The organism is Klebsiella sp. SYXHC3, assembly GCF_057196925.1.
Genome location: NZ_JBXUNG010000002.1, coordinates 343,831 through 508,023, shown reverse-complemented (window position 1 = coordinate 508,023; position 164,193 = coordinate 343,831). Strand labels below are relative to the sequence as shown.

Annotated in this window: 177 protein-coding genes (1 of these 177 only partly in view); 57 read left to right on the top strand and 120 right to left on the bottom strand. The window is 56.0% G+C overall.

Annotated elements, in window-relative coordinates; genetic code table 11:
- The first annotated feature begins 277 nt into the window (after positions 1-277).
- Positions 278-832, top strand: a complete 555-nt coding sequence (locus tag AC2CGP_RS09485) for a gamma carbonic anhydrase family protein (RefSeq protein ID WP_015703633.1) — start codon at positions 278-280, stop codon at positions 830-832.
- Here AC2CGP_RS09485 and AC2CGP_RS09480 read toward each other — a convergent pair.
- From AC2CGP_RS09480 to dprA, 6 genes are read right to left on the bottom strand one after another with little or no spacing between them, the layout of a single operon-like run.
- Positions 808-1,065, bottom strand: a complete 258-nt coding sequence (locus AC2CGP_RS09480; protein WP_071844502.1) for a DUF1488 family protein — start codon at positions 1,063-1,065, stop codon at positions 808-810. The two genes, AC2CGP_RS09485 and AC2CGP_RS09480, sit on opposite strands and share 25 nt — an antisense overlap.
- The gene (gene aroE, locus AC2CGP_RS09475; RefSeq protein ID WP_032709258.1) at positions 1,062-1,880 is read right to left on the bottom strand and encodes a shikimate dehydrogenase; all 819 of its coding nucleotides are present in this window, start codon (positions 1,878-1,880) and stop codon (positions 1,062-1,064) included. The genes AC2CGP_RS09480 and aroE overlap by 4 nt, the downstream gene beginning before the upstream one ends.
- 3 nt (positions 1,881-1,883) lie before the next feature.
- Positions 1,884-2,456 (bottom strand): L-threonylcarbamoyladenylate synthase type 1 TsaC, encoded by a 573-nt coding sequence (tsaC, locus tag AC2CGP_RS09470; protein WP_015369442.1) that lies wholly within the window; start codon positions 2,454-2,456, stop codon positions 1,884-1,886.
- Entirely contained in the window at positions 2,449-3,003 is a 555-nt protein-coding gene (locus AC2CGP_RS09465) for a DNA topoisomerase family protein (RefSeq protein ID WP_015369441.1), read from the bottom strand. Before AC2CGP_RS09465 ends, tsaC begins: the two co-directional genes overlap by 8 nt.
- Before the next feature lie 26 nt (positions 3,004-3,029).
- Positions 3,030-3,503 carry a DUF494 family protein Smg gene (smg, locus tag AC2CGP_RS09460; protein WP_015369440.1) on the bottom strand — a complete coding sequence of 158 codons (474 nt, stop codon included), beginning with the start codon at positions 3,501-3,503 and terminating at the stop codon, positions 3,030-3,032.
- Complete coding sequence (dprA, locus tag AC2CGP_RS09455; RefSeq protein WP_213760217.1) at positions 3,475-4,599, bottom strand: DNA-protecting protein DprA; 1,125 nt, start codon at positions 4,597-4,599, stop codon at positions 3,475-3,477. Before dprA ends, smg begins: the two co-directional genes overlap by 29 nt.
- Positions 4,600-4,728: 129 nt before the next feature.
- Between dprA and def the strand changes: the two genes are divergently transcribed.
- The 5 genes from def (at position 4,729) to mscL (ending at position 9,491) form a co-directional block, all read left to right on the top strand.
- Positions 4,729-5,238, top strand: a complete 510-nt coding sequence (def, locus tag AC2CGP_RS09450) for a peptide deformylase (RefSeq protein WP_015703636.1) — start codon at positions 4,729-4,731, stop codon at positions 5,236-5,238.
- Between the two features lie 14 nt (positions 5,239-5,252).
- A complete protein-coding gene (fmt, locus tag AC2CGP_RS09445; protein WP_213760219.1) occupies positions 5,253-6,200 on the top strand; it encodes a methionyl-tRNA formyltransferase in 948 nt (315 codons plus the stop codon).
- Positions 6,201-6,252: 52 nt separating this feature from the next.
- Complete coding sequence (gene rsmB, locus AC2CGP_RS09440) at positions 6,253-7,548, top strand: 16S rRNA (cytosine(967)-C(5))-methyltransferase RsmB (RefSeq protein ID WP_015369436.1); 1,296 nt, start codon at positions 6,253-6,255, stop codon at positions 7,546-7,548.
- Between the two features lie 13 nt (positions 7,549-7,561).
- Positions 7,562-8,938 carry a Trk system potassium transporter TrkA gene (trkA, locus tag AC2CGP_RS09435; RefSeq protein ID WP_015369435.1) on the top strand — a complete coding sequence of 459 codons (1,377 nt, stop codon included), beginning with the start codon at positions 7,562-7,564 and terminating at the stop codon, positions 8,936-8,938.
- 142 nt (positions 8,939-9,080) lie between these two features.
- Entirely contained in the window at positions 9,081-9,491 is a 411-nt protein-coding gene (gene mscL, locus AC2CGP_RS09430; protein ID WP_015369434.1) for a large-conductance mechanosensitive channel protein MscL, read from the top strand.
- On the opposite strand, the gene AC2CGP_RS09425 is transcribed toward mscL, so the two are convergent.
- The 31 genes from AC2CGP_RS09425 to rpsJ all read right to left on the bottom strand — a co-directional run bounded on the left by AC2CGP_RS09425 (position 9,492) and on the right by rpsJ (position 24,323).
- Positions 9,492-9,707, bottom strand: coding sequence for an alternative ribosome-rescue factor A (locus AC2CGP_RS09425; protein ID WP_015369433.1), 216 nt, complete (start codon positions 9,705-9,707; stop codon positions 9,492-9,494).
- A gap of 57 nt (positions 9,708-9,764) precedes the next feature.
- Positions 9,765-10,190 (bottom strand): Zn(2+)-responsive transcriptional regulator, encoded by a 426-nt coding sequence (gene zntR / locus AC2CGP_RS09420; RefSeq protein WP_015369432.1) that lies wholly within the window; start codon positions 10,188-10,190, stop codon positions 9,765-9,767.
- Positions 10,191-10,192: 2 nt separating this feature from the next.
- A complete protein-coding gene (locus tag AC2CGP_RS09415; RefSeq protein WP_047054501.1) occupies positions 10,193-10,561 on the bottom strand; it encodes a DnaJ family domain-containing protein in 369 nt (122 codons plus the stop codon).
- 108 nt (positions 10,562-10,669) lie between these two features.
- Positions 10,670-11,056 (bottom strand): 50S ribosomal protein L17, encoded by a 387-nt coding sequence (gene rplQ, locus AC2CGP_RS09410; RefSeq protein ID WP_004868344.1) that lies wholly within the window; start codon positions 11,054-11,056, stop codon positions 10,670-10,672.
- 40 nt (positions 11,057-11,096) lie between these two features.
- Complete coding sequence (locus AC2CGP_RS09405; protein WP_002438685.1) at positions 11,097-12,086, bottom strand: DNA-directed RNA polymerase subunit alpha; 990 nt, start codon at positions 12,084-12,086, stop codon at positions 11,097-11,099.
- Positions 12,087-12,111: 25 nt separating this feature from the next.
- Positions 12,112-12,732, bottom strand: coding sequence for a 30S ribosomal protein S4 (gene rpsD, locus AC2CGP_RS09400; protein WP_002919224.1), 621 nt, complete (start codon positions 12,730-12,732; stop codon positions 12,112-12,114).
- A 32-nt stretch (positions 12,733-12,764) separates the two neighbouring features.
- The gene (gene rpsK / locus AC2CGP_RS09395) at positions 12,765-13,154 is read right to left on the bottom strand and encodes a 30S ribosomal protein S11 (RefSeq protein ID WP_004388621.1); all 390 of its coding nucleotides are present in this window, start codon (positions 13,152-13,154) and stop codon (positions 12,765-12,767) included.
- 16 nt (positions 13,155-13,170) lie between these two features.
- On the bottom strand, positions 13,171-13,527 hold the full coding sequence (gene rpsM / locus AC2CGP_RS09390; RefSeq protein ID WP_015369429.1) for a 30S ribosomal protein S13: 357 nt from the start codon (positions 13,525-13,527) through the stop codon (positions 13,171-13,173).
- A 146-nt stretch (positions 13,528-13,673) separates the two neighbouring features.
- Positions 13,674-13,790, bottom strand: a complete 117-nt coding sequence (rpmJ, locus tag AC2CGP_RS09385; protein WP_000868187.1) for a 50S ribosomal protein L36 — start codon at positions 13,788-13,790, stop codon at positions 13,674-13,676.
- Between the two features lie 31 nt (positions 13,791-13,821).
- Positions 13,822-15,153: a preprotein translocase subunit SecY gene (gene secY, locus AC2CGP_RS09380; RefSeq protein WP_015703640.1), complete on the bottom strand. Its 1,332-nt coding sequence runs from the start codon at positions 15,151-15,153 to the stop codon at positions 13,822-13,824.
- 7 nt (positions 15,154-15,160) lie between these two features.
- Positions 15,161-15,595 carry a 50S ribosomal protein L15 gene (gene rplO, locus AC2CGP_RS09375; protein WP_015369426.1) on the bottom strand — a complete coding sequence of 145 codons (435 nt, stop codon included), beginning with the start codon at positions 15,593-15,595 and terminating at the stop codon, positions 15,161-15,163.
- A gap of 3 nt (positions 15,596-15,598) precedes the next feature.
- Positions 15,599-15,778 carry a 50S ribosomal protein L30 gene (gene rpmD / locus AC2CGP_RS09370; RefSeq protein WP_001140434.1) on the bottom strand — a complete coding sequence of 60 codons (180 nt, stop codon included), beginning with the start codon at positions 15,776-15,778 and terminating at the stop codon, positions 15,599-15,601.
- Positions 15,779-15,781: 3 nt separating this feature from the next.
- Positions 15,782-16,285 (bottom strand): 30S ribosomal protein S5, encoded by a 504-nt coding sequence (rpsE, locus tag AC2CGP_RS09365; RefSeq protein WP_015703641.1) that lies wholly within the window; start codon positions 16,283-16,285, stop codon positions 15,782-15,784.
- A 14-nt stretch (positions 16,286-16,299) separates the two neighbouring features.
- Positions 16,300-16,653, bottom strand: a complete 354-nt coding sequence (gene rplR, locus AC2CGP_RS09360; RefSeq protein WP_006817270.1) for a 50S ribosomal protein L18 — start codon at positions 16,651-16,653, stop codon at positions 16,300-16,302.
- A gap of 9 nt (positions 16,654-16,662) precedes the next feature.
- A complete protein-coding gene (rplF, locus tag AC2CGP_RS09355) occupies positions 16,663-17,196 on the bottom strand; it encodes a 50S ribosomal protein L6 (protein ID WP_008807049.1) in 534 nt (177 codons plus the stop codon).
- 12 nt (positions 17,197-17,208) lie between these two features.
- Positions 17,209-17,601 (bottom strand): 30S ribosomal protein S8, encoded by a 393-nt coding sequence (rpsH, locus tag AC2CGP_RS09350; RefSeq protein ID WP_008807048.1) that lies wholly within the window; start codon positions 17,599-17,601, stop codon positions 17,209-17,211.
- A gap of 33 nt (positions 17,602-17,634) precedes the next feature.
- Complete coding sequence (gene rpsN / locus AC2CGP_RS09345; RefSeq protein WP_002919667.1) at positions 17,635-17,940, bottom strand: 30S ribosomal protein S14; 306 nt, start codon at positions 17,938-17,940, stop codon at positions 17,635-17,637.
- 14 nt (positions 17,941-17,954) lie between these two features.
- The gene (gene rplE / locus AC2CGP_RS09340) at positions 17,955-18,494 is read right to left on the bottom strand and encodes a 50S ribosomal protein L5 (protein WP_003031123.1); all 540 of its coding nucleotides are present in this window, start codon (positions 18,492-18,494) and stop codon (positions 17,955-17,957) included.
- A 14-nt stretch (positions 18,495-18,508) separates the two neighbouring features.
- The gene (rplX, locus tag AC2CGP_RS09335; RefSeq protein ID WP_015369424.1) at positions 18,509-18,823 is read right to left on the bottom strand and encodes a 50S ribosomal protein L24; all 315 of its coding nucleotides are present in this window, start codon (positions 18,821-18,823) and stop codon (positions 18,509-18,511) included.
- A 10-nt stretch (positions 18,824-18,833) separates the two neighbouring features.
- A complete protein-coding gene (gene rplN, locus AC2CGP_RS09330) occupies positions 18,834-19,205 on the bottom strand; it encodes a 50S ribosomal protein L14 (RefSeq protein ID WP_000613954.1) in 372 nt (123 codons plus the stop codon).
- A gap of 164 nt (positions 19,206-19,369) precedes the next feature.
- Entirely contained in the window at positions 19,370-19,624 is a 255-nt protein-coding gene (gene rpsQ, locus AC2CGP_RS09325; RefSeq protein ID WP_002438707.1) for a 30S ribosomal protein S17, read from the bottom strand.
- Positions 19,624-19,815, bottom strand: coding sequence for a 50S ribosomal protein L29 (gene rpmC, locus AC2CGP_RS09320; RefSeq protein ID WP_002919754.1), 192 nt, complete (start codon positions 19,813-19,815; stop codon positions 19,624-19,626). Before rpmC ends, rpsQ begins: the two co-directional genes overlap by 1 nt.
- Positions 19,815-20,225 (bottom strand): 50S ribosomal protein L16, encoded by a 411-nt coding sequence (gene rplP, locus AC2CGP_RS09315; RefSeq protein WP_002919759.1) that lies wholly within the window; start codon positions 20,223-20,225, stop codon positions 19,815-19,817. The genes rpmC and rplP overlap by 1 nt, the downstream gene beginning before the upstream one ends.
- Positions 20,226-20,237: 12 nt before the next feature.
- On the bottom strand, positions 20,238-20,936 hold the full coding sequence (gene rpsC / locus AC2CGP_RS09310) for a 30S ribosomal protein S3 (protein WP_002919766.1): 699 nt from the start codon (positions 20,934-20,936) through the stop codon (positions 20,238-20,240).
- 17 nt (positions 20,937-20,953) lie between these two features.
- Positions 20,954-21,286 carry a 50S ribosomal protein L22 gene (gene rplV / locus AC2CGP_RS09305; protein WP_002919773.1) on the bottom strand — a complete coding sequence of 111 codons (333 nt, stop codon included), beginning with the start codon at positions 21,284-21,286 and terminating at the stop codon, positions 20,954-20,956.
- A gap of 14 nt (positions 21,287-21,300) precedes the next feature.
- Positions 21,301-21,579, bottom strand: a complete 279-nt coding sequence (rpsS, locus tag AC2CGP_RS09300; protein ID WP_001138115.1) for a 30S ribosomal protein S19 — start codon at positions 21,577-21,579, stop codon at positions 21,301-21,303.
- A 16-nt stretch (positions 21,580-21,595) separates the two neighbouring features.
- The gene (gene rplB, locus AC2CGP_RS09295; RefSeq protein WP_015369423.1) at positions 21,596-22,417 is read right to left on the bottom strand and encodes a 50S ribosomal protein L2; all 822 of its coding nucleotides are present in this window, start codon (positions 22,415-22,417) and stop codon (positions 21,596-21,598) included.
- 17 nt (positions 22,418-22,434) lie between these two features.
- Positions 22,435-22,737, bottom strand: a complete 303-nt coding sequence (rplW, locus tag AC2CGP_RS09290; RefSeq protein ID WP_000617546.1) for a 50S ribosomal protein L23 — start codon at positions 22,735-22,737, stop codon at positions 22,435-22,437.
- Positions 22,734-23,339 (bottom strand): 50S ribosomal protein L4, encoded by a 606-nt coding sequence (gene rplD, locus AC2CGP_RS09285; RefSeq protein ID WP_000424395.1) that lies wholly within the window; start codon positions 23,337-23,339, stop codon positions 22,734-22,736. Before rplD ends, rplW begins: the two co-directional genes overlap by 4 nt.
- 10 nt (positions 23,340-23,349) lie before the next feature.
- On the bottom strand, positions 23,350-23,979 hold the full coding sequence (gene rplC / locus AC2CGP_RS09280; protein ID WP_015369422.1) for a 50S ribosomal protein L3: 630 nt from the start codon (positions 23,977-23,979) through the stop codon (positions 23,350-23,352).
- A gap of 32 nt (positions 23,980-24,011) precedes the next feature.
- Positions 24,012-24,323, bottom strand: coding sequence for a 30S ribosomal protein S10 (gene rpsJ / locus AC2CGP_RS09275; RefSeq protein WP_001181005.1), 312 nt, complete (start codon positions 24,321-24,323; stop codon positions 24,012-24,014).
- 376 nt (positions 24,324-24,699) lie between these two features.
- On the opposite strand from rpsJ, the gene AC2CGP_RS09270 reads away from it, so the two are divergent.
- Positions 24,700-25,182: a prepilin peptidase gene (locus AC2CGP_RS09270; protein WP_015369421.1), complete on the top strand. Its 483-nt coding sequence runs from the start codon at positions 24,700-24,702 to the stop codon at positions 25,180-25,182.
- Here the strand turns inward: AC2CGP_RS09270 and bfr are convergent.
- The 11 genes from bfr to fkpA all read right to left on the bottom strand — a co-directional run bounded on the left by bfr (position 25,166) and on the right by fkpA (position 33,369).
- A complete protein-coding gene (gene bfr, locus AC2CGP_RS09265; RefSeq protein WP_015369420.1) occupies positions 25,166-25,642 on the bottom strand; it encodes a bacterioferritin in 477 nt (158 codons plus the stop codon). The genes AC2CGP_RS09270 and bfr overlap by 17 nt on opposite strands.
- Positions 25,643-25,716: 74 nt before the next feature.
- Positions 25,717-25,911, bottom strand: a complete 195-nt coding sequence (bfd, locus tag AC2CGP_RS09260) for a bacterioferritin-associated ferredoxin (RefSeq protein ID WP_015369419.1) — start codon at positions 25,909-25,911, stop codon at positions 25,717-25,719.
- Between the two features lie 180 nt (positions 25,912-26,091).
- A complete protein-coding gene (gene tuf / locus AC2CGP_RS09255; RefSeq protein WP_015369418.1) occupies positions 26,092-27,276 on the bottom strand; it encodes an elongation factor Tu in 1,185 nt (394 codons plus the stop codon).
- A gap of 69 nt (positions 27,277-27,345) precedes the next feature.
- Positions 27,346-29,460 carry an elongation factor G gene (gene fusA / locus AC2CGP_RS09250; protein ID WP_015369417.1) on the bottom strand — a complete coding sequence of 705 codons (2,115 nt, stop codon included), beginning with the start codon at positions 29,458-29,460 and terminating at the stop codon, positions 27,346-27,348.
- 96 nt (positions 29,461-29,556) lie between these two features.
- Positions 29,557-30,027 (bottom strand): 30S ribosomal protein S7, encoded by a 471-nt coding sequence (rpsG, locus tag AC2CGP_RS09245; protein ID WP_015369416.1) that lies wholly within the window; start codon positions 30,025-30,027, stop codon positions 29,557-29,559.
- 95 nt (positions 30,028-30,122) lie between these two features.
- Positions 30,123-30,497 carry a 30S ribosomal protein S12 gene (rpsL, locus tag AC2CGP_RS09240; protein WP_000246815.1) on the bottom strand — a complete coding sequence of 125 codons (375 nt, stop codon included), beginning with the start codon at positions 30,495-30,497 and terminating at the stop codon, positions 30,123-30,125.
- Between the two features lie 124 nt (positions 30,498-30,621).
- A complete protein-coding gene (tusB, locus tag AC2CGP_RS09235; protein ID WP_015369415.1) occupies positions 30,622-30,909 on the bottom strand; it encodes a sulfurtransferase complex subunit TusB in 288 nt (95 codons plus the stop codon).
- Between the two features lie 7 nt (positions 30,910-30,916).
- Positions 30,917-31,276 (bottom strand): sulfurtransferase complex subunit TusC, encoded by a 360-nt coding sequence (gene tusC / locus AC2CGP_RS09230; RefSeq protein ID WP_015369414.1) that lies wholly within the window; start codon positions 31,274-31,276, stop codon positions 30,917-30,919.
- On the bottom strand, positions 31,276-31,662 hold the full coding sequence (tusD, locus tag AC2CGP_RS09225) for a sulfurtransferase complex subunit TusD (protein WP_139397213.1): 387 nt from the start codon (positions 31,660-31,662) through the stop codon (positions 31,276-31,278). The genes tusC and tusD overlap by 1 nt, the downstream gene beginning before the upstream one ends.
- Entirely contained in the window at positions 31,662-32,384 is a 723-nt protein-coding gene (locus tag AC2CGP_RS09220) for a helix-turn-helix transcriptional regulator (RefSeq protein WP_004868391.1), read from the bottom strand. The genes tusD and AC2CGP_RS09220 overlap by 1 nt, the downstream gene beginning before the upstream one ends.
- A 166-nt stretch (positions 32,385-32,550) precedes the next feature.
- A complete protein-coding gene (gene fkpA, locus AC2CGP_RS09215; protein WP_049034364.1) occupies positions 32,551-33,369 on the bottom strand; it encodes an FKBP-type peptidyl-prolyl cis-trans isomerase in 819 nt (272 codons plus the stop codon).
- A 221-nt stretch (positions 33,370-33,590) separates the two neighbouring features.
- On the opposite strand from fkpA, the gene AC2CGP_RS09210 reads away from it, so the two are divergent.
- Positions 33,591-33,809 (top strand): protein SlyX, encoded by a 219-nt coding sequence (locus tag AC2CGP_RS09210; RefSeq protein ID WP_484502328.1) that lies wholly within the window; start codon positions 33,591-33,593, stop codon positions 33,807-33,809.
- Between the two features lie 57 nt (positions 33,810-33,866).
- On the opposite strand, the gene slyD is transcribed toward AC2CGP_RS09210, so the two are convergent.
- From slyD to kefG, 4 genes are all read right to left on the bottom strand, one after another.
- The gene (gene slyD / locus AC2CGP_RS09205) at positions 33,867-34,457 is read right to left on the bottom strand and encodes a peptidylprolyl isomerase (RefSeq protein WP_015369410.1); all 591 of its coding nucleotides are present in this window, start codon (positions 34,455-34,457) and stop codon (positions 33,867-33,869) included.
- Positions 34,458-34,551: 94 nt separating this feature from the next.
- Positions 34,552-34,752, bottom strand: coding sequence for a YheV family putative zinc ribbon protein (locus tag AC2CGP_RS09200; RefSeq protein ID WP_004106389.1), 201 nt, complete (start codon positions 34,750-34,752; stop codon positions 34,552-34,554).
- Positions 34,753-34,765: 13 nt separating this feature from the next.
- The gene (kefB, locus tag AC2CGP_RS09195; protein ID WP_015369409.1) at positions 34,766-36,571 is read right to left on the bottom strand and encodes a glutathione-regulated potassium-efflux system protein KefB; all 1,806 of its coding nucleotides are present in this window, start codon (positions 36,569-36,571) and stop codon (positions 34,766-34,768) included.
- Entirely contained in the window at positions 36,558-37,121 is a 564-nt protein-coding gene (gene kefG, locus AC2CGP_RS09190; RefSeq protein WP_015369408.1) for a glutathione-regulated potassium-efflux system ancillary protein KefG, read from the bottom strand. The genes kefB and kefG overlap by 14 nt, the downstream gene beginning before the upstream one ends.
- 173 nt (positions 37,122-37,294) lie before the next feature.
- On the opposite strand from kefG, the gene AC2CGP_RS09185 reads away from it, so the two are divergent.
- The gene (locus AC2CGP_RS09185; protein ID WP_020077810.1) at positions 37,295-39,199 is read left to right on the top strand and encodes an ABC transporter ATP-binding protein; all 1,905 of its coding nucleotides are present in this window, start codon (positions 37,295-37,297) and stop codon (positions 39,197-39,199) included.
- Positions 39,200-39,255: 56 nt separating this feature from the next.
- Here AC2CGP_RS09185 and AC2CGP_RS09180 read toward each other — a convergent pair whose 3' ends face one another.
- Together AC2CGP_RS09180 and prs are read right to left on the bottom strand one after the other, a co-directional pair.
- Positions 39,256-40,746, bottom strand: a complete 1,491-nt coding sequence (locus AC2CGP_RS09180) for a nicotinate phosphoribosyltransferase (protein ID WP_042893925.1) — start codon at positions 40,744-40,746, stop codon at positions 39,256-39,258.
- A 4-nt stretch (positions 40,747-40,750) separates the two neighbouring features.
- Complete coding sequence (gene prs, locus AC2CGP_RS09175; protein WP_046883946.1) at positions 40,751-41,620, bottom strand: ribose-phosphate diphosphokinase; 870 nt, start codon at positions 41,618-41,620, stop codon at positions 40,751-40,753.
- Between the two features lie 197 nt (positions 41,621-41,817).
- On the opposite strand from prs, the gene AC2CGP_RS09170 reads away from it, so the two are divergent.
- The 4 genes from AC2CGP_RS09170 to AC2CGP_RS09155 all read left to right on the top strand — a co-directional run bounded on the left by AC2CGP_RS09170 (position 41,818) and on the right by AC2CGP_RS09155 (position 44,797).
- On the top strand, positions 41,818-42,537 hold the full coding sequence (locus AC2CGP_RS09170) for an NUDIX hydrolase (protein WP_108684469.1): 720 nt from the start codon (positions 41,818-41,820) through the stop codon (positions 42,535-42,537).
- 80 nt (positions 42,538-42,617) lie between these two features.
- Positions 42,618-43,640, top strand: coding sequence for a hydrolase (locus AC2CGP_RS09165; RefSeq protein ID WP_015703647.1), 1,023 nt, complete (start codon positions 42,618-42,620; stop codon positions 43,638-43,640).
- Positions 43,637-43,855 (top strand): YheU family protein, encoded by a 219-nt coding sequence (locus tag AC2CGP_RS09160; RefSeq protein WP_015369405.1) that lies wholly within the window; start codon positions 43,637-43,639, stop codon positions 43,853-43,855. The genes AC2CGP_RS09165 and AC2CGP_RS09160 overlap by 4 nt, the downstream gene beginning before the upstream one ends.
- 72 nt (positions 43,856-43,927) lie before the next feature.
- Positions 43,928-44,797, top strand: a complete 870-nt coding sequence (locus tag AC2CGP_RS09155; RefSeq protein WP_015369404.1) for a phosphoribulokinase — start codon at positions 43,928-43,930, stop codon at positions 44,795-44,797.
- 62 nt (positions 44,798-44,859) lie between these two features.
- Here AC2CGP_RS09155 and AC2CGP_RS09150 read toward each other — a convergent pair whose 3' ends face one another.
- A complete protein-coding gene (locus AC2CGP_RS09150; protein ID WP_015703648.1) occupies positions 44,860-45,264 on the bottom strand; it encodes an OsmC family protein in 405 nt (134 codons plus the stop codon).
- Between the two features lie 304 nt (positions 45,265-45,568).
- Here AC2CGP_RS09150 and crp point away from each other — a divergent pair, with 304 nt between their 5' ends.
- Both crp and AC2CGP_RS09140 read left to right on the top strand, forming a co-directional pair.
- Entirely contained in the window at positions 45,569-46,201 is a 633-nt protein-coding gene (gene crp / locus AC2CGP_RS09145; RefSeq protein WP_000242758.1) for a cAMP-activated global transcriptional regulator CRP, read from the top strand.
- 50 nt (positions 46,202-46,251) lie between these two features.
- On the top strand, positions 46,252-48,330 hold the full coding sequence (locus tag AC2CGP_RS09140) for a YccS/YhfK family putative transporter (RefSeq protein ID WP_015369402.1): 2,079 nt from the start codon (positions 46,252-46,254) through the stop codon (positions 48,328-48,330).
- On the opposite strand, the gene argD is transcribed toward AC2CGP_RS09140, so the two are convergent.
- From argD to ppiA, 5 genes are all read right to left on the bottom strand, one after another.
- Positions 48,320-49,540, bottom strand: a complete 1,221-nt coding sequence (gene argD, locus AC2CGP_RS09135) for a bifunctional acetylornithine/succinyldiaminopimelate transaminase (protein ID WP_045364989.1) — start codon at positions 49,538-49,540, stop codon at positions 48,320-48,322. The two genes, AC2CGP_RS09140 and argD, sit on opposite strands and share 11 nt — an antisense overlap.
- Before the next feature lie 89 nt (positions 49,541-49,629).
- Complete coding sequence (pabA, locus tag AC2CGP_RS09130; RefSeq protein WP_015369400.1) at positions 49,630-50,193, bottom strand: aminodeoxychorismate synthase component 2; 564 nt, start codon at positions 50,191-50,193, stop codon at positions 49,630-49,632.
- Positions 50,194-50,225: 32 nt separating this feature from the next.
- The gene (locus tag AC2CGP_RS09125; RefSeq protein WP_032713183.1) at positions 50,226-50,828 is read right to left on the bottom strand and encodes a putative adenosine monophosphate-protein transferase Fic; all 603 of its coding nucleotides are present in this window, start codon (positions 50,826-50,828) and stop codon (positions 50,226-50,228) included.
- On the bottom strand, positions 50,818-50,985 hold the full coding sequence (locus AC2CGP_RS09120; RefSeq protein ID WP_015703650.1) for a YhfG family protein: 168 nt from the start codon (positions 50,983-50,985) through the stop codon (positions 50,818-50,820). The genes AC2CGP_RS09125 and AC2CGP_RS09120 overlap by 11 nt, the downstream gene beginning before the upstream one ends.
- Before the next feature lie 106 nt (positions 50,986-51,091).
- Positions 51,092-51,661 carry a peptidylprolyl isomerase A gene (gene ppiA, locus AC2CGP_RS09115; protein WP_015369397.1) on the bottom strand — a complete coding sequence of 190 codons (570 nt, stop codon included), beginning with the start codon at positions 51,659-51,661 and terminating at the stop codon, positions 51,092-51,094.
- Positions 51,662-51,938: 277 nt separating this feature from the next.
- On the opposite strand from ppiA, the gene tsgA reads away from it, so the two are divergent.
- Entirely contained in the window at positions 51,939-53,117 is a 1,179-nt protein-coding gene (tsgA, locus tag AC2CGP_RS09110) for an MFS transporter TsgA (protein ID WP_015369396.1), read from the top strand.
- Here tsgA and AC2CGP_RS09105 read toward each other — a convergent pair.
- Entirely contained in the window at positions 53,114-54,436 is a 1,323-nt protein-coding gene (locus AC2CGP_RS09105) for a cytosine deaminase (protein WP_015703651.1), read from the bottom strand. The two genes, tsgA and AC2CGP_RS09105, sit on opposite strands and share 4 nt — an antisense overlap.
- Before the next feature lie 215 nt (positions 54,437-54,651).
- On the opposite strand from AC2CGP_RS09105, the gene nirB reads away from it, so the two are divergent.
- The 3 genes from nirB (at position 54,652) to cysG (ending at position 59,044) form a co-directional block, all read left to right on the top strand.
- Positions 54,652-57,195, top strand: a complete 2,544-nt coding sequence (gene nirB / locus AC2CGP_RS09100; RefSeq protein WP_015369394.1) for a nitrite reductase large subunit NirB — start codon at positions 54,652-54,654, stop codon at positions 57,193-57,195.
- Positions 57,192-57,518, top strand: coding sequence for a nitrite reductase small subunit NirD (nirD, locus tag AC2CGP_RS09095; RefSeq protein WP_015369393.1), 327 nt, complete (start codon positions 57,192-57,194; stop codon positions 57,516-57,518). The genes nirB and nirD overlap by 4 nt, the downstream gene beginning before the upstream one ends.
- A 152-nt stretch (positions 57,519-57,670) precedes the next feature.
- Positions 57,671-59,044, top strand: coding sequence for a siroheme synthase CysG (gene cysG / locus AC2CGP_RS09090; protein WP_047077129.1), 1,374 nt, complete (start codon positions 57,671-57,673; stop codon positions 59,042-59,044).
- Positions 59,045-59,111: 67 nt separating this feature from the next.
- Here the strand turns inward: cysG and trpS are convergent, their stop codons facing one another.
- The 12 genes from trpS to AC2CGP_RS09030 form a co-directional block, all read right to left on the bottom strand.
- Positions 59,112-60,116, bottom strand: coding sequence for a tryptophan--tRNA ligase (trpS, locus tag AC2CGP_RS09085; protein WP_015369391.1), 1,005 nt, complete (start codon positions 60,114-60,116; stop codon positions 59,112-59,114).
- A complete protein-coding gene (gene gph, locus AC2CGP_RS09080) occupies positions 60,109-60,870 on the bottom strand; it encodes a phosphoglycolate phosphatase (RefSeq protein WP_020077804.1) in 762 nt (253 codons plus the stop codon). Before gph ends, trpS begins: the two co-directional genes overlap by 8 nt.
- Positions 60,863-61,540 (bottom strand): ribulose-phosphate 3-epimerase, encoded by a 678-nt coding sequence (rpe, locus tag AC2CGP_RS09075; protein WP_015369389.1) that lies wholly within the window; start codon positions 61,538-61,540, stop codon positions 60,863-60,865. The genes gph and rpe overlap by 8 nt, the downstream gene beginning before the upstream one ends.
- 17 nt (positions 61,541-61,557) lie before the next feature.
- On the bottom strand, positions 61,558-62,385 hold the full coding sequence (gene dam / locus AC2CGP_RS09070) for an adenine-specific DNA-methyltransferase (protein WP_015369388.1): 828 nt from the start codon (positions 62,383-62,385) through the stop codon (positions 61,558-61,560).
- Between the two features lie 79 nt (positions 62,386-62,464).
- Positions 62,465-63,757: a cell division protein DamX gene (gene damX / locus AC2CGP_RS09065; RefSeq protein WP_032713181.1), complete on the bottom strand. Its 1,293-nt coding sequence runs from the start codon at positions 63,755-63,757 to the stop codon at positions 62,465-62,467.
- 84 nt (positions 63,758-63,841) lie between these two features.
- The gene (aroB, locus tag AC2CGP_RS09060; RefSeq protein ID WP_015369386.1) at positions 63,842-64,936 is read right to left on the bottom strand and encodes a 3-dehydroquinate synthase; all 1,095 of its coding nucleotides are present in this window, start codon (positions 64,934-64,936) and stop codon (positions 63,842-63,844) included.
- A 53-nt stretch (positions 64,937-64,989) separates the two neighbouring features.
- On the bottom strand, positions 64,990-65,511 hold the full coding sequence (gene aroK / locus AC2CGP_RS09055) for a shikimate kinase AroK (RefSeq protein WP_002920267.1): 522 nt from the start codon (positions 65,509-65,511) through the stop codon (positions 64,990-64,992).
- A gap of 269 nt (positions 65,512-65,780) precedes the next feature.
- Entirely contained in the window at positions 65,781-67,025 is a 1,245-nt protein-coding gene (gene hofQ / locus AC2CGP_RS09050) for a DNA uptake porin HofQ (protein WP_047054560.1), read from the bottom strand.
- Positions 66,934-67,338 carry a HofP DNA utilization family protein gene (locus AC2CGP_RS09045; protein ID WP_071609897.1) on the bottom strand — a complete coding sequence of 135 codons (405 nt, stop codon included), beginning with the start codon at positions 67,336-67,338 and terminating at the stop codon, positions 66,934-66,936. Before AC2CGP_RS09045 ends, hofQ begins: the two co-directional genes overlap by 92 nt.
- Positions 67,328-67,765, bottom strand: a complete 438-nt coding sequence (locus AC2CGP_RS09040; protein WP_484502327.1) for a HofO family protein — start codon at positions 67,763-67,765, stop codon at positions 67,328-67,330. The genes AC2CGP_RS09045 and AC2CGP_RS09040 overlap by 11 nt, the downstream gene beginning before the upstream one ends.
- Positions 67,749-68,288 carry a PilN domain-containing protein gene (locus AC2CGP_RS09035; protein ID WP_484502326.1) on the bottom strand — a complete coding sequence of 180 codons (540 nt, stop codon included), beginning with the start codon at positions 68,286-68,288 and terminating at the stop codon, positions 67,749-67,751. The genes AC2CGP_RS09040 and AC2CGP_RS09035 overlap by 17 nt, the downstream gene beginning before the upstream one ends.
- A gap of 2 nt (positions 68,289-68,290) precedes the next feature.
- Entirely contained in the window at positions 68,291-69,076 is a 786-nt protein-coding gene (locus AC2CGP_RS09030) for a pilus assembly protein PilM (RefSeq protein ID WP_020077799.1), read from the bottom strand.
- Between the two features lie 214 nt (positions 69,077-69,290).
- Here AC2CGP_RS09030 and mrcA point away from each other — a divergent pair, with 214 nt between their 5' ends.
- Positions 69,291-71,849 carry a peptidoglycan glycosyltransferase/peptidoglycan DD-transpeptidase MrcA gene (gene mrcA, locus AC2CGP_RS09025; RefSeq protein ID WP_020077798.1) on the top strand — a complete coding sequence of 853 codons (2,559 nt, stop codon included), beginning with the start codon at positions 69,291-69,293 and terminating at the stop codon, positions 71,847-71,849.
- Positions 71,850-72,487: 638 nt separating this feature from the next.
- On the opposite strand, the gene nudE is transcribed toward mrcA, so the two are convergent.
- The gene (gene nudE, locus AC2CGP_RS09020; RefSeq protein ID WP_015703662.1) at positions 72,488-73,048 is read right to left on the bottom strand and encodes an ADP compounds hydrolase NudE; all 561 of its coding nucleotides are present in this window, start codon (positions 73,046-73,048) and stop codon (positions 72,488-72,490) included.
- A gap of 285 nt (positions 73,049-73,333) precedes the next feature.
- Here nudE and AC2CGP_RS09015 point away from each other — a divergent pair, with 285 nt between their 5' ends.
- The 5 genes from AC2CGP_RS09015 (at position 73,334) to pckA (ending at position 79,487) form a co-directional block, all read left to right on the top strand.
- A complete protein-coding gene (locus AC2CGP_RS09015; protein ID WP_020077796.1) occupies positions 73,334-75,463 on the top strand; it encodes an intracellular growth attenuator family protein in 2,130 nt (709 codons plus the stop codon).
- Positions 75,464-75,523: 60 nt separating this feature from the next.
- Complete coding sequence (gene yrfG / locus AC2CGP_RS09010; RefSeq protein WP_015703664.1) at positions 75,524-76,207, top strand: GMP/IMP nucleotidase; 684 nt, start codon at positions 75,524-75,526, stop codon at positions 76,205-76,207.
- Entirely contained in the window at positions 76,204-76,605 is a 402-nt protein-coding gene (gene hslR / locus AC2CGP_RS09005; protein ID WP_045413199.1) for a ribosome-associated heat shock protein Hsp15, read from the top strand. Before yrfG ends, hslR begins: the two co-directional genes overlap by 4 nt.
- A gap of 26 nt (positions 76,606-76,631) precedes the next feature.
- Entirely contained in the window at positions 76,632-77,510 is an 879-nt protein-coding gene (gene hslO, locus AC2CGP_RS09000) for an Hsp33 family molecular chaperone HslO (protein WP_015703666.1), read from the top strand.
- A 357-nt stretch (positions 77,511-77,867) separates the two neighbouring features.
- Entirely contained in the window at positions 77,868-79,487 is a 1,620-nt protein-coding gene (pckA, locus tag AC2CGP_RS08995; protein WP_015703667.1) for a phosphoenolpyruvate carboxykinase (ATP), read from the top strand.
- A 59-nt stretch (positions 79,488-79,546) separates the two neighbouring features.
- Here the strand turns inward: pckA and envZ are convergent, their stop codons facing one another.
- From envZ to AC2CGP_RS08950, 9 genes are all read right to left on the bottom strand, one after another.
- Positions 79,547-80,908, bottom strand: coding sequence for a two-component system sensor histidine kinase EnvZ (envZ, locus tag AC2CGP_RS08990; protein WP_015369373.1), 1,362 nt, complete (start codon positions 80,906-80,908; stop codon positions 79,547-79,549).
- Positions 80,905-81,624: an osmolarity response regulator transcription factor OmpR gene (gene ompR / locus AC2CGP_RS08985; RefSeq protein WP_001157751.1), complete on the bottom strand. Its 720-nt coding sequence runs from the start codon at positions 81,622-81,624 to the stop codon at positions 80,905-80,907. Before ompR ends, envZ begins: the two co-directional genes overlap by 4 nt.
- Before the next feature lie 341 nt (positions 81,625-81,965).
- Positions 81,966-83,189 (bottom strand): L-fucose:H+ symporter permease, encoded by a 1,224-nt coding sequence (gene fucP, locus AC2CGP_RS08980; protein WP_020077794.1) that lies wholly within the window; start codon positions 83,187-83,189, stop codon positions 81,966-81,968.
- A gap of 31 nt (positions 83,190-83,220) precedes the next feature.
- A complete protein-coding gene (locus AC2CGP_RS08975; protein ID WP_015369371.1) occupies positions 83,221-83,577 on the bottom strand; it encodes an L-rhamnose mutarotase in 357 nt (118 codons plus the stop codon).
- Positions 83,574-84,350, bottom strand: a complete 777-nt coding sequence (locus tag AC2CGP_RS08970; protein WP_047042917.1) for an L-fucose dehydrogenase — start codon at positions 84,348-84,350, stop codon at positions 83,574-83,576. Before AC2CGP_RS08970 ends, AC2CGP_RS08975 begins: the two co-directional genes overlap by 4 nt.
- Positions 84,334-85,185, bottom strand: coding sequence for an amidohydrolase family protein (locus AC2CGP_RS08965; RefSeq protein WP_015703670.1), 852 nt, complete (start codon positions 85,183-85,185; stop codon positions 84,334-84,336). The genes AC2CGP_RS08970 and AC2CGP_RS08965 overlap by 17 nt, the downstream gene beginning before the upstream one ends.
- The gene (locus tag AC2CGP_RS08960; RefSeq protein WP_047079914.1) at positions 85,172-86,467 is read right to left on the bottom strand and encodes an L-fuconate dehydratase; all 1,296 of its coding nucleotides are present in this window, start codon (positions 86,465-86,467) and stop codon (positions 85,172-85,174) included. Before AC2CGP_RS08960 ends, AC2CGP_RS08965 begins: the two co-directional genes overlap by 14 nt.
- Complete coding sequence (locus AC2CGP_RS08955; RefSeq protein ID WP_015369367.1) at positions 86,464-87,315, bottom strand: fumarylacetoacetate hydrolase family protein; 852 nt, start codon at positions 87,313-87,315, stop codon at positions 86,464-86,466. The genes AC2CGP_RS08960 and AC2CGP_RS08955 overlap by 4 nt, the downstream gene beginning before the upstream one ends.
- 35 nt (positions 87,316-87,350) lie before the next feature.
- Positions 87,351-88,091: an SDR family oxidoreductase gene (locus AC2CGP_RS08950; protein ID WP_142689324.1), complete on the bottom strand. Its 741-nt coding sequence runs from the start codon at positions 88,089-88,091 to the stop codon at positions 87,351-87,353.
- A 234-nt stretch (positions 88,092-88,325) separates the two neighbouring features.
- Between AC2CGP_RS08950 and AC2CGP_RS08945 the strand changes: the two genes are divergently transcribed.
- The 6 genes from AC2CGP_RS08945 (at position 88,326) to feoC (ending at position 95,285) form a co-directional block, all read left to right on the top strand.
- The gene (locus AC2CGP_RS08945; protein ID WP_042893921.1) at positions 88,326-89,084 is read left to right on the top strand and encodes a FadR/GntR family transcriptional regulator; all 759 of its coding nucleotides are present in this window, start codon (positions 88,326-88,328) and stop codon (positions 89,082-89,084) included.
- Between the two features lie 85 nt (positions 89,085-89,169).
- The gene (greB, locus tag AC2CGP_RS08940; protein WP_015703675.1) at positions 89,170-89,643 is read left to right on the top strand and encodes a transcription elongation factor GreB; all 474 of its coding nucleotides are present in this window, start codon (positions 89,170-89,172) and stop codon (positions 89,641-89,643) included.
- Positions 89,644-89,743: 100 nt separating this feature from the next.
- Positions 89,744-92,074 (top strand): Tex family protein, encoded by a 2,331-nt coding sequence (locus AC2CGP_RS08935; protein ID WP_213759443.1) that lies wholly within the window; start codon positions 89,744-89,746, stop codon positions 92,072-92,074.
- A 386-nt stretch (positions 92,075-92,460) separates the two neighbouring features.
- On the top strand, positions 92,461-92,688 hold the full coding sequence (gene feoA, locus AC2CGP_RS08930; protein WP_020077787.1) for a ferrous iron transporter A: 228 nt from the start codon (positions 92,461-92,463) through the stop codon (positions 92,686-92,688).
- A gap of 29 nt (positions 92,689-92,717) precedes the next feature.
- Positions 92,718-95,036, top strand: coding sequence for a Fe(2+) transporter permease subunit FeoB (gene feoB / locus AC2CGP_RS08925; RefSeq protein ID WP_015703678.1), 2,319 nt, complete (start codon positions 92,718-92,720; stop codon positions 95,034-95,036).
- Positions 95,037-95,048: 12 nt separating this feature from the next.
- On the top strand, positions 95,049-95,285 hold the full coding sequence (feoC, locus tag AC2CGP_RS08920) for a [Fe-S]-dependent transcriptional repressor FeoC (protein ID WP_213759444.1): 237 nt from the start codon (positions 95,049-95,051) through the stop codon (positions 95,283-95,285).
- 100 nt (positions 95,286-95,385) lie between these two features.
- Here feoC and AC2CGP_RS08915 read toward each other — a convergent pair whose 3' ends face one another.
- Both AC2CGP_RS08915 and bioH read right to left on the bottom strand, forming a co-directional pair.
- Positions 95,386-95,655: a YdgH/BhsA/McbA-like domain containing protein gene (locus AC2CGP_RS08915; protein WP_015369359.1), complete on the bottom strand. Its 270-nt coding sequence runs from the start codon at positions 95,653-95,655 to the stop codon at positions 95,386-95,388.
- Between the two features lie 112 nt (positions 95,656-95,767).
- Positions 95,768-96,550 (bottom strand): pimeloyl-ACP methyl ester esterase BioH, encoded by a 783-nt coding sequence (gene bioH / locus AC2CGP_RS08910; RefSeq protein ID WP_045375823.1) that lies wholly within the window; start codon positions 96,548-96,550, stop codon positions 95,768-95,770.
- Positions 96,551-96,587: 37 nt separating this feature from the next.
- Between bioH and gntX the strand changes: the two genes are divergently transcribed.
- The 3 genes from gntX to gntT all read left to right on the top strand — a co-directional run bounded on the left by gntX (position 96,588) and on the right by gntT (position 99,556).
- Complete coding sequence (gene gntX, locus AC2CGP_RS08905; protein WP_032706492.1) at positions 96,588-97,262, top strand: DNA utilization protein GntX; 675 nt, start codon at positions 96,588-96,590, stop codon at positions 97,260-97,262.
- Positions 97,263-97,320: 58 nt separating this feature from the next.
- The gene (nfuA, locus tag AC2CGP_RS08900) at positions 97,321-97,896 is read left to right on the top strand and encodes a Fe-S biogenesis protein NfuA (protein WP_015369356.1); all 576 of its coding nucleotides are present in this window, start codon (positions 97,321-97,323) and stop codon (positions 97,894-97,896) included.
- A 343-nt stretch (positions 97,897-98,239) separates the two neighbouring features.
- The gene (gene gntT / locus AC2CGP_RS08895) at positions 98,240-99,556 is read left to right on the top strand and encodes a gluconate transporter (protein WP_015369355.1); all 1,317 of its coding nucleotides are present in this window, start codon (positions 98,240-98,242) and stop codon (positions 99,554-99,556) included.
- 253 nt (positions 99,557-99,809) lie between these two features.
- On the opposite strand, the gene malQ is transcribed toward gntT, so the two are convergent.
- Together malQ and malP are read right to left on the bottom strand one after the other, a co-directional pair.
- Positions 99,810-101,885, bottom strand: coding sequence for a 4-alpha-glucanotransferase (malQ, locus tag AC2CGP_RS08890; protein ID WP_213706543.1), 2,076 nt, complete (start codon positions 101,883-101,885; stop codon positions 99,810-99,812).
- Between the two features lie 10 nt (positions 101,886-101,895).
- Complete coding sequence (malP, locus tag AC2CGP_RS08885) at positions 101,896-104,286, bottom strand: maltodextrin phosphorylase (RefSeq protein ID WP_213706542.1); 2,391 nt, start codon at positions 104,284-104,286, stop codon at positions 101,896-101,898.
- Positions 104,287-104,907: 621 nt separating this feature from the next.
- On the opposite strand from malP, the gene malT reads away from it, so the two are divergent.
- Entirely contained in the window at positions 104,908-107,613 is a 2,706-nt protein-coding gene (gene malT / locus AC2CGP_RS08880; protein WP_015369352.1) for an HTH-type transcriptional regulator MalT, read from the top strand.
- Between the two features lie 6 nt (positions 107,614-107,619).
- On the opposite strand, the gene AC2CGP_RS08875 is transcribed toward malT, so the two are convergent.
- The 3 genes from AC2CGP_RS08875 to glpE are packed head-to-tail and all read right to left on the bottom strand — an operon-like array spanning position 107,620 to position 109,610.
- The gene (locus AC2CGP_RS08875; RefSeq protein WP_015369351.1) at positions 107,620-108,378 is read right to left on the bottom strand and encodes a DeoR/GlpR family transcriptional regulator; all 759 of its coding nucleotides are present in this window, start codon (positions 108,376-108,378) and stop codon (positions 107,620-107,622) included.
- Between the two features lie 19 nt (positions 108,379-108,397).
- Entirely contained in the window at positions 108,398-109,228 is an 831-nt protein-coding gene (glpG, locus tag AC2CGP_RS08870) for a rhomboid family intramembrane serine protease GlpG (protein ID WP_015369350.1), read from the bottom strand.
- A gap of 52 nt (positions 109,229-109,280) precedes the next feature.
- Complete coding sequence (gene glpE, locus AC2CGP_RS08865) at positions 109,281-109,610, bottom strand: thiosulfate sulfurtransferase GlpE (RefSeq protein ID WP_015369349.1); 330 nt, start codon at positions 109,608-109,610, stop codon at positions 109,281-109,283.
- A gap of 206 nt (positions 109,611-109,816) precedes the next feature.
- Here glpE and glpD point away from each other — a divergent pair, with 206 nt between their 5' ends.
- Positions 109,817-111,325 (top strand): glycerol-3-phosphate dehydrogenase, encoded by a 1,509-nt coding sequence (gene glpD, locus AC2CGP_RS08860; RefSeq protein ID WP_020077778.1) that lies wholly within the window; start codon positions 109,817-109,819, stop codon positions 111,323-111,325.
- A gap of 96 nt (positions 111,326-111,421) precedes the next feature.
- Here the strand turns inward: glpD and glgP are convergent, their stop codons facing one another.
- The 11 genes from glgP to AC2CGP_RS08805 form a co-directional block, all read right to left on the bottom strand.
- Positions 111,422-113,869, bottom strand: coding sequence for a glycogen phosphorylase (glgP, locus tag AC2CGP_RS08855; RefSeq protein WP_032709307.1), 2,448 nt, complete (start codon positions 113,867-113,869; stop codon positions 111,422-111,424).
- Between the two features lie 17 nt (positions 113,870-113,886).
- On the bottom strand, positions 113,887-115,320 hold the full coding sequence (gene glgA, locus AC2CGP_RS08850; protein WP_015369346.1) for a glycogen synthase GlgA: 1,434 nt from the start codon (positions 115,318-115,320) through the stop codon (positions 113,887-113,889).
- Positions 115,320-116,615: a glucose-1-phosphate adenylyltransferase gene (gene glgC, locus AC2CGP_RS08845; protein ID WP_015703688.1), complete on the bottom strand. Its 1,296-nt coding sequence runs from the start codon at positions 116,613-116,615 to the stop codon at positions 115,320-115,322. The genes glgA and glgC overlap by 1 nt, the downstream gene beginning before the upstream one ends.
- Before the next feature lie 68 nt (positions 116,616-116,683).
- A complete protein-coding gene (gene glgX / locus AC2CGP_RS08840; protein ID WP_042893923.1) occupies positions 116,684-118,660 on the bottom strand; it encodes a glycogen debranching protein GlgX in 1,977 nt (658 codons plus the stop codon).
- Positions 118,660-120,843: a 1,4-alpha-glucan branching enzyme gene (gene glgB, locus AC2CGP_RS08835; RefSeq protein ID WP_015703690.1), complete on the bottom strand. Its 2,184-nt coding sequence runs from the start codon at positions 120,841-120,843 to the stop codon at positions 118,660-118,662. Before glgB ends, glgX begins: the two co-directional genes overlap by 1 nt.
- Before the next feature lie 237 nt (positions 120,844-121,080).
- Positions 121,081-122,187 (bottom strand): aspartate-semialdehyde dehydrogenase, encoded by a 1,107-nt coding sequence (gene asd, locus AC2CGP_RS08830; protein ID WP_015369342.1) that lies wholly within the window; start codon positions 122,185-122,187, stop codon positions 121,081-121,083.
- A gap of 472 nt (positions 122,188-122,659) precedes the next feature.
- Positions 122,660-124,000, bottom strand: a complete 1,341-nt coding sequence (gntU, locus tag AC2CGP_RS08825) for a gluconate transporter (RefSeq protein ID WP_015369340.1) — start codon at positions 123,998-124,000, stop codon at positions 122,660-122,662.
- Positions 124,000-124,530, bottom strand: a complete 531-nt coding sequence (gntK, locus tag AC2CGP_RS08820; RefSeq protein ID WP_015369339.1) for a gluconokinase — start codon at positions 124,528-124,530, stop codon at positions 124,000-124,002. Before gntK ends, gntU begins: the two co-directional genes overlap by 1 nt.
- A gap of 193 nt (positions 124,531-124,723) precedes the next feature.
- The gene (gene gntR, locus AC2CGP_RS08815; protein ID WP_015369338.1) at positions 124,724-125,719 is read right to left on the bottom strand and encodes a gluconate operon transcriptional repressor GntR; all 996 of its coding nucleotides are present in this window, start codon (positions 125,717-125,719) and stop codon (positions 124,724-124,726) included.
- 225 nt (positions 125,720-125,944) lie between these two features.
- A complete protein-coding gene (locus AC2CGP_RS08810; protein WP_015369337.1) occupies positions 125,945-126,640 on the bottom strand; it encodes a pirin family protein in 696 nt (231 codons plus the stop codon).
- Positions 126,641-126,761: 121 nt separating this feature from the next.
- Positions 126,762-127,799: an oxidoreductase gene (locus tag AC2CGP_RS08805; RefSeq protein ID WP_042893928.1), complete on the bottom strand. Its 1,038-nt coding sequence runs from the start codon at positions 127,797-127,799 to the stop codon at positions 126,762-126,764.
- A gap of 265 nt (positions 127,800-128,064) precedes the next feature.
- Here AC2CGP_RS08805 and AC2CGP_RS08800 point away from each other — a divergent pair, with 265 nt between their 5' ends.
- Both AC2CGP_RS08800 and yhhY read left to right on the top strand, forming a co-directional pair.
- On the top strand, positions 128,065-128,712 hold the full coding sequence (locus AC2CGP_RS08800) for a bactofilin family protein (RefSeq protein WP_032715216.1): 648 nt from the start codon (positions 128,065-128,067) through the stop codon (positions 128,710-128,712).
- Positions 128,713-128,938: 226 nt separating this feature from the next.
- A complete protein-coding gene (gene yhhY, locus AC2CGP_RS08795; protein ID WP_032715217.1) occupies positions 128,939-129,427 on the top strand; it encodes an N-acetyltransferase in 489 nt (162 codons plus the stop codon).
- An 88-nt stretch (positions 129,428-129,515) separates the two neighbouring features.
- Here the strand turns inward: yhhY and ggt are convergent, their stop codons facing one another.
- Positions 129,516-131,261, bottom strand: a complete 1,746-nt coding sequence (ggt, locus tag AC2CGP_RS08790) for a gamma-glutamyltransferase (RefSeq protein ID WP_213759445.1) — start codon at positions 131,259-131,261, stop codon at positions 129,516-129,518.
- Positions 131,262-131,385: 124 nt separating this feature from the next.
- Here ggt and AC2CGP_RS08785 point away from each other — a divergent pair, with 124 nt between their 5' ends.
- On the top strand, positions 131,386-131,706 hold the full coding sequence (locus tag AC2CGP_RS08785; protein WP_015703699.1) for a DUF2756 family protein: 321 nt from the start codon (positions 131,386-131,388) through the stop codon (positions 131,704-131,706).
- Between the two features lie 23 nt (positions 131,707-131,729).
- Here AC2CGP_RS08785 and ugpQ read toward each other — a convergent pair whose 3' ends face one another.
- From ugpQ to livK, 10 genes are all read right to left on the bottom strand, one after another.
- Positions 131,730-132,470 carry a glycerophosphodiester phosphodiesterase gene (gene ugpQ, locus AC2CGP_RS08780; RefSeq protein ID WP_032715226.1) on the bottom strand — a complete coding sequence of 247 codons (741 nt, stop codon included), beginning with the start codon at positions 132,468-132,470 and terminating at the stop codon, positions 131,730-131,732.
- Positions 132,467-133,537 (bottom strand): sn-glycerol-3-phosphate import ATP-binding protein UgpC, encoded by a 1,071-nt coding sequence (locus AC2CGP_RS08775; RefSeq protein ID WP_015703701.1) that lies wholly within the window; start codon positions 133,535-133,537, stop codon positions 132,467-132,469. Before AC2CGP_RS08775 ends, ugpQ begins: the two co-directional genes overlap by 4 nt.
- A gap of 1 nt (position 133,538) precedes the next feature.
- Positions 133,539-134,384 carry a sn-glycerol-3-phosphate ABC transporter permease UgpE gene (ugpE, locus tag AC2CGP_RS08770; protein WP_015369329.1) on the bottom strand — a complete coding sequence of 282 codons (846 nt, stop codon included), beginning with the start codon at positions 134,382-134,384 and terminating at the stop codon, positions 133,539-133,541.
- The gene (gene ugpA / locus AC2CGP_RS08765; RefSeq protein ID WP_015369328.1) at positions 134,381-135,268 is read right to left on the bottom strand and encodes a sn-glycerol-3-phosphate ABC transporter permease UgpA; all 888 of its coding nucleotides are present in this window, start codon (positions 135,266-135,268) and stop codon (positions 134,381-134,383) included. The genes ugpE and ugpA overlap by 4 nt, the downstream gene beginning before the upstream one ends.
- Before the next feature lie 106 nt (positions 135,269-135,374).
- Positions 135,375-136,691, bottom strand: coding sequence for a sn-glycerol-3-phosphate ABC transporter substrate-binding protein UgpB (ugpB, locus tag AC2CGP_RS08760; protein WP_213759446.1), 1,317 nt, complete (start codon positions 136,689-136,691; stop codon positions 135,375-135,377).
- 271 nt (positions 136,692-136,962) lie between these two features.
- Positions 136,963-137,676: a high-affinity branched-chain amino acid ABC transporter ATP-binding protein LivF gene (gene livF, locus AC2CGP_RS08755; RefSeq protein ID WP_086538103.1), complete on the bottom strand. Its 714-nt coding sequence runs from the start codon at positions 137,674-137,676 to the stop codon at positions 136,963-136,965.
- 17 nt (positions 137,677-137,693) lie between these two features.
- Complete coding sequence (gene livG, locus AC2CGP_RS08750) at positions 137,694-138,461, bottom strand: high-affinity branched-chain amino acid ABC transporter ATP-binding protein LivG (RefSeq protein ID WP_015369325.1); 768 nt, start codon at positions 138,459-138,461, stop codon at positions 137,694-137,696.
- Positions 138,458-139,735 (bottom strand): branched chain amino acid ABC transporter permease LivM, encoded by a 1,278-nt coding sequence (gene livM, locus AC2CGP_RS08745; RefSeq protein ID WP_015369324.1) that lies wholly within the window; start codon positions 139,733-139,735, stop codon positions 138,458-138,460. The genes livG and livM overlap by 4 nt, the downstream gene beginning before the upstream one ends.
- Positions 139,732-140,658, bottom strand: a complete 927-nt coding sequence (gene livH, locus AC2CGP_RS08740; protein WP_015369323.1) for a high-affinity branched-chain amino acid ABC transporter permease LivH — start codon at positions 140,656-140,658, stop codon at positions 139,732-139,734. Before livH ends, livM begins: the two co-directional genes overlap by 4 nt.
- Before the next feature lie 53 nt (positions 140,659-140,711).
- Complete coding sequence (gene livK / locus AC2CGP_RS08735) at positions 140,712-141,821, bottom strand: high-affinity branched-chain amino acid ABC transporter substrate-binding protein LivK (RefSeq protein ID WP_213759447.1); 1,110 nt, start codon at positions 141,819-141,821, stop codon at positions 140,712-140,714.
- A 422-nt stretch (positions 141,822-142,243) separates the two neighbouring features.
- Between livK and panM the strand changes: the two genes are divergently transcribed.
- On the top strand, positions 142,244-142,627 hold the full coding sequence (panM, locus tag AC2CGP_RS08730; protein WP_032709323.1) for an aspartate 1-decarboxylase autocleavage activator PanM: 384 nt from the start codon (positions 142,244-142,246) through the stop codon (positions 142,625-142,627).
- A 177-nt stretch (positions 142,628-142,804) separates the two neighbouring features.
- On the opposite strand, the gene livJ is transcribed toward panM, so the two are convergent.
- The 5 genes from livJ to ftsY all read right to left on the bottom strand — a co-directional run bounded on the left by livJ (position 142,805) and on the right by ftsY (position 148,555).
- Positions 142,805-143,908: a branched chain amino acid ABC transporter substrate-binding protein LivJ gene (gene livJ, locus AC2CGP_RS08725; RefSeq protein WP_015369319.1), complete on the bottom strand. Its 1,104-nt coding sequence runs from the start codon at positions 143,906-143,908 to the stop codon at positions 142,805-142,807.
- A 324-nt stretch (positions 143,909-144,232) separates the two neighbouring features.
- Entirely contained in the window at positions 144,233-145,087 is an 855-nt protein-coding gene (gene rpoH / locus AC2CGP_RS08720; RefSeq protein ID WP_002920815.1) for an RNA polymerase sigma factor RpoH, read from the bottom strand.
- Positions 145,088-145,342: 255 nt separating this feature from the next.
- The gene (gene ftsX, locus AC2CGP_RS08715) at positions 145,343-146,398 is read right to left on the bottom strand and encodes a permease-like cell division protein FtsX (RefSeq protein ID WP_032710034.1); all 1,056 of its coding nucleotides are present in this window, start codon (positions 146,396-146,398) and stop codon (positions 145,343-145,345) included.
- A complete protein-coding gene (gene ftsE / locus AC2CGP_RS08710; protein ID WP_015369317.1) occupies positions 146,391-147,059 on the bottom strand; it encodes a cell division ATP-binding protein FtsE in 669 nt (222 codons plus the stop codon). The genes ftsX and ftsE overlap by 8 nt, the downstream gene beginning before the upstream one ends.
- A 2-nt stretch (positions 147,060-147,061) precedes the next feature.
- Complete coding sequence (gene ftsY / locus AC2CGP_RS08705) at positions 147,062-148,555, bottom strand: signal recognition particle-docking protein FtsY (RefSeq protein WP_213759448.1); 1,494 nt, start codon at positions 148,553-148,555, stop codon at positions 147,062-147,064.
- Between the two features lie 193 nt (positions 148,556-148,748).
- Here ftsY and rsmD point away from each other — a divergent pair, with 193 nt between their 5' ends.
- Positions 148,749-149,345 carry a 16S rRNA (guanine(966)-N(2))-methyltransferase gene (gene rsmD, locus AC2CGP_RS08700; protein WP_032715233.1) on the top strand — a complete coding sequence of 199 codons (597 nt, stop codon included), beginning with the start codon at positions 148,749-148,751 and terminating at the stop codon, positions 149,343-149,345.
- The gene (locus AC2CGP_RS08695) at positions 149,335-149,613 is read left to right on the top strand and encodes a DUF1145 family protein (protein ID WP_015369314.1); all 279 of its coding nucleotides are present in this window, start codon (positions 149,335-149,337) and stop codon (positions 149,611-149,613) included. Before rsmD ends, AC2CGP_RS08695 begins: the two co-directional genes overlap by 11 nt.
- Before the next feature lie 15 nt (positions 149,614-149,628).
- On the opposite strand, the gene AC2CGP_RS08690 is transcribed toward AC2CGP_RS08695, so the two are convergent.
- Positions 149,629-149,988: a DUF2500 domain-containing protein gene (locus AC2CGP_RS08690; RefSeq protein WP_020077761.1), complete on the bottom strand. Its 360-nt coding sequence runs from the start codon at positions 149,986-149,988 to the stop codon at positions 149,629-149,631.
- A gap of 141 nt (positions 149,989-150,129) precedes the next feature.
- On the opposite strand from AC2CGP_RS08690, the gene AC2CGP_RS08685 reads away from it, so the two are divergent.
- Together AC2CGP_RS08685 and zntA are read left to right on the top strand one after the other, a co-directional pair.
- Entirely contained in the window at positions 150,130-150,756 is a 627-nt protein-coding gene (locus tag AC2CGP_RS08685; RefSeq protein WP_015369312.1) for a lysoplasmalogenase, read from the top strand.
- A 78-nt stretch (positions 150,757-150,834) separates the two neighbouring features.
- The gene (gene zntA, locus AC2CGP_RS08680) at positions 150,835-153,042 is read left to right on the top strand and encodes a Zn(II)/Cd(II)/Pb(II) translocating P-type ATPase ZntA (RefSeq protein ID WP_213759449.1); all 2,208 of its coding nucleotides are present in this window, start codon (positions 150,835-150,837) and stop codon (positions 153,040-153,042) included.
- Between the two features lie 506 nt (positions 153,043-153,548).
- On the opposite strand, the gene tusA is transcribed toward zntA, so the two are convergent.
- Complete coding sequence (tusA, locus tag AC2CGP_RS08675) at positions 153,549-153,794, bottom strand: sulfurtransferase TusA (protein ID WP_015703711.1); 246 nt, start codon at positions 153,792-153,794, stop codon at positions 153,549-153,551.
- Between the two features lie 207 nt (positions 153,795-154,001).
- Between tusA and AC2CGP_RS08670 the strand changes: the two genes are divergently transcribed.
- On the top strand, positions 154,002-154,667 hold the full coding sequence (locus tag AC2CGP_RS08670; RefSeq protein WP_015703712.1) for a 7-cyano-7-deazaguanine/7-aminomethyl-7-deazaguanine transporter: 666 nt from the start codon (positions 154,002-154,004) through the stop codon (positions 154,665-154,667).
- Positions 154,668-154,740: 73 nt separating this feature from the next.
- Positions 154,741-155,298 (top strand): DcrB family lipoprotein, encoded by a 558-nt coding sequence (locus tag AC2CGP_RS08665; RefSeq protein WP_015369308.1) that lies wholly within the window; start codon positions 154,741-154,743, stop codon positions 155,296-155,298.
- Between the two features lie 2 nt (positions 155,299-155,300).
- Here AC2CGP_RS08665 and AC2CGP_RS08660 read toward each other — a convergent pair whose 3' ends face one another.
- Positions 155,301-156,521, bottom strand: coding sequence for an MFS transporter (locus AC2CGP_RS08660; RefSeq protein WP_213759450.1), 1,221 nt, complete (start codon positions 156,519-156,521; stop codon positions 155,301-155,303).
- Positions 156,522-156,859: 338 nt separating this feature from the next.
- Here AC2CGP_RS08660 and AC2CGP_RS08655 point away from each other — a divergent pair, with 338 nt between their 5' ends.
- The 11 genes in view from AC2CGP_RS08655 to AC2CGP_RS08605 are tightly spaced (at most 11 nt apart) and all read left to right on the top strand, a layout consistent with a single transcriptional unit that may run on beyond the window.
- Positions 156,860-157,582, top strand: a complete 723-nt coding sequence (locus AC2CGP_RS08655) for a beta-ketoacyl synthase chain length factor (protein WP_020077758.1) — start codon at positions 156,860-156,862, stop codon at positions 157,580-157,582.
- Positions 157,579-158,394: a lysophospholipid acyltransferase family protein gene (locus tag AC2CGP_RS08650; protein WP_047054600.1), complete on the top strand. Its 816-nt coding sequence runs from the start codon at positions 157,579-157,581 to the stop codon at positions 158,392-158,394. The genes AC2CGP_RS08655 and AC2CGP_RS08650 overlap by 4 nt, the downstream gene beginning before the upstream one ends.
- The gene (locus AC2CGP_RS08645; RefSeq protein ID WP_015369304.1) at positions 158,375-158,632 is read left to right on the top strand and encodes a phosphopantetheine-binding protein; all 258 of its coding nucleotides are present in this window, start codon (positions 158,375-158,377) and stop codon (positions 158,630-158,632) included. Before AC2CGP_RS08650 ends, AC2CGP_RS08645 begins: the two co-directional genes overlap by 20 nt.
- Before the next feature lie 11 nt (positions 158,633-158,643).
- Positions 158,644-158,895 (top strand): acyl carrier protein, encoded by a 252-nt coding sequence (locus AC2CGP_RS08640; protein WP_015369303.1) that lies wholly within the window; start codon positions 158,644-158,646, stop codon positions 158,893-158,895.
- 6 nt (positions 158,896-158,901) lie between these two features.
- A complete protein-coding gene (locus AC2CGP_RS08635) occupies positions 158,902-159,483 on the top strand; it encodes a COG4648 family protein (RefSeq protein ID WP_042895040.1) in 582 nt (193 codons plus the stop codon).
- Entirely contained in the window at positions 159,480-160,829 is a 1,350-nt protein-coding gene (locus AC2CGP_RS08630; protein WP_047057659.1) for an AMP-binding protein, read from the top strand. Before AC2CGP_RS08635 ends, AC2CGP_RS08630 begins: the two co-directional genes overlap by 4 nt.
- Entirely contained in the window at positions 160,816-161,169 is a 354-nt protein-coding gene (locus AC2CGP_RS08625) for an ApeI family dehydratase (protein WP_032713149.1), read from the top strand. Before AC2CGP_RS08630 ends, AC2CGP_RS08625 begins: the two co-directional genes overlap by 14 nt.
- Complete coding sequence (locus tag AC2CGP_RS08620; RefSeq protein ID WP_042895046.1) at positions 161,160-162,851, top strand: glycosyltransferase family 2 protein; 1,692 nt, start codon at positions 161,160-161,162, stop codon at positions 162,849-162,851. The genes AC2CGP_RS08625 and AC2CGP_RS08620 overlap by 10 nt, the downstream gene beginning before the upstream one ends.
- 3 nt (positions 162,852-162,854) lie before the next feature.
- Complete coding sequence (locus AC2CGP_RS08615) at positions 162,855-163,277, top strand: acyl-CoA thioesterase (protein ID WP_015369298.1); 423 nt, start codon at positions 162,855-162,857, stop codon at positions 163,275-163,277.
- The gene (locus AC2CGP_RS08610) at positions 163,274-163,879 is read left to right on the top strand and encodes an outer membrane lipoprotein carrier protein LolA (RefSeq protein WP_042895054.1); all 606 of its coding nucleotides are present in this window, start codon (positions 163,274-163,276) and stop codon (positions 163,877-163,879) included. Before AC2CGP_RS08615 ends, AC2CGP_RS08610 begins: the two co-directional genes overlap by 4 nt.
- On the top strand, positions 163,848-164,193 hold the 5' portion of the coding sequence (locus AC2CGP_RS08605) for an MMPL family transporter (protein WP_020077755.1). It continues 1,973 nt past the right edge of the window; 346 of the gene's 2,319 nt are visible here — the first part of the coding sequence; the start codon lies at positions 163,848-163,850; the stop codon falls past the right edge of the window. The genes AC2CGP_RS08610 and AC2CGP_RS08605 overlap by 32 nt, the downstream gene beginning before the upstream one ends.

Sequence of the window (164,193 nt, the reverse complement as noted above, 5' to 3'; positions counted from 1 at the left end):
CTCTTTCAGAGTCAACCCTGAATTTCAGAATTTTTCTCTTCAACCGAACCGGCTGTTTGTGTGAAGTGATTCACATCTGCCGTGTCAGTGGGTGCGCATTATAGGGATCCCATTTTTTTGCACAAGCCTTTTTTCGATCTTTTTTTTCTGAATGATGATTTTTCGCGCTTTTCGCACTGTTATTGCTCAAATAGCTCAATTTTTATCAGAAAAAGGGGTTGCGGGAGCGCCTGAAAGCTACCAAAGTCTGGTTATCTACCCTGATGTTGAGGCAGTCATGTCCAGTTATTTACGTCCTTATAAAGAATTATTCCCTCAAATCGGTCTGCGGGTGATGGTGGATCCCAGCAGCGTTGTGATCGGCGATGTCAGAATTGCCGATGACGTCAGCATTTGGCCGCTGGTCGCCATCCGCGGCGACGTGAATTATGTGTCTATCGGCGCACGTTCGAATATTCAGGATGGTAGCGTCCTGCATGTCACCCATAAGTCGTCTTATAACCCTGAGGGTAATCCGCTACTCATAGGAGAAGATGTCACCGTCGGGCATAAGGTCATGCTGCACGGCTGCACTATCGGCAATCGCATTCTTGTCGGAATGGGGTCAATTCTGCTGGATGGCGTGGTAGTAGAAGATGACGTGATGATCGGCGCCGGCAGCCTGGTGCCGCAAAACAAGCGGCTGGAAAGCGGTTATCTCTATTTTGGCAACCCGGTAAAACAAATCCGCCCCCTGACGGAGGCGGAATATGCAGGGCTGAAGTATTCAGCCAACAACTATGTGAAGTGGAAAGACGACTACCTGGATCAGGAAAGCCAGAGCCAACCCTGATGATCTTCTTGCCGATCGCGAATCAACGCTTCCGCTTCATCTTCCAAATCCCAGCGATGTTCACTAAAGAGAGCCAGCCATCGCGCTGGCTCATCGCCACCGAACCGTTGCTGCAGTATCTGACCCCGAATCGCGCAAGTTAACTGCATGCCATTGACCAACGCGGGGAAAACGATGCACTGCCGTTCAGCGTCCCACTCTTCTCTATCGGGAAATTGGATCGCCTGGTTCACGCATTCAGTTCCTGATGTAAAACGGCAATCACCGGGGCAATTTCCGGTAGTCTACCGTGCCAGAGCAGAACGGCATGTGCGGCCTGAGCCACCAGCATACCTAATCCATCTGCCATTTTTTTAGCGCCATACTGTTGGCACCAATGCAGAAATGGCGTATTTCCTTTCTGATAAAACATGTCATAGCAGTAAACATCGGCATGAATTAACGAGGAAGGTATTGCCGGGATATCGCCGCTTATTCCGCTGGACGTCGCGTTAATAATGAGATCGAACTGATGACCTTCCAGTTTATCCAGCGATAACGCGCTAACGCTGCCGGTATGAGCAAATAGCGTTGCCAGCTCATGAGCGCGGGAAAAAGTACGGTTAACGATGGTGACCGCGCAATCTAAAGAGAGCAGCGGTAACAATACGCCGCGAGATGCGCCGCCTGCGCCAATCAATAAAATCCTCATACCAGGCTTGATAAAGCCCAGACGCTCTAAGTCGCTTAATAACCCAATGCCATCCGTATTGTCGCCAAGCAGACGACCATCCTCAAGACGCTTTAACGTATTGACCGCGCCGGCTAGCGCAGCGCGCTCGGTGAGTTCGTCGGCGCGGGCAAACGCTTCTTCTTTGAAAGGGACAGTCACGTTAGCGCCCTTACCGCCCGTGTTGAAGAAAGCGTCCAGGGTATTCACAAAATCATCTAATGGCGCCAGTACCCGACCATAGGGGTGCGCAATATCTAACTGTTTGGCAAACAGCTGATGAATAGAAGGCGACTTGCTATGGGCTATAGGGTTACCAAAAACGGCATAAGTTTCCATTAATTACCCCTGGCGGAACTGTTCACCCGTCAGGGCATCACGAATTTCAGATGGGTTTTGCCGCCCGCCCGTTGCGCCATCCACCACCGGGAAACTATCGCCAAACTGGGCGCGTACTTCAGCAGTAGTCCGGCACGGCGGCTGACCGGTTAAGTTGGCGCTCGTCGAGACCAGCGGCTTTCCGTAGGCTTCACATAATTCAATTACCAGTGGGTGATCGGTAACGCGCACGGCAAGCGAATCAAAGCGCCCCGTCAGCCAGCGTGGCGTATCCGGACGCGCCGGGAACACAAACGTCACCGGCCCAGGCCAACTGGCAAAGATAACCGCTCTCTGCGCGTCGCTTAATCGGGAATCATCAATATACGGTTTCAGTTGGTCAAAACTGGCGGCGATAAGTATCAGCCCCTTTTCCACAGGGCGCTGTTTTAACGCCAGAAGACGCATCACGGCCGTTTCGCTATCCGGATCGCAACCAACGCCAAATACCGCTTCGGTTGGATAGGCGATAACATGTTCATTATTCAGTACCGCCACAGCCTGTGCGACGGTTTCTGAGGGCAGGTTTTTATTCACTTATTTGTTCCGCCGGGATCGGCTTTCCACATTGTTTACTGGCGCAAAAGCGTTTAACGCCCTGCGCGGTTTTCTTTTCTATTAATAGCGGGTAATGGCATTCAGGGCATTCGCCCGCCACCGGTTTAAAATTAATAACGAACTGGCAATCAGGGTAGCGATCGCAGGAGTGAAAGGTTTTACCGAAACGGGAGCGACGCTGCACCAGATGACCCTGTCCGCATTGCGGACACGCGATAGCGGTCTCATCAGGTTTATCAATCAGCTCGGTATGTTCGCATTCGGGATAACGACTGCAGCCGATGAACATACCAAAGCGCCCCTGGCGTAACACCATAACAGCGCCGCAAGATGGGCACTCTTGCCCCTCCAGTACCTTGACGATATGTCCATCCGCCTGACTTTTCAGGGGACGGACATAGTCACAGTCCGGATAGTGAGAACAGCCGAGAAACGGGCCATGTTTCCCGGAACGAATCACCAGTTCGGCCCCGCACTGCGGGCAGGGCTCGTTTTTACGCACCGAAAACAGTGCTGATTTGGTCATAACAACTCGATGTTGCTGCAATAAGATTAATGCAGCATACCTTCATTTACTTCGAAGAGTAATTCTTCCATTTGCTGATAGGCGTTTTCACAGCCTGGAATATTGAACAGAACCATCAGGATCACCCATTTCAGGTCTTCCAGTTCAAACTCTGCCGTATCCAGCGCCAGTACGCGCTCTATCACCATTTCTCGCGTTTCGAGGTTCAACACCTGGATCTGCTCGAGGAAGAGTAAAAATCCTCGACAGCTGGCATCCAGACGCTGGCACTCTTCATCGGTGTATACCCGAAGAGAGAGCGGGTCGGAGGCGAGCTGCATGGGTTCAACGAGACCTTCCTGATAATCAGCCAGTTTCTCGAGCCACATTAACGCGTTATAGATATCTTCCCGCTCAAAACCTGCATCGGTCAGATCCCGCGTCAGTTTGTCCTGATCCACGCGCATTTCTGCTTCGTTATGGATATAAGTCTCAAACAAATACATGAGTACGTCGAACATGGCTTGCCCTCCTTAATCGGACATAGCCGCCGGGTACAGCTGCGATCCAGCCTGCTAACTCCAGTTCAAGTAGCTGGGCTACGGTTACTGGCACAGATTGGCCGGCACGTTCAGCGACAACGTCAACAGGTGTTACCTCATCTCCTACGTTAGCCAGGAGCTCTGGAAATGGCAATGCTACAGGAGGCCGATCTGCGTAATTATTTAGCAAATCAGCGGTCTCTTCCCGCGCTGAAAGCTCATATTGCCAATACTCAAGGATCTCTTCCGGCACGGTAACCGGAACTGCTCCCTGCTTTATTAGCCAGTGCGGCCCTTCAGAGCCAGGATTGCCAATTGGCCCAGGCAGGGCAAAAACATCTCTCCCCTGCTCCAGCGCGCAACGGACAGTTACCAGAGAACCGCTTTTCAAGGCCGCCTCTATCACCAGAACCCCAGCGCTTAACCCGCTGATAATCCGGTTGCGGCGCGGGAAATTCCCTGGTAACGGTAGCGCAGAGAGAGGAAATTCGGAAAGTAGCGCGCCGCCGCTTTCCACGATCTGCTTTGCTAAAGCCCGATGCCGGTGCGGGTAGATATCAGAGAGACCGTTGCCTAATACGGCGATGGTTTTCCCCTTTGCCGCCAATGCCCCGCGGTGGGCGATGCCATCAATCCCCAACGCCAGACCACTGGTAAGGGTCAAGCCATACTGAGCAAGCGCCTCACTGAATGCTTTTCCCCACCGTGCGCCGTACCACGAGTGTGCACGGCTCCCAATGATAGCCAGCTGCCGGCTACACAGGAGATCGACGTTACCGCAGACCAGCAGCGCGCCGGGATAATCACCGATAGCGCGTAGCTGCGGCGGATAGAGCGCGTGATCCGCCGTGATCAGATGATGTTCTGGTTGCTCTAACCATTGCAGTGAAACATCAATTTGCTGTTGGTTGAGGGCAAAAAACTGTGTTGCCTGCGCTTTAGTTAAACCCGCAGCCCACAACGTTTCAGTATCTAACTGGCCTGCACATCCCAGCCGTCGCGCAATCAATACCATTTCATCGCCGTACAGATTATTCACCCGCATCAGGCGCAGCCAAATCTCCGTGGGCTTCATCCGTTCTCCCCTGCCATTAGCGGCTCAGCCAATCCTTGTGATTGGTTAGCGAGACTGTCAATTAGAGGGGGTTTTGTCTAGAATAGAGGTAATAATCTTATCAACTACTGAATACGACTCTGGATCTTTATGGCAGTTTTGCAAGTGTTACATATTCCGGACGAGCGCCTTCGCAAAGTCGCCGAGCCGGTCAAAGAAGTGAATGCAGAAATTCAGCGTATCGTCGATGATATGTTCGACACGATGTACGCTGAAGAAGGTATTGGTCTGGCCGCCACGCAGGTGGATATCCATCAGCGCATTATCGTTATCGATGTCTCGGAAAACCGTGAAGAGCGTCTGGTGCTCATAAACCCAGAGCTACTCGAAAAAGACGGCGAAACCGGCATTGAAGAAGGTTGTTTGTCAATTCCGGAACAACGTGCGCTGGTTCCACGAGCCGAAACCGTAAAAATCCGCGCGCTGGACCGTGAAGGTAAGACTTTCGAACTGGAAGCTGATGGCTTGTTGGCTATTTGTATCCAGCATGAAATGGATCACCTGGTCGGTAAGCTGTTCATTGACTATCTGTCGCCGCTCAAACAGCAGCGCATCCGCCAGAAAGTTGAAAAACTGGATCGTTTACGCGCCCGTGCCTGATAACAAGGATTAACGTGTCACAAACACTACGTATCATTTTCGCCGGAACCCCCGACTTTGCAGCGCGTCACCTTGACGCGCTGTTGTCGTCTGAACATCAGGTTGTCGGCGTATTTACTCAGCCCGACCGCCCTGCTGGTCGCGGCAAAAAATTGATGCCGAGCCCGGTAAAAGTGCTGGCTGAAGCCAATAATCTACCGGTCTTCCAGCCATCTTCCCTACGTCCGCAGGAAAATCAGCAGTTAGTTGCCGACCTTAACGCCGATGTTATGGTCGTCGTGGCTTATGGACTGATCCTGCCGAAAGCGGTTCTTGAAATGCCGCGTTTGGGGTGCATTAACGTTCACGGCTCCCTGCTTCCTCGCTGGCGTGGCGCAGCGCCGATTCAGCGTTCGCTATGGGCTGGCGATGCCGAAACCGGTGTAACCATCATGCAGATGGACGTCGGTCTTGATACCGGTGACATGCTGTATAAGCTCTCCTGCCCGATTACCGCGGAAGATACCAGCGGCAGCCTGTACGATAAACTGGCCGACCTTGGACCAGAGGGTCTACTGGCGACCTTAGCGCAGCTGGCGGATGGTAGCGCAGAGCCTGAAGTTCAGGACGAATCGCGGGTCAGCTACGCCGAGAAGCTGAGTAAGGAAGAGGCCCGTATTGATTGGTCGCTTTCCGCAGAACAGCTCGAACGCTGCATCCGCGCATTTAATCCCTGGCCGATGAGCTGGCTGGAAATCGATGAACAACCGGTGAAGGTATGGCGCGCATCCGTTATTACGGAGTCCGCCAACGCTGAGCCAGGTACGATCGTCGCAGCAACCAAGCAAGGGATCCAGGTCGCCACCGGCAACGGGATTCTGAATCTGGAATCGCTGCAGCCGGCAGGGAAAAAAGCGATGAGTGCCCAGGATTTACTGAACTCTCGCCGGGAATGGTTTATCCCCGGAAACCGTCTTGCCTGACGCACTTCTCTTCTAAAGCCCGGGTTCGCCGGGCATTTTTATTTTTGCGCTTATGAAAAAGAATAGTAATTTACGCAGCCTGGCAGCCCAGGCCATTGAGCAGGTCGTTGAGAAAGGACAGTCTTTAAGCAATGTTCTGCCGCCGCTGCAGCAAAAAGTGAGCGAGAAAGACAAAGCGCTGCTGCAGGAGCTGTGCTTCGGCGTTTTGCGCACTCTCAGCCAACTCGAGTGGCTAATCGGTAAGCTGATGGCCCGCCCGATGACCGGCAAACAGCGTACCGTACATTTCCTGATCATGGTCGGCCTGTATCAGCTACTTTATACGCGAATTCCCCCACACGCCGCGCTGGCGGAAACGGTGGAAGGCGCGGTGGCAATTAAACGTCCGCAGCTTAAAGGGCTTATCAATGGCGTATTACGCCAGTTTCAGCGCCAGCAGGAAGAGCTGCTGGCCGAATTCGCCCAGCACGAGAACCGTTATCTCCATCCTAAATGGCTGCTTAAACGTCTGCAGCAGGCCTGGCCGCAACAATGGCAGGATATTGTGTCAGCCAATAATCTACGTCCGCCAATGTGGCTGCGTGTGAATCGCAATCATCATTCGCGAGATGAATGGCTCGCACTGCTGGAAGACGCTGGTTTACAGGGTTTCACTCACCCGGACTATCCGGATGCCGTCCGTCTTGCGACCCCAGCCCCGGTCCATGCGTTACCAGGATTTGATAAAGGCTGGGTAACCGTTCAGGACGCCTCAGCCCAGGGCTGCATGCGCTACTTGCAACCGGCAAACGGCGAGCGCATTCTCGATCTCTGCGCGGCGCCGGGCGGCAAGACGACGCATATTCTGGAAGTCGCGCCGCAGGCGAGTCTGATGGCGGTCGACATCGACCAGCAGCGCCTGTCCCGTGTCTATGACAACCTGAAACGTCTGGGCATGAAAGCAGAAGTAAAACAGGGCGATGGTCGCTATCCTGAACAGTGGTGCGGCGATGAGCAGTTCGATCGTATTTTGCTGGATGCGCCATGTTCGGCCACCGGCGTTATCCGTCGCCATCCGGATATTAAATGGCTGCGCCGGGATCGCGATATCGCCGAGCTAGCGCAATTACAGGCAGAAATTCTCGATGCCACCTGGGCTCATCTTAAGCCTGGCGGTACGCTGGTCTATGCGACATGCTCTATTTTGCCGGAAGAGAACAGCCAACAAATCGCCGCTTTCCTGACCCGTACCCGAGATGCCGAACTCCATGAGACGGGAACGCCGGAAACCCCGGGTCAGCAAAATCTGCCTGGGGCGGAAGAAGGCGATGGCTTCTTTTACGCTAAGCTAATCAAAAAGCGCAATTAATGGGTCACTGCTGATGAAGATTATTATTCTTGGCGCCGGACAGGTAGGCGGCACGCTGGCGGAAAATCTCGTTGGCGAAAACAACGATATTACCCTGGTCGATACCAATGGCGACCGTCTGCGCGGCCTGCAGGATAAGTTCGATCTCCGCGTCGTTCAGGGCCACGGTTCGCATCCGCGCGTGCTGCGCGAAGCTGGCGCCGATGATGCCGATATGCTGGTCGCCGTAACCAGTTCGGATGAGACCAATATGGTAGCCTGCCAGGTCGCCTATTCGCTGTTTAATACACCGAATCGTATCGCCCGCATTCGTTCGCCTGATTACGTTCGTGATGCCGATAAACTTTTTCATTCAGAAGCGGTGCCAATTGACCATCTGATCGCTCCGGAGCAGTTAGTCATCGATAATATCTACCGCCTGATCGAATATCCAGGCGCGCTGCAGGTGGTGAACTTCGCAGAAGGGAAAGTAAGCCTGGCCGTTGTGAAGGCTTATTATGGCGGCCCGCTGGTCGGTAATGCGCTTTCCACGATGCGCGAACATATGCCGCACATCGACACGCGCGTTGCGGCAATTTTCCGCCACGATCGACCGATTCGCCCGCAGGGATCAACCATCGTAGAAGCGGGCGACGAAGTCTTCTTTATCGCCGCGTCGCAACATATTCGCGCGGTAATGAGCGAACTCCAACGTCTGGAGAAACCCTACAAACGCATTATGCTGGTCGGCGGCGGCAACATCGGCGCGGGCCTCGCTCACAGGCTGGAGAAAGACTACAGCGTGAAGTTGATCGAGCGCGATCAACAGCGTGCCGCTGAACTTGCCGAAAAGCTGCAGAATACGATCGTCTTTTATGGCGATGCATCGGATCAAGAGTTACTGGCGGAAGAGCATATCGATCAAGTCGATCTCTTTATTGCCGTCACCAACGATGACGAAGCCAATATCATGTCGGCAATGCTAGCCAAGCGGATGGGCGCGAAGAAGGTCATGGTGCTGATCCAGCGTCGCGCATATGTTGATCTGGTTCAGGGAAGCGTGATCGATATTGCGATATCACCGCAACAAGCCACGATTTCTGCCTTGCTGAGCCACGTACGTAAAGCTGATATTGTCGGTGTTTCGTCGCTACGCCGCGGCGTTGCCGAAGCCATTGAGGCCGTCGCGCATGGCGATGAAAGCACCTCGCGGGTAGTCGGCCGTTCAATTGATGAAATTAAGCTGCCGCCAGGCACAATTATTGGCGCGGTGGTGCGCGGCAATGACGTAATGATCGCCAATAATAATTTACGTATTGAGCAAGGCGACCACGTAATTATGTTCCTGACCGACAAGAAATTTATCTCCGATGTTGAGAGACTATTCCAGCCGAGTCCGTTCTTCCTGTAATTACAATGGGCGTCGCGCAGACGCCTTTTTATTATCCCTTATTTATCAATGGATAATATTTTCCAGCAATTATTCAACAGCAATGGAAAATGGAAATACATTTGATAAACTTATCAATGTCAGCTGGCTCAAGGAGAGTAAAATGGGTATGTTAAAAGAATTCCGCGAATTCGCGATGCGCGGGAATGTTGTCGATTTGGCAGTGGGTGTCATCATTGGTGCAGCATTTGGTAAAATTGTATCGTCTTTAGTGGCCGATATTATTATGCCTCCGCTGGGTTTGCTCATTGGCGGGATCGACTTTAAACAGTTCGCCGTTACGCTACGCGATGCGCAGGGGGATGTCCCAGCCGTTGTCATGCATTATGGTGTGTTTATTCAGAACGTCTTCGATTTCATCATCGTTGCCTTCGCGATTTTCATGGCGATCAAACTGATGAATAAACTGAACCGTAAGAAAGAAGAAGCGCCTGCCGCTCCGGCACCGAGCAAAGAAGAAGTGCTACTGAGTGAAATTCGCGATCTGTTAAAAGAACAAAACAACCGTTCTTAATCAGCACACAGAAAGCAGAAGGCCAGTGGTAAAAAAGCGATTCGCTTGCTTGCCACTGGCCTCCCGGTCATTCCGCCCTGCATGTTTGTCTTTACGTTGATAGCTTCCTTTCCCTTTCTTATTTTTCTCAATCCGCTGTCTGAATAATGGGTCATGCAGTAATGCCTCAATCGCATTATCTTTAATTTGCCCTTTGGTATGCTGATAGCGACTCATAGTAACTCCAGTTCATGTATCAATTCGGCGCGAGTGTAGATCCACGCGCGGAAAAAATCAACGCCCGGCATGGCTACCGCTGGCACCTTGCTCTAAAGCTTCGAGAATCGAGCAGTAAACGCTACTGTGCGCCGTGCCGCAGCAGGCATCATTCAGCCGCTGTAAAGAACGCCGCATCGTTTCCAATTCTTTGATACGCGCTTCGACTTCACTCAGACGGGCCTGGACGATCCCTTTAGACTCCTGACAAGTATGATGTTCTGGATCGATGCGGATCGATAATAATTCGCGGATCGACTCCAGAGTGAAGCCTAATTGCCTGGCATAACGGATAAAGCGCAGCCGCTGCAGATCGTTATCCGAATAGAGGCGAAAACCGCCTTCAGTACGAATATCATGATCCATCATTTGCTGCTTTTCGTAATAGCGGATGGTATCCGGGGTGACATCAGCCAATTTGGCCAGTTCGCCAATCCGATACATAGCTACTCCTCGTTAATTTTGTGCCACAGTCTGTCGGCATAATCACCGCGTAGAAAATCGGTATTCATACCCGCCTGACGTAATTTCAGTTCAAACAGAGTCAAGCGACGATTTAATTCGGTATACCGCGGATCATCAAGCTCTACGGTCTTGAGTAAGTCGCTCAACGCCATGGCATCTCTACGTAACTCAAGCTCCGGTGGCAAACAGCCGGCATTTTTTAATAAGCGATAACCGGCGCGCAGTTCAGGGGGCACGTGTGAATCATCATCCAGCGCCAGCGGTTCGCCGCTGCCGGTCAGGTTATCAAACTCGCCTTTAGACTGTGCGTCGAGGATGTGGCGTTCTGCCCACTGGTCCAGTAACCACATTATACGGCTCCCAGGGATGAACAAAAAGAGTACAGATAGTGTAGTGAAGTGGGATTGCGGTAGATATAAAAAAACCCGCCGGGGCGGGTTTTTTTACGTTACTACAGATTACTCTGCAGCAGCTTCTGCTTTCAGCTCAGCACGATCAACCAGCTCGATGTATGCCATCGGCGCGTTGTCGCCTGCACGGAAGCCACACTTCAGAATGCGAGTGTAACCACCGGCGCGGCTCGCGAAACGCGGGCCCAGCTCGTTAAACAGTTTTGCCACGATCTCGTTATCACGAGTGCGGGCGAATGCCAGACGACGATTAGCAACGCTATCAGTCTTGGCAAGAGTAATCAGCGGCTCAACTACGCGACGCAGTTCTTTCGCTTTCGGCAGGGTCGTCTTGATGATCTCATGACGAACCAGCGAACCTGCCATGTTACGGAACATAGCCTGGCGATGGCTGCTGTTGCGGTTCAGTTGACGACCACTCTTACGATGGCGCATGACCTTATCCTTCTCAGTAAAACCTTAACCTGTGATCCGGTTACTCGTCAGCAATGCTTGCCGGCGGCCAGTTTTCCAGGCGCATGCCCAGAGACAGACCACGTGAAGCCAGCACGTCTTTAATCTCGGTAAGAGATTTTTTACCCAGGTTCGGCGTTTTCAGCAACTCAACCTCGGTACGCTGTACCAGATCACCGATATAGTGGATAGCTTCTGCCTTGAGGCAGTTAGCAGAGCGGACAGTCAATTCCAGATCGTCAACAGGGCGCAGCAGGATCGGATCGAACTCTGGTTTCTCTTCTTTCACTTCCGGCTGACGTACATCACGTAAGTCAACGAAAGCTTCCAGTTGTTCAGCCAGAATGGTTGCCGCACGACGAATCGCCTCTTCAGGATCGATTGTGCCGTTGGTTTCCATTTCGATGACCAGCTTGTCCAGGTCGGTACGCTGCTCAACACGCGCGGCTTCAACATTGTAGGCAATACGCTCTACAGGGCTGTAGCAGGCGTCGACCAGCAGACGGCCGATTGGGCGCTCATCTTCTTCCGAATGAATTCGGGCAGAAGCCGGCACATAACCGCGACCGCGCTGAACTTTGATGCGCATGCTAATAGATGCGTTCTCATCGGTCAGGTGGCAGATCACGTGCTGCGGCTTGACGATTTCGACATCACCGTCGTGGGTAATGTCGGCTGCAGTCACAGGGCCAATGCCAGATTTATTCAAAGTAAGGATGACTTCATCTTTACCCTGAACTCTCACCGCCAGCCCTTTCAGGTTGAGCAGGATTTCAAGGATGTCTTCCTGAACGCCTTCTTTGGTGCTGTACTCGTGCAGTACACCATCAATCTCAACCTCGGTCACCGCGCAACCCGGCATCGATGAGAGCAGAATACGGCGCAGTGCGTTACCCAGAGTATGGCCGAAGCCACGCTCTAAAGGCTCAAGGGTCACCTTGGCGTGCGTCGAACTCACTTGCTCGATATCGACCAGGCGCGGTTTTAGAAACTCTGTCACAGAACCCTGCATTGTGTCCTCTCTTTGGTACTAAGCTTTACTTGGAGTAAAGCTCGACGATCAGGTGTTCGTTAATGTCCGCAGACAGATCAGAACGCTCCGGCTGACGCTTGAACGTACCTTCCATCTTGCCAGCATCAACTTCCAGCCAGGTTGGCTTTTCACGCTGCTCAGCCAGCTCCAGAGCGGCTTTCACGCGAGATTGCTTTTTCGCTTTCTCACGGATGCTAACAACGTCATTCGCTTTTACCTGATAAGAAGCGATGTTAACAACACGACCGTTTACCATGATAGCCTTGTGGCTAACCAGCTGGCGTGCTTCAGCACGAGTGGCGCCGAAGCCCATACGGTATACAACGTTGTCCAGACGACCTTCCAGCAGAGCCAACAGGTTTTCACCGGTGTTGCCTTTCAGACGTGCTGCTTCTTTATAGTAGTTACGGAACTGACGCTCCAGCACACCGTACATACGGCGAACTTTTTGCTTTTCACGCAACTGCACACCATAGTCAGACAGACGCGGCTTACGCGCACCGTGCTGGCCAGGAGCTTGTTCAATTTTACACTTGGTATCGATCGCGCGAACGCCAGACTTAAGGAATAAGTCAGTGCCCTCACGACGGCTCAGCTTGAGCTTAGGACCCAAATATCTTGCCATTTTCTTTCTCCAACAATCCTAGAAACGAGGCGTTATACGCGACGTTTTTTCGGCGGACGACAACCGTTATGAGGGATCGGAGTCACATCAGTAATATTAGTGATGCGGAAACCAGCGGCGTTCAGTGCACGAATAGTAGATTCGCGACCTGGACCCGGACCTTTAACCATAACTTCCAGATTCTTGATGCCGTATTCTTTTACGGCTTCTGCGCAACGCTCTGCTGCAACCTGAGCTGCAAACGGAGTGGATTTGCGAGAACCACGGAAACCGGAACCACCGGCTGTTGCCCAACCCAGCGCGTTACCCTGTCGATCAGTGATGGTAACGATGGTGTTGTTAAAAGAAGCATGGATATGAGCCACGCCATCAGAGACTTGTTTTCTTACACGCTTACGTGCACGAACTGGTGCCTTTGCCATTATTCAATCACCCCGATTATTTCTTGATCGGTTTACGCGGACCCTTACGGGTACGTGCGTTGGTCTTAGTACGCTGACCGCGAACCGGAAGACCACGACGATGGCGTAAACCACGGTAGCAACCAAGGTCCATCAGACGCTTGATGCTCAGGGTGATTTCACGGCGCAGATCACCTTCAACGACAAATTTACCTACTGCTTCACGCAGAGAATCAATCTGTTCTTCAGACAGCTCACTGATCTTAACATTTTCAGCGATACCCGTTTCAGCGCAGATGGCTTTAGAGCGGGTCTTGCCGATACCAAAAATTGCAGTTAAAGCAATTACGGTATGTTTCTGATCAGGAATGTTAATGCCTGCTATACGGGCCACTATGCACTCCTACTATTTAATATGTACGTACCATGCTGAAAAGCCCGTTTTCAGGATACTCAAATGGAAACGTACAGACATACAAAAGATTGGCTGGCTAATCTAGCCAGCTCAACCCAACTTTGCAAGAAAAATATGCGAATAAATCAGCCTTGGCGCTGTTTATGCTTTGGCTCGGCACTGCAAATCACACGGATGACACCATCACGCTTAACGATTTTGCAGTTACGGCATAATTTCTTGACGGAAGCACGAACTTTCATTTTTACTCTCCGTAACTTCTCGGGCGACCAGTTAGCGGCCGTAGCCTTTCAGGTTCGCCTTCTTCAATGCAGACTCATACTGACTAGACATCATCAGAGTTTGCACTTGAGCCATAAAGTCCATAATCACGACGACAACAATAAGCAGCGAGGTTCCACCGAAGTAGAACGGCACTTTCATTGCATCACGCATGAACTCCGGGATCAGGCAGATAAAAGTGATATACAACGCACCGACCAGAGTCAGGCGGGTCATTACTTTATCGATATACTTCGCCGTTTGTTCTCCCGGACGAATTCCTGGTACAAATGCACCGGACTTCTTCAGGTTATCTGCTGTTTCACGCGGGTTGAAAACCAACGCCGTGTAGAAGAAACAGAAGAAGATGATTGCAGACGCATAGAGTAACACATAAAGCGGTTGCCCAGGCTGCAAATACAGCGAAATTGTTGTCAGCCAGTTCCAACCAGTACCGCCCCCGAACCATGACGTGATGGTTGCCGGGAACAGAATAATACTGGAAGCGAAGATTGCCGGGATTACCCCCGCCATATTCACTTTCAGCGGTAAATGTGTGCTCTGTGCAGCATAGACACGACGACCCTGTTGACGCTTAGCGTAGTTTACCACAATGCGGCGTTGACCACGTTCAACGAATACAACGAAGAAGGTCACTGCAAATACTAATACTGCAACCAACAGCAACAGGAGGAAGTGCAGGTCGCCTTGACGCGCTTGCTCGATAGTATGGGCGATGGCCGGCGGGAGTCCCGCAACGATCCCGGCGAAGATCAGGATCGAGATACCGTTTCCGATACCGCGTTCGGTGATCTGTTCGCCGAGCCACATCAGGAACATAGTCCCTGTGACCAGACTAACAACAGCGGTGAAATAGAATGCAAAGCCCGGATTAATCACCAGGCCCTGCATACCAGGCATATTCGGCAGACCGGTAGCAATACCGATCGACTGGAATATAGCCAGCACCAGAGTACCGTAGCGGGTGTACTGGCTGATCTTACGACGACCAGACTCCCCTTCTTTCTTCAGTTCTGCCAGCGGTTGATAAACAACGGTCAGCAGCTGGACAATGATCGACGCCGAAATATACGGCATGATCCCCAGAGCAAAGATAGAAGCACGGCTGAGAGCACCACCAGAGAACATGTTAAACATTTCAATGATGGTGCCTCGCTGTTGCTCAAGCAGTTTGGCAAGTACAGTGGCATCAATACCAGGGATCGGAATAAAAGAGCCAATACGGAACACAATCAGCGCACCGATAACAAACAAAAGTCTGCGTTTCAGTTCGCCAATTCCACCTTTGGCACTTTGAAAATCTAATCCCGGTTGTTTAGCCATCTGCTACTTATTCCTCAATTTTACCGCCAGCAGCTTCGATAGCAGCACGAGCGCCTTTAGTCACGCGCAGGCCACGAACAGTTACCGGACGAGTTACCTCACCAGACAGGATCACTTTCGCGAACTCGATCTGGATACCGATAATGTTAGCCGCTTTCAGCGTGTTCAGGTCTACCACATCGCCTTCTACGTGAGCCAGATCAGACAGACGAACTTCTGCAGTGATCATTGCTTTACGAGAAGTGAAGCCGAATTTCGGCAGACGACGGTACAGTGGCATCTGACCACCCTCGAAACCGCGACGTACGCCACCGCCAGAACGAGAGTTCTGACCTTTGTGACCACGACCACCGGTTTTACCGAGGCCAGAACCGATACCACGACCCAGGCGTTTACCCGCCTTTTTGGAGCCTTCGGCCGGAGACAGAGTATTTAAACGCATCTCTTACTCCTCAACTTTAACCATGAAGGAAACCGCGTTGACCATACCACGAACAGCAGGAGTATCCTCGCGCTCTACGGTGTGACCAATACGACGCAGACCCAGGCCAAGCAGCGTTGCCTTGTGTTTCGGCAAACGACCGATTGCACTGCGGGTTTGAGTAATTTTAATAGTCTTTGCCATGGTTTATTTCCCCAGAATTTCTTCAACGGATTTACCACGCTTGGCAGCGACCATATCTGGAGACTTCATATTTTCCAGGCCATCAATAGTTGCACGAACCACGTTGATCGGGTTGGTGGAACCATATGCTTTAGCCAGAACGTTACGAACCCCAGCGACTTCCAGAACGGCGCGCATTGCACCACCGGCGATGATACCGGTACCTTCGGAAGCCGGCTGCATGAATACACGAGAACCCGTGTGAGTACCCTTAACCGGGTGCTGCAGGGTGCCAGTATTCAGCGCGACGTTAATCATATTGCGACGGGCTTTTTCCATCGCTTTCTGGATCGCTGCTGGAACTTCACGCGCTTTACCGTAACCAAAACCTACGCGACCGTTACCGTCACCAACTACAGTCAGAGCTGTGAAGGAGAAAATACGACCACCTTTAACGGTTTTAGATACGCGGTTTACCGCGATCAGCTTTTCCTGCAGTTCGCCAGCTTGTTTTTCGATGTGAGCCATCTTACACCTCTACCTTAGAACTGAAGGCCAGCTTCACGGGCAGCATCTGCCAGTGCCTGGACACGACCATGATATTGGAACCCGGAACGGTCAAAGGAAACATCTTTGATGCCTTTTTCCAGAGCGCGTTCAGCAACAGCTTTACCCACAGCTGCAGCCGCGTCTTTGTTACCGGTGTACTTCAGTTGTTCAGAGATAGCTTTTTCTACAGTAGAAGCAGCTACCAGAACTTCAGAACCATTCGGAGCAATTACCTGTGCGTAAATATGACGCGGGGTACGATGTACCACCAGGCGAGTTGCACCCAGCTCCTGGAGCTTGCGGCGTGCGCGGGTCGCACGACGGATACGAGCAGATTTCTTATCCATAGTGTTACCTTACTTCTTCTTAGCCTCTTTGGTACGCACGACTTCGTCGGCGTAACGAACACCCTTGCCTTTGTAAGGCTCAGGACGACGGTAGGCGCGCAGATCTGCTGCAACCTGACCGATCACCTGCTTATCAGCGCCTTTCAGCACGATTTCAGTTTGAGTCGGACATTCTGCAGTGATACCGGCCGGCAGTTTATGCTCAACAGGATGAGAGAAACCTAAAGCCAGGTTTACTACATCCCCTTTGACCGCTGCACGATAGCCTACACCAACCAGCTGAAGCTTTTTAGTGAAGCCTTCGGTAACACCGATAACCATTGAGTTCAGCAGGGCACGCGCGGTACCAGCCTGAGCCCATCCGTCTACGTAACCATCACGCGGACCGAAGGTCAGTGCATTATCTGCATGTTTAACTTCAACAGCATCGTTGAGAGTACGAGTCAGCTCGCCATTTTTACCTTTGATCGTAATAACCTGACCGTTGACTTTAACGTCAACGCCGGCAGGAACAACGACCGGTGCTTTAGCAACACGAGACATTTTTTCCTCCGATTAGGCTACGTAGCAGATAATTTCGCCACCAAGACCAGCTTGGCGCGCTGCACGATCAGTCATAACACCTTTAGAGGTAGAAACAACTGCGATACCCAGACCCGCCATAACTTTCGGCAGCTCATCTTTACGTTTGTAGATGCGCAGACCTGGGCGGCTGACACGCTGAATGCTTTCTACAACAGCTTTACCCTGGAAATACTTAAGAGTCAGTTCCAGTTCCGGCTTGATGTCGCCTTCAACTTTAAAATCTTCAATAAAGCCTTCTTCCTTCAGCACGTTGGCAATTGCCACTTTCAGCTTGGAGGAAGGCATGGTGACCGCAGCTTTATTCGCGGCCTGACCGTTACGGATACGGGTCAGCATATCCGCGATCGGATCTTGCATGCTCATCTGTCTTTACTCCCGTGATTCAATTGGTGACAATTACCAGCTAGCCTTTTTCAGACCCGGGATTTCACCGCGCATAGCGGCTTCACGGACCTTGATACGGCTCAACCCGAACTTCCGCAGGAAACCATGCGGACGACCTGTTTGACGGCAGCGATTACGCTGACGAGACGGGCTGGAATCACGCGGCAGAGTCTGCAGCTTGAGAACAGCGTTCCAACGATCTTCGTCGGTTGCGTTCACATCAGAGATGATAGCTTTCAGTTCAGCGCGTTTAGCGAAGAATTTATCAGCTAAAGCCACGCGCTTTACTTCGCGTGCTTTCATTGATTGCTTAGCCATTAAGTAACCCTACCTTACTTGCGGAACGGGAAGTCAAAGGCAGCCAGCAGAGCGCGGCCTTCTTCATCAGATTTCGCAGTAGTGGTAATGGTAATATCCAAACCACGAACGCGGTCGACTTTATCGTAGTCGATTTCTGGGAAGATGATCTGCTCACGGACACCCATGCTGTAGTTACCACGACCGTCGAAAGACTTAGCGGACAAGCCACGGAAGTCACGGATACGCGGTACAGCAATAGTGATCAGGCGCTCAAAGAACTCCCACATGCGCTCGCCGCGCAGAGTTACTTTACAGCCGATCGGATAGCCCTGACGGATTTTGAAGCCTGCAACTGATTTGCGTGCTTTGGTGATCAGCGGTTTTTGACCGGAGATTGCTGTCAGGTCAGCTGCTGCGTTATCCAGCAGTTTCTTGTCAGCGATCGCTTCACCAACACCCATGTTCAGGGTGATCTTCTCGACCCGAGGGACTTGCATGACAGAATTGTAGTTAAACTCAGTCATGAGTTTAGCGACTACTTCGTCTTTGTAGTAATCATGCAGTTTCGCCATCGTACTACTCCAAATTACTTGATAGTTTCGCTATTAGATTTGAAGAAACGGACTTTTTTGCCGTCTTCGAATCTAAAGCCTACACGGTCAGCCTTGCCGGTTGCCGCGTTGAAGATAGCAAGGTTAGAGACTTGAATAGCTGCTTCTTTCTCTACGATGCCGCCTGGTTGGTTCAGGGCCGGAACCGGCTTCTGATGTTTCTTAACCAGGTTGATACCTTCAACAATGACCTTGCCGGAAGACAGGACATTTTTAACTTTACCGCGTTTACCTTTATCTTTACCGGTTAACACGATAACTTCGTCATCACGACGGATTTTCGCTGCCATGATTCGCTCCTTAGAGTACTTCTGGTGCCAGAGAGATAATTTTCATGAACTTCTCGTTACGAAGTTCACGAGTTACCGGCCCAAAAATACGCGTACCGATAGGTTGCTCGCTGTTATTGTTTAAAATAACGCATGCATTACCATCGAAGCGAATGACAGAACCGTCCGGGCGACGAACACCCTTCTTGGTGCGCACCACTACCGCCTTCAGCACATCACCTTTCTTGACCTTACCACGCGGAATTGCTTCTTTGATGGTGATCTTGATGATGTCGCCTACGCCTGCGTAGCGACGGTGCGAGCCACCCAGAACCTTGATACACATTACGCGACGTGCACCGGAGTTGTCGGCGACGTTCAGCATAGTCTGTTCTTGGATCATTTTAGTGCTCCGCTAATGTCAACTACTACTGGGACCCAAAAGCTGGGTCGTTAAAAAGCCCCATATCGAGGGCGCGGCATTATAACACCGCTTCTGCAATATGGGTAGAAAAAATAAACGGCCCATCGCTGAGCCGTTTATTCGTATTGAGAATGCGTACTCTATTACAGAACCGCTTTCTCTACAACGCGAACCAGCGTCCAGGACTTAGTCTTGGACAGTGGACGGCATTCACGGATTTCAACCTTGTCGCCGATACCACATTCGTTGTTCTCGTCATGTACGTGCAGTTTGGTCGTACGTTTGATGAATTTACCGTAGATCGGGTGTTTCACAAAACGTTCGATAGCAACAACAATGGATTTCTCCATTTTGTCGCTAACTACGCGACCTTGCAGAGTACGGATTTTATCGGTCATTACGCACCCGCCTTCTGAGTCAGTAAAGTCTTAACGCGTGCAACATCACGACGCACTTGCTTCAGCAGATGAGTCTGTTGCAGCTGGCCACTTGCAGCCTGCATACGCAGGTTGAACTGCTCACGCAGCAGGTTCAGCAGCTCAGCGTTCAGCTCTTCAACGCTTTTTTCACGCAGCTCTTTTGCTTTCATTACATCACCGTCTTAGTTACAAAGGTGGTTTTGATCGGCAGTTTCGCTGCTGCCAGGCCGAATGCTTCACGGGCCAGCTCTTCCGGTACGCCGTCCATTTCATAAAGGACTTTACCCGGCTGAATCAAGGCAACCCAGTACTCCACGTTACCTTTACCTTTACCCATACGAACTTCCAGCGGCTTCTCGGTGATCGGTTTGTCCGGGAATACACGGATCCAGATCTTACCTTGACGCTTAACTGCACGGGTCATAGCACGACGTGCTGCTTCGATCTGACGTGCAGTCAGACGACCACGGCCAACAGCTTTCAGACCGAAAGTGCCGAAGCTAACATCCGTACCCTGCGCCAGACCACGGTTGCGGCCTTTGTGCACTTTACGGAATTTTGTACGCTTTGGTTGTAACATCAGCGACGCTCCTTATTTACGGCCTTTACGCTGCTGCTTTTTAGGTTGAGCAGCCGGTTCCGGTTGTTCAACAGCAGCCATACCACCCAGGATCTCACCTTTGAAGATCCATACCTTAACGCCGATTACACCGTAAGTGGTGTGCGCTTCAGAGGTGTTGTAGTCGATGTCAGCACGCAGAGTGTGCAGCGGTACGCGACCTTCACGGTACCATTCGGTACGTGCGATTTCCGCGCCGCCCAGACGGCCGCTAACTTCAACTTTGATACCTTTAGCGCCCAGACGCATTGCGTTCTGTACAGCACGCTTCATAGCACGACGGAACATAACGCGACGTTCCAGCTGAGAAGTGATGCTGTCAGCAACCAATTTAGCGTCCAGTTCAGGCTTACGAACTTCGGCAATATTGATCTGTGCAGGAACGCCAGCGATATCCGCTACGACCTTGCGCAGTTTTTCTACGTCTTCGCCTTTCTTACCGATAACGATACCCGGGCGAGCAGTGTGAATGGTCACACGGATGCTCTTAGCCGGACGCTCGATAACGATGCGAGATACAGACGCTTTAGCCAGCTCTTTAGTTAAGAACTGACGTACTTTAAAATCGCTGTCCAGGTTGTCAGCGAATTCTTTGGTGTTCGCGAACCAGGTAGAGTTCCATGGTTTGACAATACCCAGGCGAATACCATTAGGATGTACTTTCTGACCCATTGCTAGTCTCCAGAGTCTCAGCGATCGGACACAACCACAGTGATGTGGCTGGTGCGCTTCAGGATGCGATCTGCACGACCTTTAGCACGCGGCATAATGCGCTTCATGCTCGGGCCTTCGTCTACGAAAATTTTCGCAACTTTCAGATCATCAATGTCAGCGCCATCGTTGTGTTCAGCGTTAGCAATGGCAGATTCCAGTACCTTCTTGACCAGTACAGCAGCTTTTTTGTTGGTGTAGGTCAGAATATCCAGGGCCTGCGACACTTTCTTACCGCGAATCAGGTCAGCTACAAGGCGAACCTTCTGAGCAGAAGAACGAGCATGGCGATGTTGAGCTAAAGTTTCCATCTCTTCCTCCTACCTTATTTCTTCTTCGCTTTTTTATCAGCAGCGTGGCCGCGATAAGTACGAGTCGGTGCGAATTCACCCAGTTTGTGACCAACCATTTCGTCGGAAACAAAGACTGGAACGTGCTGACGACCATTATGGACAGCGATGGTCAAACCGATCATGTTAGGAAAGATCGTTGAACGACGGGACCAAGTGCGCAGGGGCTTCTTGTCTCCGCTTTCCACCGCTTTCTCTACCTTCTTCAGCAAGTGCAGGTCAATAAAAGGACCTTTCTTGAGAGAACGTGGCATGGCTTATCCTCTAAAATTATTTGCTACGGCGACGTACGATGAATTTATCAGTACGCTTGTTGCTGCGGGTCTTCTTACCTTTGGTCTGCAGGCCCCACGGGGATACCGGGTGCTTACCAAAGTTACGACCTTCACCACCACCATGTGGGTGATCGACTGGGTTCATCGCAGTACCGCGAACGGTAGGACGAACACCACGCCAGCGTGCAGCACCTGCTTTACCCAGAACGCGCAGCATATGCTCAGCATTGCCAACTTCGCCCAGAGTAGCGCGGCAGTCTGCTTCGACTTTACGCATTTCACCAGAACGCAGACGCAGGGTGACATAAGCACCGTCACGAGCAACGATCTGAACGTAAGTACCAGCGGAACGAGCCAGCTGACCGCCTTTACCTGGTTTCATTTCTACGTTATGAACGGTAGAACCAACCGGGATATTGCGCATCGGCAGGGTGTTGCCTGCTTTGATTGCAGCATCAACGCCAGACTGAATCTGGTCGCCAGCTTTCAGGCCTTTCGGGGCCAGAATGTAACGGCGCTCACCGTCTTTGTACAGAACCAGCGCGATGTTCGCGGAACGGTTCGGATCGTACTCAAGACGTTCAACAACTGCCGGGATACCATCTTTGTTGCGTTTGAAGTCAACAATACGGTAAGCCTGCTTGTGACCACCACCGATATGACGAGTGGTGATACGGCCATTGTTGTTACGACCGCCGGATTTGCTGTTTTTTTCAACCAGCGGAGCAAAAGGTTTGCCCTTGTGCAGCTCTGGGTTGACCACTTTAACAACGTGGCGACGACCCGGAGATGTCGGTTTACATTTAACAACTGCCATTGTATTACTCCTCCGACTTACTCAGCGCCGCCGACGAAGTCCAGATTCTGGCCTTCCTTCAGGGTGACGTAAGCTTTTTTCCAGTCGCTACGACGACCGATACGCTGTCCGTGACGTTTAACTTTCCCTTTAACTACCAGGGTGTTAACGACTTCGACTTCGACTTCAAACAGTTTCTGCACAGCAGCTTTAATTTCTGCTTTGGTCGCGTCTTTAGCAACTTTGAGAACGATGGTGTTGGTTTTTTCCATCGCAGTAGACGCTTTTTCAGAAACGTGCGGTGCGCGCAGCACCTTCAGCAGACGTTCTTCACGAATCATGCCAGCATCTCCTCAACTTGCTTAACAGCATCAGCAGTCATTACGACTTTGTCGAAGGCGATCAGGCTAACCGGGTCGATACCAGTCGCATCGCGTACGTCAACCTTGTGCAGGTTACGTGCGGCCAGGAACAGGTTCTCGTCCAGCTCACCGGTGATGATCAGCACATCTTCCAGAGCCATGTCTTTCAGTTTCTGAGCCAGCAGCTTAGTTTTAGGCGCTTCTACAGAGAACTTCTCGACAACGATCAGACGATCCTGACGTACCAGTTCGGACAGAATGCTTTTCAGCGCGCCGCGGTACATCTTCTTGTTAACTTTTTGACTGTGGTCCTGCGGACGAGCAGCGAAGGTTACGCCACCGGAACGCCAGATCGGGCTCTTGATAGAACCTGAACGCGCACGGCCGGTACCTTTCTGGCGCCATGGCTTTTTGCCTGAACCAGTTACTTCAGCACGAGTCTTCTGAGCACGAGTACCCTGACGCGCACCAGCTGCATAAGCAACAACAACCTGGTGAACCAGCGCTTCGTTGAAATCACGACCGAAGGTAGTTTCGGAAACAGTCAGCGCGCTCTGCGCGTCTTTCAATACTAATTCCATTGCTATCCCCTTACGCCTTCACAGCTGGTTTAACGATCAGGTCGCAGCCGGTTGCACCCGGAACACCACCTTTAACCAGCAGCAGGTTGCGCTCAGCGTCAACACGTACTACGTCCAGGCTCTGAACAGTAACGCGTTCGTTGCCCAGCTGACCTGCCATTTTCTTGCCTTTGAACACTTTGCCCGGAGTCTGGTTCTGACCGATAGAACCCGGAACGCGGTGAGACAAGGAGTTACCGTGGGTAGCGTCCTGGGTACGGAAGTTCCAGCGCTTAACGGTACCAGCGAAACCTTTACCTTTAGAGGTACCGGTTACGTCAACTTTTTTAACGTCAGCAAACAGTTCAACGCTAATGTTCTGACCAACGGTGTATTCTTCACCATCTGCCAGACGGAACTCCCACAGGCCGCGGCCAGCTTCTACGCCAGCTTTAGCAAAGTGACCAGCTTCCGGCTTAGTTACACGGTTAGCTTTTTTAGCACCAGTGGTAACCTGAATAGCGCGATAGCCATCGTTAGCCAGATCTTTGACCTGAGTAACGCGGTTTGCTTCAACTTCGATAACGGTTACTGGGATAGAGACGCCATCTTCAGTGAAGATGCGGGTCATACCCACTTTTTTACCGACTAAACCAATCATTGTATCAACCTCTCAATCGCTCGATGACCTGATTAACCCAGGCTGATCTGCACGTCTACACCGGCAGCCAGGTCCAGACGCATCAGAGCATCAACGGTTTTTTCAGTTGGCTCAACGATGTCAACCAGACGCTTGTGAGTACGAATCTCGTACTGATCACGCGCATCTTTGTTGACGTGCGGAGAGATCAGAACGGTGAAACGCTCTTTGCGGGTCGGCAGCGGGATCGGACCACGGACTTGCGCACCAGTGCGCTTAGCAGTCTCGACGATTTCCGCGGTTGATTGATCGATCAGACGATGATCAAACGCTTTAAGGCGGATACGGATTCTTTGGTTCTGCATGAGACCAGAGCTCCAATTATTTTATAGACGAAATGATTACTCCTCATACCCATTACGATTGATGGGAGAGTGTAACCGTTCTTACAGAGTTCCCCGATTGGGAACATTGTTAGGTAGCAAACTGCGCTACCAGGGCTCATATCGAACCGGCCGTCAATTTTGACAGGCCCGCGCATTATACGCAAATTCAGGCGCGACGCAAGTGCTGATTAGAAAATCATCACCACAATTTGCGCGTCTTCTCGCCCAGGCACTCGGCAATGCAATAACACGATAAATAAGTCAGGAAGCAGCCATCCATCTTGCACAAATGCGCTTTGCGCTAACGCGCGACGATAAGCAAAGTGAGCGCATTATCCCCGAACAGGAGTGTTCCATGCTTACCGTCCTCCCCTTCTTAGTTTGTTATTGTGGATTAACCCTGGCGTTATGCCGGCAGGACCTGCTTCGCGGTCTTCTTCCTGACAGCCTCACCTGTCCCCTGCTGTGGAGCGGTTTTGTTTTTTACCTGTGTCTGGCGCCGCAGCGGCTAGAGGATGCCGTCTGGGGGGCAATTGCAGGCTATCTCATTTTTGCCCTGCTCTACTGGCTATATAGGGTGTTTCGCGGCTATGAGGGATTAGGATACGGCGACATTAAATATCTTGCCGCCCTCGGCGCCTGGCACGGCTGGCAGAGGTTGCCGCAACTGGTGTTGGCCGCATCGCTGCTTGCCGGGATGGCATGGGTGATATTGGCGTTGTTCAGGAGGAGTAAGCAACAACGATGGGGTTTGAACAACCCGCTGCCGTTTGGGCCATTTCTGACTGCAGCGGGTTTTTGGTGCGGGTGGCAGACGTTCGCTAGTCTGACACTTTGATCTGCGATTGAAGGTAATTTTGCAGACCGATTTTGCCGATCAGATCTAACTCGGTTTCCAGCCAGTCAATATGGCCTTCCTCATCGGCAAGGATTTCAATCATCATATCGCGACTGACATAATCATGAACGCTGTCGGCATAGGCGATTGCCTCACGCAGGTTTTGCGCGCCTTCGAGCTCCAGCCGTAAGTCAGACTGCAGCATCTCTTCGACATCCTCACCGATGCCAAGTTTGCCAAGATCCTGCAGGTTAGGCAGCCCTTCAAGAAACAAAATACGCTCGATGTACTTATCGGCGTGTTTCATCTCATCGATAGATTCATGATATTCAATATCGTTGAGGCGCATCAGGCCCCAGTTCTTGAACATTCTTGCATGAAGAAAATACTGGTTAATAGCAACCAGTTCGTTTCCCAATAATTTATTGAGATAACTTATGATTTTGACATCACCTTTCATTATAAAGTCCCTCCGCTTCCACTTATTGAAGCGTAGTCCGGGCTATAAGGATGTCAAAAAGAGAAGAGTCGCGATCAGGCGATTTCTTTGAATTCCGGCATGCTGGTTAATTCATCTTCCATCACTTCACGTGCCGCGCGGACGCACTTACCGCATTGATTTCCAACGGGAATAAACTTGCGTAATTGTTGAAAAGATTGCGGTTGAAATTGACGCACAACCTGACGGATTTTTTTATCGCTTACGCCATTGCACAAACAAACGTACATATAAACTCCCGTTCAATTTATGCACAAAGTTTAAATGAGAATAGTTATGATTACAATAGACTGTTTATTAATTATCCCTGGCGGCGCACTTTATGAATATTTATACCATCGCGGCTTATCACCAAATCATAGACAGCAAAAAGGGCGCCGAAGCGCCCTTTTTAATTCAAAGCTAACGAATTAGCCCAGAACTTTAGCTACAACGCCCGCGCCAACGGTACGGCCGCCTTCACGGATTGCGAAACGCAGACCATCGTCCATCGCGATCGGGTGGATCAGGGTAACAACCATTTTGATGTTGTCGCCCGGCATTACCATCTCTACGCCTTCCGGCAGTTCGATGGTACCAGTCACGTCAGTAGTACGGAAGTAGAACTGCGGACGGTAGCCTTTGAAGAACGGAGTATGACGGCCGCCTTCGTCTTTGGACAGGATGTACACTTCAGATTCGAACTTGGTGTGCGGCTTGATGCTGCCCGGCTTAGCCAGTACCTGACCACGTTCGATTTCTTCACGTTTGATACCACGCAGCAGAACACCTACGTTCTCACCAGCACGGCCTTCGTCCAGCAGTTTGCGGAACATTTCAACGCCAGTACAGGTGGTTTTCGCGGTTTCTTTGATACCAACGATTTCAACTTCTTCACCAACTTTGATGATACCGCGCTCTACACGACCGGTAACAACGGTACCACGACCGGAGATGGAGAATACGTCTTCGATCGGCAGCAGGAACGGCTTGTCAATCGCACGCTCTGGTTCTGGGATGTAAGAATCCAGGAAGCCAGCCAGTTCGATGATTTTCGCTTCCCACTCTGCGTCGCCTTCCAGCGCTTTCAGAGCAGAACCACGAACGATCGGAGTGTCGTCGCCCGGGAAATCGTACTGAGACAGCAGTTCACGAACTTCCATCTCAACCAGTTCCAGCAGCTCTTCGTCATCAACCATGTCGCATTTGTTCAGGAACACGATGATGTACGGAACGCCTACCTGACGACCCAGCAGGATGTGCTCACGAGTCTGCGGCATCGGGCCGTCAGTCGCAGCAACAACCAGGATCGCGCCATCCATCTGAGCAGCACCGGTGATCATGTTTTTAACATAGTCGGCGTGGCCCGGGCAGTCTACGTGTGCGTAGTGGCGAGTCGGGGTGTCATATTCAACGTGGGAAGTGTTGATGGTGATACCACGAGCTTTTTCTTCCGGCGCGTTATCGATCTGGTCGAATGCGCGAGCAGCACCGCCGTAGGTTTTAGCCAGTACGGTGGTGATTGCAGCGGTCAGAGTAGTTTTACCATGGTCAACGTGGCCGATAGTACCAACGTTGACGTGCGGTTTTGTACGTTCAAATTTTTCTTTAGACACGGCTATATTCCTTACTATAGTGCTCTCCCCTCAGGAGAGAGCACGGGACTTAGGTTTTAATCCTGTGGATTATTTACCACGGGCTTCAATAACGGCCTGAGCAACGTTGTTCGGCGCATCATCATACTTCAGGAATTCCATGGTGTATGATGCACGACCTTTGGTCAGAGAACGCAGCTGAGTTGCATATCCGAACATTTCAGACAGCGGAACTTCAGCGTGGATCTTAACGCCAGTTACTTCAGATTCTTGACCGCGCAGCATGCCGCGACGACGGCTCAAGTCACCGATTACGTCACCGGTGTTCTCTTCCGGAGTTTCTACTTCAACCTTCATGATCGGCTCAAGCAGAACTGGTTTCGCTTTCTTAAAGCCTTCTTTAAAGGCGATAGAAGCGGCCAGTTTAAACGCCAGCTCAGAGGAGTCAACGTCGTGGTAAGAACCGAAGTGCAGACGGATACCCATATCAACTACCGGGTAGCCAGCCAGCGGACCAGCTTTCAGCTGTTCCTGGATGCCTTTATCAACGGCCGGGATGTATTCGCCAGGGATTACACCACCTTTAATGTCGTTGATGAACTCGTAACCTTTCGGGTTAGAGCCCGGCTCCAGCGGGTACATGTCGATCACAACGTGACCGTACTGACCACGACCACCAGACTGCTTGGCGTGTTTACCTTCAACATCGGTAACTTTCTGGCGAATCGCTTCGCGGTAAGCAACCTGAGGTTTACCGACGTTCGCTTCAACGTTGAATTCACGCTTCATACGGTCAACGATGATGTCGAGGTGCAGTTCACCCATACCGGCGATGATGGTCTGGTTAGACTCTTCGTCAGTCCATACGCGGAATGACGGGTCTTCTTTAGCCAGACGACCCAGAGCCAGACCCATTTTTTCCTGGTCAGCTTTGGTTTTCGGCTCAACGGCGATGGAGATTACCGGCTCAGGGAATTCCATACGCTCCAGAATGATCGGCGCATCCGGGTCACACAGGGTGTCACCAGTGGTTACGTCTTTCAGACCGATAGCGGCAGCGATATCGCCCGCGCGAACTTCTTTGATCTCTTCACGTTTGTTAGCGTGCATCTGAACGATACGACCGAAACGCTCACGTGCAGCTTTCACGGAGTTCAGTACGGTATCACCAGAGTTAACCACACCGGAGTACACACGGAAGAAGGTCAGGTTACCAACGAACGGGTCGGTAGCGATTTTGAACGCCAGTGCAGAGAACGGCTCTTCGTCGCTTGCGTGACGCTCAGCCGGGGTATCTTTACCGTCGTCCAGGATGCCGTTGATAGCCGGAACATCGATCGGGGATGGCAGGTAATCAATTACCGCATCCAGCATCGCCTGAACACCTTTGTTCTTGAACGCAGAACCACAGGTTACCAGGATGATTTCGTTGTTCAGAACGCGCTGACGCAGAGCTTTTTTGATCTCTTCTTCAGTCAGTTCTTCGCCACCCAGGTATTTTTCCATCAGCTCTTCGGAAGCTTCCGCAGCGGACTCGATCAGGTTCTGGTGCCATTCGTCAGCCAGTTCCTGCATGTCAGCCGGGATATCTTCGTATTCGAAGGTAACGCCTGCATCAGCTTCGTTCCAGTTGATGGCTTTCATTTTCACCAGGTCAACAACACCGGTGAAACCTTCTTCAGCACCAATTGCCAGCTGCAGCGGAACCGGGTTCGCGCCCAGACGGGTTTTGATCTGACCAACAACTTTCAGGAAGTTCGCACCCATGCGGTCCATTTTGTTAACGAACGCAATGCGTGGAACTTTATATTTGTTTGCCTGACGCCATACGGTTTCAGACTGCGGCTGAACACCACCAACTGCGCAGTAAACCATTACCGCACCATCAAGAACACGCATGGAACGTTCTACTTCGATAGTGAAGTCAACGTGCCCCGGGGTGTCGATGATGTTTACACGGTGCGGTTCATACTGTTTAGCCATACCAGACCAGAATGCAGTAGTCGCAGCGGAAGTGATGGTGATACCACGTTCCTGCTCCTGCTCCATCCAGTCCATGGTAGCGGCGCCGTCATGAACTTCACCGATTTTGTGGTTTACACCGGTGTAGAACAGAATACGTTCGGTAGTAGTGGTTTTACCGGCGTCGATGTGCGCACTGATACCGATGTTACGGTAGCGTGCGATGGGTGTTGTACGAGCCATTTGATTCCTCGTTTATTTCTTTAGGCGTTCAGTTAAGTTATCCAGAGCGGGCGACTCATCTGAAACGCCCGCCTGGTGACTATGACTCCGAAGGGATTACCAACGGTAGTGTGCGAACGCCTTGTTGGCTTCGGCCATACGGTGAACGTCTTCACGTTTCTTAACTGCAGTACCTTTGTTGTCTGCAGCGTCAGTGAGTTCGTTCGCCAGGCGCAGAGCCATGGATTTATCACCGCGTTTACGAGCAGCTTCAACGATCCAACGCATTGCCAGGGCATTACGACGAACCGGACGTACTTCAACTGGAACCTGATAAGTAGAACCACCTACGCGGCGGGACTTAACTTCGACAGTCGGGCGCACGTTTTCGAGCGCAACTTCGAAGGCTTCCAGTTCAGTTTTACCAGAGCGCTGAGCCAGGGTCTCCAGCGCGCTGTATACGATAGTTTCTGCAGTAGATTTTTTACCATCTACCATCAGGATATTTACAAATTTAGCCAGCAGTTCTGATCCGAACTTCGGATCCGGCAGAATTTTACGCTGACCAATGACGCGACGACGTGGCATGGAAATACTCCGTTGTTAATTCAGGATTGTCCAAAACTCAAAGAGTTTAGTTTGACATTAATATAAAACGTTTGGCCTTACTTAACGGAGAACCATTAAGCCTTAGGACGCTTCACGCCGTACTTGGAGCGAGCCTGCTTACGGTCTTTAACGCCGGAGCAGTCAAGCGCACCACGAACGGTGTGGTAACGAACACCCGGAAGGTCTTTAACACGACCGCCACGGATCAGGATCACGGAGTGCTCCTGCAGGTTGTGACCTTCACCACCGATGTAGGAGGTGACTTCGAAACCGTTAGTCAGACGCACACGGCAAACTTTACGCAGTGCGGAGTTCGGTTTCTTAGGAGTGGTGGTATATACGCGAGTACATACGCCACGTTTCTGCGGGCAGGCTTCCAGCGCCGGCACGTTGCTCTTTGCAACTTTGCGCGCGCGTGGTTTGCGTACCAGCTGGTTAACTGTTGCCATTAAATAGCTCCTGGTTTTAGCTTTTGCTTCGTAAACACGTAATAAATCGCCTCATATAATATGAGGACGCAGAATTTTAGGGCGGTGCCGAAAAGGTGTCAAGAAATATACAACGATCCCGCCATTACCAGGCCAACTGACCTTCATGTTTGACCGTAAGACTGACGAAATCAGTATAGCCAACCCTGACGACACTGTCCGCAATTTGACCAGCCAGCCCGCGGGCTTCGATATCGTCTTGCAGAGCATGTAGGGTTATGGGGGCGGATTGCAGGATTTCAAGGAAACGGCCGCCGTCAATCGCCGCGACCACGCCATCGGAGAGCAGGAGCAGATCGTCGCCTGGCTTCACCAGACGCAGCATCGCGTCGATATCGACATGCCAGGGAGAGACGCTTAGAGTGTGGAGCATCTGGGCCTCAGAATCGTAGAATCACGTTGAACTCATCAAGCCGGGCGCGCAGCGCTTCTGGCTCGAGGCTTTCTACATCCACCACCCACGGCGTATCGGCGGCCAGGCCGCGCTCGCGGGCAGACGCCGCGCATAACCAACACTGTTCGATGTCATACAGCGATAACAGCTTGAAGGTGGCGATATAATCACGGGCGAGGATTTTTCCCGGCTGCTGGCCAGGGATAATCTGAAACACGCCGTCACCGACAAAAAAAACGCCGAGGTCGTCGGTGAGGGCCGAGGTCGCCAGTAAGGCGTCCAGCCCTTCCCTACCGGCTGCGCTGCCGTGCGGCGCGGAAGAAAATACGAAAGCCACGCGTTTCATCAGAACTGTACCATTCTATCGCAGGTTAACGACGCTTCAGCCAGCGCGCCTAGCCCGCTTAAGGTGAATCCCGGCTGCAGATTATGCGCCGGCAAACCAAGCTGCTGCGCTTCGCGTTCATCGCTCACGCCGCGGCGTAGCGCGGCTGCCACGCAAATGTGCAGCGCAACGGCATGTTCATCATGCAGGCGCTGCCAGTGACGCACCAGGTCTACCTCATCGCTGGCGGGAGCCGTCAGCTGATTGGCGTTGTAGACTCCTTCACGATAGAAAAATACGCAGGGCAGTTCGTGTCCTGCGTTAATAACCGCCTGCGCAAACTGCCACGCGCTACTGGCCTGCTGAGTACCGTAGGCAGGCCCGGTTACGGTGATGGCAAAACGCATTACTTATCCAGCCCCTGGAAATCACCGCTTTTAAACTGGCGGATGTAGAGGTACACCGTGTGTTTAGAGATATTCAGGCGATCGGCTACCTGGTTAATCGCATCTTTGATATCGAAGATGCCTTTCTCATAAAGATTTAACACGATTTGGCGGTTTTTCGCGTTATTCGATACGTTACGATCGGCATTCACCTCTTCAATGGTGAACTCCAGCGTTTGCGCCACCAGATCATCCACCGACGAGGCGAAGTTGACCTGCGAGTTGACTTCCGGCGTCTCCGGCGGAATGAAAGTGCTCATAATCTGCGAGAACGGAACATCAAGGTTCATGTTGATACAAAGCAGACCTATCACCCGATGTTCCCGGTTGCGAATGGCGATAGTCACCGATTTCATCAGCACACCGCTTTTCGCGCGGGTAAAATAGCACTTCGATACGCTGCTATCCGCTCCCGTCATATCGTGCAGCATACGTAACGCCAGATCGGTAATCGGCGAGCCAATTTGGCGGCCGGTGTGTTCACCGTTAGCGATACGAATAGCGGAGCATTTTAAATCCTGCAGTGAGTGCAGCACGATTTCACAATGGGAACCAATGAGCATCGCTAACCCGTCCACCACCGCTTCATAGGATTTTAGGATATCGAAGTCGGTCTGGTCGAAAGGACGTTGATCCAGCAGGTCAAGCTCGCTGGTTTCGTTGGTTAAAAGCGACCTGGACATGTAAAAAAGCACTCCTTTTCAGGAGCCTGTCGTTATCGTCAGGGCAGGCTCATCATCATTATTAAGCTATCTAAAGTAATACAGCGCCTGAGGAATTTTCCAGTTTTAATTATATCTGCAGCCAATAAAAAAGCCGCCGCCCCTGAAGGCGGCGGCTTATAGCAGATTACTTCTTAGCGTCTGCAGCCGGTGCTTCGGCAGCGGCTTCTGGCTTAGCATCAGCCTTCGGAGCCGGTTTGATGTCCAGCAGTTCTACATCGAATACCAGCGTAGAGTTAGCCGGGATACCCGGAACGCCAGTTTTGCCGTAGGCCAGATCTGGTGGGATAACCAGCTTGATTTTGCCGCCTTTTTTGATGTTTTTCAGGCCTTCGGTCCAGCCAGGAATAACGCCATCAAGACGGAAAGAGAGCGGCTCGCCGCGGGTGTAAGAGTTATCGAACTCTTTACCGTCGATCAGCGTACCTTTGTAGTTCACCACGACGGTATCGCTGTCTTTCGGCGCATCGCCAGTACCGGCTTTCTCGACTTTATACATCAGGCCGGATTTAGAGGTTTTCACGCCCTTCTCTTTAGCGAAGGCGTCACGGAACACTTTGCCTTTGGCATCGTTCTCGGTCGCATCTTTTTCCATCTTCTGCTGAGCGGCGGTTTTCACGCGGGTCTCAAAGGACTGCAGAGTGGTTTCAATTTCTTTGTCGGACAGTTTGCTCTTATCGGCAAACGCATCCTGCACACCGGCGATCAACTGGTCTTTATCCAGTTTGATACCCAGCTTCTCTTGTTCTTTCAGGGAGTTTTCCATGTAACGGCCGAGGGATGCACCCAGCGCATAAGCGGATTTTTGATCGTCATTTTTAAATGCCGATTTGCTGTCCGCCGCCGGTGCAGCTTTCGCTGCGGTATCGGCAGCAAAGGTCAGCGGTGCATTCAGGGCAACGGCCATCGTGGTCGCCAGCAGCGTTACTTTAAACAGTGATTTCATCCATTTCTCCAGGGCCGGGGCATCTCACCCCAGGGTTATCATAAAAAGCAAAAAACGTACTATAGAACGTTGCAGAACAAATCTACATACGGACCTACCTGAATATCGCCTCATTTCAGACTATTTTTGTATGAATTAGTTTCCTCTCTGACGTTACGATGCTGCGTTAACGCGGAAACTTGAGTAGAATCCGCCCGCAAACAAGACAGAAGAGGCGACCTATGAACGATACCACAATGGAGACGCGTCTGGCGGAACTGGAAAGCCGACTGGCGTTTCAGGAGATCACCATCGAGGACCTCAACAAAACCGTCACGGCGCATGAAATAGAAATGGCCAAAATGCGCGAACATATGCGCTTGATGATCGAAAAATTGAAAGCGACACAGCCGTCGCACATCGCGTCACAGTCTGAAGAGACGCCGCCTCCGCATTATTGAGACGTAAAAAAAGCGGGTTTCCCCGCTTTTTTGGCTATTCGCGCGAACGCGACGCCATTAGTGGCAACCGCAACCACCGTTACCGCAACCACCTTTGCCGTGTTCATGGTCGTGACCATGATCGTGGCCGTGGCCGCCGCAGCAACCGTCATGACCGTGGTCATGATCGTGATCGTGGCCATGAGCGCCGTGTACGTGACCGTGCTCCAGCTCTTCTGCAGTGGCTTCGCGCAGGGCGACAACTTCTACGTTGAACTTCAGATTCTGGCCAGCCAGCATGTGGTTGCCGTCAACCACCACGAAATCGTCGCCGACTTCGGTGATTTCTACCGGTACCGGACCCTGGTCGGTTTCAGCCAGGAAGCGCATGCCAACCTGCAGTTCGTCAACGCCCATGAAAACGTCTTTAGGAACGCGCTGAACCAGGTTTTCGTCATACTGGCCGTACGCGTCATTCGCGCCGACTTCGACATCAAATTTGTCGCCCACTTCGTGGCCGTTTAATGCGTTTTCCAGGCCGGAAATCAGGGAACCGTGACCATGCAGGTAGTCCAGCGGCGCACTCACCGGAGACTCATCAACCAACACACCGTCTTCTGTACGTACCTGATAGGCCAGGCTGACCACCAGGTCTTTTGCTACTTTCATGATATCTCCTGAGCATGGGAAGAATAGTGGCGCAGATTGTAGCGGAATTCTGCAGCCGTGTACCCTTTAGCTTAAAAAAAGGCGACAGATAACGCTAGTCCGGATGAAAAATGCCGATCACTTGCTCTTCTTTACGAACGTGCTCGCGGACCTCTTTATCGGCCTCGCGCATCTGATGTCCGCACTTAACGCACTCAACAATATCGACATTATTCTCGCGCCACATCGCCAGTGAATCCTGCGCCTGGCACGCCGGGCATTTTGCGCCGGCAATAAAACGTTTACGTACCGCCATTTTGCTCTACCTTCTATTCAAACTCGTCCCAGCCGTCCAGCTGCCGGCTTTCTTTCTGCATTTCACGCTCAAAAATCTCTTCCAGCTCGCGCCGGGCTTCCCGCACGCGGGATATCTGTACGGTATCAGTATGCACCGGCATTAACTCGCGCAGCATTCGCATATCGAGGCGTCGAAAGTGCAACTGCGCGCGCTGCGCCTGATGCGGATGCATTCCCAGGGTCACCAGCGCCTTGCGCCCCAATTCCAGGGCGCTGGAGAAGGTTTCTCGCGAGAACTGCGTCACGCCGGCCTGTAATAGCTCATGCGCCTCTACGCGCCCCCGCGCACGCGCCAGAATATGGAGGTGGGGAAAATGCTGTTGGCACATCTCCACCAGCTTCATGGTATCTTCCGGCTCGTTGCAGGTAATCACAATAGACTGCGCCTCTTCCGCCCCCGCCGAACGCAGCAGCTCAAGCTGCGTCGCATCGCCGAAATAGACTTTGTAGCCATATTTGCGCATCAGGTTGACCGCGCTGATATCGCGTTCAAGCACGGTAATACGCATTTTATTGGCCATCAGCAGGCGCCCAATCACCTGACCAAAACGCCCGAAGCCAACGATAATCACCTGTGGCTTATCATCCTCGACCCATGGCGCCTCATCGGTATCCTCCGCCGGGTTAAGCCGTCGCGACAGCACTTTATCAATGACCTTCATCAGGAGCGGCGTGGTCATCATCGATAAGGTTACGGTAACCAGCAGCAGCGCCATTTGATCGTTATGGAACAGCTTCTGCGAAGCCGGCATGGAAAAGAGAACAAAGGCGAACTCGCCGCCCTGGCTCAATACGCCGGCGAACTGCGTGCGCTCGGAGCTGCGCAAACCATATAGCCGGGCCAATACATAAAGCACCAACGCTTTAACCGCCACCAGCGCGGCGACGCTCAGCGCGACCCACAACAGATGGGTATATAGCACGCCAAGATTCAGCGCCATGCCGACGGAGATAAAAAACAGCCCCAGCAGCAAGCCTTTAAACGGCTCAATAGCGATTTCCAGCTCGTGGCGATATTCGCTTTCCGCCAGCAGCACGCCGGCGATAAAAGTCCCCAGCGCCATCGACAGCCCCAGGGCGTCCATAAACAGCGCGGAACCCAGCACCAGCAGCAGCGTGGCGGCGGTAAATACCTCACGCACGCCGGAACCGGCGATAAAACGGAATACCGGGCGCAGCAGAAAACGGCCGCCAATCAGCATGCCGGCGAATGCCAGCACCTTCATCCCCACCGACATCCAGTTGAAGTTATCGTCGCCGTGTCCGGCGAGCAGCGGGACCAGCGCCAGCGCCGGGATCACCGCTAAATCCTGAAATAACAGTACTGAAAAGCCCAACTGGCCGGATTCGTTACGGCTCATTCCCTTCTCGCGCATCAGCTGCAGCGCCATCGCGGTAGAGGACATTGCTAACCCAATACCGCCCACCACGGCCGCCTGCCACGAAAACCCGGTGACCACCAGCAATCCGCCGAGGATCGCCGCGCTAAACAGCACCTGCGCCGCGCCGACGCCGAATATCGAGTTGCGCAGTTGCCACAGTTTGGCCGGATTAAGCTCAAGGCCGATGATGAACATCAGGAATACAACGCCAAGCTCGGAAAAGTGAAGAATTTCATCCACATCGCTAATAAAGCCAAGCCCCCACGGGCCAATCGCAATCCCGGCCAGCAGGTAGCCGAGCACGGCGCCAATGCCCAGCCGGGCCGCCAGCGGTACCGCCACCACGGCGGCAAACAAAAACAGTACACCTGCTAATAGCAAATCAGCTCCCGCCATTGACGCCTCCTGTAGCAACAGGATTCGCGAGCCAATCGCGATATGCGCGGGCGTGGCTTTGCAAATCTTCCGGCCGCTGTCGGCGCGCCCAGTAGACAATAATCGGACTCAGCCAGTGCATGCGGCACATGCCGGCCGTTAACTCAAAAGGGCGCAGAATATCATTCATCGGATAGCGATTAGCATCGCGGCGGTAAGCGCTCTCCGGCTCGCCGGTGGTGATCACGCTACGCCAGTACTTTCCCGCCAGTTGATTTCCTCCCGCGCCGCTGGCGAAGCCGCGGCTCAGCACCCGGTCCAGCCACTCTTTCAACAATGCCGGGCAGCTCCACGTATACAGTGGATGTTGGAAAACAATCACCTGATGCTGACGCAGGAGATCCTGCTCATGGGCGATATCAATAAAAAAATCTGGATAGTGCGCATAAAGATCGTGCACGGTGACATTCGGCAACTGTAAGGCCGGTTCAAGCAAAACCCGGTTGGCCACGGAATCCTGAGATTCTGGGTGGGCATACAGCAGCAACACTTTCGCTGTCTGAGACATCATTCCCCTCCCGAACGTCATCTGGCGGCTTGCGAAGCGGCTGCGTCTCGACGCAACCAGAATGACTTTGTCTATCGTCTTCATTTTGGGCTACCATTGCGGCCCTATGGAGCGTTTCGCTTACACACTACATTATCATAAAGACAAATTAACATAGTCTGAACATACGGCGCCTTATGATTGTTTTCTCCTCGTTACAAATTCGTCGCGGCGTACGCGTCCTGCTGGACAACGCCACCGCCACCATCAATCCTGGCCAGAAGGTCGGTCTGGTGGGTAAAAACGGCTGCGGTAAATCTACGTTGCTTTCGCTTTTGAAAAACGAGATAAGCGCCGACGGCGGCTCCATGACCTTCCCGAGCAACTGGCAGCTGGCGTGGGTTAATCAGGAAACGCCGGCCCTGCCGCAACCGGCTATTGATTATGTTATTGATGGCGATCGCGAGTTCCGCAAGCTGGAAGCCGATTTACAGCAGGCCAATGAGCGCGACGACGGCCACGCCATCGCTACCGTCCACGGTAAGCTGGATGCCATTGACGCCTGGACGATTCGTTCCCGTGCCGCCAGCCTGCTACACGGCCTTGGTTTCAGTAACGAGCAGCTTGAGCGCCCGGTCAGTGATTTCTCCGGCGGCTGGCGTATGCGCTTAAACCTCGCGCAGGCGCTGATCTGCCGTTCCGACCTGCTGCTGCTCGACGAACCGACCAACCACCTCGATCTTGATGCGGTGATCTGGCTGGAAAAATGGCTGAAAGGCTATACCGGTACGCTGATCCTGATTTCCCACGATCGTGATTTCCTCGATCCGATCGTCGATAAAATTATTCATATCGAACAGCAAACGATGTTCGAATACACCGGTAACTACAGCTCGTTTGAAATCCAGCGCGCGACCCGTCTGTCGCAGCAGCAGGCCATGTATGAAAGCCAGCAGCAGCGCGTAGCCCACTTGCAGAGCTATATCGACCGCTTCCGCGCCAAGGCCACCAAAGCGAAGCAGGCGCAGAGCCGTATCAAAATGCTTGAGCGCATGGAGCTTATCGCCCCGGCGCACGTCGATAACCCGTTCCACTTCAGCTTCCGCGCGCCGGAAAGCCTGCCGAACCCGTTACTCAAGATGGAAAAAGTCAGCGCCGGCTACGGCGAACGGATTATTCTCGACTCCATCAAGCTGAACCTGGTGCCCGGTTCGCGTATCGGTCTGCTGGGGCGCAACGGCGCCGGTAAATCAACGCTGATTAAGCTACTGGCCGGTGAATTACAGCCGCTGTCCGGTGAAATTGGCCTGGCGAAAGGGATTAAGCTCGGTTACTTCGCCCAGCATCAGCTCGAATTCCTGCGCGCCGATGAGTCGCCGATACAGCATCTGGCCCGCCTGGCGCCGCAGGAGCTGGAACAAAAACTGCGCGACTACCTCGGCGGCTTTGGATTCCAGGGGGATAAAGTCAGCGAAGAGACCCGCCGTTTCTCCGGCGGCGAAAAAGCGCGCCTGGTGCTGGCGTTAATCGTCTGGCAGCGCCCTAACCTACTGCTGCTCGATGAACCGACCAACCACCTTGATCTTGATATGCGTCAGGCCTTAACCGAAGCGCTGATCGACTTCGAAGGGGCGCTGGTCGTGGTCTCGCACGATCGTCACCTGATCCGCTCCACCACTGACGATCTGTATCTCGTACACGACGGTAAAGTTGAACCGTTTGATGGCGATCTGGAAGATTATCAGCAGTGGCTGAGTGATTCGCAGAAGCAGGAAAACCAGACTTCTGAAGCGCCGAAGGATAACGGCAACAGCGCGCAAGCGCGTAAGGATCAAAAACGCCGCGAAGCCGAACTGCGCACGCAAACGCAACCGCTGCGTAAAGAGATCGCCCGGCTGGAAAAAGAGATGGATAAACTCAACGCGCAGCTGGCGCAGGCGGAAGAGAAACTGGGCGACAGCGAGTTATATGACGCCTCGCGCAAAGCGGAATTAACCGCGTGCCTGCAGCAGCAGGCGAGCGCCAAATCAGGGCTCGAAGAGTGTGAAATGGCGTGGCTGGACGCGCAGGAACAGCTGGAGCGGATGCTGCAGGAAGGTTAATGCAAGACAGTGACAACAAAAGGCGGGATATCCCGCCTTTTTTCATTCGCCTGGCATCAACGCTGCGCCGCCAGCCGGGCGCGGATCTGTGACAATGATTCGTAACCAAACAGCTGGCCATCAAGGAAACGAGTGGTTAGCTCTCCCTGACCTTCTTGCTCCTGGCTTTGATCGTCATGCAGCCGTAGCTCGCCGCTGGCATCGCGCGCTACGCGTAACAGCCCGCGCGCAGAACGTTTCAGGCCGTTGTCGGTTTTTGGCTCCTTAAAGAGCGCTCTTCCTTCGCCATTCACTTCTCCCCAGGTGGCTTTCATCGCAAAGCCGAAAGTATCACGCGTATTGTACTGGTAGGTATATGAACCCACCCCGAATACCACGTTAGCGCTGGCAAAGCCTTTAGCTTCCAGGCGACGCAGGATCTCATCCGCTCTCGCAAGCGTAATAGAATCGCCATAAATCAGACCTACGTGGGGGTCCAGCACCTTATACCCCTTCTCGTTAATCGTCCCGCCAAAGATTTCCCACAGCACCTCAACCGAACCTTTCTCCTCGGCGCGACGATCGCTGCGGGTATCATCATCGGCGGCAGTGCCGCAGAGGATAGCCACCGGATCGCCGCTGTCCGGTCGGAATACCACACGTCCCTGGCGTTGCATAATGACGGCTTTCAGTTCGCGGGTATACTCGGTCAGTACCTGCCAGTAATCCCAGGTATCGGAAACAATAGAGACAAACCCCTGCGGGTGGACGTCAGCGATGAGCCGGCGAAAAGTTTCTATCTCCCGAGCCCGCTCGCCCATACACATCACGCTATGCTCGGTAGCGGGGATGCTGGCGCCGATCGTGTCTTCTTCACCCCGAGTATAGTAATCACGAGCGTAGAGCAGCGCAGGCAGGCTATCCGTCCCTTTAAAGCTAATCAGATGCCCGCTGCCAGACTGTGCGGCGTCATGTAGCCCGGACATGCCGCGAAACGAAAAGTCGTGGCATTGAAAATCCAGATGTGTCAGATCGCTACAGGTTTGCTCCGCCCAGCGTTCGCAGATCAGACGATAGTGATGCGCGATAGTGGCATTAGTCGACGTTTTCCACAGTTCTGCCGAAAGGACCGTCTCCAGATAGTTCACCAGCCAGAAAAACTGCGGCAGGGTATTGGTGATGGTTAAAACCGGTACCTTCATCGGCACTTTCGTGCCTTCATCCAGCGCTTTGATGTGCAGCGGCAGGTAGCCTAGCTGATGCAGCTCGCGGATATGATCTACCGCGACACTATCCCGTCCCAGGTAGCCGTCCATAACCTGCTTATACTCGCTGACCACTTCCTCTTCCGGACGAGCGAAAAAGCCCTCGTTAAACAGATCGATGAGGAACCACTGTAAAAAACCCTGTAAGCCGAAGAATACCAACTTGCCATCCGCTAGCGGCGACTGAAAGAAACGGTCGCCGCGCGGCGTAAAATTCGAATAGACCTTAGTCGTCCCCTGTGGATACTGAACGCGATGGGAAACTTTATAACCATCGATAGCCAGAATCGGATTCATTTTCATTTTGTTATCCCCAATAAGCGCGGTAAATGGTTTCAATATCAATCAGTTCCAGCTGTGGATGGACTAAAGCCGCAGAGGCATAAGAGGTGGTGGAGTAAATAGCATCGATGCCATTATTCAATAGATGCGTAATGCCTTTAGAAAAGACGCCATGCGTCACGTACAGGCTAACGCTACGCGCGCCGGCGTCACGCAGGACCTGCGCCGAGCCGATAAACGTTCCACCGGCATCGCAAAGATCATCAACGATCAGTACCGCTTTACCCGCCACCTCTCCGGCCAGCAGCGAAAAGCCTGTTAACGCGCCGCTAGCGACATCTCGCTCCTTACTGAGGATCGCAAACTCGCTGGCGCCACAGGCTTTAGCGACATACTGAATTTTCTTTAACGCTCCAGCATCCGGCGCCACCAGCATTAACTTCCCGGCGGCGATGGCACGTCGCAGATGGGAGTTCTGCAACATGCACTGTTGTTGGCTAATCGCGACCAGGTTGTTTACCGCCGCCGCCGCGGCCTCACTATGCGGGTCGAGGACTACAATTTTGTCGAATCCCAGTGTATTCAGCTGCTGTGCAAAAACTTTCAGCGCAAAGCTGTCGCCTGGCACCATATGGCGATCCTGGCGCGCCCACGGCAGCCATGGCAGCTCCAGATGGCTGAAGGCGACATCGGTCACATGGCGAACGGCCTCCACCAACTGGGCCAGCAGCATAAAATCATTCATATCACGTAGCGCGACCGCCCGAATGCGCATTAACGCGGCGGAGGCCGGCAGCTCACCGGTCACTTTCAGCCAGCCTGCGCCATCAGGGAAGACGCCGCTGGCAAGGGTTACCGCTGTATCGTCCAGCAAAAGTGTGAATTTTTCGCTCATGATGGCCTCCTCGCCTAAATTATGTCTCTTGGACACAATTGATAATGTCCTTAAGACACTATTCATGCAAGCATTAAATATCGTTCCGCGACGAAAAAGAATTAACCCATTGAAAGATAGAAGGAAAAAATAGCCACTTGCCGCTCTGAAGGGGGCTGGTACACTTGTCGGCGTTCTTATTGCGCAGCGAGCATGTTATGACCACCGACGCCGATTACCTCAACCACTACGACGCCAGCCGTTTTCCTTCACCGCTGGTGACCGTCGACAGCGTGCTGTTTACCCTTCATCAGGGAGCGCTGTGCGTACTGTTGGTTGAACGCGCGAATCCGCCACAGCAAGGCGCATGGGGGCTGCCCGGCGGATTTATCGATACGGGCCACGATGAGTCCACCCGCACTACGGCGCTGCGGAAGCTGACGGAAAAAACCGGCATTTCCCCTTCATGGCTGGAGCAGTTCGGTACCTTTTCCGGACCGGACCGCGATCCGCGCGGTTGGAGCCTGACCGTTGCCTGGTTCGCGCTAATCGCCTGGGTCGATTGTCAGCCGCATATCGCCAGCGTCAGCGACGCCCGCTGGGTGCCGGTCCAGCAGCTTGATGAGTATCACCTTGCCTTCGATCATCGGCAGATAGTCAGCGCCGCGCTGGAGCGCCTGCGCCAGAAAACGATGTATTCGTTATTGCCTGTTTACTGTTTGGGGGATACCTTTACCCACGGCCAGTTGCAGGAAGCGACCGAAATCATCCTCGGCCAGCCGATTCAGCGTAAAAGCCTAATCCGCCGTTTTGAGGCCTCCGGCATGTTCGAAGAAACCGGAGAAACGCTGGCGACAGGGGCGCGAAAGGCGCGATTGTGGCGGCTCAAGCCCGGTGCGGATATCCACCTCTTCTCGCGCAATCTGCTTGCCGATTAGCCGCAAGACCACATATTGGCTAACCGCCCACTTTTATGCGCGGTATAGTGTTCTAAAAGTTTCTTAATAATCCTGGTACTATGGTTGAAATAACCCCGACAGCAGTGACGCCCCCCGATAACGATTCGCGCGAATTCCATCCGATGCGCGGCGTGGGCAATCGTCATCTGCAAACCATGCTGCCGCGGATCATCCGCCGCAAGCTCCGATTTACGCCGCACTGGCAGCGCCTTGAGCTGCCGGATGGCGATTTCGTCGATCTGGCCTGGAGCGAAGACCCTGCTGGCGCGCGCCACAAACCGCGGCTGGTGGTTTTTCACGGTCTGGAAGGCAGCCTGCATAGCCCTTACGCCCACGGTTTAATTCACGCCGCCATGCAGCGCGGCTGGCTCGGGGTGGTGATGCATTTTCGCGGCTGCAGCGGCGAGCCGAATCGCAACAGTCGTATTTATCACTCTGGCGAAACGGAAGACGGCACCTGGTTCCTGCACTGGTTGCGGCGTGAATTCGGCGCCGCGCCGACGGCGGCGGTAGGCTATTCGCTTGGCGGCAACATGCTGGGCTGTCTGCTGGCGAAAGAAGGCGACAATATTCCGCTCGATGCGGCCGTCATTGTCTCGGCGCCCTTTATGCTGGAAGCCTGCAGCTACCATATGGATAAAGGATTTTCGCGCGTCTATCAACGTTACCTGCTCAACCTGCTGAAAGCCAACGCCTCGCGCAAGCTGAAAGCCTATCCAGGCTCGCTGCCGGTGGATCTTCGCCAGCTCAAAAGCATGCGCCGCATCCGCGAATTCGACGACATGATCACCGCCAAAATCCACGGTTTCGCCGATGCGCTAGACTATTACCGACAGTGCAGCGCGATGCCGCGCTTAAGCGATATCACCAAGCCGACGCTGATCATTCACGCAAAAGACGATCCATTTATGGACCATCATTCAATACCGCCGCAGGAACAGCTGCCGGCTAACGTCGAATATCAGCTCACGGAACAAGGCGGCCACGTTGGCTTTGTCGGCGGTACGCTGCGAAAACCGCAAATGTGGCTGGAGCAACGTATTCCGGATTGGTTAACCCGCTGGCTGGGAGGACAAGCATGATTATTCCCTGGCAGGATCTCGATCCCGAAACGCTGGATAATCTGATTGAAAGCTTTGTGTTGCGCGAAGGCACCGATTATGGTGAACATGAACGTTCGCTTGCCGATAAAGTCGCCGATGTAAAACAGCAGCTTAAAACCGGGGAGGCCGTACTGGTGTGGTCAGAACTGCACGAGACGGTCAACATCATGCCCCGCAAGATGTTTAACGGCTAAGCGCCATGCCCCTCTAACCGCGAGAGCCTGGCGCGATACGGCGACACACCATCACTTAATCAGGGAGTTGTTATGTCTGCCAAACATCCAGTGATCGCAGTCACGGGCTCCAGCGGCGCGGGCACCACCACCACCAGCCTCGCGTTTCGCAAAATTTTCTCGCAGCTGAACCTGCATGCCGCGGAGGTCGAAGGGGATAGCTTCCATCGCTATACTCGCCCGGAAATGGACATGGCGATCCGCAAAGCGCGCGATCAGGGCAAACACATCAGCTACTTCGGCCCGGAAGCCAACGACTTCAGCCTGCTTGAACGCACCTTTTTAGAGTACGGCGAATTCGGCAAGGGCCAGTCGCGAAAATATCTCCATACCTATGATGAAGCGGTTCCCTGGAATCAGGTTCCCGGCACCTTTACCCCGTGGCAGCCGCTGCCTGAACCGACCGACGTGCTGTTTTATGAGGGGCTGCACGGCGGCGTGGTGACGCCGCAGCATGACGTGGCGAAACATGTCGACCTGCTGGTCGGCGTGGTGCCGATCGTCAACCTTGAATGGATCCAGAAGCTCATTCGCGATACCAGCGAACGCGGCCATTCGCGCGAAGCGGTGATGGACTCGGTGGTACGTTCGATGGAAGACTATATCAATTTCATCACCCCCCAGTTCTCACGCACCCATATCAACTTCCAGCGCGTGCCGACGGTCGATACCTCGAATCCATTTGCCGCCAAAGGCATTCCATCGCTCGACGAAAGCTTCGTGGTGATTCACTTTCGCAATTTGCAGGGGATTGATTATCCCTGGCTGTTGGCGATGCTACAGGGGTCGTTTATCTCGCATATGAACACCCTGGTGGTGCCGGGCGGTAAGATGGGGCTGGCGATGGAGCTCATTATGGCGCCGCTGGTCGAGCGCTTGATGGAAGGCAAAACCATTAGTTAAGGGCAAAATAAAACCCCGGTCGCCGTGCTGCCGGGGTTAGCGTCCCGCTACGTCAATTCGTCTCAGGCTTCGATGACTTCGTAAGAGTGGGTGATGTTGACCGCCTTTTCCAGCATCAGCGCCACCGAGCAGTACTTCTCCGCGGATAAATCCACCGCCCGGGACACCGCCGCATCCTTCAGCTCTTTACCGGTGACGATAAAGTGCAGATTGATATGGGTGAACAGGCGCGGCGCCTCTTCACGGCGTTCAGAGGTCAGCTTCACTTCGCAGTTGGTGACGTTTTGACGCCCTTTTTGCAGGATAGACACCACGTCAATTGCGCTACAGCCGCCCGCCGCCATTAACACCATTTCCATCGGGCTGGGCGCTTTGTCCCCGGAGTTGCCATCCATTAAAATCTGGTGGCCGGAGGCCGACTCACCGATGAAGGTTAGACCTTCCACCCATTTCACACGCGCTTGCATAAAATTTAACTCCGCTGTTGCAATTTTCCTGACAGATTACGCGCACATAACAAATCTCGCAACGGAAGGCGACCTGGGTCATGCTGAAGCGAGACACCAGGAGACATGCGGTGAAAGCTATGCTAAAACAGTCTGGATGCTACAGTAATACATTGATGTACCGCATGTATGCTGAGGAGTTCACATTACAGGCTGCATAAATTGAGCAGCCAGCTTCCCAGGCATAGGGAAAAATACGATTGCATGCCCGGATGCCGTGTAGTGTCGGCGTCCGGAGATAGCTTATAACAGAGGATAACCGCGCATGGTGCTTGGCAAACCGCAAACAGACCCTACCCTTGAATGGTTCTTGTCTCATTGCCACATTCATAAGTACCCATCAAAGAGCACGCTGATTCACCAGGGTGAGAAAGCGGAAACGCTTTACTACATCGTAAAAGGCTCCGTGGCTGTACTCATCAAGGATGAAGAAGGTAAAGAGATGATCCTCTCTTACCTCAACCAGGGCGATTTCATCGGTGAATTAGGCCTGTTTGAAGAAGGTCAGGAACGTAGTGCCTGGGTACGTGCGAAAACCGCATGTGAAGTGGCCGAGATCTCTTACAAAAAATTCCGTCAGTTAATCCAGGTGAACCCGGACATCCTGATGCGCCTCTCCTCGCAGATGGCGCGTCGTCTGCAGGTCACTTCCGAGAAAGTCGGTAACCTTGCTTTCCTCGACGTGACGGGCCGTATCGCTCAGACCTTACTGAATCTGGCGAAACAGCCTGATGCCATGACTCACCCGGACGGGATGCAGATCAAAATCACCCGCCAGGAAATTGGCCAGATCGTCGGTTGCTCTCGTGAAACCGTCGGCCGTATTCTGAAGATGCTGGAAGATCAAAACCTGATCTCGGCACACGGTAAAACTATCGTCGTCTACGGTACCCGTTAAGTCGCTAAACGGCGTATTGCTCCGCGCAGTACGCCGTTTTTGTTTCTCCCATGTGGCGCAGGCTGATTTACCACCCGGAAGTCAACTATGCACTGCGGCAAACGCTGGTGCTGTGTCTACCTGTGGCCATCGGGCTTCTGCTCGGCCATCTGCAGCAAGGGCTGCTGTTCTCTTTAGTTCCCGCCTGTTGCAATATTGCCGGTCTCGACACCCCGCATAAACGTTTTTTCAAACGCCTGATCGTTGGCGGCTGCCTGTTTGCCGGCAGCAGCCTGATTGTGCAATTGCTTCTGGCGCGCGACATCCCGTTGCCGCTTATCCTCAGCGCGCTGGCGCTGATTCTCGGCGTGACGGCGGAAATCAGCTCGCTACACGCTCGCCTGTTGCCGGCATCGCTTATCGCCGCCATTTTTACCTTAAGCCTGGCCGGCAATATGCCCATCTGGGAGCCGCTGCTTATCTATGCGCTGGGAACCTTGTGGTACGGACTCTTTAACTGGTTCTGGTTTTGGCTCTGGCGAGAGCAGCCGCTGCGCGAGTCGTTAAGCCTGCTTTACCGCGAACTGGCTAACTATTGCGAGGCCAAATATAGCCTCCTGACGCAGCACACTGATCCGACGACCTCCCTGCCGCCGCTGCTTACCCGCCAGCAGAAGGTAGTCGATTTAATTACCCAGTGCTATCAGCAGATGCATATGTTAGCCGCCAACCAGCGTAGCGATCATAAGCGACTGCTGCGCGCGTTCCAGGTTGGGCTGGATCTGCAGGAACATATTTCAGTGAGCCTGCACCAGCCGGAAGAGGTGCAAAAACTGGTGGAGCGCAGCCATGCGGAAGCGGTCATCCGCTGGAACGCGCAGACCGTCGCCGCTCGTCTGCGGGTGCTGGCGGATGATATTCTCTACCACCGCTACCCGCGCCGCTTTCAGATGGATAAGCAAATCGGCGCGCTGGAAAAAATCGCCTATCAGCATCCCGATAACCCAGTTGGCCAGTTCTGCGCCTGGCACTTCAGTCGTATCGCCCGCGTGCTACGTACTCAGCGCCCGCTGTACGCACGTAACCTGATGGCGGACAAAGAACGACGCCTGCCGCTGCTACCGGCCCTGAAGAACTACCTGTCATTGAAATCCCCGGCGCTGCGCAACGCCGCGCGCATCAGCGTAATGTTGAGCATCGCCAGCCTGATGGGCAGCGCCCTGCACCTGCCGAAGCCTTACTGGATCCTGATGACCGTGCTGTTCGTGACGCAAAACGGTTACGGCGCCACCCGCGTGCGGATTGTCCACCGGGCGGCAGGCACCCTGGCGGGCCTGGTGATCGCCTGGCTGACCTTACACTTCCACGTACCGGAGAGCTATACGTTAAGCGGTATGTTGTTCATCACGCTGCTGAGCTATCTCATCATTCGTAAACACTACGGCTGGGCGATGGTGGGCTTTACCGTCACCGCGGTATACACCCTGCAGTTGCTAACGCTTAACGGCGAGCAGTTCATCGTCGCCCGCTTTATCGATACCATCATTGGCTGTCTGATCGCCTTTGGCGGGATGGTCTGGCTATGGCCGCAATGGCAGAGCGGCCTGCTGCGTAAAAACGCCCACGATGCTCTGGAGGCCGATCAGGAGGCTATTCGGCTGATACTTAGCGCCGATCCGCAGGCCCCGGCGTTGGCCTACCAGCGTATGCGCGTCAACCAGGCGCACAACGCCCTGTATAACTCGCTTAACCAGGCGATGCAGGAACCGGGTTTTAACTCGCACTATCTGGAAGATATGAAGCTGTGGGTAACCCATAGCCAGTTTATCGTTGAGCATATCAACGCCATGACCACGCTGGCGCGCGAGCATACGATGCTAACGCCTGACCTGGCGCAGCGGTATCTGGAATCTTGTGAAATTGCGCTACAGCGCTGTCAGCAGCGTCTGGATTCAGACGGGCCGGGCAGCGCGGGCGATGTAAATATTATGGAATCCCAGGACGGGGAAGTGTTGCGTGGGCCGCTCAGCACCCTTGAGCAGCATCTGCAGCGGATCCTCGGCCATCTGAACACCATGCACACCATTTCGTCGGTGGCATGGCGTCAGCGTCCGCATCACGGCATCTGGCTACGCACGACTAGGCGCTAAGCACGTTTTTAACCGCCTGCGCAAAGCGCGCCATCCCTTCGGCGATATCGCTATCATCAATCACCAGCGACGGCACAAAGCGCATTACGTCCGGCCCGGCGTTTAACACCATCACCCCGGCCTCCGCCGCGGCATAGAGGAAATCGCGCGCGCGTCCATGATGCTGCGGCTTAAGCGCGGCGCCGATTAACAGCCCCATGCCGCGGATGTCGCTGAACAGATCAAACTGCGCATCGATCTGCTGCAGGTGTTCGACAAACAGCGCCCGTTTGGCATTCACGCCCTCCAGCACCTGCGGCGTGTTAATCAGGTTGAAAGCCGCGGTCGCCACCGCGCAGGCCAGCGGATTGCCGCCGTAGGTGGAGCCATGGGAACCGGCATGGAAGGCGCTGGCAATTTCATTGGTGGTCAACATCGCGCTAATCGGGAAACCGCCGCCGAGCGCTTTCGCGCTGGTCAGGATATCCGGGGTCACGCCGTAATGCATATAGGCGAACAGCGAACCGGTACGGCCCATACCGCACTGCACTTCATCAAATACCAGCAGCGCCTGATGCTGGTCGCACAGTTCGCGCAGCCCCTGCAGGAACGCCGGCGTCGCCGCCATTACCCCGCCCTCGCCCTGAATCGGCTCAACCACCACCGCGCAGGTATGGTCATCGATCACCGCTTTCACCGCCTCGAGATCGTTAAATGGGACATGCACGATATCTGCCGGTTTCGGCCCGAAACCGTCAGAGTATTTCGGCTGACCACCAACCGAGACGGTGAACAGCGACCGTCCGTGGAAGGCATTATGGAAAGCGATGATTTTGGTTTTGTACGGGCTATGGCGAGTGATTGCGTAATGACGCGCCAGCTTGAACGCCGTTTCATTGGCTTCCGTACCGGAGTTCATAAACACCACGCGTTCGGCAAAAGTAGCGTCCACCAGCTGGCGACCCAGGCGCAGCGCCGGCTCGTTGGTAAAAACGTTGCTGGTGTGCCACAGGGTTTCGCCCTGCTCGTGCAGCGCCGCCACCAGCGCCGGGTGGCAGTGGCCCAGCGCGGTCACCGCAATCCCGCCGGCAAAATCAACGTACTCTTTGCCCTGCTGATCCCAAACGCGGCTGCCTTTCCCCTTCACCGGAATAAACTCCGCCGGTGCATAAATCGGCAGAATGACTTCATCGAATGTGGCGCGGGTGATTGCCGGTTGCTCTGTTGCCATGTGATGCCCATCCTTCTGTGTAATGTGCAATGAATGCGATGTTTTAATCACAAAATATGCATAATAAATCAACTCATGGCAACTATAAATCAGCGTTTAAGGAAGTTTTCCAGCAGTTGGTGTCCCTGTTCGCTAAGAATACTCTCCGGGTGGAACTGCACGCCTTCGAGATCCCACTGGCGATGGCGGATACCCATGATTTCACCGCTGGCGCTGCGGGCGGTAACGATAAAATCCGCGGGAAGGGTTGGCGGGTCGATAACTAATGAATGGTAACGCGTAACGGTGAGCGGGTTGTTTAACCCCTTAAAAACGCCCTCGCCGTTGTGCTCAATAAGCGACGTTTTACCATGCATGACCTGCGCGGCGCGTACGATGGCGGCGCCGAAGACCTGGGCGATAGCCTGATGACCCAGACACACGCCGAGCAGCGGGGTTTTTCCGGCATAGCGGCGGATAACGTCCAGCGAAATACCTGACTCATCGGGCGTGCAGGGGCCCGGCGAAATAACGATTTTCTCCGGCGCCAGCGACGCTATCTCTGCCAGCGTTAACTCATCGTTACGCTTAACCAGCACCTCCGCCCCCAGTTCGCAAAAGTACTGGTACAGATTCCAGGTGAAAGAGTCATAGTTATCGATTAGCAGGATCATAGCGGCTCCGGAAAAAACAAAACCGGGCTATTCTACTCAGATTCCCGCGCTTCGCTTACCACTTTACGAAAGATACGCTCCAGCGGTTCCGGGTCGCCCATCGCGCCCAACTGGTTAGCCTGGCTCCACGCATCCGGCTCAATACCCCGCCAGTCGAGCAGGTAGCCGGCGTGAATGGCCAACTGTTCGAAGAAGATCCTTTGCGTCAGGCCGTTGCCAAGGCGGAACGGGTGCAGGACATTGATTTCGCCGTAGTACCAGCTCAGGCGTTCGACGAACGTCTCCCGGGGTTGTTCACACAGATAGTCCTCTTCTTCCAGCTTGCGCATCAGCGCGTTGCCCTCTTTCTCTATCCACGCGAAGTGGCAAAACGGCGTATCGCCCTGGTAGATATCGATTTCCCGCAGTTTGCCCGCCCAGTCAAAGAGATCCTGATAAAGTTGCCGGTGAATGGCGCACAGATGCGGTAAGCCGCGGCCGCGCGGGCCCAACGGGATCGTCGCCGCGCGCAGCGAAGTGAATTCCCATGCCGTTTGTTCCAGCCGCTGCGCCTGACGAATACCCAGCCGATTACGCAACACATCCAGCGTCGGATAGAGATAGGGGTCGCGATCGTCACCATATTTAGCGCTCATGACGCCTCCTCAGCTCGGCAAGACGCGCCAGCGCTTCCTCAGCCGTCAAGGTAACGAGCGGTACCGTCGCGCCTTCAAGGCGTCGGCTGGCCTGAAAATTGGCATTGCGGGTCTGTTCCCAGAGCCGGGATTTTTGTTTATCGGTGAGTAAACGCATGGTCGCCTCCCTTATCGTCCCCTGTGTGCCACAAGTATAAGCAGCAATTTCAGGTTACGCAGAGAGGCAAGCTGGGCGCAGGCGGACCGCCCGCGCCTGAAGAAGATTACGGCAGCACTTTCGCCGAGAGAATAACGACCGGTTTGGACGGAACATTTTGGTATGGGCCGACGTTGTGGGTCGGAACCTGAGAAATTTTGTCGGCGACGTCCATTCCCTTCACCACTTTACCAAATACCGCGTAGCCAAAATCACGCTGCCCGTGGTCGAGGAAAGCGTTATCAGCCACGTTGATGAAGAACTGGCTGGTCGCGCTGTCCTGATCGGCGGTACGCGCCATGGCGATTGTCCCGCGGGTATTACGCAGGCCGTTGTCGGCTTCGTTTTTAATCGGCGGGTTCGGCTGCTTTTGCTGCATCTGCTCGTTAAAGCCGCCGCCCTGCACCATAAAGCCTGGGATCACCCGGTGGAAGGTCGTGTTGTTATAGAAACCGCTGTTCACGTACTTCAGGAAGTTATCGACAGAAATCGGCGCCTTCTGGCTATTCAGCTCCAACTCGATGTTGCCAGCAGAAGTGGTCAGCAGTACGTGCGGGTCGCCCTTGGCCGCCATGGCGGGGGAGAATGCTGAAATGGCGAATACGGCAGCCATCGCCGCCAGAGTGGATTTGAGCATGGAAATTCCTTAACGGAGCAGAGTAAAAAGCAAGTGCCTTGATTCTAAAGAGCCTTTGCATAGCGGGCTAGCCTTTTACCTAATTTTACTTAGCTGAAACACTTGTTACGAACTGACTCAGGGGTGAGCAATCTTATTAATGTGATCAATGTCACACAAAACCATGCAATAAGCTCTACATTTCAATATAAACGTTTGCCTTCATCACTTGAATGAATAAAATCTGTGCGCCCGGCGCAGCGTCAACGCGCTTTACCTATCTATTCACAGGCCTGTCATGACTAACAGCAATCGTATCAAGCTCACATGGATCAGCTTTTTCTCCTACGCCCTGACCGGCGCGTTGGTGATCGTCACCGGGATGGTGATGGGGAACATCGCGGATTATTTCCATCTGCCGGTGTCCAGTATGAGTAACACCTTTACCTTCCTCAATGCCGGTATTCTGATTTCTATCTTCCTGAATGCCTGGCTGATGGAGATCGTGCCGCTGAAAACCCAGCTGCGCTTCGGCTTTATCCTGATGCTGTTAGCTATCGCCGGGCTGATGTTCGGCCACAGCCTGACGCTGTTCTCCGCGTCGATGTTCGTGCTCGGTCTGGTCAGCGGGATCACCATGTCGATCGGTACTTTCCTGATTACCCACATGTATGAAGGCCGCCAGCGCGGCGCGCGTCTGCTGTTCACCGACTCCTTCTTCAGCATGGCAGGGATGATCTTCCCGATGGTCGCCGCCGTTCTGCTAGCGCGCAGCATCGAGTGGTACTGGGTTTACGCCTGTATCGGCCTGGTCTACGTTGCTATTTTCGTGCTGACTTTCGGCTGTGAGTTCCCGGTGCTTGGCAACAAAGCGCTGGCGGAAAACAGCCAGCCGGTAGTGAAAGAGAAATGGGGCATCGGCGTGCTGTTCCTTTCCATCGCCGCGCTGTGCTACATCCTCGGCCAGTTGGGCTTTATCTCCTGGGTACCGGAATATGCCAAAGGCCTCGGCATGAGCCTCGGCGATGCCGGTAAGTTGGTCAGCGATTTCTGGATGTCCTATATGATCGGCATGTGGTCGTTCAGCTTCATCCTGCGCTTCTTCGACCTGCAGCGCATCCTGACCGTGCTGGCGGGCCTGGCGACAGTCCTGATGTATCTGTTCATTAACGGTTCGCCGGAGCATATGCCGTGGTTCATCCTGACCCTTGGCTTCTTCTCCAGCGCCATCTATACCTCGATCATTACTCTGGGCTCGCAGCAGACTAAAGTCGCTTCACCGAAGCTGGTGAACTTCATTCTGACCTGCGGCACTATCGGCACCATGCTGACCTTCGTGGTGACCGGGCCGATCGTCGCGGCCAGCGGCCCGCTGGCCGCGCTGCACACCGCGAACGGCCTCTATGCCGTGGTATTCGTGATGTGTCTGCTCCTTGGCTTCGTTTCCCGCCACCGTCAGAACGCGTCGGCGCACTAAGCCTTAGGCCCCTTTGCTTCGGCAAAGGGGCTATTTTTGGTAAAAAACAACTCCTCGCCACCTTTATCGGTCTGTATCCACGTCTGCGCCAGCTGCGTAGTCGCAATGACCCTTCCCTGACGAATTGACCACCGTACCGGCACCTGGCAGCGTACGGCTTCAAAACCGTTTTCCGCCGGCAAGATCACCAGATTGGCCGGGTTGCCGGTAGCAATGCCGTAATCATTGAGCCCAAAGGTTCTGGCGCTGTTGTGGGTAATCAGCTGCAGACTGTCGTTAATCTGCTGATAGCCCATCAACTGGCAAACGTGTAGCCCCATATGCAGCACCTGTAGCATGTTGCCGGTTCCCAACGGATACCATGGGTCGAACACATCATCGTGGCCAAAACAGACATTAATGCCGGCCGCCATCAGCTCCTTAACTCGCGTCACGCCGCGCCGCTTCGGGTAGTCATCAAAGCGCCCCTGCAGATGAATATTGACCAGCGGGTTGGCGACGAAGTTAATGCCCGAGAGTTTTAACAGGCGGAACAGCCGCGAGGTATAAGCGCCATTGTAGGAGTGCATCGCGGTCGTATGACTCGCGGTCACCCGTGGGCCGATTCCCTCTTTTAATGCCAGCGCGGCGACCGTTTCGACAAAGCGCGACTGTTCATCGTCAATTTCATCACAGTGGATATCCAGCGGACGCTGGTATTTCTGCGCCAGACGGAAAGCGATATGCAGCGATTCCACTCCGTATTCACGAGTAAATTCGAAATGCGGGATCGCCCCAACCACATCGGCGCCCAGCCGTAACGCCTCCTCCAGCAAACTCTCACCATTGGGGTAGGATAAAATCCCTTCCTGGGGGAAGGCGACTATCTGCAAATCGACCCACGGCGCTACCTCTTGTTTGACTTCCAGCATCGCTTTCAGCGCCGTCAGAGACGGGTCAGAAACATCGACATGGGTGCGGACAAACTGGATGCCGTTAGCGATTTGCCAGCGCAGGGTTTTCCACGCACGGGCTTTCACATCCTCATGGCTTAGCAGCGCTTTACGCTCCGCCCAACGCTCAATCCCTTCGAACAACGTTCCGGACTGGTTCCAGTTCGGTTCTCCCGCCGTCTGCGTGGTATCGAGATGAATGTGCGGTTCGATAAACGGCGGGATGGCCAATCCGCCGCGGGCGTTAAGCACTTCGTAGCTCTCGCTGCGCGCCTCTCCCATCGGCGTAATGTCGCCGAATCGCCCTTTATCAATCGCAATCTGCCACAGCCCTTCCTTCTTTGGCAGATGGACGTTCTGAATTAACCACAGTGGCGTTGTCGACATAGTTTGCCCCCCTGAATATTGCTTATTTCTTCCGCTGCCTTTGTACATAAAAAGAACAGAACGGAAAAGCCTGATTTTTCCATCACTTAGAAAAATCATTATAAATCATAAATATACCCATTAAGTGGTAGGTAAGTTCTAAATTGATTTGTATCAATGAGTGTAGTAGCTGAATCGTTAAGGTAGGCGGTAATAGAAAAGAAATCGAGGCAAAAATGAGCAAAGTCAGAATCGCTATTATCGGTAACGGCATGGTCGGCCATCGCTTTATCGAAGAGCTTCTTGATAAGGCGCCTGCCGGACAATTCGACATTACCGTGTTCTGTGAAGAGCCGCGTATCGCCTATGACCGTGTCCACCTGTCGTCTTACTTCTCCCATCACACTGCGGAAGAGCTGTCGCTGGTACGCGAAGGTTTCTATGAGAAACACGGCGTCAAGGTACTGGTCGGCGAACGCGCGATTACCATCAACCGTCAGGAAAAGGTGATCCACTCCAGCGCTGGCCGTACCGTTTTCTACGACAAGCTGATTATGGCGACTGGCTCATACCCGTGGATCCCGCCCATTAAAGGCGCGGAAACCCAGGATTGCTTCGTCTATCGTACTATTGAAGATCTTAACGCCATCGAATCCTGCGCCCGTCGCAGCAAACGCGGCGCGGTGGTCGGCGGCGGTCTGCTCGGCCTGGAAGCGGCTGGCGCGCTGAAAAATCTCGGCGTGGAAACCCACGTGATCGAGTTTGCGCCGATGCTGATGGCCGAGCAGCTCGACCAGATGGGCGGCGAGCAGCTGAAGCGTAAGATTGAAAGCATGGGCGTGAAGGTTCACACCAGCAAAAATACCAAAGAGATCGTTCAGCAGGGCACCGAGGCACGCAAAACGATGCGCTTCGCCGACGGTAGCGAACTGCAGGTCGATTTCATCGTCTTCTCTACCGGTATCCGTCCGCGCGACAAGCTGGCTACCCAGTGCGGTCTCGCCGTCGCCCAACGCGGCGGCATCATGGTCAACGATAGCTGCCAGACCTCCGATCCGGATATCTACGCTATCGGCGAATGCGCCAGCTGGAATAACCGCGTATACGGTCTTGTCGCCCCGGGCTACAAAATGGCGCAGGTTACCGTTGACCATATCCTCGGCAACGACAATCTGTTCACCGGCGCCGACCTCAGCGCCAAGCTGAAGCTGCTCGGCGTGGACGTTGGCGGTATCGGCGACGCCCACGGGCGCACGCCGGGCGCGCGTAGCTACGTCTATCTCGACGAAAGCAAAGAAGTCTACAAACGGCTCATTGTCAGCGAAGATAACAAAACCCTGCTTGGCGCGGTACTGGTCGGCGACACCAGCGATTACGGCAACCTGCTGCAGCTGGTGCTGAATGCCATCGAGCTGCCGGAAAACCCGGATTCGCTGATCCTCCCGGCCCACGCCGGCAGCGGCAAGCCATCGATCGGCGTGGATAAACTGCCGGACAGCGCGCAGATTTGTTCCTGCTTCGACGTCAGCAAAGGCGACCTGATCGCCGCTATCAATAAAGGCTGCCACACCGTGGCGGCGCTGAAAGCGGAAACCAAAGCCGGAACCGGCTGCGGCGGCTGTATTCCGCTGGTGACGCAGGTGCTCAACGCCGAGCTGGCGAAACAGGGTATCGAAGTGAACAACAATCTGTGTGAGCACTTCGCCTACTCTCGCCAGGAGCTGTTCCACCTGATCCGCGTCGAAGGCATCAAAACCTTCGACGAACTGCTGGAAAAACATGGTCAGGGCTACGGCTGTGAAGTCTGTAAGCCGACCGTCGGTTCCCTGCTGGCCTCCTGCTGGAATGAGTACATCCTCAAACCACAGCACACGCCGCTGCAGGACACCAACGATAACTTCCTCGCCAACATCCAGAAAGATGGCACCTACTCGGTTATCCCGCGCTCCGCAGGCGGCGAAATTACGCCAGAAGGCCTGGTTGCCGTCGGTCGCATCGCGCGCGAATTTAATCTGTATACCAAAATCACCGGCTCCCAGCGTATCGGCCTGTTCGGCGCGCAAAAAGACGATCTGCCGGAAATCTGGCGTCAACTGATTGAAGCCGGCTTCGAAACCGGCCATGCCTACGCCAAAGCGTTACGTATGGCGAAAACCTGCGTCGGCAGTACCTGGTGCCGCTACGGCGTCGGCGATAGCGTCGGCTTCGGCGTAGAACTGGAAAACCGCTATAAAGGTATCCGTACCCCGCACAAAATGAAGTTCGGCGTCTCCGGTTGTACCCGTGAATGCGCGGAAGCCCAGGGTAAAGACGTTGGGATCATCGCCACCGAGAAAGGCTGGAACCTGTACGTGTGCGGTAACGGCGGGATGAAACCACGCCACGCCGATCTGCTGGCCGCGGACCTCGATCGCGATACGCTCATCAAATATCTCGACCGCTTTATGATGTTCTACATCCGCACCGCCGATAAGCTTACCCGTACCGCGCCGTGGCTGGACAACATGGAAGGCGGTATCGACTATCTGCGCAGCGTCATCATCGACGATAAGCTGGGCCTGAACGATCACCTTGAAGAAGAGCTGGCTCGCCTGCGCGCCGCTTTTGCCTGCGAATGGACCGAGACCGTCAATAACCCGGCGGCGCAGACGCGCTTCAAACACTTTATCAACAGCGATCAGCGCGACCCGAACGTTCAGGTGGTGCCGGAACGTGACCAGCATCGCCCGGCCACGCCCTATGAGCGCATCCCGGTCACGCTGGTGGAGGAAAACGTATGAGCCAGTGGGTAAACATCTGCAAAATTGACGACATCCTGCCGGCGACCGGCGTCTGTGCGCTGCTGGGGCAACAGCAGGTAGCTATCTTCCGTCCGTACCATGACGACAGAGTGTTCGCCATCAGCAATATCGATCCGTTCTTCAATGCCAGCGTGCTGTCCCGCGGGATTATCGCTGAGCATGACGGCGCGCTGTGGGTTGCCAGCCCGTTGAAAAAGCAGCGCTTCCGTCTCAGCGACGGGCTGTGCATGGAAGATGAGAGCCACTCCATCGCCCACTACGAAGCCCGTGTTAAAGATGGCAAAGTGCAGCTGAAAGCCTGATGCCGCAAGGTTCCCTCCGCGCGGCGGGGGGAGCCATATCATCAGCTTATGACCACTAATAAGTAGAGGCGGCAAAATTCATATCTCCGTGATTCCCTCAGCTGCTATGCTACGACCGCACTCCCTTTCCCCCCTTGCCGTGAGGATCTGCCGTGGACCACTTACCTATTTTTTGCCAACTACGCGATCGCGACTGCTTGCTGGTCGGCGGCGGCGATGTCGCTGAACGCAAGGCGCGTCTGTTGCTCGACGCAGGCGCCCGGTTAACGGTGAACTCACGCCAGTTTACTCCGCAGTTTCAGGTGTGGGCCGAGGCGCAAATGCTGACGCTGGCGCAGGGCGATTTCAATCCTGCGCTGCTCGATAACTGCTGGCTGGCGATCGCCGCCACCGACGATGATGTCGTTAATCAGCAGGTCAGCGAGGCCGCTGAATCACGGCGTATTTTCTGCAACGTAGTGGATGCGCCCCGTCAGGCCAGCTTTATCATGCCGTCAATTATCGACCGCTCGCCGCTGATGGTCGCCGTGTCTTCCGGCGGTACCTCCCCGGTGCTGGCGCGCCTGCTGCGTGAAAAGCTCGAATCGCTGCTGCCGCTGCACCTCGGGCAAATCGCCCGCTATGCCGGGCAGTTGCGCTCAAGGGTGAAAAAACAGTTCGCTACCGTCGGCGAGCGCCGCCGCTTCTGGGAAAAACTGTTTGTTAACGATCGTCTCGCCCAATCGCTGGCGAACGATGATCGTCAGGCCGTTGCCGACACCACGGAACAGTTATTGAATGAGCCGCTGGAACATCGCGGCGAAGTGGTGCTGGTGGGCGCCGGTCCGGGCGATGCCGGGCTGCTCACCCTCAAGGGACTGCAGCAGATCCAGCAGGCCGATGTAGTGGTTTATGACCGACTGGTCTCCGACGACATTATGAACCTGGTGCGCCGTGACGCCGATCGGGTGTTTGTCGGCAAACGTGCAGGCTATCACTGCGTGCCGCAGGAGGAAATCAACCAAATCCTGCTGCGCGAAGCGCAAAGCGGCAAACGTGTTGTACGCCTGAAAGGCGGCGATCCGTTTATTTTTGGCCGCGGCGGCGAAGAGCTGGAGACCCTCTGCGCGGCAGGTATTCCGTTCTCGGTGGTGCCGGGGATCACCGCCGCCTCCGGCTGCTCGGCCTACTCCGGCATTCCGCTCACCCACCGCGATTTCGCCCAGGGCGTACGCCTGATCACCGGCCATCTGAAAACCGGTAGCGATCTCGACTGGCAAAATCTGGCGGCGGAAAAACAGACGCTGGTGTTCTATATGGGGCTAAACCAGGCGGCGGCGATCCGCGAAAAACTGATCGCCCACGGCATGGCGGCGGATATGCCGGCCGCTATCGTCGAAAACGGCACCGCGGTCAACCAGAAGGTCGTCACCGGCACTCTGGATCGGCTGGATATCATGGCGCAGCAGATGGCCAGCCCGGCGTTAATTATCGTGGGCCGCGTGGTGGCGCTACGCGACAAGCTGAACTGGTTTTCTCACCATTAAGCTAATGCGCTCTGACAAAGACAAAAAAACCGGGATAATCCCGGTTTTTTACCTTCAGCGAGCCTTATTACGGCTTAGCGACAAAGCCAATCGCTTCATATACCGCTTTCAGAGTCTTAGAAGCGTGCGCGCTGGCCTTCTCGGCGCCCTCTTTCATCACCTGATTAAGGAACGCTTCGTCGTTGCGGAAACGGTGATAGCGCTCCTGCAGCTCGGTCAGCATCCCGGAAACCGCTTCGGCGACTTCACCTTTCAGATGGCCGTACATTTTACCTTCAAAGTGCTGTTCCAGCTCCGGAATGCTCTGGCCGGTGACGGCGGAGAGAATATCCAGCAGGTTGGAAACGCCCGCTTTGTTTTGCACATCGTAACGGACAACCGGCGGCTCGTCGGAATCGGTCACCGCGCGTTTGATCTTCTTAACTACCGATTTCGGGTCTTCCAGCAGACCAATGACGTTGTTGCGGTTGTCATCGGACTTGGACATCTTCTTGGTCGGTTCCAGCAGCGACATGACGCGCGCGCCGGACTTAGGAATAAACGGCTCAGGCACTTTAAAGATATCGCCATAGATAGCGTTAAAGCGCTGCGCAACGTCGCGGCTCAGCTCAAGATGCTGTTTCTGATCTTCGCCTACCGGTACCTGGTTGGTCTGGTACAGCAGGATGTCAGCGGCCATCAGTACCGGGTAGTCAAACAGACCAGCGTTGATGTTCTCGGCGTAGCGCGCGGACTTGTCCTTAAACTGGGTCATGCGGCTCAGTTCGCCGAAATAGGTGTAGCAGTTGAGCGCCCAGCCCAGCTGTGCGTGTTCCGGCACGTGAGACTGGACGAAAATGGTGCTCTTTTGCGGATCGATACCGCAGGCCAGATACAGCGCCAGCGTATCCAGCGTTGCTTTACGCAGGTTCTGCGGATCCTGACGCACGGTGATCGCGTGCTGGTCAACGATGCAGTAAATACAGTGATAGTCATCCTGCATGTTTACCCATTGACGCAGCGCACCCATATAGTTGCCAATGGTCAATTCACCTGAGGGCTGTGCGCCACTAAAAACGATGGGCTTAGTCATTTTTTAATTCCTGAGTTTCACTGTACGGTAGCCCAAGAGCGGGCAAGAGTTCATTAAATTGGTCAAAGATAAAATCCGGCTCGCTCAGCGCTATCGGCTCGCCGTAGTTATAGCCGTAAGTCAGACCGATAGAGCGGCAACCTGCCGCTTTCGCCGCCTGAATATCATTGCGCGAATCCCCGACGAACAAGAGTTCGGCAGGCGTCAGAGAGAGCTTTTGCGCCACCAGCAGCAGCGGATCCGGATGCGGCTTTTTGTTCTTCACATCGTCGCCGCCGATCACCACGCTAAAGTATTTCGCGATATCCAGCGCCTCGAGCAAGGGCGCCACGAACGGCGTTGGTTTGTTGGTGACCAGCGCCAGCGGCAGGCCTTTGGCATGCAGCGCGCCGAGCGTATCGGCCACCGCCGGGAACAAGAAACTACCTTCTTCCGCCGCTTCGGCGTAATAGCGGTCGAACAGTTTACGCAAAACGCGTAGCTGTTCGTCTTGCGGTATATCATGATCGTCGACGGAAGGTTTCCCCATCGCCGCGCGTAACGTGGCGCGCTCCTGGCGAGCCCAGTTCAGCGCCCGCTCCATCAGGACGTCTGCGCCGTTGCCAATCCAGGTCACGACGCGTTCTTCACCTGCCACCGGCAGTTCCAGCGCATAAAGCGCGCTATCAACGGCGGCGGTTAGACCCGGCGCGCTATCGACCAGCGTACCGTCCAGGTCGAATGCCACGCCGCGGATGGCCTGTAATTTATCCATGACTAACCTTCGCTAATTCACTACGCATTTGATCAATAACTTTTTTGTAGTCCGGCTGGCCGAAGATCGCCGAACCCGCGACAAACATATCCGCACCGGCGGCGGCAATTTCACCAATATTGCTGGCTTTCACGCCGCCATCGACTTCAAGGCGAATGTCGTAACCGGATTGATCGATAAGCTGACGCACCTGACGCAGTTTTTCAAGGGTGTGCGGAATAAAGGACTGGCCGCCAAAGCCTGGGTTAACCGACATCAGCAGGATCACATCCAGCTTATCCATAACGTAATCGAGGTAACTCAGCGGCGTTGCCGGGTTGAATACCAGCCCCGCTTTACAGCCATGCTCTTTGATAAGCTGCAGGCTGCGGTCGACGTGTTCAGAGGCTTCCGGGTGGAAAGTGATAATGCTGGCGCCGGCTTCGGCAAAATCAGGAATGATGCGGTCGACCGGCTTTACCATCAGGTGCACATCGATCGGCGCGGTAATGCCGTAGTTGCGCAGCGACTTCAGTACCATCGGGCCAATCGTCAGATTCGGCACATAGTGGTTGTCCATGACGTCGAAGTGTACGACATCCGCACCCGCCGCCAGTGCCTTAGCGGTATCCTCGCCCAAACGGGCAAAATCAGCCGACAGAATCGAAGGGGCAATCAAATACTGCTTCATCCGCATCTCCTTGAAATTTATTTGGTCTTCGGTGGACGGTACAGCGCTAAGAGCTCGTCCACCTTTTTACGCGTACCACCATTGCTGCTGATGCTGCGCCGAACCTTCACAATATGCGTTTCCGCCGCGTTTTTATACCACTCCTGCGTCAGCGGCGTGCGGTGGTTTGAGATAAGCACCGGGATCCGCTTTTTCATCAACGATTCCGCCTTTTTCGCCAGCAGTACCTGCTGATCAAGGTTGAAGCTGTTGGTGTGGTAGGCGGTAAAATTCGCCGTCGCCGTCAGCGGCGCGTACGGCGGATCGCAATAGACCACCGCCCGGCTATCGGCGCGCTTCATACACTCTTCATAAGATTCGCAGTAAAACTCGGCGTTCTGCGCCTTGGCGGCGAAGTGATAGAGCTCAGCCTCGGGGAAATAGGGCTTTTTGTAGCGGCCAAACGGCACGTTGAACTCGCCGCGCAGGTTGTAGCGGCACAGGCCGTTGTAGCCATGACGATTCAGATACAGGAACAGCACCGCGCGACGCAGGGGATCCTGACTCTGGTTGAATTCATCACGGTACTGGTAGTAGCGCTCCGCGGCGTTATTTTCCGGCGTAAACATCTCACGTGCCGCGCTGACGTATTCGTCGGTGCGCAATTTGACGATGTTATACAGACCGATCAGATCGCTATTGATATCCGCGAGAATATAACGAGAAAAGTCGGTATTCAGGAATACCGACCCGGCGCCCACGAAGGGCTCAATCAAGCATTCACCTTCCGGCAAATGCTTTTTAATATCGTCAAGCAGGGGGTATTTCCCCCCTGCCCACTTCAGAAAAGCGCGATTCTTTTTCATGCTGCCTAACTAATTACACTTTCTCCGGCTGTGGAGAAATCGCTCCGACAGCATCCTGCGCTTAAGACTACTCGCGGCATTACTTCAGGTCAGCTTGTACCTGGTGCAGCGGTTTTGCCCATGGATTTTTCGCCTGAACATCCGCAGGGAGCGTGGCGACAGCACGTTTCGCTTCATCTTTTGAAGCGTAGATGCCGCTAACCAGCACATACCACGGTTGACCGTTGCGAGTCGTCTCATAGACAACATATTTTTCCAGCTTCTCTTTCTTCGCCCAGTTATTCAGGTTGTTGTAGTTAGAGGAGCTGCTGAGCTGCAACGTATAGTTGCCAGACGGCGCAGACTTCATCGAACCAACATCGCCAGCCGTTTTGCTGCCAGCCGCTGCGGTCGCCGCAGGCGCGGTGGCCGCCGGGGTGGAGGTCGTTGCGGCAGGCGCAGTCGCGGTAGCCGTTGGCGCGGTTGTCGCAGCCGGTTTAGTCTGCGCAGTGGCGACAGGCTTGCTGGCGGTAGCCGCCGGCGCGCTCTCTACGCGCTTAGGCTTAGTTTCAACCGGCGCTTTGGCGGTCGCCTGCGGCTTGCTTTGCGGTTTCGGTTCAATCACCACCTGTTTACGCTCGGCAGGACGCGGCGCGGCGGCCGTCTGGCGTTCGGTCGTTTGACGCGGCGCGGCGCCATTACGCATCGGCGCAACGGTCGCAGGTTCGGTCGGTAAGGTGGAGTTAGCAACAGCGCTATCCAGTTGACCCTGCTGTTGAGTCAGCGCATTGTTCAGGTCGCCCTGAACTTCCACACGCTGCTGGCCCTGCGGCTCGGAGGCGGGTTGACCCTGAGTCGGATTAGAGGCGATCGGCGGCAGAGAAACGTCCTGCGACTGTTGTTGGTTGGTGTTGCCCGCAGTTTGATCGACCGGCTGCGCGGCATTGTTGTTCTGGTCAGCGGTCATGCTTTGATCGCCTGACAGATTAACGCTCTTTTCACCAGAAGCGGATTCATTGGAAGAAGATGGCGATTTCAGCGCCGAACCCACGCCGACAATCAGCAGCAGGAGTACCAGCACCCCGACGCCCATCATGACATACTGGCGGGAAGCCGGTTTAGCAGGGGCCTTTTTGCGTTTACGCGGGCGGCGTTCAACCTGCTGCTCTTCTTCTACTTCTTCTTCGGACTCGAGGTCCTCTTCGTACTCTTCTTCATCGCGTTCACGACGGGCTTTGTTCGCGCGCGTCGGACGGCCTTCATCGGCCTCAAGATCGAGATCGTCGAAATTGATCTGCGGATCGGCGTCACGCTCGGAAGACTGACGGGAACGACCAGCACGACGATCGTTGCGATCGGCTTTCATATCGTCTTCTGGTTTGAAATCATCCATTTAACACCCCACTAAAAGGCTTATGCTCACGATTATTGCATGTTGCCCGAAATGATAACGCCGCGCGGACGCGGCTAGACCTTCTTATTGTTGCGCCTGCTGAGTATCAGCAATCGCGCCAAGAACTACATCGTGCGACACTCCGCCGCGGACCTCGCTCTTTCCTATAGCGAGCGGTAATACCAGGCGCATTTCGCCTGCCAGTACCTTTTTATCACGCATCATGTGAGGCAAATACGCTTCTGCAGACATTTCCTGCGGCCCGCGTACCGGCAACCCTGCACGTTGCAACAGCGCAATCATACGCTGCGTATCCTGCGCGCTAAACTGCCCTAAACGCTCGGACGTATGCGCCGCCATGACCATTCCTGCCGCCACAGCTTCGCCATGTAGCCAGTTACCGTAGCCCATTTCAGCTTCGATAGCATGGCCAAATGTATGTCCCAGATTCAGTAAAGCACGTAACCCGGTTTCGCGCTCGTCAGCAGCGACAACTTCGGCTTTTAGCTCACAACAACGGCGAATACAGTACGCCATCGCTGATTCATCCAGCGCCATCAGCGCATCGATGTTGTCTTCAAGCCAGCAGAAGAACTCGCCGTCGAGGATAATGCCGTACTTAATAACCTCAGCCAGGCCGGAGGAGAGCTCACGCTTCGGCAAGGTTTTGAGACAATTAAGGTCGACGACCACGGAAACCGGCTGCCAGAAGGCGCCAATCATATTTTTACCGAGGGGATGGTTTACGGCCGTTTTGCCGCCAACCGAAGAGTCCACCTGCGAAAGCAGCGTGGTGGGAACTTGAATAAAACGTACGCCGCGCTGATAGCTCGCCGCGGCAAAACCGGTTAAATCGCCAACCACGCCGCCGCCGAGCGCCACGAGTGTGGTGTCGCGGCCATGTGGTTTTTGCAACAGCGCGGTAAATACCGTATCCATCACCGCCAGGCTTTTATACTGCTCGCCATCCGGCAGGATCACGCTGTCAACGTTGACACCCGCTTGCTCCAGTACGGAGCGAACGGTATCAAGATAAAGCGGCGCCAGCGTTTCATTGGTGACCAGCATAACCTGGTCGCCTGATTTCAGTGGCAGAAAAGAAGCTGGATCGTTAAACAAACCAGCCGCGATGGTAATCGGGTAACTACGTTCCCCGAGAGTTACAGTCAGCTTCTCCATAACGCGACGTCCACCTCAGTTGCTTTACTCTGACGCACTTTATTAAGCCAGAATTAGTTGCTTTCCAGCATATGAATAATCTGGTTTGCAACGACTTTCGCGCTTTGATCGTCGGTGCGGATAGTGACATCGGCGATCTCTTCATACAGTGGATTACGTTCATCTGCCAACGCTTCAAGAACTTCACGTGGCGGCGCATCTACTTGTAATAAAGGACGCTTTTTATCGCGCTGCGTACGAGCAAGTTGTTTTTCGATCGTTGTTTCCAGGTAGACCACCACGCCGCGGGCGGAGAGACGGTTACGCGTTTCACGGGATTTTACTGAGCCGCCGCCAGTGGCGAGTACGATTCCCTGTTTTTCCGTCAACTCATTGATGATTTTTTCTTCACGATCGCGGAAGCCTTCTTCGCCTTCGACATCGAAGACCCAGCCGACGTCTGCGCCAGTGCGTTTCTCAATCTCTTGATCAGAATCGTAAAATTCCATGTTGAGCTGTTGGGCTAACTGGCGCCCAATAGTGCTTTTGCCGGCACCCATAGGCCCAACCAGAAAGATATTGCGTTTCTCTGCCATTTTTTCGGTACTACTAAGACTATTCGTTAATGATAAACCCGCTTCGCAGACACCCAGCGCAGCAGGACATGAACTGAAACCTCATATGCAATAGAGCGAGAGTCAGACTAAAAATTATCTCAATACTCCGGCTGGTTTGGCAACAGAATAAAATCGCCGGACATAAAGGGAGGATTGATGTCGTACCCGACTCTCAAATCGGTACCCCTTGTATGCTAAATCCGTCCCCGCGTCAAACACCTGAAACGTGTTTAGCATGAAAAACCCGCTTAATGTACTGCCAGAATACGCGGCGTGATGAAGACAACCAGTTCACGTCGTTCATTATCTTTACCATCATGGCGAAACAGCTGCCCGAGCAAGGGGATTTCGCCAAGCAACGGCACGCTGTCGCGCGCCGACTTATTCTTTTGCGAAAAAATACCGCCCAGCGCCAGGGTCTCGCCGCTTTTCACCTCGACTAAGGTTTCAATTTCTTGCTTATCAATTGCCAACGCTTCGCCATTCTCCTGCTGCAGTACCTGGCCTGGCGTATTTTCGCTAATGCGCAGCTTCAGGCGCACGCGATCCTGCTGTAGCACCGTCGGCGTCACTTCCATCCCCAGGACCGCCTCTTTAAACTCGACCGAGGTGGCGCCGCTTTCTCCGCTGGAGACCTGATAGGGGATTTCGCTGCCCTGTTTGATACTAGCGGGTTGCATATGCGACGCCAGCAAGCGTGGACTGGCGATGATGTCCACCTGCTGCTTTTGCTCCAGCGCGGAAAGCTCCAGCTCCAGTAATCGCCCGTTGATCCGGCCGATATTAAAGCCGCCGCGGGTGGTTGCATCTGACACCGCCAGGTTGCTACTCAGGTTGGTCATTTTCCCCATCCCCGGCGTACTGCTGGCCTCCGCCAGGCTCCACTTCACGCCAAGCTCACGCAGGCTGGTCGCGCTCATTGACACAATGTGCGCCGCCAGTTCCACCTGCCCGACCGGCAGATCCATCTCTTCAGCCCACGCCTTCAGCGCCGGCAAATGACGATCGTCGTCGCGGATTAGCAGACGATTAGTACGCCGATCGACAGTCATCGTGCCGCGGGCGCTCAACAGCTTGCCCCCGGATTTCGCCAGTTCGTCTGCGTCGGCATAGCGCAGCGGGATACTGTGGTTACGTAATGGCAGATTCTGCCAGCGTCTGGCCTGCTCGGCTTCCTGCTGCGCCCGTTTTGCTTGCTGCCACGCCTGTGTATGGATGTACAACACCGTGCCCTGCCGGGCCATTGTCAGCCCGGCGCTATCGACAACCGACTGGAGCGCCTGTCGCCAGGGAACGCTGTTTAAGTGGAGCGACAATGTACCACTGACCTCCGGCGCCACGATTACATTAAGATTTTGCATTTCCGCCAGGCTTTGCAGTACCTGGACCACCGGTACATCATCAACCACCAGCGACACCGGCGGTTCTTTTTTCGTCGCCGCGGCCAGCAACGGCAACAGCAGAAGTAGCAACGGGCTTATCCTTCGCATCATGTTGGCTTCCCTTACGTGACCAGACCCAGCGTGCGGGTTCACACCCGGCGCTGGCCTCCAGAGTTAATGTTTCTACCGTTAGCTGTCGAATTCGCCAGCCGCCAGGCAAAACGTCGTTGCGTCGTACACGCCGCCACTGACCGGTGTGATCCTGAATAAGAGCCAGCCACAGCGCCGGGTGGCCAGTTCCGCCGCCGTAGCGCCACTGTGTCAGTTGTGTGGTCTGGCAGCGATCCTCGACGGGTAAAAAAGGATCCCGCGCCCCTGTCAGCAGAGGACAAACCAACAGCAGCATGTATCCTTTATGTTTCATCGTCCCTCTCCAGCTGCAGCGACAACTGCAACGCTCCTTTTTCGGCATTCAATGAAAAAGCGCCAGGATGTACCCCGCAATCGGCAAGCCAGGCAAACAGCGGCGGCACCGCCTGCCAGTCAACCACAGCAAGCATTTCGCCACCGCGCCCCCTCGGTTGCCAGGCCTGTAAGGCGACGCCGGCGACAGGCGGCTCCAGCGGCGAAAAACGCCGGGTAGTCCAACTATGGACTACGCGTTGCTGCAGCGTGGCGCGCAGCGGCAATATTCGCCGCCATTGCGCCTGTAGCGGCACATTCGCGGGCGGTGAAACGCTGACAGCAGCAAGCGAAAACGTCAGACACATTGCCGCAGCCAACACTGCGCCGCAGAGTAACGTCAACGACCACCCACGCAGCGCCAGCAGGCGTTCAATCGCTAGCCGCATCGGTGGTTTCTCCTGCAAGGAAAAAGCTGAATGACCAGCGCCCCTGTGCATCACGCCGCGTCGCCCCTGGCGTAACCGGTTGAAAACCCTCCAGCTTGCTGAGCGCTTTTTCCAGCGCCGCCACCGCCTTGAGGTTCAGCGCCAGGCCGTTGAGGGTGATTCCCTGCGGCTGGTAGTCCAGCCTGGTCAGCCACAGCGGCTCCGGCAATAGTGCGGCCAGCGATAACAGCCGCGACTGCCAGGCACGCGTCTCCGCCCGCCGCTGCGCTCGCCGAGCCTGCCGCTCACCGCGCTGTATTTCCTCACGCATCTCCCGCTCGCGTTGCAACAGCGCGGAATAAAGCAGATTGTCGGCCTGGGTGCGCATTACCTGCTGCGCCACATCCATCTGACGTAACGTGCGCGTCGCTATCGTCAGGGTGGCGATGCTTAGCGCCATCGCCGCCGCCAGCAGCCCGCCCAGGCGCAAGCGTTGCCGCCGTCGCGTCTCGCGCCACGGCAGAAGATTAATCTGCTGCGCCATGTTTATTTACCTCCCAGCGCCAAACCAAGCGCGATAGCAAAGCGATCGCCGCAGGCGGGAAGCGGCGGTTGCAGGCGGTGGATCACGCTCCAGCAATCGAAGCTATTTTCCGCCAACGGCAGGCTGCTACAGAGCTGGAACTGTTCATCATTGAGGCGCGAGGTTAAGTGCGAGAAAGAGGGGGCTTCAGCGCAAGGACAATAGCCCCAGCCCTCCTGGGTCGCCCATAACCACTGCGCGTCCCCCTGCCAGACCAGGCCCTGAGTCGCGTCAGTAAGCCAGGGAAAAAAAGAAGTGAGAGCAGCCGCATCCGGTACGATAGCCGCCAGGCGCAGCTTAAGCCTCCGCGCCAGCTGACGCAGGGCGTCGATATCCAAACGCTGAGCCGCCGTCGCCTGCCAGCCATCGTTTGCCGCGCGGGCGGCGTAATCGATACACAGCGAAGAGGCAGGCATTTCCAGCTGACGCGCCATCGTGCCCGCTATCCATGTCGCTCTTTCGCTTTCCCGCAGCGACACCTGTGGCGCGGGCAACTGCTTTTGCAGCGTACGGCTGGCAGGAAGCGCAATGCACACCTGATGCTGTAACGGCAGCTCGCGGCGCCATTCACGTAACCGCTTCACCATCTCACTAAGGTCAACGATGCTGCCCTGCGCCACCAGGCCGGGCGGCAGCGGAATTCGCCACCAGCGACGCAAAGCCCAGCGCCCGCGTTCGTATAACAGCGCCACGATGGCGACGCTATCCTGTTGAATGTGAATTCCTATACGCCAATTTCTGAAAGTCATGCTTAGATCTCCTTATCCGCGATTGCGATTCAAGGAGCAGCCTGGATATACCATGTGGCGAAATGGGGGCTTTTAGCGTCGATCGACACGCCGTCCGGAAGGCATAGCGCCAGCAAGCCGCCCCGTAGGGGTATATCAATGCTCCTGGCTTGCCTTTATACTACCGCGCGTTTGTTTATAAACTGCCCAAATAAAACTAAATGGGAATTCTCCGGTGAAGTTCGTAAAGTATCTTTTTATCCTTGCAGTTTGTTGCGTTCTGCTGGGAGCAGGCTCGATTTATGGCCTCTACAAATTTATAGAGCCGCAACTCCCCGATGTCGCGACCTTAAAGGATGTGCGCTTGCAGATCCCGATGCAGGTTTATAGCGCGGACGGCGAGCTTATTGCGCAATATGGCGAAAAGCGCCGCATCCCCGTCACTCTGCAGCAGATGCCGCCGGAGCTGATAAAAGCGTTTATCGCGACTGAAGATAGCCGCTTCTATGAGCATCATGGCGTCGATCCGGTGGGGATTTTCCGCGCCGCCAGCGTGGCGATGTTCTCAGGCCATGCCTCGCAGGGCGCCAGTACCATCACTCAGCAGCTCGCACGTAACTTTTTCCTCAGTCCGGAAAAAACGATAACGCGTAAGATCAAAGAAGTTTTCCTCGCAATCCGCATCGAACAGCTGCTGAATAAAGACGAAATTCTCGATCTTTACCTCAACAAAATTTACCTCGGCTACCGTGCCTATGGCGTCGGCGCCGCCGCGCAGGTTTACTTCGGTAAATCAGTCGATCAGCTGACGCTGAGCGAAATGGCGGTTATCGCCGGTCTGCCGAAAGCGCCTTCCACCTTTAACCCGCTCTATTCGCTGGACCGCGCGACCGCGCGTCGCAACGTGGTGCTGTCGCGAATGTTAAGCGAAGGCTATATCACTCAGGCACAGTACGATCAGGCGCGCAGCGAAGCGATTGACGCCAGCTACCATACGCCGGAAATCGCCTTCTCCGCCCCGTATCTGAGCGAAATGGTGCGTCAGGAGATGGTCAACCGCTACGGCGAGCAGGCCTACGAAGACGGCTATCGCGTCTACACCACCATCACGCGTAAAAACCAGCAGGCCGCCCAGCAGTCGGTGCGTAAAAACGTGCTCGATTACGACATGCGCCACGGCTATCGTGGCCCGGCCAATGTGCTGTGGAAAGTTGGCGAGACCCCGTGGGATAACAAAAAAATCCTCGATACGCTGAAAAAACTGCCGGGCGTCGGCCCGCTAGCCCCGGCGGTAGTCACCTCCGCGAACCAGCAGGAAGCGGTCGCGTTGCTGGGCAACGGCACGTCGGTGGCATTAACGATGGATGGCGTCCGTTGGGCGCGTCGCTACGTTTCCGATACGCAACAAGGCTCGACGCCGCGCAAAGTGACCGACGTCATTCAGACCGGGCAGCAAATTTGGGTGCGCAAAGAGGGCGACAAATGGTGGCTGTCGCAGGTGCCGGAAGTAAACTCCGCGCTGGTATCTATCAACCCGCAAAATGGCGCGATTATCGCTCTGGTCGGCGGCTTTGACTTCAATCAGAGTAAGTTCAACCGCGCTACCCAGGCGCTGCGTCAGGTTGGCTCCAATATCAAGCCGTTCCTTTATACCGCGGCGATGGACAAAGGCTTAACCCTCGCCAGTATGCTTAACGATGTGCCGATCTCCCGCTGGGATGCCGGCGCGGGCTCCGACTGGCGGCCGAAAAACTCGCCGCCGCAGTACGCCGGCCCTATTCGTCTGCGTCAGGGATTAGGCCAGTCGAAGAACGTGGTGATGGTGCGCGCGATGCGCGCAATGGGCGTCGATTATGCGGCAGAGTATCTGCAGCGTTTCGGCTTCCCGGCGCAGAACATCGTCCATACCGAATCACTGGCGCTGGGTTCCGCTTCCTTTACCCCGCTACAGGTCGCCCGCGGCTATTCGGTAATGGCCAACGGCGGCTTCCTGATTAATCCGTACTTTATTAGCAAGATTGAGAACGATCAGGGCGGCGTGCTGTTTGAAGAGCGGCCTAAGATCGCCTGTCCGCAGTGTAATTCGCCGGTGATCTACGGCGATACGCCGAAATCCAATGTGCTGGAAAACCAGGATGTTGAAGAGGTCGCCACCTCTCAGGAGCCGCAAAATGGCGACGTTCCGCCGCAGCCGCAGCTTGAGCAGGCTAATCAGTCGCTGGTCGCGCAAAGCGGCGCGCCGGAGTATGCCCCGCATGTCATCAACACGCCGTTGGCCTTCCTGATTAAGAGCGCGCTGAATACCAATATTTTCGGCGAACCGGGCTGGATGGGCACCGGCTGGCGTGCGGGCCGCGACCTGCAGCGTCATGATATCGGCGGCAAAACCGGTACCACCAACAGCTCAAAAGACGCGTGGTTCTCCGGCTACGGTCCTGGCGTCGTGACGTCGGTGTGGATTGGCTTCGATGACCACCGCCGCGATTTGGGCCGTACCACCGCTTCCGGCGCGATTAAAGATCAGATTTCGGGTTATGAAGGCGGCGCTAAAAGCGCCCAACCGGCCTGGGATGATTTTATGAAACGGGTACTGGAAGGCGTGCCGGAAGAGCCGTTAACGCCGCCGCCGGGTATTGTGACGGTGAATATCGACCGCAGCACAGGTCAACTGGCTAACGGCGGCAACAGCCGCGCCGAGTACTTCATCGAGGGCACGCAGCCTACCCATCAGGCGGTGCGCGAAGTTGGCACCACCATTACCGATAGCGGTGGCGAAACCCACGAGTTGTTCTAATGCAAGCCACCTTCTAAAAGGTGGCCTGAGAGCAGCAAAAAAACCACCGAAATGAACTGCACCCAAAAAGTTGGACACCCAACGAAGTAAGGTGCAGTTTTTTTATTGCTGACAAAGAATACATTCGCTTTTTTGCCGGATGGCGGCTGCGCCTTATCCGGCCTACCGTTCGTGCGACCAGCCTTTAATTTCTTCACCACGCTGGATGAAACTGCCGGTGTTGATGGCCTCAAAATCGCTGAGACGTTCCCGGAAGGCCGGGGCAGCCCGCATGGATGCGGGCTGAGGGCCGTGATTTGCAGGGACGCTGCCTCGGCCCGACCCGAAGCCTGCCGGGATAAGTCGAAGGTACCACGAAGTGGCGATTTTGGCGGCCAGAGCCCGGGAGTACAGAGGGCGGCGGCGACTGGCCGCCCTCTGTGCGCTCCCTGCGCTATGAGAGACATAAAGCAGAAGAAAAATCGGGAGCGCAATGTGTTCGGAAGCGACAGAAAACAACCGTTTTGCCCGAACCGTATCAATCGCAAACTGATAATAGTATCTTGTATAACCGTTTCAATTATTCACTTACCAGGTTTGGCATAACTCTCGTTTTCCTCACCATCAGTAAAGCGCCAGCGACGTTTCCAGTTAGCCACTTACAAACGCCCCTGCGCCTGTAGCCATTCACGCACCAGAAACAGCGCGCTGACGTTACGCGCTTCATTGAAGTCTTCTTCTTCCAGTAGCGACATCAGCTGCGACAGCGGCCAGCGCACCTGCGGCAGCGGTTCCGGCTCATCGCCCGGCAGCGATTCCGGATAGAGATCTTCCGCAACCATAATGTTCATTTTGCTGGAGAAATAAGATGGCGCCATGCTGAGCTTCTTCAGGAAGGTCAATTGACGGGCGCCGAAACCCACCTCTTCTTTCAGCTCGCGGTTGGCGGCTTCCATGGCCGTCTCGCCGGGGTCGATAAGCCCTTTGGAGAAACCCAATTCGTAGGATTCGGTACCGACCGCATATTCGCGGATTAAAATAATGTGGTCGTCAACAATCGGCACAATCATTACGGCTTCACGCGCGGTGGGCCGCATGCGTTCATAAACGCGACGCACGCCGTTGCTGAACTCCAGGTCCACGCTTTCAACATTAAAAAGACGCGAACGCGCTACCGTTTCAACGTTGAGAATGGTGGGTTTTTGTAATGATTTGCTCATTGTCATCGGTCTATGCTGTGATTACAGAAGTCATTGTGCGATACGCAGCACGGTTTCGGCAATCCAAATTGCCACTAATTTACATAGTTGCAACGTTTTGCTTGCAATGCAAAGATTCATAAAGATAAAAAAGTCAATAGGTTGAATTTGTTTTGAGAATTTACCGATTCCTGAGTTTTCCCGTTTTTGATAAGCTTACATGCTGCTGCATTGCACAATAAAATTTCCTGCATTAGACAACATGTGCCGATAAACAATTAAAATTACTATGACGATGGGATGGGCATGGGCACCTTTCTGACCTTTTTCACAGCTCTGCTACTCTGTGTCTTGCTTATCGGGTGGTGGTATCGATCTCATGCCAGACGTCGTCGCCTCCCCTTACTGCAAGCCTTTAGCGACGCGACGACCCGCAAGCTTTCTGATGATGAACGCCAGGCGGTCGAAAAGTATCTCGATGGCCTCAGCCAGTCGCAACAGGTACCGGCGACCGGCGCCAGCGTCGCGCCTGTCGCCCTGAAACTGAATGAGCAGAGCGACACCGTTTATACCGTCACCCGCGCCGTCACCCGCTATGGCATTTCGTCTGATGAGCCCAACAAATGGCGATACTTCCTCGACTCGGTGGAGGTTCACCTGCCGCCGTTCTGGGAACAGCATATCAACGACGAGAACAGCGTCTCGCTGATCCCAACCGACAGCCTGCCGCTGGTGATTGTTCTCAATGACCACACCTTGCGCGACTATCCGCAGGAAGCCCGCAGCTACGCGCTTGAACGCGCATCGGCTACCCAGGCGTCGATTCGCGGTGAGGAGAGCGAGCAGGTCGAGCTGCTGAACATCCGCCAGGAAACTCAGGAAGAGCATGCTCTCAGCCGTCCTGACAGCCTGCGCGAAGGGATTATGATCGTCGCAGCCTTCCTGCTGTTCTATTGCTGCCTGATCTCCCCTGACGTCTTTGCGCCGTGGCTGCTCGGCGGCGGCGTACTGTTGTTGGCAGCGGGCTTATGGGGCATCTATGCGCCGCCGCTGGCCGGTTCGCTACGCGAGATCCACTGCCTGCGCGGAATGCCGAAACGCTGGGGACTGTTTGGCGAGAACGATCAGGAACACGTCAATAATATTTCGCTGGGGATTATCGACCTTATCTATCCGCGCCACTGGCAACCGTGGATCGCCCAGGACCTGGGGCAGCAAACCGATATTGATATTTATCTTAACCGCCATGTGGTTCGCCAGGGGCGCTTCCTGTCGCTGCACGATGAAGTGAAAAACTTCCCGCTGCAGTACTGGCTACGCAGCGCGATTATCGCCGCCGGCGCGCTGCTGGTCGTCATCATGCTGTGGATTAGCGTCCCGCTGAATATGCCCTTTAAATTCACGCTCTCCTGGCTTAAGGGGGCGCAGACCATCGAAGCCACCACCGTCGGCCAGCTTGAGAAGGCGAAAGTCCGCATCGGCGACACGCTGCAGTTAAAAGGTACCGGAATGTGCAACATCCGTACGCCGGGCGCCTGGAGCGCGAAAGAAGCGTCACCGTTTACGCCGTTCGATTGTTCGCAGATCATCTGGAACGACGCGCCTCCCCTGCCGCTGCCGGAGTCCGATATCGTCGGTAAAGCCACGGCGCTGGTCCAGGCGGTACAGCGCCAGTTGCATCCTGACCCGGACGACGATTCACACGTTAGCCCGGCATTACGTTCGGCAATTCAAAAATCAGGAATGGTACTGCTGGATGACTTCGGCGATATCGTGCTGAAAACCAACGATCTCTGCTCGGCGAAAGATGACTGCGTGCGTCTGAAGAACGCGCTGGTCAACCTTGGCAATACCCGCAACTGGGAAGCGCTAACCAAACGCGCCACCGCCGGTAAGCTCGATGGGGTAAACGTGTTGCTGCGGCCGGTGAGCGCCGAATCGCTGGAGAATCTGGTGACCACCTCAACCGCGCCGTTTGTGATGCGTGAAACTTCCCGCGCGGCGCAGGCGCTAAATAGCCCGGCGCCTGGCGGATTCCTGATCGCCAGCGATGAAGGCAGCGAACTGGTCAATCAGCCGTGGCCGGCTATCAGCCTGTACGATTATCCCGCCCACGAGCAGTGGGGAGAGCTACAGCGTCTGGCGGGTATGCTGATGCATACACCATTCCATGCGGAGGGGATTGTCACCAATCTTTATACCGACGCCAATGGCACCCAGCATATCAACCTGCACCGCATTCCCGATCGCAGCGGGCTGTGGCGCTATCTTGGCACCACTCTGCTGCTGCTGGCGATGCTTGGCTGTATGTCGTGGCACGGCGTGCAGGCGATCCGCCGCTATCAGCGCCAGCGTCAGCGCATGGAAGAAATTCAAAAATATTATGAAAGCTGCCTGAATCCGGTTCTCATCCCTTCCCCGGATCATCAAGATTAATTCCTGCGCGGCAGGGTGTGATACCCTGTCGCGCATTTCCCCCCTCGCTGGAGACTCACCATGCAAATCAATATCGCGTGGCAGGAGGTTGATACCGTTCTGCTGGATATGGATGGCACGCTGCTCGACCTCGCCTTCGACAACTACTTCTGGCAAAAACTGGTCCCGGAAACCTGGGGCGCCGCGCGCGGACTCAACCTGCAGGAAGCCAAAGCGGCAATGCATCAGGAGTATCACGCCGTGCAGCATACGCTAAACTGGTACTGTCTTGATTACTGGAGCGAGCGACTGGGTTTGGATATTTGTGCGATGACCAGCGAGCAGGGGCCGCGGGCAAAACTGCGGGAAGATACCGTGCCATTCCTTGATGCGCTGCGGGCCAGCGGCAAGCGCCGCATCCTGTTGACCAATGCGCACCCGCATAATCTGGCGGTGAAGCTCAAGCACACCGGTCTGGACGCGCACCTTGATTTATTACTTTCCACCCACACATTTGGTTATCCGAAAGAGGATCAGCGCCTGTGGCGCGCGGTGGCGGAAGAAACCGGCCTTGATGCGCGCAAAACGCTGTTTGTCGATGACAGCGAGGCTATCCTGGACGCGGCGGCGCAGTTCGGTATTCGTTATTGCCTGGGCGTCACCAATCCGGATTCAGGCCTGGCGGAAAAACAGTATACCCGCCATCCCGGCGTGAACGATTACCGGCGGCTGATCCCTTCCCTGACTCCGGAGGAGAGGCCATGAAAGATAAGCCCGCAGAAAACGTCAGGCTGGACAAATGGCTTTGGGCAGCCCGCTTTTATAAAACCCGCGCCATCGCGCGCGAGATGGTTGAAGGCGGCAAAGTGCACTACAACGGACAACGTAGTAAGCCGAGCAAAATCGTCGAGCTGAATGCCACCCTGACCCTGCGTCAGGGCAACGATGAGCGTACCGTTATCGTCAAAAGCGTTACCGAACAACGCAGGCCAGCCAGCGAAGCCGTTATGCTGTACGAAGAGACGGCGGAAAGTATCGAGAAACGCGAAAAAGTGGCGCTGGCGCGTAAGCTGAATGCGCTAACGATGCCGCACCCAGACAGACGTCCGGACAAAAAAGAGCGCCGCGACCTGATGAGATTTAAACACGGCGACAGCGAATAGCGCTGCCGCCAGCAAGAGAGATGATTATGACTCAACACGATCAATTACATCGTTATCTGTTTGAAAACTATGCCGTGCGCGGTGAACTGGTCACCGTATCGGACACGTTGGAACAGATCCTGGCCAACCATAGCTACCCGCAGCCGGTGAAAACCGTGCTGTCGGAGCTGCTGGTCGCCACCAGCCTGCTGACCGCCACGCTGAAGTTCGCCGGCGATATTACCGTTCAGCTGCAGGGCGACGGCCCGCTCTCGCTGGCGGTGATCAACGGCAATAACCAGCAGCAGCTGCGCGGCGTCGCTCGCGTTCAGGGTGAAATCCCGGAAGGCGCGGACCTGAAAACGCTGGTTGGCAACGGCTACCTGGTCATTACCATCTCTCCACAGGAAGGCGAGCGCTATCAGGGCGTTGTTGGCCTGGAAGGCGATACCCTGGCGGCATGCCTGGAAGATTACTTCCAGCGTTCCGAACAGCTGCCGACCCGACTGTTCATTCGTACCGGCGAGCACGACGGTAAAGCGGTGGCTGGCGGCATGCTGCTGCAGGTGATGCCGGCTCAGGACGCGCAGCTTAACGACTTCGAGCATCTGGCGACCCTGACCGAGACCATCAAGGCGGAAGAGCTGTTCACCCTGCCGGCGACCGATGTATTATGGCGCCTGTACCATGAGGAAGAGGTGACGGTATACGACCCGCAAGACGTCGAGTTCAAATGCACCTGTTCTCGCCAGCGCTGCGCCGATGCGCTGAAGACGCTGCCGGATGAAGAAGTCGACAGCATCCTCGCCGACGAAGGCGAAATTGATATGCATTGCGACTACTGCGGTAATCATTATCTGTTCAACGCGATGGATATCGCCGAGATCCGCAATAACGCCTCGCCGGCGGATCCGCAGGTACACTAATCGCCCTTCTCGCCGGGCGTTGCCGGGTTTTTCTGGCCCGCCGCGCCTGGCGTCAATTATTTCGACCGCGTGTTGAATCGATTTTCACTGAAAGAGTTACGTAACTTTCTTTCAAGAAAGCGATTACATTCACATTTCAGCAGTTTTTTTAATTACTTTTTAACCATTCGGAAACATCTATCGCCACCTGCGGCCGTTTTCCTGAGATAATCACGCGCACTTCGTGACAGGAGTCACTGTGTTTTTCGTAAGAAAGGCGTTTGTCGAGATACGTAAATCTATGAGCCTGGTCGCGGTCTATTCCCTGAAAGAAACCCTACAATTTAAAGCAGTACATATTGGCTAAGGAGCAGTGACATGCGCGTTAATAGTTTAACCCCGCAGGATCTCAAGGCTTACGGTATCAATGACGTCCAGGAAATTGTCCACAACCCGAGCTTCGATACGCTGTATCAGGAAGAGCTCGACCCGAAACTGGAAGGTTATGAGCGTGGCGTATTAACCAATCTTGGCGCCATCGCCGTCGATACCGGCATTTTCACCGGCCGTTCGCCGAAAGATAAATATATCGTCCGTGACGATACCACTCGCGATACCGTGTGGTGGTCTGATAAAGGCAATGGCAAGAACGACAACAAGCCGCTCTCCCAGGAAACCTGGCAGCACCTGAAAGGCCTGGTGACTCACCAGCTGTCGGGCAAACGCCTGTTTATCGTCGACGCCTTCTGCGGCGCCAACGCCGACACCCGCCTCAGCGTGCGCTTCATTACTGAAGTCGCCTGGCAGGCACACTTTGTTAAGAACATGTTCATTCGCCCGAGCGAAGAAGAACTGGCAGCCTTCGAGCCGGACTTTATCGTCATGAACGGCGCGAAGTGCACCAACCCGCAGTGGAAAGAGCAGGGTCTGAACTCCGAAAACTTCGTGGCTTTCAACCTGACCGAGCGCATCCAGCTCATCGGCGGCACCTGGTACGGCGGCGAAATGAAGAAAGGGATGTTCTCGATCATGAACTACCTGCTGCCGCTACAGGGCATCGCTTCGATGCACTGCTCCGCTAACGTCGGCGAAAAAGGCGATGTCGCCGTGTTCTTCGGCCTCTCCGGCACCGGTAAAACCACCCTCTCCACCGACCCGAAGCGCCGCCTGATTGGCGATGACGAGCACGGATGGGATGATGACGGCGTATTTAACTTCGAAGGCGGCTGCTATGCGAAGACCATTAAGCTGTCGGAAGCCAACGAGCCGGATATCTATCACGCGATCCGCCGCGATGCGCTGCTGGAAAACGTCGTGGTACGGGCTGACGGCACCATCGATTTTGATGACGGTTCGAAGACCGAGAACACCCGCGTCTCCTACCCGATCGACCATATCGAAAATATCGTTAAGCCAGTGTCGAAAGCCGGTCACGCCACCAAGGTTATCTTCCTGACCGCCGATGCCTTTGGCGTATTGCCGCCGGTTTCACGCCTGACCGCTGACCAGACTCAGTACCACTTCCTGTCTGGCTTTACCGCCAAGCTGGCCGGTACCGAGCGCGGCGTCACCGAGCCGACCCCAACCTTCTCCGCCTGCTTCGGCGCCGCGTTCCTGTCGCTGCACCCGACGCAGTACGCTGAAGTGCTGGTGAAACGCATGCAGGCTTCCGGCGCCCAGGCTTACCTGGTCAACACCGGCTGGAACGGTACCGGTAAACGTATCTCAATTAAAGATACCCGCGCGATTATCGACGCCATCCTCGACGGTTCGCTGGATAACGCCGAAACCTTCACCCTGCCGATGTTCAACCTGCAGATCCCAACCGAGCTGCCGGGCGTCGATACCCATATCCTCGACCCGCGTAATACCTACGGTTCTCCGGAGCAGTGGCAGGAGAAAGCCGATCAGCTGGCGAAACTGTTTATTGAGAACTTCGAGAAATATACCGATACCCCGGCCGGCGCTGCGCTGGTTGCGGCCGGTCCGAAGCGTTAATCAGGTCACAGAGACAACAAAGCCGGGCGATGCCCGGCTTTTTTATTTTTATACGCTAATCAACTCTCTTTCGCAGGCTTCGCCGGCGACAGCGCGCGATGCACCGGAATCGGTAACCAGGCGCGGATCAGCAGGCCGCCGCGTTCGCTGGTGCCAATCTCCAGGCGACCGTTATGATTGTCGATAATACGCTGCACTATCGCCAGCCCCAGCCCGGTGCCGCTGGTGCTACGGGCGCTATCGCCACGCACAAACGGCTGGAACAGATGTTCGCGCTGTTCCGGTTTAATTCCCGGGCCGTCATCTTCCACCTGGAACCAGGCACGGCTGGCTTCGCTGCCGCTGCTGACTTTAATCCAGCCCTTACCGTAACGAGCGGCGTTCACCACCATATTGGCTAACGCGCGTTTAATCGATAGCGGATGCAGACGCAGCGGAATTTCTCCGGCCTGCAGATCGGTGGCGATTTCCCGCTCGTAGCCGCTTTCGGCGGCGATCACTTCGCCTAACACGGCATTGAGATCCGCAAGCTCCATCGGCATCTCCTGGCCGGTGCGCAGGTAATCAATAAACTGCTCGATGATGGCGTTGCACTCTTCGATATCTTTATTGATCGACTCGGCAAGATAGCCGTCCTGTTCGCCCATCATCTCCGTCGCCAGCCGGATCCGCGTCAACGGCGTGCGCAAATCGTGGCTGACCCCGGCCATCAGCAGCGTACGGTCATCCGCCAGCTGTTTGACCCCGGCGGCCATATGGTTGAAGGCGCGGGTCACCGAACGCACTTCCGACGCGCCGTATTCGCGTAGGGGCGGCGGAATAATCCCACGTCCGACCTGCAGCGCGGCGTGCTCCAGATCGACCAGCGGCCGGTTCTGGATACGGATGAATAGCCACGCGCCGCCAATGGCCAGCAGCATTATCGCCAGCGTATAACGGAATAGCGGCGAGAAATCGCCCTGATGGATTTCAGTCAGCGGTACCCGCACCCAGATATTCGGCGACAGCCAGGTCTTCAGCCACACCACCGGCGAGCTTTTGTTGACCTCAACCCGCACTTCGGTCGGCCCGCCAAGCTGGTGCGCCATCTGCTGGCTTAAGAATTCATAATGCTGCGCCCAGCGCAGGCCTGCGTCTTCCGCTGCCTCATTGGAATAGAGCGAAATCCCCAGCTCGCGGTAAATTTCGCGGCGAAACGCCGGCGGAACCACCAGTTGGGTGCCGTCTTCCAGCTGCAGTTTATCGGTCATCAGCATACGGACTTCGTATGCCAGCACCTTGTTAAACTGCTGCAGGCTCGGCAGGATCGCGAAATTCAGCACCACCAGATAGGTCGTCACCAGGCTGACGAACAGCAGGGTGACGATCAGTAACAGGGTGCGGGCAAATGAGCTTCGCGGCGAAAAACGCACGCGCTTCATGCCTTAGAACCGTCCGGCACGAAGACGTAGCCCAGTCCCCAAACGGTCTGGATGTAGCGCGGATGCGCCGGATCTTCTTCCACCATGCGACGCAGGCGGGAGATTTGTACGTCGATGGAACGCTCCATCGCCGAGTACTCGCGGCCGCGGGCAAGGTTCATCAGCTTATCGCGGGACAGCGGTTCACGCGGATGGCTAACCAGCGCTTTTAATACCGCGAACTCACCGCTGGTGAGCGGCATCGGCTCATCTTCACGGAACATCTCGCGGGTGCCGAGGTTCAGTTTAAATTTGCCAAAAGCGATCACCGCTTCTTCTTGCGATGGCGCGCCCGGCAGCTCGTTCGCCTGGCGGCGCAGCACGGCGCGGATACGGGCCAGCAGTTCACGCGGGTTAAACGGTTTAGGAATGTAGTCATCGGCGCCGATTTCCAGCCCCACGATACGATCCACTTCTTCCCCTTTCGCCGTCACCATAATGATCGGCATCGGGTTGCTCTGGCTACGCAGACGGCGGCAGATAGATAAACCATCTTCGCCCGGCAGCATCAGATCCAGCACCATCAGGTGGAAGGATTCACGGGTCAGCAGGCGATCCATCTGTTCAGCGTTCGCCACGCTACGAACCTGGAAGCCCTGCTCGGTCAGATAACGTTCCAGCAGCGCGCGCAGGCGCATGTCGTCATCCACAACCAGAATCTTATAATTCTCTTGCATTGTTTGTACTCCCAAAGGTTCACTGCAATCGTTAGTGCGTATTCTTAAAAACCCACGCTAATACGACCAGCCAAATCTGGTATATATTCTAGTCGAAATTGTTACAAAGCATATTAAACAGCAATTTATACCCGTCATTCTTCAAGTTGCACGTGCGTTGGCTGCGTGCGCTCACCCCAGTCACATAGTTATCTATGCTCCTGGGGATTCACACACTTGCCGCCTTCCTGCAACTCGAATTATTTAGGGTGAACCCGTCATTCTGAGCAAAATTTACCACCGGCGCGACAAAAAAGAAAAAGGCGGAGGGTCTCCTCCGCCTTTTTAGCTAATTTTGCCGCTTACGCGCGTCGTTGGCTCATGCCGTACCACAGCACCACCAGGAAGCATAGCAGCGGCAACCCATAGGCCAGCGCGGTGCTGTAGCGGTCGGCCAGCGCCCCCATGAAGTAAGGCATAATCGCCCCGCCGACGATGGCCATAATCATAAACGAGCTGGCGCGTTTGGTATGGCTGCCCATATTTTTTACGCCCAGCGCGAAAATGGTCGGGAACATAATCGACATAAAAAAGAAGACCGCAATCAGCGCCACCACCGACACGCCATCAATGCTCATCATCACCAGACCGCAGAGCACGATATTGACCAACGAATACACCATCAGCAGCGTCGCCGCCTGCACCCGCCCCATCAGCCAGGTACTGAAGAAACGACCGACCATAAAGCTAATCATCGCAATCGACAGCAGATAGGAAGCGTGCTGGTTTGTCACGCCATGCCAGTGCTCGGTCGCATAGTTGATAAAGAACGCACCCACGCCGACCTGCGCGGCAACGTAAAAGAACTGGGCGATAACCCCGCCGGTAAAGTGGCGATGCTGCCACAGCCCCTGCGCCGCTTCTTGCTGACTGCCCTCCTCTTCGCGAATATCCGGCATCGGCGTGCGGCGGAACAGCAGCGCGATGGCCAGCACCAGCACGGCGATAGCGACATAGGTGATTTTTACCGAGCTCTGATCGCCGGTATCGCCCTGAGTAGCTGAAAAGAACAGCGTGCCGCCGATCAGCGGGCCAATAAATTGCCCCAGTCCGTTAAACGACTGCGCCAGATTCAACCGCCGCTCGGCGCCTTTACTATCGCCAAGTACCGTCGCATAAGGGTTCGCCGCGGTCTCAAGGCAGCCTAATCCACAGGCAATCACAAACAGCGCGAACAGGAACAGCGCAAAGCTATTCACGCTCGCCGCCGGCACAAACAGCAGCGCGCCAAGCGCATACAGGCACAAGCCGACCAGGATCCCCGCTTTATAACCGCGTTTATCCATAAAGTAGCCGGCGGGCAGCGCCACCAGGAAGTAGGCGCCAAAATAGGCCGCCTGCAGTAAACCGGACTGCGCTTTGGTGACGTGCAGGGTCTCCTGAAAATGTTTATTGAGAACATCGAGCAGGCCGTAAGAGAGCCCCCACATAAAGAACAGGCTGGTGACCAGCATAAATGCCCAGCGCAGATTAGGGGTCGCCCCGGCGCGGGCCGCCAGCGGCTCCGCCGTTTTATTCACTAGCATGGTGAGATCCTCAGTAGAGTACAGAGTTGTTTTATTGATCCTGCAAAGAGAATATGCGCTCCATCGACACCCATTTTTCGCCTGCCGGCGTCCAGGGGGTGGGAACCTGGTATTGCCACATCAGCGCTTCCCAGCGCTGAATGACCGGGTGGTTCAGGCTGTGCTGAGCAAAGCGTTCGCCATCGAAATCCCCGGCGACCTCCATCACCATAAACAGCCGCGTACCAAGCCGGTAAATCTCCATATCCAGCACGCCATGGGCGCGCAGATGCCCGGCGACTTCCGGCCAGATACGTTCATGCAGACGCTGGTATTCGGCAATTTTCTCTGCCGAATCGACCAAATCCAGCGCCTGACACAGTCGCCGCCGCGCGGCGGTAACGCTCATGACAGCGCCCTATCGAGATGCAAATATCCGCCGTCCACCGATAACCACTGCCCGGTAGTGTGCGACGCGCGCGAGGAGATAAGAAACACCACGGTATTGGCGATCTCTTCCGGCGTGGTCATGCGTTTGCCCAACGGGATGCGTTGGTTAATCGCCGCCATCTGCCGCTGCGGGTCAGGGAAGGTATTTATCCAGCGCTGGTACTGCGGCGTCAGCACTTCTGCCGGCACCACCGCGTTGACCCGCACGCCGCTCTCGCGCAGCGATACCGCCCATTCACGGGTTAATGCCAGCACCGCCCCTTTCGCCGCGGTATAGCCGCTGGTGCCGCCCTGGCCGCTGAGCGCGGTTTTCGAGGCGATATTGACGATAGCCCCCCGCGCCGCCTCCAGCGCCTCGCGGCACAGGTGGGCCATTTGGTAGTAGTGGATCAGGTTTTTCTCAAGCGATCCGAGAAACGCCTCACGCCCGGCCTCAAGCCCTACGCCATCGTTCACTCCGGCGTTATTCACCAGCGCATCAATACGACCAAAGCGCGCCAGCACCTGGCCTACCGCCCCGGCGCATTCAGCCTCCTGGCACAGGTCGGCGATAATCAGCTCACTTTGCGGCGCGATTTGCTTCAGCCTATCCATAAACCCCTGCTCTGGCTGGGCGTTAGTGACGATGACCGGCACCGCCCCCTCTTCCGCCAGCAGTTGCGTCACGGCCGCGCCGATCCCCGAGCCGCCGCCGGTGACGATAACCACTTTGTCTTTAAGAAATAGATCCACGCTTCGCCTCCGTTAAACCATAAACCCGACAGGCAGTGCCGCCCCAGATAGCTGACCGCTGCGTTTCCGTCAGCGGGGCCAGCGCCGTTTCGCACAGCTGGTAAACCTGGCGGTACTCCGCCGCCAGCAGGCATACCGGCCAGTCGGAACCAAACATCAGCCGCTGCGGGCCAAACAGCTCCAGCGCGGCGTCGAAGAAAGGCAGCAGTTGCTGCTCGGTCCAGCATCCGCCCGCGGCCTCGGTCACCAGACCAGAAAGCTTAAGCGCCACGTGCGGTAGCGCCGCCAGCGGCCGCGCCTGTTCAGCCCAGTAGGCCGCGCCGCGCGCGATATCCGGCTTGCCGAAATGGTCGAGTACCAGCCAGTGATCATCGTGGCGGGCGGCAAAGCGTGCCGCCGCCGCGAGATGACGATGGGTAACCAACAGATCCCAGCTATAGCCCTGGCGCTGCAACTGCTGCATTCCTCGCGAGACCGCCTCGCGCTCAAGCCACGCTGCCGGGTCGGCTTCATCCTGCACCTGATGGCGCAACCCGCACAGCTGGTCGCGCCACTGCGTCAGCTTGTCCTCGAGATCCGCGGCGGTAATATCCAGCCAGCCCACTACGCCGCATACGCCAACCGCCTGAGAAACCTGCGCCACCAGCCAGGCGGTTTCGTTTTCATCATGACGCGCCTGCACCACCACCGCGCCATCGAGCCGGTGCTGCGCCAGCAGCGGCTGGAGCTGCGGAGGGTAAAAATCCCGGCGCAGTTGCGGCATGTCGTCATCAATCCACGGGTAATCCTGTGGCTGATAGCGCCAGTAGTGGTGGTGGGCGTCAATGCGCAACATGCGCTTCTCCACGGTAGCGGTACTGCTCGATAGAAGCCTGATGCATTTCAATCGAGTAGCCCGGCGCCTGCGGCGGCATATAAGCTGCGCCGCGGATTTCGCAAGGGTGCAGGAAGTGCTCGTGCAGATGGTCGACAAACTCAATCACCCGCCCTTCATGGGTACCGGCGATGCACAGGTAGTCAATCATCGACAGGTGCTGGACGTATTCGCACAGTCCGACGCCGCCGGCGTGCGGGCAAACCGGCAGGTTGTACTTCGCCGCCATCAGCATCACCGCCAGCACTTCGTTGACGCCGCCTAACCGGCAGGCATCGATCTGCACCACGTCAATCGCGCCGCGCATAATGAATTGTTTGAACATAATCCGGTTCTGGCACATCTCGCCGGTGGCGACCTTCACCGCGCCGATGTTTTCGCGGATCTTGCGGTGGCCTTCGATATCATCCGGGCTGGTCGGCTCTTCGATAAACCACGGGTTGGCGAAGGCCAACGCTTTGACCCATGGAATGGCGGCGTCCACTTCCCATACCTGGTTGGCATCAATCATCAATTTCCGCTCGGGGCCAATCACTTCCCGGGCAATGCGCACGCGGCGGATATCATCTTCAATATCGCGCCCGACCTTCAGCTTGATATGCGAGAAACCGGCGTCCACCGCCTGCTGACACAGGCGACGCAGTTTTTCATCACCGTATCCCAGCCAGCCCGCTGAGGTGGTGTAGCACGGATAACCCTGCGTCTGCAGTTGTTCAAGCCGCTGGGCTTTACCCTCTTCACGGCTTTCCAGCAGGCGCAACGCCTCCTCCGGGGTAATGCAGTCGGTGATGTAGCGAAAATCGATACAGCGTACCAGCTCGGCCGGGCTCATATCGGCGACCAGTCGCCAGACCGGTTTGCCTTCGGCCTTCGCCCACAGATCCCACACCGCATTGACCACCGCGCCGGTCGCCAGGTGAATCGCCCCTTTGTCCGGGCCAATCCAGCGCAGCTGGCTATCGCTGGTAAAGCGCCGCCAGAAGGCGCCCATATCGGCGGCGATCGTCTCGAGTTGCTCGCCGACGATTAAATGCTCCAGCGCCTGAATCGCCGCGCAGCAAATTTCGTTGCCGCGGCCAATGGTGAAGGTCAGCCCGTGACCGGTGAGCTTAGGATTGTCGGTTTCGAGGATCACGTAGGCGGCGGAGTAATCCGGGTCGGGATTCATCGCATCGGAGCCGTCCAACTGCTGCGAAGTGGGGAAGCGAATATCCTCTACCCGCAGGGCGGTAATTTGCGTCATTGTTTGTCCTCCACGGTCAGCTGCTGCTGTTCGCCCAACCCTTCAATGCCCAAACGAATAGTCTGGCCGGCGCGTAAATAAACCGGCTGCGGTTTCTGGCCCATACCCACCCCAGGCGGCGTACCGGTGGAGATGACATCGCCCGGCTGCAGGCTCATAAAGCGGCTCAGGTAGCTGATGATATAGGGCACTTTGAAAATCATGGTGCGGGTGTTGCCGTCCTGATAGCGCTTGCCGTCGACCTCCAGCCACAGGTTAAGCGCGTTGGGATCGGGGATTTCATCGGCGGTGACCAGCCAGGGGCCGGTCGGCCCGAACGTGTCGCAGCCTTTGCCCTTATCCCAGGTGCCGCCGCGCTCAATTTGATACTCACGTTCGGAGACGTCATTAATCACGCAGTAGCCAGCAACGTGCTGCATGGCGTCGCGCTCGTCGATATAGCGCCCGCCTTTGCCAATCACTACCCCTAATTCGACTTCCCAGTCGGTCTTTTGCGAACCGCGCGGGATAATCACGTTGTCGTTTGGGCCAACCACCGCGCTGGTCCACTTGCTGAATACCACCGGCTCCTGCGGAATATCGGCGCCGGTCTCCGCGGCGTGATCGGCATAGTTCAGGCCGATGCAGATAAACTTACCGATACCGCCAACGCAGGCGCCAATACGCGGATTGCCTTCAACCAGCGGCAGGCTGTAGAGATCCAGCTGGCGCAGACGCGCCAGACTCTCCGGCAGCAGCGCGTCGCCGCGCAGATCGCTAATATATTGCGACAGGTCGCGCAGGCGGCCGTCGTTATCGAGTACGCCCGGACGCTCGCTGCCGGGATTGCCAAAACGAAGTAATTTCATGCGTTTTCCTGATAGTGAAATAAAGCGCCGCGCGGTTAGTTGCTCCAACCGCCGTCAATAATCTGCACCGTGCCGGTGGTGTAGGCGCTGGCGTCGGAAGCCAGGTACAGCGCCAGTTGGGCGATCTCTTCCGGCTTGCCGATGCGGCCAATGGGCTGGCGGCCGACAAACGCCTCATAAACCGCCTCTTCGCTCAGCCCCTGCTCGCGCGCCTGTTCGGCAATACGTCCGCGTAGGGAAGGTGAATCGACGGTGCCCGGACAAATCGCATTACAACGAATGCCCTGGGTGACGAAATCCGCCGCTACCGAGCGGGTCAGGCCAATGACCGCCGCTTTACTGGCGCTGTAGGCGAAGCGGTTTGGTACTCCTTTCACGCTGGAAGCTACCGATGACATGTTGATAATCGAGCCGCCGCCGCGGGCGATCATCGCCGGCAAAAAGGCGCGAATCGTGTGGAACATGGCGGTGACGTTCAGATCGAGGGCGAACTGCCACTCCCGCTCGCTACATTCAAGAATGCTGCCGCTATGCACCACCCCGGCGCAGTTGAACAACACATCCAGCGGGCCCAGCGTTTCCGCGGCGGCGGCAATCGCATCCGCGCGGGTGACATCCAGCTGCAGCGGCTGTACGCCGGGGATATCGCTCAATCCGGCAATGTTGATATCGCTGGCAATCACTTCCGCGCCGGCGGCGGCAAACAGCCGCGCGCAGCTGTTGCCAATCCCCTGCCCTGCGGCGGTAATCAGAACGCGTTTTCCGGTTAGTTCCATTTCTCTCCCCTGGTCTAAAGGACTAATGGTCAGGCCATTGGTGGTAGTCAAAGGCCTGACCTTTCGCATGACAAGTCAGGCATAACCCGCTATCGTGAAGCTTAGATGTTGCAAAAACGGCCACAAACGGCACATTGGTTAACCAATTAATTACACTCGACTAACAAACACTCAAGTGTGCTGGCCAATATTTGTGCGCTTTATCACTGTCTATCGCATGAGCAAAGGTGAAACATGCCGATTACCAGACTGGAAAACCCAAGGATTTACAGACAGATAGCAGACCAACTCAAGCGATTAATTGAGAACAACGAATTTCCGCCCGGCAGCCGTCTCCCGTCTGAGCGAGATTTAGCCCAGCAGTTGAACGTCAGCCGCGCATCGGTACGTGAAGCGCTGATTGCGCTGGAGGTGATTGGCCTGGTGGACGTGCGCGTAGGCAACGGGGTAATCGTCAAATCGCAAACGCCGCTCGTCGCCACCAAAGAGCCGGTGATGGCGCAGGCCGGTCGCGACCAGTGGACGGAGATCGACGACGAACTCAACATAGACCTCGATTTTAACGCCGAACTACCGCCCTTTTCTCTGCTGCAGGCGCGCCTGTTAATCGAACCGGAAACCGCCGCGCTGGCGGCACGCCACGCCAGCCCCGAAGAGCTGGCCGCTATCCGCGAGGCCTTTGAGCAAAACTGTCGCGATAACCGTGCCGGTTCAACCACCCATCCCGGCGACCGCCTGTTCCATATCCGTATCGCTCAGGCCAGCGGCAACCCGGCGTACGCGTTTATCATCGGCCACCTGCTCGGCCACCGCTACGGCAGTATGTTCCGCATGCTGCAGCGCCATTACACCCCGGACGATATGCCGCATCGCTCGGAACAGGAGCATCGCGCGATCCTTGAAGCCATTGCGGCCCACGACGTACGTGCGGCAAAGAAAGCAATGAAAAATCATATTGATCAGGTGATTACCATTTTTACCCGCAGCCAGTAGCCGTGATTTCTGCGCCTGGCGCTTTACCTTGCCGAAACGGCTGGTTAAGGTACGGCGGGACGAGATTATTTTGGATGAACCACAGATGAAAACGCCGCTGATCACCCGTGAAGGGTATGAAAAACTGAAGCAAGAGATGGATTACTTGTGGCGTACAGAGCGCCCGGAAGTCACCAAGAAAGTGACCTGGGCGGCGAGTCTTGGCGACCGCAGTGAAAACGCCGATTATCAGTACAATAAAAAGCGCCTGCGCGAAATTGACCGCCGGGTGCGTTATCTCACCAAGTGTCTGGAAAATCTCAAAATCGTCGATTATTCCCCGCAGCAGGAAGGCAAAGTGTTCTTCGGCGCGTGGGTGGAGATCGAGAACGACGATGGCGATACCAAGCGCTTTCGCATTGTCGGCTACGATGAAATCTTCGGCCGCAAAGACTATATCTCCATCGATTCGCCAATGGCGCGCGCTTTACTGAAGAAAGAGGTGGGCGACCTGGCTATCGTTAACACTCCGGCTGGCGAAGCCAGCTGGTACGTCAATGAAATTGAATACGTGAAATAGCGCCGGAACATTCCGAGAGAACCCGGTCGCGGCTGGCATTTTAGCCTGGCAGCCCGTATAACTATCCCCTGATTTTTGACCCTAATGATGAATAAAACCGATGATGAATGATTCGCTCTGCCGCATTATTGCGGGTGAACTTCAGGCCAGAGCCGAACAGGTAGAAGCTGCCGTTCGCCTGCTTGATGAAGGGAACACCGTGCCGTTTATTGCACGTTATCGTAAGGAAGTCACCGGCGGTCTGGATGACACGCAGCTGCGTAATCTGGAAACTCGCCTCGGGTATCTGCGCGAACTGGAAGACCGCCGCCAGGCGATCCTCAAATCGATCGGCGAACAGGGCAAGCTCAGCGAAGCGCTGGAAAAAGCCATCAACGCCACCCTCAGCAAAACCGAGCTCGAAGATCTCTACCTGCCGTACAAACCTAAACGCCGCACCCGCGGGCAAATCGCCATTGAAGCCGGTCTCGAACCGCTGGCCGATCTGCTGTGGAATGAGCCTTCCCACGATCCGGAAACCGAAGCGGCAAACTATATCGATGCCGATAAAGGCGTGGCGGATAGCAAAGCCGCTCTCGACGGCGCGCGCTATATCCTGATGGAACGCTTCGCGGAAGACGCCGCCCTGCTGGCGAAAGTACGTGATTATCTGTGGAAAAACGCCCATCTGGTGGCCAGCGTCGTCAGCGGCAAGGAAGAAGAAGGCGCTAAATTCCGCGATTACTTCGACCACCATGAACCGATCGCTTCCGTGCCGTCGCACCGCGCGCTGGCGATGTTCCGCGGGCGCAATGAGGGCGTGCTGCAGCTGTCGCTCAACGCCGACCCGCAGTTTGATGAGCCACCGAAAGAGAGCCACTGCGAGCAGATCATTATCGATCATCTCGGCCTGCGCCTGAATAACGCCCCGGCGGACAGCTGGCGCAAAGGCGTCGTCAGCTGGACCTGGCGCATCAAGGTGCTGATGCACCTCGAAACCGAATTAATGGGCACCGTGCGCGAACGCGCGGAAGACGAAGCGATTAACGTATTCGCCCGTAATCTCCATGACCTGCTGATGGCCGCGCCTGCCGGCCTGCGCGCCACCATGGGTCTTGACCCAGGCCTGCGTACCGGCGTCAAAGTGGCGGTAGTCGACAGCACCGGCAAACTGGTGGCCACCGATACCATCTACCCGCATACCGGCCAGGCGGCTAAAGCCGCCGTCGTCGTGGCGGCGCTGTGCGAAAAACATAACGTTGAGCTGGTGGCTATCGGCAACGGTACCGCTTCCCGCGAGACCGAGCGTTTCTTCCTCGACGTGCAAAAACAGTTCCCGAAAGTGACCGCCCAGAAGGTGATCGTCAGCGAAGCCGGCGCGTCGGTCTACTCGGCTTCCGAACTGGCGGCGCAGGAGTTCCCGGACCTCGATGTTTCCCTACGCGGCGCGGTCTCTATCGCCCGCCGTCTGCAGGATCCGCTGGCCGAGCTGGTGAAAATCGATCCGAAATCAATCGGCGTCGGCCAGTATCAGCATGACGTTAGCCAGACGCAACTGGCGCGTAAGCTGGATGCGGTGGTGGAAGACTGCGTAAACGCCGTTGGCGTCGACCTTAACACCGCCTCGGTGGCGCTGTTGACCCGCGTCGCGGGCCTGACCCGTATGATGGCGCAGAATATCGTCGCCTGGCGCGACGAGAACGGCCAGTTCCACAACCGCCAGCAGTTGCTGAAGGTAAGCCGTCTGGGGCCAAAAGCCTTTGAACAGTGCGCCGGCTTCCTGCGCATTAACCACGGCGACAACCCGCTGGACGCCTCGACCGTTCACCCGGAAGCCTACCCGGTGGTCGAGCGTATTCTGGCCGCTACCCAGCAGGCGCTGAAAGATCTGATGGGCAACAGTAGCGAACTGCGCAACCTGAAAGCCTCTGATTTTACCGATGATAAGTTCGGGGTGCCGACGGTATCCGATATCATCAAAGAGCTGGAAAAACCGGGCCGCGATCCGCGCCCTGAGTTTAAAACCGCCCAGTTCGCCGACGGCGTTGAGACGATGAACGACCTGCTGCCGGGGATGATTCTGGAAGGTGCGGTCACCAACGTCACCAACTTTGGCGCCTTCGTCGATATCGGCGTGCACCAGGATGGCCTGGTCCACATCTCTTCGCTGTCGAATAAGTTCGTTGAAGACCCGCATACCGTGGTCAAAGCGGGCGATATCGTCAAAGTGAAGGTGATGGAAGTGGACCTGCCGCGTAAACGCATCGCGTTAACGATGCGCCTCGATGAACAACCGGGCGACAGCAACGCGCGCCGCGGCGGCGGCAACGATCGCCCGCAGGGTAACCGCCCGGCGGCAAAAGCGGCGAAGCCGCGCGGTCGCGATGCTCAGCCAGCCGGCAACAGCGCGATGATGGATGCGCTGGCCGCCGCGATGGGCAAAAAACGCTAATCCTTCCCTGCCCCTCTTCGAGGGGCAATTTTCCGCTTTTTAATGCCTGAGCCTCGATTAATATATTCCAGTAACCTTTCAATAAGTTCGAAATTTATAAAGTTTCATTCTGTTAACCAATGAAACCTTTATTAAACATTAAGTGAAGAAATTAATTTTTCCCTTATTTTTGGCTACAGAGACGTTCTTGCGTCATATCAAAAAATAAGCAAATACCCATGAAAAACGCATTTATTATCCATGCCATGTATTGATGATACAAACCATTCTCATTATCATCGTTATCAGTTAAGTTTTATTCTTCTTCGTTGGCTATAGTCCCCAGCGCCGCTTTAATAGCCGCGCCTGGAAATTCTCTTTTCGGTTAGCGATAACAAGTAGGCCCTATGCAATTCACTCCTGATAGTGCGTGGAAAATCACCGGTTTTTCCCGCGATATTAGCCCGGCTTATCGGCAGAAACTGCTCTCCCTGGGAATGTTGCCCGGTTCTTCGTTTCATGTCGTGCGCGTGGCGCCGCTGGGCGATCCTATTCATATTGAGACCCGGCGCGTGAGCCTGGTATTACGTAAAAAAGACCTCGCGTTAATTGAACTGGAAGCGGTTACGCAATAACACCTGACCCGGCACTAAGAGTCTGAAAAATGAAAAAATTAACCGTTGGTTTAATTGGTAATCCTAATTCCGGCAAAACAACGTTATTTAATCAGCTAACCGGCGCGCGCCAGCGGGTGGGTAACTGGGCGGGGGTCACCGTTGAGCGTAAAGAAGGCGCCTTCACCACCACCGACCACCAGGTTACTCTGGTTGACCTGCCGGGTACCTATTCGCTGACCACCATCTCCTCGCAAACATCGCTCGATGAACAAATTGCCTGTCACTATATTCTCAGCGGCGATGCCGACCTGCTGATTAACGTCATCGACGCCTCGAACCTGGAACGTAACCTCTATCTGACTCTGCAATTGCTGGAGTTGGGTATTCCCTGCGTCGTCGCGCTAAACATGCTCGATATTGCCGAAAAACAGCAAATCCGCATCGACGTCGACGCGCTGGCGGCCCGCCTCGGCTGCCCGGTGATTCCGCTGGTCTCCACCCGCGGCCGCGGTATTGAAGCGCTGAAAATGGCGCTTGACCGCCATGAGCAAAATCAGCCGCTGGAACTGGTGCACTATCCGCAATCTCTGCAGCGCGAAGCCGATATGCTGGCGCAGGCGATGCCTGCTGATATGCCGCTGCGTCAGCGCCGCTGGCTGGGGCTGCAGATGCTGGAAGGCGATATTTACAGCCGCGCCTTTGCCGGCAACGCCGCCGACAAACTGGATCTGGCGCTGGCCAACCTGAGCGGCGAGATGGACGATCCGGCGCTCTATATCGCCGATGCCCGCTATCAAAGTATCGCCGCGGTATGCGATGCCGTCAGTAACACCCTGACCGCTGAGCCGAGCCGGTTCACCACGGCGATGGATAAAATTATCCTTAACCGCTTCCTCGGCTTACCGATCTTCCTGTTCGTGATGTACCTGATGTTCCTGCTGGCTATCAACATCGGCGGCGCCCTGCAGCCGATTTTCGACGCCGGCTCGGTGGCTATCTTCATTCACGGCATCCAGTGGCTGGGCTACACCCTGCACTTCCCGGACTGGCTGACCGTGTTCCTCGCGCAAGGGCTGGGCGGCGGTATCAACACCGTGCTGCCGCTGGTGCCGCAAATCGGCATGATGTACCTGTTCCTCTCTTTCCTTGAGGACTCCGGGTATATGGCGCGCGCGGCCTTCGTAATGGACCGCCTGATGCAGGCGTTAGGCCTGCCGGGGAAATCCTTCGTGCCGCTGATCGTCGGTTTCGGCTGTAACGTGCCTTCCGTTATGGGCGCCCGTACGCTGGATGCGCCGCGTGAACGCCTGATGACCATCATGATGGCGCCATTTATGTCCTGCGGCGCCCGATTGGCGATTTTCGCGGTCTTCGCCGCCGCCTTCTTCGGCCAGAACGGCGCGCTGGCGGTCTTCTCACTGTACGTACTGGGCATCGTGATGGCGATCCTCACCGGCCTGATGCTCAAATACACCATTATGCGCGGCGAAGCCTCGCCGTTCGTGATGGAGCTGCCGGTGTATCACGTACCGCACATCAAGAGCCTGGTTATCCAGACCTGGCAGCGCCTGAAAGGCTTCGTCCTGCGCGCCGGTAAGGTGATTGTCATCGTCAGTATTTTCCTCAGCGCGCTGAACAGCTTCTCGCTCAGCGGCAAAGTGGTCGATAACATCAATGACTCGGCGCTGGCTTCGGTCAGTCGGGTGATTACCCCGGTGTTTAAGCCGATTGGCGTGCATGAAGATAACTGGCAGGCAACCGTCGGCCTGTTTACCGGCGCGATGGCGAAAGAAGTGGTGGTCGGTACGTTGAACACCCTCTACACCGCGGAAGATATCCAGAATGAAGAGTTTAACCCACAGGAGTTTAGCCTTGGCGACGAGCTGTTAGCTGCCGTCGATGAAACCTGGCAGGGGCTGAAAGACACCTTTAGCCTGAGCGTGCTGGCGAACCCGATTGAAGCAAGCAAAGGCGATGGCGAAATGGAAACCGGCGCCATGGGGGTGATGGGCAGTAAATTCGGCAGCGCCGCCGCCGCGTACAGCTACCTGATCTTCGTCCTGCTCTATATTCCATGCATTTCCGTGATGGGAGCAATTGCCCGCGAGTCCAGCCGCGGTTGGATGATGTTCTCGGTGTTGTGGGGATTGAATATCGCCTACTCGCTATCGACGCTGTACTACCAGACCGTGAGCTTTAGCCAACACCCGCGCTACAGCCTGGTGTGTATTCTGGCGGTAATTCTGTTTAACGTCGTGGTCTTTGGCCTGTTGCGTCGGGCGCGTAGCCGGGTGGATGTTTCCCTGCTGGCGACGCGTAAAACCCCAACGTCCTGCTGCCAGAGCCCAGCCGGCGACTGCCACTAAGGAGCAATCATCATGGCATCGTTAATTGACGTTCGCGATATGCTGGCCCTGCAGGGGCGCATGGAAGCCGCTCAGCTGAGCGCCCGCCTGCATACGCCACGGCCGCTGATCGACGCCATGTTAAGCCGCCTGGAAGCGATGGGAAAAGCGGTCAAGATGACCGAAGATACCGATGGCTGCCTTTCCGGCAGCTGTAAAAGTTGCCCGGAAGGGAAAGCCTGTCTGCGGGAGTGGTGGTCTTTGCGCTGAATAAGACATCCCGGATGGCGGCGCGTTGCGCCTTGTCCGGGCTATCTGCGGTGCGATTTGCTAGCCCTGCCAGGCGCAGCGCTGGCAGGGAAAATCAGGCTTACTTATACACGTCGGCGTTCGCGTGAACCGTCTTCTCGTTCTTCTCGCCGGCAATCACTACGAAGTACTTACCACCCAACTCATCCGCTTTCTTCGACAGATCGCGCTTCGCGTCCATCGGCGACGTGGTACGGGAAGTCGTGATGCTACCGACCTTGGTCAGATTCATCTTCGCGACTTCATCTTTTTGAATCTCTTTCGCCGCGAACGCGCCAAAAGAGAGGGAGCCTATCACCAGAGATGCAACAATACCTGTAACAAGTTTCATAGCCTTTACTCTCCATAAGGTTGTTATTTTTAGTTTGCGGCGGCAAAAACGAAATAATCAACCACCGCAACAACCTAAGTATTGCCCGATCCTGATGATTTACCACGCGGCGCTAAAAATAATTATTCAGCCGGTTTTTCAGCGCGATGAGAGGCTCACAGAATGCCTGGGGATGCGAAATAAACGGCGCATGGGCCGCCTTTTCGAAGACAACAGACTCACTTTGCGGCCACAGCTCATCCAACAGAGGAACGATTTTACGCGGCACCAGCCCATCCAGTCGGCCATAGAGGCGCAAAAACGGCATGGTTAGCGCGGCGAGCGGTTGACGCAAATCGGCGGTTTTGAGGATCTCCAGCCCCCCGTTGAGAACCTCAGCAGGCGGCATCGGCAGCGACAGAACGGTGCTTTTCAGCGCCCGGGCGTCCTGGCGCGCGCTTTCGGTGCCCATGGTTTGCAGGGCGAGAAAACGCTCGACGGTACGCTGGAAATCTTCACTCAGCTGTTGCTGGAAGCCGCTCAGCACTTCCGGTTTAATCCCCGGCCACTGGTCGCGCGCGCCAAAACACGGCGAAGAAGCGACGGTCACCAGCGCCTGCACGCGTTGCGGGTGCTGCAGCGCCACCAGGCTCGCTACCAGCCCGCCCAGGCTCCAGCCAAGCCAGATAGCCTGCTCCGGCGCTTTTGCAACGACCTGCTGCGCCATCTCTTCAAGCGTTAAGGCGCCAAAACCACCGCTGCGGCCATAGCCCGGTAGATCCACCAGGTGAAGGGTAAAATGCGTAGCCAGTTCCGGCGTAATGCAATCCCATACATTGGCATTCAGCCCCCAGCCGTGCAGCAGCACAAGATGACAATTTCCTTCGCCCATGGTTTGCCACCAGATGTCATTCATCAGTTACTGTTCTCTTTCCATCACTATGAGGGGAATTATGCTAACAGCACACAGCTTATGCTGGCTATGCCAAATGCCGCTGGCCATGGCTCACTGGGGGATGTGCTCGCGCTGCACCGCCTCGCTGCTCGTCACGCCATCGCTCTGCCCGCAGTGCGGTTTACCGGCATTGGCGCCCGCCTTGCCCTGTGGACGCTGCCTGCAAAAACCACCGCCCTGGCAGCGGCTGGTGACGGTGAATAGCTATGCCCCACCGCTAAGCGGGCTGGTACACCAGTTTAAGTTTGCCCGTCATCCGGAACTCGCGGCGGCGCTGGCGCGACTGCTTCTTTTACGCCTGCGCCTTAATTGCGGGCTGCCGCCAGTGGATCGGATTGTCAGCGTGCCGCTGTGGCAGCGCCGTCATTGGCGTCGGGGATTTAACCAAAGCGAGGCGCTATGTCGCCCGCTGGCGCGCTGGATGGGCTGCGCCTGGCGCGGCGATGCGCTGACGCGAAGCCGGCGTACCGCAACGCAACATCAGTTAAGCGCCAGATTACGTAAGCAGAACCTGAAAAATGCTTTCCAGGTTGAATTATCCGTTCGGGGCCTCCATATCGCCATTGTGGATGATGTCGTCACAACCGGAAGCACCGTCGCCGAGATTTCCCGCCTGCTTTTGCGAAACGGCGCCGCGACGGTTCAGGTATGGTGTTTGTGCCGTACCTTGTAGACCCCCGCTGATGGGCGTATTATAACCCAGTAAAATAGTCAACTATTAGGCCAACGCTATGATCCGTATTTCCGATGCTGCACAAGCGCACTTTGCCAAACTGCTGGCAAATCAGGAAGAAGGGACGCAAATTCGCGTATTTGTGATTAATCCCGGCACCCCAAACGCTGAGTGCGGCGTATCCTATTGCCCACCGGATGCGGTGGAAGACACCGACACGGCGCTGAAATTTGAACAGCTGACCGCGTATGTTGATGAACTCAGCGCACCTTATCTGGAAGATGCTGAAATCGACTTCGTCACTGACCAGCTCGGTTCCCAGCTGACGCTGAAAGCGCCGAACGCCAAAATGCGTAAGGTTTCCGACGATGCCCCGCTGATGGAGCGCGTGGAGTACCTGCTGCAGTCGCAGATCAACCCACAGCTGGCCGGTCACGGCGGTCGCGTTTCCCTGATGGAAATCACCGAAGACGGTCTGGCTATCCTGCAGTTCGGCGGCGGTTGCAACGGCTGCTCAATGGTCGATGTGACCCTGAAAGAAGGGATCGAAAAGCAGCTGCTGAACGAATTCCCGGAGCTGAAAGGCGTGCGCGATCTGACCGAACACCAGCGCGGCGAGCACTCCTACTACTAAGCTTCCCCCTCTCGCCCGGCAACAATCCGTTTGCCGGGCGACTTCTCCCTTCAGCATGTTACCGCACAACATTTCTGACTAGCCATCACGGCAAAAACCCGGCAGAGAGTATGACTTAAGTCTCATATTTAAAATTTACCCCGCGCAGGGCATTCTCAAAGCTCACATGTTACCCGTATCATCCACAGCAAGCACCACCGACAAAAAAATAGCCAGCTATCCTTTTTCTGGGTCAGGAATAAGCCAGCTTTACGGTGCAAGACATCCTTGTTCCTCTGCGGAACGGATACTGTAGATGTTCAGACTTTAACGTTACCCATAACAAGTTAAGGCCAGGTAAATCATGCCATTAGTCATCGTAGCTATCGGGGTTGCCCTGTTATTGTTGCTGATGATCCGTTTCAAAATGAACGGCTTCATCGCTCTGGTTCTGGTGGCGCTCGCCGTCGGATTAATGCAGGGTATGCCTCTGGATAAAGTCATCGTATCCATCAAAAACGGCGTGGGGGGCACGCTCGGCAGCCTCGCACTGATCATGGGCTTCGGCGCTATGCTCGGTAAAATGCTGGCGGACTGCGGCGGCGCGCAGCGTATCGCCACTACCCTGATTGATAAATTCGGTAAAAAACATATTCAATGGGCCGTTGTACTGACCGGTTTCACCGTCGGTTTCGCCCTGTTCTATGAAGTCGGTTTCGTGCTGATGCTGCCGCTGGTCTTTACCATCGCCGCTTCCGCGCGTATCCCGCTGCTGTACGTTGGCGTACCGATGGCCGCGGCGCTCTCCGTCACCCACGGTTTCCTGCCGCCACACCCGGGACCGACCGCTATCGCGACAATTTTCCACGCCGATATGGGCAAAACGCTGCTCTACGGGACAATTCTGGCTATCCCGACGGTTATTCTCGCCGGCCCGGTTTTCGCCCGTTTCCTGAAAGGTATTGATAAGCCGATCCCGGAAGGCCTGCACAACCCGAAAACCTTCACTGAAGAAGAGATGCCGGGCTTTGGCGTCAGCGTCTGGACCTCTCTGGTACCGGTGATCCTGATGGCGATGCGCGCCGTCGCCGAGATGGTTCTGCCGAAGGGCCACGCCTTCCTGCCGGTGGCCGAGTTCTTCGGCGATCCGGTAATGGCAACCCTGATTGCGGTGCTGATCGCGCTGTTCACTTTCGGCCTGAACCGCGGCCGTTCCATGGAGCAGATCAACGATACGCTGACCTCCTCTATCAAAATCATCGCCATGATGCTGTTGATCATCGGCGGCGGCGGCGCCTTCAAGCAGGTGCTGGTGGATAGCGGCATGGATAAGTACATCGCCTCTATCATGCACGAATCCAATATGTCACCGCTGTTTATGGCGTGGTCTATCGCTGCGGTGCTGCGTATTGCGCTGGGTTCAGCTACCGTTGCCGCTATCACCGCGGGTGGTATCGCCGCGCCGCTGATTGCCACTACCGGCGTTAGCCCGGAGCTGATGGTAATCGCCGTGGGTTCCGGTAGCGTTATCTTCTCGCACGTGAACGACCCAGGTTTCTGGCTGTTCAAAGAGTATTTCAACCTGACCATTGGCGAGACCATCAAGTCCTGGTCGGTACTGGAAACCATTATTTCCGTGTGCGGCCTGGTTGGTTGTCTGCTGCTGGGGATGGTGGTGTAACCCTCGTTCCCTGAGATAAAAAAGGCCGGGTGCGCATCATGCGCCCCGGCCTTTTTTGTTCTTCGGTTCCCGGATAGCGGCGCAAAGCGCCTTATCCGGGCTACCCGCGGTGCCGTTTTTTGTCGGATGGCGGCTAACGCCTTATCCGACCTACGGTCCTGGGGATTGTGGTGTAATCCTCGTTCCCTTTTTGTTCTTCGGCTCTCAACCGTAGCCCCGGTAAGCGCAGCGCCACCGGGGAATTCTCTCTGGATTAGCGGGCTTTGCGGCGCTTATCCAGATCTTTAATCAGCTTATTCACCTGCGCATCGGCAAACATCTGCTCGAGCGTCACGCTAAGCTTACGCCGCCAGTTGGGATACTCGGTACTGGTGCCCGGGATGTTGACCGGCGAAGCCATCTCCAGCCAATCTTCCGGCTGCAGGCCAAGCAGGGCGCTGTTGCTGTCGGCAATGTAGCGCTGCATCCCGCGATTGAGCGTTGAGGTCATCGCCATCAGCGAGGCTTTATGTCCGGCGCGCTTCGGCAAACAGCCGTGCCGATGCAGCGCATCCAGCAACCCCTGCTTCGCTTGTTCGCGATCGGCATATAAGCCGCGCAGCACCACTTCATCCGGATACAGACCCAGCGTCTTCCCGAGCGTCAAATCGCCGCTCTCCCAATAGCCGCGCAGCGTAGGGAGATCGTGAGTCGTCGCGACCGCCATCGACTGCTGTGGATAAGCCTTCGGCGCGCGGAACGTTTTATCAGGGCCATTTTCGAAATAGAGCACTTTATACGAGTAAACGCCGCTTTTGCGCAGCTTGCCGACGATTTCAACCGGTACGGTACCGAGGTCTTCGCCAATGACCATGCAGCGGTGCCGCTGGCTCTCCAGCGCCAGGATCGCCAGCAGGTCATCCACGGGGTACTGCACATAGGCGCCATGGTCGGCGGTTTCGCCATACGGTATCCACCACAAACGCAGCACCGACATCACGTGGTCAATACGCAATGCGCCGCAGTTTTGCATATTCGCCCGTAGCAGTTCGATAAACGGCTCGTAGGCGCGGGCAACCATTACATGCGGATCCATCGGCGGCAGGCCCCAGTTCTGTCCCAGCGGGCCGAGGATGTCCGGCGGCGCGCCGACGGAAGCCTTGAGGCAATACAGCTCGCGATCGCACCACGTCTCCGATCCGCCTTCGGCGACGCCGACCGCCAGATCGCGATACAGGCCAATCGGCATCCCCTCCTGCTGGCTGGTGTGCCAACAGGCGGCGAACTGCGTATATGCCAGCCACTGCAGCCACAGATAGAAACTCACCTCATCGGCATGCTCCGTACAGAAGGTTTTCACCTGCGGGCTGCTCGTGCTCTGATACGCTTCCGGCCATGCCGGCCAGCCCCAGCGCATCGGATCCTGACGGCTTTGCCAGGCATGCAGCGCATCAAACGCCGCCTGCCAGTAGAGACTTTCGCCCTCGCGCAGCACGAACTGACGGAACTCCGCCATTTGCTCATCTTCACGCGTAGAAAACTCGGCCCACGCCAGACGCAGCGCGGTCAACTTCAGCGCGGTGACAGCGGTATAGTCGACATCAGCGGTCTGCCGCGCGGCCTGCAAGGCCTGCTGGGTTTCCGCAAGCTGCCACCATGCCTGCGCGGCAGGGCTACGCTGGAAATCCTCCACCGCGTTGACGTCGATATAGATGACGTTAAGCCAGCGGCGCGAGGACGGACTGTACGGACTGGCGCTCTCCGGGTTCGCCGGATAGAGCGCGTGAATCGGGTTGAGGCCGATAAACGCGCCGCCGCGACGGGCGATTTCCGGCAGCATGGCGCGTAGATCGCCGAAGTCGCCAATGCCCCAGTTGTCCTCAGAACGCAGGGTGTAGAGCTGGACGCAGGCGCCCCATAGCTTTTTGCCCTCTTTGAGCGCCTGCGGTTCGTAGCAGCGCGCCGGGGCGACGATCGCCCGGCAGTGCCAGCGTTCGCCGTCCCGCGTGAGGGTCAGGGTGTGATAGCCCGTCGGCAATCGCCCAGGCAAAGCGAGCGTTTCGCCGCCGCGCGTCTCACCCTGATACTGCTTACCTTCTTCGGTCGTCAGCAGCCAGTGAAACGCGCCGCTTCCCGCTACCGGCAACTGCATTTTTTTACCGTGGGTAAAAACCTTGACGCTGGGCAGCGGTTCTACTGCCGCTTTCGCGGCAGTAGACGTACGATGCATAGCATCCAGCAAACGTTGTTTGGTGGCCGCCGCGATCGACTGCGGCTGGCCGTGCGCGTTGATATAGCTGGGGCTGATCCCCGCCGCCAGCGCGGCATTATCAAGGCGTTTATTCTCCATAGGCCTGTCCTTAGCGTTTTGCCTGCCAGATACGTTGCTGATAATCACGAATAGAGCGGTCGGAGCTGAACATGCCGCAGCGCGCGGTGTTGAGGATCGCCGCACGGGTCCAGGCTTCCTGGTCGCGATACAGTTCGTCTACCTGCTTCTGCGCCGCGACGTAAGCGCTAAAGTCAGCCAGCACCAGGTAAGGATCGCCGCCTTGCAGCAGGCTATGCAGCATCTGATCAAAGGCGTGTTTGTCGCCGCCGCTATATTTACCGCTTTCCAGCTCTTTCAGCACCGCGTCCAGCAGCTTATCTTTCTTACGCCATTTCAGCGGATCGTAGCCTTTCGCCTTCAACGCCTTAACTTCTTCCACGGTATGGCCGAAGATAAAGATATTGTCCTCGCCAACCTGCTCGGCGATTTCAACGTTGGCGCCGTCAAGAGTGCCGACGGTCAGTGCGCCGTTCAGCGCCAGCTTCATGTTGCCGGTACCAGAGGCCTCTTTACCCGCCGTGGAAATCTGCTCGGAGACGTCCGCCGCCGGGATCAGCTTTTCCGCCGCCGATACGCAGTAATCCGGCAGGAAGACCACTTTCAGCTTATCGCCCACCAGCGGATCGTTATTGATCGCCTCGGCCACCTTGTTGATCGCCAGAATAATATTCTTCGCCAGGTAGTAGCCCGGCGCGGCTTTAGCGCCAAACAGGAAGACGCGCGGTACGCGGTCGGCCTGCGGGTTTTCGCGGATCTCTTTATACTGCGCCAGAATATTCAGCAGGTTGAGGTGCTGGCGTTTGTATTCGTGCAGGCGCTTAATCTGGATATCAAAAATCGCCTGCGGGTTGATGTCGATACCGGTACGCCGCTTCACGAACTCAGCGAGACGCACTTTATTCGCCTGCTTAATGTCACGATAAACCTGACGGAATTTGGCATCGTCGGCGTACTTCTCCAGCTTGATCAGCTGGTCGAGATCGTTGGCCCACTCTTTCTTCAGCGTCTTATCAAGCAGGGCAGCCAGCGCCGGATTACACTGTTTAATCCAGCGACGCGGCGTAATGCCGTTGGTCACATTATGGAATTTGTTCGGCCACAGCTGGTGATATTCCGGGAACAGATCCTTCACCACCAGATCGGAGTGCAGCGCCGCGACGCCGTTCACCGCAAAGCCGCTCACCACGCACATGTTGGCCATGCGAACCTGTTTGTCATGGACCACCGCCAGCTTCGCCCACACCTGCTTATCGCCCGGCCAGGTTTTCTCCACCAGCAGTTTAAATCTGTCGTTAATCTCTTTGATTATCTGCATGTGGCGCGGCAGCAGCGCCTTGACCAGCTTCTCATCCCAGCACTCCAGCGCTTCCGGCATCAGAGTATGGTTGGTGTAAGCGAAGGTTTTGCTGGTGATGGCCCACGCATCGTCCCAGCTTATCTGGTGCTCATCAAGCAGCACGCGCAGCAGTTCCGGGATAGCGATGGTCGGGTGGGTGTCGTTCAACTGGATCACTTCATAATCCGCCAGCTCATGCAGCTTGCGGCCAGCCAGATGGTGACGACGCAGAATATCGGCCACCGAGCAGGCGCACTGGAAGTACTGCTGCATCAGGCGCAGTTTTTTCCCCGCCAGATGGTTGTCATTCGGATACAGCACCTTGGTCAATTTTTCGGCGTCGATACCTTGCTGCTCCGCGCGCAGGAAATCGCCGTCGTTGAATTTGGTCAGGTTGAACGGATGGGCATGCTTCGCCTGCCACAGACGCAGCGGCTGCGCGACGTTATTGCGATAGCCAAGCACCGGCAGATCCCAGGCTTCGCCGGTAATCACGAAAGCCGGTTGCCATTCGCCGCTTTTGCTGACTTTACCGCCGATGCCCACCTGCACATCCAGCGCTTCGTTGTGGCGGAACCACGGATAGCTGCCGCGTCCCCAGTCATCCGGCGCTTCCATCTGCTGACCGTCAGCGAAGGATTGACGGAACAGACCGTACTGGTAGTTCAGGCCGTAACCGGTCGCCGACTGGCCGACGGTGGCCATAGAATCCAGGAAGCAGGCCGCCAGACGGCCCAGGCCGCCGTTGCCCAGCGCCGGATCGGTCTCTTCTTCCAGCAGGTCGGTCAACTGGATGTCGTACGCCTTCAGCGTCTCGCTCACTCCTTCATACCAGCCCAGGTTGAGCAGGTTATTACCGGTCAGGCGACCGATCAGGAACTCCATCGAAATGTAGTTAACGTGGCGCTGTCCTTTAACGGCTTCCGCCGCCGGTTGCGCCGCCAAAAGCTCCGCCAGCGCGCCGCTGACCGCGCGCCACCACTGGCGTTGAGTCATCTCTGCGGCTGACGATAAACCGAAACGCTGCCACTGACGCGTCAGTGCAGCCTGAAACTGAGCCTGGTTAAAAGAAGTCTGTGACATAAGAAATCCTGGTCCTTTACTAAAACGTTAGCCTTAGTGTGCCGACCTCCTGATGCCGCTGCCTCCTCCCGAGGGGGATTAGACAGGGAGGAGTAGCGGGGATGAGCGAAAATTGTGATCGCGGCCACTTTAACGTTAGCTCGTCGTCGGGAATTCGCCGCCTTATTGCGCGTGTAGAACAATAATTTCGCCAGCGCAACGAACGGCAAATTTGTTACAGCGCAATTCATATCGCCAGGCAAAATTCGCTCGTACCATTATCGTGAAATAAAAAACAAACCACTGACAGAATAAAAAGATGCCATGACAAAAATACGTGAAATAGATTAACCCTAAGAATCCACTGACGATAATTTAATAAAAACAATCAACTACGAAAAACACTGTGTAAAGTAATTTCGTCCCGGACGAAACCGTCGTAAACCGAGGCATGGCGCGTACTGGTACCGGTTTAAAGCTAATTAAAAACCGAAGCGAGAAATTGTGACCGAGAGCAAATTCAAGAGCATCAATTTTGGACATAACTTGCAATAACTTTCATTATCGCCGACCTTAGGAGTCATTAATTACGAAGCGCAAAAAAAATCCCCATCCCTTTCTTGCACAGCGAAAAAGTGAACTATGTTGATTCCGTCAAAATTAAGTCGTCCATCCCGTCTTGAACACACTGTGGTTCGCGAACGGTTGCTGGCGAAACTTTCCGGCGCGAACAATTATCGTCTCGCGTTGGTGACCAGCCCGGCAGGTTACGGCAAAACCACGCTCGTTTCGCAGTGGGCTTCGGGTAAGCATGACCTTGGCTGGTTTTCGCTCGATGAAGGCGATAATCAACAAGAGCGCTTCGCCAGCTATCTGATTGCGGCGATTCAACAGGCGACAGGCGGCCACTGCGCCGCCAGCGAAGCCATGGTGCAAAAGCGCCAGTACGCCAGCCTGCCGTCGCTGTTTGCGCAGCTGTTTATTGAGCTTGCCGACTGGCAGCGTCCGCTGTACCTGGTCATTGATGATTATCACCTGATTACCAATCCGGTGATCCACGACGCCATGCGCTTCTTCTTGCGCCATCAGCCAGAGACCATGACGCTGGTAGTGCTGTCGCGCAACCTGCCGCAGTTGGGGATCGCCAATCTGCGGGTGCGCGAGCAGTTACTGGAAATCGGCAGCCAACAGCTGGCTTTTACTCATCAGGAGGCGAAACAGTTCTTTGACTGCCGCCTCGCCTCCCCCATTGAAGCCGATGACAGCAGTCGCCTGTGCGATGACGTCGCCGGCTGGGCCACCGCCCTGCAGCTCATCGCCCTCTCCGCCCGGCAGAAAAACACCTCAGCCCAGCACTCCGCCCGTCGTCTCGCCGGGATTAACGCCAGCCACCTTTCCGACTATCTGGTCGATGAAGTGCTGGATAACGTCGATGCCCGTACCCGCAGCTTCTTGTTAAAAAGCTCGCTGCTGCGCTCGATGAATGACGCGCTTATCGTCCGCGTCACCGGCGAAGAGAACGGCCAGATGCAACTGGAAGAGATCGAACGTCAGGGGCTGTTCCTGCACCGGATGGATGACTCCGGCGAGTGGTTCCGCTATCACCCGCTATTCGGCAACTTCCTGCGCCAGCGCTGTCAGTGGGAAATGGCCACCGAGCTACCGGAAATTCACCGCGCCGCCGCCGAAGCGTGGATGGCGCAGGGATTCCCTACCGAAGCCATCCATCATGCGCTTGCCGCTGGCGATGCCGCCATGCTGCGCGATATTTTGCTCAACCACGCCTGGGGCATGTTCAACCACAGCGAGCTGGGTCTGCTGGAACAATCGCTGGCGGCGCTGCCGTGGTCGAACCTGCTGGAAAATCCACGGCTGATCCTGCTGCAGGCCTGGCTGATGCAGAGCCAGCATCGCTATAGCGAAGTGAATACCCTGCTGGCCCGCGCCGAACAGGAGATGGATGTCGAAATGGATACCGCAATGCACGGCGATTTCAACGCCCTGCGCGCGCAGGTCGCTATCAACGCCGGCGATCAGGACGAAGCCGAGCGTCTGGCAATGGTGGCGCTGGATGAACTACCGCTGGCGAGCTATTACAGCCGCATCGTCGCCACTTCCGTTCACGGCGAAGTGCTGCACTGCAAAGGCCACCTGAGCAAATCGCTGGCGGTGATGCAGCAAACAGAACAGATGGCTCGCCGTCATGACGTCTGGCACTACGCCCTGTGGAGCATGATCCAGCAGAGCGAGATTCTGTTTGCCCAGGGCTTCCTGCAGGCGGCATGGGAGATTCAGGATAAAGCTTTCCAGCTTATCCGCGATCAGCATCTTGAACAGCTGCCGATGCATGAGTTCCTGTTGCGCATCCGCGCGCAGCTGCTGTGGGCGTGGGCGCGTCTTGATGAAGCAGAAGAAAGTGCCCGCAGCGGCATCGCTGTGCTGGCAAACTACCAGCCGCAGCAGCAGTTGCAGTGCCTGGCGTTGATGGTGCAGTGCTCGCTGGCGCGCGGCGATCTCGACAACGCCCGCAGCTTATTAAACCGCCTGGAAAATCTGCTGGGCAACGGCCACTATCACAGCGATTGGGTCTCTAACGCCGACAAAGTGCGGGTGATCTACTGGCAGATGACCGGTGATAAAACCGCAGCGGCCAACTGGCTGCGCCAGACGCCGAAACCTGAATTCGCCAATAACCACTTCCTGCAAAGCCAGTGGCGCAACATTGCCCGCGCACAGATCCTTCTCGGTGATTTTGATTCCGCCGAAATGGTGCTGGAAGAGTTAAATGAAAATGCCCGCTCGCTGCGGCTGATGAGCGATATCAACCGTAACCTGCTACTGTTGAACCAGCTGTACTGGCAGGCGGAGCGCAAGGGCGAGGCGCAAAAAGTGTTAATGGAAGCTTTAACCCTCGCTAACCGCACCGGCTTTATCAACCACTTCGTGATTGAAGGCGAAGCCATGGCCCAGCAGCTGCGCCAACTGATTCAACTGAATACGCTGCCGGAGCTGGAGCAGCACCGCGCCCAGCGTATCCTGCGCGATATTAACCAGCATCATCGACATAAATTCGCCCATTTCGACGAGAGCTTCGTCGAACGGCTGCTGAACCACCCGGAAGTGCCGGAGCTTATCCGCACCAGTCCGCTGACCCAGCGCGAGTGGCAGGTGTTAGGGCTTATCTATTCCGGTTACAGCAACGAGCAGATCGCCGGCGAACTGGATGTCGCGGCCACCACGATTAAAACGCATATTCGCAATCTATATCAGAAACTGGGCGTCGCGCACCGCCAGGATGCCGTTCAGCATGCCCAGCGGTTGCTCAAAATGATGGGATACGGCGTATAACGCCGTTTAGCACAGCTCCAGCTGCAGGTTGTTGTCTTTAATCACCTTCAGCACGCCTGCGGGCGGCATGATATCGGTATAAACCGCATCGACCATACTAATGCTGCCCATGTTCACCATCGCATTACGGCCAAACTTCGAGTGATCCACCACCAGCATCACGTGGCGCGAGTTTTCGATAATCGCCCGCTTGGTGCGCACTTCATGGTAATCAAACTCCAGCAGCGAGCCGTCGCTATCAATACCGCTAATACCAAGAATGCCGAAGTCGAGGCGGAACTGGGAGATAAAATCGAGCGTCGCTTCGCCGATGATCCCGCCGTCGCGGCTACGCAGCTCGCCACCGGCGAGGATAATGCGAAAATCGTCTTTCACCATCAGCGTATTCGCGACGTTGAGATTGTTGGTCACAATCCGCAGGTCATTATGATCGAGCAACGCATGGGCCACTGCTTCCGGCGTCGTGCCAATGTCGATAAACAGGGTTGCGCCGTCGGGTATTTCGCTCGCCACTTTCCGCGCGATGCGCTCTTTTTCCGCCGTCTGGGTCGCTTTCCTGTCGTGCCACGAGGTGTTGACCGAGCTTGAAGGCATCGCCGCGCCGCCGTGGTGGCGGAGGATCATTTTTTGTTCCGCTAAATCATTCAGATCGCGACGAATAGTCTGCGGGCTGACGGCAAACTGCTCCACCAGCTCTTCGGTACTGACGTATCCCTGTTTTTTTACCAGCTCGATAATCGCGTCATGACGTTGTGTTTGTTTCATGAAATATCCCTGGGAATCTCTACGTTCGTTTTCGCACATTTAGCGTATCGACAAGCGCCATCGCCAGCCCGACTGCCAGGCCCGCCACGTGCGCGCCATTGGCGATCGACATGCCGAAAACATCAAACCATCCAGCCACTAACCACACTAAAGAGAAGAGGATCAGACCGCGTTGCAGATAAATACCGCTCTGCGGGTCGCGCTCGCCGCGCAGCCAGACATAGCCCATTAATGCATAGACCACTCCCGACAAACCGCCGAACCACGGGCCGCTAACCTGATGCTGGACGAATCCGCTCAGCAGAGCGCTGATAATGGTAATCACCACCAGTTTGCCGCTACCGATGCGCTTCTCCACCGCACCGCCGAGGTACCACCACCATAGCAGGTTAAACAGAATATGCATCAGCGAGAAGTGCATGAAAGCATGGGTAAGATAGCGCCAGGCTTCGAATTTCAGCGAAGGATCGTAGGGCCAGGCAAGCCAGATCATCATCGTCTGATCGCCCAGAACGTTTTGCAGTATGAAGACCAGGATACAGGCCAGCAAAATCGCCCACGTAAACGGCCCGGCGTTGTTACGCAGGGTAGCTAAAAACGGGAAGCGTTGATAATGCAATCCGCTATTGGTATGCCCCGATTGCCAGCTGGCGGCGAGATAGCGCGGGTCGGCCGGGTTTTCGAGAAAACGGGCCAGCTCGGCCTGCACCCGCGCGGCCTGGGTTTCATCAGCCAGCCAGACATCGCTCTGCGTGTGCTGTTGGATAGTCAGGATGACCCCTTGCGTCGCCATATAGTCGACAAACGCCTGGGCCACGCGCGGGTTGGCAAAAGAGGTAATCATTAACATACAGCGGATCGCTTATTCCACACAAAGGGGGCTAGTATATACCGTACCGCGCTTATAGCGAGCCGTGCGCGACTTCCGCCGGGAAATGACGATGCCAGGCGTCAAAACCGCCGTCGACGCTGTAGACGTTCTCGAAGCCCTGCTGCAGTAAATACTGCGCGGCGCCTTTACTGCTGTTGCCGTGGTAGCACATCACCATCACCGGCGTCTCAAAGTCGTTATCGCGCATAAAAGCGCCCAGGGTATCGTTGGTCAGATGAAACGCGCCCGGCGTGTGCCCCATTGCATAGCTTTGCGGGTCGCGGATATCGACCAGCACCGCCTTCTGCTGATGCAGTTTCTGATGCGCTTCTTCTACATTGATACATTCAAATTGTTCCATGATTCTCTTCTCTATTGCACTTCATGACGGGCGGTGACCGACCCTGATTTTACCCGCTAGTGTACCGTCAGGCGGTAAATAAACGCCAATATGTTACATGCATCACTCTGAAATGTTTTTTTGATGTTACCAAAAGCGCGTTTGTTTGCTATAGTGAGCGATATCGAACATTTATGAGCTTAAACGAAAGTGAACGAGGTGCGAGCGTGGAAATCAAAGATCTGATTGTGATAGGCGGAGGCATCAACGGTGCCGGTATCGCGGCAGACGCCGCCGGGCGCGGTTTATCCGTGCTGATGCTGGAAGCGAGAGACCTTGCCTGCGCCACCTCGAGCGCCAGCTCAAAACTGATTCACGGCGGCCTGCGCTACCTGGAACACTACGAATTCCGCCTGGTCAGCGAAGCGCTGGCGGAGCGCGAGGTGTTATTAAAAATGGCGCCGCATTTGGCCTTCCCGATGCGCTTTCGCTTACCACATCGCCCGCATCTGCGCCCGGCGTGGATGATTCGTATCGGTCTGTTTTTATACGATCACCTCGGCAAACGCACCAGCCTGCCGGGCTCGACCGGTTTGCGCTTTGGCGCGGAATCGGTACTTAAGCCGGAAATCGTGCGCGGTTTCGAATATTCCGACTGCTGGGTCGACGATGCGCGTCTGGTTCTTGCCAACGCCCAGATGGTTGTACGTAAAGGCGGCGAGGTTCGCACCCGCACCCGCGCTATCTCGGCAAAACGCGAAAACGGTCTGTGGGTGGTGGAAGCGGAAGATATCGATAGCGGCGAAAAATTCACCTGGCACGCGCGCGGTCTGGTTAACGCCACCGGCCCGTGGGTGAAACATTTCTTCGACGAAGGCATGCATCTGCGCTCGCCGTATGGCATCCGCCTGATCAAAGGCAGCCATATCGTGGTGCCGCGCGTGCACACCCAGAAGCAGGCCTATATCCTGCAAAACGAAGATAAACGTATCGTGTTTGTCATCCCGTGGATGGATGAGTTCTCAATTATCGGTACCACCGACGTCGAGTACAACGGCGATCCAAAAGAGGTGGCGATCGATGATAAAGAGATCAACTACCTGCTGAACGTCTACAACGCGCACTTTAAAAAGACGCTGTCGCGCGACGATATCGTCTGGACTTACTCCGGCGTGCGTCCGCTGTGCGACGATGAATCCGACTCGCCGCAGGCGATTACCCGCGACTATACCCTCGATATTCACGATGAGAACGGTCAGGCGCCGCTGCTGTCGGTATTCGGCGGCAAGCTCACCACCTACCGTAAACTGGCGGAACATGCGCTGGAAAAACTGACGCCGTATTATCAGGGGATTGGCCCGGCGTGGACCAAAACCGCCGTTCTGCCCGGCGGCGATATCGGCGGCGACCGCGACGACTACGCGGCGAAACTGCGCCGTCGCTTCGCGTTTATCAGCGAATCAATGGCCCGCCACTACGCCCGCACCTACGGCAGCAACAGCGAGTGGATCCTTGGCGAAGCGACTTCGCTTGCCGATCTGGGAGAAGATTTTGGCCACGAGTTTTATGAAGCCGAGCTGAAGTACCTGGTCGAACACGAGTGGGTTCGCAGCCTGGATGACGCTATCTGGCGCCGTACCAAACAGGGGATGTGGCTGAATGCCGAGCAGCAGGCGCGTATCAGCGAGTGGCTGGCGCAACATACGGGAAAGTCTGAACTGTCGTTAGCGTCCTGACATACCCCGGGCGGCGGCTGACGCCTGGCCCGGGCTACATCACCGCACACACAAAAACGGGGCCTACTGGGCCCCGTTTTACTGATGCTTAACCGATTACAAACGAACCGGGTCGATATGCCAGATATGTTTGGCGTACTCCTGGATCGTGCGGTCGGATGAGAAATAGCCCATGTTGGCGATGTTCATCATCGCTTTATTGGCCCACTCCTCCGGATGGCGGTACAGCTCGTCCACCTTATCCTGGCAATCAACGTAGCTGCGGTAGTCCGCCAGTACCTGATAGTGGTCGCCAAAGTTGATCAGCGAATCCAGCAGGTCGCGGTAGCGGCCAGGCTCCGAAGGACTGAACAGGCCGGTGCCAATCTGCGTCAACGCCTGATGCAGCTCCTCATCCTGCTCATAATAGTCGCGCGGTTTATAGCCGTTACTGCGCAGGGCTTCTACCTGTTCCGCGGTATTACCGAAGATAAAGATATTGTCCTCGCCGACGTGCTCCAGCATTTCAACGTTAGCGCCATCCAGCGTACCAATGGTTAGCGCGCCGTTGAGCGCAAACTTCATATTGCTGGTACCGGACGCTTCCGTTCCCGCCAACGAAATCTGCTCGGAGAGATCCGCCGCCGGGATAATCAGCTGCGCCAGGCTCACGCTGTAGTTGGGGATAAACACCACTTTTAGCTTATCGCCAATCTGCGGATCGCTGTTCACCACCGCCGCCACATCGTTGATCAGATGAATAATATGCTTCGCCATGTAGTAAGCCGACGCGGCCTTGCCGGCGAAGATATTCACCCGCGGCACCCACTCCGCCTGCGGATCGGCTTTGATCCGATTGTAGCGGGTGATGACGTGCAGGATATTCATCAGCTGGCGTTTATATTCGTGGATGCGTTTGATCTGCACATCAAACAGCGCCTTAGGATTGACCACCACGTTCAACTGCTGGGCGATATAGTTCGCCAGCCGCTGCTTATTCTCAAGCTTGGCGCGGCGCACCGCCTGGTTCACCGTCGGATAATCAATATGCTGCTGCAGATCGCTTAGTTGGCTTAAGTCGGTGCGCCAGGTGTGGCCGATATTCTCATCCAGCACCTGCGACAGCGGCGGGTTCGCCAACGCCAGCCAGCGTCGCGGCGTGACGCCGTTGGTGACGTTGGTAAAGCGCATCGGGAAAATCTTCGCAAACTCGGCAAACAGCGACTCGACCATTAAGCGAGAATGCAGCTCTGACACGCCGTTGACTTTATGGCTGACGACAACCGCCAGCCACGCCATGCGCACCCGGCGACCATTGGATTCATCAATGATCGAGGTACGGCTCAGCAGAGCAGTATCGTTGGGATACTGCTCCTGCAGCGTCTTGAGGAAGTAATCGTTAATCTCGAAGATAATCTGCAGATGGCGCGGCAGGATTTTCCCCAGCATATCGACCGGCCAGGTCTCCAGCGCTTCGCTCATCAACGTATGGTTGGTATAGGAGAAGACCTGACAGGTCACCTCGAAGGCTTCATCCCAGCTAAATTTGTGCTCATCGATCAGCAGACGCATCAGCTCAGGAATCGACAGCACCGGGTGGGTGTCATTGAGGTGAATGGCGATTTTCGCCGCCAGATTGTCGTAGGTGCGGTGCAGCTGATAGTGGCGGCTGAGGATATCCTGTACCGTCGCCGAGACCAGGAAATACTCCTGACGCAGGCGCAGCTCGCGCCCGGAATAGGTGGAGTCATCCGGGTACAGCACCCGCGAAACGTTCTCGGAGTGGTTCTTATCTTCCACCGCCGCAAAGTAGTCGCCCTGGTTGAATTTACCGAGGTTGATTTCGCTACTGGCCTGCGCGCTCCACAGACGCAGGGTGTTGGTGGCATCGGTATCGAAACCGGGGATAATCTGATCGTAGGCTTCAGCGATAATCTCTTCGGTCTCTATCCAGCGGGTATTTTTCCCTTCCTGCTGCACGCGGCCGCCGAAACGCACTTTATAGCGCGTATTGTGGCGTTCGAACTCCCACGGGTTGCCGTACTCCAGCCAGTAATCCGGCGACTCTTTCTGCCGCCCGTCGACGATGTTCTGCTTGAACATCCCATAGTCGTAGCGGATACCGTAGCCGCGGCCCGGCAGGCCCAGCGTTGCCAGAGAATCGAGGAAGCAGGCGGCCAGGCGCCCTAAACCGCCGTTGCCTAAACCGGGGTCGTTTTCTTCATCAATAAGCTCTTCCAGATCGAGCCCCATATCGGCCAGCGCATTATTCACATCTTCATAAATCCCTAACGACAGCAGCGCGTTAGAGAGGGTGCGGCCAATCAAAAACTCCATCGACAGATAGTAAACCTGCCGCACTTCCTGCGACAGCTGGGCGCGGTTTGAACGCAGCCAGCGCTCGACCATGCGGTCGCGAACGGCGAACAGGGTGGCGTTCAGCCATTCGTGTTTGTTGGCGATCGCCGGATCTTTGCCGATGATAAACATCAGCTTATACGCGATAGAATGCTTTAACGCCTCAACGCTCAGCGTGGGTGATGCATAACTAAAGGGTGCATTCATAGCCATAGCTCCTGTGGTTACATCAAGCGTTGATAGAGTTCACGATAGGATTTCGCCGCCACCTGCCAGCTAAAGTCCATATTCATCGCCTGACGCTGAACGTAGCGCCACAGCGATGGCCGCGACCACAACACAAAGGTGCGCCGGATGGCCCGCAGCAACGACACCGCGTTACTGTCCTCAAAGACAAAGCCGCTGGCGACGCCGTCGGCGAGGTTTTCCAGCGAACAGTCGGCCACGGTATCGGCGAGACCGCCGGTGCGGCGCACCAGCGGCAGGGTGCCGTATTTCAGGCCATACAGCTGAGTCAGGCCGCACGGTTCAAAGCGGCTGGGAACCAGAATCACATCGGCGCCGCCCATGATGCGGTGCGAAAACGCCTCGTGATAGCCAATCTGCACGCCGACCTGGCCCGGATGTTCGGCGGCGGCGGCGAGGAAGCCCTCCTGCAGGACCGGATCGCCGGCGCCCAGCAGCGCCAGTTGCCCGCCCTGCTCCAGCAGGCCCGGCAGCGCCTCCAGTACCAGATCCAGCCCTTTTTGGCTGGTCAGGCGGCTCACCACGGCGAACAGCGGCGCTTTGTCATCCACCTTCAGCCCCATGGCGATTTGCAGCTGCCGTTTATTCTCGGCTTTCTCTTCCAGGCTATCGCGGTCATAGCGCGCCGCCAGCAGCAGATCGCTTTGCGGATTCCAGATAGCATCATCGACACCGTTAAGGATGCCGGACAAGCGGCCCTCGTGTTGGCGCTGGCGCAGCAGCCCTTCCATGCCGTAGGCATATTGCGGTTCGGTGATTTCCCGCGCGTAGGTTGGACTCACCGCCGTGATATGGTCGGCATAGTACAGCCCGGCTTTGAGGAACGAGATCTGACCGTTAAATTCGAGGCCGTGCATGTTATAGAACGACCACGGCAGCTCTATCTCATTCATATGCCAGGAGTAAAACATTCCCTGGTAGGCGAGATTGTGCACCGTAAACACCGATTTCGCCGGACGGCCGCGCGCCGCCAGATAGGCCGGCGTCAGGCCCGCGTGCCAGTCATGGGCGTGCACCACCTCCGGGCGCCAGAATGGATCCAGCCCGCAGGCCATTTCGCTCCCCACCCAGCCGAGCAGCGCAAAGCGCAGCACGTTGTCGGTATAGGCGTTCATGTTGGCGTCGTGATACGGGCTCCCCGGACGATCGTAGAGATGCGGCGCGTCGATCAGATAGATACCGACGCCGTTAAAATGGCCGAACAGCAGGGTGATGCGCCCGGCAAAGGTATCCCGGCGGGTGACGACCTGCGCGTCGGTAATCCCGCGGCGGATATCCGGATACCCCGGCAGCAGCACGCGGGTATCCACGCCGTCTGCGATCTGCGCCGCAGGCAGCGCGCCGATAACGTCAGCCAGACCGCCGGTTTTTAACAACGGGAACATCTCTGAACATACGTGTAAAACCTGCATTATCGCTCCTGTTTGTGCCCCAGTTTCCGCAGCATGTCGCGCGTAACCAGCACGATCCCTTCTTCTGAACGATAGAAGCGGCTGGCATCTTCTTCCGCATTCTCCCCAATGACCATCCCTTCCGGGATGACGCAGGCGCGATCTATCACGCAGCGGCGCAGGCGGCACGAGCGCCCGACCCAGACATCCGGCAATAAGACTGCCGAATCAATGTTACAAAACGAATTCACCCGCACTCGCGGGAACAGCACCGACTGTACCACCACCGAGCCCGAGATAATGCAACCGCCGGAAACCAGCGAGTTCAGCGTCATGCCGTGACTGCCGGAGCGGTCCTGGACGAACTTCGCCGGCGGCAGCGATTCCATATGGGTACGGATAGGCCAGTGCTGGTCGTACATATCCAGCTCCGGCGTCACCGAGGCCAGATCGAGGTTGGCCTTCCAGTAGGCTTCCAGTGTCCCGACATCGCGCCAGTACGGCTCGGCTTGCGGGTCGGATTGCACGCAGGAGAGCGGGAAAGGATGTGCATAAGCCATGCCAGCTTCGGTAATTTTCGGGATGATATCTTTGCCGAAGTCGTGGCTGGAGTTTTCGTCGAGATCGTCGGCGGCCAGCAGTTCATAAAGGTAATCCGCATCAAAGACATAGATGCCCATACTGGCAAGCGAGCGGGTAGCGTCGTTCGGCATCGCCGGCGGGTTGGCCGGTTTCTCGACGAACTCGATGATCTTCTCGCTTTCGTCGACCGCCATCACGCCAAAGGCGGATGCTTCTTCGATGGGCACCGGCATACAGGCGACGGTGCAGCGCGCGCCTTTTTCGACATGGTCGATCAGCATGCGCGAGTAATCTTGTTTGTAGATGTGGTCGCCGGCGAGGATCACCACATATTCGGCTTTATAGCGACGAATAATGTCGAGGTTCTGCGTCACCGCATCGGCCGTACCGCGATACCAGTTTTCACCGTGTACCCGCTGCTGCGCCGGCAGCAGATCGACGAATTCATTCATCTCTTCGCTGAAGAAAGACCAACCGCGCTGGATATGCTGAACCAGAGTGTGCGATTGATACTGGGTAATCACGCCGATGCGGCGAATACCTGAGTTAAGACAGTTAGATAACGCGAAGTCGATAATACGGAACTTACCGCCAAAGTGGACGGCAGGCTTCGCGCGCTTAATGGTTAAATCCTTAAGCCGGGTACCACGCCCGCCAGCAAGGATCAGCGCCACCGATTTGAGAGGAAGTTGACGCGCCAGCATCAACGGATCGTTCTTTTCTAGCCCAACCATGATTAACTCCTTTTGATTCCCCTGCTTCACGGCTCATTCATCATGAACGCGCCGAAAACCCCCAGGGACTACGACCTTTGAAATACGCAAACTCCGTGCGCGGGCCCATGCCAGACAGCCATGATGACCGGATTATCCTCTCCGGCGAATGGAGGAACGGCGCGCCACTCCCCCGCGGGTAAAACCATATCCGCCACCTCCGCGGTGGCATTCAGCGCGATCAGCCAGCGATCGGATAACAGGATTTGCAGCCGCGCGGCGCCATGTTGCCACTCGTCGGCGTTTAACCGTTCTCCGCGCTGATTGAGCCAGCTCACGTTGCCGTCCTGCTCCTGCCACCACTGATTACGGGTTAATGCCGGAATGCGCCGACGCAGGTGGATAAGCGCGGCGACAAACGCGGTTAACCCGTGATTTGCCCGCCGCCAGTCCAGCCAGGTCAAGGCATTGTCCTGACAGTACGCATTATTGTTGCCGTGCTGGCTATGGCCATGTTCATCGCCCGCCAGCAGCATCGGCGTTCCTTGCGACAGCAGCAGCGTGGTCAGGAGCGCATGTACGCTATCGCGCCGCCGCTCAATCACGGCAAGATTGGCTTCTAATCCCTCTATACCATGATTATTGCTGTAGTTATTGTTAGTCCCATCGCGATTCTCTTCGCCGTTCGCCTGATTGTGTTTCTGATTGAAACAGACGCAATCACGTAGGGTGAATCCATCATGCGCCGTGATCAGATTGATCGTCGCCGCAGGCCGTTTGCCATCGCGAGCAAAGAGATCGCTGGAGGCGGCGAAGCGCTGGGCGAAGTCACCCAACGACACGTTTTGTTGCAACCAGAAACGGCGCGCGGTATCGCGAAAATGGTCGTTCCATTCGGCAAACAGCGGCGGGAAGTTCCCCACCTGATAACCGCCCTGGCCAATATCCCAGGGTTCGGCAATCAGCTTGAGCGCCGACAATACCGGGTCGCGGCGAATGGCCTCAAACAGCGGCGCGTCCTGACGAAATTCCGGCGTACGCCCCATCACCGACGCCAGGTCGAAGCGAAAACCGTCGACGTGGCATTCATCAACCCAAAAGCGCAGGCACTGCAGGGCATACTCCACCACGCCGGGATGACTGAGGTTGAGCGTGTTACCGCAGCCGGTCCAGTTGTGATAATCGCCGTCGTCCCTGATCCAATAATAGCTGCGGTTATCGATACCGCGCAGGGAGACTGTCGGCCCTTCAAGATCGATTTCCGCGCTATGGTTCAGCACGATATCGAGGATCACCTCGATGCCCGCCGCGTGCAGCGCCTTCACCGCATCGCGGAACTCATCGAGCGCCCGCTGCGGCTGGCTGGCGTAGCGCGGCTCCAGCGCAAACAGCGCCAGCGGGTTGTAGCCCCAGTAGTTGCTCAGCCCCATCCGCTGCAGGCGAGGTTCGCTGGCGAACTGCGCCACCGGCATCAGCTCCAGCGCGGTAATACCCAGACGGCGAAAATAATCGATCATCAGCGGGTGGCCCAGCGCCTGATAGGTGCCGCGGATCGCCTCCGGTAGCTCCGGATGCAGCCAGGTCAACCCTTTGACGTGGGCTTCATAAATGACCGTTTCGCCCCAAGGCGTGCGCGGCGGTTTATCATCGAGCCAGTCATAATGCAGATCGACCACCTGGGATTTTGGCGCAATGGCTGCGCTATCGCGGGCATCCGGCTCATACATACCGCCATGCAGACGCTCGTCGTCCAGCAGTTCGCCCGCCACCTGATGCGCGCAAGGGTCGAGCAGCAGCTTGGCCGGATTGAAGCGATGCCCCTGCGCCGGATCCCAGGGCCCGTGCACCCGATAACCGTAGCGTAGCCCCGGACGCGCATCGGCCAGCCAGCCGTGCCAGATGTCGCCGCTGCGCGCCGGGAGGTCGTAGCGCCGCTCGTTGCCCTGCTGGTCGAACACGCAGAGCTCCACCCGCTCGGCGTGGGCGGAAAACAGGGTGAAGTTCACCCCTTTGCCGTCATAGCTGGCGCCCAAAGGCGTCGGTTTTCCCGCGGCAAGCGTCGTCATCAGGCCTCCCGTACCAGCCAGATGGTCGCCAGCGGCGGCAGGGTAATCGACAACGAATGCTGACGGCCATGGCTTGCGACGGGCTCGCTCTCAACCACGCCGCCATTTCCGGCGTTACTACCGTGATAATGCATCGAGTCGGTGTTCAATTCTTCGCGCCAGCGTCCCGGCTGGTTGATGCCGAAACGGTAGTTGTGCCGCGGCACCGGGGTAAAGTTGCTGGCGACGATAATCTCATTGCCGGCTTTATCGCGGCGCACAAAGATAAATACCGAACGCTCATGATCGTCGACCACCAGCCATTCGAAGCCGTAGGGATCGAAATCAAGCTCGTGCAGCGCTTTATGGTGACGGTAGGTGTGGTTCAGGTCGCGCACCAGTCGCTGGACGCCGTGGTGCCAGTTGTCGCCGCCCTCCAGCAGATGCCAGTCGAGACTGGCGTCGTGGTTCCACTCGCGGCCCTGGGCGAATTCATTGCCCATAAACAGCAGCTTTTTGCCCGGAAAGGCGAACAGCCAGCCGTAGTAGGCGCGCAGGTTGGCAAAGCGCTGCCATGCGTCGCCCGGCATGCGGTCGAGAATCGATTTTTTGCCGTGCACCACTTCATCGTGGGAGAGCGGCAGCACGAAGTTCTCGGTGTAGTTGTAGAGCATGCCGAAGGTCATTTTGTCGTGATGGTAGCGACGATGGACAGGATCGAGCTTCATATAGTCCAGCGTGTCGTGCATCCAGCCGAGATTCCATTTGAACCAGAAGCCGAGGCCGCCGTCGGCGGGCGGGCGCGTCACGCCGGCAAAATCGGTGGACTCTTCCGCCATCGTTACCGCCCCTGGCGTCTGCTCGCCGAGGATACGGTTGGTGTTACGCAGAAACTCGATTGCTTCAAGATTTTCCCGCCCACCGTATTCGTTGGGGATCCACTCACCCGCTTTACGGCTATAGTCGCGGTAGATCATCGACGCCACCGCGTCGACGCGCAGCGCGTCAATGCCGAAGCGCTCGATCCAGTACAGCGCGTTACCCACCAGGTAATTGCTGACTTCGCGGCGGCCGTAGTTATAGATAAGGGTATTCCAGTCCTGGTGATAACCTTCGCGCGGATCGCTGTGTTCATACAGCGAGGTGCCGTCAAATGAGGCCAGCGCAAAATCATCCGCCGGAAAATGACCCGGAACCCAATCGAGGATCACGTTAAGGCCTGCGGCGTGGGCGGCATCGATGAAATAGCGGAAATCTTCACGGGTACCGAAGCGGCGTGTCGGCGCGTAGAGGCCGGTCGGCTGGTAGCCCCAGCTGCCGTCGAACGGGTGTTCGTTTACCGGCAGCAGTTCCAGATGGGTGAAGCCCATCCATTTTGCGTAAGGCACCAGTTGGTCCGCCAGTTCGCGGTAGCTTAGCCAGAAGTTATTGTCGGTATGGCGGCGCCAGGACCCGAGGTGCACTTCATAGATAGAGATCGGCGCATCAAACTGGTTCGCGGCTTTGCGCGCCGCCGGCTGTTCGACTTTCGGCGGCAAATCGCAGATAAGCGACGCGCTTTCCGGGCGCATCTGCGACTCAAAGGCGTAAGGATCGGCTTTGACGCGTAGATTGCCATGAGCGTCGATCAGCTCGAATTTATACAGTTGGCCATTAAGCGCGCCGGGAATGAAGAGTTCCCAGATACCGGACTCTTTACGCAGGCGCATGGGATGGCGTCGGCCATCCCAGTAGTTAAATTGCCCCACCACCGAGACCCGGCGGGCGTTTGGCGCCCAGACCGAAAAGCGTGTACCGGTGACGCCATCCATAGTGTCGGCGTGCGCGCCCAGGGTTTCGTAAGGGCGCAGGTGCGTTCCCTCGGACAACAGCCAGGCATCAACGTCCTGCAGCAGCGGGCCGAAACGGTAAGGGTCGTCAATCAGGTTTTGCTGTCCATGCCAGGTGACGGCCAGCTGGTAGCGAAAAGCGTTTTTACGCCGCGGCAGCAGGCCGCTAAAGAATCCGCGCGAGTCGAGGCATTCGAGTTTGCCGACTTTACGCCCGGTTTTCGGTTCAATAACCCACACTTCGGTGGCATCTGGTAATAATGCGCGAACTTCCAGCCCCGCCTCGGTGCGGTGCATGCCAAGCACGGAAAAGGGATCCGCGAAATGACCTGCAATCAGCGCATTAATCACGTCTCTATCGATTCGATTCGACATGCTTTCATCCTGTTGTAAGTGTCGCCCTTTCCTGTAACCGGCGACTTTTTTGACCTGAACGGCGCAGCACCAACGTGCATCCTCCTGCTCCGTCCCACCTTCAGGTAAGGAACTCCTTACTTAAAGCATAGCCAAGGCTGCGTTACCTCCGTGGGGAAAAATCCAACATCCGCGTTTACTCCTTGTATTACGCAAAAAAAAGGGGTGTATCCACACCCCTTATCGTTTGTCCTGCGTTTACGCCAGCTGTCGTAGCATGCGGCGCAACGGTTCGGCGGCGCCCCACAGCAGCTGGTCGCCGACGGTAAAGGCCGACAGGTACTCAGGACCCATGTTCAGTTTACGCAGGCGCCCTACCGGGGTGGTCAGAGTGCCGGTCACCGCGGCTGGGGTCAGCTCGCGCATGGTGATGTCGCGATCGTTTGGCACCACTTTAGCCCACGGGTTATGCGCGGCCAGCAGCTCCTCAACGGTCGGGATAGAAACATCTTTCTTCAGCTTGATGGTAAACGCCTGGCTGTGGCAGCGCAGCGCGCCGACGCGCACGCACAGACCATCGACCGGGATCGGCGACGCGGTGGCGAGAATTTTGTTCGTCTCCGCCTGGCCTTTCCATTCTTCGCGGCTCTGGCCGTTATCAAGCTGTTTGTCGATCCATGGGATCAGGCTGCCCGCCAGCGGCACGCCAAAGTTATCGACCGGCAGGTCGCCGCTGCGGGTCAGCGACGTCACTTTGCGCTCGATATCGAGAATCGCGGAAGCCGGGTTCGCCAGCTCGCTTGCCACGTGGCCATGCAGTTGGCCCATCTGGCTCAGCAGTTCGCGCATATGACGCGCGCCGCCGCCGGAAGCCGCCTGGTAAGTCGCCACGCTGACCCACTCCACCAGGTCATGGGCAAACAGGCCGCCGAGGGACATCAGCATCAGGCTCACCGTACAGTTGCCGCCGACGAAGGTTTTGATGCCGTTATTCAGGCCAGCGGTAATGACATCCTGGTTAACCGGGTCGAGAATAATGATCGCATCGTCTTTCATGCGCAGCGAAGACGCCGCGTCAATCCAGTACCCCTGCCAGCCGCTTTCGCGCAGCTTCGGGTAAATCTCGTTGGTGTAATCGCCGCCCTGGCAGGTAACAATAATGTCCAGCGCCTTCAGCGCTTCCAGATCGAATGCATCCTGAAGCGTCCCCCCGGTACTGCCGCCGAATGACGGCGCGGGCTGTCCCAGCTGAGAGGTGGAGAAGAAAACAGGGCGAATGGCGTCGAAATCACGCTCTTCCACCATGCGTTGCATGAGAACAGAGCCGACCATTCCACGCCAACCGATAAAACCAACATTTTTCATAACGTATTCCTGCGAGGTGTGTGCTGTTAGTGCCAGGCCAGTTTCCAACTGGGATGTCCTTCACATTACAAAATGCAGCTAAAGTCGCAAGTGAAATTAATCAATGATTGCGCGCCAATCAGAAAAGCAACTTATCCCACACTCCGCCCACCGTCGCTGGTAGTCATAAAAAGCGTAAAGATTATCGGGCAAATAACCCGCGTAATGGAATATTTTCCGTCGCTATTTTATTGATCCTGATTATGGATTCAGCGCGAAAAATATCGCTTTCACGCTTGCGAAAAAAACGGATAAAGCCTTGTGCCGCAAGGCCTTACGAGCAATACGAACATTGTCGTAGCGCTGATATTCACGGCAAAAGGAAGTGGAAAAGAGGGAAAAAAAGCGTGTTACCGAAGAGAATTCAGGATAAGCGGCATTACCCTGATTTTTCCCCGGATACCGTGGTGGTGTCCGGGGAAATTATTTTTGCTTAGCTCAGCAGCTGGAAGGCAATCATCCCGACGATGGCGCCGGTGGTGCCAAGGATGGTTTCCATCATCGTCCAGGTTTTCAGCGTCTGCGCTTCGCTGGCGCCGGTAAACTTACCGAACAGCCAGAAGCCGGCATCGTTCACGTGGCTCACTACGATCGAACCACCCGCGATACAGATGGAGAGAGCCGCCATTTGCGCGCCGCTGTAGTTCAGTTGCTCAATGACCGGCATTACCAGACCGACCGCCGTCAGACACGCCACGGTCGCGGAGCCCTGAATAATACGTACGGCAGCCGCCAGCACGAAGCAGGTAATCGCAATCGGCAGACCCAGGCCAGTCAGCGCTTCGCCGAGCGCCGGGCCGACGCCGGAGTCAACCAGCACCTGCTTGAAGACGCCGCCTGCGCCAATCACCAGCAGAATAATACCCGCCGGCTGCAGCGCCGCGCCGCAGATCTCCATCACGCGATCTTTCGCCATCCCCTGACGTACCGCCAGGCCGTAAATCGCTACCAGGCAGGCAACCAGAATCGCGGTGAATGGGTGGCCGATAAACTCGAACCATTCATAGGCGGTGGATCCCACCGGCACAAAGCGCGCGGCGATGGTTTTCAGGCCGACCAGCACCAGCGGCAGCAGGATCAGCGAGAGGCTAAAGCCGAAGGACGGCATTTTACCTTCGCCGAGATGCGGTTCGCTGATATCGTCAGGAATGTGCAGCTCAACATAGCGGCTGATGAAGTTACCCCACAGCGGGCCGGCGATAATCATCCCCGGAATAGCGGCGCAGAGACCAATCAGGATCATCCAGCCGAAATCGGCGTGCATCTGCGAAGCCAGCAGCATCGGCGCGGGTCCCGGCAGCAGGAATGCCGCGGCGGCGGCTACGCCGGCGAACAGCGGGATCACCAGCTTCACGAGGTTAGTGCCGGTATGGCGCGCCATGGAGAACGCGACGCTAATCAGCAGCACGATCGCCACTTCGAAGAACAGCGGCAGCGCGCAGATAAGGCCGGCCAGGCCAATAGCATAATGCGCGCGGTTGTGGCCGAAGGACTTCAGCATTTTTACCGCAATCTGGTCGACCGCGCCGGTTTCATGCAAAATTTTACCGAACATCGCGCCCAGCGCGACGACTATCGCCAGGAAGCCCAGCGTGCCGCCCATCCCTTTTTCCATCGTCGCCGCGATTTTATCCAGCGGCATACCGGAAAAGAGACCTGCGCCAATAGAAACCACCATTAAAGCCACGAAGGCGTGCATACGCGCCTTCATGACTAAAAACAGCAGCAGCAATACCGAGCCGACTGCTGTTAAAACAAGCGTTAAAGTACTCACTAGTTACTGCCTTTGTTAATCACCTCAATGGTGCTGGCGACCACGCCTTCCAGTGACTGGTCGATATCGACGATAAGCACATCGCTTTCGTCAGCGCCTGGTTCCTGCAGTGTTTCAAACTGCGTCACCAACATTTGGGTTTTGAAGAAGTGCCCTTTACGCGCCTTCAGACGGCTTTCAATCACGTCGAAGTCGCCTTTCAGGTAGATAAAGGAGAGGTTCGGATTGCCCTTGCGCAGAATGTCGCGGTAGCTTTTTTTCAGCGCTGAGCAGACGATCAGCGAAACTTTGTTGGTGCGCTGCATGGCAAATGCCGCGTCATTCAACGCCTGCAGCCACGGGGTGCGATCATCGTCGTTCAGCGGCTCGCCGGAAGCCATCTTGGTGATGTTGCTGCGCGGATGCAGAAAATCGCCATCGAGAAACGCGGCTTTCAGTTGATGCGCCACTTCGCTGGCGACGGCGGATTTACCACTGCCGGAAACGCCCATCAGGACATAGACGTGGTGATCATGGTTAGTCGTGCTCAAAGCGTCCTCCCACTGGACTGGTACGCCGCGCCGGGGCTGACTGATACAGCGCGAAAGCGGCGTACTGGTTAATGATTACGGGCAAGTGTTACGGGTAACTGTTATCGGTAACATTGTCATGCCGGACCCTGGGAGAAGCAATAACCATTCGTGCCAGATGTGAATATGTGTGATCTACTTCAAACTTGTCGGTTTAAATAGATCCACCCGGTGACAATGTGAAACCTAAATCTAACATCTTAGGGGTAATCGTCTCACCGCGGATGCGCGCCAGCAGACGCTCGGCGCCGATGCGCCCCATGCGCTCACGCGGGGTCAGTACGCTGGCGAGACGCGGCTCCATCACCTGACCGATATCGTGACCGTGGAAACCGGCTATCGCCATGTCGTCCGGGATTTTCAGCCCCAGACGCTGACACTCGAACGCCGCGCCGACCGCGAGGTCATCGTTGGTGCAGAAGATGCCGTCGAGCTGCGGATATTCGCGACGCGCTTGACGCATCAGCTCAATCCCTGACGAGTAGGAAGAGGATTGCTCCACCATCACGCTGTAGGGCGTCATGCCGGCATCGAGCATCGCCTGCTCGTACCCCTTCTGTTTGATGATAGTACGTTCATCCAGACGCGCGCCGAGATAAGCAACGTGGCGGTGACCGCGGGCGATAATCGCCGCCGTCATCTGCCGCGCCGCTTCGAAGTTATCGAAACCGACGGCAATGTCGAGGCACGGCGACTGGCTGTCCATCAGCTCAACCACCGGGATCCCCGCCACTTCAATCATTTTCAACGTGCGCGGCGTGTGGGTACGTTCAGTGAGGATCAGGCCGTCAATATTCCAGGAGAGCATCGATTCGAGACGCTTCTCTTCCATCTCCGGCTTATAGCCGTAGTGCGCCAGCATGGTTTGATAACCGAAGGCGTCGGTGACGCTTTCAATGCCGCGTAGCACTTCCGAGAAGACCTGGTTGGTTAACGAGGGCAGCAACACGCCGATGGCGCGGCTGGTGGCGTTGGAGAGAATATCAGGAGCGCGATTGGGAATATAACCCAGCTCATCGAGTGCAACGGCAATCTTGCCACGCAGGGCCTCAGAAACCTGTTCCGGGTTACGTAAATAGCGACTGACCGTCATTTTGGTCACGCCGACAAGATCGGCTACATCCTGAAGTACGGGTCTTTTCTTTTTCATCGTCCTGACTGTGATCGGCTGGGAAACATTTTCTCAGTTTATCACGGACAAAGCGCAACCTTCCCGGAGAAAAAAGGGCCAAAAGATTTATTTAGAGTTAATACGCAAAATCATTCAAGTTGCATTGAGGCGGCAACGCAACTAATCCCCGGAAGCGTACAAAGGGTACGCGACCGGGGTGAGTGAGGAGAGCCAACAAAAATGCGGCTTGAAGGATGACGCGTATCAAACCGGCGGCAGATCGAACAGCAATATTTCGCTATCGCTGTCGGCGTGAACCGAAATCGCCTGCTCGTCCCAAATCGCCAGACCATCGCTGGTGGTGGCTTTGGTGCCGTTAATCGTCACTTCGCCTTTCACTACCTGGATCCACACGCGACGTTCCGCGGCAATCTGGTGAACCGACTGCTCATCTTTCAGCAGCGCCCAGCGATACAGTTCCATATCCTGATGCACTTTCAGCGACCCTTCGCGCGCATCTGGCGACAGCACCAGCTGTTTGCCCTGCGCGGCATCAAAGCGGCGCTGCTCGTAGCGCGGCGTAATGCCGGTTTCTTCTGGAATAATCCAGATCTGATACAAACGCAGGCGGTCGGTGCTGCTCGGGTTGTACTCAGAGTGACGCACGCCGGTACCCGCGCTCATGATCTGGAACTCGCCAGCCGGAACCTGCTCTTTGTTACCCATGCTGTCCTGGTGCTCAACCGCGCCTTCCAGCACATAAGTCAGGATTTCCATGTCTTTGTGCGGGTGGGTGCCAAACCCCTGGCCGGCGTCGATTACGTCATCGTTAATCACGCGCAGCGCGGAGAAACCCATAAAGTTCGGGTCGTAGTAGTTGGCGAAAGAGAAAGTATGCCAGGAATCCAGCCAGCCATGGTTAGCGTGGCCACGTTCGTTAGCTTTGCGTAAGTAGATCATGTTGCACCCCCGTATGTTTTCGATGGAGTAAGTGTGGACCCATTCCGCCGGCAATCATAGAGGGTGAAAATTGACTCCTCTGTTCAAAAAATATGAACAAGCGGCGAGGAGCCAGATTTTCTTATTTTGCGAGGGTAATAGTAGCCGGAGAAGGTTGTTCAAAACCGCGCTGCAGAATCTCCATATTGGTGAGAACTTCAGATTCCTTGACGTAATTCGGCTGGCCGTTAACGAGGGTGTCATACAGCGCGTCATACACTCGTCCGTAGTCGCCGGTTTCCAGCGGCACCTCTTCACGTACCTCCACGCCCGCCTCGTTGATGTAGACCAGTTGCCCTACGCTGTCATCAGCGCCGAACCCCGCGTCGCCCGGCATAATGTTGGCCTTCAGGCTGGTCTCCTGCTGGTCAATGCCGTATTTCACAAACGAGCCTTTATGGCCATGAACGATAAATTTCGGGTAGTCAATCTGCACCAGATGGCTGGTTTTGACGATCGCTTTCAGGTCGCCATAAAACAGTTGAGCTTCAAACGTGTCATCGGGATTGGCTTTATTGCGTAGTGAGCGCAGATCGTAGGAAACATGATCCGGGCGACCAAACAGCGAAATGATCTGGTCCATGGTATGCACCCCGAGGCCATAGAAATCGCCGCTTTGCGGTCCCCCCTGGATGGTTTCCGCCACCGGTCGGTAGTTATCAAAATGACTTTCAATTTCCACCAGTTCGCCGAGCTTACCGCTTTCAATCACCTTTTTGGTGGTCAGGAAACAGGAGTCGAAGCGGCGGTTCTGATAAGGCGTCACCGTCAACCCTTTGCTTTTCGCCAGCGCAAACAGGGCTTTCGCCTCTGCCAGCGTCGGAGTAAAGGGTTTTTCGACCAGTACGTTTTTCCCCGCTTCCAGCGCCCGCTTCGCGTATTCGAAGTGGCTATCGGCATGGGTGCAGACCACCACTAGTTTGACCTGCGGGTCGTTCAGCACTTCATCGAGGTCGCTGGTGAAGTGGATATGGGAATACGCCGGCGCCTGTTCTTCCGGCCTGGCGCTGCGGCGATAAATATGCGCGACGTGCCAGCGGTCTTTGCGATGCAGGACGTAAGGAAGGTGGTAGCGGGTCGTGCTTTTACCAAAGCCAATAAATGCGCAGTGCAGAATCATAACGCTGTCCTTAGTTGATGTGCTGCCTTTAACCATAGCGCAAGCCGGGGGCTCACTTCATCCTCCTTTTCCTCTGAGCTGGAAAATTCACCGGCAAAATATTTCGGTTACCACTCATACACAATTATTAATAAGTGATTGATTAATAAGTCATTAAATTTCAGTTTTTCAACAGAAAGTCTTGATCCCAATGACGAAACTGCGGATAAGTGAAGGGCAAAACCAGGACGTTGCTAAAGACTAACGGAGTAGCCAGCCGCTGCTGATGGAAAAAAAGTATCTCGCCATAAACTGCGCCATTTTTTTCTGGCTTCTTGCACTGATCGCCTGGTTTAGCGATGAGGCCGCGCTGGCGCGCCTGGCGGCGGCCTGTACCCTTTTCGCTTTCCTTACTCATACCCAACGGGAAAAAATTAACGCTATGTTTATGAAGAAAAATAAAACCGAAGCGCAGGCTGCTGAAGTCGCGGCGCCAGCCGTGGCGGCAACAGAGCCAGAAACGGCAAGCGTCAAAAAACAGGAAACCACGGTGATCGCCAGCGGCGTGCATTTTGTCGGCAACATCGTCGCCAGCGGCCATGTCTATATCCACGGCCAGGTCACCGGCAACATTGAGGCCAAAGAACATCTCATTAAGGTGATGCGCGAAGGTGAGGTTGAGGGCAATATCAGTTGCCGCGAGCTGATCGTCGACGGCAAGGTTCATGGCCAGTGCCGTGGCGATAGCATTGCTATTGAGGAACATGGCAACCTCGACGGCACCCTCGCCTATCGCGCGCTGGCGATTAAAAAGGGCGGCCTGTTTACCGGCAGCGCGGAGGTGTTAGCCGCGGCGGAGAGCAAAAATAAAAGTAATATCGTCGGCCTGGTCGCAGAAGAAGCGGTGAAATCCGCCAAATCGCAACATGCCTGAAATGAGCGCAAAAAAAAGCCAGCACCCGGCTGGCTAAAGTAATACTGGAAGCAATGTGAGCAATGTCGTGCTTTCAGGCTTTCCGCAAGGGTCTCCCTGAATGCAGGACAATAATAATCATTCTCATTCGCACTTGTCTACTTTTTTTTGCAATTAATGCGTGTTGACTCGAACGCCGGAGTCAGTGATGTTTAAAGGGTCTTTTCAACCAAATGAGGAACAAGGAATGAGTGACATCGTGATACGCCATGCTGAACCGAAAGATGTTGACGCGATTCGTCAAATTCACGCCCAGCCGGAGGTGTATCACAACACGCTACAGGTCCCTCATCCATCCGAGCATATGTGGCAAGAGCGGCTAACCGATACGCCCGGCGTGAAGCAGCTGGTGGCCTGTATCGATGGGCAAGTCGTGGGGCATTTATGCATTGCTGTCGCCCAACGTCCTCGCCGTAGCCACGTCGCCGATTTTGGTATCAGCGTGGATTCGCGCTGGCATAACCGCGGCGTCGCCAGCGCCCTGATGCGTACCATGATTGATATGTGCGACAACTGGCTGCGCGTCGAGCGCATTGAGCTGACGGTGTTCGCCGATAACGCCCCGGCGGTCGCGGTGTATAAGAAGTACGGCTTTGAGATCGAAGGCACCGCCAAGGGTTACGCATTGCGCAACGGCGAGTATGTGGATGCGTATTATATGGCGAGAATAAAGTAGCGTGTTGCCGGGTGGCGGCTTCGCCTTACCCGGCCTACCGTTCGCACACTTGTTGGCCCGGTAAGCGCAGCTGTCACCGGGCAACACATCAATACCCCGCGGTCAAATCACCGGGCGAACGCGGATCGGAAGCGCCATACAGCGTGCCGTCCGGCCCCACCATAATGCTCTGGGTACTGCCCATCGCCTCTTTCAGCGCGACTTTCTGCCCTTTCGCTTCCAGCAATTTCACGGTATCCGGGCTAAAACCTTTCTCCACCCGCAGTTCATCCGGCAGCCACTGGTGGTGGAAGCGCGGCGCGTTAGTGGCTTCCGCGACGTTCATCCCAAAATCAATGGTGTTGACCACCATTTGCAGCACGGTGGTGATAATTCGGCTACCGCCCGGGCTACCGGTCACCAGCCAGGTCTTCCCGTCTTTTACCACGATAGTTGGCGACATCGACGACAGCGGACGCTTTTTCGGCCCTACCGCGTTGGCGTCGCCGCCGACTAAACCATAAACGTTAGGCACACCGGGTTTCGCCGAGAAATCATCCATCTGGTTGTTGAGTATAATGCCGGAGTCGCCGGCCACGATGCCGGTGCCAAAGGTGGTATTCAACGTATAGGTGACCGCCACCGCATTGCCGTCTTTATCGACCACCGAGAAGTGGGTGGTTTGGTTGCTTTCATACGGCGCCAGCTTGCCCGGACGGATCTGGCTGGAAGGCTTCGCCTTATTCACATCAATCTCGGCGGCTATCGCTTTAGCGTAAGTTTTGCTGGTCAACGCCTGCCACGGCACTTTGACGAAGTCAGGATCGCCGAGATATTCCGAACGGTCGGCATAGGCATGTTTCTCCGCTTCCGCCATCACCTGCATGGCGTCGGCGCTGCCAAAGCCATATTTCTGCATATCGAAGTTTTCGAGGATATTGAGGATCTGCACGATGTGGATCCCGCCAGAGGACGGCGGCGGCATGGAGTAAACCTCATAGCCGCGATATTCACCGCTAATCGGCGTACGCTCCACGGCCTTGTAGTTGGCGAGGTCGGCTTTGGTGATAAGCCCGCCGTGTTTTTTCATCTCACCGGCAATCTGGTCGGCGATAGCCCCTTTATAGAAGGCGTCCGGGCCGTGCTCGGCAATCAGCTCCAGGCTTTTCCCCAGATTCTTTTGCACCAGCCGGTCGCCTTTTTTCAGCGGCTCGCCGTTCTTCCAGAAAATCGCTTTGCTGTTTTCATGCTGCGGGATCACTTCGCTGCCATAGGTTTTTAAATCGTCAGCCAGCGCATCGTTAACGATAAAGCCCTCTTCCGCCAGCTTAATCGCCGGGCGGATCACCTTGTTCAGCGGCATGGTACCGTATTTTTCCAGCGCGAGAGAGAAGCCCGCGACGCTGCCTGGCGTACCGGAAGCGAGATGTGAAGTCAGCGATTTTTTACTGTCCGGATTGCCATGTTCATCGAGGAACATATCGCGGGTGGCCTGTTCCGGGGCCATCTCGCGGAAATCGATCGCCGTGGTTTTACCGTCTTTAGTACGCAGCATCATAAACCCGCCGCCGCCGATATTACCGGCCTGCGGATGCGTGACCGCCAGCGCGTAGCCGACAGCCACCGCTGCATCGACGGCGTTGCCGCCCTGACGCAAAATATCCACGCCGACGCGGGTCGCCAGCGCATCCACCGAGGCCACCATCCCCTGCTGGGCGCGCACCGGGTGAAACACATCTTCCTCAACGCCATACGAGACCGGCGGCGGGGGCGGCGGATTGGCGGCGACGGTAAAGCTGCCCCCCGCCAGTAACGCTGCGATGACCACCTGACGCCATATTGTTGTTTTTATCATTGTCTTACTCCTGAAAGGTAGGTTTTATATCCCGGCTTAAGCCTGGTTGATAACTCCTAAAAAATCATTGTTATGGCGAATTCGAGGTACACTTAAGTGATCCCACGCACGGGAGGAGAAAACAATGAAAGCGATTTTATTCCTGGCGGCGCTGATGCCGCTCGGCGTTTTAGCACAGCCGATTAACATCGATAACAACCCTAACCAGCCGGGTTATGTGGTGCCCAGCCAGCAGCGAATGCAAAATGAGATGAAGGTGCAGCAACAGCAGCAGCAAAGCATGCTGAAGCAGAATCTGAATAATCAGACCCGCTCGCAGCAACAGCATTTGCAGAGCCAGTTGCAAACCAATCAGCAGCGCGCGGCGCAGGGCGGCAATCTCAATTCGCAGCCGCAGGTACTGCCGAACAACAACGGCGGGATGCTGCGGCAGACTAACCCGTAAAGATCGTCCGCCGCAAATCAGTATTAAGGCTGGAAATTCGGCCCGATGACGTCAATAGCATCGGTGCAGATGCAATCTACGCCCCAGCGCAGTAGCTCGGCGGCGCGCTGGGGTTTATTGACCGTATACACCAGAATATGCAGGCCGGCCTGTTTCAGGCTCGCTACCCGAGCCGCATCCAGCAGCTTGTGGTTGAGATGAATAGATACGCAGCCCAGCCGGGCGGTCAATTCGCGCCAGTCATCGCGCCACTCATCCAGCAGCAGCCCGCGCGGCAGCTCGGGCGCGGCTTCCTGCGCCGCTTCCAGCGCGTCGATTTCAAAGGATGAGAGTAGCGGCGCGGTCATATCGGCCCACAGATCGCGCGCGGCCAGCGCCACCACTTTGCCGGTCTGCGGCCCCTGCCCGGTGGTCGGCTTAATTTCGATATTGGCCATCATGCCGTGACGGCGGCAGCGTTCCGCCACCTGGGAGAGCAGCGGCAGCGGTTCGCCCTTAAATTCACGGCTGTACCAGCTGCCGGCATCGACCTTCAGCAGGTCGTCCCACGCCAGCTCGCCCGCCACGCCCCAGCCGTTGCTGGTGCGTTCGAGATTATCGTCGTGCAGCAGAAAGATCTGCCCGTCCTTCGACAGCTTGGCGTCAAATTCAATCATCGTGTGCCCGTAGCGGGCGCCGACGTCGATAGCCGCCAGGGTGTTCTCCGGCGCCAGTTTACCGCCGCCGCGATGGGCGACGATGTGGGGATAAGGCCAGTTACTCATGCGCGTTGTCCTGTTTCACCATCAAAGAGGTGCAGATGTTCCAAAGGCAGATGCAGCCATAGCGTGCTGCCACCCGCCGGGCGCTGCTGATGCGGCAATCTGACCACCAGCTTCTGCTCGCCCCAGCGCCCGTGGGCGAGGTTATCGGCACCTAAAATTTCCAGCGTATCCATCAGCAGCGGAATGCCGCCTTGCGCCTGCGAGCTTAAAATAAAGTGCTCCGGGCGGATACCGAGAGTCATTTTACGCCCGGCGTAACGCCGATGCTCGTGATTCATCGGTAGCTGTATGCCGCCTTCCAGCTCAAAGCGGCCGCCATCATCGCTCACCCGACCCTCCAGCAGGTTCATGGCCGGGCTGCCGATAAAGCTCGCCACAAAGCGGCTGGCGGGCTTTTCGTACACTTCGACCGGCGTGCCGATCTGCTCGGCAATCCCCTTATTCATTACCATCACCCGCTGGGCAAGGGTCATCGCTTCGACCTGATCGTGGGTGACATACAGCGAGGTCGTTTTCAGGCGCCGATGCAGCTGTTGCAGTTCCAGACGCATCTGCACGCGCAGCTTGGCATCGAGGTTTGACAACGGTTCGTCGAACAGGAAAACCGCCGGGTCACGCACGATAGCGCGGCCCATCGCCACGCGCTGGCGCTGACCGCCTGACAGTTCCCGCGGTCGGCGCTTGAGCAGGCCATCCAGCTCAAGAATACGTGCCGCCTCCTGCACGCGCTCGGCAATCAATCCCTTACCCATGCCGCGAATCTTCAGCCCCCACGCCATGTTCTCTTCCACGCTCATATGCGGATAAAGCGCATAGTTCTGGAACACCATCGCGATACCGCGATCCTTCGGCTCCATCTCGGTCACCCGTTTACGATCAATCCAGATATCGCCGCTGGTCACCCGTTCAAGTCCGGCAACCATCCGCAGCAGCGTTGATTTCCCGCAGCCCGACGGGCCGACCATGACGATAAACTCCCCGTCCGCCACGTCCAGCGTCAGCGGTTGAATTACCTGGGTTTTGCCATCCCAGCTTTTGCTTACTGCCTGTAGTTTTAAACCAGCCATTTTATTTCTCACTATCGACCAGGCCGCGCACAAACGCGCGCTGCATGGCTAAAACGATGACGACCGGCGGGATCAGGGTCAGCAGCATCGCCGCCATCACCTGATTCCACTGGGTAGTACCTTCACCGGTGGCGATCATGCCTTTAATACCGGCGACGGCGGTGCCAAGATTCACATCCTGAATAATCAGCAACGGCCATAGATACTGGTTCCAGCCGTAGATAAAGGTGATGACGAACAGCGCGGCGAGGTTGGTTTTCGACAGCGGCAGCACGATGTCGCGAAAGAAGCGCATCGGCGAAGCGCCATCGATACGCGCCGCTTCAATCAGCTCGTCCGGCAGAGTCATAAAGAACTGGCGGAACAGGAAGGTGGCGGTAGCCGAAGCCATCAACGGCAGCGTTAACCCGGCATAACTGTCGAGCATTTTGAGGTTGGCGATCACTTCCACCGTCGGGAAAATACGCACCTCGACCGGCAGCATCAGAGTGATGAAGATCATCCAGAAGAACAGGTTACGCAGCGGAAAGCGGAACCAGACGATGGCGAAAGCCGAAAGCATCGACACCACGATTTTGCCTACCGTAATGGCGAACGCCATGATGAAGCTGTTGAGCATCATCAGCCAGAACGGCGCGCTGTTGACGCCGACGCCGTTCACCCAGATGGTCTTCATGTTCTCCAGCAGATGTCCGCCGGGGATCAGCGTCATCGGCGTTTCAAACACCGATTTGTTATCCAGCGTCGCCGCCACGAAGGCGACATACAGCGGGAATAAAATGACGGCAATACCCAGAATGAGCATGGTGTGGCTGAAAATCGTCAGCCCGCGACGGTTCTCAATCATTGGTAACGCACCTTACTTTCAACGTAACGGAACTGCACCACCGTCAGGATAATGACGAGGAACATCAGCACCACCGACTGCGCGGCGGAAGCGGAAAGATCGAGCCCGGCGAAACCTTCGCGATAAATTTTGTAGATTAGGGTGGTGGTCGCCTGCACCGGGCCGCCGGCGGTGGCGGCATCGATCACCGGGAAGGTGTCGAAGAAGGCGTAAACCAGGTTGACCACCAACAGGAAGAAACTCACCGGCGCAATCAGCGGCAGCGCCAGCTTGAAGAAGCGACGAATCGGTCCGGCGCCGTCGATGGCGGCGGCCTCAACCAGCGAACGCGGGATCGACTGCAGCGCGGCAAAGAAGAACAGGAAGTTGTAGCTTATCTGCTTCCAGACCGAGGCGAAGACCACCAGAAACATCGCCTGGCCGCTGTTCTGCGCGTGGTTCCAGTCGTAACCCAATTCGCCGAGGAAATGAGTGATCAGCCCGCGTCCGGGATTGAAGAGGAAGATCCACAGCACCGCCGCGACGGCGGGAGCCACGGCATACGGCAGCAGCATCAGCGTTTGATAAAAGCGGCTGCCGCGCACCACATAGTCGACCAGCGCGGCAAAAAACAGCGAAATAAGCAGGCCGCTGACGGTTACCAGGGTGCTGAATTTTATGGTCGTCCAGAAAGAGTCCAGATAGTACGGGTCGTGGAACAGCGTGACGAAGTTATCCAGGCCGACAAACTGGCTGGAAAGGCCAAACGGATCGACGCTCTGCAGCGAGTACCACAGCGCTTCGCCCGCGGGCCAGATAAAGAAAATCAGCGTGATAATCAGCTGCGGCGCGACCAGCACATAGGGCAGCCAGCGCGAGCGGAATACCGGACGGGATGATGACATGAAGATTTTATTCCTGAACAATGCCGGATGGCGGCTACGCCTTACCCGGCCTACATAGGGCACATCGTAGGCCCGGTAAGCGCAGCGCCACCGGGCAAGTTACAGATTACGATTTGGTTGCTTGCTCGAAACGGCGCAGCAGTTGATTCCCGCGCTGAACGGCGGAGTCCAGCGCCTGTTGCGGAGTTTTCTTGCCGGTCCACACGCTCTCCAGCTCTTCATCAACGATGGTGCGAATTTGCGGCATGTTGCCCAGGCGCAGGCCTTTGGTGAACGGCAACGGCGGCTTGTTCAACATCTGGCGAGTGGCGATATCAGCGCCTGGGTTCTTATCATAGAAGCCCTGCTGGCGCGTCAGATCGTAGGCCGCGGTGGTAATCGGCAGATAGCCGGTTTTCTGGTGCCACTCGGCGGCGTTTTCCGGTTTGGTCAGGAAGTCGAGGAACTTCGCCACGCCGGTGTAGGTCTCTTTGTCCTTGCCCTGCATCACCCACAGGCTGGCCCCGCCGATGATAGCGTTCTGCGGCGCGCCTTTCACATCAGCGTCGTAAGGCATCATGCCGACGCCGTAGTTGAATTTCGCGTACTGACGAATATCCGCCAGCGAACCGGATGAGGCGGTAGTCATCGCGCAGTCGCCGTTATAGAACTTCTCGGTGGATTCATCCTTACGCCCGAAATAGCTGAAATCGCCTTTCTTGTTCATCTCTTCGAGCAGCGCGATATGTTTCACCTGCTCCGGCTTGTTGAACTCAAGCACCGCATCGGTGCCGTCAAAACCGTTATTTTTCGTGGCGACCGGCAGGCCGTGCCAGGCGCTGAAGTTTTCAATCTGGATCCAGCCCTGCCAGCCGCTGGCGTAGCCGCACTTCATCCCGGACGCTTTCAGCTTCGCGGTGTAGGCCGCCAGATCCTGCCAGGTTTTCGGCGGCTGCTCAGGGTCTAAGCCCGCTTTCTTGAAGGCGTCTTTGTTGTAGTACAGCACCGGCGTGGAGCTGTTAAACGGCTGGGAGAGCAGATGGCCGGTTTTTGAATCGGTGTAATAACCGGACACCGTCGGCACGAACTGCGATTCATCGAACTTAATACCCGCATCGCTAAAGACCTGGTATACCGGCTTAATGGCTTTTGACGCCATCATGGTGGCGGTACCAACTTCATACACCTGCAGAATCGCCGGCGCGTTGCCGGTACGGAAGGCAGCGATACCGGCGCTCAGGCTCTGTTCGTAGTTGCCTTTGTACATCGGAACAATTTTGTAATCAGGATTGGCCGCGTTGAAACGTTGCGCCAGAGAATCAACTTCTTTACCCAGTTCCCCTTCCATCGAGTGCCAGAAAGGGATGGTGGTTACTGCCAGTGCCTGGCCAGCAAATGCCAGGCTCAGCGCCAGTCCTAAAGCTGTATGTCGTAACGATATCATCGGTTATCTCTCTTGTTGTTCCGGATGCGCGATTTCACGCGTTTTATGTTCGCGGGGTAACATGACATGTTCGAATTACAGAAAAATAACTTTTTTATTACAAAAAAAAGATAGTAACGGGTCAGGGAGATGACAAGCCGATGAAAGGATGGGGGAAGTAAAGTGGGAGCTGAGACACGGATAATATTCGTGCGATCGGCTCCCGGGGTCGGCGCAAGCGCCTCGCCCGGGCTACAAACCGGCGAAGCGAACAACGCCGGGTTACGACGAACTAACCGCCGAGATAGGCGCTGCGCACCGCCTCGTTGGCTAACAGCGCATCGCCGGTATCCTCAAGCACCACGTGACCGTTTTCCAGTACGTAGCCGCGATCGGCCAGCTTCAGCGCCTGGTTGGCGTTCTGCTCAACCAGGAAAATAGTCATCCCCTGTTCACGCAGCTGCTCGATGGTGTCGAAAATCTGCTGAATGATAATCGGCGCCAGCCCTAATGAAGGCTCATCAAGCAGCAGCAGGCGCGGCTGGCTCATCAGAGCGCGACCGATCGCCAGCATCTGCTGCTCGCCGCCGGACATGGTGCCGGCGCGCTGAATACGGCGTTCATGCAGACGCGGGAACAGCTCATACACCCATTTGATGCGGGTATGAAACTGGTCGCGGTCGGCAAAAAAACCGCCCATCGCCAGGTTCTCTTCCACCGTCATGCGCGAAAAGACGCGCCGCCCTTCCGGCACTATCGCCACCGCTTCACGCATGATTTTCGCCGTCTGCCAGTCGGTAATATCCTTACCGTCAAAGACAATGCGCCCGCTGGAAGCCCGCGGATCGCCGCACAGCGTACCAAGTAGGGTGGTTTTCCCTGCGCCGTTGGCGCCGATAAGCGTGACGATCTCACCCTGTTTGATATGCAGGCTGACGTTGTGCAGCGCCTGAATCTTGCCGTAGTGGGCGCTGACATTGTCAAAAGTTAACATCGCTTTTTCCATCTTATGCGTCACCACCATTATGCTTCACCTAAATAGGCGCGGATCACGTCCGGGTTATTACGAATCTCTTCCGGCGTCCCGTTGGCCAGCGGCGTCCCCTGGTTCACGACGTAGATGCGATCGGAAATGCCCATCACCAGCTTCATATCATGTTCGATAAGCAGGATGGTGGTGTTGTGATGGCTACGCAGCTCGGCGATAAGCTCATCCAGCTCTTTGGTCTCTTTCGGGTTAAGCCCCGCCGCCGGTTCATCAAGCATCAGGATCTCCGGCTGCGTCACCATACAGCGAGCAATCTCCAGCCGGCGCTGGTCGCCGTAGGCCAGGTTGCTGGCCTGACGGTTGGCATGCTCCAGCAGGCCGATACGCTCAAGCCAGGTGGCGGCCCGATCCAGCGCTTCGCTCTGTGCGCGACGGAAGGCCGGCGTTTTCAGCAGACCGGAGAAGACGCCGGTTTTCAGCTGTTGATGCTGCGCCACCAGCAGATTTTCAATCACCGTCATTTCGCGGAACAGACGCACGTGCTGGAAGGTTCGTACCACCCCCATCCGCGCAATCTGCTGCCCCGGCAGCCCTTCCAGATGCTGGTCGCGCAGCATAATGGTGCCGCCGGTAGGTTTATAGAAACCGGTCAGGCAGTTAAAAACGGTGGTTTTTCCCGCGCCGTTTGGGCCAATTAAGGAAACGATCTCCTGCGGGCGCAGCTCAAGGGAGACGTTATTGACCGCCAGCAGGCCGCCAAAACGCATCATCAGGCCGTTTACGGATAATATTGGCTGACTCATGCCTGCTCTCCTTTCGCCTGACCGTTTTTCAGCTTCAGCTGCGGGCGCGTCATCGGCAGCAGCCCCTGCGGGCGCCAGATCATCATCAGCACCATCAACCCACCGAGCATTAACATGCTGTATTCGTTGAAATCACGCATCAGCTCGCGCGATACCACCAGCAGAATAGCCGCCAGGATCACTGCAAACTGCGAGCCCATACCCCCCAGCACCACGATCGCCAGCACAAAGGCCGACTCGGCGAAGGTAAAGGACTCCGGGCTCACGAAGCCCTGGCGCGCTGCGAACAGCGTGCCGGCAAATCCGGCAAACGCGGCGCTGATAGTAAAGGCGGTCAGCTTGATGCGCGTCGGGCTCAGGCCCAGCGAACGACAGGCGATTTCATCTTCACGCAGCGCTTCCCACGCCCGCCCGAGCGGCATCCGCAGCAGACGGTTAATAACGAACAGGCTGAGCACCACCAGCAGCAACGCTACCAGATAGAGGAAAATCACCCTATCGCTGGGATCGTACTTCAGACCGAAGAAGTTGCTGAAGGTATCCCAGCCGCCTTCACGGGCGGTACGGCTAAATTCAAGACCAAAGAAAGTCGGTTTCGGGATCTGGCTGATACCGTTCGGCCCGCCGGTGATCTCGGTATTGTTGAGCAGCAAAATGCGCACGATCTCGCCGAAGCCTAAGGTCACAATCGCCAGATAGTCGCCGCGCAGACGCAGCACCGGGAAGCCCAGCAGGAAGCCGGCCGCCGCGGAAACCAGGCCGGCCAGCGGCAGGCAGGTCCAGAAACCGAGACCGTAATAGTGGTTAAGCAGCGCAAAGGTATAGGCGCCGATGGCGTAAAACCCGCCGTAGCCCAATACCAGCAGGCCGGAAAGCCCAACCACCACGTTCAGTCCGAGACCAAGGATGATATAAATCATCGTCAAGGTGGCGATATCCACCGTACCGCGCGACACCATAAACGGCCAGGCCACGGCAATCACCAGCAGGGCTATCAGAAAGAGCTTCTGCTTGACCGTCGACCCGTCAATCGCCGGCATAATAAATTTCGGCCCGGAAACGTTCTTAACCGCTTTCTGGAACAGCGGGCGCAGCAGTTGGAAGAAAAAGACCACCGCGGTGCCGATGAAAATCCACTGCCAACGAATATCGGCGGCGGTATCGACCACCAGTTTGGTGCCATTCAGCTCCAGCTGCACGCCCATAAAGACGCCCGCCAGAACAAAGAACATCGCGGCGGAAAGAAGCGCCATCGCAATTTGCATCGGTTTCATACTTTTTCTACCTCCGGGCGGCCCAGAATGCCGGTCGGCATTACTAACAGCACCAGAATCAGCAGCGCGAAGGAGACGACGTCCTTATATTCGGTGCTGAGATAAGCAGAAGAGAGCGCCTCGGCGATACCCAGAATCAGGCCGCCAATCATCGCGCCAGGGATACTGCCGATACCGCCGAGCACAGCTGCGGTAAAGGCCTTCATCCCGGCCATAAAACCGATGTAGGGGTTAATTACGCCGTAGAACTGCCCCAGCAGGACGCCCGCGACCGCCGCCATCGCTGCGCCAATGACGAAGGTCAGCGCAATAACGCGGTCGGTATTGATGCCCAGCAGGCTCGCCATTTTCAGATCTTCCGCACAGGCGCGGCAGGCGCGGCCCATTCGCGAATAGCGAATAAACAGCGTCAGCGCCAGCATGGCGATAAAGGTAACGACCCAGATGACCAACTGCATGGTAGTGATAGTGGCGGAGAAATTATCGCTGTGGCCGACAATCCACTGGCCGTTAAAGAGACTCGGCAGCGCGACATCGCGCGAGCCTTCGGTCAGGCTGACAAAGTTCTGCAGGAATATCGACATCCCGATGGCGGAAATCAGCGCGATCAGACGTTTGGAGCTGCGCACTGGCCGATAGGCCACGCGCTCGATACTCCAGCCGTAGGCGCTGGCGATAATGATAGCGCCAATAAAGCCTGCGGCGACCAGCAGCCAGCCGGTATCGATACCCAACATCATCAGGGCGGCGATAATCATGAACGAGACGTAGCTGCCGATCATGTAGACCTCGCCGTGGGCGAAGTTAATCATGCCGATAATGCCGTACACCATCGTATAGCCGATAGCGATCAGCGCATAGGTACTGCCCAGCGTGACGCCGTTAAACATCTGCTGCAGAAAATAGAGAAACTGCTCGGACATAAGGTAACCTTTTTCATGCCGCCCGCGCGGTGCGGGCGGTGGGATAACGCGTCTTACTTAGCGACGGTGGATGAACCATCCGCGTGCCACTGGAAGACACCAAATTCAAATCCCTTCAGATCGCCTTTTTCATCCCAATTCAGCGGCCCAATCACGGTCTTCGCGCCGTGAGCTTTCAAATCTTTAATTAAATCCAGCGGCTGCTGGCTGCCGGTTCTGTCCATTGCTTGCGCCAGCGACTGAACGGCGGCATAGGTGATCCAGACGTACGGACCACTCGGATCTTTTTTATCCGCTTTCAGCGCATCAACAATAGCGCTGTTGGACGGATCCTGGTCATAGCGTTTTGGCATCGTCACCAGCATACCTTCCGCCGCCGCGCCGGCGATGTTGGACAGCGAGGCGTTACCGACGCCTTCCGGCCCCATAAACTGCGTTTTCAGGCCGACGGAGCGCGCCTGGCGCAGCATCTGCCCCATTTCCGGGTAGTAGCCACCGTAGTAGACGAAGTCGATATTCTCTTTCTTCAGGCGCGCCAGCAGCGCGGAGAAATCTTTCTCACCGGCGGTAATACCGTCAAAAAAGACGATATTGGCGCCGGCTTTCTTCAGGTTGTCCTGCACGGAACGCGCCAGCCCTTCGCCGTACTGCTGCTTGTCATGAATAATCGCAATACGCTGCGGCTTCACCTGTTCGAGGATATATTTCGCGGCGGTCGGCCCCTGGGAAGAGTCAAGACCTGCGGTACGCATGATGTACTGGTAGCCACGCTGGGTCAGCTCAGGGTTGGTCGCCCCCGGGGAGATCATCAGGATACCTTCGTCTTCATAGATATCCGAAGCCGGCTGGGTAGAAGAGGAACACAGGTGACCAATAACGTACTGAATGCCGTCATTGACGATTTTGTTAGCGACCGCGACCGCTTGTTTCGGATCGCAGGCGTCGTCATATTCGACGCCAACCAGTTTGTCGCCTTTAATGCCGCCGCTGGCGTTAATGTCTTTAATCGCCTGGCGCGCGCCGTTGAATTCCATATCGCCCCACTGGGCAACCGGGCCAGACATCGCGCCGACGACGGCGACTTTAATATCCTTTGCCATCGCCGCGTGGGAAATCGCTAATGCAACGACTCCCGCGACGATCGTTTTCGCGTTCCTTTTCATGCTTCAGAACCCCGTTCGTGATGTGGTGTAAATGTTTTGTATTTTTATGGTTAAAAAGCATTCTGTGCTTTTATTAAACAACGCCATTTTTACCATGAACTTTAATGGTTTAGCGCAGTTTTTTACCTGAATTATGATTAAAATCTCTATTTTTCAGGTGATTAAGAAAAGATAATATTCTGGTTTAAGGCGAAGATAAACAAAAAAAAGTCCAGTTCACAGCATAAAATAACGGCATATAAGGCGGAATAAAACGCTACATATCAGGTTAAAATTCTGCTTATTTTTCGATCCATAATGTATTGCGCTACCCCCACGCAACCAGGAAAACGAATCCCCTAATGAATGAGTTGAAAACAGCGCCCCGCCGAACGAGAAATTTGAGTACACTGTCGCATCTGTTTTGACTGGAACTGCCGCGTATGAAGCTCACCATTATCCGTTTACAGCACTTCAGCGATCAGGATCGCATTGATTTAGGCAAAATCTGGCCGTCGCAGGATCCTGCGGCGCTGATGCTGGACGATAACCATCGTATTTACGCCGCCCGCTTTAACGAACGTCTGCTCGGCGCCGTACGCGTTACCCTGCGCGGCGTCGAAGGCGAGCTCAGCGATCTGTGCGTGCGTGAAGTCACCCGCCGCCGCGGCGTGGGGCAATATTTAGTGGAAGAGACGTTAAGCGATAACCCGAATATCAATAGCTGGCGCGTTGCCGATAGCGGGGTGGAAGACCGCGGCGTGATGGCGGCATTTATGCAGGCGCTGGGTTTCAGCGCCCAGCAGAATGGTTGGGAGAAGCATTAAACCGTAGCCCCAATAAACGCAGCGTGACCAAGGAAGAACCCGGCGGCGCTTCGCTTAGCCGGGCTACCTGCAAATTGTAGCCCCGGTAAGCGCAGCGCAACCGGGGTCAGACAACGCATCTGCGGCATGAAAGGCTCCGCAGACAACGCATCTGCGGCGTGAAAGGCGCAGGTTAAATTATTTGGCGTCGGTTGCCGTACCGTTCGCATGCCAGGTAAACACGCCGAACTCGAACCCTTTCAGGTCGCCTTTCTCATCCCACGACAGCGGCCCCATGACGGTATCCACCTTCGCTCCTTTCAGGTATTTCGCGATTTCCGCCGGATCTTCAGACTGATTTAACCCCGCCTGCAGCGACTGCAGTGCCGCATAGGTGGTCCACACGAAGGCGCCGCTCGGATCCTGTTTCTTCGCTTTGATAGCATCCACAATCGGTTTGTTTGCCGGAACCTGATCGTAGTTCTTCGGTTTGGTGACCAGCAGGCCTTCTGCCGACTCGCCGGCGATGTTAGACAGGGAAACGTTAGCCACGCCTTCCGGGCCCATAAACTGGGTTTTCAGACCGGCTGCGCGCGCCTGGCGCAGGATCTGCCCCATTTCCGGGTGATAACCGCCGTAGTAGACGAAGTCGATATTTTCTTTCTTCAGGCGCGCCACGAGGGTAGAGAAATCTTTCTCACCGGCGGTGATCCCGTCAAAGAACACCACGTTGGCGCCGCCTTTCTTCAGGTTTTCCTGAACTGAGCGCGCCAGCCCTTCGCCATATTGCTGTTTGTCATGAACCACAGCGATGCGCTGCGGCTTCACCGTGCCGAGAATATATTTAGCCGCCGTCGGTCCCTGATCGGAGTCGAGACCGGTGGTGCGCAGAATCAGCTTATAGCCGCGCGCCGTCAGCTCCGGCGCGGTTGCCGCCGGGGTAATCATCAGGATGCCTTCGTCTTCATAGATGTCAGATGCCGGCTGGGTGGATGAGGAACACAGGTGACCGATAACGTATTTAATGCCGTCATTCACCACTTTGTTCGCAACAGCCACCGCTTGTTTCGGGTCGCAGGCATCGTCATATTTTACGATCTGCAATTTATTGCCTTTGATACCGCCCTTGGCGTTGATATCAGCTACCGCCTGCTCCGCGCCGGTAAACTCCTGGTCGCCATACTGGGCAACCGGGCCGGACATCGCTCCCACGACGGCAATTTTAATGTCTTCCGCCAGCGCGGAACCGCTCATAATTAAAGCAATACATCCTGCCAGTAACGCTTTACCCTTCATATTCATCCTGAGGCTCCCCATTATTATGGTTTTTGCATTTGTTGTGATGTTGTTTGTCAGCGCATTATTCTGATTTTTTAGTCATAATAAGTGTAGTATGACTGCATTTGGGTCTGCCGCCTGCGCTTTTGCAGCACACTATGCCAAAACATACCCCATTTTTCAGAATTTGAAACAACAATTTGCAAGAGATGTAAAAGTTATGTGACTGAAGCTAAAGGTCGCGACAAATCGCGCGGAGAGGGGAAACGGGTATGACGGGGATATAAAACAAAAAGCCCCCGCTGAAACAGCAGAGGCTTAATTCACTACGGCGCAGAAAGTCGAAGATTAAGCTTCGATAGCGGCGCGTAGTTTTTTCATCGCGTTCTTTTCCAGCTGACGAACACGTTCAGCTGAGACGCCATAACGATCCGCCAGCTCCTGCAGCGTGGACTTGTTGTCCTCGTCCAGCCAGCGAGCGCGGATGATGTCCTGGCTACGCTCGTCCAGGCCCTGCATCGCATCAGTCAGTTTATTAGCAGCCTGCTCTTCCCAGTTATCGTCTTCGATGCCGTCGGCAAAGTTAGACGTTTTGTCCTGCAGATAGAGCACCGGCGCCATCGGCTGGCTATCGGATTCGTCATCGGACGACATATCAAAGGTCATGTCCTGCGCTGCCATACGTGATTCCATCTCACGTACGTCTTTGCTCGACACACCCAGCTCGCGGGCAACCATCTCTACTTCGTCCTGGTTAAACCAGCCCAGACGCTGCTTGGTTTTACGCAGGTTGAAGAACAGCTTACGCTGCGCTTTGGTGGTTGCGACTTTAACGATACGCCAGTTACGCAGCACGTATTCGTGGATTTCCGCTTTAATCCAGTGCACGGCGAAGGAAACCAGTCGCACACCCACTTCCGGGTTGAAACGACGTACGGCTTTCATCAGACCGATGTTACCTTCCTGAATCAGGTCCGCCTGCGGCAGGCCATAGCCCGAGTAGTTACGAGCAATATGAACAACAAAGCGCAGGTGAGACAGAATCAGCTTTTTCGCTGCTTCCAGATCGCCCTGGTAATGCAGCTTTTCAGCAAGCTCCCGCTCTTCATCAGCCGATAACATCGGCCAAGTGTTAGCAGCCCGGATGTACGATTCCAGGTTACCAACGGGGGCTAAAGCTAAAGTTTGCATTTCTTTGGTCATTCAAATCCTCTCAATCGATAGTGTCTGACATGATCTTGTCCCCATCAGGCAACAAACATGCCAGCATTTATGAGCAACGAGAATATCACCCACAGTAGTATCAGACAGTGATTTTATCCACAAGTTCCATGCAACGTTGTGAGTAAATTACGCACAAAATGTGACATGGAGATGAAAGATTAGGGAAGAGGCGAACAGGGACTCTTTCCCTGCAGAGAGATATTCAGTGCAGGGAAAGATTATACCAGAAAATTTTTAGTCGGGGGTAAAGTGACGTAAATGTTGCACCGTCGCCAGCCAGGCCGCGACCCAGCCAATCATCGAGCAGACGATAAGCATCAGCAGACACTCATCGAAGCCTAAGCCGCTGAGTTCAAATTTAGTACCAAACACTTTCGCCACTTCGGTCACCGCCGAGGAGAGGCGCATCACCAGAATCTCCGACAGAATCAGCGACAAAAACGCCCCGGCGAAGCCCAGCAGCGCGCCGCCGTAGAGGAACGGGCGCAGGATGAAACCGTCGGTAGCGCCGATCAGCTTCTGGACGTTAATGGTATCGCGGCGGGCGAAGATGCTCAGGCGCACGCTGTTACCAATCACCAGGAACACCGCGGCAATCATCAGCACGCCGATCATCGCCGACACCCGGCCGACCAGCCCGGTCAGCGACGCCAGGCGCGCAAACCAGCTATCGTCCATGCGCACTTCGTCTACCCCCTGAATACGGGAGACGCGATCGCGCAGGGTGTTAAGCGAATCGGTATTCTGGAAATCGAGCTTCGGCACCACAATCGCTACCGCCGGCAACGGGTTCTCTTCCAGCATATCCAGCGCGCCGCCAAACCCGGACCAGTTGCGGAACTCGCCCAGCGCCTCATCGCGCGACAGATAATTTACCTTCTCAACGCCCTGCTCCGCCTGCAGTTGGCCAACCACCCGCGCCGCCGCATCATCATCCAGCGTTTTTTCCAGATAGACGGTGATCTGCGGCGACGGATAATACTGCGACGCCGCGCTGTTGACGTTTTTGTAGACCATATAGCAGACGCTCGGCAGCGTCAGCGAAATAGCGATCACCATGATGGTGAGGAAGGTCGCCAGCGGCGTGCTTTTTAAATCCTGTAACGCGCCGTGCCAGGCGTAGCGCACCTGCTCGTTAAAGACGTTACTCTTCCGCGATGCCGGGTTCGGCGCCGCTTTTGACCGTTTTGGCGCATTGCGCCCGCCGTTGCCGCCGCCGGTGGCGTTACGGAGACGATCGAACTTGCTGCCGAACTGGCGAATCTGGTTCACTGCGTCGCGCTTATTCACCCCGATGGCCTCCATGCATATGACCGTCGCTTAGCGTCAGGACACGGTACGGACGGCTGGAAATAAGCCCCAGGTCGTGGGTCGCCATCAGTACCGTTACACCTACGCGGTTAAACTCTTCAAACAGACGTAAAATCCCTTCCGAGAGCGCCTCATCGAGGTTACCGGTCGGTTCATCCGCCAGCAGCACCGCCGGCTTGTTGACCACCGCGCGGGCAATGCCCACACGCTGTTGCTCACCGCCGGAGAGTTGGATGGGGAAATTTTTCGCTTTGTCCAGCAGCCCGACTTTATCCAGCGCTGCGGATACGCGGCGGCGAATATCATCGCCGCTGGCGCCGGCGATAATCAGCGGGATCGCCACATTATCGAACACGGTGCGATCCATCAGCAGGTGGTGGTCCTGGAAAATCATGCCGATTTGGCGGCGCAGGAACGGCACCTCGCGGCTCTTCAGGCGGCTGATATCATGGCCGCTGAACAGAATTTTCCCGGCGCTCGGCCGTTCGATACCACAGATAAGCTTCAGCAGGGTACTTTTCCCCGCGCCGGAATGGCCGGTCAGGAACGCCATCTCGCCCTGCTGCAGGTGGAACGTCACCCCCTGCAGCGCTTGTCTCCCACCGAGATAGGCTTTGCTGACTTGTTCAAAGCGAATCATTCTTAATCCTCTCGGGCAAAAAGTGCCTCAATAAAGTCGCCCGCATTAAACGGACGCAGATCTTCAATACGTTCGCCGACGCCAATATAGCGAATCGGAATACTGAACTGGTCAGCCACTGAGAAGATAACCCCGCCCTTCGCGGTTCCGTCAAGCTTAGTCAACGTAATGCCGGTCAGCCCCACCGCTTCGTGGAACAGTTTGGCCTGGCTAATCGCGTTCTGCCCGGTGCTGGCGTCGATGGTTAGCATGACTTCATGCGGCGCGTCGACATCCAATTTCTTCATTACGCGGACAATCTTCTTCAGTTCTTCCATCAGATGCGATTTATTCTGCAGACGACCCGCGGTATCGGCAATCAGCACATCAATATTGCGCGCTTTCGCCGCCTGAATGGCGTCAAAAATAACCGAGGCTGAATCAGCGCCGGTATGCTGGGCAATCACCGGGATCTCGTTACGCTGGCCCCAGACCTGTAACTGTTCCACCGCCGCCGCGCGGAAGGTATCCCCCGCCGCCAGCATCACGGATTTGCCCTGCTGCTCAAACTGACGCGCCAGCTTACCGATGGTGGTGGTTTTACCCACGCCGTTAACGCCGACCATCAGAATAACAAATGGCGTTTTCCCTTCAACATTCAGCGGTTCCTCAACTTTCGTCAGGATCTCGCTCATCTCTTCTTTCAGCAGACCGTATAACGCCTCGGCATCACGCAGCTGCTTACGGCTGGCCCCCTCGGTAAGATTGGTAATAATCTTACGCGTGGTTTCCACCCCAACGTCGGCAATCAGCAGCTGTTCTTCCAGCTCTTCAAACAGATCGTCGTCGATTTTTTTACCGCGGAACAGGCTGATAAATCCGGAACCCAGATTCTGTTTGGTTTTCACCAGGCTGCGTTTTAAGCGGGCGAAGAAACCTTCTTTGGTCGGTTTTTCCTGCTCCTGCGGCGGCGCTTCCTGAGTTTCCGCTTCTTCTTCTGGCGTCTCTTCAACGTCTTGCGCCGCCAGAGCTTGTGCTTCGAGCTCTTCATCGCTTAGTTCGGCTTCGGGCTCTTCCGGGAGGATCTCATCTTCGATGACCTCAGGCTCCGCGACGATAACCTCTTCCGGCGTCTGTTCAGCGACCGCTTCGGCGATAACCGGCTCGGCTATTACCTCTTCAACCAGCGGTTCAGCGACTTTTTCTTCTACCGCAGGAACAACCGGCGCTTCTTCAACTACGATTTCCGACGCCGCGGTCTCTTCCGCCACCGGATGCGACAGTTCGCTTTCAACAACCTGTTCGGTAACCTCTACGACCTCGGCGGCAAAGGCCTCGGGGTCTTCTTTTACCGTTTCCGCCGCGGGTACGGCTTCCGCAGGCGTTTCCGCCGCCGGAGCCTGTTCCGCAACCTCTTGTTGTTTTTCTACTTTTTGTTCTGTTTCGCTTTCCTGAGCCTGTTCTTTTTGCCCAAAGCCCAGCCAGGAAAAGAAGCCACGTTTTTTCTCTTTTGCCATTTGCGACCACACTCCTCGCTGTTTATTCATGGCGCAGCTTCGACACAACCGCTTCAGAAGCTGAAAAAATGATGAAATTAGTTGGATAGTCTATCACTTAACTTAACTCGCATCACCGCCCCCGGATTAAGGTTTCGTCAATGGTCTTCGATCGTTAGAATAGCAGGCTGGAAGTTGAGACTTGAGCAAAGAGATGAAGAAACCAAATCACGCAGGCAGCGGCCAGATCCGCATTATCGGCGGACAGTGGCGGGGCCGTAAATTACCGGTGCCGGAGAGCCCGGGTCTGCGCCCGACCACCGACCGGGTTCGGGAAACGCTATTTAACTGGCTGGCGCCGTCAATGGTCGACGCCCACTGCCTTGACTGCTTCGCCGGCAGCGGCGCGCTGGGGCTGGAAGCGCTGTCACGCTATGCCGCCAGCACCACGCTACTGGAGATGGAGCGCGGCGTCGCGCAGCAGCTACAAAAAAATCTCGCGACGCTGAAAGCCAACAACGGCAAGGTGGTCAACACCAACACGCTGGCGTTTCTCAGCCAGCCGGGTACGCCGCACCATATTGTCTTCGTCGATCCTCCCTTCCGCAAAGGGCTGCTGGAAGAAACGCTCAGCCTGCTGGAAAAAAACCACTGGCTCGCAGATGAAGCGCTGATTTATGTCGAGAGCGAAGTAGAAAACGGACTACCGCCGGTTCCGGCAAACTGGCAGCTGTATCGCGAAAAAGTCGCCGGACAGGTCGCCTACCGCCTGTATCAACGCGAGGCACAAGGAGAAAACCATGCTGATTAATTTAGGCCGCCTGCTGATGCTATGCGTTTGGGCGTTTTTGCTGTTGAACCTGTTTCAACCTTTCCCAAAACCGCTGAATATCTTCGTTAACGTGGCGCTGATTTTTATGATTCTGATGCATGGCCTGCAGCTGACGCTGTTGAAAGCGACGCAAACGAAAGATGCGCCGCCGCTGAGCCGTTTTGAGCAGATTCGTATTTTCATCTTCGGCGTATTTGAACTGGTGGCCTGGCAGAAAAAGCTGAAGGCCACGCTGAAGAAGAAGTAACGGTTAATCGAGGGCTCAGTTATCGGCAACAAAGTCGACGAATTTAGAGCCCTTATAGCTCAGCATTCCCCGGTCGCCAACGCTCAGCGCGTGGTATTGCGGCGCATCAAGGCGGAACACCACTTCCAGACCTCCATTTTCCGGGCGGAAGCTCGCTTCATAACGCATCTCGCTGCCGGCTGGCGTCACCGTCTGCTGGCGCGAGCGGCGATCGTTAATCACCTTTTCCCGCTTATTGCTGACCACCACCCGCTTCTGCAGCAGCGGCGCGGCGTCGTTATCCATTTTCTCCCGGCGCTGCTGCACGTAGCGAAACGAGGCCGCCACCACAATCACCGCGACCACCAGCACAAAAAATAGCGGAACTTTACTCATTTGCGTACCCATAAGAATTATCAGGAATAAGGATAACGCGCATTGAATAACGTTGTCATCTTCTGGCCCAAACCACTACACTGAGATCCGGTACCGTAAGCGTAATCGCTTATTTAATGATAACAGATACAGGGACTTACTATGCTTTGGTCGTTTATTGCTGTCTGTTTCTCCGCATGGCTTTACGTCGATGCGTCCTATCGTGGGCCGGCCTGGCAGCGCTGGGTCTTTAAACCGGTCACCCTGCTTCTGTTGCTGCTGTTAGCCTGGCAGGCGCCGATGTTCAACGCCATTAGCTACCTGGTGCTGGCGGGCCTGTGCGCTTCGCTGCTCGGCGATGCCTTAACCCTGCTGCCGCGCCAGCGGGTGATGTACGCGGTTGGCGCATTCTTCCTCTCTCATCTGCTGTATACGATCTGGTTCGCCAGCCAGATGACGCTTTCGTTCTTCTGGCCGCTGCCGCTGGTACTGCTGGTGCTCGGCGCGCTGCTGCTGGCGATTATCTGGACCCGGCTGGAAGAGATGCGCATGCCGGTGCTGACCTTTATCGGTATGACTCTGGTGATGGTGTGGCTGGCGGGCGAACTGTGGTTCGTGCGGCCGACCGATACCGCGCTCTCCGGCTTCCTTGGCGCCGCTTCGCTGCTGTTGGGTAACGCCGTCTGGCTGATTAGCCACTATCGCCGTCGCTTCCGCGCCGATAACGCCATTTCCGCGGCCTTCTACTTTGCCGGGCACTTCCTGATCGTTCGCGCACTGTATCTGTAATTTACTGCTTGACTCTGGAGTCGACTCCAGAGTGTATCCTGCGGGTAATGAGAAAATTATCATTACCCGGAGGGTGCCATGTCGACACCAGAATCTCAGGACAAAAAAGTCCCCCAGTTCTCGTCATTCAAATTTACCCCGGCGACAGCGCCCGCGGAAAGCTGCTGTACCGATCATAACTGCGCCGGAGAAACCGCCTCCGCTGAGCAGCCGCTCAATGGCGCCCGCTATAGCTGGCAGGTGGAAGGGATGGACTGCGCGGCCTGCGCCCGTAAGGTGGAGACCGCCGTGCGCCAAATCGACGGCGTCAGCCAGGTACAGGTGCTATTCGCCACCGAGAAACTGCTGGTCAATGCCGACAGCGATATCCGTTCGCAGGTTGAAAACGCGGTACGCGCCGCGGGTTATACCCTGCGCGATGCTGACGCGCCGCAGGAAGAGAAACCGCAAGGTTCATGGCTGCAGGAAAACCTGGCGTTATTGAGTCTGGTAGTGATGATGGCGCTCAGCTGGGGGCTGGAGCAGTTTAACCACCCGTTCGGCAAACTGGCGTTTGTCGCCACTACCCTCGTCGGCCTGTGGCCGGTTGCCCGTCAGGCGCTGCGGTTAATTAAAAGCGGCAGCTGGTTTGCCATCGAAACGCTGATGAGCGTCGCCGCCATTGGCGCGCTGTTTATCGGCGCCACCGCCGAAGCGGCGATGGTGCTGCTGCTGTTCCTGATCGGCGAACGACTTGAAGGCTGGGCCGCCAGCCGCGCGCGTCAGGGTGTGAGCGCCCTGATGGCGCTCAAACCTGATACCGCCGTTCGCCTGCGCAACGGCGAGCGTGAGACCGTCTCCCAGCGCGACCTGCGTCCTGGCGACGTGATTGAAGTCGCCGCCGGCGGGCGTCTACCGGCCGATGGCGAGCTGCTATCGCCGTTTGCCAGCTTTGACGAAAGCGCGCTGACCGGCGAATCGGTACCGGTGGAACGTAAAGCCGGCGAGCGCGTAGCCGCTGGCGCCACCAGCGTCGATCGCCTGGTGCAATTGAGCGTTATCTCCGAACCGGGAGACAGCGCCATTGACCGGATCCTCAAACTGATTGAAGAAGCCGAGGAGCGCCGGGCGCCGATTGAGCGCTTCATCGATCGCTTCAGCCGAATCTACACTCCGGCCATTATGGTAGTCGCCCTGCTGGTTGCCATCGTACCGCCGCTATTCTTCGCCAGCGCCTGGCTGCCGTGGATCTATAAAGGCTTAACGCTGCTGCTGATCGGCTGCCCTTGCGCGCTGGTCATCTCTACCCCGGCGGCGATTACCTCCGGCCTGGCGGTCGCCGCACGGCGCGGGGCGCTGATTAAAGGCGGCGCGGCACTGGAACAATTGGGCCAGGTGCGCCAGGTGGCGTTCGATAAAACCGGTACTCTGACCATCGGCCAACCGCAGGTCACCCACGTTATCACCACCGCCGGCGTTGATGAAAACGGCCTGCTGGCGCTGGCGGCAGCAGTTGAACAAGGCTCCAGTCATCCGCTGGCACAGGCTATCGTCCGCGAAGCGCAGCAGCGTAAGCTGACGATTCCCGTTGCGCGCAACCAGCGGGCGCTGGCCGGTTCCGGGATAGAAGCCGAGGTCAACGGCAGCCGCATCTTAATCTGCGCGGCCAGTAAGGCCGCCCCCGCTGAGCATGAGGCGCAGATCCAGCAACTGGAGAGCGCCGGACAGACGGTGGTGCTGGTGATGCGCGATGATACCTTGCTCGGCATTCTGGCGCTGCGCGATACCCTGCGCGACGATGCGCGTCAGGCGGTGGAAGAACTGCATCAATTGGGCGTACAAGGGGTGATCCTCACCGGGGATAACCCGCGCGCTGCGGCGGCTATCGCCAATGAACTGGGTCTGCAGTTCCGCGCCGGATTGCTGCCGGCGGACAAAGTGAACGCGGTGATGGCGCTTAACGCCAACGCGCCGCTGGCAATGGTCGGCGACGGTATCAACGATGCCCCGGCGATGAAAGCGGCGACCATCGGTATTGCGATGGGCAGCGGCACCGATGTAGCTCTGGAGACCGCCGACGCGGCGTTGACCCATAACCGCCTCACCGGCCTGGCGCAGATGATTTCGCTGGCGCGCGCCACCCATGCCAATATTCGCCAGAATATCGCCATCGCTTTAGGGTTGAAGGGGATTTTCCTCGTCACGACCCTTCTCAGCCTGACCGGGTTGTGGCTGGCGGTGTTGGCAGATACCGGCGCGACGGTGCTGGTAACGGCTAACGCCCTGCGGTTATTGCGTAAAAAGTAAGGTTGAACAGATATTCCCTGCTCGCGCAGCACGGTTCCAGATCGTTGGGTAGCCCGGATAAGGCGCAACGCGCCGCCATCCGGGGGTATTCCCTGCTCGCGCTGCGCTTAGCAGGGCTGCGGTTCCGTGCCGTTAGGTAGCCCGGATAAGGCGCAACGCGCCGCCATCCGGGGGTATTCCCTGCTCGCGCTGCGCTTAGCAGGGCTACGGTTCCGGGCCGTTGGGTAGCCCGGATAAGGCGCAACGCGCCGCCATTCGGGGATATTCCCTGCTCGCGCTGCGCTTAGCAGGGCTACGGTTCTGAGCGTTAGGTAGCCCGGATAAGGCGCAACGCGCCGCCATCCGGGGATATTCCCTGCTCGCGCTGCGCTTAGCAGGGCTACGGTTCTGAGCGTTAGGTAACCCGGATAAGGCGCAACGCGCCGCCATTCGGGGATATTCCCTGCTCGCGCTGCGCTTGGCAGGGCTACAGTTGCGGACCGTTGGGTAGCCCGGATAACGCGGATTCAGTGGCTTTTGCGGATCAGGTAGCGGTACGGCAGGGCTTCGGTTTCCTGCGCCACCAGTTCATGCTCCATAAAGAGGCAAAAACCGGGAATATCGCGGGTGGTGGCCGGATCGTCGGCAATAATCAGCAGGGTCTCGCCCACCGGCATGGTACGCACGGTTTTACGCACCATCATCACCGGCTCCGGGCAGCGGAGCCCAAGGGCGTCCAGCGTATGGTCAGGACTGGAAAAAAGTTCGCTCATTTTTATCTCACTTCAACAAAACGGCCCTAGTTTACCCCCACTTCGCCAGTACGCAAGCCAGGTTAACGTTTGCGCGAAAAACAACCATTGCATTACGCTCGCAACGCAGTATCATGCAGCCGTTTTTAATTGGGTTCCCTCACCCCAACGTTCCGCTCCCGATTCCTTCATTGGTATGAAGCATGACGGACATAAAAAGGTCACAATATGAATCCCTTTACTACCGTACAGCGTAAGAAAGCGCTCGTCTGGCTTTCGCTATTTCATCTGCTGGTGATCACCTCCAGCAACTATCTGGTCCAACTGCCGATCTCCATTTTTGGTTTCCATACCACCTGGGGGGCGTTCAGTTTTCCCTTTATTTTTCTCGCCACCGATCTGACGGTGCGCATTTTCGGCGCCCCGCTGGCGCGACGCATCATCTTCGCAGTGATGATCCCGGCGCTGATTATTTCCTATGGCATTTCGGCGCTGTTTTATATGGGCGAGTGGCAGGGCTTTGCCGCGCTGGGCACCTTTAATTTGTTCGTCGCCCGTATCGCCGCCGCCAGCTTTATGGCTTATGCGCTGGGGCAAATTCTCGACGTCCACGTTTTCAACCGCCTGCGTCAGAATCGTCGCTGGTGGCTGGCACCGACGGCGTCGACCCTGTTCGGTAACGTCAGCGATACCCTGGCCTTCTTCTTCATCGCCTTCTGGCGCAGCCCGGATCCGTTTATGGCCGCCCACTGGGGAGAAATCGCCACCGTCGACTACTGCTTCAAAGTGCTTATCAGCATTGTCTTCTTCTTGCCGATGTACGGCGTGCTGTTGAATATGCTGTTGAAAAAACTGGCGGATAAATCTGATTTGTCGGCATTGCAGCCAGGTTAAAGGTACTCGCTAACGGTTGTGATAAGATAACCGGATGAGCCGTTAATGGCCGTTTATCGAAAGGAAGATGTCAATGCGCAATTTGGTTAAATATGTCGGTATTGGCCTGCTGGTTATGGGGCTTGCGGCCTGTGATAACAGCGATTCAAAAGCGCCGACCGTCGGGGCGGCAGCAGAGAGCAATACCAGCGGCCAGGCGATTAGCCTGCTGGATGGTAAACTGAGCTTCACTCTGCCCGCGGGCATGGCCGACCAGAGCGGTAAGCTCGGTACCCAGGCCAACAATATGCATGTCTATTCTGACGCCACCGGCCAGAAAGCGGTGATTGTGATTGTCGGCGACAATACTAATGAAGATCTGGCGGTGCTGTCCAAACGTCTGGAAGATCAGCAGCGCAGCCGCGACCCGCAGCTGCAGGTTGTGTCTAACAAATCGATTGAGATTAAAGGCCACACCTTACAGCAACTGGACAGCATCATCTCCGCCAAAGGTCAGACCGCGTGGTCTTCCGTACTGCTCGGTAAGATCGATGACAAATTGCTGACCCTGCAGGTCACTCTGCCAGCGGACAACCAGCAGCAGGCGCAGACCGAAGCGGAAAGCATCGTCAACACGCTGGTCATTAACTAATTTTATTGCCCTGATGCAGCGGCCTCCGGTTCAGCCACCGGGGGCCGTTTTTTTAACCGCCAGCCCAACAGTAGCGCGGCCATCACCAACCCTGCCGCCGCCAGATAAATCGCCGGTATCCCGGTCCACGCCATCAAAAGCCCGGCCAGCGGCCCGGTTATCCCCAACGACAAATCCATAAATACGGTATAGGTCGCCAGCGCCGAGCCCTGATTGTGCTGCGGCACGGCTTTTACCGCCACCACGCCCAGCGCCGGGAAGACCAGCGAGAACCCCGCGCCGGTGAGGAAAGTCCCGACTTTCGCCATCAGCGGCGTTTGTGCAAAGCCCACCAGCAGCAGGCCAATAACCTCCACGCTAAAACAGAGCATCGCCACGTTCAGGCCGCCAAGGCGGTTAATACCGTTGGGAAAAAGCAGCCGCGTGCCGACAAACGCGCAGCTGAACAGCGTTAACGCAAAGGCCGCGCCGTCCCAGCCTTTCGCGTCATAAAACAGGGTAATAAAGGTCGCGATAACCCCAAAGCCGGCAGAAGCCAACGCCAGCGCCATGCCGTAAGGCCAAACCCGGCCCAGCACCGCGCGAAATGACATCGCTTTCCCTTTCGTTGCCTTCACCGCCGTTCGCGGTAGCGCGCAAATGATAGCCACCAGAGCAACCGCCATAATGACCATCGCCAGGCCGCTGAGGCCAATGTATGAATAGCACAGCACGCCCAGCGGCGCGCCCATCGCCATCGCGCCGTAGGTCACAATGCCGTTCCACGAAATCACCCGCCCGATATGCAGCGAGCCGACAACGCCTACGCCCCATAGCGTCGACCCCGTGCCGGCAAAGCTCTGGCCAATGCCGAGGATCGCTCGTCCAACGCATAACAACAGCAGACTCAGCAGCGGCGAGCTGCTGCTCCAGGCTGCCAGCAGGTAGCTTAAACCACTCAGGAAACAGCCGCACAGGCCGAAAACGACAATCTTTTTCGGCCCGAGCAGATCGGCGTAGCGCCCGGCGTGCGGTCGGCTCAGCAGCGTGGCGAAATACTGCAGACTAATCGCCAGCCCGGCCCAGAAGGCGCTAAAACCCATCACATCGTGAACGTAGCCCGGCAGAACCGCCAACGGCAGGCCGATAGTGAGATAGCTGGCAAAGTTGAAAATAACGACGGAGACAATCCGCAGATTAAGGCGCAGTCCATTGAGCGCCGGTTCGGCGACGGGTTCGGGCATCAGGTTCCACCAGATATTGGCAACAGATATCTACTATTTACCATGTCCGGTCGGTAATTGCAGTTCCCGCTATTGGCGCCATCTATTCAGCGGAATTATCATCCTTTATGGGGAGATTAACGCAATAAATTGCACTAAGCGGTGAAAATACCGAAAATACAGCATTATCTCATCGCAAAGTTTTGCGCTGCGGATATGCTTGGCGTCACCCTTAGCTGGCGAGGCTGATTTTCGGTTGCCAAGCCCCCAATTAACGGCTTCGTGATGGTTATCGCCGGGTTTCGGGTTCTATAAACGTCGCGATCATAGAACTACAGGCTTACCGCGGACGCGCGTAGATGAATTTTACCCTGAACATAATCGACTGGCAGGCGAGAGCGCCTGGGCTTTGCGAAGCCGAACAGTGGCAGCAATGGTCACGGTATTCGCACACCATCGATCCGGCGGCCCCGGCGGCCAAACTCAACGAACTGCCAATGATGACCGCTCGCCGACTTAGCTCCGGCAGCAAGCTGGCGGTTGAATGCGGGCTGGCGATGCTGCGCCGCCATGAGATCGACGCCGTTCTCTATACCAGCCGTCACGGCGAACTAGAGCGCAACTATCGGATCCTCCACGCCCTGGCGATGGAGCAAGCGGTTTCGCCTACCGATTTCGCCTTATCGGTACATAATTCCGCCGTTGGTAATCTGACGATTGCGGCGAAAAAGCCTATTGCGTCGTCATCGCTTTCTGCCGGGCGCGACACTTTCCAGCAGGGATTATATGAAGTCATGGGGCTTCTGCAGGCAGGTTATCAACGCGTGTTGATGGTTGATTTTGATGGTTTTCTGCCGGAGTTTTACCATTCGCAGCTGCCGACGGCTATGCCGACCTGGCCCTATGCGACGGCCTGGGTTATTGAGTCCGGCGGCGAATGGCAGTGCCAGGCTGAGCGCTATGATGCCGTTCCTGAAAGCCCCCTACCGCAAAGCCTGCTGTTTTTACGGCACTATCTGCAGAATTCCCATACGTTCACCCTGCCCGGCGAGCGCGTGCAGTGGCGCTGGAGCCGAGCATGACGCCGCTTTTCCAACGGTTAAATCGCCTGTGGCGCGCGGCGATGACCGGTTTTTGTTTCGCGCTGTTTGGCGTCGGTGGGCTGCTGCTCTCGCTGATCTGGTTCAATCTGCTGCTGATCGTAGTGCGCGATAGCACCCGCCGTCGTCGTCTCGCACGGCGCAGCATTTCCGCCAGCTTTCGCGTTTTTCTTAACGTCGTGAAAGCCGTCGGCGTACTGGACTACCAGATTAAAGGGCGCGAGATTTTACGTCAGGAGCGCGGTTGCCTGGTGGTCGCTAATCATCCCAGCCTCATCGACTACGTGATGCTGGCCTCGGTGATGCCGGAAACCGACTGCCTGGTGAAAAGCGCGTTGCTGAAAAACCCATTTGTCAGCGGCGTGATCCGCGCGGCGGATTATTTGATTAACGATCGCGCCGATACCCTGCTTCCGGCCAGTCGGCAGCGTTTACAGCAGGGCGATACTATTTTGATTTTCCCGGAAGGAACCCGAACGGTGCCGGGAGAAAAAATGCAGCTGCAGCGCGGCGCGGCCAATATCGCCGTGCGCTGCGGCAGCGATTTACGCGTCGTCGTTATCCGCTGTACCGAGCATATGCTGGGCAAACAGAGCAAATGGTACGACCCGCCGCGAACGAAGCCGTTATTTACCGTTGAAGTCGGAGAACGGCTACGAATAGACCAATTTTACGATGCCAACACACAAGAACCGGCGCTGGCCGCACGGCAGTTAAACCGGCATATTTTGCTTAAATTAGAATCAGGCGTTGCGCCTGAAACAGGAATTAATGATGGAAGCGCTCTATCTTGAAATTAAAAATCTGATTATCAGTACATTGAACCTGGACGAGTTGTCCGCTGATGATATCGACACCGATGCCGCGCTGTTTGGCGATGGTCTGGGTCTGGACTCCATCGATGCGCTGGAGCTGGGTCTGGCGGTGAAAAAACAGTACGGCGTGGTGCTGTCGGCAGAAAGCGAAGAGATGCGCCAGCACTTCTTTTCCGTCGCCACGCTGGCATCCTTTATTCAAGCGCAGCGTGCCTGAGGAGAACCGTTATGACCGAACAAAAAGCTATTTACGAAGAAGTCTCCGCGCTGCTGGTGAAGGTGTTTGAAATCGATCCGCAGGATATTAAACCTGAGGCCCGCCTGTACGAAGACCTCGAACTGGACAGCATCGACGCCATCGACATGATCGTCCATCTACAAAAGAAAATCGGCAAGAAAATCAAGCCAGAAGACTTTAAAACCGTACGCACCGTGCAGGACGTGGTCGATGCGGCGGATCGCCTGCTGAAAGAAGCGTAATTCACCGTGTCGGGCATCCGCTCGCTGCCGGTCGTTTCAATTATGACGGGGTTATTACTGCTGACCTGGCCATTTTTGATCTGGTTTGGCCTCGCGCATAACAGCCTGCCATGGCTGTTGCCGCTAATGGCGCTACTGCTGTTTTTACGCTTTCGCCAGACCCGGCGACAGTCAGGGCCGTTGAGCGTGGTCACTCAGATCGTTGCGGTAGCCGGCATGACGCTGTGCATTGCCAGCTTCCTGCTAAAGACCCATCAGCTACTGCTATTTTACCCGGTGGTGGTGAGCGGCGTGATGCTGGCGGTGTTTGGCGGTTCGCTGTGGTCAAGTATGCCTGTAGTCGAGCGCCTGGCGCGGTTGCGGGACCCGGTTCTTTCTGAGCAAGCCGTGCGCTACACCCGCCGGGTCACCCAAATCTGGTGCGCCTTTTTCATCGGCAACGGCGGTATAGCGCTGGTTACCGCGTTATATGGCGATATGTCGCTATGGACGGCGTGGAACGGCATGATTTCCTATCTGCTGATGGGCATGTTGATGGCCGGAGAGTGGCTGGTGCGCCAGCGGGTGATTAAACGAGATAAACCATGATGCAGCCCCTCACGCTGGCCCAGTGGCTCAGCGCCCCGCGTCCGCCGCAAACGCTGATTGCGTGGCAGGAAGCGCACAGCTGGACGCTGGCGCATCTGCGCTATGATGTCGCTCACCTGCTTAACAACCTGCAACAACAGCCAGGCGAGCGTTGGGCGCTCTGTTTTGACAACAGCTACCTGTTTTTGGTCGCGCTGTTGGCCACGCTGCATGCGGGGAAAACGCCAGTGCTTCCTGGCCATAGCCGAGCGGCGCTATTACACGAACAGCGAGCGCTTTTCGACGGCATCCTGAGCGATAAGACGCTGCCATGGCGCGGGCCGCTGCGGGTTATCCAGTCCGCCATGGCGACCGCATCCCACGAATACGCGTTCCCGGCGATCGGCGATAACGCCTGCATTGAGCTTTTTACCTCCGGTTCTACCGGTGAACCAAAGCGAATTAGTAAGCCCGTTAAGAGTCTCGACCGCGAGGCGGCGCTGATAGCCGCGCACTATGCCGGGCGCCTGACAGGCAGTCGGGTAGTGGCATCGGTCGCGCCGCAGCACTTGTACGGCCTGACGTTCCGTCTGTTCCTGCCAATGGCGCTGGGGTTGCCGCTGCACGCGGCGATGATTGAGTACGCCGAGCAGCTGGCGGCATTAAGCCATGATCATCATTATTTGTTTATCAGTAGCCCGGCTTTTCTCAAACGTCTCGACTATCGGCTTATCCCGCCGCCGGTCGCGATGATTTTGTCCGCCGGCGGCAAGCTGCCCTGGCAGGATGCCATGCACACCGCTAACTGGTTCAATACCTGGCCGGATGAAATCTACGGCAGCACGGAAAGCGGGGTTATCGCCTGCCGCCAGCGCCTGCAGGATAATGCGCCGTGGCAGCCGTTCCCCGGCATCCGCTTTCAGCCGCAGGGCAACACAATTCGTCTATTTTCGCCGCTTATCGCCGACGATAACGGCCTGGTTATCGATGATATTTTGCATTTCAATGAAAGCGGTCAATTCCAGCTGGCAGGTCGTCGCGACCGGGTAGTGAAAATTGAAGAGAAGCGCATTTCACTAAGCGAAGTGGAATACCGGTTACTGCAACTGGATGGCATTCTTGAGGCCGCCGTCCTGCCGATTACCCGCGGCAGCCGCCAGAGCGTTGGCGCGTTGTTAGTGCTCGATCATGACGCCCGCCGCCGCTGGGGGAAAAGCCAGGAATTACAATGGCGGAAAGCGCTGCGCGCCTCGCTGGAACCTGTGGCCATCCCTCGCTACTGGCGGGTGGTTGACGAGATCCCCGTTAATAGCATGAATAAGCGTGTCTACGCGCAATTACAGGAGTTATTTCATGAAGCCCCATGAAATTGAGCGCCGTCAGCCGCAAGCCGATCGGGTTGAAATCGTGCTCTCTCTCGACCCGGCGCTATTCTGGTTTCGCGGCCATTTTGCCGTGCAGCCGCTGCTACCCGGCGTCGCACAGATCGATTGGGCGATGCATTACGCCACCCGCCTGCTCGTGCCCGGCTGGCGCTTTCATGACATTCAGAACGTGAAATTTCAGTCGCCGCTGCTGCCGGGCGCGATCGTCACGCTCACCCTGACATGGCAGGAGGCTCGCCAGACCCTGACCTTTAGCTATCAGCGCCATGACGGTGAAACCCGGCACACCGCCAGCAGCGGGAAAATTCGCTTATGCCGCTAGCTTTCTCTCCCTGCGTGCTGATCCCCTGCTATAACCACGGCGCCATGATGCCGCAGGTGCTGGCGCGCCTGCAGCCCTTTGGCCTGCCTTGCATCGTGGTGGACGACGGCAGCGATAGCAGTACGCGGCAGCAGTTGGAGCGGCTGGCGGCGGAAACCGCTAATCTGACCTTAATCCGCTTACCACAGAACGCGGGCAAAGGCGCAGCGGTGATCCGTGGGCTACAGGCCGCAGCGCAAGCCGGGTTCAGCCACGCGGTGCAGGTCGATGCCGATGGTCAGCACGCCATCGAAGATATTCCGCAACTGTTGGCGCTGGCGCAGGCCCATCCCGAAGCGCTGATTTCCGGGCAACCGATTTACGACGACTCCATCCCGCGTTCCCGCCTCTACGGGCGCTGGATAACCCACGTCTGGGTATGGATTGAAACGCTGTCGCTGCAGTTGAAAGACAGCATGTGCGGTTTTCGCGTCTACCCGGTGACGCCAACGCTACAGCTGGCGCAGCGCGTGTCACTCGGCCAGCGAATGGATTTTGATACCGAAGTGATGGTGCGCCTCTACTGGCAGGGAAATACCAGCTATTTTGTGCCAACCCGCGTGACCTACCCGCCGGACGGTTTGTCGCATTTTGATGCCATCAAAGATAACTGCCGCATCTCGCTGATGCACACGCGTCTGTTCCTCGGCATGCTGCCGCGGATCCCCTCGCTGTTGTTTCGCCGCGCCTCGCCGCACTGGGCGCGTCAGCAGGAGGTAAAAGGATTATGGGGAATGCGCCTGATGCTACTGGTGTGGCGGCTGCTGGGGCGCAAGGCGTTCTCGCTGCTGCTTTATCCGGTGGTCGGCGTGTACTGGCTGACGGCCGCGACGGCCCGCCGTGCTTCGCAACAATGGATAACCCGCGTGCGCGAACAGTTCGCCGCTCGCCAGATGCCGATACCGCCAACGCTAACCAGCTATCGGCACTTCCAGCGCTTCGGCGAAGCGATGCTGGATAAAATCGCCAGCTGGCGCGGCGAATTGCAGTTCGGCCGCGACGTGGTTTTTACCGCAGGCGCCGAGGAGACGCTAAATATCAGCGATCCGCGGGGGAAGCTGCTGTTGGTTTCGCATCTCGGTGATGTCGAAGCCTGCCGCGCGCTGGCGCAACTACAGGGCGGCAAAACCATCAACGCTCTGGTATTCAGCGAAAATGCGCAACGTTTTAAACAGATTATGACGGAAATGGCCCCTCAGGCCGGGCTCAACCTGATGCCGGTGAACGATATCGGCCCGGATACCGCCATCCTGTTGCAAGAAAAGCTGGAGCGCGGCGAGTGGATCGCGATTGTCGGCGACCGTATTGCGGTTAACCCGCAGCGCGGCGGAGAATGGCGTGTCTGCTGGAGCCGTTTTATGGGGCAAGCCGCCCCCTTCCCGCAGGGGCCATTTATCCTCGCCGCCATTTTGCGCTGCCCGGTTAATTTGCTTTTCGCTCTCCGCCAGCAGGGCAAACTGCGCATTTACTGCGAGCCGTTCGCCGACCCGCTGCTATTACCGCGCGCCGATCGCCAACAGGCATTGCAACACATCATCGACCGCTACGCCGAACGGCTGGAACACTACGCGCTGCAGTCGCCGCTCGACTGGTTTAACTTTTTCGATTTCTGGCGTTTGCCGGATCCCAAAAACAAGGAGTAAAGGGTGCTTAACGATCCCCGTTTTACTGCTGAAGTAGAGCTGACTATTCCGTTTCATGACATCGATATGATGGGCGTCGTGTGGCATGGCAACTATTTCCGCTACTTCGAAATTGCCCGTGAGGCGCTGCTTAACCAGTTCAACTACGGCTACCGGCAGATGAAAGCCTCAGGCTATTTGTGGCCGGTGGTCGATACCCGCGTGAAATACCGCGATGTTATCACCTTCGAGCAGCGCATTCGCGTGCGCGCGCGGATAGAAGAGTTTGAGAACCGCCTACGCATTGGCTACGAAATTTTTGATGTCGATAGCGGCAAGCGCACCACCACCGGCTACACCATCCAGGTTGCGGTGGATGAAAACAGCCGCGAGATGTGTTTCGTCAGCCCGGATATCCTGTTTGAACGCATGGGGGTTACGCCATGAGATTACTGCTGCTGTTAGGGCTGTTTATCAGCCCGCTGGTCAGCGCCCTGACGCTTGATGACCTGCAAAAACAATTTAGCGAACAGCCGGTGGTGCGCGCCCATTTCGATCAAGTTCGCACGATTAAGGATCTGCCGCAGCCGCTGCGATCCCAGGGGCAGATGTTGATCGCCCGCGATAAGGGGTTGCTGTGGGATCAAACCTCGCCATTCCCGATGCAGCTGTTGCTGGATGACAAACGGATGGTGCAGGCGATCAACGGCCAGCCGCCGCAAACCATTACTGCCGAAAACAATCCGCAGATGTTCCAGTTCAACCATTTGCTGCGCGCGTTGTTCCAGGCGGATCGAAAAGTTCTGGAAGATAACTTCCACGTGGAATTTGCCGATAAAGGCGAAGGCCAGTGGACGCTGCGCCTGACGCCCATCACTACGCCGCTGGATAAGATTTTTGCCCGCATCGATTTGGCCGGGAAAGACTATCTGGAACATATTCAGCTCAACGACAAGCAAGGCGATCGCACCGAGATCACGCTTTCCCAACACCAATTGACGCCTGCGCAACTGACCGATGACGAACGCCAACGCTTTGCCGCCCAGTAAACGCCCCGCGCTGTTATGGGCCGTCGTCTGCCTTCTCCTGGCGGGCGCGCTGCTGGCGCTGCTGCCGCAGGCCCGGCTCAACAGCAGCGTACTGGCGATGCTGCCGAAGCAGACGCTTGGCGCAATCCCACCCAGCCTGAACGACGGTTTTATGCAGCGCCTTGACCGCCAGCTGGTCTGGCTGGTCAGCCCCGGTAAACAGGCCGACCCGCAGGTGGCCGGCGACTGGCTGCGTCTGCTGCAAACCTCGAAAGCGCTGGCAGACGTCAAAGGCCCAATGAATGCCGATAATCAGCAGGCCTGGGGGACCTTTT

What these genes read in the sequence shown, in the direction of transcription:
- glgP (WP_032709307.1), bottom strand. Translation starts at nt 113,869, where the DNA reads ATGAATGCACCCTTTAGTTATGCATCACCCACGCTGAGCGTTGAGGCG.
- glgB (WP_015703690.1), bottom strand. Translation starts at nt 120,843, where the DNA reads ATGTCGAATCGAATCGATAGAGACGTGATTAATGCGCTGATTGCAGGT.
- slyD (WP_015369410.1), bottom strand. Translation starts at nt 34,457, where the DNA reads ATGAAAGTAGCAAAAGACCTGGTGGTCAGCCTGGCCTATCAGGTACGT.
- AC2CGP_RS09165 (WP_015703647.1), top strand. Translation starts at nt 42,618, where the DNA reads ATGGTTGAAATAACCCCGACAGCAGTGACGCCCCCCGATAACGATTCG.
- AC2CGP_RS09415 (WP_047054501.1), bottom strand. Translation starts at nt 10,561, where the DNA reads ATGTGGTTACTGGACCAGTGGGCAGAACGCCACATCCTCGACGCACAG.
- rplW (WP_000617546.1), bottom strand. Translation starts at nt 22,737, where the DNA reads ATGATTCGTGAAGAACGTCTGCTGAAGGTGCTGCGCGCACCGCACGTT.
- rpsS (WP_001138115.1), bottom strand. Translation starts at nt 21,579, where the DNA reads ATGCCACGTTCTCTCAAGAAAGGTCCTTTTATTGACCTGCACTTGCTG.
- AC2CGP_RS08685 (WP_015369312.1), top strand. Translation starts at nt 150,130, where the DNA reads ATGCTTTGGTCGTTTATTGCTGTCTGTTTCTCCGCATGGCTTTACGTC.
- AC2CGP_RS09180 (WP_042893925.1), bottom strand. Translation starts at nt 40,746, where the DNA reads ATGAAAATGAATCCGATTCTGGCTATCGATGGTTATAAAGTTTCCCAT.
- AC2CGP_RS08670 (WP_015703712.1), top strand. Translation starts at nt 154,002, where the DNA reads ATGAATCCCTTTACTACCGTACAGCGTAAGAAAGCGCTCGTCTGGCTT.
- trkA (WP_015369435.1), top strand. Translation starts at nt 7,562, where the DNA reads ATGAAGATTATTATTCTTGGCGCCGGACAGGTAGGCGGCACGCTGGCG.
- ftsE (WP_015369317.1), bottom strand. Translation starts at nt 147,059, where the DNA reads ATGATTCGCTTTGAACAAGTCAGCAAAGCCTATCTCGGTGGGAGACAA.
- rpsN (WP_002919667.1), bottom strand. Translation starts at nt 17,940, where the DNA reads ATGGCTAAGCAATCAATGAAAGCACGCGAAGTAAAGCGCGTGGCTTTA.
- glpE (WP_015369349.1), bottom strand. Translation starts at nt 109,610, where the DNA reads ATGGAACAATTTGAATGTATCAATGTAGAAGAAGCGCATCAGAAACTG.
- mscL (WP_015369434.1), top strand. Translation starts at nt 9,081, where the DNA reads ATGGGTATGTTAAAAGAATTCCGCGAATTCGCGATGCGCGGGAATGTT.
- rpsL (WP_000246815.1), bottom strand. Translation starts at nt 30,497, where the DNA reads ATGGCAACAGTTAACCAGCTGGTACGCAAACCACGCGCGCGCAAAGTT.
- AC2CGP_RS08975 (WP_015369371.1), bottom strand. Translation starts at nt 83,577, where the DNA reads ATGAGCGTTACCGCCGCGCGGCGGCGACTGTGTCAGGCGCTGGATTTG.
- AC2CGP_RS09160 (WP_015369405.1), top strand. Translation starts at nt 43,637, where the DNA reads ATGATTATTCCCTGGCAGGATCTCGATCCCGAAACGCTGGATAATCTG.
- ugpQ (WP_032715226.1), bottom strand. Translation starts at nt 132,470, where the DNA reads ATGAGTAACTGGCCTTATCCCCACATCGTCGCCCATCGCGGCGGCGGT.
- AC2CGP_RS08645 (WP_015369304.1), top strand. Translation starts at nt 158,375, where the DNA reads ATGGAAGCGCTCTATCTTGAAATTAAAAATCTGATTATCAGTACATTG.
- AC2CGP_RS09485 (WP_015703633.1), top strand. Translation starts at nt 278, where the DNA reads ATGTCCAGTTATTTACGTCCTTATAAAGAATTATTCCCTCAAATCGGT.
- glgC (WP_015703688.1), bottom strand. Translation starts at nt 116,615, where the DNA reads ATGGTTGGGCTAGAAAAGAACGATCCGTTGATGCTGGCGCGTCAACTT.
- pabA (WP_015369400.1), bottom strand. Translation starts at nt 50,193, where the DNA reads ATGATCCTGCTAATCGATAACTATGACTCTTTCACCTGGAATCTGTAC.
- rpe (WP_015369389.1), bottom strand. Translation starts at nt 61,540, where the DNA reads ATGAAGCAGTATTTGATTGCCCCTTCGATTCTGTCGGCTGATTTTGCC.
- tsgA (WP_015369396.1), top strand. Translation starts at nt 51,939, where the DNA reads ATGACTAACAGCAATCGTATCAAGCTCACATGGATCAGCTTTTTCTCC.
- gph (WP_020077804.1), bottom strand. Translation starts at nt 60,870, where the DNA reads ATGGATAAATTACAGGCCATCCGCGGCGTGGCATTCGACCTGGACGGT.
- AC2CGP_RS09015 (WP_020077796.1), top strand. Translation starts at nt 73,334, where the DNA reads ATGGGCACCTTTCTGACCTTTTTCACAGCTCTGCTACTCTGTGTCTTG.
- fkpA (WP_049034364.1), bottom strand. Translation starts at nt 33,369, where the DNA reads ATGAAATCACTGTTTAAAGTAACGCTGCTGGCGACCACGATGGCCGTT.
- aroB (WP_015369386.1), bottom strand. Translation starts at nt 64,936, where the DNA reads ATGGAGAAGCTGACTGTAACTCTCGGGGAACGTAGTTACCCGATTACC.
- rplB (WP_015369423.1), bottom strand. Translation starts at nt 22,417, where the DNA reads ATGGCAGTTGTTAAATGTAAACCGACATCTCCGGGTCGTCGCCACGTT.
- AC2CGP_RS09030 (WP_020077799.1), bottom strand. Translation starts at nt 69,076, where the DNA reads ATGACTTTCAGAAATTGGCGTATAGGAATTCACATTCAACAGGATAGC.
- AC2CGP_RS08955 (WP_015369367.1), bottom strand. Translation starts at nt 87,315, where the DNA reads ATGAAATTACTTCGTTTTGGCAATCCCGGCAGCGAGCGTCCGGGCGTA.
- aroK (WP_002920267.1), bottom strand. Translation starts at nt 65,511, where the DNA reads ATGGCAGAGAAACGCAATATCTTTCTGGTTGGGCCTATGGGTGCCGGC.
- ppiA (WP_015369397.1), bottom strand. Translation starts at nt 51,661, where the DNA reads ATGCTCAAATCCACTCTGGCGGCGATGGCTGCCGTATTCGCCATTTCA.
- AC2CGP_RS08630 (WP_047057659.1), top strand. Translation starts at nt 159,480, where the DNA reads ATGATGCAGCCCCTCACGCTGGCCCAGTGGCTCAGCGCCCCGCGTCCG.
- hslO (WP_015703666.1), top strand. Translation starts at nt 76,632, where the DNA reads ATGACTCAACACGATCAATTACATCGTTATCTGTTTGAAAACTATGCC.
- AC2CGP_RS08620 (WP_042895046.1), top strand. Translation starts at nt 161,160, where the DNA reads ATGCCGCTAGCTTTCTCTCCCTGCGTGCTGATCCCCTGCTATAACCAC.
- AC2CGP_RS09200 (WP_004106389.1), bottom strand. Translation starts at nt 34,752, where the DNA reads ATGGCGGTACGTAAACGTTTTATTGCCGGCGCAAAATGCCCGGCGTGC.
- rpsJ (WP_001181005.1), bottom strand. Translation starts at nt 24,323, where the DNA reads ATGCAGAACCAAAGAATCCGTATCCGCCTTAAAGCGTTTGATCATCGT.
- AC2CGP_RS08610 (WP_042895054.1), top strand. Translation starts at nt 163,274, where the DNA reads ATGAGATTACTGCTGCTGTTAGGGCTGTTTATCAGCCCGCTGGTCAGC.
- malP (WP_213706542.1), bottom strand. Translation starts at nt 104,286, where the DNA reads ATGTCACAGACTTCTTTTAACCAGGCTCAGTTTCAGGCTGCACTGACG.
- aroE (WP_032709258.1), bottom strand. Translation starts at nt 1,880, where the DNA reads ATGGAAACTTATGCCGTTTTTGGTAACCCTATAGCCCATAGCAAGTCG.
- tusC (WP_015369414.1), bottom strand. Translation starts at nt 31,276, where the DNA reads ATGAAACGCGTGGCTTTCGTATTTTCTTCCGCGCCGCACGGCAGCGCA.
- damX (WP_032713181.1), bottom strand. Translation starts at nt 63,757, where the DNA reads ATGGATGATTTCAAACCAGAAGACGATATGAAAGCCGATCGCAACGAT.
- tusD (WP_139397213.1), bottom strand. Translation starts at nt 31,662, where the DNA reads ATGCGTTTTGCCATCACCGTAACCGGGCCTGCCTACGGTACTCAGCAG.
- def (WP_015703636.1), top strand. Translation starts at nt 4,729, where the DNA reads ATGGCAGTTTTGCAAGTGTTACATATTCCGGACGAGCGCCTTCGCAAA.
- rplP (WP_002919759.1), bottom strand. Translation starts at nt 20,225, where the DNA reads ATGTTACAACCAAAGCGTACAAAATTCCGTAAAGTGCACAAAGGCCGC.
- glgX (WP_042893923.1), bottom strand. Translation starts at nt 118,660, where the DNA reads ATGACGACGCTTGCCGCGGGAAAACCGACGCCTTTGGGCGCCAGCTAT.
- AC2CGP_RS09040 (WP_484502327.1), bottom strand. Translation starts at nt 67,765, where the DNA reads ATGCGGCTAGCGATTGAACGCCTGCTGGCGCTGCGTGGGTGGTCGTTG.
- gntT (WP_015369355.1), top strand. Translation starts at nt 98,240, where the DNA reads ATGCCATTAGTCATCGTAGCTATCGGGGTTGCCCTGTTATTGTTGCTG.
- bioH (WP_045375823.1), bottom strand. Translation starts at nt 96,550, where the DNA reads ATGAATGACATCTGGTGGCAAACCATGGGCGAAGGAAATTGTCATCTT.
- AC2CGP_RS09045 (WP_071609897.1), bottom strand. Translation starts at nt 67,338, where the DNA reads ATGAAACATAAAGGATACATGCTGCTGTTGGTTTGTCCTCTGCTGACA.
- rplV (WP_002919773.1), bottom strand. Translation starts at nt 21,286, where the DNA reads ATGGAAACTTTAGCTCAACATCGCCATGCTCGTTCTTCTGCTCAGAAG.
- AC2CGP_RS09150 (WP_015703648.1), bottom strand. Translation starts at nt 45,264, where the DNA reads ATGCAAGCGCGTGTGAAATGGGTGGAAGGTCTAACCTTCATCGGTGAG.
- tusA (WP_015703711.1), bottom strand. Translation starts at nt 153,794, where the DNA reads ATGAGCGAACTTTTTTCCAGTCCTGACCATACGCTGGACGCCCTTGGG.
- rsmB (WP_015369436.1), top strand. Translation starts at nt 6,253, where the DNA reads ATGAAAAAGAATAGTAATTTACGCAGCCTGGCAGCCCAGGCCATTGAG.
- AC2CGP_RS09140 (WP_015369402.1), top strand. Translation starts at nt 46,252, where the DNA reads ATGTGGCGCAGGCTGATTTACCACCCGGAAGTCAACTATGCACTGCGG.
- ugpE (WP_015369329.1), bottom strand. Translation starts at nt 134,384, where the DNA reads ATGATTGAGAACCGTCGCGGGCTGACGATTTTCAGCCACACCATGCTC.
- livJ (WP_015369319.1), bottom strand. Translation starts at nt 143,908, where the DNA reads ATGAATATGAAGGGTAAAGCGTTACTGGCAGGATGTATTGCTTTAATT.
- rpsD (WP_002919224.1), bottom strand. Translation starts at nt 12,732, where the DNA reads ATGGCAAGATATTTGGGTCCTAAGCTCAAGCTGAGCCGTCGTGAGGGC.
- bfr (WP_015369420.1), bottom strand. Translation starts at nt 25,642, where the DNA reads ATGAAAGGTGATGTCAAAATCATAAGTTATCTCAATAAATTATTGGGA.
- nirD (WP_015369393.1), top strand. Translation starts at nt 57,192, where the DNA reads ATGAGCCAGTGGGTAAACATCTGCAAAATTGACGACATCCTGCCGGCG.
- AC2CGP_RS09105 (WP_015703651.1), bottom strand. Translation starts at nt 54,436, where the DNA reads ATGTCGACAACGCCACTGTGGTTAATTCAGAACGTCCATCTGCCAAAG.
- rplN (WP_000613954.1), bottom strand. Translation starts at nt 19,205, where the DNA reads ATGATCCAAGAACAGACTATGCTGAACGTCGCCGACAACTCCGGTGCA.
- AC2CGP_RS09120 (WP_015703650.1), bottom strand. Translation starts at nt 50,985, where the DNA reads ATGCGTTTACTCACCGATAAACAAAAATCCCGGCTCTGGGAACAGACC.
- ompR (WP_001157751.1), bottom strand. Translation starts at nt 81,624, where the DNA reads ATGCAAGAGAATTATAAGATTCTGGTTGTGGATGACGACATGCGCCTG.
- trpS (WP_015369391.1), bottom strand. Translation starts at nt 60,116, where the DNA reads ATGACTAAGCCCATCGTTTTTAGTGGCGCACAGCCCTCAGGTGAATTG.
- AC2CGP_RS08775 (WP_015703701.1), bottom strand. Translation starts at nt 133,537, where the DNA reads ATGGCTGGTTTAAAACTACAGGCAGTAAGCAAAAGCTGGGATGGCAAA.
- livH (WP_015369323.1), bottom strand. Translation starts at nt 140,658, where the DNA reads ATGTCCGAGCAGTTTCTCTATTTTCTGCAGCAGATGTTTAACGGCGTC.
- nirB (WP_015369394.1), top strand. Translation starts at nt 54,652, where the DNA reads ATGAGCAAAGTCAGAATCGCTATTATCGGTAACGGCATGGTCGGCCAT.
- livM (WP_015369324.1), bottom strand. Translation starts at nt 139,735, where the DNA reads ATGAAACCGATGCAAATTGCGATGGCGCTTCTTTCCGCCGCGATGTTC.
- greB (WP_015703675.1), top strand. Translation starts at nt 89,170, where the DNA reads ATGAAAACGCCGCTGATCACCCGTGAAGGGTATGAAAAACTGAAGCAA.
- glgA (WP_015369346.1), bottom strand. Translation starts at nt 115,320, where the DNA reads ATGCAGGTTTTACACGTATGTTCAGAGATGTTCCCGTTGTTAAAAACC.
- AC2CGP_RS08810 (WP_015369337.1), bottom strand. Translation starts at nt 126,640, where the DNA reads ATGATCTACTTACGCAAAGCTAACGAACGTGGCCACGCTAACCATGGC.
- kefG (WP_015369408.1), bottom strand. Translation starts at nt 37,121, where the DNA reads ATGATGTCTCAGACAGCGAAAGTGTTGCTGCTGTATGCCCACCCAGAA.
- AC2CGP_RS08650 (WP_047054600.1), top strand. Translation starts at nt 157,579, where the DNA reads ATGACGCCGCTTTTCCAACGGTTAAATCGCCTGTGGCGCGCGGCGATG.
- livK (WP_213759447.1), bottom strand. Translation starts at nt 141,821, where the DNA reads ATGAAAAGGAACGCGAAAACGATCGTCGCGGGAGTCGTTGCATTAGCG.
- fucP (WP_020077794.1), bottom strand. Translation starts at nt 83,189, where the DNA reads ATGCTAGTGAATAAAACGGCGGAGCCGCTGGCGGCCCGCGCCGGGGCG.
- feoC (WP_213759444.1), top strand. Translation starts at nt 95,049, where the DNA reads ATGGCATCGTTAATTGACGTTCGCGATATGCTGGCCCTGCAGGGGCGC.
- AC2CGP_RS09465 (WP_015369441.1), bottom strand. Translation starts at nt 3,003, where the DNA reads ATGACCAAATCAGCACTGTTTTCGGTGCGTAAAAACGAGCCCTGCCCG.
- AC2CGP_RS08695 (WP_015369314.1), top strand. Translation starts at nt 149,335, where the DNA reads ATGCTGATTAATTTAGGCCGCCTGCTGATGCTATGCGTTTGGGCGTTT.
- AC2CGP_RS08785 (WP_015703699.1), top strand. Translation starts at nt 131,386, where the DNA reads ATGAAAGCGATTTTATTCCTGGCGGCGCTGATGCCGCTCGGCGTTTTA.
- prs (WP_046883946.1), bottom strand. Translation starts at nt 41,620, where the DNA reads ATGAGCGAAAAATTCACACTTTTGCTGGACGATACAGCGGTAACCCTT.
- nudE (WP_015703662.1), bottom strand. Translation starts at nt 73,048, where the DNA reads ATGAGCAAATCATTACAAAAACCCACCATTCTCAACGTTGAAACGGTA.
- AC2CGP_RS09035 (WP_484502326.1), bottom strand. Translation starts at nt 68,288, where the DNA reads ATGGCGCAGCAGATTAATCTTCTGCCGTGGCGCGAGACGCGACGGCGG.
- yrfG (WP_015703664.1), top strand. Translation starts at nt 75,524, where the DNA reads ATGCAAATCAATATCGCGTGGCAGGAGGTTGATACCGTTCTGCTGGAT.
- rpsQ (WP_002438707.1), bottom strand. Translation starts at nt 19,624, where the DNA reads ATGACCGATAAAATCCGTACTCTGCAAGGTCGCGTAGTTAGCGACAAA.
- envZ (WP_015369373.1), bottom strand. Translation starts at nt 80,908, where the DNA reads ATGAAGCGCGTGCGTTTTTCGCCGCGAAGCTCATTTGCCCGCACCCTG.
- ugpB (WP_213759446.1), bottom strand. Translation starts at nt 136,691, where the DNA reads ATGATATCGTTACGACATACAGCTTTAGGACTGGCGCTGAGCCTGGCA.
- rpsH (WP_008807048.1), bottom strand. Translation starts at nt 17,601, where the DNA reads ATGAGCATGCAAGATCCGATCGCGGATATGCTGACCCGTATCCGTAAC.
- AC2CGP_RS08960 (WP_047079914.1), bottom strand. Translation starts at nt 86,467, where the DNA reads ATGACGCAAATTACCGCCCTGCGGGTAGAGGATATTCGCTTCCCCACT.
- AC2CGP_RS09155 (WP_015369404.1), top strand. Translation starts at nt 43,928, where the DNA reads ATGTCTGCCAAACATCCAGTGATCGCAGTCACGGGCTCCAGCGGCGCG.
- rplF (WP_008807049.1), bottom strand. Translation starts at nt 17,196, where the DNA reads ATGTCTCGTGTTGCTAAAGCACCGGTCGTTGTTCCTGCCGGCGTTGAC.
- AC2CGP_RS08690 (WP_020077761.1), bottom strand. Translation starts at nt 149,988, where the DNA reads ATGAGTAAAGTTCCGCTATTTTTTGTGCTGGTGGTCGCGGTGATTGTG.
- rplR (WP_006817270.1), bottom strand. Translation starts at nt 16,653, where the DNA reads ATGGATAAGAAATCTGCTCGTATCCGTCGTGCGACCCGCGCACGCCGC.
- AC2CGP_RS09270 (WP_015369421.1), top strand. Translation starts at nt 24,700, where the DNA reads ATGCTTACCGTCCTCCCCTTCTTAGTTTGTTATTGTGGATTAACCCTG.
- secY (WP_015703640.1), bottom strand. Translation starts at nt 15,153, where the DNA reads ATGGCTAAACAACCGGGATTAGATTTTCAAAGTGCCAAAGGTGGAATT.
- argD (WP_045364989.1), bottom strand. Translation starts at nt 49,540, where the DNA reads ATGGCAACAGAGCAACCGGCAATCACCCGCGCCACATTCGATGAAGTC.
- rplX (WP_015369424.1), bottom strand. Translation starts at nt 18,823, where the DNA reads ATGGCAGCGAAAATCCGTCGTGATGACGAAGTTATCGTGTTAACCGGT.
- AC2CGP_RS08655 (WP_020077758.1), top strand. Translation starts at nt 156,860, where the DNA reads ATGAATTTTACCCTGAACATAATCGACTGGCAGGCGAGAGCGCCTGGG.
- smg (WP_015369440.1), bottom strand. Translation starts at nt 3,503, where the DNA reads ATGTTCGACGTACTCATGTATTTGTTTGAGACTTATATCCATAACGAA.
- tusB (WP_015369415.1), bottom strand. Translation starts at nt 30,909, where the DNA reads ATGCTCCACACTCTAAGCGTCTCTCCCTGGCATGTCGATATCGACGCG.
- nfuA (WP_015369356.1), top strand. Translation starts at nt 97,321, where the DNA reads ATGATCCGTATTTCCGATGCTGCACAAGCGCACTTTGCCAAACTGCTG.
- livG (WP_015369325.1), bottom strand. Translation starts at nt 138,461, where the DNA reads ATGAGTCAGCCAATATTATCCGTAAACGGCCTGATGATGCGTTTTGGC.
- dam (WP_015369388.1), bottom strand. Translation starts at nt 62,385, where the DNA reads ATGAAAAAGAATCGCGCTTTTCTGAAGTGGGCAGGGGGGAAATACCCC.
- pckA (WP_015703667.1), top strand. Translation starts at nt 77,868, where the DNA reads ATGCGCGTTAATAGTTTAACCCCGCAGGATCTCAAGGCTTACGGTATC.
- AC2CGP_RS08800 (WP_032715216.1), top strand. Translation starts at nt 128,065, where the DNA reads ATGGAAAAAAAGTATCTCGCCATAAACTGCGCCATTTTTTTCTGGCTT.
- bfd (WP_015369419.1), bottom strand. Translation starts at nt 25,911, where the DNA reads ATGTACGTTTGTTTGTGCAATGGCGTAAGCGATAAAAAAATCCGTCAG.
- AC2CGP_RS08915 (WP_015369359.1), bottom strand. Translation starts at nt 95,655, where the DNA reads ATGAAACTTGTTACAGGTATTGTTGCATCTCTGGTGATAGGCTCCCTC.
- gntR (WP_015369338.1), bottom strand. Translation starts at nt 125,719, where the DNA reads ATGAAAAAGAAAAGACCCGTACTTCAGGATGTAGCCGATCTTGTCGGC.
- AC2CGP_RS08950 (WP_142689324.1), bottom strand. Translation starts at nt 88,091, where the DNA reads ATGGAACTAACCGGAAAACGCGTTCTGATTACCGCCGCAGGGCAGGGG.
- rpoH (WP_002920815.1), bottom strand. Translation starts at nt 145,087, where the DNA reads ATGACCAAAGAAATGCAAACTTTAGCTTTAGCCCCCGTTGGTAACCTG.
- AC2CGP_RS09170 (WP_108684469.1), top strand. Translation starts at nt 41,818, where the DNA reads ATGACCACCGACGCCGATTACCTCAACCACTACGACGCCAGCCGTTTT.
- rpmJ (WP_000868187.1), bottom strand. Translation starts at nt 13,790, where the DNA reads ATGAAAGTTCGTGCTTCCGTCAAGAAATTATGCCGTAACTGCAAAATC.
- AC2CGP_RS09210 (WP_484502328.1), top strand. Translation starts at nt 33,591, where the DNA reads ATGAACGATACCACAATGGAGACGCGTCTGGCGGAACTGGAAAGCCGA.
- rpsG (WP_015369416.1), bottom strand. Translation starts at nt 30,027, where the DNA reads ATGCCACGTCGTCGCGTCATTGGTCAGCGTAAAATTCTGCCGGATCCG.
- AC2CGP_RS08945 (WP_042893921.1), top strand. Translation starts at nt 88,326, where the DNA reads ATGCCGATTACCAGACTGGAAAACCCAAGGATTTACAGACAGATAGCA.
- glpG (WP_015369350.1), bottom strand. Translation starts at nt 109,228, where the DNA reads ATGTTAATGATTACCTCTTTTGCCAACCCGCGCGTGGCCCAGGCGTTT.
- gntX (WP_032706492.1), top strand. Translation starts at nt 96,588, where the DNA reads ATGCTAACAGCACACAGCTTATGCTGGCTATGCCAAATGCCGCTGGCC.
- yhhY (WP_032715217.1), top strand. Translation starts at nt 128,939, where the DNA reads ATGAGTGACATCGTGATACGCCATGCTGAACCGAAAGATGTTGACGCG.
- rplD (WP_000424395.1), bottom strand. Translation starts at nt 23,339, where the DNA reads ATGGAATTAGTATTGAAAGACGCGCAGAGCGCGCTGACTGTTTCCGAA.
- feoA (WP_020077787.1), top strand. Translation starts at nt 92,461, where the DNA reads ATGCAATTCACTCCTGATAGTGCGTGGAAAATCACCGGTTTTTCCCGC.
- rpsK (WP_004388621.1), bottom strand. Translation starts at nt 13,154, where the DNA reads ATGGCAAAGGCACCAGTTCGTGCACGTAAGCGTGTAAGAAAACAAGTC.
- rplQ (WP_004868344.1), bottom strand. Translation starts at nt 11,056, where the DNA reads ATGCGCCATCGTAAGAGTGGTCGTCAACTGAACCGCAACAGCAGCCAT.
- AC2CGP_RS08875 (WP_015369351.1), bottom strand. Translation starts at nt 108,378, where the DNA reads ATGAAACAAACACAACGTCATGACGCGATTATCGAGCTGGTAAAAAAA.
- AC2CGP_RS09405 (WP_002438685.1), bottom strand. Translation starts at nt 12,086, where the DNA reads ATGCAGGGTTCTGTGACAGAGTTTCTAAAACCGCGCCTGGTCGATATC.
- panM (WP_032709323.1), top strand. Translation starts at nt 142,244, where the DNA reads ATGAAGCTCACCATTATCCGTTTACAGCACTTCAGCGATCAGGATCGC.
- ggt (WP_213759445.1), bottom strand. Translation starts at nt 131,261, where the DNA reads ATGATAAAAACAACAATATGGCGTCAGGTGGTCATCGCAGCGTTACTG.
- rpmD (WP_001140434.1), bottom strand. Translation starts at nt 15,778, where the DNA reads ATGGCAAAGACTATTAAAATTACTCAAACCCGCAGTGCAATCGGTCGT.
- rpmC (WP_002919754.1), bottom strand. Translation starts at nt 19,815, where the DNA reads ATGAAAGCAAAAGAGCTGCGTGAAAAAAGCGTTGAAGAGCTGAACGCT.
- zntA (WP_213759449.1), top strand. Translation starts at nt 150,835, where the DNA reads ATGTCGACACCAGAATCTCAGGACAAAAAAGTCCCCCAGTTCTCGTCA.
- AC2CGP_RS09220 (WP_004868391.1), bottom strand. Translation starts at nt 32,384, where the DNA reads ATGTCCAGGTCGCTTTTAACCAACGAAACCAGCGAGCTTGACCTGCTG.
- AC2CGP_RS09425 (WP_015369433.1), bottom strand. Translation starts at nt 9,707, where the DNA reads ATGAGTCGCTATCAGCATACCAAAGGGCAAATTAAAGATAATGCGATT.
- rplE (WP_003031123.1), bottom strand. Translation starts at nt 18,494, where the DNA reads ATGGCGAAACTGCATGATTACTACAAAGACGAAGTAGTCGCTAAACTC.
- AC2CGP_RS08625 (WP_032713149.1), top strand. Translation starts at nt 160,816, where the DNA reads ATGAAGCCCCATGAAATTGAGCGCCGTCAGCCGCAAGCCGATCGGGTT.
- asd (WP_015369342.1), bottom strand. Translation starts at nt 122,187, where the DNA reads ATGAAAAATGTTGGTTTTATCGGTTGGCGTGGAATGGTCGGCTCTGTT.
- AC2CGP_RS08805 (WP_042893928.1), bottom strand. Translation starts at nt 127,799, where the DNA reads ATGATTCTGCACTGCGCATTTATTGGCTTTGGTAAAAGCACGACCCGC.
- crp (WP_000242758.1), top strand. Translation starts at nt 45,569, where the DNA reads ATGGTGCTTGGCAAACCGCAAACAGACCCTACCCTTGAATGGTTCTTG.
- AC2CGP_RS08965 (WP_015703670.1), bottom strand. Translation starts at nt 85,185, where the DNA reads ATGTTGCGCATTGACGCCCACCACCACTACTGGCGCTATCAGCCACAG.
- dprA (WP_213760217.1), bottom strand. Translation starts at nt 4,599, where the DNA reads ATGAAGCCCACGGAGATTTGGCTGCGCCTGATGCGGGTGAATAATCTG.
- rplC (WP_015369422.1), bottom strand. Translation starts at nt 23,979, where the DNA reads ATGATTGGTTTAGTCGGTAAAAAAGTGGGTATGACCCGCATCTTCACT.
- rpsE (WP_015703641.1), bottom strand. Translation starts at nt 16,285, where the DNA reads ATGGCTCACATCGAAAAACAAGCTGGCGAACTGCAGGAAAAGCTGATC.
- ftsY (WP_213759448.1), bottom strand. Translation starts at nt 148,555, where the DNA reads ATGGCAAAAGAGAAAAAACGTGGCTTCTTTTCCTGGCTGGGCTTTGGG.
- livF (WP_086538103.1), bottom strand. Translation starts at nt 137,676, where the DNA reads ATGGAAAAAGCGATGTTAACTTTTGACAATGTCAGCGCCCACTACGGC.
- AC2CGP_RS08665 (WP_015369308.1), top strand. Translation starts at nt 154,741, where the DNA reads ATGCGCAATTTGGTTAAATATGTCGGTATTGGCCTGCTGGTTATGGGG.
- rpsC (WP_002919766.1), bottom strand. Translation starts at nt 20,936, where the DNA reads ATGGGTCAGAAAGTACATCCTAATGGTATTCGCCTGGGTATTGTCAAA.
- hofQ (WP_047054560.1), bottom strand. Translation starts at nt 67,025, where the DNA reads ATGATGCGAAGGATAAGCCCGTTGCTACTTCTGCTGTTGCCGTTGCTG.
- AC2CGP_RS08935 (WP_213759443.1), top strand. Translation starts at nt 89,744, where the DNA reads ATGATGAATGATTCGCTCTGCCGCATTATTGCGGGTGAACTTCAGGCC.
- AC2CGP_RS09125 (WP_032713183.1), bottom strand. Translation starts at nt 50,828, where the DNA reads ATGAGCGCTAAATATGGTGACGATCGCGACCCCTATCTCTATCCGACG.
- malQ (WP_213706543.1), bottom strand. Translation starts at nt 101,885, where the DNA reads ATGGAGAATAAACGCCTTGATAATGCCGCGCTGGCGGCGGGGATCAGC.
- ugpA (WP_015369328.1), bottom strand. Translation starts at nt 135,268, where the DNA reads ATGTCATCATCCCGTCCGGTATTCCGCTCGCGCTGGCTGCCCTATGTG.
- kefB (WP_015369409.1), bottom strand. Translation starts at nt 36,571, where the DNA reads ATGGCGGGAGCTGATTTGCTATTAGCAGGTGTACTGTTTTTGTTTGCC.
- zntR (WP_015369432.1), bottom strand. Translation starts at nt 10,190, where the DNA reads ATGTATCGGATTGGCGAACTGGCCAAATTGGCTGATGTCACCCCGGAT.
- AC2CGP_RS08640 (WP_015369303.1), top strand. Translation starts at nt 158,644, where the DNA reads ATGACCGAACAAAAAGCTATTTACGAAGAAGTCTCCGCGCTGCTGGTG.
- hslR (WP_045413199.1), top strand. Translation starts at nt 76,204, where the DNA reads ATGAAAGATAAGCCCGCAGAAAACGTCAGGCTGGACAAATGGCTTTGG.
- AC2CGP_RS09185 (WP_020077810.1), top strand. Translation starts at nt 37,295, where the DNA reads ATGATTGTTTTCTCCTCGTTACAAATTCGTCGCGGCGTACGCGTCCTG.
- AC2CGP_RS08660 (WP_213759450.1), bottom strand. Translation starts at nt 156,521, where the DNA reads ATGCCCGAACCCGTCGCCGAACCGGCGCTCAATGGACTGCGCCTTAAT.
- rsmD (WP_032715233.1), top strand. Translation starts at nt 148,749, where the DNA reads ATGAAGAAACCAAATCACGCAGGCAGCGGCCAGATCCGCATTATCGGC.
- rplO (WP_015369426.1), bottom strand. Translation starts at nt 15,595, where the DNA reads ATGCGTTTAAATACTCTGTCTCCGGCCGAAGGCTCCAAAAAGGCGGGT.
- malT (WP_015369352.1), top strand. Translation starts at nt 104,908, where the DNA reads ATGTTGATTCCGTCAAAATTAAGTCGTCCATCCCGTCTTGAACACACT.
- fusA (WP_015369417.1), bottom strand. Translation starts at nt 29,460, where the DNA reads ATGGCTCGTACAACACCCATCGCACGCTACCGTAACATCGGTATCAGT.
- feoB (WP_015703678.1), top strand. Translation starts at nt 92,718, where the DNA reads ATGAAAAAATTAACCGTTGGTTTAATTGGTAATCCTAATTCCGGCAAA.